Source organism: Dyadobacter sp. Leaf189, from assembly GCF_001424405.1.
Taxonomy (GTDB): Bacteria; Bacteroidota; Bacteroidia; order Cytophagales; family Spirosomataceae; genus Dyadobacter.
This window is the reverse complement of record NZ_LMPS01000004.1, coordinates 1-230686: the sequence shown is the minus strand read 5'-3', so window position 1 is coordinate 230686 and position 230686 is coordinate 1. Positions and strand designations below refer to the sequence as shown.

The window sequence follows — 230686 nt, the reverse complement described above, 5'->3', positions numbered from 1 at the left end:
TTACCTTTTCTTCTTATGAAGTGGAGAGTACAAAGGAAGAAATCCTGGACTTTGCCTGTGAATCAGGACTTCTGAATCCCAACTTCAACATTCAGGAGCTTAGCCACTCGTTTGAACTTAGCGGGCTAAGGATTATAATCAAACGTCTACCTAATTGCGAGAGGCTTGCACAAATTATTGTCCGTTTTTTGCGGGAAAAGCTTCTGGCTGCAAAAAGACGTTTTTCATTCGAAACCGTTTTCTCACACGAATCTAATTTGGATATCATGAGGCGCGCATCCGAGATGGGCTACAAAGTTTATTTATACTTTGTGTCTACGGAAGATGCCGAAATAAACAAATACCGTGTTGCACTCCGGGTTAAGAAGAAAGGACATAGTGTGCCTGCGGATCGCATTGAAAGCCGGTATTACCGATCATTAGGGTTCGTGCGACAAGCGAACGATATCGCTTATCAGGCATTTTTCTTTGATAACTCAATAGACAATGCACCATTTCGGCTCGTCGGCCACTTTCGGAAGGTAGGTGATGAGAAGGTTTGGGATGAAACGGATCTGTCGAATACCGCTGGCTGGTTTAACAAATATTGCATTTAGACAAGCCCCTTTCATTTGCACAGCTCCTCCTTCCTTTATTATCTTCGTAGTAGAAACCCGGAAGACATGATTAGCAAGATTTTTACTTTCCTCGTATTGGCAATGTCCAATATTCTCCTCTACTATTTAGTGATCGTTCTTGAACCGCAGGCTGACTATCGCGCCATGTTTATTGTGGTAAGAGCTATGCTGGTAACAAGCATCCTCATGCAGATTTTGACTGCCACCGGCTTCATGAAAGAAGAAAAGCTCTGGTAAATCACTCGCTGCGCAAGCTTTTTACAGGATTCAGCAAGGCTGCTTTAACGGCCTGGTAACTCACCGTGACCAGCGAAACCGCAATGGCCAATAAACCGGCGCCTGCAAATATCCACCAGGGCATGTTGGTATGGTAGGAGAAGTCACTTAACCACAGCTGCATCGCATACCAGGCTACCGGGATCGCAATTACGATCGAGATCAGCACCAGCAGCATGAATTCCCGGGAAAGCAATGCAGTAATGCTCATCACCGACGCGCCAAGTACCTTTCGTACACCTATCTCTTTCACCCTGTTCTCAGCCATGTAAGTGGCAAGGCCGAAAAGTCCCAGGCAGGATATGAAAATTGTCAGGCCTGCAAACAACCCCGTCAGTGTCGCAATGCGGCGGGTATCCTCATATTTCAATGCGTAATCTTCGTCGACAAAGTGGTATTCAAACGGATAGTCTGGGTTGTAGCGGCGGAAAACGGCTTCAATGGCCTTTACATGTTCCGCAGTTTCGGCACTATTGCTGAGCTTGATGTTTATCACATTGAAACTGCTTTGTGCGCCTTCGATTACCATTGGCCTGAGATGTTCGTAAGGAGAACCAATTAGAAAATCCTTTACAACACCCACCACGTGGTACGCCAGCTCGCCGTCTTTTACAATCTGCCCGATGGGATCTTCCAGGCGCATTACCTTGACGGCAGATTCGTTCAGCAGCATAGCCGAAGAATCTGACGGGAATTTGGTGAGGTCCATATCGCGGCCTGCAATGAGCTGCAATCCCGCCGTTTTCACCAGATCTTCATCCTCGCTAAACCGGTCGAAGTCAATTTTATCAGCGGGATTTTTACCTTTCCATTCAATTCCCCAGGTATCACTGTTAATGTAACTGAGCGGAGAAGCTGTTTTGGTCATCGAAGCAGCCACGCCGCTACTTACCAGTTCGCGTTTGATCTGGTCATAGTTCTTTTCAAGATCACCCGTTATCCAGTGAAATATAATTTGTCCGCGGTCGTAACCCGCATTCCGGTTTTGCGCGTGGCGGATTTGTCTTACAACCACCAGCGTAGAAATAATAAGTACAATTGCAAAGCTGAATTGAATGACAACCAAAACTTTCCGCGGATTGACCGTTGCATTGGTTCTCTTGAAAGTGCCTTTCAATATCTCGATCGGTTTAAAAGAAGATAGGAAGAATGCAGGATAACTGCCGGCAATAAGGCCGGTAAGCAGCACGAAGGAGAGCAGCGCCAGCCAGAAAGCAGCGCTCGTGTATGGGAGTTGCAGATTTTTACCAATCAATGTGCCGAATGCAGGCAGCGTAAGCACAACAGCTACAAATGCGAGTAACCCGGCGATGAAGGAGATCAATATCGATTCTCCGATAAACTGGCCGACCAGCCAGGATTTATTGGCGCCAGCCGCTTTCCTGATACCTACTTCCTTGGCGCGTTTTTCACTTCGGGCCGTGCTGAGGTTCATGAAATTGATGCAGGCGATAAGCAATATAAAGCCAGCTATAATGCTGAAAAGGCGCACAATAACAATGCGTCCACCCGCTATTTTACCATTTTCAAAATTGGAGTATAAATGCCATTTATGGATCGGATGAAGAAAAATTTCATTCTCCTCGGTGCGCGCAGAATGCCTGATTGTAACATCCCTGATCTTTTGATCCAGCAATGCAGGATCTGTATGGGGTTTGAGCTGTAAATAAGTCTTCACCGAATTATTGCCCCAGTGTTCGTCGTACTCGCCTGTCTTTTTCAGGTAATCCCAGGGGGCAGAAATTCAAAAGTGAAAGCGGTATTGGTGGGCAGGTCTTTCATAATGCCCGTCACCGTGAAATTATCCTTATCTATCGTAATGACCTTGTTCAATGCATCCTCGGTACCGAACATTTTAACAGCCATCCTCTGGGTTATTACGATCGAGCCTGCATTGCTGAGCGCTGTTCGTACGTCGCCTTGTAAAAGCGGGAAGTCGAACATGGTCAGAAAAGCAGCGTCCGTAACCATTGCTTCGCTCGATATCTTCTTTTCGCCTGCTTTCGTTACGTACCAGCGCGAATGGTTGCGTGACATCGCGGCAATTTCAGGAAATTCTTCTTTGAGCGTGGTGCCCAGGATCTTGGGCGTACCATCCCAGCACTGTAATTTACCGTCGAACGTTCCCCGGTTCCACGCCGTATAGAGATACGGCGCATTGCGGTGAAACCGATCATAGCTTACTTCATTGTAGATCCACAGAAGGATAAGAATGGCGCTGGCCATTCCCACAACAAGGCCCAGGATGTTGATAGCAGAGAATCCCTTGTTACGCAGCAGGTTTCTTACAGCAATCTTGAAATAGTTTTTGATCATGGCTAACAGATGATAAGTAAAACCGGGGTATGTTTTCCGCAGAAAAAAGACCTGTTGTTTACATTGTTGCTGATTTTACTAAAATATCCGGCCAAATGTTATTCCGCTGAAAAAAAGTAGGTTATTCGGTTCTGATTGTCTGAAATCGTTCGTTTATGAACAAGGAACGTCCAGTAGGGAACGCGTGAATATTTTGAATTCAGTCCGGGCGGCAAAAGGATCGTATGCAAAATTCGTATAACCGTATCTACTATAAAGCTTCTTTGCTCACAGGCGAACGAAAGTATAGGAAACGGAGGATTCCGGTTGGCACGGGATTTGAAATGTAACCGTTATCCAGGTTAATTAACTGGGTCGGTTGCGTTCCCGGCAGTACGATTTCCGGGTACAACCGAAATCATTTTTAATCACTTTACTATTATGAAAAAATTATTATTTGCTGCGGTACTGTTCCTGTCCGTACAATCAGCATTCGCACAATCATTCAGCATCGGCCCAAAAGCAGGGTTAAACATCAGCAACTATACCGGCGGTGACATTCAGTCTGACGCTTTGGTAGGTTACCATCTCGGCGGTATTATCAATTATGGATTTGGAAAGGTATTCTCTCTGCAACCAGAAGTTTTGTTTTCTACACAAGGTGCGAAAGTTGACAGAAATGGAAATAAGTCTGATTTCAAAATCAGCTACGTTACCGTTCCGGTGATGTTCAAGTTCAAAACAAATGGCGGCTTCTACGTAGAATTCGGACCGCAGGCTGGTTTTAGGACTTCATCCGATATTCCTGATCAAACGATCAACAACTTTGCTAAAAATCTGGATCTGGCAGCAGCAGGTGGTATTGGATACCAATCGCCGATCGGACTTGGAGTTGGCGTTCGCTATGTAGCAGGTCTTTCCAAAGTGGGAGATTTTACTGGTCAGAACATCAATCCTGATTTCAAAAACAGCGTGATCCAGGCCAGTTTATTCTGGGCGATCCCGTTGGTTAAGTAATCAAATTGGATCCTCAAAGAGAACGGACAGGCTAACCAGCCTGTCCGTTTTTTTATGTAGTTAGCTTTCAATCCGGTACACCTGCCTGTTCGTTCGGCTCACAATGCCGATTACCCTTAAAACTGACTTTGAAGTAATTGTATCCTTCGCTCGTTTTTTCTAAGTTTATAATCCACTTGCCATTCAGCTAATCTCTAACCCGGGTAGCGCAGTGATACTTCTTGAACTTATACTATTTATCGTCGCCGGGACAATCTGCTTTATCGTCAGCCAGATACTTAACTGGATTGACGAACGGTACCCCCCGGCCCCCCGAACCCCAAGAAAGCGGCGCGGGAAGATCAAGGCAGACCTGGATATGGTCCTGCATTCGTACCAGCAGGGGCTACTGAATGAAGAACAATACCTCGACCAAACCGACGAACTGATTGACGAACTGGCCGAATTAATGCATAAAAAATAAGCAGCTATCAAAAAAATGCCTTCCCGTTAAGAGAAGGCATTTTGCATTTATTTGCCTGCTTGCGGCGCCACATATTCGAGCCTCTGCTTGTCTTTCAATAGTTGTGCACGAAGCTGCGCATAATCTACATCCTGCACGGCCACTTTCTTATCAATAGCCAGTACCGCAGCCGAGGCAGCGCTCTGGCCAAGTATCATAAATACCGGCTCCATCCGGATTGACCCGAATGCAATGTGCGTGCTGGACAGGCAAACGGGTACCAGCAGGTTCTCGCATTCAGCCTTTTTAGGTACCAGCGATCCGTAGGAAATAGCGTAAGGTACCTTGGGATGTACGCCGATATCACCTTCATTTTGAACAAAGCCGTCCTCTTTCACATAACGCTGTGCATTGTGCGCGTCCAGTGAATAAGATCCCATTCCCACAGATTGGTTGACTGCCTTTTTGCCCAAAGTCTCATTTTCGGTCATTACTTCCTGGCCGATCATGCGACGTGCCTCGCGGACGTAGATCTGATGCGGCCAGCCGCCATTATCTTTGAATTCATCTTTTGGAAGGCCCCATTTTGCCATTTCCGCACGCACGCTGTCGGGAACATTCTTGTCATTTGTCAGATAATACATCAAGCCTTTCTGGTACAGCTCGTGTTCCTTGATGATCTGTTTTCTGCGCTCGTAAGTCGCATCAGGATAATCGTAGTTCTGACCAATGAAATCCGTGCTGAATGGACCGTGGTTGTTGGTGTCCGTCTTTTTATTGGGAATTGGATCGTACTTATCAAAAGTTTCTGACCAGCCTGCTTTGTAAACTCTTGCCAGCAGCTCGTATTTTGCAGGATCGTAACCTTCCGGTTTGGCAAACGGAATACGGTTGTCAGGATTAGCCGAAAGGCACATACGGAAGCAGTAAGCCTGGATCTTGTTGTCGCCATCGCCATTTTTCCCGATAGGCTCGGCAGATACATAGGGAAGCAGCCCGCTCTTCGGATCACCCTCGATCTTGTACGGACTCACATTCTTTTTGAAATAATGCCCGTGCTGGAAAACGCCCGCCTGAATCCCGTTCCATTCTTCATTGTAAACACTGTTGGCTTCACGTCCCACGTGGTATTTCACACCGGCTGAGGCCATTAAATCTCCTTCATAGGTGGCGTCAATGAACATTTTCCCTTTGAAGGTTTTGCCGCTCAGTGTCTTGAAAGATACAATCCTGCCGCCTTCCATTTTCACCCCTTTTTCGCGGTCTAGCCACTCATTGCGGTACACTTTCAGGTTATTTTCTTTGACAAAATCCTCAAAAACGCGCTCGGCTACTTTGGGTTCGAATATCCACATCGTGCGGTCGGCACCGTCCATGGCGGGCGTACCCTGGCCTTTGTTGCCATATTCTTCTTTCTTTTGCCACTGCCAGGCTGCGGGTTTGTCGTAATGCAGGTACACGCGGTGGTAAAACTCCCGCGCGAGCCCGCCGATCACCGATTTGTTACCCGTATCAGTAAAGCCCAGTCCGCCCGACGAAAGTCCGCCGAGGTGTGTGTCAGGTGATACCATGATCACCGATTTACCTTGCTTAACAACCTGTACCGCTGCCGTCACTGCGCCCGAAGTACCTCCGTAAACAATTACATCGGCTTCGAAATCATTTTTTTGGATATCCGCATACAACAAAGCGGGAAATAGGGCTGCAAATACAAATGCGACTAATTTTTTCATTATTAAAAAGGTTAGGTAAATTATTTAACTGCGGGTACCATCAGCACCGCATCTGCGAGCACAAGCCCGTCGGCTCCTTTATTGGACATTTCTACAAAAGCATTGGAACCCGCAGCAATATCGAAATCCCCTAAAAACACCCATTCACCCGAAGTTTGACCTACTACCTGCACGTCAGCAGTTTTAATCGAAACATTCTTCTGGTTTTTACCATCGGAAACTGTGAGCGGGATAATGGAAGACAATCCTGGCAGCTTGGGTAAATAAATGTAAGCTGCGTATTTGCCGGCTTTGGCTATTTCCGGCGTAAACCGGACAGTCTGCGTGCTTTTTGTAGTTGTGTCAGAAGCAAAAAACGAAGGTCCGTAGCCGCCTTTGTTGCCGGTATTCCATTTTCCTTCTACTTTAACATGCTGCTTATCTTCATTGTCAACAACCACGTGCTGGATTTTACCCGTTACCAGCGGATTCGCAGCCAGCTGCTTTTGCAGTTTTGCAACATCCACTTTCTGCACGGGCAGCTTGCCATCAATCGCCATTACAGCCGCCGCCGCTGCTGACTGGGCGAGCACCATGAATACCGGCTCCATCCGGATTGAGCCGTAGGCAATGTGCGTGGCAGACAGGCAAACTGGCACAAGCAGGTTGGTGCATTCGGCAGGTTTCGGAACAATCGCCTGGTAGGAAACAGGGTAGGGGCCAAAGCCGCCTACTTCCACATTACCTTCGTTTTTAACCATCCCATTCACCACAATGCGCTGAATATTGTGCGAATCCATCGTATAAGCGGCCATTCCTACACCGTCAGTTACTACCTTTTTTCCTTCACAATTGGCTTGTGTCATCACGTAGTTGCCCACCATTCTCCGCGCTTCACGTACATAAAGCTGCGGCGACCAGTTGCCGGTGTCGGTGTATTCATCTTTGGGATAACCCCATTTCAGCATTTCGCTTCTGAGTTCCTGAGGTACCCTCGGGTCGTGACCCACGAAATACAACAGACCTTTGGTATACACCTCGTGCTCTCCGATGATCTCCCCACGCTTTTTGTAGTCCGCATCGGGATACGCGTAGTTTGTTCCGATCATATCCGTAGAAAAGCCGTTGCGGTTGTTAATGTCCGTTTTGTTGTTCGGCATTTTGCTCCAGATGAAATAATCATTGAGCGTTTTCCGCTGCGGCTGCTTGTTCATCAGCCTTACCAGCAGTTCGTAGCGCGTAGAATCGTACCCGGCTGGTCTCGTGATCGGCAGCTGGTTAGCAGGATCGGAAGTGAGGCAAATGCGGTAATTGTATGCCTGTACCTTCTTGTCACCGGTTCCGTCAGGCAGCAACTTTTCGTCTGAAATGCCCCACAGCAGTCCGCTTTCAGGTTTGCCCAGGATTTTGTAGGGATCAATTCCGTCGGGGAACTGGTGGCCTGTCATCAGCTGCACCCCATTGATCGTCTCACCATATTCGGAATTCGCTTCCCTGCCTACTGCATAGGAAACGCCAGCACGCGCCATCAGATCGCCCTCGTAAGAACAGTCGATGAACATAGCCGCTTCGATCGTGGTATTGGTCGCGGGATCGGGTTTTGCGCTGTTTTCAAAAACAATGGAACTGATCGCCGTACCCTTCCTGGCTGCCGAAACAATCCTGTGCTGGTAAGTCACCTTAATGCCGGCTTCGTCCAGATATTGTTGCAGGTATTTCTTGGCTACGTGCGGCTCAAAGATCCATTGTTCAAACTTACCGTAATGCTTCCCAAGTCTGCGGTAAAAGTCCAGTGAAAGGCCTGAGATTGCATATTTATTGCCAATATCAGTTTGCCCCAAACCGCCCGAGGTCATACCGCCCAAATGCGAGGTAGGTTCGATAAGCGCGACTGTTTTTCCCATTTTCTTGGCTGTATAAGCCGCAATTACACCTGCTGCCGTGCCGCCGTAAATGCAGATATCCACTTTCCGGGCCGCCTGTCGCGGCGAGGAGCGGTACCCGGACGCAACAAAGGCAGTCAGGATCGTAAAGGCTACCAGTTTTATCCTCATTTCATGCTTGATTTAGTGAGTAGTTGTCAGTTTTCAATATCCCGGGTTTTGATCGGTAGGCTTGATCGCCTTGTTGTAAAGAAGCTCGGAGTTTGGGATCGGCCAGAGCATGTGCTTGTCTGCTACTACGATTTTCTTTGTTTCCAGAATCCGCTGCTTGGCGATACCCAATCTTTTAAGGTCATTCCATCTTTTACCTTCATACATGGTTTCGTAGCCTCTTTCCTGCACTACTTTATCTATAAAAGCAGTAAGTCCTGAAAAATCACTCAACTTGAAATCCACTGCCGAAGGTGCTTTGGAATTAAATCCGTAAGCCCGGCGGTGCACTTTGTTCAGACTTTCCAAACCCTCAGCTGTTGGTTTTCCATTTGCGCGGGCATCAGCCTCGGCATGAAAAAGAAGCAGATCAGCATAGCGGTACCAGGGATAATCGTTGCCTGCTCCTGCGGTTGCAGCCGGGTCACGGTATTTGCGGAATAGGCAGGAATTAGGCCCGAGCCCGATATCTACATTGTACAGAATGTGCGCTTTGCGGAGATCTTTGGCGTCCCAGTTCTTGATCACCGGGTTCGAAACCGAGTCGGTATACTGTGCGTACACCCCGCCAGGACCGTAGTAGTTAAACTTGTCAGTCTTGCGGTGGGCGTAGCTGACCAGGCCAAAACCCTGCTGACGGGAGTATTTGAAATAGAAGATTTCCTCGGTGGTATTGACAACCTCAGGGCCATATATTTTCTGGAAATCCTCAGAAGTAACCACTTCCACAAGCGAGTATTTGTTACTCTCTACAACTTCCTTCGACTTGGTCTGAGCGCCTGCCCAGTTTTCCTGATACAGGTATATCTCTGACAAAAGCGTTTTTGCTGCCCATTTGGTTGGTCTGCCGATTTCAGCCGGCACATCAGGTAACCCTGCTTCGGCTTCCAGCGCATCGGCAAGGATCAGTTTGTACACATCCTCTACGCTCGCACGGGGAATGTCGGCTACCGTCATATTTTCTTCCGTACGCAGCGGCACGCCGCCCCAGTTCCTTACCATTGCAAAATAGATCAGCGAACGCAGGTACTTCGCCTCGGCAACAAACATCGCCTTTTCTTCCGGGCTCGTACTGGTACCTTTCGGAACATTGCTGATCACCAGGTTCGCATTGCGGATAGACTGGTAAAAGTTGTCCCAGATCACAGCTACGCGGTTGATGTTGGTATTATCAAGTCCCTGGTAAAGACTCACGGCAGTTTGTGTACCGCGCGAATTTCCGTAATCGGCCAATCCTTCCAGCTGTGCAGGATAGTTGATGGAAAGTCCGTTATCGGAGCGCATCGGACCGTAAATGGCATTAACTGCCGCTTTGGCTTCCGAGGCAGTATTATAGAAGTTTTCAGAAGCCAGTGATTTTGGTTTTTCTTCCAGAAGGTCCGAGCAGGACATGAAAACCAGGGCTGAAAACAAGCAGGTGAATATCTTGTTCATTGTAAAATGTTTATGCTTTGTTAAAAATCAAAACCCAACTCTCAAACCTACTGTGGTCGTTTTTGCCGCAGGATACACATAGTGGTCGATCCCCTGTACAAACGAGTTGCCGCCTCCGTAGGAGTTTACTTCGGGATCATACCACGAGTATTTCGTGAAAGTGATCAGGTTCTGGCCGCTTACATAGATCTGCGCATTGCGGAGCCACTTCAATTCCAGTTTTGATACCGGCAGATTGTAGCTCAGCTGAATGTTTTTGAAACGCAGGTAAGAACCGTCTTCCACAAACCTGTCCGACATCTGTGCCTGGGAAGAAGTCCTGATGATCGGATACTTCGCGTCGGTGTTGGTGGGTGTCCAGTGATCCAGGTATACCTCACGCGGCATATTCAGAGCCTGTCCGTAATCGTAACCTTGTCCCTGCGCGCTGAGGTTGAAAATGTCATTGCCCTGAGATCCCTGAATGAAAATGTTCAGGTCAAAGTTTTTGTAGGACATCGACGAATTGAAGCCGTAGGTAAACTTCGGATTGGGGTTACCGATGATCTTTTTATCACCCGCGTCCCTCGCGCCGTTGTTGTTAAAATCTTCATAGGCGATAAAACCTTTGTCATCATACCCTTTCTCCACATACCCGTAAAAAGAGCCCAGTGGAAATCCTTCACGCAGAATGTTGACATTATCGTTCACAGCTGCACCAATCGTTTGTCCAAGGATATCATTGCCGCCGTACAGCTTCATGACCTTGTTTTTATTGATAGAAAGATTGGTTGAAATATTCCATTTAAATGCGCCTTCCAGTACGGCTGCATTCACGCCGAGTTCCAATCCTTTGTTCTGGATCTTCCCGATGTTCTGGATCGTGTAAGTATAGCCGAGCGACGAAGGAAGTGCCACGTTGTTCAGCAGGTCGCGGGTATTTTTGATGTAGTAATCGGCTGTCAATGTAAACCGGTTGTTCAGAATGCCCAGGTCTATTCCGATATCAGCCTGCGCGGTAGTTTCCCATTTCAAAGGTGCAGCCAGTCGTGTTCCGGGTGCGTAGTAAATGTTTAGCGCGTCGCCGAAAACAACCTGATTGGAAATAAGCTGGTTCAGGGTAAAATACGGGTTAATGGACGTGTTGCCCGTTTCGCCGTAACCCGCGCGGATTTTCAGGTCAGAAATAAAAGGAACGCTCTTGATAAAGTTTTCCTCAGAAACACGCCACGCCAGTGCCGCAGAAGGGAATGAACCCCATTTCTCGCCCTCGCTGTACCGCGACGATCCATCGGCACGGAAGCTGACAGTAGCCAGGATCTTGCTGTTGAATGTATAATTCACCCGCGCCAGATAGGAGAGTAGTGCCCATTTCTGGTAAGAAGAGAATGGTACCTCCTGCGTAGCAGCAGCACCTATGTCGTAGGTTTCCTGGTTATCACTGATAAAGCCGCTTCCCGCCGCTCTGAAAGCAGTAGCGGTGTAATCCTGGTACGTAAAGCCCGCGACCGCCGATATATTATGTTTACCGAAATCCTTGATGTAGTTGACCGTGTTTTCGCTCAGAAAGCTGGTAATCTGCGCAGTTTCGATGCGCGCCGAGCCTTTTGAGTTGACAAAACGGGTGGTAGTGTAGGTATCGGTTTTGTCATCGGTGTTCTCAATCCCGGCCAGTGTTTTGAAAGTCAAACCTTTTACCGGCTCAAAAGTCACTGCTGCATTGGTGAGCACTTTATTAGAGCGGATCTTGTCCGAAAAGTAGTTCAGATAGTTCAGCGGGTTGGTGATCACATTGGATCCCCAGGCGTAAGATTCCGCAAGTCTTGAATAGCTTCCATCCGGCAGAATAGGTGCGATTGTTGGATATCCCGACAGCATTGCCGACATCAATGTACCTCCCCGGTTGCCACGTTCCGAATTCTTGCGGTCGGAGTCAATGCGGCTGAGAATGGAGCTGATATCAAACTTGAACTTCTTGCTCAGATCCGAACTCAGATTAACCCGCAATGCATTACGCACGTAGTCACTGCCCTTAACAATCCCGTCCTGATTGAAATTACTCAATGCGACTGAAAAGCGCGTTTTCTCGGTACCCCCGCTCACAGTCACTGCGTGGTTCTGAACAGGTGCTTTGCGGAAAACAATGTCCTGCCAGTCGGTACCTTCGCCGAAGCTGTTGATCTGGTCCTGGGTAAAATGCGGCGCAACGCCGTCGTTAGCAGCCTGCTCGTTATAGAAATTGGCGTACTCGGTCGCATTCATCAGGTCGAGCTTCTTGCGGATCGTCTGAACGCCGTAATAACCTTCATAGTCTACATTGATGCGACCTGCTTTACCGCGTTTGGTAGAGATCAGTACCACGCCATTTGCCCCGCGTGAACCGTAAATAGCTGTTGCAGAAGCATCTTTCAGGACTTCAATGGATTCTATATCGGCATTGTTGAGGAGCGTCGGGTTACCTGAATACGGAAAACCATCCACCACATAAAGCGGCTCATTGCTGCCCTGAATGGAGTTGGTACCTCTCACGCGCACACTGATCGGACTGCCCGGAGCACCTGTGTTCTGCGACACGTACACGCCAGCCGCGCGGCCGGCGAGCGACTGCACCAGGTTTGTGGCCGGATATGCATTCAGTTCGGTTGATTTAATGGAAGCTACCGAGCCGGTCAGGTCGCTCTTTTTGACCTGGCCGTAACCGATTACTACAATCTCCTGCAAAGACTTGTCTTCCAGGACCATATTTACGATCAGTGCCGACTGGCTGCCGATCACAATTTCCTGCGACTGGTAACCTACAAAGCTGAAAATCAGCACTGCATTGGCAGTAGCGTCAGGTACATCTACCTGAAACTGCCCTTCTGCATCGGTGGTGGTACCGGTTTGCGTGCCTTTCAAAACCACGCTCACACCAGGTAACCCTGTGCCTTTTTCATCCAGGACTTTCCCGGAAATGTTTTTAGCAGGTTTTACAGCGCCCTCGCTTGCCTTTACATCCGGCAAGCTTCCCTGTCGTTTCAAAATGATGATCTTTCCTGAAATTTCGTATTGCAGTCCCAGCGGCGTAAGTACCTGATCCAGCACTTCATACAAAGGTTTGTCGTGGGCCGAAACAGTTACTTTTCTGGTTGAGTTGATCAGCTTGGAGCTGAATACAAACCGGACGTCGATCTGTTTTTCGAGCTGGGCGAGGACTTTCCTGACTTCACTTCCATTGGCGACAATGGATATTTTCTGACTGAGCAGCGTTTGTGCACGGCCCTCACGCGCATAACTGGTTCCTATCAACAAGAGGGCAAACAGGAGTTGGGTAGCTGTTATTCGCATCGTCCACTTTAATACCTGACGGCACTTTAAAGGTTTTTTCATAGATTTGATTGTTTTGTTAAGATTGAAAAGTTGGCAAAACAGCCCCCGCCTCCGAAATGGAGGTAAATGACGCCAATCATGTGGGGACAATAATCAGGAGTCGGTAATGCGGGAACATTGCCGGCTCTTTTTACTTGTTAGTCAGTGATTTCTGTTTTTTTGAGTAATGCGGGTTAAGGGTTTACAATTAAGACCAGGTACTTGCATTAATTCCGGCAGCCCCTGCTGTGAATGACGATCTGCCCGTCGATGATCTCGTAATTGGCCTCAATGGCTTTACAAATGATCGAAAGCTTCTCGTGCAGGGTCTGATTATCCAACATGGCGGTAACCGGACAACCGTTCAGCAGCTCTTCGTCGAAAATGATATCGATGCCATATGCCTTTCCAATCGACGCGATTGCCTGGCTGGCGGGCGTATCTTCAAACTCGAAGTGGGGTACCTGCGATTTGGAGACGATGATTTCGGGCTTTTCCACCAGCGTTTTGACCATTCTCACATCATCACGTTCGAATATGATTTTCTGATTGGGCGAAAGTACCACGCCTTCCTGCTCCCGCTTGCCAGCCTTTGCCTGCAAGCCCGCTCCGGCTTTGGTGAACACCGAAACGCGGCCTGTCTTTACCTCGACGGTGACCTGGTGCGACGATTCAAATGCATTGATCGTAAAACTGGTACCCAATACCTTGGTGATCAGCTCATTGGCATACACAAAAAACGGTCGGTCAGGGTCTTTGGAAATTTCAAAGAAGGCGTATCCATTCAGCACAACTTCGCGCTTCGAGTCGGTAAACCGGACGGGGTAAGTAATGCTGCTGCTGGGAGAAAGCGTGATCTGGCTGCCATCCGAAAGCTTTACTACCATCGGGTGGGCTGTTGCATTTGTCTTTTTAATTTGTTGCGGCTCTGACTGCTCCTGCGCCCGGCCGGTACTAAGTGTACCAATTGCCGGCAGTTGCTCATTGAGGTTTGAATGCGTCAGCCACCAACCTGCAACGATCAGCAATGCAACCGATGCTGCAAACCGGAACCAGACTGCCTTGTAAAACGGGCGCCGCGGCAATGTGCGCGTGCCGGGTTCCTGGCCAGTCTGCTGTATTCTTGCCACTGTATTTTTAACGATACTGTCGATCTCGGAGGCAGATAGCTCTGGTTCGTTTGTGCGCAGGGCCAATACCACCTGACGCGCCTGCCGGGTAACAGGCATTATCTGCGGGTTTTCTGCGAGCCATTGCGTCCACGCAGCGTCACTTTCGCGCGTAGGAGCGAGTACCCACTGTCTGAAAAACGGATCCCAGACAAAGTCCTCAGCTTCAAAATTTAGGTATTGGTCCATACAAGAATTTGCGTCTATGATACGATAGACAAAAACAGGTACGGGATACCAATAATTTTTTAAATTATTTCTGGATAAAAGATAAAAACCAGTTTTCGTGACAGAATAAAGCAGGTTTTTACACAAACAAATGGATGAGCGCAAATACGATAAATTCGGCTTTCCAGTGATTTTGAAGCTGCTTGATCGCTATCTGGAGCAGGTTAGAGACTGTTTGCGGGGATACTTCCATGATCTCGGAGATTTGGTGGCGCTCCAACTCCTGGAAGAATTTCAGGTAAATCACCTCTTTCTGGCGGCGCGGAAGTTCGTCTACCAGCTTTTTAAGTTTATGTGTCAGTACCAGGGTCGATTCGTTATCAATGTACTCCTGCTCCACAGAAAACTCGATTTCGAAGGTACCTTCCTGGTTATCAAAAGGTTCGTCTGAAAGCCGCGATTTGCCGGTAATGTTGCGGTGCATCAGTCTGCGTAGCGAGGCCATCATATAAGGTTTGACGGCGATATCGGTGCTCAGGTTCTGCCGTTTTTCCCAAAGTGCCAGAAAAAGGTCCTGAATGCAGTCTTTGACAAACTCCTTGTCTCTTGAAAACTTACTGCCATAATGAAAAAGCGCCCGGAAGTGAGAGGACATCAACTGATCAAATGCAGTTACATCACCCGCAACAAACCGCTGCCACAACGCTTGATCGTCGGGCGCTTCGGAACGGGGCAATGCTATTTTCATCAGGAGTTTCGGTTTATTATCCAAAATAATGATAAATAACCTGTAAATCACAATATTCCTGTGAAATTGATCATATTAAAAGCTCACCACCGCCCTTTTTAATGCGCTTACACACCGCTGAAAACAAATGAAAATTGCTTGGCGTAGGTTACGACAGGAAAGAGTGTGAAGATTTAAGGTGGACCTACCGGGATCTTCCACAAAGTGCATTTGATATGTACGCCAGATTTACGTACATTAGCTTGCAGGTGATGGATGATGCCTTACCTGAAAGCTAATATATATAACAGAATAGCAATGGCAACATTAGTAAATGACCGCATAGATGTACGGATCAGCAGAGAACAAAAGGAGCTGATCAAGTATGCTTCGGCGCTCCGCGGGTTTAAGAGCCTGTCAGAGTTTATTATTTATTGCGTCAATACAGAGGCGGGTAAAATTATCATGGATAATGAGAAGGTGTTAAAGACGATCGAAGACAAGAAGATTTTTGTAGATGCCATTCTGAATCCGCCAGCTCCGGGGGAAGGTCTTAAGAAAGCGCAATCAGCGGCCTTAAACCATGAAATAGATGGGATTTAGCATCAGTATTCTAAATAGTACCCATAAAAAAGAAAACTTCTGTTGTGACAGGGAGTCTTTAGACGATTACATTAAAAAACAGGCAAAGCAGGACGTAAAACGTTCACTATCGATCTGTTATGTGTTGGAGGATAGCGAAGGTGTAGTCAAGGGGTATTTTACTCTTTCGGCCGCATCAGTTTCGCGCGAAGATATGCCTGAGACAATGCTTGTAAAACTACCCAGGGGATATGCGGATTTCCCGGCAACATTGCTTGGCAGGCTGGCTCTCGACAAAACCGTGAAGGGACAAAAACTTGGATCTGCGTTGCTTTATGCAGCATTAAAGAAAGGCCTGATCAACGCTGAAGTAATTGCGTCACTAGCAGTAATCGTTGATCCGCTGGATAGCGACGCAAGAAAATTCTACGCCAGACACGAGTTTATAGACCTGCCTGGCAGCGGGCGGATGTTTCTCCCGATGGCGACAATCAGGAAGTTGGTTGAGCAGGAAAGAACTATTTAACAAACCAGCTTATACAATACTTACTGTTCCGCCTGAACACACCCAACGCTTTTACAGCTGAAACGGATTGACAATATACTCGGCCCGGTAAATAGGACTTGAAGTACTTAAAGTCCAGATTACTTGCCCGGTCTGGTCTGTTTTGATCAGCTTTCCGTTGGTTGCGCTGGCGGATAGAATATTTCCATCCGGCAGCATCATGGTGCTTCCCATAATGGCAGAATAAAGATCGGGTGAGAAAGTCGCGTGAATCTTGCTTGTTGCTTCCATTGTCGTTTCATTCAGTGTAAATGAAAGCACGCGGGAGATTGGCCTGGCAGCAGATCCATTGTCAAAAAGCATGATCTCGTCGTTTGCATTTCGGTGTGCAAAATGCTGAAAGAGGAAATCAGAGCCTGCCGGCATTTTGACAGTCCCGTTTTTACCCAACTTCCACATTACTTTTCCCGAAACTGCATTGATCTTCCAGACCTGCGAGAGTGCGCGCAGGGAAATGATGTAGTTGTTGTCCTTATCGATCACCAGCGAATTTCCCCAGGGCTGCGCATAGTTTGTAGGATCAATGTGCGTCAACTCGTTAAAGGTCGACCAGGACCATATCTTATTACCCTGGCTATCGAGCACCAGGATACCGTCACCGGGAAGATTGTCTTTGAACTCGTTGGTGATCGCCACAACATTTCCTTTGCTATCCATTTGAAAATCATGGTGAATCGATTTGTCAAACCCTTTTTCACCCATTTTGAAATAAGACAGCGTATCGCCGGCGAGTGAAGTTTCAAGGATAATGTTACCGTCTGCCATCGGGTTCGCATTTTCATCCAAAAGAATCAATAGCGAATGCTTGGGCGTAAAGCGCGCCGTTTTGATCACGTATTTGGCAGGAGGAGACCAGTACCAGGCGATTTTACCATTTTTGTCAAGAATGACCAGCCCATTGGGCTTGGTAGAAGGTACCAGAAAGTAGTATCCCGGCAAATTTTCCCGGATACTGTTTTTGCTTTCATCATAATACGCTTTCAGCCAGGCGGGCATTTCGGCTGTGGTAAAGCTTTTTACATCGCCCGTCTGCTCCGCTCCGTCTTCCGCTTTTGAGATAATGCGGTAGTTGTAGGCCATATTTTCTTTGAGCTCAAAAAGCGCAATCGAGTGGCTCTTTTTTGATGAAGAAACGGGCGACGAAACTGCATTGCTCTCGCTCCCCGCAGCAGGCCAGTACTTCACATTGGCTTCCGATTCTTTGGACAAGGTAAACTTGATCCTGGCCGTCAATGCAGCTACACCGCTGTTTAAAACCGTAGCGGATTGAACCTGCGGCGCCACAACGGCATTGTCGCTCTCGCAGGAAAAACCGATTCCTGCAAGAGCGACAAATAAGTATAGATTGATTTTTCTAAACATCGCTTATTCTTTGTCCCACCAAACTCTTTTCAGCCAGTCGTCAGCGCCGCCGATCCTGCCGATTGCCTCGGTATAATTCGTCGGGTTTTGTACAGCCTCTGATTCAGGATAGAAGAAACGACGCGGTATCACGCCATTGGTGCCGCTGGTGTACCAGTCCACCGAAGTAAAAGGCACTAATTTGGGGTAACCGGTTCTCCGGAAATTGGAGTAAGCCTCGCTTCCATTCAGGAAGAAGTTCACCCACATTTGCTCGTGGATCACCTTCATCCGGCCGTCCAGCGTAGTTGGGAAAACAGCGTAATTAGCTTTCAATGCATCAATAGCCGATTGCGCAATTGCTGGCGCGCCGGGGTAGCTGCTCATCATTTCGCAGCCCGCCTGAATGCCCTTCATGAAATGGTCCTGCGGATTGGTTTGTCCGCCCCAGCCGCGTGAGGCAGCTTCGGCAAGCAGCAGCTCCACCTCCGCATAAGTCAGGTGAAAAAACGGTGCATTGAATGCGGCTACGTATTTGCTGGGCTGCATTCTGCGGTAAGCTGTTGGAACCACCACGCTCTGCCCGGAAGCAAGCTTGATCGTTTGATCCGGCATCCACACATTCCACGACATACCTCCGTAAGTCAAGCCTTCCTGCAGATAGGGGGTAATATCCAGATTGTTGTTGTTGTCGATCGCTTCGCTGCCGTTAACAGGCAGGTAAGTGCCTCCGTAAATGAACAAACGGGGATCTTTGGTCGCTTTCAGGTGGTCTACCAAAGTATTCGCCAGCCTGAAACCCGAAGAGGAAACATCTGCCTGGAATACCTGTGAGCGGCCATTACCGCGGTTTTCACCGAAAGTATAGTTAATGGATTCGTGGCGCATCATGCAGGTATAGCTGTTGTCAGTCATCACACCGCCTGCAATGGCCGCTTCCACCTGCTGTTTGGCAAGGTCGGGCTTCACTTTGGTGAGCCGGAATCCAAGCCGCAGCCGCAGCGAGTTGCCGAACTTCATCCATTTATCCACATTTCCATCATAAAATGCGTCGCCCTGCACTGTGCCTTTGGTCGCATCCATTGCTTTGACAGCCGCATCGAGTTCACTGAAAAAGCTGTTGTAGATTTCTTCCTGCGTATCGTATTTAGGTAAAAAGATCTTGTCTGTGTACCCTTTGATCGCCTCCGAGTAGGGGATATCCCCGTAAAGGTCGGTAAGCCTTGAAAAGATGTACACCCGCAAAATCCGCGCTGCCGAATTGATATTCACCTGTGCAGGATCGTTTGTAGTCCGGTTGATCAGGTCCTGGATGTTTTTCAGGTCACGGGGATAGGTGGTTTCCCAGAGCGTGTACCACTGACCTTTATCCAGAATGCGGTACTGGCCCCCGTGCTGCGTCCACCAGGAGCCTGCCAGGTGCTGCACCAGCGGCGAGCTGATCGCCAGGTCATAGCGCCACACATCTTCGCGCTGGCCCGACAGGTCAGCCTGTACCTTGGTAAGCTGCACGCCCGGAGAGATCGTGGAAAAGCCCGCAGGGTTCTTGTTTAATTCTTCAAAATGCTCGGTACAGCCCTGCATGAGCATCGCAAGCGCCGCCAGTGAATATATGATCTTTTTCATGTTCAATGTCTTGTTTAAAATTTCACTACCAGATTGAAACCGTATCTTCTGCGGCCAGGCAGAGAGCCGTATTCAAAGCCTTGTCCATTGCCGTTATTGTAGTTCGACTCCGGGTCAATGTTGGGCGTGTTCTTGCTGATAATCCACAGGTTACGTCCGATCACACCGAGTGTAATGGTTTTGAAAGGCGTCTTTTTCAGCAACGAGCTTGAAAAGGTATAGTTAAGTCCCAGGTCGCGCAGCTTGATGTAGCTCGCATCGTAAATAAACGGCTCAGGGATGTTGTTCCCAATGCTCTGCCAGTAAGCCGCAGGACTGATCGGGATCGTGTTCGGCGCTCCTTCCTGGTTCACACCCACGCCGACAAAGCCTCTGTTGGCACGGTCGACATAGTACGGACTTGCAGGATCATCCAGGTTAGCTTCCTGGCCTGCCGCCTGTGCAGCGGCTTGTGCCAGCTGGCGCTCGCGCTGGTATGCATTCCAGCCTTCGCGGCCTTCTTCCGTATTGGCGTGTGAACCGTTCATGTGCATAGTCATGTTGGTCATTGAGAATAAATCGCCGCCTACGCGCACGTCAAACGCCGCTTTCAGTTGCAATCCTTTGTAACCGACAGACGTAATCACCCCGCCTGTCCAGTCGGGAAGCGTGTTGCCTAATGCGATTGGTCTTGCTGTCGGGAGCGGCTCTCCGTTGCTGCTGTTATACACACGGTTTCCATTATCGTCGCGCAAAAATCCATTTCCCATGATCGTTCCGAAAGGCTTGCCTTTTTCAGCGATGATCGTCGCGCCGGCCCAGCGTGCTTCCGCCACCGTGAAGGTTTCAAGCAGGTCGCTCAGCTCGACTACTTCGTTGACATTTTTTGCAAAATTCAATGACAAATCCCATTGAAAACCATTATCCAGCTTCACAGGCGTCGTATTAAGAAGGATCTCCACACCGCGGTTTCTCAGCTTGGCGGCATTCAGTGAAGCTGTATTGAAGCCCGTTGTCTCAGGAACCGTAATATCAAGCAAAACGTCGTTTGTTACTTCATCATAGTAGGTAAAGTCCAGCCCGATGCGGTCGTGGAACAGACGGATATCAGTTCCCAGCTCGAAAGAAGTCTTGATCTGCGGTTTAAGATTCGCATTCGGAATAGAGCCGCCCAGGATTTCTCCCATAGGTAACCCACGTATCGAGCGGCCTGTCAGACTGTATGCGAAAGTGGTTTTGTACGGATCAAAATCACTACCAACCTGTCCCAATGAAGCCCTGATCTTGGCAAAAGAAAGCACCGGCGATTCGATCTTGAATGCGTCCGTTACCACAAAGCTCGCATCGACGGAAGGGTAAAAGAAGGAATTGTTCTGAGGAGGAAGGGTGGAAGCCCAGTCGTTTCTGCCCTGCATGTTCAAAAACAGGAACTCGCGGAAGCTCAGCTGCGCGCTGGCAAAAACCGATTGGATCTCCTTGCGGTTGTCAAAAGGCTGGATCAGCTTCTCTGTAAAGTTGACCAGATTGGCCGTTCCTGGCTGGATGATCTGCGTCGCGCTGATGTTATTTCCCTTGCTGCGGTACTTCATCAGGTTAGCGCCCACCATGGCCGAAATCTTGAAATCTTTCCCCAGGTCTTTGTTGAAATTGAACAAACCCTGAAAATTGGTTTCGTTCGTATTCATCGAAAGCTGGTTTAATGCGCCTCCGTCGTAAGCCGGGGTGTATTTATCGTAAAAATTCTCGTGGTTGAATGTAAAAAAGTCGGTACCTGCCTGCAAGTTGAGGCTGAACATGCTATTGAATGTATAATTCATGTTCAGGTAACCGCCCGCTCTTTCCTTGGTACTTCTGTTGAAGGTTTTGTTGAGCGTCCAGTATGGATTCGAGCGGTAAATATTACCCGTGTAGTTTTTATAAGTCCCGTCCGGGTTGGTATAATCCTGTAACCATGCCTGGTCAAAGTTGGCAGCAAGGCCTAGCAAACCATTCCCGATGTTATTTACCTCGTCAGTCAACGCAGGCCGGTTTTTCACTTTCTCCGTCATGTAATTGATCTTGGCATCTACCGAAAGCTTGTTGGTAACCTTCGATGTAGCGCGGATCGCGAAAATGTTTTTGTCATAACCGCTTTTTGGTACAATATCCGTGTTGGTGATATTGGAATACGACATTCTGACCGTGTTATCATCTTTGCCGCCCGACACTGCGATCGTGTTCATCGCCGTTCTGCCCATTCTGAAAAAATCCTGGATATTATCGTCCATGTACCGGTAGGGGCGCACCGTGCCGTCTGCCTGGGTAATGGTTTCAAAATCGGTAAACTTGGGTCCCCAGTTGCTGGTGATATTTCTTGCCTGCAAAGGGTCAGTCGGGAAAACGCCGTCATTTCCCTGTCCATAGGTTTTCTGGCGCTCGTCCATGCGGGTGGAAATTTCATCCAGTGTAAATGAGCTGTTCAGCTCCACACCAACTCCCTTGTTTGCCTTGCCGCTTTTGGTAGTGATCAAAATCACCCCGTTCAATGCCCGGCTTCCGTACAATGCCGCCGCTGCCGATCCTTTCAGTACCGAAATGGACTCGATATCGTTGGGGTTAATGTCGGAAAGACCGTCGCCAAGGTCGAACCCGCCCCATTGACTTGCGCTTCCGATGTTACCATTCACCGCCGGCACCCCGTCAATCACATACAAAGGCTGGTTGCTGCCCTGCAATTCCCGGATCCCCCGGATCACCACACGGCTTGAACCCGTAGGACCAGCCGTGGTAGAGGAAATATTGACGCCCGCTACCTTTCCGGCAATGGACGCAATGGCATTGGTTTCACCATTGTTGGCAATATTCTCCGCGCCTACATCAGACACGGCGTAGCCCAGTGCACGCTTCTCGCGTTTGATCCCGAGTGCCGTTACAGTTACCTCGGAAAGCACCTGCGTGTCTGCATTCAAAGAAACATCAATGGTAGTCTGCGTACCCACAGTAACATCTTTCGGGGCATATCCGATAAACGAAAAAGTAAGCACGCCGCCGCCCGGTACATCAATGGAGTAGTTACCATTGGATCCCGAGGCAGTGCCCTGGTTGGTGCCTTTTACGAGCACGGAAACGCCCGGAAGCGGCTCGTTGGTTTCTGCATCTTTGATAAAACCTTTCACGGTCACGTTCTGTGCGCGAACCTGGAAGGCGAGAAGCAGAAAAAGAATGAGAGGAGAAATTCTTTTCATAGAGTTGTTAGTAGATAATTTTGCAAGGGTACAGAATTTAGAAAGAGTAGTTTGTTGCTGTCCAACAATGCAATACATTGTTTTGTTGCGCCTAAATGCAAAACTAGTTACATAATGCATGCAGATCAGGTATCCAAATGTTACATATTGCATTATCAGGCGTTACCTGCGGTATGTAACATTCATCGTCAGAGCGCAGGCGGCGCAGCACTGCTCTTTTTACGACCGGCGTAAGCAGAAGGCAGCTCGTTGAACTTCTCGCGGAAATGTTTGGCAAAATATTTCGGATTATTAAACCCGACCTGGTAAGCGATTTCGGAAACAGTAAGCTGGCTTTGTTCAAGAAGCTGGCGCGAGCGGTCGAGGCGGATCGTGCGGATAAAATCGACGGGCGACTGGCCAGTCAGGGTATTAAGTTTTCTGTATAAATGAATGCGGCTCATGCCCAACTCCTTGCTGAATGCCTCCACTGAAAAATCCGGGTTAGCCATATTCTTCTCAACTACCTCAATGGCTTTCTGAATCAGCTTCTCGTCCAGTGAGCTGATCGCCACATCCTTTCCTTTGATGGTCACCTGCTGGCGGTAAGCCTTACGGGCTGCATTTTGCTGGTTGAGCAGACTTTTGATCTTCGATTGTAGTATTTCAAAATTGAAGGGTTTTTCAATGTAATCCTGCGCGCCTGTCTGGTAACCTTCCAGTTTTTGTTCCTCCGAGTTGCGTGCGGTCAGCAACAGCACCGGAATGTGCGAAGTAGCGGCATTCTCTTTCAGCCTGCGGCAAAGCTCGATCCCGTTCATTTCGGGCATCATTACGTCACTTACGATCAGGTCGGGCAGCTCGCCCAATGCATTTTTCAGTCCCGCCTTTCCGTCTGCCGCTTCAAGGATCTGGTAGTTTTCGGAGAGGTTTTCTTTTAGGTAATGCCGGAAATCCGCGTGGTCTTCCACGAGCAGGATCTTGGCGCGTGCAGGAGGTAAGTCTGCCGGTTGTTCAGCGATGAGGGGCGCAGCTGCCGGGCTCAGGCCCGTTTTCTGATCGGGCTTAACTTCACCGGGATCGGGCGCGGGAAGTGTGACGGTAAAGCAGCTTCCCTGGTCTGGCACGCTGGAAACGGTGATGGTACCTCCGTGTATCCTGACAAACTCCCGGGTAATGGAAAGTCCGATGCCGCTTCCCTGGTTGACCATGCTGGCAGGCAGCTCATTCTGGAAAAAACGGTCGAAGATCTTCTCCTGTTTTTCCGCCGGAATGCCGATCCCCGTATCCATTACATTGATTTCCAAAAACCTGAGCTGGTCGGGATTACGGATGATATTGGTAGTTACCTTCACGGTTCCGTTCTCGGGTGTAAACTTGAATGCATTGGAAAGCAGGTTAAACAGGATCTTTTCGAGCTTATCCTCATCAAAAAGCGTCACAAGCTCTTTAACCTGCGACTCGAAGCTGAGCTTCACATGTTTTTTCTCCGACAGATCCGAAAACGAGAAGGTAGCCTCCCGGATAAACCGGAGAATATCACCTTCCCGCGGATGAAAGCGCAATTCCTGAAATTCAAGCTTACCCAGGTCGAGCAGCTGGTTAACCAGGTTCAGAAGCCTTTTTGCATTGCGGTAAATCAGGTTAAGCTGCCCTTGCCTGCGTGGCTCGTCCGTTTCCCTCACCATATTTTCGATCGGGGACAGGATAAGTGTGAGCGGCGTGCGGAACTCGTGGCTTACATTGGTGAAAAAGTTGATCTTCATCTGATCCAGCTCGTGCATTCGTTGCGCCTCTTTCCTTTCCTGCTGATGCTCAAACCGGATCCGTTCCCGCCGCAGGATCTCTCTTCTTGACAAATACAAAATCAGCCCGAGCAGAATGATGTAACACACTACCGCCGTCCAGGTCTGCCACCAGGGCGGCAGAATGATGATTTTCAGCTCGGCACCGCGCTCTGCCCAGATACCGTCATTGTTGGAGGCAGTTACTTTGAAAACGTAGGTGCCCGGGTCCAGGTTGGTGTAAGTTGCCCTGCCGGATTTATCAAGCGGCGTAATCCAGTCCTTATCAAAACCTTCCAGCTGATATCGGTACCTGTTTTTTTCGGGATGAAAAAAGTCCAGCGCCGAAAATTCAATGGAAATCACATTCTGGTCGTGCCTGAATGTGATCTGCTGACTGCGGCTCAGCGCTTTTTCCAGGATCACCGATCCGTCTGTTTCCTTACCGATACCCACTTTTTTGTTAAACAGATACAGATCGGACAGGACTACCTGAGGTGTTCTGCTGCCGGTCTTTATTTGCTCAGGATCAAAAAGGTTAAACCCCTTTGAGCCGCCGAAAAGCACCTGCCCCGAGCGGGTGGTCAATGCAGCATTCTCCGTAAATTCTTTCCCCTGCAACCCGTCGGATTCATCGTAATTGATAAAGCTGAATTTCCATTGCCCTGTCGTGGCAGATACCTGCATTTTACTGAGCCCGTTAGTCGTGCCAAGCCAGAGATTACCCTGCTGGTCCTCGGTTATAGACAAAATGGTATTGTCAGGCAGCCCGTCTTCTTTTCTGAGTGTGCGAAAGCTGTTGTGTTTTGGGTCATATAAATTCAATCCCTCGTGCGTACCAATCCATAGTAAGCCTCTTTTGTCTTCGAAAATCGTGTGCACCAGGTTGTTGCTCAATGCGCTGTCGCTTTCGGCATTGCTCAGGAAGTGTTCAAATCGATTGGTGGCATAATCGTATCTTTCAAGCCCGTAGGAGGTCCCGATCCATATTTTGCGAGCCTTATCTTCCCGGATCTCGCTTACATAGCTTGCGTGAATGGAATTGGGCGCGCCGCTGGCGAAGTGGGTGAATATCCCCGTAGACTTGTCGAGCCGGTCGAGGCCGCCGTTCAATGTACCTATCCAGAGCTGTCCTTTCGAATCCTCGAAAATCTCCCAGATACTATCGTCTGCAATGCTGTTTTTGTCAGCCGGGTTGTGGCGGAATGTTCTGAATGTTTTCCCGTCGAAGCAGCTGAGCCCGCCATAGTAAGTGCCAATCCAAAGCTTTTTCTGACTGTCGATCAAAAGGCTTACGATCACATTGCTGCCAATGGAACCGGGATCGCCGGCTTTGTGCAGGTACGTTTTGAATGTATTGTTCTGTCTGTCAAAGTATATCAGCCCGCCTCCGTTAGCCGCCAGCCACAGATTTCCTTTCTCATCTTCTGCAAATCGGTTGAGATCGTTGAAAGGTAAACTCGCCGACTTGGAGCGGTTTTGCTCGTAAATGGGGAACCGGAAGATATTTTCATGGTAATAATTGATCCCATCCTTATAAGTTCCCGTCCAGATAATGCCGCTGTCGTCTTTGTAGAGGCTATTGATTGTGTTCTGGCTCAGGCTTTTCTTGTTATCAATATCATGCACCAGGTAACTGATCTGCCATTTTTGTTTGTCAAGAATATTGATCCCGCCGTGATCGGTACCTATCCAGATCAGCCCGTTATTTCCCTCTACAATCCCCTGAATGATATTGGAGTTTAGCTTTGGGCCGGGTGTGTTTTTATCAATGTGGGTAAACGCTTTTGTTTTCGCATTGAAATAATGGACGCCGCTATTGGCCCGGAGCACGTAAATCCAAAGATCGCCGTCTTTGTCGATAGTAATGCTGTAAGGCAGCTGCTGGCCTGCATTCCGCTCCCGGAGCAATGCATTCCGGTAAAGGAGCCGGTGGCTTTGTCCGTCAATTTGATCCAGTATCCCGTTCCGGTGCAGTACCCATAATTTACCCTTCCCGTCCCTGCTGATCGCCGCAATCCGGTTGTCGGCGTGCCGGTAATGCAAATGCCGGGTAGCTTGTCCCTGGCGGTACAGGTAAATCCCCGAAGAATCATGGACAAACCAGAATTGTCCGCGCAAGTCTTTCACAATGTCAGAAACCGCCGCATCAGCAAGTCCGAAGCGGCGCACATACTGCATTGTATTCCGGATAAAAGATTCTTTTTCCGGGTCGAAAATGCTGATCCCTTCAATGGTAGTAACCCAAACCCTGCCTTGCGGGTCTTCAAAAAGCTTGATAATGTGGTTATTCTGAATGGAACTGGAATCGCGGATATCGTTTTTGAAAACACGCACATTCCTGCCGTCGTACCGGTTGAGGCCCGAGATGGTCCCAAACCACATGTAGCCCCGGCTGTCTTTCAGAAAGCAGGTAACCTGATTGTTTGAAAGCCCGCTGGCCGCATCGAGCTTCATAAACCGGTAGGGGGTAGACTGCGCGGAAGCTTCATAGGTCAGGGTAAGAAGAAATAAGAAAAAGAAGAGGATTTTTCCCCGCATCCGGCAGTGTCATTGAGTTTAGTAACCAATATAATACATATCTCACAACTTTGATGTGTGTGGATGTGACGCCTGCGGGAACCGGGCTTCGGGAACGCATTTTATGTAGATAACACAATCAAAAATTTGCCTTAACGTGCAGACAACATTGGTTAGCTATCTTTCATGCAGTTCAGGCGGCAATGCGCCTGCTGTTTATCCGGGCAATGGCCCAATTTGGAATCGCGTATGAATTGGTATGAAGAGGAAGTTTTAAGAGTCGAAAAAGAAGCAGAGAAGCTGGCATTCACGCCGGAGACGATATTCTACGGCAGTTCCAGCTTTACCTTATGGGAAACGTTGTATACTGATTTTGAGGATCTAAATCCCGTTAACCTCGGTTTCGGCGGCTCCACACTGGCGGCTTGCAGCTGGTTTTTCGACAGGATCATGGCCCAGCTCGATCAGCCTAAAACGATGCTGATTTATGCCGGTGACAATGATCTCGGCGACGGACGCAACCCTATGGAGGTATGCATTTTTTACAGGGAACTGCTCGCCCAGATCCGCACCCGCTTTGGCGCAATCCCCTGTTATTATATCAGCATTAAGCCCAGTATCCAGCGTTGGGAGCTGCTGGCAGAGATCAAAACAACCAATCAGCTAATTCGTCAGGAAACTGAAAAAGACCAGCTTCAACATTTTGTTGACATTTTTCCTGCTATGCTGGGCGCGGACGGGCGACCGGTTAAATCATTGTTTGAAGCCGACGGGCTGCATTTGAGCCCTGCTGGATATGCTGTTTGGGAAAAGGAAATTCGTGAAGCTTTAAGGTTGACAGACCACCCGTAATATGATCAGCTCGCCATCTCGCCCGGTAATTGAAAGACAGTACCATAAATGGTTCAGCACCGTGTTGGGCAGGGACATGGAAATGCTTGTTTTTGGGTCAGGTGGGACACCCGTTATTTTCTTTCCCACCAGATCAGCGCATTTCTACGACCTTGAAGACTGGAAGATCATCGACGCCATGAGCGAGCGCATTCACTCCCGTCAAATCCAGGTTTATTGCGTCGACAGTATTGACCGGGAAAGCTTTTACTCCAAAAAGCGACCTGCCGACCGGATCCTGCGCCATTTGCAATACGAGCGTTACATACTCACCGAGGTAATCCCTTTTGTCAGGCAAAGAAACCGGAGTAAGGAGCTGGCAGTCGCAGGGTGCAGCCTTGGCGCTTACCACGCGGTTAATATCGGATTGAGGCACCCCGAAATTTTCACCAAAATCGTGGGAATGAGTGGGCGATACGACCTGACCAAACCGCTGGAATTCTTCGCAGATCTGTTCGACGGATATGTTGACGAGAACATTTATTTCAACATGCCCAACCACTTTGTACCCGGCATCCGCGACCCGAAACTTTTAAAACAGCTCAGAAAGTTGGATCTGACGCTCGTGATCGGGAGGGAAGATGCTTTTTTGCCAAATAACGAACAGCTGAGCGCTTCGCTGAATGCAATCGGAGTACCGCACCAGCTGATTATCTGGGAAGAGGAGGCGCACCGGCCCAGGTATTGGCGGCAGATGGTGAAGCTGTACCTGTAATCTGATCCGCATTCTGATCTTGCGGGACTAGTGATCGGGCGTTTCCGAGAGCATTTCCCTGATCTCTATCAATGCACTTCTAACCCTCGACTTGACGGTACCCAATGCAATTCCCAGCTGAGCAGCGGCATGCTCGTGGGTGTAATCCTGGAAATAGATCAGATCGATCACCTGCCTTTGCTTATCCGAAAGCCGCTCCACATACGCATTCAGCTCAGTAGCGCTCAGGCGCGGATTAGAAATGATCAGCGAGATAATATCTGCCTCTCCAACCGTTTCCCATCCCACATGATTTTTGAATTTCAGATTAGTACGCAGCCTGTCAATGGCCGTGTTGCGGGCAATATTGAGCATCCAGGTGAAAAGCGTTCCCTTTTCTTTCTGGTAGCTTCCAATGTGTATCCAGATTTTCAACAGTGTATCCTGCACAACATCATCAACCTGGTGCTCGTCTCTGATGATCTTGTATACGATTTCCGTTAATGCAGGCGCATAGCGGTCGTGCAGCAACTTGAATGCGGGGTTGTTACCAGCTTTAAGAAGCGCCACCAATTCCGTTTCGGAAAAACTCACATCGTGTTTTTTCATCGAATAACAATCCGGCCGAAGCACGAAGCGAATTTCAGAAATGGGCAGGTGTGAGGTGACCTGCGGAGAGCTGGCTGCGGTAAAGCGCGCGGGTGAAAGGTGTCATGTGAACGTTGTTGATGATGGTAACATACGCCCGGCACTTGTTAAAAAGATCGAAAGGGAAGTTGTTTTTACCGGATTTCTGCCAGATAGAACTTCACTGGACAGTTTTGTTGTAAAAACATTGACGTTAATTCGGTACTATAATTCCGATTGCTATTTTTTTTGTATAAAAAAGTCAATTACTAACCTCAATTAAGCAAAATCGGAATTTTGATACTGATTTTGCTCTGAAATGACTTGATAATTCATTAATATTGTAAAATACGTAACATATTACCGATGAACAGGGTTGAATTAGGAAGATCTATTGCTGCACGAAGGCAGGACTTAGGTTTGAAGCAGGAAGACGCCGCCGAAATGGCGAATCTGACTGCCAAGACACTGTATACAATCGAGCGGGGTAAAGGGAATCCGTCACTGGCGTCGTTGGAAAAGCTGCTTGACGTGTTAGGAATGACTCTTCATATAGCAATCAGATCAACAGATGATGAGGGGGCTCGTTTATAACAATGGCATTTTGGCCGGGTTTCTGGAAAAGGACCAAAGTGGCCTGTATACATTCGAGTATGAGGCGGGTTACCATTCTGATCCGGGGAAGCCTGCAATCAGTCTGACTTTGCCTAAAAGCGTGCGGGTCCACCAATCTGCAGAGTTGTTCGCCTTCTTTTTTGGCCTCTTATCCGAAGGCGTCAACAAGGATATTCAATGCCGTGCGCTGCGGATTGATGAAAATGACCATTTTAAAAGATTGCTTTTAACAGCCGGTGATGATACGATCGGCGCTATAACCGTTAAACCTGAATAATATGCAGTGTGCAGCGTGCTATCGGGAATCGAAACATGATTTTTGTCCCAAATGCAGTAAAAGGCTTTTCGACGGGATCAAAATCGCCGCGCGCCTTTCGTATGCGGCGCCGAAATCTGAAAATCTCCCGGACTATCTGAAACACACATCGAGACTCTCCATTTCGGGTGTACAACTCAAATATTCCCTGCGCCGCGAGGAGAAAGCATTGATACTGACCGAAAATCAAGGCGAATACATTGTAAAACCGGTGCCGCCTTCCACTCAGCTGCTTGCAATTGAAGATGCACCTGAAAACGAGCATCTTACCATGCAGATCGCTGAGCAGGTATTCAAGATCCGTACCGCCGCAAATGCGCTCATCTTCTTCGATGACGGACAGCCTGCCTACATAACCAGGAGGTTTGATTTGAAAACTGACGGAAAGAAATACCAGCAGGAGGATTTTGCCCAGCTTTTGAACAGGACTACCGCGTCCAACGGACAAAATTACAAGTACGATGCTACCTACGAGGAGATCGGGATATTGATCCGAAAACACGTTGCCGCCGCGCCACCCGCGCTTGAAGCACTTTTCAGGCTGGTCGTATTCAATTATATAGTCGGGAATGGAGACGCGCATCTCAAAAACTTTTCACTGATACAACATGAATCAGGCGAGTACAGACTTACACCCGCCTATGATCTGATGAGTACCAAGCTGCACACACCTTATGAAACCGATATTGCCTTAGAGCTTTGTGAAGGATGTCTGGATACGGATTTTTACGCGGCAAATGGATATTACGGCCGGCAGGATTTTATCGGCTTTGCAAAGCGCCTAGGAATAGCCGAGAAAAGGGCAACCGGCATTCTCGATATCTTTATCAACCTTCAAAACCAGACTATGAAGCGTATTGAAAATTCGCGGCTGTCGGAGGAGAGCAAAAGCAACTATTCAAAAATTGTTCTCGACAGGCTTTTACGTCTGAGCAGAAGATAGGGAAACAAAAGCGGGACCGCACATTCGTGCAGTCCCGCTTTTGTTTGTTCAAAAATATTCACGCGGCCCGGTCTCGGGCGAGCTGTTATTGCCAGCCCGGATTTTGGCCCAGTTGCGGGTTTCTGACGCGGTCTGCTTCGGGAATGGGGTAGAGGTACTTCTTGTCTGCCCATTCGCGCGGACCAGGGTTCCAGATCACCTCACCGGAAGTGCCGCCGGAAAGCTGCAGTCTTCCCGCTGCTGTCGACGGACTGACATCAACAAATGCAATCCCCGGCGTTGTGGAAGTTGGCTTGGTACCCTGGTAAAAATGCACGTCATTTTTTCCGTCACCATTCAGGTCGTGTTCACCGAGCTTGCTTACGTAAATTCCATTCATCGCCGCTTTCTGGAACAGGTCACCCAGCCTCCACCGGATCAGATCGTCGCGGCGAAGTCCTTCGAACACCATTTCCGTACCCCGCTCGCGCAGTACTTCCAGCAGCACAGGATCAGTAAACTTACCATTGAAAAACTCTATCATGTACGGATCTGCGACGGTCGGTACCGTGGTCAATGTAGCGCCTGTAATACCAGCCCTTTTCCGGAGTGCGCCAATGGTATTGGTCCATTCAGTTGCTGTCATCAAATCAAGTTCTGCCAGTGCCTCGGCTTTGTTCAGCAGCACTTCACCCCAGCGCATAATAATGTGCGCATTGTCATTGCGGCTCTCGTCATCGTAAGGAAAACGCTCATCAAAAGACCATTTGATAGGTTGGTAGCCCGTCACCGTTTGCGAAAAGTTAGGCGGCGCAATCACGGGTACGCCATTCTCCGTCCGGGTATAATCACCCACGCGGATCGTCTGTTTCAAACGCAGGTCACGGCTTTTGACCTCCTCCACAAAAGGCGTGGTCTTGTATCCCGCCTTGCCCGTAAACGGTGTACCATCCAGGTTGAGGTAAGTATTGACAAACCGGCGGGTCAAACTGGGGCGGTTGCCGTAAGTAGGACTGATAAAGCGCCGGTTGGCCGAGCTGTAAATCTGCAAGCTTGCGCTTAATGCGACGGAAAGAATGGTTTCGTCGGTATATGGCGTGCGGGCGATGAACATTTCGCGGTAAGCTCTGTCAAGAGACGCGCCCTGGTGCAGTGAGAAGCCGGTGATCGCATTCGCTTCTTTGATCACTTCCTCGTACCAGGTTTTGGCAGTCGCCTGCTTGTTGTAGCTGGTGTGATACTTGCGGAAAGACGCTTCGTACAAGCAGATCCGCGTTTTGTAAGCACGTGCCACGTTTTTGGTAATGCGGGTAACAGATGGATCGGAGGTTAATGTAATGTTTTCAATGGCAAAATTAAGATCAGCCAAAACCTTGTCCATTACTTCGAAACGATCGTCACGCGGCGCATTCAGCTTTTCCATATCAGTCACTTCGATCGGTGTTTCGATCCAGGGCACATTGCCGAAGCGCTTTACTTTATCAAAATAAAAGTAAGCTCTGAAAAAGCGGGCAAGACCCAGGTAATGGTTCTTGGTGCCTACCGTGCTTTTCTCCGTATTGGCAATGAAATAGTTGATATTACGGAGCGGCCGCCAGTTATCCAGTGCCCAGCCTGAGCTGGTGATCGGGCTCAATGCGCCCACAGCCAGGTAATCGTCTACCCCGTTTCTTGCCACGATATCAGAAACATCATCGTCCTGAAAAACACCCACGTCGGTATTTGGCAACAGGTCATAAAAAGAGTTGCTATACAATTCCAGACCACTTTCGGAGCCAAAAACGGCTTCGTTGGTCGCAGTGTCCACAGGGACTTCATTCAGGTCGCACGAGCTGGTTACCAGCAGAAGTGAGAGGGCCAGTGTGCTGCTTATGTATTTGAATTTTTTCATAACTGATTAAAAGTTAAGTGTCAGACCTACTGATATTGCTTTGAGCATCGGGTAGTTGTATCCGTCACCCGAAGTACCGCCGCTGAGGTCAGGATCGGACCCGTAAATGTTCGTAACATCCGTATCGCGTGTCCATTTGTACATCGGAGACCAGGTCCAGAGATTCTCCGCAGACAGGTACACCCTGAGATCGCGCGCATGGATTTTATCCACAAAACGCTGCGGAATGTTGTAGCCTACCTGCAGGTTTCTCAGCCTGATATACCCTGCATTCTGCAGGAAGCGGTCATTAGGTACCTGCAATGCGCGGCCGGTACCCTGGGCTGTGTAGCCGACCAGCCGGGGCAGGTATGCATCGAAGTTGCCCAGCTCGGGACGGAACATATTGTCTTCGTGCCAGCGGGGATATGCATTGTACGGTCTGTTATACTGTCCCCAGAAACGCGCCTCTGCCGACGGGTACCAGTCCTGTTTCATCACGCCCTGGAAAAGCCCGCTCAGGAAGATGCCATTCCAGTCGCCCGACAGGTTGATACCGAAAGTGCGGCGCGGCTCGGAGTTCCCGATGATCCGCTTGTCGCCAGAATTGCCGACCCTGTTCAGTCCGTGATAGATCACATTGTCGCCGTCGAGGTTCTTGAATTTAATATCGCCGGGATAGTTTTTCCGCGTGTTTGTATTTGGGATATTGGCCTGGGAAGGTGATTCCTGGATCTCGGCTTCCGACCTGAACAATCCTTCGACCTGGTAACCCCAGATCTCGCCAATGCGCTGGCCTTCGTAAAATTCTCTCTGGCTTTCGTTCGGATTATTGACGTTCGTCAGGTTCTTGTCCGGGTTGTTGTATTTGGTGATGATCGCCCAGGAATCCGCCAGCATAAATTTCAGGTTGTATTTAAATGGCTTTGAACCCAGGTTGAACTGATCTGCCCAGTCTACTGTCAGCTCCCATCCTGTTGTTTTCAGGTCTGCATAGTTGCCTTTCGGAACCTCGATACCAAATACATTAGGCACAGTTGGACCTACTGTAAACATATCCGAAGTGCGGCGCTGGTACATATCCCCGGTAAATGAAAGCTTGTTCCTGAGTGTGAAGAATTCAAGACCTACGTTGCCGGTAGTGGAAGTTTCCCAGGTAAGTCCGTCGGGAACAACACCCGGCTGGCGGGTACTCTGCGGACGAATGCCATTGATTACCCGGCCCGACTGCGAAATGGAGAATTTCTCGTTGAAAGAATAAGGATCTACATTACCATTACCCAGTGAACCGTAGGAAGCGCGCAGTTTCAAATTGGAAAATACATTCGGGTTTACATTCCAGAAAGGCTCTTCCGAAATACGCCAGCCGGCTGATACCGACGGGAAAAATGCCCATTGCTGACTGGTCGGGAATTTTGAAGAACCATCATAGCGGCCATTCACTTCCAGGAGGTAACGCTCGCGGAAGTTGTAGTTCAGCCTGAAAAATCCACCTGCGATCGCCCATTTTTGCAAACCACCCGCAGTTACAATGCTTTGTCCCAGTGCCAGGTTGATATCGTCTGCATCTGCATACACAAGCCCGTTCCGGCGTGCCGTCAAATTGCTGTAATTGGATTGCTCATAGTTGAAACCGGCCAGCAATGTGAAGTTATGTGCATTATTAAAAGACTTCACATAATCAGCGTAAAAGTTGGTTGCGAGGTAGTTGGTAGTCCGCTTTCTTTCCTCGATATCATTGGTATTTGTCCCTGTGTAGCCGATAATGCCTTTTGCACGGCTGTAAGGAACCTGTACACGGTTTTGCTGACTGCCAATGTCGGTACTCTGGAAAGTAAGGTCAGCACGAACGGAAAGTGTTTTGTCAAAAAACTGGGCTTTGGCAGCAACCTTGTTTTTGAGGAACCGCTGTGTATTGTCAATGCCATTTTTCCCGATATAGTAATCTCCTACAGTATAGGCAGCAGAGAAAGAAAGCGTTCCGTCCGGATTGAGCATCGGTGCCAGCGGGTGGCCTTCATCGGCGATGTTACGGTAAATCCCGCTCCCCTCACCGACGTTGATCGGCTGGTGGTACTTCATGGTCGAGTACTCGGTATTGTTGTCGATCCGCAGCCAGGGTGTTACCTGAATGCTGCCTTTCGCACGGAGGTTGTACATATTGTAAGTATCCGTATTGTACCGAAACAAGCCGCCTTGCCCATTGTAGCGCCCGCTCAGCAGGAAAGTAGCTTTATCGTTACCGCCCGAAATGGACAAGTTGTGGTCGTGCGCGCTGAAACGTTCCTTGTAGAGTTCCCGGTACCAGTCGGTGCTGTAAAAATACTGGTACTCGCCTGTATTGGGGTCCACTTCGAAGCGCGGCAAAGAAGGATCTTCCCATCTTCTTTTGATCTCTGCGAGATAGGCCGGTGAAAAGCTGATCGTTTTGTTGATCGCGGTCGGAGTATTTCCATTGTCGTTCCAGCGCGACCATGCGTCGCTGAAACCTTGCGCCCACGGGTACGACTCCACAATGTTGTCGGGCACCTCGGTGGGGGATTTAACGGAATAATTGGCTGAGTACGAAACCGTCGTCTTACCTTCCGCGGCCGACTTGGTCGTGATCAGTACCACACCGAATGCAGCACGCGCCCCGTAAATCGAAGCCGAAGCTGCGTCTTTCAGTACCGAAATGCTTTCGATATCGTTGGGGTTCAGAAAGCGTGGGTCCGCTTCCACACCGTCGATAAGCACAAGCGCATTCCCGCGCTGGCCGATGGACGTGGTACCGCGGACATTGAATGCAGGCGACTGGGTTGGCTTACCGTCGAGCATGCGGAGGTTCAGGTTCGGAACCGCTCCAACAAGTCCCTGGGCCACATTCGTGATCGGGCGGTTGCGCAATACTTCCTGGCCAACCTGGTCTACGGCGCCGGTCAGGTTTACCTTCTTCTGAGTACCATATCCGACTACAACCACTTCGTTCAAAGATTTGGCGTCGGCTTTCATCTGCACATCAATGGCGCTTCTGGTACCAATCTCAATTTCCTGGGCAAGGTATCCCACATAGGAAAATACCAAGGTGGTGCCGCCTTCCGGAACGCTGATGCTGAAATTTCCATCGGCGTCGGTCACAGTCCCTACCTGGGTTCCCTTCACAACTACGTTTACCCCGGGGAGGCCCTGGGGCGTTGGTCCGTCGGTTACCTTGCCGGTCACCTGGTGATCGGCCACAATGGAGGGCGCGGTCGTGCGTGGATAGGGGGGCGGAAGAAGTAATTCTGCCTTTGCGGGTGTTTTTGCCCAGCTTGTTCCGCTAACCAGAGCGATCAACGCAAAGCGAGCGAGCGAGTTTTGTACGGTGCTCCCCGAGAGGAACAGCCTGTTCTTGCAGCAATGCATAAGGGTAGATTTTGATTAATAAATGAGTTGGTGAGTTGAATATTAGCTTGCAGTTCGAGGAGTGGAGTTCGTTCAATGCTTTTGGCATAGTGTGAAACAACCGCAGGGTTTGACGGTGTAAAATTGAATAATTCCGATAAGATGTACTTTCGAAGAGGAGGTATTTAACAATTTGATAATTTAATCGGGGTTACAACCGAAAGCGTATGGTAATGGTACTTTACTATTATTTATTTAAATTTTAATAACAACTTGCCTTTTGCGATAACCTGTCAAAGTCTGTGAGAAACAGCCGAAAACACGGGTGATTTATTGTTTCAGGATGCTGATCTGTTTGCCTTTCGTACAATGTGGTCGCGGGGGAAGCTATTATTCGGGTAACTTTGCAGGCGTTTTCAATGTAAGCTGGGATTTTCCGTTTTAACATGGATCCAGGGGATGAATACCGGGCGGTTTGAACCCATTGCATTGGACGGCAGTTATTAATTGACCAGCTATGAAAAATAACTCACAAACTTCTGCCTTCACCGGCATCAATAAATTCCTGTTCATTGCCGCATCAGCATTGTCATCCCTGATCTATCTGGTGACCTACCATTTGATGAAGTACCGCTACAAGGTTATCAAGAAAAATCTTTCAACTTCTTTCGGGCGTGAAGGCGAACAAAGGATCAGAACGATCATTTCCAAATACTACAAACACCTGGGCGACCTGGTGATCGAGCCGTTTTTATATTATATCGTAAGTCCGGGAAGCCGCAAAAAGCTGGCTAATTATACCAACCCGGAGCTGCTGGAAGAATTTTACCGCAACAAAAAGCACGTGGTGCTGCTGGCTTCGCATTATGGTAACTGGGAGTACCTGATTAATCTGCCCAAAGTGGTGGATTTTGAGGTGTATACTGCCTATACGCCCATTTCCAATCCGCGTATCAATAACTGGATCCTGAAAATGCGGTCTTCGCTGGGCGTGCGTTTGATTCCGAAGAAAAATTTTTACCGGGGCGCATTATCTACCTTGAAGCAGCGTGAAAACCCTTCGCTGGTGGTTGTGATCGCAGACCAGAGACCGGCCATGGACGCCAAGTATTTCGTCGATTTTTTAGGTCAGAAAACGCGGGTACAGATCGGTGCGGAAAAGCTGGCAATTGCTTCGGATTCGGCGGTTGTGTATCTGGAATGCACCAAAAGATCCCGTTTTCATTACGATTATACCTTTCACCTGATTTCGGAAAAACCATCTGAGGTGTCGCCGATGACGATCACGGATGCTTATTATAACAAACTGGAAACCAACATCTCCAAAGCCCCCGCGCACTGGCTATGGTCGCACGACCGCTGGAAAGCACTTCCGCTGGGCTGATCGCGGTATCTTCATTCAGGATTTTTTATGGATCAAGTAGGTGCGCATCGGTTCTGACGGTACACGCAAAACGATCCAGTAACCGATAAGTACACTGCTCACAACGGACAGGATCACTGTGCCTGTTGCGATAGCGGTAAATGCAGGTATATGCTGGGTGAATGGGATTTCTAAAAAGAGAGCCGCAGCAGCTACCAGGATCGCCGAAACCACACTTGCGATTGCGCCGGAAGCCAGTACCAGCACAAAAACGCGCCGGATCAGCTTGCTGTTTCGTTCCTTGTTTGTGATGGTTTGATAATCGTCACCCAGACTGATCTGTAACAATACCATTTTAACAAGGCTATTCAACGATTCCAAAAGCACGAGTAGCATGATGACCACAGCGGCACACAATGCGAAAACCTGGAAACGGCCGAGCAAAGGATTGAAAAAACCATTTCTGAGCGGTTCAATGCGAATTGCTTTGTTAGTCAGCAAATTTTTAAAGGCTCCTTGACCTGAAAACAGTTTGCTTACTGTTTCACTTGCAGTTTGCCTGCTTGTATTTTTCTTGAACAACAGGTAAGTAACAACACCAATTTCTTCCATTTTTCCGCTTATCTTCTGATCATGCAGCTGCACAAGCGTGGGCATTGAAACAAACAGGCCTGCCTGGATCTGGGAATTTCCCGGGAGCTCTTTCACAAGTCCCGTTACAGTCACAGGTTGGTTTAAATCTCCTGAATAAAACATCTTACCAACCGGATCCTGCTCCCCGAATAGCGCTGTTGCCGTTTGGCCGGTCAGTACAGCAGTGAAAGGGTGCTGCAAAGCAGTCTGCGCATTGCCACTTACCATAGGGAAATCAAAGATTTCAAATACCGAAGCATCCGCAAAAACGCCATCAACAGTTATGGAATGTGAATGGCTGCTTTTTAGCTGGAAGCTGCTGTGTATGATCCTGGCTGATTTTTCAATGAGGTTCAAACCTGAACCTATCCTGGTAGCGGCATTAAAAGAAGAAATACTGCTGGTTGTCTGCTCGCCGGGCGTGCTCCAATCCGTCATTAACTTATAAATGCGGTGAGATTTCGTATGAAAGCGGTCGTAGTCGAGCTGGTATTTGAAATAGCAGAAAAGGGGAATGCAAACGGACATAACGAGACAGAGGAGCACTAAGCGGATCCTGATTTCTTTCCGGACGTTGATCATTGACAGGCAGGGATGATATCTGAATACTTCTACTGTATTATACTCGAGTATTCGAGCCGAGGTTGGGTCTGGCGCATGATAATTCTCAATCAGAAATAGTGTTAATTTGTCAAAGCCCCTGCATTTATTATGATCAACAATATCTCCATTCAGGAATATCTCTCCATGCAAGCCGGCATTGTGCTGGCTGACGTGCGCACACCCGCTGAATTTGAACACGCCCATATTCCGGGCGCCGTTAACCTGCCCTTGTTCAGCAATCAGGAGCGGGTGCTGGTGGGGACTACCTACAAGCAGGTCAGCCGGGAAGCCGCTATTTTGCTGGGCTTTGATCTGACCGGTAATAAATGGTCGGGCTTCATCAGGCAGGCACTTGAACTGGCACCCGACAAGCGGATTGCACTGCATTGCTGGCGCGGCGGAATGCGGAGCGGCGCCATGGCGTGGGCACTGGATTTGTACGGGTTCGAAGTTTTCCTGATCCGGGGCGGCTATAAAAGTTACCGGCAATGGGCTAATCAGCAATTTGCCCGCGAGTACGAGCTGCTGGTACTGGGAGGTATGACCGGCTCGGGAAAAACGAGACAGTTGGGCTGGCTGCGCGAGATGGGAGAGCAGGTGATCGATCTCGAAGAGCTGGCGCGGCACCAGGGTTCAGCTTATGGGACGATGAACAAAATGATACAGCCCACACAGGAGCAGTTTGAAAACAACCTGGCCTGGGTGATGAAAGATATTGACGGGAACCGGCGCGTGTGGCTTGAAGATGAAAATCTGAATATCGGAAAGGTAACTATCCCGCGTGCATTGTGGGCTTCCATGATCCAGGCGCCTTTATTGAATGTGGAGGTGGATATAAACATTCGGGTAGCGGGGCTGGTAGGGGAGTATGGCGCGCTTGACAAGGATTTTCTGATCGCCTGTACACAGCGTATCCACAAGCGGCTGGGACCATTGCAGACCACCCAGGCTATTGAAGCAATACAGCAGGACAAGATGGACGATTTTATCAGGATTGTGCTGGTATATTATGATAAGGCTTACCTGAAAGCACTGGCCAGGTCTGATCCGGGCCGCATTCACACGCTTGCATTGGCAGGAGATTCCCTGGAAGAGCAGGTGAGACAGATTTTAGATTTTGCCAAAACAATCAAAACGCATCGCGTACAATCATCGGTTTTATGAACATCAATGACATTAAGTTAACCCAGTACTCGCACGGCGCGGGCTGCGGATGCAAAATCAGCCCTGCCGTTCTGGATACGATTTTACATAGTTCCGTGCCCGCAGCTATTGACCCGCGCCTGCTGGTAGGTAATGACAAAAGGGACGATGCAGCAGTGCTCGACCTGGGAAACGGTACCGCGCTGATCTCGACGACCGACTTTTTCATGCCCATTGTGGACGATGCATTTGAATTCGGGCGCATTGCTTCCACCAATGCGATCAGTGACGTGTATGCAATGGGCGGGAAACCTGTGCTGGCGATCGCGATACTGGGCTGGCCGGTGGACAAGCTTCCTGCCGAAGTAGCACAGCGCGTGCTGGAAGGTGCAAGAGCTGTGTGTGCGAAAGCCGGAATCACGCTCGCGGGCGGACATAGTATCGACTGCCCTGAACCTGTCTTCGGCCTGGCTGTGAACGGGATGGTGCAGATTGAACACCTGAAACAGAATTCAACAGCTACGGAAAGTTGCAGATTGTATCTGACGAAGCCACTGGGCGTGGGTATCCTGTCAACAGCGCAAAAACGCGGCATTTTGCGGGACGCAGACGCGGCCATTGCGCTGGAAAGTATGACGAAGCTGAATAACCTGGGAGAGGCACTGGGTAAAATGCCGGCTGTTAAAGCACTCACCGACGTGACCGGATTTGGCCTGCTGGGCCACCTTTCGGAAATGTGCGAAGGAAGCGGATTGACTGCCGAGATCGAGTTTGACAAAGTGCCGGTGATTGGCTCGCTTCCCTATTATCTGGAACAAAACTGCTTTCCCGGCGGAACGCAGCGTAACTGGAATAGTTATGGTCACAAAATAGGCGAGCTCACCGAAAAGCAACGCTACATTCTGGCTGATCCTCAAACGAGCGGCGGCTTGCTGATCGCAGTAGAAGGGCAGCAAGCTGAGCATTTTGAAACAGAACTCCGCACGATGGGCTACGACCTCACCTGCTTTGGCACGCTGACCAGCCAGAATGACGGGCCGCTTATTCAGGTAAAGTAAATACCTCTTGGTTGATGAAGGATAACCAATCTAAAACCGACAGAAATGATGGTTACTCCATTCAGGATTTTTATTACTGCATTCGTGCTGATATGTACACACTTCCATGTTTTGGCACAAAATGCGAACAGCGGCTGGACCTTTCTTTCACACACGCAGCAGCTGGGTAAGAAGTGGGACCTTCTTTTTGATGCGCAGGTCCGCACGGGAGATCAGTTCAGGTTAGTAAATACGCTGCTTTTACGGGCGGCGGCGGGCTATCGTGTAAATGATCAAAACGCGTTTGCATTGGGTTATGCGTCAAAAAATGATTGGGAACGCGAAAATAACGAAGTTCAATTCCAGCCGGAACACCGCATTTACCAGCAGTATCAGCTGTCTACCAAACTCGGGCTAACCGAATGGACGGTGCGCGGGCGATTTGAGCAGCGGTTTGTAAAGTCAGAGCAGGTACTGTTTTCGCAACGTGCGCGGGCATTTACCGCTTTTCAGATCCCCATTTTCGCTCAGGACGATTTTAAAAGAGGGTTATACCTCAATTTTCAGGATGAACTTTTCGTGAACGTTTCCCATAAAAGTCACGTGAACAATTCATTTTTCGATCAAAACAGAGTTTTAGGCTCGGTCGGTTACCGATGGAGCGAGAAGATCGACACGGAGCTGGGCTATATGTATTGGTATCAGCGGGAGCAGGATGGGGATGTCGCAACGAACGTGATCCAGCTGATGATCACGACGAGTTTTTAGTCACGCAGCTCCTGAATATTCCGGCCAAGATCACCTTCTTCCCCGGGCAATAAACCCGGCGATCAGCGCGAAGACAAGGTTAAATGCGATACTGGAACCCTCTGACCTGAGAAGGTGAAAAGCAACCGCAGCTGCCATCAATGCAACAACCCCGAAGGCGGCATATCGTGTGAGTTGCGGCCTGATGCCCAGGAGCATCGGAAGGATTAACCCCGCCGCCGCGAGCAGGTCTACTATTCCTGTGAACTTTACCAATCCGGGATGATCTGCGGCCCAGGGCCACATTTGCGCCAATTCGTCGGCAGGCTTAAAAAGTTTCATAAAAGAAGCCCAAACGAGCGTAGCCGCCAGCAGTACCTGCGCAGTCCATAATAATGTGTTCCTTGTTTTTGAAACAGGTTGTTTGCCAGTCATTTCTGAGTTGTTTAGATTGAAGGCAAAACTAGGTACCTTTACTATCGCTTCGATAGCGCTTCCTGTTTGGATAGCGCTATCCGAAAGGATAGTAACGCAAACAAGAAAACAGATGTTAGCAAAAGGTGGTTGCCCCAAAACAATGCTCACGATCAGTGATGCGCTCGAAGCTCTGAACGGCCGGTGGAAATTGTTGATCCTGTTTACACTGTCCGAGCGGCCGAAGCGGTTCAAGGAAATTGCCAGGGCAGTTAACGGGATCACTGATAAGACATTGTCAAAAGAATTAAAGAGCCTGGAAGCAAACCAGCTTATCAAACGGGATGTTTATGACACATTCCCGCCTACTGTCGAATATACCATAACCCCGCACGGGTTATCGCTTGAAAAAGTGCTCGACGAACTGCATTTCTGGGGTTTGGCCCACAGGAAGCAGGTAATCGGCAGTTAGCGTATTCGCCGGTCAATGAGAAATTGCTTCATTATTTTAAGAATTACGCTATGCCCCGACTATTACGATTTGGTTTTCTCTTAATCATTTCATCCATACTTGCATCCTGCGCAGGCTACCGCACCCGCTACTCCCGGGAGGCACAGGACTGGCAGTCAAATGCACCCGATCCTTCGTTGAAGCTCAAACACACGATGTACCTGATCGGGGACGCAGGAAATGACTCCCCCGAGCATCCGGCACCAGTTTTGGAATACCTCAAAGCAAAGCTGGCCACTGAGCCGAAAGAAAGTTCCGCATTGTTTATGGGGGACAATATTTACGAATACGGTATGCCGCCCGCAGAGGATTCGGCCAAACGAAAAGTGGCCGAGTACCGGATCGACTCCCAGCTGGAAACACTTGACGGGTTCAAAGGATATCCCATTTTTCTGCCCGGTAACCACGACTGGCGTGGTTGGGGGATCAAGGGGGTAAAGCGCCAGCAGAAATATGTGCAGGAATATCTCAATTCGCGCCGCGGGAAAACGGATAAGGAGGACTATGAAAACTATTTTCTCCCGCTCGACGCGTGCTCCGGCCCGGAAGTGGTGGAGCTTAACGACAATGTAGTGATCATTGTGGTGGATTCGCAGTGGTGGCTGGCCGACTGGGATAAAGATCCCAGGATCAATGACGGCTGCGAAATCAAGAACCGCGAACATTTCAGGTTTGTGTTTGAGAACGTAGTCCGTAAGTACAGAAACAAGAACGTGGTGATCGCCATGCATCACCCGCCTTATACCTACGGTCCGCACGGTGGCAAGTATACTTTCAGGCAGCATTTATTTCCGCTCACTGATATCAATCCAAAATTGTACATCCCGCTTCCGGTGATCGGTAGTCTGGCGGCTATTTTCCGGGGTACCATCGGTTCCAGGCAGGATGTGGCCAATCAGCATTATAAAGATCTGAGAACGGCCATTCTGGCGGGGGCTAAAAAGAATGGGAACTTCATCATTGCCAGTGGGCACGAACATACGTTGCAATATATAGAGAACGACGACCAGAAAATGATTGTAAGCGGCAGCGGCTCAAAAAACAGCCCCGTCGGAATGGGCAAAGGTTCGCAGTTTGCTTCCACGTCTGTCGGTTTCAGTACGCTCAGTTTTTATGAAGGCGGAGAGACCTGGGTCCGGTATTGGGAGGTCAGTAAAGACGGGAAAGATGCAAAAGTAATATTTCAGAAGAAAGTCAAAGACGCGCTTAAAGTGGCGGCAATCGATCCCGCAACGCATTTTGCAGAATATGCGCAGCAGGCGGATTCCAGCTTGCAATTTGTGAGCAAAACGGTAGTGAAGCCAGTGGGTAAATTTCACAAAGCCTTATTCGGTACGCACAACAGGGACCTTTACACACGCAAATACACATTTCCGGTCATGGATCTTGACCAGACTTTGGGAGGACTGACGCCGGTAAAACAGGGTGGCGGCAACCAGACCAACTCGCTCCGGCTGCGCGCCAAGGACGGAAAAGAATACGTACTGCGCGGACTGACGAAAGATGTAACGCGGTTTTTGCCGGCTCCATTCAACAAAATGACGGCTGCCAAATACGTGGTAGAAGATAATTTCCTGTCCACCAATCCATTTGCACCGCTGGCAATGCCGTCAATGGCGGAGGCTATTCAGGTGTATCACACCAACCCGAAGCTGGTGTATGTACCTGCCCAGCCCGCGCTTGCCAGCTATAATCCCGTTTTTGGCGGCACCATGAATTTGTTTGAGGAGCGGCCCGACGGCAAAAAGTGGAAAGACGCTGCCTATTTCGGGAATGCCGATAAGATCATCAGTACCCCCGATGTGGTTGAGAGCATTTTGGAAAATAACAAAAGCAGGATCGATGAGCCCTGGATGCTGCGTACCCGGCTTTTTGATTTCTTGATCGGCGACTGGGACCGGCACGACGATCAATGGGCTTGGGCCTCCATCAAACAAAAGGACGGGAGTAATCTGCTGCGCCCCATTCCCCGTGACCGCGACCAGGCTTTTTCATTGTATGATGGTTTTATTACCAATGTGGCAGGACAAACGCTACCCTTTTTGCGGCAGCTGCAAAGTTTTACACCAGAGATCAAAAGCATGAAATGGACTACCTGGAGTGCGAGAATGATGGACCGTACTTTTCTGAATGGTCTGAGCTGGGAGCAATGGGAGGAGCAGGTGGAGTTTATACAGGCACGCCTGACGGACGGTGTGATCAGTAATGCATTTTCGGCGTGGCCGCAGGAAGCCAGGGAAGCCGCTTCGCCGGCGACCATCAAAAGCATTACGACCCGAAGAGATAACCTGATGCGCATTGCGAGGGCGCATTATGAATTTCTGGCCAGATCCGTGAATGTAATCGGATCGGAGGAAAAGGAGCGTTTTGCGGTGGAAAGGCTGGATGATGCGCATACCCGGGTGACCGTGTCGGAGATCAGTAAAAAGGGGCAGCTTAAAAAGGAGACTTTTCGCCGCGTTTTTGAAACAGGGCAAACAGAGGTGGTAACCCTGTACGGCAATGGAGATGAGGACGAATTCCTGGTGAAAGGGGATGTGAAAAAAGGGATCAAAATCCGCATAGTGGGAGGTACCGGCAAAGATCTCGTGGTGGACAGTTCGAATGTACATTCAGGCAGCAGGAAAACGATCGTGTATGATGACCTGAAAGAAAATACAGTTTCGCCCGGGCCGGAGACAAACGATAAGCGGACCAACGATTACGGCTTCAATACCTACGAGCGCAGAAGTGCGGAAAGTAACTACGATATCCTCCTTCCCATTCCCATAGCAGGCTATAACCCTGACGACGGTGTTTTTTTGGGTGCCAATGTGAGTCTGACCAAATATGGTTTTAAAAAAGAACCTTACGCTTCCATTCAGACATTCGGCGCCAGCTTTGCTTTTCATACACTTGCCTTTCGCGTCAATTATACAGGTGATTTTATCAATGCATTTAAGAAGTTCGATTTCTACCTGGATACGCATTATCGCGGCCCGACGTACGCGTTCAACTACGCGGGTATAGGTAATGAATCCGTGCGGCCGGTGGATGATCCCAGTTTTTACCGTGTTCGTCAAAGTGCATTGTACGTTTTTCCAGCTATTAAAAAGCGTTTCGCCGGAACAAGCGGCTTTATTGCGCTGGGACCTTATGCGGAGTTCAACGACATTCAGGCAACGGCGGGCCGCTTTATCACTTCGCCGGAAAATGGACTGGATACAGACATTTTTAAAACGAAATATTATTCAGGAGCCAAGTTGCTGGTTGACTTCAATGGGGTAGACCAGATTTCCACGCCCCATCGCGGGATCAGGTTCAATGCGGCATTCAACTGGACGAGTAACCTGAATACAGGCTATAACTTTGCTGCGTTGCGCGCGCATTTGTCATACTACACCCCGCTGGACGCCAGGGAAAATATCATCCTGGCCACTCAGGCAGGAACAGGCCTGAACTTTGGAGACGGTTATGAATTTTTCCAAATGCCCGTCATAGGCGGCAGGCAGGGGCTGCGCGGCTACCGCACGGAGCGGTTTTACGGCACAAGCAGCTTCTGGCACGCAACCGACCTGCGCGTCAGACTGGGGAATAGCGCCAATCCTGCATTGCCACTTACCTATGGTATATTCGGCAGCTTTGATCACGGTCGTGTGTGGCTGGAAGACGATCCTTCTTCCAACTGGCATTTCGACTATGGCGGGGGCATCTGGCTGGCGCCTGTGGATCTGATCACGATCGCGGCCGGCGCATTTATACCCAAAGAAAAAAACGAGGAAAAGCCCAGGATTTCCGTTCAGCTCGGCTTTTGGTTCTAGCATCAGCGAGTGTAAGCTTTGCTGCTGGTGCGGCACCTAAAATTGATACCATTCCATATTCCCATTGCTACCGGGGTTTAGGATTCACCTTTTGAGGGGAATTTCAGGCAATTTATGCCGTAAACAGTCTTATCACGTACTGGCACATTTTTAGTTATTGTGGAGGCTCAACTAACTACCATACAAGATGAGCTCGAAATTTGATTTTGGACACGATGAAGATTCTAATGGCGGATTTGCATTAGGTTTTCTGATTGGTGCTACCGTAGGTGCATTAGCTGCAATTCTTTATGCGCCGAAATCAGGCGTGGAAACCCGTCAGCACCTGAAAGACCTCGCTGATCAGCAAAAAGACAATCTGAAAAATCAGTGGGAAGAAACCAAGGCAAAAGCGGCTGACGCAGCTGAACTGGCTAAGGAAAAGCTGAATTCAATTGCTGATCAGGCAAGAGGCACTGTTGATACTTACGCTGACAAGGCGAAGGGTGCAGTCGACAATGCTGCTGACGAAGCAAAAACAACAGCCGATAAATTTCAAAATCGCTATTGATGAATGCCCCGGAGCACAACTTTCAGGGCAACCATCAGGGACTACCAGCTGAGCAGTCACAGGTCATTCCTGTAATTGAGGAAAAGCTGGTAGTCACCACCGAATTGGTGGAAACCGGGAGTGTGACCGTTTCCAAGAAAGTTGTAGAAGAACAAGTACAGTTTGACGAACACATCACAAGCGAGCAGCTTTTGGTGGAAAGAAAAGAGATCAACCGCTACGTTGATACCGCTCCGCCTGCTATCCGGCAGGAGGGAGATGTAACGATTATCTCCGTTATGAAGGAGGTGCTCGTGGTTGAGAAACGGCTTATGCTGGTGGAAGAGGTTCATATCACGAAACAGCAGCAGCAAACACCGCAGCATTTTTCTGAAACGCTGCGAAAAGAACAAATCAGTGTGTCGAGAAACCATCCTGATCAAAGGGGTTAATGGGACATGCGCATCAACAAACTATTTAATTAAAGGAAATCATGGCTAAGACAGTTGTTGGAATATTCGAATACGAAAGTGATGCCCAGGAGGCACAGAACTATTTGCTGGCAAACGGGTTCGCTGACGGGGATGTTGATATTAAGACTGCATCATACACGTCGGACGGCAGTTCGTCCACGGTAAATGATAATGATGATGTAATGGACCGTGTCGGAAATTTTTTCAGAGACCTTTTTGATGGGGATGAAGAAGAAACAAGGCGCTACTCGGAAGCGGGAAGGCGCGGCACGATCGTGACTGTACACGCTCTTGACGCTGCCGAAGCAGAAGCCGCAGCAGCGATACTAGATCAATACGGCGCGGTAGATGTGAATGGGACCGCAGAGAACCGGATGATCCCAATGGACGAAGCAAATGTACCTGCGGAGGTTTACACGGATCCCGTAATACCCACAACCGCTTATGATGCTACGCCGGGCACGACTTATACGGATCGTGATGTTGACACTTACGACAACCGCACCATCGACATTACCCCAGACGATGACCGCAGAACACGTGAGTCTCTGGTTTCTGATGAACGCAGTGCCTCACTGCCGGTGATTGAGGAGCAGTTACAGGTTGGAAAGCGCGAAATTGAGACAGGTGGTGTGCGTTTGAGAAGCCGCATCGTGGAGCGTCCTGTTCAGGAAAGCATTCGTCTGCGCCAGGAGCAGGTAAGTATCAGCAGAACTCCTGTGGATCGCATTGCCTCGGAGTCGGAATTGGAAACTTTCCGTGAGGGTACTATTGAAATGAAAGAATATGCCGAAATTCCTGTTGTTAACAAGGAGGCGCGCGTTGTGGAGGAAGTCAGTCTGAATAAGACGGTCGACGAACGTGATGAGATCATCAATGAAACTTTGCGAAATACCGAAGTAGAGGCAGAAGATCTCACAGACGAGGAAAGAATGAGAAGGTCCGGTCTGGATTTATAATGCTCAGCATCATATAGGATTTGAAACAGGCGCCCATTCGGTGCCTGTTTTTTGTTGTACAAAATCATCAGCGGGAAATAACCCGGCTGTGCAGTTGGATAAATAGTTTTTGACGAATAGATATAACAATAGCGTATTTGCATTTAAGGCTTCTTACCATTGCTAACCCTTAGTCCAACTGCGTGATGCATTCAATCCAAACCAAACTTATTGCTTTACTGCTCCTGCTAAGCGGACACTTAACAGCCCAGGTATTGATAGTGGATCCGCGCATGCACCACCTGCGGGCAGGGACTGAACGTGAATGGGACACCTTCAAGGGCACACCACAGAAGGAATTTTCGATCAGTTTCAAGGCAAAACCAAATGCATCGCCGGCGACGCTCAGCCTCAGGCAGGAGGATGTAAAGGCTGCGTGGGCTGTGAGTTTGAATGGACAGGAGCTTGGGCTGCTGGATCAGGATGAGAATGCGCGGGTGCGGTACTTGTCCGTTCCGCCAAATACATTGAAAGAGGACGCGAATGTACTCACGATCCAGTACAGGGATGGACTTGGCAAAACGGACCTACTCCCGGATGATATGATGACTGGCGATATCCGCTTGATCGACAGTGAGCCGGGCAGCCTGATGAAAGAGGCGCAGGTGAACGTGCGCATTTTGGAAAAAGGCTCGCAGACGCTGGTACCGGCGAGAATAACTATAACCACACTTCAGAAGGCGCTTCAACCTGTGGCCGCAGCTCCCGGGCAGCAACCGCTTGCGGTAAGGACAGGCTGCGTTTATACAGGTGATGGAAAGGCCGCCTTCACTTTACCTGCGGGCAAATACAAGCTGTACGCAAGCCGCGGGTTTGAGTACGGTGTGGATTCTGTTTTGTTAGAAGTAAAAAAGGGCGAGGTAGCCAATCAGCAATTTACGATTGAAAGGGAAGTGCCCACGCAAGGCTGGATTTCTTCGGATACCCACATTCATACCCTCACCAACTCTGGCCACGGCGATGCTACTGTACAGGAAAGGCTGTTGACACTGGCGGGAGAAGGGATCGAGTTGCCTGTTTTTACCGATCATAATGTCGTATACAATGCCAAGCCTCTGGTACAGCAAATGGGATTGAACGCCGTATTCACCCCGGTGACCGGGAATGAATTTACCACGCAGGTGGGCCATTTTAATGTATTTCCCCTGGCCGACGGAGACAAGCCCGCTGATCATCACGTAAAAGACTGGAATTCGGTCTCGCAGGAACTGGCTCACCACAGGCAGGTAGTTATCCTCAACCACGGCCGGAATGTCTTTTACAACTTTCAGCCATTTGGCCCTTCGCGCCATATTTCTGAGGCCGGGCAGGATCTTGACGGCTGGGAGCTGCCCGTGAATGCCATGGAAGTGATGAATTCGAGTGCACAGCAAAAGGATATCATGCAGCTGTACAAGGATTGGTTTGGCCTTTTGAACAGGGGCTACTTTCTTACGCCGGTGGGTTCAAGCGATTCGCACGACGTAATGCGCTACCTGGTAGGGCAGGGCAGGACTTATATTCAATGCGAGGATGAAAAGCCCGGAGAGATCGATGTAGCCAAAGCAATGGACAACTTTCTGGCAGGACGTGTGATGGTGAGTTTTGGGTTGATGGCGGAGATACGTGTAAACGGCAGCGATGGAACGGGCGGGTTTATTCCGTTATCGGGTCAGGATGTGCAGGTTTCTGCGCGCGTGCTGGGCCCGTCCTGGATTAAAGCCGACCGTATTTCTTTATACGCAAATGGAAAGAAGATACGCGAAGCGCGCATTACCGGCAAAGGAAAGAATGGCGTAAAATGGGAGGGAAGCTGGACTATACCGGTAACATCACAGGATACTTACTTCGTCGCCATAGCCGAGGGTCCTGATCCGCAGCATCCTTTCTGGATCATACCAAAACCATATTCCCGTGTTTCAAGCGTGTGGAACCCTCAGGTAATCGGCTCTTCGGGGGCAGTTTGGATTGATGCCGACAAGGATGCAAAAAGAACAAGCGCATTCGCCTATGCGCAGCAGTTGATTGCGGATGCGGGAGAGCATGCAGACCAGCTGATCAGCCGCCTTAATGCATTTGACGAAGCTGTTGCGGTGCAGGCCGCTTCCATTTTACAAACTCAAAACAAGCTGACAGCAATAACAGCCTCGACCGCTTTCCGGCGCGCATCAAAACAGGTGAAAGCAGGCTTCGATGTTTACACCAGATCAATGCGCGAATCCGAAAAATTGAGAACAAATAAATAGATTATGGGACAACCGTCGTGAACAGGTAAACTGCAAAGATTACCAGCAGCACTACGCCCTGCATGATCGTGGTCCTGCCATTTGTAAATGCAAGCGCGACCGTAAAAAGCGACAGTACCAGCAGCACGGTTGATTTCATATCAATACCCAGCGTAATTGTAAATCCTGTCACAATGGAGACAACAGCTACCGCGGGAATGGTCAGTCCGATACTGGCTAGCGCAGAGCCAAGCGCAAGATTCAGGCTTATCTGCAGTTTGTTTTTGCGGGCAGCTTTATAGGCGGCCAAACCTTCGGGTAGCAGGATCATCAATGCCACAATCACACCCACCACAGACTCCGGTGCACCAGCAGCCGCTACTTTCTCTTCAATCATCGGCGCAAGTGTTTTGGCCAGCAATACTACGGCAGTGAGGCAAACTAGCAGCAGGAAAACGCTTAATGCAGTCTGACCTTTGGACGGCTGGTGCAGCTCGGGGCTTATTTCATCAGCTATATCTTCGGGTAGAAAGTAGGAGCGGTGCCGCACTGTTTGCACCATTACAAAGGTCCCGTACAGTACAAGGGAGATAATGGCGACAAAGATGAGCTGACTTACATTGTAAACCGGACCGGATATACTCGTGGTGTAATTGGGGAGTATCAGCGTAAGGACGGAAATGGCTGTTAAGGTAACGAGGGCTGCATTGGTACCATGCCGGCCGAAATGCTGCTCTTTGAACCGCACCCCGCCTACGAGCAGGCACAAACCGATGATACCGGTAAGGATGATCATAATGGCAGCAAAAACGGTATCCCGTGCCAGCATGTGCGAATCGGGGCCGCCTGCGAGCATGAGCGAGACGATCAGGGCTACTTCTATAACGGTGATGGCAATAGCGAGTACCAGCGTACCGGCGGGTTCTCCGACCCTGAGCGCGATGATCTCTGCATGGTGTACCGCCGCCAGGACGACGCCCATTAATCCTAATGTAACCAGTATATCAAACGCTCCATCCAGTCCAAATGATTTTCCAAGATATAACAGCCAGGCCAAAGCCGGCAAAATGATAGTCCAATATTCTTTTAATTTCCGCATTCGCAAAAGGGGTTCAGATGTGGGGTTTCTTATTTAATTATCGAAGATCGGGCGGTTCAGTGCAGCTTTATTCACAATAATCCCGCCGTTACAGATATCTAAAGGTAAGAACATATCCCCAAAAAAACTGAGCTAGCGCAATTCACTTGCTTAAAACGGAAGGATTATGTCTCAATCCGCCCTTTAATATGACGTGATTGCCCTCCGACAATCCTTGTGGAAGCACCTAGCTTTGCATGACAACAAATCAGCAATGGATCATGCTATCAGAACCAAAATCAGAACACCGGAATGCAATGTATTATGTGGCTATCGCGAAAACAGTGCACATGTACGATATACCTGATGTGCTGCCTCCGCTCATTCCCGAAGTGAAGCAATGGATGCAGGAGCGGGGCATTAAAGCAAGCGGGGTTGACTTTTTTCTTTATAAATCGATGAATGAAGAAGGTATGCTGGAATGCGAGGCAGGTTTTCCGGTGAGCCAGGCCGTGGAAGGTGAAGGAACTGTGATCGCAGGGGTTTTTCCGGAGGGTAATTACGCGAGCATCGTATATACCGGCGATTTCAAGGATATGATGCAGGGCCACGTTGCCCTGGAAAAGTGGATCGCAGAACAGGGACTGACAGAGGTAAAGCAGGTTGGAAACGAGAAAACACAATGGGGCGGGCGAACCGAATTTTACCTGGTAGATCCCGAACTGGAACCAGACCCGGAGAAATGGCAGACCGAGATCGTTTTTAAGCTGGCAGATTAACGCAATGCAAAACAAAGCTGCCCGGCTCCAATCTGATCTGAGCCGGGTAGCTTTGCATATTGAACATTCAATTCCAGTTGTCAATCTTGACATCAACGGGATTGGGGCTGCCTTCGCCGGTTTCAAGAAGTGATTTGAGGCTCATTAGAAATATGGCCCATTTGGTGCTGCAATGATGCATGAATTCCACCGGTTCCTGCCAGTTCATGTGTTTGAAGATGAGAATAATGTATTCGCCCTCTTCTCTCAGATCAAAACTGATCATAGTCGGGAGCCATTCAGCGGGGCCATCTGTTACCTCCCAAACGACGCGGGTTGGTGCGACGAGTTCCTTTACTTTCATGTCAAACCCGCCCGCTCCAAACCTGAATTCAAGGATACTTCCCACCTGATCGCCCTCGCCTTTTGTATCTGTGGTCCACCAGCCTGCCAGTCCGGCATTGGTAGTAAGTGCCTGATAAACATTTTGAATGGGAGCCTTGATCCCGATCCGGTGTAGGATATCTGCCATATTTGCTTTTGATTGATGTTAAAGGTTATACCGTCTTTGATTTCTCAAAAGTATGGACTTGTCCAAACATCGCAACTATGCAAAATGGACAATCCCGCGGGTTGATTTGGACAAGATGTATGTATATCTTTCTGCAAAAAACATGAAAAAAATAACCATCCTCGTTCCCGACGGCCAGGGTAACCTGAGCAGCATTATTGGTGCATACAAGATATTGACGAGGGCCAATAACTTCTGGAAAGAAAAGGAGAACAGGGAAGGCTACCAGATCCAGCTGGCAGGACTTTCCAGCGAGCAGGACTTTCATGACGGTCTGTTTTCAGTGCGGCCGCATACCCATTTGTCCGCGGTAAAAAAGACTGACCTGGTGATTATTCCTTCTGTAAACCATCAGTTCAGGGAAGCTATAGAAAAGAATGCATACCTGATTCAATGGCTGAAAGAACAGTACATGCTGGGCGCCGAGGTCGCGAGTATTTGTACAGGCGCATTCCTGCTGGCACAGACAGGCCTGCTAAGTGGAAAAAGCTGTTCGACACACTGGGCGTTTGCAGATTCGTTTCGCGCCATGTTCCCGCAGGTGGATGTAAAAAGGGACGGGCTGATCACCAATGAGCACGGGATCTATACCAATGGCGGGGCTTATTCATTTCTGAACCTGATTATTTACCTCGTTGAAAGATACTTTGACAGGCAAACGGCAATCTTCTGTTCCAAGGTTTTTCAAATCGATATTGACAGACAAACCCAGGCACCCTTTATCATTTTTGCGGGCCAGAAATCGCACGACGACGAGATCGTGAAAGAGGCACAAGCTTACATTGAAAACAATCTGCATAGCAGACTGTCCATTGCCGAGCTTATCTCGAATTATGCCGTGGGCAGGAGAAACTTTGACCGGAGATTTATCAAAGCTACCGGAAACACGCCGATCGAATATGCACAGCGTGTGCGGGTGGAGGCTGCAAAAAAGGCTTTCGAGACCAGCTGCAAGAATGTAAAGGAGGTAATGTATGAATCGGGTTATTCGGATATGAAAGCTTTCCGCGAGGTGTTCAGGAAGATTACAGGCCTGTCACCACTGGAGTACCGGTCAAGGTACAACAAGGAAACAGGCGCTGAATCTTTCCTATGAATCATTTTGCAATGAGATATTCGTTTTGTTGGACAGCCAGTTACACAACGCCGCCCATTAATGGGTCTGTTTTAGTGACTGAACCCGTTTCCACCCTGCCGGCAAAGCGTTCTTCAAAGGTCTGGCTGTCTTTTACCTTCACACTCAGGTCGTACCAGTTAAAGCTTTTTGCTAAATTGAATGTGAACTGCGTACTGCCGCCGGCCGCGATGGTCTTTTTCCTGCTGCCGGTTTTATAGCTGTTGTCAACCAGCTCGATCGCCTGTGCCTTGTTATCCTGATTTGTAATGGAGATAATCACATTGCCGGTTAGTTTGGAATTCCTGGCTTCATATTCACAATTCACTTGTAACAACGGGTTATTCTGGTCACCGGTAAATTCGCGGAAAAAGCCGTTTGGTCCGTAGACGCGCAGGTGGTAACTGCCATTTTCGAAGTCGCTGATCTTGTACTGATCGGCCAGTGAATCACCTGCGGAGACGCTATAATCCCAGGAGCGCAGCGTTTCATTCTGGTAGGGGTTCATCGCGTACACTCTGAATGGAGAGCCGGCTGCTTGCTTGCCGAAGACTCTATTCCCAGCCTTGTAAGCCACTTTGATCGCACCTGTGGCTTTGTCAAAATGATTATCTACGTAAAGCTCGTAAGGCAGCGCACATGCCGCACGCACTCCTTTTTCCTGCGTCGGGAACAATGCGGAAGCCGGATTCTCGCTGATTTCGCGGATTTCTGCCGGCGTAAGCTTTTTGAAATTGTCGGGCGCCTGCTTGAATTGTGCCTGGTGAATGCGCTCTATAAAAGGCTTTTTATCCAGAAATTCAGGTTTATCAATTTTCTCGCCATTGTACGGGCGGAACACCGAAGTAAGGTCACCGCAAATGGTACGTCTCCATTGCGTAATATTCTCGTCAACGATCTTCTTGTTGAATTTGCGCGCTACGAAATTTTCCAGAAACTGTAATGAAGAGGTATGGTCAAACACTTCCGAGTTGACAAACCCGCCCCGCGTCCAGGGGGAAGCCACGATCATCGGCACGCGGTAACCCAGCCCGATTGATCCTTCGCGCAGCTTGCTCTCGGACATGGAAGGATTGGTCTGCTGTGTCCTGGTGGCAAAATCCAGTTTCGGATCTATGTTCGCGGATACCTTGCCGGTGTTCTCTTTGTATGGATTGGGTACTGTATAAGGTGGCAGGTGATCGAAGTAGCCGTCGTTTTCGTCGTAGGTCAGCACGAAAATGGTCTTCTTCCATACCTCCGGATTTTTCAGCAATATTTCCATTACCTCGCTCACATACCACGGCCCAAACCACGGCTGACCCGGGTGATCAGAAAAATGGGCAGGCGGCATCAGCCAGGAAACAGCAGGCAAAGTACCGTTTTGTACATCCTGGCGGAACTGGTGAAATACATCGCCTTTGGGTACGCTCAACGTGCGCTCGGTTCCATTGTCGTCATACTGCATGGAGGCCAGCGCGTGAAAGTCGGCATCGTTGATATTGGTTGTAAATGCCCTGGTATTCAGGCTTTTTTCATTTCCTGATAATGCATTGAAAGTATCCGCATTGAATTTCGCCTGGGCGGTTTCGATGCTGGCCAGTACTTTCCGTGCAGCCGCCAGCTTCTGTGCATTAGCGTCGTCTGATTGTTTTTCAAGCTCTCCAATGGTTTCCAGAATAGCGTCCTTCTTGGTTTGGAGATTGGCAATGCCGCCCTCATGGAACCGCACATTGTACTGTTTGAAATATTCGAGCACATTGGTGCCGAAGTTGCTCAACCATGCGCTTTCTTCTCCTTTCAGCCCGTAACCCATTGTAATCTCATTCTGGTACACTTTCCAGGGAACGCCAATCTCTTCCAGTCTTTCGGGGAAAGTTTTCCATGTTAGTTCAGGATAAACGTAGTTGCTGATATTCCACAAATGCGCCATTCCTTCCGCCTCATTTTTCTCGCGAACGGTTCCGCTCATCCAATAGTACCGGTTAGGGTGCGTCCCCGTAATGCTTGAACAGAAGTTATGATCACATACTGTAAATGCATCCGCCAGCGAGTAGTAGAAGGGGAAATCGGACCTGTCGCAATAGCCCATGGTGAGCGGGATATGGGAAAATTCCTTGCGGCCAGGCTTTTTCACGTCCAGCCATTTATCGTACTTGCCACCATTCATGGCATCGGTCTGGTCACTCCAGCCGTGGGGAACCGATCCCATCCAGGCTACTTTGGTATCCTTCACATTCAGGTGAAAAGGCGCGTAGGTATCACCTTCTTTATTGGACTGGAACCACACCTTGTTCTTATTCGGCAGATCAATCGCCCGTGGGTCATTGTACCCCCGCACGCCCTGCAATGTACCGAGCTGGTGATCGAAGGACCTGTTTTCGAGCATTAAAAAAACGATATGTTCGGCGTCGTAGAATGTACTTCCGGGTTCGGGGTCAATAGCGAGCGCCTGCTGAATAACAGGCGGCAGCATATTCGCCATTGTGCCGGTACCAGCCAGCATAGCCGCTTTTTTTAGAAAATCTCTGCGTGAATCCATTTGTTACTTATTGGTAGTTGAGCTTAGTCGCTTTGAATGTGGGACGAGAAAAAGAAGTGCAAAATTATCGCAGCACGCATTTCCCAATGTTAAGTCGCTGTTACGATTTGATGATTTCTAACAGGTGTTAAAACTTTTAAAACAAAGCGGGAGGATAATGGATTTATAATGTTGGTAGGTGAAAAAAGGATAGGCTTTACCAGTTTCAATTTCTCCCTACACGCGTAGCCGGAACAGGAGCGGGGTTGTTCCCGTGTATTTTTTGAATTGTTTGCAGAGGTGGCTTTCGTCGGTGTAGCCGAATTCGTGGGCAATTTCACTGAGTGTCATCTGACTGTAAAGCAGGCGGGCTTCTATGAGCTTGACCCTGTGTTTGATGATGTATTGCTTTACAGATTCACCGGTATGTTTCTTGAAAAAGATACTGATGTACGCCGGAGCATAATGGAAAGTGCGGGCCAGATGTTCGATTGTGAGTTCCTCAGGCTGGTAAATGTGCTTTTTGATATACATCAGAATAGCCTCAATGGAATCCTGCTGCACAGGTTTGCTCTGTGCCTGGCTGAACAGGTTACGCGCCAGGATGATCAGCATACTCCGCATCAGGTTGTCGCGGATCACCTCAAAATACTGCGACTGATCATTGGCTGATTCCGCTTCCAGAACCGCGAGCAGCTGGTGGAGCTTCTCTTTTTCCTGCTTATCCTGCACAATGGAACCCCTGCTTTGCGAGGAAGTATGCAGCAGCCCGCGGATGATAGGCTGCCAGGGATGGTCCTTGTCGCCGGGCAGTTGCTTGTGAATGGATTCGTTGAAGCGGACAAAGCTGAATTCGGTCAGGTCCAGGATCTCGAAATGATGGAAATCTTCGGGGCCGAGCAGGAATACATCACCTGCGGCATACTCAAATGCATTCCCGTTGATATGATGCGTACCGCTTCCTTTCAGTATAAAAATGATCTCGAAATAGGTATGCTTATGCACCGAATGCACCCATTTCACAGCTTCGAAATGGTAAATGCTGAATGGCGTATGAAGTACGTACCTTTTCATGGGACAGAGATTATCGTAAACCTACCAATTTACAATGGATTTTTACAATGGGGCTGGATTGACGCAGGCTAAATTTGCCTTTGTAAACTGGACGAACAAGGCAATCTAAACAACCTATGAAACAAACTTTTATTCTACTTTCCTGCTTGTTGGGTGCATTAGCTTTGTTTTCAATGCAAAAACCGGCTGAATGGACACCGTTGCTCGACAAAGACCTTTCGCAATGGGAAAATTACCTGAGCTATAACCACAAGCCCGGATACAATGGAAAAATACCAACCGATCAGGCTGGCAACCCGATTGCTCCCATTGGTTATAACAAAGACAAAGGGGGCGTGTTTTCGGTGCTGGCACAGTCAGGCAGACCTGTGTTGCGGGTAAGCGGCGAGACTTACGGCTGTCTTTTTACACGCAAGTCATACAAGAACTACCACCTCAAACTGGCTGTCAAATGGGGTGAGAAGAAATATGAACCGAGACTGGACAAGCTGCGGGATTCGGGTATTTTGTACCATTCCACCGGCGAAGCTGGCGCAGAATACTGGCGTACCTGGATGCTTTCGCAGGAATTTCAGATCATGGAAGGACATATGGGCGATTTCTGGTGCCAGGCCAACTCTGCCATTGATATCCGTTCGTTTCCGGCGGAAGGTGTAATGAACCGCGTTGCGGATCACAAGCAGCCTTACGGGACTTTCAAGAGCGGCTCGGATTACTATTGCATGCGCTCGGTTAACCACGAAAGTCCCGCCGGGGAATGGACCAACCTCGAATTGATCTGCTATGAAGGAAAGAGCCTGCACATTGTCAATGGTCACGTCGTGATGGTACTCAATAATTCACGCTATATCACGCCTGAGGGTAAGGAGGTTCCGATGATTAGTGGTAAAATTCAGCTGCAAAGCGAGGCTGCGGAAGTTTTTTATCGCGATATTCTCATCAAAGAACTGACCGCCATGCCAAAGGAATATGCGGCGTTGTTCTGAAAATAAATAAGGTATCACCTATAATGTAGTTTGAAATGAAGCAGCAATCGAGAAGGAATTTTGTTAAAAGCAGCCTTTCAGCCGGACTGGTTATTGGCGGCAACGCGGATCTGGCACCTAAAAATGTGTTTGTTCATCACGTGTTGTTTTACCTGAAAAATCCGGGTAATGCAGGGGATAAGGATAAGCTGCTCGAAGGATTGAACAAGCTGGCCAAGTGCCCGACCATTAAAATGGTTCACATCGGAACACCGGCAGATACAAACCGCGAAGTGATCGAGCGGAGCTATGCATATTCCTGGCTGTGCTTTTTCGACAGTCCGGCAGATGAAGAAGCTTATCAGAAACACCCGATCCACGATGATTTCAGAAATAACTACGCGCACCTGTGGGAGAAAGTGGTGATTTATGATTCAGTCGGGCCAAAGCGTTAGTTGTTTGTTGCGGTTTTGATGAAAGCAATGCAGGCTGCTTAGGCGGTCAATGTGTGATTTGCGATGGTACGATAGAGATGCCGGCTGGCACGATATTCGTATAATCATCGAAAACAAACAAAAAACACATTATGGCAACTGTTGGAAACGCAACCGGCGTAATTAATGATCTGATTGAAATCAATAACGACCGCGTAGCAGGATTCGAAAAAGTAATAGCAGACATTCAAGACGAAAATATTGACTTGAAGGAAGTGTTTCAAAGCTACGCACAGCAAAGCCGTAAAAACGGCCAGGAGCTGGCAGCTATCGTAGGCGCTGCCGACGAAGTTGAAACAGGAAACAGCGTAAGCGGTACTTTGCACCGTGCATGGATTGACGTAAAATCCCTGTTTGGCGGTAGCGACCGTGCGAGCATTTTGTCAGAAGCCGAACGTGGCGAAGACGCGATTAAGAAAGCTTATCAGGATGCATTGGCAAGTTCAGATCTGCCTGCAAGCGCAATCGAGGTTGTAAGAAGCCAGGCGCAGGAAATCAATGCTGCTCATGACAAAATCAAAGCATTGAGAGATATTGCTAAGGCATAATCCAAGCAATAAAAAGTTGAAGAGCTGCCTGAAAAGGCAGCTCTTTTTGTTGTTACGGCACTACTGTCCACATGGAGCCATTTTTAGTGGCTAGCTCCGTCAGTTTTCCTTCTCCTGTGAGTGCGCGCAATTGTACTTCCGCCTCATTGCGGGGAATGTTTGAAAGTCCGGCGAATTCGCGTGCAGTCAGCGAGCTGTATTTACCGAAAAGGCTATCCCATTTCGTATCAATTTCCTTCTTCGCAGCTGCCGGCATTTGTTCCAGCAGAGCTGCTTCGTAGACTGAATATGGTTTAGTACCGTAAACTTTCTGCTGATCTCCCTGCGCATTTACAAAGAACAGGGTAGGGAACCCTCTCACTCCCAGCTGCGCAGCCAGTGCCAGGTCTTCCTTAAACAATTCGTTTGCTTTTCCGTTGAAATCACTTTCCAGTTGAACGGTATCCAGTCCGACTTTCGCGGCAGCTGCGGCCAGGTTTTCCCACTTAGTGATATTCTGTTTTTTGAGGAACAGCATTTCCCTTAACTCGCGAAGAAAATAAACTGCTTTGTCAGTATCCTGTAACTGAGCGGCTTTGAATGCAATGGAGGGAGGGTAGGAGGAATGCAGCGGATCTTCCAGCCACACATCCCCGTCGATGGGCATGTCGTAATGCAAACTTACTTCGTCCCAATGCGAGGCCACATCGGAAGGCTTGCTTATGCCGCCACTGTTGTAGCTCCAATCGGGCAGCAGTCCGCCCATGCGATATTCTACCTCTATATACTGCCCATATTCGAGTTTAAGCCTTCGCAACTGCGGCTCAATTCCCCAGCAGGAGGAACAGATCGGATCTGTGAAATAGATGATTTTAACCGGAGCAGAAGCGGGGATTTCGGTTCCCGTTTTTGTATCAGTGGATAAGCCGGGAATTTCGCAAACGCCCGTTTCGATATCACACAGGAGTGGGTTATTAGTTGTTAATTCCATTTCAAATTATTGATTTTAATACAAATCTCGGCAAGTATTGCGTGCGGGTCAATTAGTCAGAAAAAGTTGACTGCCTGTAATCTGTAACTTTTACCTGGCCTATCCTGTTGCTAGCTTACAAGAGGCGGGATAAACAGCAAAATTTCAGTCAAGAATATGGAAAATGGAAGTGAGGCCCAGAGCCAGTGCCCGGCGGAAAGTTTACTTAAACAACTGTCTGGTAAATGGAAGCCGCAGATATTTCGCAGTGCATTAAAGCAGCCGGTTCGTTTCAATGCGCTGTTGCGCGAGTTGGAAGGTGCCAGCAAACAGGCGATTGCCAGCGCATTGAAAGAAATGGAAGAACAGGATCTGATCCGGAAGACCATTATCAATGAGAAACCGCTTCACATTGAATACACACTTTCTGAGAAAGGCAGGTCGGTTATCCCCATTTTTAAACAGCTTGAAAATCTGGCCGGGTAAGTTGCTTTAAGTTTGTCAGGGGTTTTGAGCAGGCATTTTTACCTGTAATGCAATGGCTTCTTCCAGCGCTTTACCATGTAAGTTGATAGCCACGATTTTTCCGGATCTGTCAACAAGCACATTGAATGGAAGCGCTTCAATTTCATAAGTACCTGCCACAGGCGACATCCAGAATTTGAGGTCACTTACCTGCGGCCAGCTGATCGCCAGCCTTTCAATCGCCTTCTCCCAGGCTGGTCTTTTACTATCCAGCGAAACGCCCAGGATTTCGAATTTCCCTTGTTTTGCAAATTGGGTATGCAGCTTTTTCAACTCAGGCTGCTCCTGAACACAGGGTGCGCACCAGCTTGCCCAGAAATCGATCAAAACCACTTTTCCGCGCAGCGAAGATAATCTGACGGTATCATCTTTCAGCCCCGGCAATGCGATTTCGGGCGCTGCATTCCCTACTTTCACCACGGTACCCTGTGCATTTGTTTGATATGAAAATGCAAGCACCAGAAACGAGGCTAACAGGAATCTACTCAGTTGATTAACCATATCAATTTACAGGATATCCCTTGTCTATCCAGTTGGTTTTGATGTTTTTAGGAATGTCCAGCAGGCGGGGTTTGGTGAAGTTCTGGTCTTTCAATGCAGTAAAGGCAGGACGAATATTCGGGCATTTTTCAAATGGGCAGCATCCGCAGTAAAGTACTACTTCGCGGTTTTTATCCTGTTTGGCAAGAATGGATTTCAGCTGGTCGATGTTACCGTGCTCATGCGCAGCGCCCGCGTCCAACGAACCTTTGATAACCGCCTGGGGACCCACATTGATGATGACCGGCTGCGCTGCCGAAGGATCATTGATCTGCTTCGCGAGGTCTTCGGTGGATTTCAGTTCGGCTGCTGTCCAGGGTTCTTTGGTAACCTGCGCCTGCGCTATATTCAATGTAAATATGCCAAGTACCAGACTGGCGATTATGCTGATTTTTCTCATCATGAATTAAGGTTTTGGTAAAAATACGTCTTTGTAATCTATATCTAAGAACGTCGGTGCGAACAAAAGCTGCATCCCGCCGGCATTTAAATGTGACAACGAGCGCAGAATGGAAAATCAAATGCTATCCGGAAAGCGCCTTTTTGACGATGTCTTTTTTCAGCCGTGAAACAGGAATTCTGGCGCCGTCTTCCATCACCAGATAGCCGCTATCTTCTTTAATAAGGCTTTTGATGTAAGTTTGATTAACCAGGTGCGAGTTGTGCGGGCGCAGAAATCCGTAACCGGAAAGCATTTCGTCGTACTCAAACATCGGTCGGGACACCAGCATTTGCTCGCCTCCGTCCAGAAAGAAAATCGTGTAATTGTTTTCAGCCTGGCAGCGGACAATCTGGGAAACCTTTACAAACCTCGTTTCTTTGGCAGAAGAAAGCCCGATCCTATGTTCTGATCTCTGGCGCGATGTCACGAGCAGGTCCATTAAGTTTTTCACCTGCACATTTTGCATTTTCTGGTCAATCTTCTGCTGTGCGCGTTGTACAGCCGTTTGAAGTTCCTGCGGATCAATGGGTTTCATAATATAATCCAATGCAGAAAAGCGGATCGCCTGAATGCCGTACTGATCGAAACCTGTCACAAATACTAGCTCGAAATGGTGGCTGGGCAGCATTTTAAGCATCTCAAACCCATTCTTACCGGGCATTTGAATATCCAGGAAAACAATGTCCGGTTTGACAGACAGGATGAGTTCTGCTCCATCGTCTGCATTTCCTGCGTGGCCGGCAACCATCACCTGCGGGCAGTACCGCGCAAGCAATGCGATCAGATTGTCGACATTATGAACTTCATCATCAATGATTACTGCCTGCATCAAAGCCACTGTTTAAGAGTTATCGTAATCCGGGTCCCATTGCTATCCGACTCGATTTGCATGCTGATCAAACGCCGCTGCTTGTTCAGAAGCTTGATTCTTTCACGCGTCAGACCAAGTCCTTTTCCGCCGCTTTTGCGGGAAATGTCAAACCCGCTTCCATTGTCTTTCACTTCAATGATCAGTTCCGTTCCGCTTTTTTGAAATGATACCGTGAGCTGTCCATGAGCGCCCAATGCAGAAATGCCGTGTTTGATGGCGTTTTCTACGACAGGCTGGATTAACAGCGGCGGTACTTCGGTTTGCACGTTGCCCAATTCTGGCGCGACCAGGATCTGGTAAGTAAAGCCAAACCGGAGCTGTTCCAGTTTGATATAATTTTCAATATTGCTGATTTCAACCGAGAGTGGCACCATATCTTTTTCAGATTGCGTGAGTGTATTTCTCATCAGCTTACTAAAACCGGAGAGGTAGGTATTCGCGCGGTCGATCTCATTTTTGTTAATCAATCCCTGCAGTGAGCCTAATGCATTGAAAATGAAATGCGGATTGAGCTGCGATTGAATGGATTGCAATTCCAGGTTTGTTTTGGCCGCCTGCTGCCTGCTTTTCCTCAATCTGCTCCGGAACCAGAGATAAATGAGGCCGCTGATAATCACCAGTGCAAGCCAGGGCTTTGCAAGCAATGCGATGGGGATAAAGATCAATAACTGACTGTTATAGGCAATGCTATTCAGCCAGTGATGGTCTACTGCGAAAGGGTATGTGCCAAAGTTCTTTTGCTCCGCACTGTATGCATATTGCAGCTCATAATTGCCGTCGATCAGCCAGGTCCAGTTTTCGTTGGATTGTTTCAGTGCAATAAATGGCGTCAGTTCTTTGAAGGTACCTATCCATTTACCCTTCGGACCAATGCGGTAGCGGATGCGCGTTGGCTGGATCTTCCCGTCGTAGTAAGCTTTTTTGAAACCAAAGAAGAGCTCGTTCTCTGCGATCGACAGACTGTCAGGAACTGCGTTCGGCTTGGAGTATCTGTTGGGAGCTCTGTTGAAGAAGTGCATAAACCGGCGCAGCTCGGTGGTATCCGCGGGATTGGCATTCCCGCTTGCCTGGATATTTACATAAAACAGTTCAGGTTTGGGATAGTGTAAGGCTATTCTGAGCTCACTGAGTAGCTTACCGGAAGAATCCAGAAGCGAGAGTGTTATGCTATCCGGGCCGAATGGTAATGCCGGTGCGGCAGCACATTGTTCACCACCAAGCATATACGCTTTCACTGCATTGCTGCGCTGATCAAAGCTGGGGGCTTTTCCGTCCAACAAAACCTGGTATCCTGCTTCCAATTTGTCGGCATTCCGGATCACGGGAATCAGCCGCTCGGCCATTCTGCCAACCTTAACATGATAAACTCCTGGTTTGGAGAAAATGTAAGTAGGTTTGGTAACGGTGTCAATAACCGCATAGCCGGACACTTCGCGTTTCTCCTGTTCGGTAAAGCTTTGAATGATCAGATCGAGTCGCGGCTGCGCATTTTTTTCATTGATCAAAAAGCGGTTTGCGCCTTTTTCAAGCAGTAAGATCTGACTATTTGCATTCAGCGCTACGGTAAGCAGAAGCGAGACAAGCCAGCATGATCTCCATGATTTCATACTTCAAAAGTTTGGTTCATGGCAAAGATCAAGCAGCATAGAGGCTGTAAAAACTGAGATTGTGCGGATAACACCTGTCAATGTGTAAAATGCAGGATCAGTCTGAATCTAATCAGGGTCCCCGCTATTGGATACACAAATAACCGGCGGCTACATTACAATTCCATTCTTCGGAAGGATCTTTTCAGGTATTTTTTCAGCGCCGATCAGTTGCAGCAAATTGATCTCAATCGTGCGCGACAATGAAGTCATCGGAATATCATTTGGCCCGTTTTCAAACGGATTTTGCAGGATATAAGCGATCCATTCCACGTAGAAGAAGAGAAAGGAAATCACGAAAGTGATCGGTATCGCAATGCGGCCGATGCTTTCCACGAGGCCCATCGGCAGGATCAACGTAAAAATGAATATGACCAGCAATACGAAAAAGCTGTACTGGGTTGGGAAAATCGTGTTTTTAATGCGCTCGCACATTCCCATGGAGTTACACAACCGCTGAATGGTATCGTCGATGTTCTGATAAAGTAAAGTGGGGATCTTCCCCTGCTCGTGCAGCTCTGCCATTTTAAACTGGATCAGGTTCAGGATCGCATTCGGAACATTGTCCTGACTTGATACGTAATCCAGCTCTGTTGCACTCAAATGCAGGTCGGCGTACACAAGCACCTGGTTTCTGCGCAGCGAATTGGCCAGCGCGTAGCACCAGGCAATCTGCAGATGTGCCAGGTTGGATACAGCCTCGTCTTTCTCATTCCGCTCCGTATTGATGAATGCGCTCGCCTGGCGGACCAGCGTGCGGCTGTCGTTTACGATCGCGCCCCAAACTTTGCGGGCTTCCCACCAGCGGTCATAAGCGGAGTTGGTCCGGAAACCGAGCAGCAATGAAAGTGCTGTACCGAGAATGGTGATAATGGAGATCGGAAAGGAGAGGAAGTACCAGTTTTTGGTACTGTAAAGATAAAAAACGAGGGTTGCGTAGACTGTCACTGCGAGGACTCCGGCCCAGATGCCTCTCAGCAGCCGCCAGATCGAAAATACTTGTTTTACGTACATAAACTGCTTTCGAAATCTTTTTTGAAAAGGTAATAAAAAAACGGAGCTCTGAGTTGACCCTCAAAGCTCCGTTTTAAAATATTATGCCGGTTGATCAGACTGCTGCCGGCTCAGTGGCTGGTGTAGTACCATCGTCTTTCTTTTGGTGCCCTTTTTTGCCCATTGCCAGCTTTTCAATGGCAACAAACAAGACAGGTACCACGAAGATTGCCAGCGAAGTAGCGGCAAGCATCCCGCCGAACACGGTCCAGCCAATTGTCTTGCGTGACTCGGCTGCGGCGCCGCTCGCAAATGCAAGCGGAAGTACCCCGAGGATAAATGCGAGCGAGGTCATAATAATTGGTCTCAGACGCAGCTGTACCGCTTCCAGCGTAGCTGCTACCAGTTCCATTCCATGGTCGACGCGCTCTTTCGCAAATTCGACAATCAGGATCGCGTTTTTGGCGGCGAGACCGATCAGTGTAATCAAACCGATCTGTGCGTAAATATTATTAGACAGGTTCGGAAGGAAGGTCAGCGTCAGGATTGATCCGAATGCCCCGATAGGTACAGCGAAAAGAACCGAGAATGGGATAGACCAGCTTTCGTAGAGCGCAGCCAGGAACAGGAACACGAACACGATCGAAATAGCGAAGATCGTGGTGGTACTGTCGCCCGCTTTAATCTCCTCGCTACTCATACCCGAGAATTCGTAGCTGTAACCTGCCGGCAACTTTTGGGCAACTTCGCGCAAAGCCTGAATTGCCTGGCCCGAGCTGTAACCCGGCTTGGGCGTACCATTGATCTCGACTGAACGGTAAATGTTATAGTGAGAAATCAATGCAGGGTTTTCTACCACTTTGGATGTAACCAGCGCACTCAGCGGGATCATGTTCCCGGCCTGGTTACGCACGTAAAACTTCTGAATTTTATCAAGAGAAGACCGGTAACTGCTGTCGGCCTGCACCATCACGCGGAAGTTACGGCCGTAAAGGTTGAAATCGTTCACATAGCTGCTACCCAGTAATGTCGAGAGCGAACTGAATACGTCAGATACCCTTACACCCAACTTTTTGGTTTTCTCACGATCTACATCGATCTGATAACTTGGTGTCCTTGCATTGAAGAAAGTATAAGCCATCGCGATTTCAGGGCGTTTGTTGACCTCGCCCAGGAAGCTGCGCATGACGCCTTCAAACTGCTGGATGTTGTCGGTACTTGTAGACTGCTGCAACTGGAATGTGAAACCGGAGGTAGCACCGAGACCTGGGATCGCGGGCGGCGCAATAGCCAGTACCCTTGCTTCTTTAATGTCGGCAGTTTTCTGCTGGATCTGCTTGATCACAGCCTGCACGTGGTGTTCGGCTCCTTTACGGTCAGCCCACGGCTGCAAGCTCAAAAACAGGGTACCTACGTTGGATTTGTTTGAGAAGCTAACTACGTTAAGACCAGCCAGACCACCTGAAACGCGTACCTCAGGAATAGTACCAATGCGTTTCATGATTTCTTTAAGCATCGCAATGTTACGTGTTGTCGACGTCGCTTCCTGCATTTCATAAGTTACAAAAAGGCGGCCTTCATCTTCCACAGGGATAAATCCGGAAGGTTTGTTTTTGAACAAAAAGAAAAGACCTACGAACAAACAAACCATCATGACCAGCACGAGCGGCGTAGCTTTGATCCATTTGGAAACACCACGTGTATAGCCGAGGGATACCTTATCAAACCACCTGTTGAACCGATCGAAGAATTTCTCCAATGCATTTTTCTTGTCACTTGCTCCTTTGGAAGGTTTCAGCATGATCGAGCACAAGGCCGGTGTCAGCGACAAAGCAACAAATGCAGAAAGCAATACAGAAACCGCGATGGTAATCGCAAATTGTTGATAAAGCCTTCCTACAATCCCGGGGACAAAGCTTACAGGAACAAACACTGCTGCAAGGATCAATGCGATCGCGATAACGGGCCCGGAGATATCTTTCATCGCCTGGATCGTTGCCTCTCTCGGCGACATTTTCTTCTCATCAATATAATGCTGCACGGCCTCGACCACCACAATCGCGTCATCGACGACAATCCCGATAGCCAGTACGAATGCAAATAATGTCAGGGTATTGATCGTAAAACCGAACGGAATGAAAAATATCAGGGTACCGATCAGCGAAACGGGGATCGCGAGGATCGGGATCAAAGTTGCCCGCCAGTTCTGCAAGAACAGGAACACCACGATTACCACAAGGATCATCGCTTCACCGAAGGTTTTGAGTACCTCCTCAATAGATACCCGTACCACGGTGGCAGTTTCATTAGGGATAACGTAGTCGATGTCTTTCGGGAAAGTCTTTTTCATTTCCTGCAAAGCCTTCATCACACCGTCGTAAGTCGCCAATGCATTGGCACCGGGCGCCTGATAGATCAACACGAAAGCAGCCGGCTTACCTTGTACGAATGCATTGGATGCATAGTCAAACTTACCCAGCTCGACACGCGCCACGTCACGCAGGTACACCACGCTTCCTTCTTCAGGAGAGGCGCGAACGATGATGTTGTCAAATTGTTCTTTGGTATTTAAACGGCTGTTTGTCAGTACACTGTACTCGAATGTCTGCGTGCCGGGCTGCGGGTTTCCACCAATGGTACCGGCAGCAACCTGCAAGTTTTGCTCGGCCAATGCAGCCGAAACATCAGCGGGTGTCATGCGGAGATTGGCCAGCTTGTCGGGATCCAGCCAGATACGCATACCAAAATCATCTGCTCTGGATACGATATCACCAACTCCTTTTACACGCTGTAATGCATCTTTCAGGTAAATGTTGGCATAGTTACCGATGAACTGTGCGTCGTGGGTACCGTTCGGCGAGTACAAGGCCAGAACGATCATGATACTCGGCTGGCGTTTCCGCACGGTAAGTCCGAGGCGCTTAACCGCGTCTGGCAATGTAGGCTCAGCCACACTCACCCGGTTCTGCACGTCCAATGCGGCAATGTTTACGTCAGTACCCACGTCGAAAACAACGTTAATGCTGCTTTGCCCGCTGCTGGTCGAGTTACTTGACATGTAAGTCATACCCGGCGTACCATTGATCTGTGTTTCAATGGGCGTCGTGGTAGTTTGCTCGACCGTCTGGGCATCTGCTCCCGTAAAGTTACCACTCACGGTGACGGTGGGAGGGGTCACGTCGGGGTACTGCGCCACCGGCAGGATCGTCAGGGCGATCAGGCCCACCAGAACCAGTACCACGGAGGTAACGATGGCTGTGACGGGTCTTTTTATAAAAATATCTGCAATCATTTTTACTGGATTATATTAAATGCGATAAGAGGACCGGATCAATTACCTTCTTTGATAACTGCTCCTTCTCTCAGATTTTGCACGCCTTCAACAGCGATTTTTTCTCCTTCTTTAAGTCCTTCCTTCACGATCACATTGGAGCCGATTGCGGTTCCCAGGGTAACCCTGCGCTGGCTTACCTTGCTGCTGTCGCCTGCCACGTACACGAAGAACTCGCCGAGTTGTTCGGTAACGGCTTTGTGCGGGATCACCACGGATTTGGCAGCCGCATTGTTGAGCACGCGCACTGTTCCGCTCATGCCGGCGCGCAGGCTGTTATCCTGATTGGCAAACACCAGCCTGGCTTTGATAGTACCTGTCTGCGGATCCACTGCTCTGTCCAGTAAGGCGAGCTTTCCGGGTATCGGATAAATGTCAGCGCCGAATTTCAATGTAAAAGTGGAATCGCTGGACTTAGCATTTTTCAGCAGTGTCGAGAAACGGTAAATCTCTTTCTGGTCAACATTGAAGTCAACTGCAAGCTGGTTGTCGGTAGAAACGGTGTTCAGGATAGTCTGCCCGGCAGATACTGCAGCGCCAACTTTAACGGCCGAAATGCCGATCACACCATCAAACGGAGCTTGTACCTGAGTGTACCGCACGCTTGTCTGCACCGCCTTGATATTCGCTTTGGCAGCTTCTGCCTGTCTTTTTGCTACTTCAAGCGCCGCGTCTGCATTGTCCACCAATTGTTTGGCGACAGCGTCATTTTTTTCGAGCTCGTGGTAACGGTCTGCATCCTTTTGTGCGCGGGCCAGGTTGGCTTCCTGTACATTCAGGTTAGCAACCGCCTGATCATAGTTGGCGTTATAAAGCTGCGCGTCGATCGAGTAGAGCAGCTGGCCTTTCTTAACCCTCGCGCCATCTTTGAAATGAATGCCGGTGACAAAGCCTGTTACCTGCGGGCGCAGCTCTATTTCGTTCAATGGCACAACTGTGCCGGGATACTCGTCATAATAAGAAGCTTCCGTGGTAGTCACCTGCTCCATTTTAACTGCTACCGCCGGTGGCTGCATAGCCTGCTGTTGCTGCTGGTCTTTTTTTCCGCAAGCCGCTACGATGAGTAGGAGGGCTGCAACCGGATAATATTTCATGGTACTTTTGAGCATAACTGGGTAATTTCTATTGATATCTGTTATAGGGTCGGTTGCTTAGAGGTAGTTGATCTGTCCGAGCGCTTTCTGCACATCGATTTTGCTGGCAAGTACCTGATACAGCGCATTGTAATAGTTGATCCTCGCTAGTCTCAGATCCGTTTCTGAGGTAACTACTTCCAGGTAAGTCTTGATACCCGATTTATATTGAAGCTGGATCACATCATACACTTCCCGCGCCAGGTCCACATTTTCTTTCTGCGCCAAAAGGTCGGTCAGGTTGCCTTTGTAGTTGGCCAGTGCGGCTGCGTATTCGGCATTAACATTGTTCTGAAGTCCTTTTACATCCCAGTCCAGTCTTCTCAGCTGCCATTCGGCCTGCCTCAGATTCGCTTTTCTCTTGCCTCCCTGGAAGATCGGCAGTGACAATGTCAGGAGCCCGAAAGAGTTAGGGTAGTTTTTGCTATACAAATCGGTAAACTGGTTATTCTGAAAGTTCAGGTTATATGCCCCGTTCAAAGAAATGTTAGGCAGGTAGCTCCATTTGTTATACTGGATATTGGCCTCCTGCAGCTTGCGCTGGGTAGAAAGGATCTGGTACTCTATCCGCGTCGTGAAATCCACGCTCTGCAAGGTGTCCATCATGACGTCCCGCTCCATTTGCAGGGTATCGTAACTGATATTAAGCGCCTTGTCGAGCGGGTAGCCCATCAGGGATTTGAGATACTCAATTTTTGCCTTCAAAATCTCCTCATTGCCTTTCTTGTTGGCGCGGGTGTTGTTGAGGGAGATCGTAGCCCTTTTGTAGTCGATTTTATCTGCAATGCCTGACTTGTACTGGTTTTCGGCATCGCGCAAGCTTCTTTCCAGGCGGATAATGTCCTCTTCGGCCACGTCAACCTGCTGGGAAGTGGCTATTACGTCGTAAAACGCTTTGGAAACATTTACGGCAAGGTCTGTTTTATTGTTGGCCGTATTCTGACTAGCCGCCAGCTGCACGTCGCGCCTGGTCTGGTTGGCGAGCAATACATCGCGGTTGAATATCTGTTGCGACAAGGTAAACTGTGCGGCAGAAATGTTTTTCACACCAAGCTTAACAGGGTTTCCCGCGATAATGCTGGTTTGCACGATAAAGTTGTGCTGCAGATTGTAATTAAAATTGATCTGCGGGTACCAGTCGGCGAGGCGGCTTCTGATCTGGTTTTCGGTAATGCGCTCATCAATCAGCGACTGCTGGATAACAGGCTGGTTCTTGATTGCGTAGGCAACAACATCCTGCAATGTGGCTTGTTCAAGTACGGGCGCCTGATCGGCTGGCCTCGTAATCGCCTGGCCAATAAGTACGTGAAAAGAGTTCAATAACAGGACTGCCGAGCCAACTGCCAAACGCAATAGTTTTTGTGGCTTTGACCAATACTTCATTTAGTAAATGATTTTGAATAAAAAAGATAATGTGATCTGCAAACTGGATTGTACTAACACGAGCTGAATGTCGTCAGCTGTCTGCGGGTACAAACAGCAGATCAAACCTTAGAAGGAAGGAGAAATGCGGCAACATACTGGGAAACATTAAGGTAAAATCTTGTAACAAACGGTTACATAGAAGGGGTGGGGAAAAGCTTCCAAACAACCCAATTGCATTTATTAAGGATTAAAGCGTAAGAATAGTTTCAAGCCTAGAGTGGAAAAAGCCGCTATAAGCGGCATTTTCTTTAAAGAATTTTATAAAAAAAGGGAATTGTGCTGAATGCGTCAGGAATGAGTTATCAAGCGGACTGCCGGGCAGGCTCAGGCCAGATAGACTCGATGATCCACGCGAATGTGATCACCAGCACGCAGCCAATGAGGTTCAGCCACAAAAAGGCCGTCAGCTCTGTCATATAGCTTATCACCACGAATATCTCCCCAAGTACACTACCCCAGAACACCGCGCGGCTCCCGATTTTCCTGAAATAAAATGCAACGAGGAAAATGCCGAGGATCACCCCGTAGAACAGGGAACCCAGAATGTTAACCGCCTCAATCATACTGCCTAACCGGGAAGCGTACTGGGCAACGAAAATGCAGAAGACACCCCAGAAAAACGTAGCCCAGCGTGAAGCTTTCACATAGTCGCGGTCATCACTGTCTTTCCGGATCATCCTTTTATAAATATCAACAACAGTACAGGAAGCGAGCGAGTTGTAGGCTGATGCCACCGAGCCCATTGAAGCCAGTAATATCACCGCGATCAGCAGCCCGACCATTCCTACGGGCAGGTAGTCGATCACAAAACGAAGGAAAATGTAGTTTACATCGTTGATGTCGCTACCGTCTGCCTTGGAGAGCAGCGTTTTGGCATCTGCCCTCAGATCATTGACTTTCTTGTCCATTGCAGCCAGCATATCCCCGTTTTCACGGATCGCTTTATGATCGTCTTCCCGCAAAGCCTTGGTCAGCTGCATCACGTAAGGCCGCTTTTCGCCCTGGACCTGCTCATGTTTTCTTTCCAGCTCCTGGTACTGGGCAGCATACTGGCTTGTTTTCACCTTATCCACAACAGTCTGATTAAAGAACAGCGGCGGGGTATTGAACTGATAGAATGCAAAAACAAGTACGCCGACAAGCAGGATCAGAAATTGCATCGGTATTTTTAAAAGCCCGTTCATTGCCAGCCCAAGCTTGCTTTGTCCCTGGGAGCTGCCGGTCATGAATCTGCCCACCTGCGACTGGTCGGTACCGAAATAGGAGAGTTGCAGAAAAAAGCCACCGATCAATCCGGACCATACATTATATCGGTTATTAAGATCAAAGCTGAAATCGATCAGGTTAACCTTGCCCATTTTACCGGCTACGTGCACCGCGTCGGAAAAGGACACATTTTCGGGGAGGAACTTGACGACCATTACGCCGGCTACCACCATCCCGACAGTAATAATGCCCATTTGCTGCAAATGCGTGTGAGATACTGCCTGCGAGCCGCCGGCTACCGTGTATAGCATTACAATACCGCCGGATATAATGTTGGTCCAGGTAATATCCCAGCCCAGGATCGCAGACAGAATCAGTGAAGGTGCGTAAATGGAAAGGCCGGTGGAAAGGCCGCGTTGTAATAAAAACAAAAAGGCAGTAAGTCCTCGGGTACGAAGATCAAAACGGCTTTCCAGGAATTCGTAGGCGGTAAAAACTTTCAGCTTACTGAACTTCGGGACGAATGTAATGCAGAGCACTACCATCGCCAGCGGCAGTCCGAAATAGAACTGGACAAAGCGCATGCCGTCTGTGTAAGCTTGTCCGGGTGCCGAAAGGAATGTAATGGCACTGGCCTGCGTGGCCATGAGCGACAATGTCACGTGGTACCACGGCATTGACTGTCCTGCCAGCAGAAAAGAGTCAACCGTCTGTTTCTGGCGGCTGCGGTATATTCCGTAACAAACAACAAATATTAATGTAAGGGAAAGTACAATCCAGTCAAGGTAGTTCATTGAAAGTGTCTCATAAAAAGATAGAAGAGCAGGATCAACACAGCCAGTGTGCCGATCATCACGATATAGAGCTGTCGCCAGCTATTGACAAACGGGGGAAGTCCGTCGCGCGGGTTGTTTTCCTTCACATTCATGGCCTGGGTGGTTTAGGCGGTGCGTCAAAATTAGAGGTAAAAGCAGCACTGACAAAATTGTAACGGTTTTTAACTGCTTTTAGCGTATAGTGCCCGAATGCGGCGCGGGCAGCAGGACACAACAGGCTAGTTTGTAAAACTATAATCATTTATTTTCCTGCAATATTACAATCTATCCTAAGCCTTTATGTTCAAAAAGTACTTTCCATTGCTGGGGTCAGCGCTACTGTTTTTTGCGCAAACGGCAGATTCGCAGAACCTTCCACCGATTTTTGACCAGACTTATCAGAGTCAGAAAGATTCCCGTGTAAAGCATTACCTCACGCCGCAGCGGATCGTGTGGAGTTCTGACAAAACAGGAACCAGCGTCATAGATGCTCAAAAACTGCTGGTGAAAGGATCGGGGCAGGCGGACCTGGTGCATCAGAATTATTGCAGGATGATCAGTAATGGGGAACAAAAGCCGGGTATCCTGTTTGATTTTGGAAAAGAAATTCAAGGCGGCATTCAGCTCATTACCGACCAGCCGGCTAATAAGAAGCCGATCCGCATTCGAATCCGTTTTGGAGAGTCAGTAAGCGAGGCGATGTCGGATATAGACACGGTTTCGGGCGCGACGAACGATCATGCAATGCGCGATTTTGTGATAGAAGTGCCCTGGCTCGGCAGCATGCAGGTCGGTAACTCCGGTTTCCGTTTTGCACGCATTGATCTGGTGGATCCCAACAGGGAATTGCAGCTGAAAGAGGTCCGGGCGGTTTTCGAATTCAGGGATATTCCTTATCTGGGCTCATTCAGGTCAAGCGACGACAGGATCAACGAGATCTGGAATGTAGGCGCTTACACCGTGCACCTGAATATGCAGGAATACCTCTGGGACGGGATCAAACGCGACCGGCTGGTGTGGGTAGGGGATATGCACCCGGAAGTAATGACGATCAATACGGTTTTTGGTAAAAATGAAGTCGTAGCCAAGTCACTCGACCAGGCGCGCGACATTACGCCGCTGCCGGGCTGGATGAACGGGATCAGTGCCTATTCCATGTGGTGGGTTTTGATTCACAGGGATTTATATAAAAACCAGGGTGATTTTGAATATTTACGCAAGCAGCAAAAGTACCTGGTTGGTCTGCTGGATTTGTTGATCCAAAAAACAAAAGACAATAAAGAAAACCTGGATGGAACACGTTTCCTGGACTGGCCTTCCAGCGAGAATCCGCAGGGTATTCACGCCGGCTTGCACGCAATGATGGTGATGACGCTCGAAGCAGGTGCTGAGCTGTGCACCATACTGGACGAGCCTGTGCAGGCTTCCAAATGCAAATCCACAGCTGCTCAGCTTAAACTATATGTACCTGAAATAAACGGTTCCAAACAAGCGGCCGCTCTTCTTTCTATGGCCGGACTTGTTGATCCGCAGAAAGCCAATGCAGACGTGATCGCACAAGGCGGCTGCGAGCGTTTCTCAACCTTTTACGGGTACTATATGCTTCAAGCCAAAGCGAAGGCAGGAGACTATGCCGGCGCGCTGGACTGTATACGCAGCTATTGGGGCGGCATGCTGGATATGGGCGCTACTACTTTCTGGGAAGATTTTGATCTGGCCTGGACCAGGAACGCAGCGCCTATTGACGAGCTGGTACCTGAAGGGAAAGATGATATCCACGGCGATTTTGGCGCTTATTGTTACAAAAACCTGCGCCACAGTCTTTGTCACGGATGGGCGTCGGGACCAACTTCCTGGCTTTCAGAGCATGTTTTGGGTGTAAGTATCGTTGAACCCGGCTGCAAGACGATCCGCATTAAACCCAACCTGGGTGATCTTGCCTGGGCGGAAGGTACTTATCCCACGCCAATGGGCATTGTAAAGATCCGGCACGAAAAGCAGGCAAACGGCAGCATTAAATCTTCCATCGACGCGCCGAAAGGGGTGAAGGTACTTCGCTAATTCAGGTTAGTTCTTCTATTATCTTATGAAAAAATACTTTTTGGCATTAGCAATTATGGTTACTGCCACGGGAATGAAAGCTGCCGGGCTCACTGCCTCCTATTTACGGTGCGAATACAAGGAAAATCCGGTTACGGATGTACCCGCGCCCCGGCTGAGCTGGGAGCTTTCCTCCAACCAGTCAGACCAGCTGCAAACGGCTTACCAGATCATTGTCGCCAGTTCTCAAAATGCGCTTAACGAAAGCAAGGCAGATCTTTGGAATTCAGGAAAAACAGCTTCCCGCGCCACTTACCAGGTTGAATATGCCGGAAAGCCGCTGAAATCAGGGCAGAGATGCTACTGGAAAGTACGCAGCTGGGATAAGAACGGCGTCGCTGGTCCGTGGAGCCAGGTGGCGCGCTGGGAAATGGGGCTGCTTGATAAATCAGAATGGAAAGCTGAGTGGATCGGTCTGGACCTGGATCACCTGGGAAAAGGCAAAGTGTACCATCTACCGCCAGCGCCTTACCTGCGGAAAAAGGTGCAGGTTAAGCCGGCGATCAAACGGGCAACCCTGCACGTGACGGCGCTCGGTCTTTATGAATTTTCAATCAATGGGAAAAAGATAGGGGATGCTTTTCTGACGCCCGGCTGGACGGATTATGATAAGAGGGTTTACTACCAGACTTACGACGTGACAAGTAATCTGAAAAGCGGTGCCAATGCACTGGCTGCGCAGCTATCATACGGCTGGTACGCAGGGTATCTTGGTTATTCATTATTGGTTCAAAATCCCGTGGTGCGCGCATTTTACGGTAAAGTGCCGCTCCTGAAAGCCCAGCTTGAAATCAGCTATCAGGATGGAACCAGCGAGACGCTTGTGACCGATCAAAGCTGGAAAGCGAGTCAGGGTGCGCTCCTGGAATCTGATCTTTTGAATGGAGAAACTTACGATGCCCGCCTGGAAGAAAAAGGTTGGAATACAGCGGGTTTTGACGATCAGAAATGGAAACCAGCGCAGGTATTCCCGGATAAGCCAGAGCGGAAATTGCAGGTTTATCCAGGTCCGCCGGTGCGGATCACCCAAACAATTGCGGTGAAAACAACAAATCGGCGGCCTGACGGCTCTTACATTATGGATATGGGCCAGAATTTCGCGGGTATTGTCAGGCTGAAAGTCAAAGGCGCGGCAGGAGATACCATACAGTTGCGTTTTGGCGAAAAGCTGCATCCTGATGGAAGACTGATGACTGAGAATTTACGAATGGCGCGCGCCACTGATACTTACATACTCAAAGGTGACCCGAATGGAGAAATCTGGGAGCCGAAATTTACATTCCACGGATTTCAGTTTGTCCAGATCAATGGCCTTCGGCAGGCACCCGATAGTCAAACGCTGACCGGACTTGTGATCGGATCAGATACTCCCAAAGTAGGCACATTTGAAACAGATAATGCGATGGTCAATCAGCTTTACAGCAATATTGACTGGACGCAGCGCGCCAATTACATCGACATTCCCACAGACTGTCCGCAGCGTGACGAGCGGATTGGCTGGACTGGTGACGCGCAGGTTTACGTAAAATCAGCCACTTTTAACCGCGATGTTGCTTCATTTTTTACCAAATGGGTAGTAGACCTCAACGATGGTCAGCGTGAAAACGGCGCCTATCCACTCTACGCTCCTGCGCCGGACCTGCGCAAAACCGACACCTTTTCACCCGGTTGGATGGAAGCGGGAATCATCTGTCCATACCAGATTTATCGTGCTTACGGCGATACGCGCATGATCAGCCAGGGCTGGCCTTATATGACAGCCTTCATGGATTTTTTGGAAAAAAGAAGTAATGGAGCATACGTTTTCAAGGAAAATGCATTTGCTGATATTGATCCCAAAGGCGGTTTTGGCGACTGGCTTTCATTTGGCAAGAAAACGCCGCCTGATCTGCTGGCTTCTTTTTACTATGCGTATTGCGCCGACTTAATGTCCGAAATGGCGGAGGCAACCGGCAATATTAAAGGCAAACAGCATTTTACAGCAACTGCGGCGAAAGTCAGAAAGGCGGTTTTGGCGCATTATACCGACTCAGAAGGCCGTTTTAAATGTGATCAGAAAGCCTACGGAGATGGTGCAGGTTATGTGGATGGTGCACTTGGTTTTACCGGTCACACCCAGACTGCGTATGCAAATGCGATTTATATGAATATCATTGATCCAGCTGAAATGAAAAAATCAGGAGATAGGCTGGCTGAGCTGCTGAGGGAGAATGGCGGAAAGCTGGCGACAGGTTTTCTGGGGGCTAAGCCGCTGCTCCCGGCGCTTTCGGCTACCGGTTATTCTGATATGGCTTACAAGCTGTTTCTCAGCAAGGAATTCCCGTCGTGGGGTTTTGAAGTTGAAAACGGGTCTACGACCATCTGGGAACGCTGGGACAGCTTTACCAAAGAAGATGGGTTCAAATACAATGCGGCAATGAACTCGTTCAGTCACTATGCATTCGGCGCGGTTTGTGAGTGGATGTTCGGCAATGCGGCGGGTATCAAAGCTACCCGGCCGGGCTTTGCGGAGTTTGACATCCGGCCCGAGATCGCACCCGACGGAATGGGGCGGGAGGGTATCAGCCGGCTTGCAGCCAGTTTGCGGACAATGAACGGGATGATCGTTTCTGAATGGGCAAAAACACAGAACGGACTCACGATGAAGGTTGTAGTACCTGTGAATACAAAAGCCCGGATATACATTCCGCGATTCAGCGAAGGTCAGATTTTTGTGAATAGCCGCGAAATCAACCAATCGAAACAGGTGAAGATTTTGGGAAAAGAACAGGGGTACACACTTGTGGAGGTGGGCTCAGGAACCTACGAGTTTATCGCGCCGCATTGATGTACTTTCAATTTATTTGTTAACTTTTGCAGTTAGAATCTAAGAACTCAACGTCTAATTTGCTATTGTTAATGGATTTACAAAAATCAGGCTCTTTGAAATCAATCTTCTACACGCTGGCATTCACCGCCATTTTTAACAGCAGTTTTTCTGTTGCATCGTCTGCGCTGCCGATCGAACAGATTGCACCGGAGGATACGATCGCCACAAAGTCACAGGGGAAAGCGTGGGTTGAACTGGCTGCTTATGGATCTACCGCGTCGCGTACCCCTTTCTGGCTCCATGCCAATCAATGGGGCGTTGTACCGATCACAGGACAGGTTTTCAGTCCGAGGGTGGGAGTGGAAGGCAGAAGTGTGTTGACAAAAGATGAAAGCAAGAAGCTGAAATGGACGCTGCCGTATGGCGCAGAGGTGGTCGGCAATGTGAGCAAGTACAGTAAGCTGCTGATTCCGCAAGCTTATGCGGGGATCGCGCTGGGCAACTTTCAGCTGACTGTGGGCCGCCGTAAGCAGTATGTCGGCTTCAACGATCACGAGCTTGGGACGGGCGCGTATATGTGGTCAGGTAACGCATTACCCATTCCAAAGATCCAGATCGGCTTCGAAAATTACGTACCGCTGATCAAGAACTTCTTCTACTTCAAAGGCTTTTATTCCGACGGCTGGCTGGAAAACAGCAGACCAGTGACGAGCGAGCTAAAACTGCACAACAAAGCACTTTACGTACGGATCGGAAAGCCAAATGGGCTTTTGCAGCTACACGGTGGTTTTAATCACGCGGTACAATGGGGTGGAAAGAGCCCGTATTTTACGGTGGACGGGCAAATGCCGCATGGGTTTGACAAATACTGGTATGTTATTTCAGGAGCAAAACCCCTGGGGAAAGTCGATGGGATTTCTGACTTCGACCGGACCAACAGAATAGGAAATCATGTAGCCAGTATTGATGCCGGTCTTGAGTTAAATTTCAAAGCAGTGAACGTTTTCTTTTACCGGCAAAGCCTTGTAGAAGACGGCTCGCTGTTCTATTTAAATAACGTGAAGGATGGTCTGAATGGCGTCACTTTCACGATGAAGAACACCGAGCACAAGGTATTCTCTCTGCAGAAACTAACTTTGGAACTACTATATACGAAAAGTCAGGGAGGCAGTGAGGCAGTTGACGGAAACCAGATCCGCGGAAAAGACGATTACTTCAATAACGCCCAGGTAAGAGACGGCTGGTCTTACTTCGGCCGTGGAATAGGTACTCCCTTCATTACACCGCAAACAGACAATAACTGGCCGCGTTATGCGGATTTTTTTACCAATAATAATCGCGTGTGGGTCACGCATCTAGGAATGAAGGGCAGTTTCAATGATGCTACATGGACAACTAAATTGTCACTGTCAAGCAATCAGGGAACTTACGATGCCCCTCTTCCCAGCAAGACTTACCAATTTTCTGGTATCATTGGAATAGCTAAGCCTACAAGGCTGTTTGGCGGCTCAACTATCAATGCGGCATTGTCATTAGATCAGGGTAAACTATTTGACGATGCCTTTGGCGCAATGCTTTCTATCCGCAAAGACCTGTTTTTCTAAATTATGATTGCAGGGTGAGTCTGTCAACGCAAACTGCCAGACTATCTCTCCAATAAGGTATTTCAATTTCGAAGGTGGACTTGATTTTTGATTTGTCCATAACAGAATAAGCGGGACGCACTGCTCTAGTTACGTATTCAGAGGTCTTCACGGGGTTAAGCTTAACTTTTGTTCCGCTGATGTCAAAGACGGCCTTAGCAAAGTCGTACCATGAGGTTACACCTTCGTTGCTGTAGTGGAAAATTCCATAGCTTCTTTTATCCGACTCTATGATATCCAGGATTGTTCCGGCAAGGTCAATAGCATAAGTGGGAGAGCCTACCTGATCCACTATCACACCGAGCTGATCACGCTCTTTCCCCAGTCGTAACATTGTTTTTACAAAATTGTTGCCGTACTCAGAATACAGCCAGCTTGTCCTGATTGTAACATGCTCCGGCAGGATCTCGGCAATTGCTGCTTCTCCTTCAAGCTTGGTTAGCCCATATATATTTTCGGGTTCAGCCGGATCGGTTTCGCTTAACAGGCCTGTTACATTTCCTTTGAATACAAAGTCAGTACTAATGTGCACGAGCGTTGCACCGAATTTTCGGCAAGCGGCCGCGATATTGGCAGCTCCATCACGATTTACTTTCCTGCAGGTTTCCTGATCATCCTCAGCCTTATCAACTGCGGTATAGGCAGCACAGTTAACTACGTATTTCGGCTTTTCCTCAGAAAAGAGTTGATTTAGCAATTCTTCACTTAATATATTCCCTGCCTCTTCTGACGGGAATGAGATGTCTCCGATATTTCTTTCTGCGGATACTTTTTTAAGGCAGCTACCAAGCTGGCCAGACGCGCCGAGGACGAGGATTTTCATGTTGTGAAATTTTTATTGTTTGTGATACCGGCTTCAAATATAAGTGTACAAGCTCAAAACCTATAAAAAAGCCTGGTCAGATATCTGACCAGGCGAGTATTGGAATGTACTACAAAAGTTTATTGCCCGCGACCTAAGATCATCACCTGAACTGTTCTAAATATGAGCAATACATCATTGAAAACGCTATAAGACTTTAAGTATTGAAGATCATATTTGAGGCGTTCAACATTCTTCGCCATTGTATCGGCATAGCCAACATTGATTTGTCCAATTGATGTAATACCTGGTTTTACGGTAAGCAGACGTTGAAACTCATGCGGTTCGGCCTCCATAAGCATATCTACATCATACTTGAAAAGTGGTCGGGGACCAACAACCGACATTTCACCTTTCAATACATTGATGAACTGTGGAAGTTCGTCTAATCTCGACTTTCTTAAAAAACGACCAATTGGGGTAATTCTTGGATCATCATCGCCTTGTGAATGTTTAAGCCCCATTTTATCAGCATCGACATACATGCTTCTAAATTTATAAATATAGAACATTTCCCCCCAACGTCCCGAGCGTTTCTGTTTGAAAAATACCGGTCCTGGTGACGTGATTTTAATAGCTAAAAATACCATCAGAAATATTGGAGCACCTAAGACCATCACGATAATGGAAAACACAAGGTCAAACGCACGCTTAGCGGTTTGTTCATTGAAATTTGAAAACGGCTTCGTATTTACTTGTATAATAGGATACATGTCATGGTACTCGATAGTAGCCATGTTGGTCATAAAACCACGGAAATCTGGTACTAACCTGATCTGTGTCCTTTGACGCTCACCCATTTTGATAATCTCCCTAACCTGGTCATCGGTGATTTCATTCAGGCAGCAATACACATAGTCCAATTGTTTTTCCCGCACAAACATTTCAAGTGCCAGCACTGGATTTTGTTCAGATAACTCAAACATTCCATAATATCTATATCCCAACTCTCTTCTCTCCCCATAAAACTCGCGTATCAATGACGCCAGCGCTCCTTTACCCACAATTGCGAAGCGGTTGTAGTTGTAGCCAGCCTTTCGATACAACTTAAGAAACAGGACCGCAGCTGCCCTCGACAGGATAGACATGATTATGAATAGGCAGTAGGTCATCAAAAATTGATACCGACTATACTCTTCCCCCTGTTTACTTAGGTATAGAAACGCCATGATTATCGCAGCGTGGATAATGGACGCTTTAAAAAATTTACCAAGTTGAGTGTTGAAATGATAGGAGAGGCGAGAAAATTGATAAGTCTTTAATATGTGAATGGTAAGCACCCATACCAAATTTGCAAACAGGAGCAAGTTGATATACTGATTTCGGAATAACTCCGAGAAACCATCAAAGCGAAACAGGTAGGCAGAAAAAAATGAGAAATTGAGTAGAACAATGTCCACCCAGAGATGGACCTTCGGCAGAAGTCCTGGATAGTGATTTTTCATGATATAACGTTGAGTGATATTCGGAATACTCTAATCTAACCGGTTTTTTAATAATTGAATCATTACCATAAAACTAGGCTATTAAGACAAAAACGCTGGAACATTCCGGTGTTCCGCGTCACATTAGCTACAAGTCTAACACTTTAGTGCGTTAAAAGCAAATTATATTTTTCTTATAATTTGGGCCTAACGCAAGTGGAAATTTGACTGGTATATTACACATGATCATCAATCTCGAAATACGATCATAGATTTAGAAAATAGTTTTAACAACTGAGATTTTGACGCCTGAAGAATTCATGTACAGCTTACCTAGGTCAGCTGCAAGGCCTGCATGAACATTCAACTGACCTAGAAGTTTGCTCTGCAAAGGAATATTAGTATCAAGAAATAGTGATAATTGGTCGGCATTGTCAGGAAAGCGGGCTTCATAGGTTCCACGATTGTCTGAATAGGATGCTTTCACAATAAACTCGGTCTTTTTGATGCTGCCCATAAATGCGATATGAATCAGTTTTGTGCGAGTATTGTTCGAAAATCTGAATACATTATTTCTTGGAAGACTCGGATTAGTTTGTTCCTTCGGAACAATAAAGGGTGTCCCGATTGTACTGCCTGAATAAACCCATCCAGAATATTGCGTATGATTAAAATAATCGTCTCTCCCTCGCGGGGTTCCATCAAGCGCGAAAGTTGATCCTCCCTGGTCTAGTGTATAGAGTAACTCTGTAGTAAAAGCTTTTATACGAAAGCTCCCGATGTTTTCAGAATTAAATTTCATTGTTAACCCGTAGAGGCCATCCTTGTATCCTTTTTTGTAATACAATGATCCGTCGTCATATATAAACTGCCGATACAATATTAATTCAGATCTACCAAGGGTTGCCTCGACGGATAAGTCTAGCGAGCCAAGATGATTACCCACTCTGTTTCCTCTATCAATAACATCATATTTAGTCGGATCGACGAATCCAAAAGTAGGTATTCTTTTCCCGGAGAACACATACCAATAATCAATCCATTCTGACGGATAATGCTTTCCTACAGTATATCGATTTGGCGTTACTACGGTGCCTCCCCACTGTACATTGTGGTTGAAACCTCCGGCTACCCGTACTGGCCAAGTGACTTTTCCCAGTTTTATATAGATATTTTTTTGGTGCAGATAGTGGTTCTTTACAATTTTGTTCTTATCAAACCAGCCGTGGCTAATCATCCCTTTAAAAGACAGCAATCCTTTGAAGAGTGGGACATACTCCATGAATCCTATTTGGATCTGGGGAATTGGTGTGCTATTGCCCGATTGAATATAGGAGCCACTCGTGAGGGTAGAGTCCCCAACTATACCAATAATCCGTTTTCGTCGGCCTCCCCAGATTTCTAGCTTGCCAAAGCCGCCTTTTAAATATCCCTCGGGAATCACTACTCCTGTTTTTTTGCCCAAATATGCAACCCCCTGAAAGCCAAATCCCCAGTCCAGACGTTTACCCTTATACTCTCGAGTTATGGATGCATTTAATGAGGTAAATGGGTTGGATGTTGGAACGGAGCCATATTTATTTGCATGAAACCAAAACGGAGTTCTTGAAGAAGTCGCTACCAACGCACTTACTTCAACAGTGGCGCTGATAGGTTTTTGCACTATTGAGTCAGCCGAGAAATTGGAAGCTGATGTTCCTGTCGTGGTGCAGATAGCAAGGATTACATATAAATATTTACATGTTAAAACTTTTATTTTCATAAGAATAATTGTGAATGGTAAAAAGCACGCCTTAATATTCGTGTTTAAGATTGCATTATTTTGAGTGACCTTGATCAACGATCAAGTCTGTTGGTACTACAAAGATTGTACTTTAGGCCAAGTTTCTGAAAGTACTAGCACTTCCAAGTTAGCAAATCATTAAGTTGATCTTATACTTCAAATGTTCTACTATGTGTTACTACAGGTACTGGCATGAAATTTCTAAAGACCAAGCAGCTAAGACCTACTTTAGCGAGTTGCATTTTAAACAAGATTGCCCTCTCAAAAATAATGGAACTCATCTGTCTACCAAATCTGAAATAGTTCATCTAAGTGAATTGGATTTTTTAATTAAAACTATGAAAAGTCTTCGAACAAATTTAATCATATCAATATTGGTACTGGTTTTTTCTCCTGTTGCTGTATTCTGTCAGACTATTTACGTTTCGACAAATGGAAACGATACCAATTCGGGTAAGAAGGGAGATGAGGTGGCTAGCTTAACTAGGGCTTTTGAGCTAGCTAAGAAAAGTAAAGGTACTGTCAGCGGAAACTCAGCACAAATACTAGTCTCAGGTGGTATCTACACTATTACTGAGCCAATCAGATTGGACGAGAGCGACTTTGGAGCTAGCAACTCCCCATTAATAGTGAAAGGCATTGGAGCGGAGAAACCAGTGATTTCCGGAGGATATGAGATTAAGGGTTTTCAGAAAGGTACGGGAGCGCTTTGGAAGGTACATGTTCCACAAATCAAGGGCTACAAGAAACGTTTCGAACAGCTATATATTAATGGTCAGAGACGAACAAGGGCGCAACATCCCAATTCGGGGCTTTTGACACCGACTGATATTAAAGAAGTTGCGTCAGCAAAGGATGGAGCGCATGAAAAAACATTCAGTCAGGTAATCGAAGTGGGACAAAAAGTTACCGATATTCTGGAAAGAAGCTCAGCCGAGGAGGTCAAACAGGTCATCGCTAGGCTTTACCATAAGTGGGACAATACTGTTCGTCGGGTGGACGCAATAGACGCTAAAAACGGCGACTTAGTCGTTAAAGGCGCGAAGATGAAGCAATGGAATAAACTTAATGAGCAAACCGGACTTGTATTAGAAAATGCAAGAGAATTTATAGATAGTCCAGGTGAATGGTTTCTGGATTTAAATGATACTCTATACTACTACCCTTATGAAGGAGAGCAGATGAATCAGGTAGTCTGCATAGCCCCACTGGTTGATAGATTCATCACGATCAAAGGGAAGAGTGCCTCTTTAAAAAGCCATGACATATCATTCGAGAATCTATCATTTAGATATTCTGGTTTTAGAATACCATCGGGAGGAATTGAGCCGATCCAGGCCGCTGCCCCCATTGAAGCTGCTATACAAATTGACTTCGCCGACAAGATCAGCTTCATAAATTGTGAGATAAAAAACGTGGGTCTTAATGGTATTTGGTATAGAAAATCCTGTGTTGGAGGGAAAGTTGAGAATTGCAGTATCACAAATCTTGGGTGTGGTGCTGTTAAAATAGGAACAATGGCAATCTCTTCAAATCCAGATGACCTTACCAGCAATATCAAAGTTGTAAACAATATAATTACAAAGGGAGGATATATCCTTCCTTCATCAGTCGCTGTGATCATTTTCCAGGCGAGTGACAACTTGATTCAACATAACGATATCTCGCATTTTGCATATACAGGAATATCGGTAGGATGGGTATGGGGCTATGGGAAATCTGCTGCGTCACGAAATATTGTGGAGTACAATAATGTCCATGATCTGGGTAGAAATCTTTTAAGCGACTTGGGAGGGATTTATACATTAGGAACCAGCAGTGGTACTCGTATCCGTAATAATGTAATTACCAATGTTAAGGGTAGAAGGTACGGTGGCTGGGGTATATATCTCGACGAAGGCTCATCGGAGATAGTAGTAGAAAATAACATAACAAGAAATTGTAGTAGCACAGGATTTCACTTGAATTACGGCCGTAACAATGTTATTTCGAATAACATTTTTGCAGATAGCGATCAGGGTGAACTACAATTATCAAAACTGGGAGATGACTCGCCAATGGAATTTAGAAATAATATTGTCTCAGGAAAGGTTTCTAATGTCTTTGTTGGAAAGTGGACTCAGGCAAATATCAAGTCAAGCAATAATTGTATCTGGACCAAGAGTAGTTCAAAGAGTACAAACCAAGTGGTTGATAGAACTCCTGAATCACTGAGAGCTAGTGGATCGTATATTTTAAAGAATCCGCAACTAAGGCATGTAGGGAATTCTGTCTTTCATATAGATAACGATGAAGTTAAGAAGCAAATTGGTTTCAAAGACTTCAATGCTTCAGAGGCTGGTGTACAAAAAAGTAAAAAGGGAACTAACGAGTAATGCCGTATAAGAATGCTTGCCAGAGAAATTGAATCGCATGGACAATTACTGTATGTTATCAAGTAGGAGGAAGTTTTGCAAGTATGCGACTATAGCATCATTAGGCTTGTTTACTGATTGTAGTGCTGAGAATGCTTTGCTTACTTCTGAGGCTATTGCGCCGGACATCAAACCAGACCAGACACTTGCGTTTTTCGGAGATAGCCTGACCGCGGGAGCCGGAGGTACAGCGTATGGAAAGATTGTTGGAAAATTCTTTCCTGGCTACAGGGTGGTAATTAATGCTATTGGTGGTCAGAATTCGTTCTCGATAGTTGCTAGACAAGGTGGTTTACCAATCTCGATTTCCATTAAAGACAATGTTTTCAAAGGCTCTACACCAGTTGAGGTTACCGAAATTAATATTCCGTTTCTATCCACAAATGCTTCTGCGCAGAGAATTGCGAAAAGTGGGGTAGTGGCCGGAGTGAGGTGTAAAATTGTTCGTACTGTCCTCAATTCATCAAAACCATTTCAAGAAGTGTACACCTTGGAGCCTGAAAAAGCTACGACTCAAGTAGTGCCGGCGCAATCTGTTTTTACGTTGAACGACGCAATTTCTCTAAGGTCTGCGGTGCAGATTTTATGGGTAGGTAGAAATAATACCGGAAAAGCTTTCCAATCCGATATTACGTCTTGCCTCGAGAAAAGTGTAGATTTTCTTCCAAGTCCGAAAAGATTCTTAATCCTAGGAGTTTTAACTGGTATGAATGACATACGAGGCTCAATGCTAGAGAGAAGAATTACATCATTGAATGATACTCTTGCAGAGAAGTATGGTAATCATTATGTGTCGATGCTAGCGCCAACAAAGGCAGAGATGGATGAAATCAGCTTCAATCCAAATGAACAGGACTTAGCTGAAATTGACGGTGGCCTTTTTCCAAAAAGCATGCGATATGATGGGCTTCACTTGAATAATTTTGGATATGAGATTGTGGCAAATCGAGTAATAAAAAAGCTCAGCGAGTTACATTATTGATGCATGGTACGGTTTGGAGGAAATATAGCTTTTTCAAAATCACGAAGGATGGATGTTTTAGAAAGGGATCGATTTGCGTACTTACGCGCATTGCTCTTATAGATAGAAAGGTCAGATGACAATGCTAATTTAATACCTCTGGCCAACTCTGAGTCTGAGTCCGGTCCTACAACTATGCCTAGTGAATTTTCTTGAACCACTTGGTGTAATGAGGTTCCCGGAGCGGCTGTAACAATCACACAGCCACCGGCAGCCATAATTGCAGTAAATTTGCTAGGCATCACCAAGTCAGAGGCACTCCCTTTTTGCAAAACCAGGTGCACATCGGCAATGGCAAGAAGCTCTGACAATTTTTCATATGGCTGAAGTGGGAAAAATTTGATGTTAGTCAAGTTAGAAGAAGTAGCAAGATTTACTAGATTGTTCTTGGCGCCTCCGGAACCCACGATTACAAAGAGGACATTCGTATCACTTTGGAAGATTTCCGCCATTTTGATAATCACTTCGAGACCCTGTTTTTCTCCTAAGTTGCCAGAATATAAGATCACCTTTTTTTGTTGCTCGATACCAAACTCATCTCTTAGCGAGAGCTCCGGGCTTAACGGCCTAACGAAATCTTCATCAACCCAGTTGGGAAACATCAACAATTTTGCAGTTGGTATTCCTTTTTGCGAGATCTTGCTTATCATTCCTTGACTTACTGCTGAAACAGCGGAGCTTCTCTTATAAAGAAACTTTTCCAGTTTGAACATGATATTAAGAGCCGTCTTATTTTTAATCATGTTTAGCTGTTTTGCCGCATCAATTTGCAAATCCTGAACATGGATCAACAGTCTTGAATTACGAACTGCGCTATATAATAATGGTATCAGTGCGAGATAAAAAGGAGGTGATACACAAATTACCAAGTCGTACTTGCGTTCAAACATTACTTTAAGCCAATACGGAAGAGTTGATAGTGTAAAAGATAGCTCATGAATAATCCTGTTAATTGAATTGATCTTTTTAGGAACAAAAAGCGGACACCTTCTCACCCTTACGCCTTTCAACTTTTCAGTAAACCACAATTTACCTTTGTAAGCATCATGCACTTCCCATTCAGGATAATAGGGATGTGCAGTAATCACAGTGACATCGTGACCTTGGTCAGCAAGCCAGTTGGCCATCTCTCCTGTATACTTACCGATACCTGTTAGCTCTGGTTGATAATTTATGCCATGAATTAGTATTCGCATTTTACTTACAAATTGTTTATTGGGTACCGACTTAGAGCCGAAAGTTGCTTTTCAAGCTATTAACAATTCTAATATTGGCTTAATTATAAAATAATCTTAGGGATCTAACATCTATCCCGAATCGCTTTGGCGGGGGAGCCAACACAAATCTTCTTCGCGGGAAGAGATCGAAAGACGGATGACCTTGCACCGATGACCGTGCCTGCGCCAATTGTAACTCCAGGCCCTACATAAACGTCAGTAGCAAGCCAGCAGCCAGGTTCAATTTTAATTTCTTGCGCAAAAATCGGAAAGCTTTCGTCAGTGTAGTCATGAGATCCAGTACATAGATAGCTTTTCTGAGATATTACGACATTATCGCCAATGGTAATGTGACCCAGACTATATAGCCGAACATCATCACCAATCCAACTGTGGTCTCCAATGCTTACCTTCCATGGAAACTGTGTCTGAACAGATGGCCTAATGATAACGTTCTTTCCAACTTTGGCTCCAAAACACCGCATTAGAAATCGTCTCCAGCCGTACATAAATTGGGGCGAGGTGCGAAACAAAAGTGCCTGAACGATCCACCAAAGCTGCACATACCATCCGGGACGGCCACGAAAATCAGGAGGCAACCTAAAAGTTTCTAATAGTTGCATTGTTAGATTGTAAGATTTTCAGAATCAAAACCTATTCCGCCAAGAAATTGTCTTGTTGCCGCGCTGACTTCGAATCGATTTATAAAAGCTGTTTTTGCATTTTGTCGTAGTCTCATTTGTTCTTCATTTTCAAGATTCAGCCATGAGTTTAGTAAGTAAGATGTCCCTTCGGTTGTATCAGATGCAACAAGCCCTGCATATTCTTCTTTAATTTCGTTACAAATATTCACTTGATCACTAATTAACACGGGAGTACCACAAGCTAGGGCTTCAACAACTGCGATGCCAAAATTTTCCTGATGACTAGGAAGAATAAATGCCTGGCAATTATAGTAGGCTCCCCATTTTGAATCACCTTTTAACATGCCTGGGAAGAAAACCTTATTTTGTAAATTAGTATTTCCATCAACAATGGCGGTTAAGCTTCTGCCAAAATCGGTATCTAATTCCGGACCGGCAATAACCAAATTAGGCACGGAAACACCTTCTGAGGCTTTTTGAATTACAACTTGCTCGTAAGCTTCTATTAAAATGTCGACGCCTTTCTTGTAATTGATACGCCCTAGGAAAAGAAAATATTCTCCCTGCAGAGCAGATGGGCACTTGTCCTTTAAAGCTCTTCGCATTTGTTCGGAGTACTCAGGCGGCGTTTTAATCCCGTAGCCAACGTTGATTTCTCGTTTTGGATGATAAGGAGTAAAGGTTTGTCTTGCAAGCATCATTTCTGCCTCACAGGTAAAAAGAATTCCATCTGATTCGTTAACAATTCGTCTCTCAATCAGTTTCCAAAAAATCCAGTTCCGAACCGCTTTTAACCTTCGGCCTTTCGCCTTTTGAAACCATGGATCAAGCATACCATGGGGCATTACGTAGACGGCCGGAATTGATTTTGGATTGCGCTTTTTATATTGCCTAATAGCTGCTGAGACAGCGAAACTCGTATACTGCCAAAGACCATGAACAATGATCACGTCAAAGCGAGAGATATTAGCCAAGAGCCAAGGAATAAGAGCTTCATTGTAGCCCCATGGGCCTTTCCCTCTGCCTATGGTATGAATTACAAAGTTGTCGGATTCTAAGAAGGAGGATTTATCCTGATCAAGTGAGACGACTTCGTTTGAAACACCAAATTTACTCATTTCCGGAACCACATTTCTAATCCCTTGGGGAGGGCCGCCAGCGGCAGGGTTCATACTCCATATAACTCTAAGAATTTTCATGATGTTTATTGAAGCCGAACACCTTCATAGTTTTTTTTCTTATAAATTGCCTTAGCATTAATGACTTTAAGAAAGAACTCGAAGAAAAACTTCAACAAAGTGCTATTTCCTAGTTCAGGATAGCGCTGGCGCATAAGTTTGCTTTCTTTAATCATTTTTTCCGAAGATCCGATAGAGAATGAATCACTATGCATTCGGAATTCTCCAAGAACAAAAGGAATATGAGCTGTTTTTGTTTGTGGATCTAAATAAATGTCGAACAAAAATTTAGAGTCTGCTACATATTTTAGGTTTGCATCAAATCCACCCACTCGGTGAAAGATATCCTTGGTCCAAAAAGCGCTTTGCTGCGCAAATGGTAGCCGACGAATGTATTTAACACCTACTTTGGGTAGGTTCAACGATTTTAAAGAATAAATTAGGTTTCCACTCTCGTTAATATAATTTACGTCACCGAAAACTAAATCAAAGGAGTTCTGACTAAACTTGTCTACTGCCTTTTCAAGAGCGATTGGAGTTAATCGATCATCTGAGTTTATATAGCAAAAATAATCTCCGCTGGCAAGCCTGAACCCTTTATTAACGGCGTCATACATCCCAGCATCTTTCTCAGAGATTATGTGTGCAATTCTATCCGAGTATTCGTTAACGATACTTAGTGTTTGATCAGTGGACAATCCGTCAACAACAATGATTTCGTATTTTTGATATGTTTGATTGAAGATACTGCGCAACGTGTCGCGAATATATTTTTCGCCATTGTAGACAGGTATTACAACGGAGAACAGTTTCTTTTCTTCGTTTTTGCGGGTTTCAGGATGCATTGATTTGGTCAAGTTTTCTTTTCTTTTGGGATCTTTTCTCGTGAGCCAGCTTGGCATTAGATGTTATAATAAAGGCTATCATAATTGGGATGGTCGACTTTATCTTTGGGAGAGGAGAAAAACAGAAAGTCCAAAATACAGTAAATAGGAGATGTAAATAGATTGGTAGATACGGACTTGTTCTGTCATGCTTAAATCTTAATAAGTTGTAAAGTCGTTTACCAACTAACGTTATGATATATAATATTGCCAGAAAACCAAGTAACCCAGAAGTCATCCAGGCACCAACGATAACAGAATGGCTTGGGATGTAGCGTTCTTTTTCAGATATTATTCTATCCTCGTAAAACCGATCTTCCATCATGTGTAACTTATAAAGTAACAATGTGTACTTTCCATTTTCATCTAACGCCCATGACCCATGGCCGAAGATTGGCTTGTCCAGAGAAGCAGTAAGAGCCACAAATGTTTCCGATCGGCCGGTCATTAGGAGGCTTAATGGATTATAAGGATTTTCAAGTCGCTGCAGTTGTCCTGAGGCGTGCTTTCCTCCAAATCCACGGTTTAGTACTAAGTATACATAACTTGAAAAAGCTAATTGAAATGCAATAATTGCAATTGTAAGAGTAATCAGAATCTTTCGACCAGTTATTTTCGGCAGGTAACTTCTAAAGTATAAAACAAGCGCTATGAAAATGCGAATAGCACCATTAGTTCTAGCATCGTATGCCAAGCTGAACAGACCAAAAATCAAAAAGAGCACAATTACATATTTTGTGTAGTGCTGATTTCTATTAATCAGCAAGTAGGCAATAATCAGCAGAGAATCATTTAAGATAGGTGCTAGTCGAAACTTAAAAAATTCCATATCTTCAATAGATACGCCGTACGTATCCGGCCCGAAGAATATTAGACTTATTATTTCTCCTACAAAATAATATAGTATATATCTCTGATCCTTTAGAAGGATTTTACACAAGAAAGTTGTTACAATTATTGCCATCAGGATATTTGCCCAACCTCTGATTAAGTTTTGCGGCGATGTCTGATTAACATAATCACTGATTATTTGTGAGACAAGGAAAAGGATATATGCTTTTTGTATATTCTGCAAGTCTCGCAGTTTATTGTACAGATACGCCCAAGTCTTAAAGTATCTCAGTTCCCAAATCGCGAACAACTCGCTAAAAGCCAGTTCACCTCCTATGTTTATTTTCAAAGAGGTGAGACTTGCGAAAAGCAAAGTTTTGATCTTAATAATTTGGTCCTTATTCATATCAGTGACAGTTAACGAACTATTAGGAGCTCGCTTTAAAATAATTGTGATTTGCTGTTCTTAGCCGAATGAGATTTTGATATCAAATCTCTAAACTTCTCTATTTCGTCAAAAGATTCCGCATTTTCTTTGATCCATTCAAAGGGTTTATCCCACCAAGCGCTGTCGATTAGAAACTGTATGTCATTATCGTTAAACCTAGATCGAATTTTTTTTGCAGGTACTCCCGCGTAAATTGCATATGGTTCGATATTTTTTGTAACCAAAGATCCCGCCCCGATGATTGCACCATTACCGATAGTTAGTCCGTCCAGAATGGTCACGTCATCGCCAATCCAGACGTCATTGCCGATCTCTGCATAGTAACCATCAGTTGTAAGACCGTGTTCAGGAAAGATAGATTCCGATCGAAAAGTAAAACCGGCCTGTCTTTTTGAGCTAAAGAAACTAGGGTGTGTCGAGACAAACTTTGTGGTCGGGTGCCTACCGCTTGTATTGTATATCCGTGACCCGAGTGAGCAGAATCGCCCAATCTTAAGATGGGAGAATCGTACATTTTCGCCTATGTAACTTCCTGTGCCTATGTGGCAGTTCATAAGAACAGAATTATGCGCAACAGAGTTGTGGCCTTCAAAGTCACATTTATTGATCGATACGCCTGAAAGAAATCGCACATTTCTGTTCCTAAATCTAAACTTGTAGATCTCATTCAAAGTATATTTAGCAATTGCTCTGAGCATATTAGTTTAGTAATTTGTCTAGAAATTTTATTTTCTTTATAATCTTGAAAGCAGTAACACTGATGAGTTCCTTTATTGTAATTGATTTCAGATCATATATTAGTCCAAATGTTTCAAAGGAAGTTGAACGGGGCTGTGGTGCAGGAACAGATAAGTCGTACAGTAAAATGTCATCCCCTTGAACCTCATGTATTACATTCAATTCATGTGGTCGTAATTTAAGGCCATAATGCGCTTTTACGAGATATGGCATGGGTTTCGGAGATAATAAATATTGGACGCTTTCACTGATGTCCTTTGAAGCATAAAGATCCACTGCTAACATTTTCTCGTCCAAACCCAAATGCTCGCTAAGCCCGACTCTTTCAAAGAATGAGTCATATTTGACACAATTCTCAAATGAAGGTATCAAATATTTACGAGTTCCGGATGCTAGCGGGACTTGGTTTCCGGTATTAAGAGTCTTGGTGTGAGTTCCTGCGTCGTTAAAATTTGTTGTAAGGGAATGATAGGGGTATACAAAATATTTGTTTGTGGCTACTGTATATGCCATGAAGTGCTTCAACCATGAAGATTCTGACCAATTCTTAATTTTGGTGTGAATATTTGTTCTTCGATACTCATCCGAGGGAGAACTGTTATACCAGGATGTAAATGCCTGCCACATGGAATAGTTCCAGCATTGACCCCATGACTGAGCAAACTGCATTAAGAATACGTCGCAACTATTATACTCAGGCACGAAAGGCCTATTTTTGATAACATTCCACTTATGACTATATAACGAGATGCCACTGATACGCTCATCCTCTCCAAACGCTTTAAGAGTTTGCTGGGTATATGCATAGAAGTTTCGGGAAACATAAAGATCGTCTTCCAAAATTATGACGGAACCGTAAATTGTCGTCAGATTCCCACATTTTAGAATGTGATTTTTAAGACCTAACCGGACTTCGGAAATATCAACAACCTTCGGACCATATGGCCAGTTAAAATTTTGAGCAGTTTCATACACCTCCTCGTTTCCACTCCTATCTATGGAAATATGTAGAGTGATATCTTGGCTATTAAAGTCCGAAAGCGCTAGTGACTTGAGAAGTCTACGAAGTGCTTCGGGACGGTTATACCCGACGACAACAATAGCAGGAGTAGTTCCATCCATTTTATAAGTCCCAGTTAAGAAAGAAAGATACTAGTAAGTATTGAATCAGTGTTTTCCTTATTCAACTTAATGGTTGCCTGAATTCTTTTTAGCTCAACATCTCTCCTCTTTACTATCTCATTCATGGTTTCCAGGTTTAGCAGCGCACTATCGTCCATATTCAAGATGGTATGATCAAGTTTGTTGTCTTTCAGAATAGACACTATTTTTTTATTGTCCTTTGGAATGATGAGGGGGAAAACTAGAACATCCGATAACATCCCCAGTAAGAGCACGTGTAATCTATTGCTAACTATAAACTCTGCATTAGAGTACAACTCTACTGACTCCTTGAGGAGTAGTTTTTTATCTATGAATTCTATTTCGAATTCGTTGAGCTTCTCACATAGCTCAAGACATGCCTCTCTGTCGTAAGATACCTGGTAGCAAAGAACAATTTTGCAGTGCGTAAAATCCGAGGAAGATAAGATGGCTTTCAGCCTGTTTGCAATTTTCAAAAAGTATTGCGAATCATGTTTAATACCATAAGCATTTGACCTGAAGCTTAATACAATATAATTCTTAGAAGGTAAGTCTGATTTGATAGGTTTATGATTACTAACCCATGCTAGATCAGGAAAGTATTTTGTATTGTGAAAGCCAAATTCTCTAGCCTTTGCGAGAGATTCGGTATCCCGAATTCCTAAAAAACTGTAAAATCGCGATTCAACGGATGACCAAAACTGATTTTGAGTATCGAAGTTTCCAACAGATATACCAAACCGGACGATTTTGCAACCTAGGCATCGCAGAATGACAAGAAGGGCGATACCTTTGAGTGTTTGCATTGCCATTTTCCTTCCCGTTCGAGAAATATCACCTGGAACAAAGGCAAGATAATATTTGTCTTGATCTCCCTTCAGCCTATTTGAAATTAATCTCCCAATCAGGGTAGCAACTAGCGTCCGATCGGAAATTTTTGATAACATCTCAGAGTTATTTGATTTCAACTCCTTAGAAAACCATTCCGGCTTATCGCGATCATCCACAATAACTTTACAGTACCTTGAAAGCTGATCAATTAATGCTTTATTAATCAGCAGGTCTCCGGTATTTTCATATTGGGTTCTCGGATTAATGAATAAATATCTCATTATGATGTAGCTAAACAGATTTTTTGGCGACGATGTCTAAAATTAACTTCTTTTCTGTTCCTTTTAAGAGAACAAAGGATATCATTGCCCCAACAGTGAGCAAAATTGCACTATGGCTCATTAATCCTGGCCAGTCTTGAATTGTAAAGTAGGATAGATAGAATTTCCCAATTAAGAGAATTGCCAACATTGACAATATTGAGGGAATCGATGATGCGTAGAATGTGCCAATATTGATTTTCATCTGCTTGGCCACATATATTGGAATGAAAATAAAATTCTTAACCGTTAGCACAACTATGCTTGCAATGACTATACCATAAAGTCCCATATCAGTAAATCTGACTAGACAATAAGCAAGAATGAGATTTACTAACCCCATAAAACAAGTAAATAGTCCGGGAATCCTCAATTTGTTATAAGCTCGATTGATGGAGAATAATGGAAGAATCCCTAGGTTTATAGGTAAAGATATAAGCATCAGATTAAATAGTTCTCCATACTGCGAAAACGATGGGCCAATCCAAAGAGTCAAAAACTGAGTTGAAACCAAACATAAAACAGATACAATTACAGCTATTGAAAGTGACAATATTTTTGTAGATAATTTTGACAGTTTAATTAGCTCCTCAATCTTATTCATCGAGTACAACTTCAAAATTAAAGGACCCAATGCGCCAGAGAGTGTAATTGAAAGAGTCCTGATCATGTTACTCCATTGAAGTAATGCGCCATATTTGCCTGCTTCGGCACTACCGATCATCGTATTAATTAGGAGCAAATCAATTTGTAAAAACAAAATATTTCCTAACTGAATTACCACCAACCATCCACCCATGGACAAAAGATTTTGGAGAATGCTTTTGTCGAAGAGCTTTGTATTCAGAGACAAATAGGGCGTGTATTTTGCAAACAGGATGTAGCTATATATTCCTGCTAACAAACTGGCAATAACCATGGAAATTCCGTATAGCCCTAGCGAAACTTTGACAAATAAGAAGATGATGAGGATCAGGCCAACTCTAATAAATGTGTTTATAACAGTGACACGGTTTACTAGGTCAAGTCTGTTAGCCAGATATGCCGACGTGTTAAACAAAGAGGTAAATGTAGAAACTAGAAACGCTATACTTGTGCAAATGAACAAAACAATTCCTTCTTGTACGATATGAGTTGGAATTGATAAAAAGGAAGCAACGTTAAACGAAAAAATTCCGAGTAATGGTACTAAAATTGCAACAAGAGCGAGTAGGCTTACGAATGCGGTGTTGAAGGTGATATTCGCTTGTTTGTGATTGTCGTTTGCAAGGTCGAGAGACAAGAATCTTGAAAGAGAACCGTTAACTGCAATTGTTATCAGGCCAGCATAGCTAATTAATGCTGTAGATAAAGGAATCATTCCAAATGCGTCAATACCCAGCCGGCTTATAAGGAACGGAGGGAGCCAGAAGCTCATCACTCCGTTCAGTACAAATAACAAGATGTTAGAAGTTATATTTCGTTTAAAGGCAACTTTGTTATCCATTTATTCACCGGCTAGTCTTACATGATTGTATTCTGAGACGACTTATTCAAAATAGTTAAGCACTCCAAAACCTTTTTTCAAAAGTAGCTGGTCTTTTTGAAAGAGAGTCAGATCAGATGTAATCATATCTGCTATAAGCGTTTCAAGTGTGTATTTGGGCTCCCAACCAAGTTGAGTTTTCGATTTAGTCGGATCACCAATTAGAAGCTCAACCTCCGTTGGTCGATAATACCTTGGATCAATGCGCAATACTACCGCACCTGGGGTTAAATGTGCGCCTTGTTCTATCCCTAGTTCAGCAATCCTTGATTGATCAACCGCGGCGATTGTGCCTTCTTCATTTTCTGCTTCACCTCTGAAGTCAATGGTGATACCGAGGAATGCAAAAGTCTCACGGATGAAATCTCTAACTCTTGTTGTGATACCTGTTGCGATGACAAAGTCCTCGGGTTTTTCTTGTTGAAGAATTAGATACATGGCTTCTACATAATCTTTAGCATGCCCCCAATCCCTCTGTGCGTCGATATTTCCCATGTATAGGCAATCCTGAAGGCCTAACGCAATTTTCGCGGCAGCCCTAGTTATCTTCCTTGTAACAAAGGTTTCGCCGCGCAAAGGAGATTCGTGGTTGAAAAGAATACCATTGCATGCAAACATATCATAAGCTTCACGGTAATTAACTGTTATCCAGTAAGCATATAGTTTTGCTACGGCATATGGGGACCGCGGATAGAATGGAGTTGTTTCAGACTGCGGGACCGCCTGTACCAATCCGTACAATTCTGAAGTGGACGCTTGATATATTTTCGTTTTTTTTGTCAGACCCAGCAATCGTACGGCTTCCAAGATTCTTAATGTGCCAATGCCATCGGCGTTTGCCGTGTATTCAGGTTCATCAAAACTTACTTTCACATGACTCATTGCAGCGAGATTATAGATCTCATCTGGCTGAGTTTCCTGGATGATTCTCGTTAAATTCATTGAATCAGTCAAATCGCCATAGTGAAGTATGAACTTCGGATCATCACTGTGTGGATCTTGATACAGGTGGTCGATGCGGTCTGTATTGAAGAGAGAACTTCTTCTTTTAACACCATGTACTATATAGCCTTTACTTAAGAGAAGTTCACTGAGATAAGCACCATCTTGTCCGGTTACACCTGTAATTAATGCTGTCTTTTGCATGATTAATTCCGTTTTGGTTATGTGTTAAAAATTTTATAATAGATACCATCTTAAAAGGAAGGTATTCATTGTGAGCGCCGGCTATTGGATTGTCAGAACCGGAGAAGCTAACTTGCTGCTTATTGGTCAAAGATTCGCACTTTGTAAGCAATTATCACTTTAATGTTCTCACTAACTATTTTACAAGTTCAGGTCTATCTCGTTCAAGTCTTTCAAAGATTGTTTTTACATCCTGAGATCGGCTCTTGTCAAGAATTAAAATTGCATCGTTCGTTTCGACTAATACCAAGTTGCTAACACCCAGAAATTCGACGTGTTTTTCGGACCCTATAACGCAGTTGTTGTTCTTAAAACGATGCGTTTCGCCTTGCAGGTCCCAATGCTCCCAAATTGATTCAAAAGATCCCAGGTCAGACCAACCAAAGTCAGCTTTGACAACTTTCATTTTTTGTGAACGTTCCATGACCGCATAATCGATACTCTGTGACGGAATCTCCAAGGTCTCTAATTCAGGAATAAAGCCGTCAGTCCGACTGATATATGCCTTTTCTGATGCGCTAAAAATCTTCGGCTCAAACAATTTAAGGTCTGCTAAAAAGGCATCTGCTCTAAAACAGAACATTCCGCTATTCCACAAAAACGAGCCGCTGTTTATAAAAGACTCAGCCGTTTCAATATCAGGCTTTTCCCTGAATGAGAGTACGTCATTTCCGGAAAATTCGATATAACCAAACCCTGTCTCTGGTTTTGTAGGAGCGATCCCGAAAGTCACTAAATAGCCCTGTTCAGCCAAACTCCTTGCTTCCTTTACACAAGCAAGATATAGCTCCGGCTTTGTTATAATATGATCCGAAGGGGTAACTAAAAGTATGTCCTCGGGATCGGCATGGAACGCGGCAAAAGCAACTGCGGCAGCTGTATTGCGAGGTACTGACTCAATAATTTCATCATATTGAAATATTTCCGCACGAAGCAAGTCAGTTTTGGATAGAAAATAGTTTTCCCTATTTCCTATTACCAGTATCGTATCAGCGATATCCCTGTTTCTTTCAGCGGTTAGCTGAAAAAGCGATTTCCCGCCGAACATTGGGATGTATTGCTTCGGCATAGATCGTCGCGAAACGGGCCAGAGTCTGCTTCCGACTCCACCTGAAAGTATAACATGTAATAATTTGCCCATTGTAGAGAGTTCTTATAAAAGGTAGATATCCTTGATCAATTGCCACGATAAGAGACATAGCAATGAATTACAGATCCATTTTGACAATGAAGCCTGTGCCTTAGATCAATTTGAATTAGTTGAGCCAACAGTTGACGGTAATATCAGTGATAAACCGCTGGTATTTTTAGAAATGATGCACAAGCATCAACTGGAGACAAGGGTCGGAAGTTCTGTCCGCCGAGCTGGACCTTTTCCGTTTGGTGAGTGGATTTTTCAAGGTAACGTTGAGTTATGTTCAAATTCGATAATTCCTTTCAAAGTGTGCGTTCTGCTGCGCTAAAATAACATAAAAAGCAATTAGACACAATTGTTAGCTCATGAGCGAATCAGGTCACCCGTGCCATGTTAAGGCTTATTAACTGTGCTACTATCTTCCAGCGTAAGCAGATAGCAGCACAGTGGGGTAGAATTAGCTTTTGCTGACCATCTTCTTCAAACGGGCGCCAAGATTTTGGCTTGAGTTCGCGGATTCTTCTGAGTAATACCCGTACCCATAGCCTCCATAGCCGTACCCATAACCGTAACCTGCGCCATAGTTTACACCGTTGAAGATAATGGAAAGATTTGCAAATCGTTTTGCCCGCTGCAAATCACCGATGCGTTTCAGATGGTCCAGAATTGTATAATTGAATCTGACGATATATAAAGTCGCATCCACATGCTCCGCAATAAGCGACGAGTCGGTCACGAGGCCGAATGGCGGCGAATCAATAAGAATATAATCGTATTTTTCTCTTAACTCGTTCAATAAGATAGGTAGTTTGCCATTGCTTAAAAGCTCAGATGGGTTTGGGGGAATCGGGCCACTGGTAAGGACGTTAAACTTCGGATGTACACCAGTGGATTGTATAAAGTCTTCGCTGCCACCTTGTCCGATGAGAGAATTAGAGGCCCCGGTTTTATTCGAAATTCCAAGTCTTTCGTGCAATGTGGGTTTTCTTAAATCCAGCCCTATTAGCAGCACCCGTTTGTCGGAATAAGCTAAACTTGCGGCAAGATTTATACTGATAAAACTTTTTCCCTCTCCGCCAATAGACGATGTGAGCATTATAACTCGACAATTACCATCTCCTAAATATTGTAGGTTTGTCCTCAACGCACGAAACTGCTCGGCGACAGCACTCCTGCTAGTCATTTTGATAATGGAATCTTCCCCGGAAACGCCGTTTACTACACTCTTCATCAATCCGATTTCACCTAATATTGAAGTGTGAGCAATTCGCTCAATTTCCTCCCTACGTTGAACGGTGTTGTTCAACATGAATAGTATGTTAATAAGAAATATGGGAAGAATAATACCCGCTATACCAGCTCCGAGCCAAATCAAAGATTTTTTTGGACGGATTGGATTAAACGTTGAAATAGGAGCGTCTATAAGTCTACTATCGGTAACAGTAGAAGCATACGCTAACGCAGTTTCTTCCCTTTTCTGCAAAAGGTATAGGTATAACTCTTCTTTAATAGATTGTTGTCGTTTAATGCCAACAAACTCGCGCTCTTTTTTTGGTATGCTGCGAAGACCGGCTGAGAAACGCGAATTGATTCCTTCAAGGTTTCTCTTCGTAACGGCCATTCCGCGCTTCAAATTTTGAACATTTTCACGTATTGATTGTCTAGTCCCTTCTAATTGTGTATTTATTGTTTGAAGGAGCGGGTTATTTGGGGAAGTCGTTCTGGCATATCTTTCACGTTGTAATTCTAGTTCGTTAAAGCGAGTCAGTAATGATACAAGAACAGGGTCGTCAATCATGTACGTTGCGGGAGCTACGGCTCCTTCACCAGAATTTTGTATATAATTATCAACACTCTCAAGGATGCTTATCTTAGTATTAACCTCATTAAGTTTACTATCATTCTCTTTGATGTTTTCTAAAAACAGTTGAGATTCAGCGCTAATATCAGTAATACCTTTTTCGGTCTTATAGGATTCAACATCCTTTTCGACGTCGCCAAGTTCTCCGGTAATAAGACCAAGCCTGTTTTCAATAAATTTAAGTGTGTTGCTTGCCTCACTATTTTTGTCACTCAAAGAAGATTGTACATATACATCAAGTAATTTATTCAATACGTCCTTGGATCTTTGAACATTAGTATCTTCGAAATCCAGTTGAAGAACCGTACTTTTTATATTAGGCTGTGTTACGGATAGCCTATTTAGCATTCCCTCTGCTAACAATTTAGTGTCCATAAAATGAATATCAATCTCATCGTATTCCGACACTATCCCTTTGCTCACAACAAACGCGCCCCACGCATTATTGAATCGTTGATTGAATTCAAATAGTTTTTCCTCGTCATTGAATCGGAAATGAGTACTATCTACGATATGTATAACAAGTGGTTTTTTGAGTCCGAAAGGTGTGATAACTTCTGGTTTTACCACTACTGGACTGGCTTTGTACAGGTTTATAGTACGTAGTCCATTTTTACTTGTATATGACACATCTAAACTTAACTCCTTGATTACTTGTTCCATCAGGGTTTGAGACTTGATAATTTCAAGCTCGTTTTCAACAAGCTTGTTACCCCCAAACTGAGAGCTAAGCTCCGATAAGATATCGCCTTGATTTCCACTCAGACCTTTGTTCTCATCTTTTATGAGAATGGAAGTCCTAGTATTGTAAATTGGTTGTGTTATTTGAAGATAAAAGAAAGCCGCAGTAAGCGCGATTGCGAGAAATATTGGAAAGAGATACCAGTATCTAACATACCTTACAATATATTCTTTTAGATTGAATTCTGGTTCCTCATCCTGAAAATTATCATTTCCAAGACTTAAGTTTTGATTGTTCATAATGACACAATTACTTGTTAGTTAAAGACGCTTCTAAAAAGCTAGCGAGTGAAGTTTAATATCAAAATTCCAAGGGTACCTACTGCCGCTACAATGGATGTGATTATCGGAACAAGCTGCGCGTTTCTATCTGTCGCATTTATCTTTGTTTTTATTGGCTCAATGTAAATGATGTCGTTTTTATGCAGATAATAAAAAGGTGATCTAAATATGTCGCGAGACGTCAAGTCAATTCTGGCATAGTTCCTAACCCCATTTTCCTCGCGAATTATCATTATATTATCCCTCCGCCCATATATGGTCAGATCGCCAGCCAAACTCAACACCTCTAGAAGTGAGATCTTCTCATCAGGAATAACATATACAGCTGGACGGTTAACCTCCCCAAGGACGGAGACTTTGAAGTTTAAATTCCTTACGATCACAGATGGCTCTTTAAGGAAATTCATTAGTCTAGTTCGGATTGTGTCTGCAGCATCAGTAGTCCTGAGGCCGGCTATTTTGACCTTTCCAATTAAGGGGACCTCAATAGATCCGTCAGAGTCGACAAGATAGCCAAGCGGTTGAACCCGGGCACCTCCACCAGTCGGTGAATAGTTGGTACTGGCAGTTGTAAAGGTGTTTGGTGTATTAAATACTTCGTTTGCTTCTGTGTTCAAGCTCCCTACAACTATTGATAAGATATCATTTGATTGTATGACAGGGACATATATCTGATCCACCTGTTGCGAAGATAGGCGAAGTGTGTCTCCTTGGAAATATACAATTGACTTTGGCGACACGCAGGATATAAGGGTGCCAAATATTGTCATACAGCTCAAAATTAGGATTAGGGCTGCTTGCTTTAAACTTCTGTGATAATTGTTCATAATGGATACGATGAGTAAAGTTGCGTGCACATATTCTGGCGTCAATAGGTATTTACGTCAGTTTTATTAATTCGTTTATTCATCCAAAAAATCGTCAAAATAATCACGATGTGATTAGCAGTTGCTTCGGATGTCTGTAGCTGGTCTTGGGAATGTACAAGTCTTATAAGACGCTTTCATCACAAATATAGAATGAATTCGGTCCTCATTCCGGTATATTCAAAAGTTTTGTGTTCTGGAATGGATAATCTGAAATCCAGTTCTTTCGGTTGCTTCTTTGGATCATATCTATATGTTGCATTTTGTGTGCATCTGTTCCAAGGAAGGTAATAAGGTTATTTTTTAACAACCATTCTGCCATTCTGTTTATATTCTCTCCGTAATAAGTTGTCAAAGACAAAATATTAAGCTGCAATTCGCAGCCTTGATCTACCAGTTTCCGATATACTTCTGGGGTAGAGTAGAAGTATGTGTATCTTTCTGGGTGGGCAAGTATTGGTTGGTACCCTCTCTCAATGATTGAAAAGAGAGTTTCTGAGGTATTCATTAGTGGAGTAGAATAAGGTAGTTCAACCAACACCCTATTTCCTGGCAACGTTAGTATAGTTTCTCCCGATGCGAGCATTTCATTGAAATGTTCATCAATAAAATACTCGGCAGCAGCTGCAAGTTCGACAACTAAACCCGCATCCCGACAAGCTGACCGTACTTGTTCTACTTTTGAAAGAATAATTTCAGGAGTATTGCGATAACAATCCCACATCACGTGAGGGGTTGTTACTAATTTCTTGTAGCCCAGTGACTGCATTTTTCTCACCATTGCCACAGCTTCTTCAACGGTTTCAACACCGTCATCGATACCCGGAAGCAGATGGGAATGTATATCTATGCCTATGTGGTCAAGATTAAGTTCTTCAGTCTTCTTTCTATCAAATAACCAGTTGAGCATACATAATTGATCATCACTCTCAATACTAGATTTTAATGACTCGGAGGATCAGCATTTCAAAAATGCATCGAGTTGGACAAATTTAAGATAAAAATTGTAATAAAACATCTGTTACATAAGTGAAATTTTTCCAGGAATGTTAAAAAAAGTGCTCAGTATCCATTATTGAAGACATTCAAGGCCTTGATTTTCCTTGACGATGACTTATCGCGGAGAGATTTTGAAGAATTTACAATTGATTTTCTATGTCGGAAGATTGCATAAATCGAAGTTTTGTTGTCGATTTATATGTCAAAACTAGCCTTGATTATGTTAAAAAGGATCAGAATTGGCTGATATCTCATATCAAGAGCGTTTAGAAAAAGGTCTTAGTCCTGGAACGGGCAAAACATTCCCGTAATATCTTGATTGAACACTCTGTGGCTAGACTATTGGATGGCAACACCATAAACATAGCGAGTTCTGCGATAGGCGGATTTGTATGATTAGAAGTTAGTTGTGTTTCACATCTGAACGGCCCGGTCAGAAATCTTGCTTCTCTAATGCTTCCTGATTCTTGTACAAGGGTCAATAATAAAGCTTCATACCATTGTATGCACCATAGGTAGCCAACAATCCTTCTTATAACATCTTACTAAGCGAGCAACGCAGCCGCATTTGCCATTCCGGAGAATGACTACACAAGCAGTTGTTCTACAAAAAAAAATAGTTTGTAGAATAAATTATAAAATATTAGAAATACTTGTAACTTTGTTAGGAAAGTAAGTGTTATCTAGCTGCAACTTTATTCGTACGGCTCTACGAGCCAGCCGGTGGTTGGTTTACTTATTTTATCCTCATAGTTCTTATCCAATTCGCCGTATAAATGGCTTATTTAGACACCTACACAGAAGTCCTGGATAGTGCTGGCGCAGCACATTTATTAAGGCGAGCTACTTTCGGGCCAACTCAACAAGAAATAAAGGATTTCACAGGCAAGACAGCAGATGAAGCCGTTCAGATCCTTATCGCCAACGCTTCCAGAAGGAGAACACCGCCGCCACCAGTCGAAATGGATGAAACCAGGCCAGATGCTGGAAAGCCCTTTATTACAAAGCCCTTTGATTTATCCAGAACATATACTTACCTGAATTACGTACAGTATTGGTGGATAGGTCTTATGACTGAACAGACTGGATATCCTTCAGTATTGGAGAAGTTAACAGCCTTCTGGCAAAACCATTTTGTTGTGAATGGCTCAGAAGTACAGGACTACAGGTTTACTAATCAATATTTGAACTTGCTAAGAGGACATGCTCTTGGGAATTTTCGGGATATGGTTATTGGCGTGACGAAGGATCCGGCCATGCTAGTTTTTCAAAATGGAGATAAAAACTCGAAAGAGCGCCCGAATGAGAATTACGCTCGCGAGTTGCAGGAGCTGTTTACTGTTGGTCAAAGAGATGTTGAGGGAAATTACAACTATACAGAAGAGGATGTTAAAGAGGCTGCACGTGTTCTGACAGGTTGGCAGGTGTTCAATAGGAATAAAAAGGACTCAACTACATTCGGCGTTCAATACAATGCCGACAGGCACGACACGGGTGCTAAGAACTTTTCTCCAAAGTATAACAATACGAGTATTGCTGGCAGGTCTGGACCAACTTCTGGAGATGAAGAATTGTCGGACTTGGTTAACATGTTGCTCAGTCATCCTCAATCACCCCGGTTTATATGCAGAAAGCTATATCGATGGTATGTAAATCCAAACATCACTCAGGAAATTGAGGATCAGGTTGTTATTCCTTTGGCTGCGTTTTTTTCGAGTGCTGCAAATAATTTCGCAATAGAGCCGGTCATTAGAAAGCTTCTAGCAAGTAATATTTTTTTCGACCAAAGGAATATTGCTGCAATAGTAAAATCTCCTGCTGAATTGATGATAGGTGCGATGCGGTTTTTTGAGCAACCCGTCCCCGACATGACTTCCGATTACGTGGCTTTCCGGAAGATGATGAATTTCATCAACTATAGTATAAATCTTCAGCAGCTCGATTTTTTGAATCAGCCTACAGTCTTTGGCTCTCTTCCTTACTATCAGACGGGGTATTCTCGAAACTGGATCAATGAAACGACATTAGGACTTCGTGGCTCCCGTACGGATATGTTAGTTTATCCAAGTTATACTGTCAAAACAGGCTACAAAATCGGAATCGAAGTGCTAGAAAGGTTGAAATCCATCCAGCCGAATTTTTCTGATGTCCAAGGTACCCCTGCAATCACTTGCGAGCAGGTTCTAGCGGAGTATACCCGTAACCTCTTTCCTGTTGAGCTCTCACAGGCTCAGAAAGATTTTTTAATAGACGCGATCATGATGATGAAGAGTAGTCCGAGAATGACATGGACGAAAGAGTGGAACAATTACAGAAGTGCGCCTGCAGATGTTACAAGGCAAAATATCGTGCTGTGGAGAGTTCGTGCGCTTTTGAAGTATTTGCTAAGAATGGCTGAATATCAAATATTTTGATCAATTGAGATGAAGAGAAGAGATTTTATTGGAGCAGCTGCTTTGATGCCGTTTATGCTGAATGGGTTCAAGATCAAAAGCCTTGATAAGGGGTCGTCAATCGTGAAATCCTTGAGGCAAACAATGGCTCAGCACAACGACAGAATATTAGTGATTATCTATCTGGCAGGAGGTAATGACGGATTGAACACGGTGATCCCACTCGAATACTATTCAGAATACTATAATCTTAGAAGTAATCTGGCGATTCCCGAGTCTAAGGTACTTAGGTTAGACGGCAATCCCGAGACCGGTCTGCACCCCGCTATGACTGGGCTTCAACAGATGTACAATGAGGGTAAACTTGCTATTGTGCACTCAGTGTCGTATCCGAATCCAGACTTGTCTCACTATCGTTCAACAGACATTTGGATGACCGGCGTGGATGCTTCCAAATACGTTTCTTCCGGCTGGGCTGGACGATATCTAGATGACCGGTTTCCAGGTTATCCTGAGAAATATCCTAATTCTGAAATGGACGATCCACTTGCCGTTCAAATTGGTCAGATAAGCACAAAGACATTAGTGGGTAATCAGCAATCGATGTCCGTCACTTTGCAGGATCCCGATAGTTTCTATAAGCTAATCGGAGAGCCAGGAATGTCGGAAGACAATAACCGTCCGTGCTGTGATGCCGGTGACTTGATTGAATATATAAGATTGAAACAAGTATCTGCTGTCGGTTATTCGGCAGAGATAAAGACTGCAGCTGAAGCCGGAAAAAATCTTGCGACTTATCCAGACGCTTCAGCGAAAAATGAACTTGCGGAACAACTCAAGATCGTAGCTAGATTGATTCATGGAGGTCTGAAGTCCAAAGTGTATTACGTGGAACTAGGTGGCTTCGATACTCATGCGGACCAAGTTGGCTCAACAACGCTTGAAGGGAATCATGCAATCCTCCTCAAGAAGATGTCCGATGCAATCGCAGCATTTCAGAATGATTTGAAACTACAAGGTACAGAAGAGAAGGTTGTCGGGATGACATTTTCAGACTTCGGCAGACGAGCAACGTCAAATGCTTCGAAAGGTACCGACCACGGTATAGGCGCTCCCATGCTTGTTTTTGGGAAAGGGATAAAGAGGAATGTCATTGGTACCAATCCAAACTTAATTAACGGATTTGCACCTACAACTGGTTCTTCCCGAAGCTATGATAAAGATATCAAGATGCAAATAGACTTTAGAAGGGTCTATTCGGATATGCTTAATGAGTGGTTCGGTTCTGCAACTTCGGTAGCTGATAAGGTGATGTATCAGAACTTCAAGACAACCTCTTTGTTTTCCGAAACAGTTCAGACTTTGGCTTCCGGTGCTTGGTTGAATCCGGATGTATGGTCTTGTGGTCGGGTTCCCAGCTCAAAGGACATTATTAAAGTCAACGCTGGTCATGTAATTGAAGTGGGCCATCACATAGTTGCAAAAGACATCAACATTGTCTCAGGTGGTGAATTAAAGTTTTTGGGTGATTACAATGTCAACATCACAGGTTGATCACTACTGTATTAAACGATAGTTTAAAAGACATTTAAGTTGATGGCTAAATTATATAAGTTATTAGTTTTTGTACTTGCCCTTCAGAGTGTAAGCTATTCCTCGCTTGGACAGAGCAGCATTATCAAATCTGAGCGCAAGGCGCCTCCCGGGATAGTTAGTTTTTCCGAAACTGCAAAAATAGCAAGTATTGGAAATAGCAAGCATATTGATGGATATGTCCGGAAATATGGAGATGATATCTTCACATTCCCGGTTGGTCAGAATGGCGTCTTCAGACCTTTCGCAGCGCAGGCAGACAGGACGACGGGTGCGTACTTCGCTGGAACGCCGTCGTCAAACTCATTTTCTATCGAATCAACATTTAGTTATGATAGAAGGGACGGGCTGGTGAAAGCTGTTGGCAACAAGGAGTTCTGGGATATAAATGGGTCTAAGGCAACTCGACTAACGTTGTCTTGGAATGCAGCGAGTGATGTTGCAGGAATTACTGATAACGATCTAAAGTCACTTACGATAGTTGGATGGAATACCTCTACAAGCAATTGGGAAAAGATTGAATCCTTAGTGGATGAGGTGTCAATTTTTACTGCCATGAGTAGTGATGTGAGTCAAGGTTCCATTACGACAATTCAGTCAATTACCCCAGACACATATTCAATTTACTCGTTTGGCTCATTGCAGCAAGCAAACGCGTCTTCAAAATTCAATGGAGTTCTGGAATCGGTCTCATGCACGGAGATCACAGGATGGGTGTGGGATGAGAATCACCCAAATTCTGTCTTGAACGTAGAGTTGGTTGAAGGAACCAAAATCTATGCATCTACATCGGCGGGAATTTTTCGGCAGGATCTAAAAACAAAGGGTATAGGCACAGGATATCATGCATTCAAGTTTGTAGTTCCATCAGCCTTGCTGAGTGATGGTGTTAATCATAACTTAAGTGTCAGAGTTAAGGGTACGAGTTATCTTCTAAACGGCTCCCCCAAAGCATTTAGCTGTTCTTACGAAGGTACTTTTGAGGGCTCAGACTGCTATAAAATTAGTGGTTGGGTCAGAGATAAAAACAATACCAATACCGCCTTGAAAGTTGAGATAATGGATGGCAACACTATTCTCTCAACTGTTGTAGCAGAAAAGTATAGAGCCGACTTAAAGAGTAAGGGCTTAGGAACTGGAAATTATGGGTTCAGCATCGATGTTCCACCTTCGCTAAAGGATGGTGCTTCTCATTCACTGACTGTGAGAGTTAAAGGAACTACCTATGTTTTAACAAACTCTCCTCAGGTAGTAGTTTGCCCGGGACCGTCGTATGACGGCAAATTTGAAAGAGCAGAGTGCGGCGTAATAAGTGGCTGGGTATGGGATAAAAGTTATCCAAATTCAGCACTAGTTGTTGAGCTATTTGAAGGAAATACGGTTTATGCTACGGCGACCGCCAATATTTTCCAGGAGAGTCTTCAGCGATATGGTATTGGTACCGCCAAGTATGGTTTCAGTATAGCGACACCAACAAGTTTGAAAGATGGGAAAGAGCACGCCTTGAACATACGCGTAAAAGTCACCGCGCAGTCTGACCTGTGCTGCCAACGTGTACGACGGCAAGTTCGAGCGGGCCGACTGCGGTTTGATTAGCGGCTGGGTGTGGGACAAAATCAATCCCGATGCTGCTTTAACAGTTGAGTTGTATGAGGGCAGCACTGTTTATGCCRCTGTAGTTGCCGACATTTACCAGGAATCTCTCAAAAATTACGGGGTAGGCACTGGAAAGTACGGTTTYAGCATCGCGACTCCTGCTAGTCTTAAGGATGGAAAGGCTCATTCGCTGAACATGCGTGTGAAGGGAACAACGTTTGTAATTCCGAGCTCACCGCGCAGCCTGACCTGTGCTGCCAATGTGTATGACGGCAAGTTCGAGCGGGCTGACTGCGGGGTTGTAAGCGGCTGGGTRTGGGATAAAATCAACCCTGATTCCGCATTAATTGTTGAGCTTCTTCCAGGAGAGTCTTCAGAAATTTGGTATCGGCACTGCCAAGTACGGTTTCAGTATAGCGACACCAGCAAGCTTGAAAGATGGGAAAGCGCACGCCCTAAGCGTACGTGTGAAAGGAACAACATTTATAATTCCGAGTTCACCGCGCAGTCTGACCTGTGCTGCCAATGTCTATGACGGTAAATTTGAGCGGGCCGACTGTGGAGTTGTAAGCGGGTGGGTATGGGATAAACTTAATCCTGATGTTGCCTTAACTGTCGAGTTGTATGAGGGTAACACTGTTTACGCAACTGCTACTGCTAATATATTTAAGGAAAGTCTGCAAAAATATAATATCGGTACGGCCAATTACGGTTTTAGTTTAGCTACCCCGGCAAGCTTAAAAGATGGGAAAACTCACACATTAAGCGTTCGTGTAAAAGGCACTTCGTATGTGATTCCAAGTTCTCCAAGATCCATATTGTGCGGAGTGACTGCAAGAATAGGTAGTGAAATAACCGAAGAGATTGCAAGGTCTGGGGAAATAGGAGTTCTTTCAGAACCTGAGGTAGACTATATAACCTTATCAGCTGCACCTAATCCAACGAACGGACATTTTGTGGCTTCCTTTAATCTTAAAAAGAATGAGCAAGGCACTGTTTCAGTGACGAATATGCTGGGTCAGGCTGTTTGGAAGGGTTTTGTTGCTGGAAACGGAGGTTTGATTGAACAAGCAATAAACTTGACTGGACAGGCCAGCGGCATGTATATTCTTAGCCTCTCCGTGAATAACCAAGTTCGAACAACTCGAGTGTTCCTAAGTAGATAAATATTTAAAATTAGTTAGAAGATCACAGCCTTTATCAGACTTACGGGCAAGTTCTTCTAACTAATTTTAATATTCAAGCGAGGGTTAAGAGTCGAGAGATACCTAATGGCTGTTAGGGCAGTTGAAGAATTGCGGCATCTAAAAGGTGCTATAAGGCGAGCTGGATGGGTATTTAGGTTTTGATAAACATGAACAGCCAGGGAATTGCAATTCACGTAATGGCTAGGGCAAAAAAGAATCAAGACCAGCTATGGCGAATCAGAGATCAGTGTTCCAAGAGATAGCATGCCAACAGCAAATATTCTTATGTGATCAAAAGCTGCCGAGGAAACTGGGAAGAACTGACGGTGTTTTTTGATCTTCCATTGGAGGAGATCAGACAAATCATTTACACGACTAACCTGATTGAGACCTGAATGCGAAAATCAGAAAATACACAAAGAATAAGTTTTCGCTCCAAATTACTAAGCCGTATTGCAATCAGTCATCTGGCACTAGGAGGCATATCAAAAATGGATCATACCATTCAATCGGAACATGATCCTAATCAGTTTTCAACTATTATTGAAGATGGGTCAGGCTTTAAATCCGTCCAATCCTGCTCTTAAAGTCTATTCAGATAATGCGATAGTCTCATTGCAAGCTTTCTCTCAATTGTCAATTAGTCCTCGACCCTTCTTCCGATCGCCTCGAACGCTTGCTGCGCTTTTTTATTTTTTGCGCCAGTTTTTTGTCGGGATGAATAATTAGCGAATCGTCACGTTGCTTTTTTTCCAGCATATCCCGATCGTAAATCCATCCAACTACTTCGTAAGTCTGCCCGCTTGTACTCTGGGCTATTCCAACTTTGATCCGCTTGGAGAAATTGGACCATGAATGTGTCCACTTTACTTCGCCTTTTTTAAAGTCTGTTAATTTGGGTGATGCAAGTAAAGTTTTTGGAGAACCATTATCCGTTTCCAAAAACTCGATCAGATTTTTATGGTCATCCCAAAGCTTTATACCTGAATAGGATGCATCACGACTAATGCCGGCAAGCTCAATTTTGAAGAGTTCTGACTGGCTATTAAAAAGTGGTTTTACAAAATAGGTATTTGTGCCAAATCCTTGTAGTATATACCGGTTTGCTGCCTGATACTCCTTCAAAGAGATTCCGAAATTTACCCCAGGAAGTGCAATCCTGGATTTTGCCAGATCCTTGCTTGAATCTGGTTGACTATTGATTACCTCAGGAGTTTTAATCGTCTCCGTTGTGGACAGTTTCTCATCTGATCTTGAGTTGCAGCCCACGGTCACAAGTGTCAATACAAGGAAGCCATGAAATTTCATATAGAGGTTTCAATACCGTTGAATAGTCTGTAAATATATTAAAATACACCTAAGCAAGTGACGCTGGTGTTGTAAATCATGCTTTTCATCCAAAGTTTTTCGATATTTCTGCCGGTAGGATGCGCATTAATTAAATATTTAGGTTTTCAGGTTTGTAGCTAAAATTCGATAAATTGCAAGAAAGTTGTTAGGTTTAAATCAACAGTAGAGTAGCAATTCTACCGCTCCGTCCCTACCATTTACCATGCCCTATCTCGACCCCTTCTCGCAGCCGCTGTCGACCAAAAATGCGGCACATTTGCTTCGGCGCGCTACGTTTGGTCCTACGCCGGATGAGATAGCTGATTTTACCGGGCTGTCTGCCGCGGAGGCCGTGAGTGCCCTTATCAGCAATGCCGCTTTAACACTTTCTCCGCCGCCGCCGGTTGTCATGGATGAAGCTTCGCCGGTTGCTGGTCAGACGTTTACTGATAGACCGTTCGATTCCGGCAAGAGTAATGAATATAGCTTTTATGTGAAATATTGGTGGATCGGGTTAATGGCCGAGCAGAATGGGAAACCTTCCGTGTTGGAGAAGTTGACTGCCTTTTGGCAAAACCATTTTGTAACCACACAAACGGTTGTCACTGACTACCGGCTTTCTTACCAGTACATCAGCTTACTGCGCAAGAACAGTCTGGGCAATTTTAAGACACTTGTTTCCGAAATGACAAAGGATGCAGCTATGCTCATTTATCAGAACGGTAACCAAAACGAGAAGGATCACCCGAATGAAAATTACGCAAGGGAGTTGCAGGAGCTGTTTACAGTAGGTCAGCGGAATTTTGCCAATGTTCCCAACTACACGGACGCAGATGTGAAAGCGGCAGCCCGACTGCTCACCGGCTGGCAAGTGGAAAATCAGTCAGCCCACGGCTCTGCTTCTGCCAGGACCGTATTTAACCCTGATCGCCACGATACCGAAGACAAACAGTTTTCATCTCATTATAATAATACAGTTATAAAAGGCAGGGCAGGCGCGAATGCAGGAGACGAAGAACTTACCGGCTTGATCGATATGCTGACGCGACATCCCGAATGCGCCAGGTTCATTTGCCGGAAACTTTATCGCTGGTATGTCAACACGGATGTGCCCCAGGATATTGAAAACAATGTAATTGTCCCGCTCGCCGATTTCTTCGCCAGTGCAGAAAACAACTTTGCATTGGAGCCGGTACTGCGGAAACTACTTTCAAGCGATATTTTCTTCCATTCAGATAACATCGGCTCGATCATCAAGTCCCCCGCGGAGTTGCTGGTCGGTTGCATGCGGTTTTTCAAGCAGCCGGTCCCCGATATGAAGAAGGAATATGTGGCCTTTAAGAAGTACGTGGAATACATACATTGGCGCATGTACCCGATGCAGCTTAACCTGCTGGACCAGCCTTTGGTATTTGGGTCTTTACCTTATTACCAGACGGGCTACTCGGTTAACTGGATCAATTCGGCAAGTATCGGAATGCGCAGGATGTTTACCGATCAGATGGTTTATCCCACCGAAATTCACCCGAATTTTAAGGTCGGCATTGATCTGGTGAAGTGGGTCAGTTCATTGCAGCCCAACTTCTCGGACGTAGAGGGCACTCCGCCCATTACCTGCGAACAGGTATTCGACGCATTGAGTAAAAATCTCTTTGTTCATGATTTGTTTCCATCTCAAAGAGAATTCCTCATTGACAAAATCATGATGTATTCGGCTCCCAGGAAATCTTGGGAATTTGAATTCAATGCTTACCGGAAAAATCAGAATCAGGAAACCAGAGGCGGGATTTTGTGGCGGTTGGAAGCAGTAATGAAGTATATGATGAGCATGGCTGAATTTCAAATTTTTTGACAATGTCGACGATTAACAGAAGAGACTTTCTTGCGGCAACTTCCTCGATGGTCCTGCCGGTGATGTTAAATGGATTTGGTGTAAAAGCATTTGCCAGAAATTCAGCACTCGTAAATTCACTTCATGAGGCAGTCGCCGCGAATCCGGACAGGATTCTGGTGATTATCTATCTGAATGGGGGGAATGACGGTCTGAATATGGCTATTCCGGTGGAGCACTACTCGCGCTACCACGCACTTCGCAGCAACATCGCTATTCCTGAAAACAAGGTCCTACCGCTGGGTAACAGCAAGCAAATGGGGTTGCACCCTGCAATGCCGGGCATGCAGCAGCTATATAATGAAGGGAAACTCGCTATCGTCCATTCGGTTTCTTATCCCAATCCCAACCTCTCGCACATCAGGTCTACTGATATTTACATGACCGGTTCTGATGCGAACCAGTATGCTTCTACGGGCTGGGCAGGAAGATACCTCGATGATCGTTTTCCCGGTTACCCGGAGAACTACCCGAACGACAATATGAAAGACCCGCTGGCGATACAGATCGGGCATATTGCAAGTACAAGTTTGTTGGGACAGCGGCAGTCAATGGGCGTTGTCATGGCGACGCCCGACGAATTTTACCAGCTGGTAGGCACACAAACCAACATTCCCGTGGACGATCTGCCATGTTGCTACTCGGGCCAGCTGATCAAGTATGTCAGGGAACAGCAGGTACTTTCAATCGGATATGGATCCCAGATCAAACGCGCTTCGGAAGCTGGGAGAAATATGGCGGGCTATCCTGAAAATGGCAACGAACTTGCAGAGCAGCTTAAAATTGTGGCTCGCCTGATCCACGGGGGCTTGCAGAGCAAAATATATTATGTAGAGCTCGGCGGCTTCGATCTGCATTCCGGACAGGTTGATGGAAATGATCCGGTGAACGGAGCACATGCTACGCTGTTGAGCAAACTTTCCGGCGCTGTGTCCGCTTTTCAGCAGGATTTGAAGTTGCAGGGTACCGAAGACCGTGTCATAGGAATGACATTTTCAGACTTCGGCCGGCGCGCTTCCTCGAATGCTTCTAAAGGCACCGATCACGGCATAGCCGCTCCGATGCTGGTTTTTGGAACAGGCATAAAAAGGCAGAACATCGGCACAAACCCGGATCTCGCCAACGATCTGGTACCGCCGCCTTCAAGCTCCGGAGATAATAATTATGATATTGCAATGCAGATTGATTTCCGCCGTGTTTATTCTGATATTCTGAATAACTGGTTTGGCGCGGAAAGCTCGAAAACGGATTCTTTGCTTTTCAAAAGCTTTAAAAATGTGTCGCTGTTTTCTGATGTAGTAGAAACAATCAATTCCGGCCCGTGGGGTGAAAAGTCTGTCTGGTCTCACGGCAGGGTCCCCGATATAAACGATCTTGTTCGAATAAACCGGGGACATACCATATCAATCAATCAGAATATAGCTGCGAAAAAAATCAATGTAGACGCAGGCGGAGAGTTGTATTTCCAGGGAAATTATAAGGTGGATACAAGGGAATAGAGGAGGAGTACGATACTGACTGCGCTATGCTTTTTTACGTTTTATATGAGAAATATGGAGAAGCACGTCTTTGACAAAGGCCAGCTGATTCTTTGTGTTTCTCCTAAAAATTTCAGGTCTGAGAAAAATTCGCACCAGCCATTCCAAGCGCAGCTTGATCCAGATAGGCGCTGGTCTTTTGCTATTCCCTGCATACCAGTCAAATACATTGCCCACGGCGCACAAAATTCGTGCATTCACAAGATCGCGGTGCTGATATCCCCATTTCTCCTGCTTTGGGGCAGTCATAGCAATAAAAAGAATGTCAGGCTGAAAGGCGTTGACTGCTTCAACCATCCGTGCATTGTCTTCATCCGAAAACTCTGCTTTATAAGGCGGAGAGTAGCTGCCCGTGATGATCCGGGGATATTCCTTGCCCAGTCTGTCGGTAATCTTGTTCAGCGTTGATTCCGTTGATCCAAGTAAAAAAACTTTCCATCCATGTTTGTTGGCTTTGTCAACGAGATAATCGAAACAGTCTTGACCGGCTATCTTTTTGATATTCTTTCCATTCAGCAAAATGCTTCCAAGAGCGATTCCGATGCCGTCTAGTACGAGAAGATCGGAGCCTTTCAGTGCCTCTTCAAATTCCTGGTCTTGCAGGGCGATACCGTATGAATTGGGACTGAATGTATTGATCAGCAATTTCTTAACATCTGCCCTGATGATATCCAAAGAAGCCGAAAATACCTCGTAGCTCAAAACGTTTGTACTTTTGTATCCTTGAAGTTCCATAATTTATATAAGCTTGATTGTTATGTGTTAAGTATTTTATGACGGGTTTTTTGCAATAGCAGTTTTCAGAATATCCCTGATGTTGGTTTCAAAAGTTTCCAGTCTGAAATGCTGTTCAAATCTTGCCTTTGCTTCCCGGCCCATTGCTTTTCTGAGTTCGGGATTTAGTATCAGGACTTCCAGCTTGTCGGCTAGTGCAGTAACATCTTTTTGAGGAACCAGATATCCTGTTTTTCCATCAACAACAATATCAGGAATGCCGCCTTCCGGACATGAAACCACGGGAATTCCGTGTTGCATTGCTTCGAGATTTACAAGCCCGAAAGTTTCGTAATGGTAGAATGTCGGGAAAACAAAAATGTCGGAATTATTGAAGAAAGCTAATTTGTCCGCATTGTATTTGGGGCCATGACCAAAAACCCTATCTTCTATTCCAAGCTGCTTTACTTTATTCTTGAAAGATTCCTCTGATACATCCGACCAGGCACCCACAAAATTGCATTCGAATGACAGGCCGCGTTCTTTTAAAATCTTGCAAGCTTCCATCAATATATATACACCCTTTTCCTCCATCATATTAGAAAGGAATAACAGTTTGCATGGACTGTCAGGCACATTGGCAGCTGCAACTGGTTTCATTAATTCGGTACTTTCCGGAATACCATATGCACAAACAAATACATTGCTTTCTTTCGCGTAATTCTTAATATCAGAATACAGGAATTTGGATATCAGAATGCTGAATGTATTATTGAAGGCATATTTATATAGCGTATTGTTAAGTCTTGTTTTCTCTGACGTTTCTACACCTTTGTTGTGGAAATGATAAATGATCTTTTTTCCGAATAGTTTGCAAATAGCAACGATCAGCATATCCTTATAAAACCCCGGCCCGCTTGCATTTAGTGTAAGATAACAGAGATCATAATTTTTCCTGAGTAGGGCACTGATCACACGATATTGAATGCGCAGCAGTGCACCCAGTTTTTTAAAACTTCCTTTTCCCGATTCCTTTAAATGCGTGGACGTGGAAAGATTGATATACTTTGTGTCAAATTCGTTATTAATTAATGCGCTGTTATGAATGAATGTACCAGCCATTGCTGCGCCATGTACGGGAGGTGGTATATGTAAGACGAATAGAATACTAGATTTCATAAGTGGAGGTCATTGTATTTTTAGGTAATGTAAATGAAACGGCGTCCAGGATTCCTTGCGCTGCCTGGAAGTGATTGTAAGACTGAACTTTCCTGACAGCGCGATCAGAAAATTGCTGGATCAGATTTTCGTTGGATAATAATTTCTCAATGTGCTCAGCCCAGATTTTTACATCTAATGGAAGAATGTACCCGTTCTCGCCATTAATTACGAGATCGTCAGCTGCACCTGCATTGCTACATGTAATGACGGGTGTACCACTGGCGCAGGCTTCATTTGCAACAATTCCCCAGGGATCATGAAGTGTGGGAAAGAGAAATAGCTTTGCCTTCGGATAGCAGGAGTAAAGCGATTGCTGGTCCAGGAAACCGGTAAATACATAATCAAGTTTAAGCTCGTCCATTCTTGCGAGAACAGATTGTCTGAGAGGTCCGTCGCCTACCAGCAATACTTTGAGTGCCGGACGCGTTTTCTTTAATTCACTGGCAACTTCAATAAAGAAGTCGGGCATTTTCCTTGCTATCAGTTGACCTGAAAACATGATATCATATTCTCTGCTTTTAATTTCAGGTGATTTGAACCGGCTGTTGTCAATGCAAAGTGTACTTTTAAAAATTGCATTCTCATTTACGCCGTAACTTTTAAATAGCTCAGCCGAACCATTACTCGGTCCGACGAATGCTTTGGTAAATGGAAATATAAATCTCCTGACCAGCTTATGGAAAATGGAATAATCCTTTTCTGACTGGTAGGTGCCGTCCAGGGAAACGATTAGTTTACGTCCTCTTAATAATGCCCAGATTACACCGTAAAGCATCGTTGGATTAAAACCTGTAATCAGTACAATATCCGGGTCCAGGTTATTTAATAGTGGCCAGACATTCAGATTATTATGCTTGAATGTCTTCGACTTTTCTTTTAGAAAATACTTCTCGTAATTTCCATAATCAAGTTTCCAATCCCGGTTGGGTTCCAGTTTAGCGCAGTATATTACACTGTACGAAATCGAAGAATACTCTCCCAATATCTCGTGCATTCTCTCCCGGTATGGAGCAGGAACATTCGTCAGGTAAACAAGTTTGGTTTTCTTTTGCATAAGGTATTATTGATTTAGGAATGATCAGATTGCGGCCCCCTTCATTCTGATCATACTCGCAATATCTGCGGACAATAAATTCAAATTGTATTTTTGCTCCACAAGCTTGCGTCCGTTTGTGCCCATTTGTATAGCGACTTCCTGATTATTGACTAAATAATCAATTGCATTCTGCCAGCCTTGCACATCACCGTACCCCACTTTAATACCAATCTGCTCTTTTTCAACATCAATCGGGAAATACGGATTATCAGAGGTGATAATAGCCTTCCCCAATGCCATCGCTTCGAAGAGGGATGTTAGTCCAACTGTGTAGTCACGCTCCTGACAGCAAATGGCCATACCATAGCTGTTCAATACCTCTTTTGCCAGATATTTGCTATTAGACGAATCTCCATTCATAATTTGTATTCTGATGTTATCTGCGTCGCCATATCTGGAAAGAATATCCTGATTATTCATGTTTCCATGAACTTTTGAAGTATATATTTTCAATACTTGACCAGATGCGCGAAACGCTTCTATTAAAGTTGGGAAGTCCCTGTTTTCGCGCCCATTTGAACAGAAGTATAGTTCATTCGATTTGCTGTCAGCAACCGCATTTGCGGATTTGACGTGATCAAAGTAGTCGAGGTCAGGTCCCCAATGCTTCAGTAATAATTTGTGTGGTTTAATTACACCGGCTCGGATTGATTCATCTATGTGCATCTGACTGAACATGAACATTATATCAACACCGCTGTAATATTGTTTTAATAACAGCCTGACAAGCTTATTGCGCGATTGCATAACCGCTCTGTGCTGCCATATCAATATCGGATTTTTATAAAACCCGATACTGCGAAGGAGGATCAGTAATTCTAGGCCGTTGGCAGTTGAAGCATACAGGACGTTATTTGCGCTCTTGTCGGTTAGGATTGAGAATGCATTCCGAAACATCCTGATCAGCCGATTTCCGAGTGACGAATCAATATAGTATTCAACCTCAAAACCATGTGATTCAAGCTTTGATGCGCCATATAGATAATGATGAGGAATATGGTTTATGTCCTCAGGCGAAAAAAAACGATGATAAAACTTTACTTTCATGACTTGAAGAATCTAATACGTACCGTCCTTTCAACGTTTTTCCTTGACTTATGCTGATTATCTCTGTGACAAACTCTCATTTACAAGATCCTCGATCATCACTGCATTACTGATCTTGTCTTCTGTGGCAACCAGAAACGTACTGTTTTTCAGAAGCGTTATAACTGAATTATAGATTGCCAGGAACAATAGTGTCAAAAGGAAATAATTAGCATCTCTGATAAACTGAATTTTGAATTGATTGATTAACAAAAAAGTAAACAGGAGATTAAACCCTAGTAGAATGTCTATGGCAAAGAGATTGTAATGCTGCAATCTGAAATAAAGTTGGTATCCACGGAAAAGACTAATTACAAAAAGAGCAAGGAATATAAAGCCGCCGAGATACCCCCAGGTAACAATCACACTCATATACAGATTGTGATAATCAGGAATAATATCGTCGCCGGTTTTGTCAAAATGTACTTTGATATATTCGAGCCTTTTTGTGAAATATCCTTCACCAAAAAAGAAGTTACTTCTACCAGCTTTCTTGATGCCATAAGCGAAAATTCCGCCCCTGTTGATTTCTTCACCGCTCAGGATTTTCTCTAACGTCAGATTTTTCATGTCGACGTTCTCGCTCCTTTTAGAGAAGACGTCAAAATCAATCCACCCGGCATTTGCATTCACAACCGCAAACGCAGAAGCAAGCACGGTACCGTAAAGTATGACTCTCATTTTGAGTCGTTTGTTCAGGAATACGCCTGTAAGAAGTGCGACAACTGGCAGCAGCAATACGGAAGAGCGCGTGCCTGAAAAGATGATTGATAAAATCCCCGTGAAGATGATCGCGAAGCAGAAGAAATAGAATTTCTGCCCATATGCCTTGGACGATCCGCTTAGCACGGATGGTAGTACCAATGCGATCAACGAAATGGAATACTCCGCATAAAACTCAAAGTTATTGAGAACACCATTGCTTCTGAGAATGCCCATTTCAAATTCTGCTTCTGCATTAAGGCTTGGAAAGAACTCAAATGGGGATGCAAAAAATTCGTATTTCTGATTGATGGAAACAACAAGATTGTAGAAGAAGAAAATACCCGCTATTTGAATGAACTGCTTCAAATCCGAGTAGTTCAGCTGAATTTTTGATGCGTAAAGGAAAAGAAATAACAGGTTTGCAAATATCAATACTGCGGTTACTTTCGCTGCGAACCCCGTATTGTTATTTAGCAGGCTAAGGATCTGAATTACCGCGAGCGCCGCGAGCAAAAAGACCAACAATCTACCCAGTGAAGAGGGTGCAGACAAGGAATTTTTAAAAAAAGACAGATAGGTAATAAGGGAGATTGAAGCCACCAAATTATAAATGCCCCCGTTTTCATAACCGAACATGAAATGGTTACAAATGAAAAGCTGAAACAGGAAAAGGGGATACTTGTTCCTGTACAGGGAGTCGAAAAACAGTCCGCCAATAATCAGTAGCGATAATGCCATTACAGGAGCCGGATATCTGGCAAATGTAAATTGCCCCAATACCATCATAATCGCCAGTTTTCCCATAACGAAAATCAGCGAATCTGCCTTGGGCTGTACCGAGATATTGTTGGCTATATTTTGCATATCAATCTACCAGTACTTGTGACATTTTCCTGTAAAGTGTCAGGTAGGATTTGGCTTGTCTTTCAAGACTAAACTTTCTTCTGGCATCTAATGAAATAGCTTCGTGATCAAGTGAGTTAATTTCGTTGATGCATTTTATGAAGGCATTGTGCAGTCCGGCAGCAGACAGCTCACCAGATAAGTAGCCGTTGTAGCCATTAAAGATATGATCTTTCATGCCCCCCACTGAAAATGCCACAACCGGGGTACCGCATGCGAGGCTTTCCAGCATTACATTAGGCAGATTATCTTCGCGGCTTGGAAGGAGGAATATATCTGCCGCGCTGTAAATCTCACTAAGCAGCATTTCTGAATGAATACTACCTAAATATTTTACGCCAGGTAATTTCTGACCACTTTTGATATTTCCTACAGCTACGAATTCGCAGATTTCTGTTAACATCCAATCGGCAGTCAGGTTTGCTAGAAGGTCAAATCCCTTTCTTGGATTTCCAATACTTTCAGACACAAACAATACCGTTATTTTTTCAGAATCAAATCCAAATTTGCTTTTCAAGTTTGATTCTGAACCGTTCTTATTATTGAATAGTGATGTATCTATTCCATTTGGGATGTGCTTGTGCGAAAACCGGCCAAGTATTTGTGAGTCAGACGCCTCTGACATCATCCATTTGGAAGGAGAGACGACCGTCAGGGAGTCACTTGGCAGTTGTTCAAGGGCTTTTAATTTGCATTGATATTGTTCATCATTTACATCAAAAAGAATATCCCTGTTTCTGATATCATCATCTTTATAATGGAAGCCACCCTGAAACGCATTCATATCGTGCTGTGTCCATATGACCGGCTTGTTTATTCTCTTAAAGAATGAGTCATAGTCCAAGAAATTGGCTACCCAATGAAGATTAATGACATCGCATTCTTCTACAAGCGGGTGATTAACAAGCTCGGTAAATGAAGTTTTCGCAAATGAAAAGTAGTCGAACTCACCGTCGAATTTCCTTTGACGATTATCATTGTAGTGTTCAAGAGTAACAGGGAATCCTAGTTTTTTAAGAACCCGTTGGAATAAAACGAAGTATTTATTAGTCTTTCTCAACGGATACACCTCTGGTGTATCGGTTCGTTTTTCCAGGACCAACATTTTGCTTTCAACTCCTAAACTTAGCAGGCCTTTGTGTAGTCGGACTGCGGCAGTACCTGCACCGCCGTTATCAAAACATGAAATGTGAAGGATTTTCATAAGAGGGCTTTTTTTTGGTATTGTAATTAGGAATTCAGCTACCTGCTTTACAAAGCAATTATTTGGTGTTCCAAATAATTTTAAGAGTAGAAGATTTCGTGTCTATATATCTTTCGCAAAAGATAGTTTGATATCCTCTGCGTTTTTGCATGCTGAAATTTTGCCCACAACAGCCCGCTCACAATTGATTTCCTGAACGAATGAAATTGCTGAATTGCTGGGAGAGCATTTATATTTACTTCCGTATTGAGCTGTTTCTCTGACAGCATTTGCAATCCTTTTTTAGCTACTGCGATGTAGTCGTAGTCTCTAATGATTTTTTCTCTTCCCTGTGCGCCAAATCGCTGACGTAAAGCGCTGTCCAGGAATAAAGTTTTGGTGTATTGAAAAAGCTCTTCCCGCGAGTTGGCACAAAAACCGCCGATGCCGTGGCCGATTGTTTCCACTTGTGAATTATCAGACCAGGGTGTATTCAATGCGACAACCGGTGTTTCGCATAATAATGATTCGGCTAATGCGTATCCGAAGCTTTCTCCCTGGCTGCTGATGTGTACAAAAACATCAATTGTGGAATAGCATTTTGACAATTCAGAATCACCTGCGATTGCGTCGATATTAATGATCCTGTGACCAAGGTTGCGGGCATACGCATAAGTGAGCAGTTCTTCTTTCGCGTTGACAAGAACAAGGTACGTTTGATCATTCACTTCTTGCAAAAAACGCTCCAATAGTTGGATCAGGTAATGCGACCATTTTCCGTAGTGTCTTTGTCCGATTCTGCCAATGATAAATGCGTTTTCCGGAATGCCGTATTTATTTCGGAAATCATTCTTCTCCTTTTGAGACGCTTGTTTGAATTGCGCTGTTTTTACCGGATTAGGTACGATGACGCTCTTACTTTTTGAACCGCCGCGGAGCAGATATAAATAGCGGCACCATTCCGAAAGTTGAAAGCTAAATTTTAATATGTCTTCGGGATAGGAGGAGGGTTCACTGAATACGTTGGTTTCAACAAAGTCTGCCAATGGACAGTATTCCTTCAACGCAAGTACTTCGTCACATGCAAGCGAATGCGAATGCAGGTGTACAATATCGGGCTGCCAGGTTTTGATATGTTCAACAAACTCTTTTGTCAGGCCAATAAAATATGGAATGTCAAGAGCTTGCAGTTCACGTTCGCGAGGTCCGCCGGTTTGCATTGCCAGCAATTGACTCTCAAATCCGAGGATCTGATATGCTTCACAAAAGTTCTGCGCAGCCCTTTGCGTGCCACCTTTGTCTAAGTCGTAAACTACTGTCAGGATCTTCATTGCGAATACTTTAAATAAACTTTCTGATTTTTTCTGTTTTGATAAACAGCAGCGCTTCGAGCCGGAGGAAGAAAATCCCCCGTTCATTTGGAATCAGAAAGCCGAAAATGAAAAGCGACATGTCAGCGATCAACGTTCCCATTGAAGCGCCAACGATATCATATCTTGGAATCAGGAGAATGTTGACAAGAATGTTTATGCCGGCTATAATAAGTTGTCTGAAAAGAATTGTTGAGTTCTTATTCAGCTTTTGAAGGATCGTGCTGGTTACAATATTCAGGAATGTAAATGGAATCGACCATATCAGAATATTTACAACTGCGATACTGGCTTCGTACTCTGCACCATAAAGCAGTTTCACTGCGAATCCTGAAAATACATTCACGAATAATCCTAAGAGCGCAAGTGCAAGAAAGATGTAGCGAAGCATCGCCACCAGTTTACCGCGTTCTTTATCAAGGTCCATTTCGATAATTTTCGGATAAATGGACTGACTTATCAGCATAGGAATGAAATTGAATATCTCGGCAAATTTCACTCCCACTGCATAGTAGCCGACACTCGTTTCATTTATGTAGCTTTTAAGCATTACCTGGTCAATTCTCATTCCTATGGAAATTGAAATGCTGCTGAGTATCAGTGGCCAACTGTCTTTCAACAGCGACATTGCTACATTCGTATCAAATCTCCATTTGAGGATTTCAGTCTTATTTTTTCGATAAAAACAGATCAGTCCAATAGCCGATACGAATGTTTCAACCACTACGATAACGGCAAACACTTCCACGGAAGCTTCTAAAAAAAGGAAAAGGAGCTTCAATAATGTGGATACAAGTAGCACGGTAAAATTGACGTATACTACAAACCTGGATTGAACCTTTGACTGGAAATAAAAGTCGATTACGTTCACACTTTGAAAGATGGTGGACGCAGAAGTTATCATTACAATCAACTTGGTGTACGAATCTGTGGGGATTACATTTATGGTAATCGCCAGCAAAGCCATTACTGCAAATGCGCCCACCAGTTTCATGACAAAGGCAGTCCCAAGCAGCAAATTCTCATTCACTGTTTTGTTCACCAGCTCTCTGATGACAATATTGTTCAGCCCAAGCGTTGCCAATGCGCCAAATAACCCGACTAAGCTTTGTGCATAGTTGAGTATCCCGAAATTGGCAGGACCCAGATAGCGCGCGACCCAAACACCCACAAACAGCCCCACGGCCATTCGCAATATCTGTTCGCTAAATAGCCATGACGTATTGAAGGCATATTTTCGGACAGTGGGATTATTGATCAGAATGCTAATCTTACTGACAATACCTGAAACCGATTTATCGATTGTGTTACGCATTAAGCCTTGTAAATAGTCGACGTTGAGAATTATTCTTTCGAATTGAATTGTTGGCTCACACCTTACCGATAATATGCCGTATCATATTTATATCCATATCCATGTTTCCGTCTGTTGATTCCATTGAATATGATATTCATGTTTTTAAAGTTGCTGTCTTTGATCAGCTCTTCAATAAAGGCCAGCTCGTTTTTTGACGTGAAGCCCTGACGGATGATATACATCGTTGCTTCGCTCAGATAATCAATGATAAGTGCGTCAGATACAAGGTGTACAGGAGGCGTGTCAATAAGAATGTCGTCGAATTCCTGCTTCAGGTAATCGATCAGTTGTTCGATTCTTCCATTTTCCAGAAGTTCCGATGGATTTTCTGGTATTTCTCCGCATCCAATCACATACAAATTACCGGCTTGCTTAGTAACCTGAATGATTTCATCTTCCATTACTTCGCCTTTCAGATATTCAGAGATGCCGGGATGATTTGTTGGTAATTTAAAAAGAGAAGCAATTTTCGGTCTTCGCAGATCTAATTCCAGGATGACTGTTTTCCTGTCTGACGCAGCAAGCGAAATGCCCAGGTTACTTACGGCAAAGCTCTTCCCTTCACCGGCTACGCTCGACGTGAATAATGTAACTCTCCCTTGCTGTTCGTTACTGTGGATATTCTGAAGTCTTGTTCGTAATGCCCTGAATTGTTCAAGAATTAAGTGATTGTTTTTATTACGTGAGATCAGCGGTTCCTTGCCTTTTTGGTGGGATATTTCACTTATTACAGGAATGGAAACATTACGTTCGATTTCATTTCTGTTATTAATTCGCCCTCTCAAAATGCCAATTCCAAAAATGAAGCCTGCGGGAACAATAAAGCCGATTAGCAGAGCTGCTACGAGGGCCAGTGATTTTTTTGGGGATTTGGGAACATCTGAATAAGCGCTCTCTACAATTTTCGCATCATTTAAAGTAGAGGCATAGCTCAATGCGATTTCTTCCTTCTTTTGAAGCAGGTATACATACAAGTTTTCCTTTATCTCTTGCTGCCGCTTGATACTTGTGTATTGTCTCTCCTGACCAGGTATATTCTTAATTGATTTCTCGAATTTGTAATTATTCCCCTGCAGTTGCGCCTTGGTTGTCAGGAGTGATCCTTTAATTGCACGAACATTTGCACGAATCGCCGCCTCCGTTGCATTGATCTGTCGGTTAAGAGGTTCAAAAATAGGATTCTCTTCCGGGGTTGTAGCTAGTAGCCGGTTTTTCTGCAGGTGAAATGCGCTGAGTTGTTCAACCAGATTCACCAATCCTGGATCAGAAATGCCGAGTGTTGCAGGAGGATTTCCGGTATTGCTGTTGGAAGCAACATACCGTTCTATCCCCGATATTACATCAAGTTGCACATTAACATCATTCAATCTGGTGTCATTCGATTGAACGTTTTGCAGGAAGACTTTTGCTTCTGATGAAATATCCGTTACGCCTCGGCTGCTCTTAAATCCTTCAACACTTTTTTCCACACTTACCAATTCGCCGGTTAAAGATGATAAGCGATTGTCGATGAATTTAAGTGTGCTCATCGTAATTCTGTTCTTGTCTTCCAATGCAGATTCATTGTAAACCCGCATTAAACTATTAAGTATATCCTTTCCTCTTTCAGGAAGGTTATTGTCAATAGTAAGCTGAACAACAGGAGATAATTTATTGACCAGGGAAACAGAAATGCCTTTCTGATAATCTGCAACTGCCTTTTCAAAAGGTGTAAAACTGATTGTGATCTGCTTACCAATGTAATCCTGTACAGCCGGATTTTTAACAAGCTTCCATTTGAAGTATGGCGTAGCAACTATGTCTTTGAAGTTGGCAGTGAGTGGTTTAGGTCCTAATCCTGTGATAATGTAACTGTTTTTGTCTTGTATCGATATTCCAATTTTCTTTGTTAGCAGTGAATCTTTTTCTCCGGATATATACTGAAAAGAGAACGGGCCATTTTTATACAGCTCCTGGCTCCCCAATGTTTTCTTCTCAGTATACGTCACCCATAATTTCAGATCGTTAACGACTTTCCCTATCAGTTCCCGTGACTTAAGGACCTCCATTTCATTTTCAACTGTCTTTGGCTTTTCGTATACATTCAGCTTTTCCAGTGGAGTCTTTTCTATGCTTGCATTTTTCTCGTCTTTGATCAGAAGCTTCGCTGTTATCTCGTAAACAGGAGGAGTTGTTTTGATATACAGGAACGCAATGGCAAGCGCGATACATAAGCTCAGGACAAATACCGGCCAGTAGAAAAGGCATTTGGTCAGCAATTCTGAAAAGCTTTGTGGCTGCGTTTCACGAACAGTATTCGGAGCGGATACAATAACGATTGGTTCCTTATTCATGAGTTTGCTTTTAAAGCTGAGTAATAACGATAGCGATAATAGAAAGTGCTGATAACACCAGGCTCGCAGTTCGGTAGCTCCGGTCAACAGCAGCAAACTTTGTTCGCTCGGGTTTTACGTAAATGATATCGTTGTTTTTGAGGTAATAAAAGGGTTGGTCGAATACCTTTTTTGATGTAAGATCAATGGGATAATATTCTCTTTTTCCATCCCGCTCGCGAATGAGCACAATGTTTGTTCTGTTGGCAGTAATGTTCAAATCTCCTGCCATACTGATCGCTTCTATTACGGTAATCCGTTCCTTTTGGACATTGTAATTGTCGGGGCGAAGTACATCACCCAGCACAGATATCCTGAAATTCAGAAGGCGGATATTGACCACAGGTTCTCTTAAATAAGTGGTCAATCTCTTCGTCATATTTTCCCTTACCTGAGCCGTAGTCAAACCTGCTACTTTAAAGGATCCGATCAATGGAAGCTGGATATTTCCGTCCTTATCAACCAGATAACCCAAAACAGGATTGCCATTTGAATTATCAAAATTGTTACCGTTTACCCGTCCCAGATTGTAATTGAAAATAACGGAAGCTTCGGGATTAAGACTGGTCACATTGATCCCCAATATATCGTCAGTTTGAACCGTCAAAGAAGTGTAGTTTGCAACAGTATCCACCGACGGCAGCGCCTGGTTCAAATCTTTAAAGTAAGGCACATTTTTATAAGAGCTGCACGATGCGAAAAATAGCATGAGCAATACAGCAGCGAGCCAGGATTGTAAATTTTTCATCTGATCATTTTTAGGCATGTAGGAGGATTCGCAGTTTCGGCGCCTATTTTCGAAATGCTTTTGGCAGTGTGAAGTATATAGTAGTTGTGTCGAAGGAGAGGAGCATACGTTGAGTAGATTTAATTTTAGGTCGAAATTATACACTGAATCAAGGCAACTATTTTTTTTGTGGCGAGTGCCTGCAAATGTTGTGGTGAGTTTTGTGAAATCAGTGGTTACAAAAATGCTGGAAACTGATATTCAGGTCATACTAGCGAAATAGTCCTTTCGAGGTGTTGTATAGATTCCTGGAATTGCCTGACGCGCTTATCTTCCCTTGCCTGTTAACACAACCTGGATAGTAAGCCAGATCAGATAAAGATCTGTTGTGAGACTGTAGATATCCAGATAAATGATATCGTATTTTAACCGTTTCAGGTTTTCGGCTGCATTAGTCGCATATCCCACCTTGATCTGGCCAATGGAAGTAATGCCCGGCCTGAGCGTGAGCAGGCGTTGGAAATCGTGGCTTGCCTGCGCCATCAGCATGTCCACATCTACCTGATGCAGGGGTCTCGGGCCTACTACCGACATTTCACCGATCAGTACATTCAGGAATTGCGGTAGTTCGTCCAGACGAGTTTTTCTCAGAAATTTTCCTATCGGCGTGATTCTCGGGTCCATCTTTCCCAGTGAATGCGTCAGATTGTACTTGGCAGAATCGGTGTACATTGTCCGGAACTTGATAATGCGAAATGGTTTACCCCAGCGCCCGGTACGCGTTTGAAGAAAGAACACAGGGCCCCGGGAGGAACATTTGACCATGATCATCACGAGCAGGAAAAGTGGTACTCCGCACAGCATCACCGTGAGTGAAAATGCGATGTCAAAAACGCGTTTGACAAAGTCTTCCCAGTCTTCTGATTTGCGTCTTTCAGCATAATCGATGGTAGCATGACTTCCATGTTGATCAACCTTGAAATGATTGGAAAACATCATCAGAAAGGTCCGGTCAGGCAATTTCGGGAACGTGAGTATAAATCGACTTTTCATATTTAATTATTTAAGGGCTGGAGGGAAACTTCGTAACTCAGATGCTTTTAAACTGTAGTTTGAAAACCAACTCGATCGGTGCGGATAATTGGCTGGTGTTTCTGCTGTAAGTAAGGTTATAGGTGCTAAGTACAGACGATGCAATTCTTTGGAAAGCGGTGTTCAGTTCGCCGGTATTTTTCCCTATTAATGATATTCCACCATTCTGGGTAAGGTTTTTTAGCACGTTTTCGTCGGGGCTGTACGTCGGGTGGCCTTTTAAGCCTATGGTATAAGAGGATACTCTTTTCCCTTTCACGGGTGCACTGAGCCTGTTTTTAACATAGTCAATGCTTTGATAAAGCTGGGCATCGGTCCAGGAGTTGTTCAGTCCGTCTGTGAAAGTCACCAGCGCCATTGCTTCGGCGTCAGAATCTGTAAGCAGCGACAAGCCTTTATCAACAGCCTGGTAGAGCTTTGTCTCGTTTCCGCCGGTCTTGCTTTGGATGAAAGCTTTCGCAGCAGTAAAGTCTGAGCTTAGCTTGAATGTTTCGATCACATCAGAAAATACAACCAGCCCGACTCTGCTTTTGGTCTTTTGGTGAGCCGCAATCTGGTCAATAAAGTCGCTTGCCTGCTGCTTCACAATAGCCTCATTAGCTCCAAGAGATTTACCAATATCGAGCACCAGTACATAGTCCAAGGTGTTGACCGGATTGGAAGTAAGTTTATTGTCCAGATCCCTGAGCGGTGTCCCATTCACGATCTCGAATGTTTCGGTGTTCTCCGCCAAAATCTCATAAGAAATCCCTTTTTCTACGAGGCGCACATTCGACAGGCTCACACAAGCCATCGATTTTTCGCAATTGGTTGACGGAGTAAAGCCGAAGTTGGGATCGATTTGCAAGCGGGAGCCAAGATCTTCTGATTGGAACTTCAAAGAAGGTACTCCATTGGGGTTGTGATAAGTTGCCCGGAACTCGATGAAATTCGGATCGGCAACAACTTCTTTGTCTTTTTTACATCCGCTCAGCAATATGGATACGAATGCTAGTGTCAATATCAATCTCATAGGTGCTTGGTTAAATAAATGTCACCCGGGCCTGAGAATGCGGCCCGGGTAAGACTCTCGTCAGGCTATTACTTCCATTGACTCTCCGGTCAGGCTGTACTCGTTAATCAACTCTACTGTCTGCTCTATGTTAGCAGCTGACGAGGCTCCAAACAGGATGGATTCGATGTTGGGCAGGCTGCATACATATTCAATCGCTTCTTTGGGATGTATCGCACCTCCCGCCAAAACCTGCATAGCCATCGCTCTTACCTTTTTGGTCCTGAGCACTTCCTCATAAACTTCTCTCCCGCCTGACATACGGAAACCAACTTTATTGATAGAGCTGCAAATGATAGGATTGGTAATGCCATTTGCTTCTAACACAGACAAAAGCTTCGGCATATTCATTGTAATATAACCTGCTTCTGCCCCGTACTTCTTCTTCACGTAGCGGTGGAATGCGACGAGGATATCGTTCATTCCCAGACCAAGCAGCAGGTCCGTGATTACGTTCTGTAAAAAGATCACCGGCGTTTGGATACCCTTGAACATCTTCATTTCCGAGTCGATGAGGAGCTCCATGATCGAGATGTAATCCTTTGACAAAAAGGCCAGTCCGCCTTTGAACAATGAGCCCACAAAGTTACCCGGAACAAAGTGCTTTAACGTTCCCGCATAGCCCATTTCCGTCACCGCATTGGCATACTTATGTGCATAAGGCATGCAGGGGTAAATCTTAAAATCCTGGTACTTCGAAGGGTTTTTGCGGATATGGTCGCAAATGTTTTCTATGCGGTCGTGGGTCGTGCACATGAAAGTGTTGATGCCGCTTTCAATGGCAATGTCCAACGTTTTAATGATCGCACGATCTTCTTTGAACTTGATGGATTGCGCGCGTGATTTTTCGTCTGAAATATGGTTAACGGCGAAGAATTGATTATCTCCGAAGATGATTCTGTCCATGATTAATTAAGATTGCTGCTTTTGATCATTGAAATAACATTGTCGGTATACCAGGCACTTTTGAAGTTGTTGATCACATTCGGTACCTGACGCTCAATGGCGCTGATGAAATAGTCGATCTGTGAAGAGTACTCTTCTCCACGCAAATAGAAATCGACCGAGTCGGTCAGGTCTGTAACGTACTTCACATTCCAGCCTTTCGAATATCCTTCGGGGAAGTCGTTCGTTTTGAAATATACTTTCAACTCGTTGGCGTCGCAGATGATCTTGCCTTTTTTTCCCTGAATTGTAATAGAGGTCGACATTTTACGGTAAGTCTCATCACTCCAGTTTACCGAAAGCACGCCATTCACACCCGAGTTTACTTCGAGAATACAGTACACGGCGTCCTCTACATTCTTGGAGTAAATCGATTCCAGCATCGTCCCTTTTACACTCGTGATGTTGCCTAAAAGGTAATTGATCAGATCAATAACGTGTGAAGCGTAATCCATCAGACAGCCACCGCCTTCCGCCGGATCTGCGCGCCAGTTGTCCTGTTTTTCGCGGATAACAACAGGTCCGTAAGACTCACCTGTAAAGTGATATACTTCCCCGAGAACGCCCAGGTCCAGCAGTCTTTTTACTTCTCTGAATGTCCCGATGAACTTGTTGTGGTAACCTACCTGGTTAACAACCGCCTTTTCTGCTGCCAGTGCAACGAGCGATTTTCCTTCCTCTGCAGTGAGACAAAGGGGCTTTTCAGCGAAAACATGCTTGCCGCTTTCAAGTACTTTGCGCACCATGGTAGCGTGGAACTTGGTTGGCACCGATACAAAAACCGCGTCCGCGTTCGTCTTCGCAAGCATTTCTTCGTAGTTCGAAAAGCAAGGGAAGGAAGAATATTTTTCAAAAACGTCGAGTACCATTTTCGAGGTATCACTCACCCCTACAACTTCAACATTCGGATGTGCCCCTAAGATGGATAGATGAGATATTCCCATCTTGCCGGCACCAATCAATGCAACTTTTACCATAACTATTTTTTGATGAGTTTGAGATAGATGATCAGTAGAAAAGGTTTTTATTAAAAGTTTTAATTTTCGATAGAATGTAAGTGGAGGTCGAACGTAATCCTATATACGTAATCATAAAATTTGTATTCTGATTGATGTTTAGATCTGTTAAATATTGATCAGATTTCATGGTAAGTTCCGGCAAACGTGTTCGGAACAGTGTGCATAACCGCATCTATTACTCCCTGCGCGGCCTGGTTGTGATTGTAGATCCGTACACGTGACAATGCATTATTGGCGTATTGCTGGATCCGATCCGGATTATTCAATAGTGTCGCAATTTGTTCAACCCAAACATCCTCGTCCAACGGAAGAATAAGCCCCGTATGCTGATCGATAACCAGATCATCCGCCGCGCCTGCATTAGCGCAGGTGATTACGGGCGTGCCGCTCGCACAAGCTTCATTCGCCACAATTCCCCAGGGATCTTGCAGGGTAGGGAAGAGGAATAATTTGGACTTGCTGTAACACGAAGCAAGTGAATGCTGGTCGAGAAATCCTGTAAAAACATAATCCAGTCCCTCTGAATCGAGCTTATCCAACACCGGTTTACGAAGGGGCCCGTCGCCTACCACCAGTATCTTGATCCCAGGGTAGACCTTGTTAAGCCGGCAGGCTACCTCTGCAAAAAAGCCGGGCATTTTCCGTTCGATCAGCTGACCGGAAAACATAATGTCAAATTCCCGGTCCTTAATGGGGGAAGAGGAAAATCTGTTGTTATCAATGCAGAGCGTGCTCTTGAATATATCGCTGTCCTTAATCCCGTAACTCCTAAAAAGCTTGGCAGAACCGCGGCTAGGCCCTATAAATGCATTTGTAAAAGGGAAAATGAGCTTTCTGACCCATTTGTGAAATATAGAGAAATCTTTCTCCGAATCGTAAGTCCCGTCAAGGGACACGATGAACTTACATCCTTTAAGCATTGCCCAGATAAAGCCGTAGAGCATTGTAGGATTAAACCCTGTAATGATCATCACATCCGGCCTGATTACATTAAGCAGCGACCACACGGAAGGGTTATTATGCTTGAATGTTTTAGATGCTTCACTTAAAAAATACCTTGCATACTTTCCGTAATCCAGTTTCCATGAGCGGTTTGGTTCAAGCTGTGCGCAATATACCACGGTGTATGAAAATGCACTTTCCTGTTCAAGTAATTCATGCATTCTCTCCCGGTAAGGTGCGGGAACATTGGTAAGGTAAACAACATGTATTTTCTTCTCCATTTTGAGGGCTTCGTGAGCTTCGGGCAAAGTAATTGAGCTTTGATAATTGAGGAGTTCATTTCAACGAATGAAGCCTCAATAGTGTGAGCTGCTGGTTAATTATTTCGTGCAGATTCTTAACTGGTGTGCTTAAATCAGGTGTGACCCAAATGGGTTGTGAATTAGAATCGGTCTGTTGAGTGCTGATTTCGTAATCTAAGTTACCATTGGTAATTTATAAATCTATTCTTTTGTGGTCAAACCCGAATCTCGTGGGGTTATCTTTTGAATCAAAGGGGTTACTTTATCGGGATAATTAGAATAAAAATTAAATCAGTTCGGTCGGGCCTTTAAATTTTCCCAAATAAATGGAAACAATGTTTTTAGCCATAGCTTACTAAATGCAAAAGGATAATATACCGGGAAGTGATCACGTATAAAACCGAGATATTCGTGGTATGCCAAACCTTTCGGGCTCATTAAATACTTGATTCTTTCTGAAAGGGTTGTATTCTGTCCGCGCCAGTTATTACCGTGGTCATCAGTACATTCACCTAAAACGCCTGGTGCGACAACTACTGAAAAGCCGGCTTTTTTTGCCTTTAATGTATAATCGTAATCAGCAATTCCATGTGTAAAATGATCGGATAATATCCCGACTTTTTGTACAACTTGTGCAGGTACCAACATGATATTTGCGTTTCCGAGATCACATTCCACAGCTTCTTTTGAACTGAATACCTGTACGCTCTTTATAGAGAAATGAGATGTGAGTTTTTTTCCTCCATAAGATATCTTCTGAGAAACAGCGTCCATTGTGCTGCCGATGCAAATGCCTGCTGCGCCGAATTTCTTCCGGGTTGTTTCAGCACATTTCAAGAGTGTATCAAGCGCATCCGGAAATAAAATGGTATCGTCATTAACCAGGAGGTAATAGTCGAAATTTCCCTCGGACGCGCGTCGCCATGACTTTCTCATTCCACCTGCCCAGAACAAGGTACCTGTTCCTTTCAATAGCTGAACTTGCGGAAACGATTGTTTTACAGCCTCCGCAGTTCCGTCAGACGACAAGTCGTCGGTCAGGAAAGTAGATAGCTCAACATCATTGTTAATGTCCTGACTATAAAGGCTCTTTAAGCAGCCGAGTGTCTTGTCTTTTCTGTTGTAGGTGGTTAATAATACCGCAATTTTCATTAGTACACAGGAAGTTAGAGGGTAATTGTTTTTATTAATCCTTACTATACAGGCAGTACACTGTTATTACTCTCACGCATTCAAATGCAACATATTCTTGACCCTGTTCATGATGCGGATGCGCATCGGGGGTTTTCTCATGAATCTTTTCTTGGCGTGGTGGCGCTCATATTGGGTGTTAACCGCCAGCTGCACCTGCGAGCCGGTATTTTGCCAGGGCCACGTTTCGCAAAAATGATCTTCCGTTTTTTCACCGCTGGAATGAACACCTTCCAGTCCGATATTACTTACCAGATTGACATTAGGAACCACCGATAATCCATAGTTCAGGAAAAGAGTGTATTGCCATTGATAATCCCAGGTACTCTTCTTTTCCTGGATATACACTTCGTTAAATCTGTCGTACCAATAGCGCGCAATTTTACTGTCGCCGAATAATGCCTGCACTTTTCTCTGATTCTTCATTTCAGGAAGTTTCTCCATCCAGAAATCATATTTATTCCAGGCCCTTTTCCACGTTGCCCAGCCCCAGATATGTCCTATTAAACTGAAAAAGTGATCAGATTGGCCCATTGCAAATTCGCCGTTCCACCGGGTACCTGACACGTGCATGACACGATCATTGTTGTGGTACTTATCCAGCATTACTTTGCAGAAAGAGAAAAAAGAAGGATGCGGTAAACAGTCGTCTTCCAGTATGATTAACTTTTCATTTGTTTCAAACGCCCAGCTGATTGCTGATGATACTCCCATTGCGCACCCCATATTGGTATCAGCAAACCATTTTTCAACCTGACAATCCCAATTAATTTGTGAATCGTCGAACAAGCTTCTGCACGCTTCCACCAATTCGTTTTCTTCGGGCTTTTCTATTCTTGCCGCATCTGAGAATATGTAAAGTTTTGAAGGTTTTAGCTTCCTGATTTGTGCAAAAACATGACAAGTTGTTTCCGGCCTGTTAAATGTGATGAGCAGGACAGGGACATCAAATACTTTTTTACTCATTACGAATCAATCATGAATAGTTAATAATGGGAATTCATTTATAATGCCGAGCTGATTTTCGCTTGCATTGCATTTACTTACAATTTCTTTTGCATTTCATTAATCGAGCGTAATAAGTATCTCTGATTGATGGTGCATACGCAACCACTATTTGATATTATATATAATGGAAGTGTGCATTACAATTTATATTAATGTCATTTAAACTTCCGGTTTTCTGATAGGATTGAAACGGCATACCAGTAACATTGAATACCCTTTTGATCGGCTACTCTTATGATTAATGGAAGTTTATAGGTGTCAGCGTATCATACAGTCTGGAAATATTACCTGCCTCGCTGTATGATGATTGATATTTAAAGAGAGTGTGCTTGATAGAGTACCGATCAACTTGCAGAAGGTCGGTTGGTTTACGAAATCTAAATTAGTAGAAAGCGGAACCAGATTTTCAATTTTGGGGCGATACCCCGTGTATTATGTGGTCAGTTTGATGAAAAGTGGGGTTACATAAAATCTGCTTTTTTGAAGCTTTAAAGGCGTTTATTCTACATTTAAAACCACTTTTTGGAAAAATGAAAACGTTGACAAAATCAAATCTAATGCATCTGAAACTTGTCAGGATTACATATAATATTTGATACATTCAAAAAGCTTTCGCGTTTTAGATAGTTGTCTAACGTAATGCGAAATACTTCGGTGATTTAGTTTACTATATAGTTCTTTCAGGCAGACCTAACTATTTTTTGCGCTCGCTACAAGTCACCGGAAGTTGCAGCTGTTTATTGGAGTTTGGAACAAGCAGCCACTCCCCGTGATAAATGTGGTCTAATTTCTCACTTCTTATTTTGTCTCTCTGTATCTACTGGTTGTGCCACCCTGCAATTCATCCGCTTTCACTGCCCTACAAGAATGCGTTGATTTATCCATTCAGGACAAAATCCAGGACTTCACGGTATCAAAGCTTCCCAAAAACCGACCAAATCACGCCAAGGCGAAGAATTTAGTGTGAAATTGTCGCTTAAATAGTTGCAGGCGTATGTAGAAATACTTTCTTTGCGATAGAATAAAATTTATACGATCGGATATAAACTCTACTCTACTGCAAATTAATTATGACACAACTATACAAGTTCTTTTCGCCGCTAGTGCTGAGTACGCTCATGCTGTTTACGTTGGATGTTTCAGCACAAACCGGAAATGGTATATCTACGCACAGAGGCACTCAGATCGGACTGGTTACCTTCGGGCCTGACGTGGAGACCGGCGTACTGGGAGAGGATAACTTTGTAGATGGTTATGTTAAAAAGCTGGGTACAAGCGAGTTTGTATATCCGGTCGGCGGCAATGGCTCTTTCCGCCCGTTTGCGGCTGCCGCGCCAGGAACAGCCGGTGCCTATTTTCCGGAGGATCCGGGCTCAGATAAAACACGTGAACTGTTCAATGAGGGACCTTTCAACACCCTGATAACCGATCCTGCCACAAGCGCGGTCAGTAACCGCGAATACTGGGATATCGACGGCTCGGCAAGCACAAAGATTACTTTGACCTGGAATGCAGGCAGCGAAATCAATGCGTTGCTGGCAGGCAAAGAACTCAGCAAGCTGACAATCGTCGGCTGGTCTGCTGGCAAGTGGGTCAAAGTGCCTTCCAGCGTTGATAATGAGTCTGTTTTGGGTGGAACCAGCTCACTTACAGCAGGTTCTATAACGACTAGCGAAGAATTTACACCCGATAATTTCAGCGTTTACACCCTCGGGGTAGTGGCAGAGGGATCTTTGCCTGTTACGCTTGCAAGCTTTCATGTGAAGGCGGCCGAACAATCGGCAGTGCTGGACTGGGTTACTTCCGCTGAGATAAATAGCAGCCACTTTGAAATAGAGCGCAGTACGAATGGCAAACAATGGGCGCAAATCGGTACACTAGCTGCTGCAACGGGCACCAATCTGAATACAAATTACCAGTTTGTTGATCAGCATCCATTGCCCGGCATCAATTTGTACCGCCTGAAAATGGTTGATCTGGACGCATCATTTTCATACAGCCAGATCAGGGATCTTCAATTTGGCCTGAATACAACCGCATTCATTTACCCAAATCCTGCCTCCGGGAAAATTCACTTTAATGGAATAACACAGAATACCCTGAAAGAAGCCACATTGATGGATTTGAACGGCAAACCTCTGGTCAGGACCGGCAACATCGCAGGCGGACTCGGGATTGCGGATGTTCCGCAAGGCAGTTATGTTGTTAATCTGAGATTCAACAATGGAACAGCGAAGTCACTGTCCGTTGTTGTTGAGAAATAGTATTTGCCTGACGATGAGGATTTTATGCTATCAATTGCGCCCGTTAACCATAAAGCTGCGCCCGTTTTAATTTCAGTTTAAGCGTTTTCAGTTCCACTGCCTGCTGCAATAGCAACTCAGTACGTTTTTTCTGTAACCTAACCTTGTAACGCTGCATTTGTAAATGCTGCTTTCTGACCAGCAGCGCCTTATTGATATACCCCGCCTGGTCGGCTATTGCTTCCAGTCTCTTGAAGTGACGGTGCGAAAGCCGTTGTTTTTTTTCTTCTGCATCATGATCGTAGGCAGACACTTGCATTTGGTGCTTCCTTATTAATTCGATTATCTCTCGTTTGATGTCTCCCTCGCTTAGCATTAGTTCTACATTAATTTAGTAACTATTTTAATTACAACTAATTAATTATCAGTGGGGTAAGTTTTCAAAAGCGACCGACAAAAAATTGTGCCCGGATAGGCTCAAATGTTGATATATTGAAAAGAACAGGAAAAAGGAGATTGTAATTAGATTCAGTAGTTTCCTCTGGTAATGGTGCTTTTTTGCAAAATCATTTCATCTCACGCATTCAACTTTTTATACGAATAATTTTATGAAAAAAGGTACACAACTGCTTGCATTGGCGCTTCTCTTAAGTCTGTTTACAACTTTGGCCGCACACGCCCAGGATGGCTGGATTTCACTTTTCAACGGAAAAGACCTCACCGGCTGGAAGGTTGGCGCGAATGCCGGCTCTTTCACCATCGTCGACGGTACCATTCAGGTAGCAGGCCCGCGCGCGCATTTGTTTTATGAAGGCCCCGTAAAAAATCACATGTTCAAGAACTTCGAGTTCAAAGCAACTGTGAAAACAAAGCCGGGTTCCAACTCAGGTATTTTCATTCATACTGCTTATCAGGAAGACGGCTGGCCTTCTCAAGGGTATGAGGTGCAGGTAAATCAGTCGCATACTGACTATAAGCGCACCGGCAGCTTGTATAATGTGGTGGATGTGAAAGAGACTTACGTAAAAGACGACGAGTGGTACACAGAGTACATCAAAGTGGAGGGCAAGCATATTACCATTAAGATCAACGACAAGGTTGTGGTTGACTATGAGGAAACCGATGTTGACAAAAGACAGGGCGACATGAAAAACAAATTCCTTAAATCAGGCACTTTTGCTTTGCAGGCCCATGATCCGAAGAGCATTGTTTTCTACAAGGATATTATGGTAAAACCTTTGACAGAGTAACAATCCAACAGGTTATGCCTGACTATGTTCATTTTGAATCGGTACTTGATCGCCTTCCCAAAAAGGGAGGCGAATTTTATATGATCGTACCTGATGAAGTTGCGTTGCAGTTCGTTGAGGGAAGGAAGCCCGCCCGGGTAAGATGCCTGTTGAATAATCAGGTTGAATTTCAATGTGCGATCCGGCCCAAGGGTGGGGGAGGTTTTTACATTAACATTGGTACACCTATCCGCCAGGAAGGCAAGCTGCAACTCGGGCAGCAGCTGTCTGCAAAGGTTTGGAAAGATGAAAGTGAATTTGGGCGCGACATTCCGGAAGAACTCGCCGAGCTGCTTGAAATGGACCCGGAAGGTAAAAAAGCTTTTTACGAACAACTCCCAAGTCACCAGCGAGGCATTATTTACTACATATCTGGAGCCAAATCGGTACAGGTGCGTGTAGACCGCGCCATTAAGATGATTAACCGGCTCAAAAACGCAATTCCCCCGGCATAGAAGTGGCTGAACTCACCTGGTAGCCTGGCGGGTTATTCACTAACCCGCCAGGCACCGTTTGTCAGTAAGATAAGAAGCTGACTCAGGCAGGTCTTTCAGTAAAACCGTCCGGCTTCTTTGTTTCATTCTGCACAATGTCATTGATCATCGCGTCGCGTTCTTCAACTGTTCTGTTGAGGATCTCCTGGTTCTCCAGATCGTTGTCGCTATTCGTTCCCTGAAACTGCGTCGTCGTTGGTGTTTCAAACCCTCTTTCGTCGGGAGTAGCAGCGTAATTTGTTGTACCAATGTGGTTCACCGGCATTGTGCCATAATTGTCGCGCTCTTCGCGGAGGCGCAGACTTTGTTCCACCTTCCGCTCAACAATGCGGCTCCTTACCCGCGCACTTGCCTCGCGCCGCTCAATGTCGGCTCCCCAGCTGGTTGCAGCAGCAGTTTTATCCAGGTGCTCCGAAACACTGGGTGGGTTCACGATCGGATCTTCATACTGCTTCCCGGTATTGTCGCTTGCATGCAGGTCCTGCGCACCGGATTCATCCAGGATCGCCGCTGCGATCTCGGCCTGCTCGGTACCGGACGCATGAACGGTTACAATGGTCCCGCGCTTTCCGGCTTGAGTGTAACGCTCCGTTTCATGCTGGTCACCATTGAACAGGTCGCGGAAGAAGTGCCCGAGGCGGTCGAGCCAGTCTGTTTCCGGTTCGGCGGGCAGTGATTCATCCGGGGCAGTTTTGTAGGAAGCGGTCTTGATATCAACTTCTGCGTCTGTAAACCCGCTTGCCAGCAAATTGCGCTGTGCAGTCCGGGCTTCACTTTCCATTTCGAATATTCCAACTACTGTTTTTGACATCTCTTTTGTTGTTTGAAGTTAGCATTGCTGATGCTGCATGCTATCAATATCTGTGCCGGACCGGCGAAGTGATTTGTAAGTCGTGGCTGATACTTTCACGTACTTGTATTATCCCGGTAATTGGCATGAAACTTGTGAATTCGCCTTTGTGAAACCTACGGCACATTGTTTATCTTGCCGCCCTTATCATAGTATTCTTTTGGAAGATTTATCGAAAACAAACGCGAACATGCGATTGGCCGGCAATGGCCGCATGAGTGAATTTATTCAACATTATAATTGGTCGGATTCTGCTCTGGAAACGCCCGATCGCTGGCCGGTAAGTTTGCGCACACTCGTGCAGATGATGCTGAGTTCCCGCTTTCCAATCGCATTATTTTGGGGAAAAGACCTGGTCACATTCTACAACGATGCATTCGAAGCCAGCTTTACGGCTAGTGAAGGTTCGCCGGTGATCGGCCAGCCGGCTGCTTCCATTTTTAATGAATCGTGGAATCGCATTGCGCCAAACATAACATCGGTACTGGAAGGAGGGGAAGCACTTTGGTTTGAAGATGATGTCTTCCCGCTCAAGCTCCATGCGCAGCCTGATCTCAGCCACTGGACTTACAGCATGAGCGCGGTTCATGACGATAACAACGAGATCAACGGCGTGCTGGTCACCTGCCTCCAAACCACCAGATCGGAGGATACTGCAAACCGCCTGCGGCATTCAGAGCAGCGTTTTCAGAATCTGGTACGCGAAGCTCCCGTTGGTATCATCATGCTGAGCGGGCCTGACATGCGCATTGAGATTGTAAATGAAGCATACGCCTCGCTCATCGGCAGGAACGTGAGCGAATTGCAGGGTCGCAGGATTTTCGATATCGTCCCCGAAGGAAGAGACCCTTTTCACGACCTCATCAATCGGGTGCGGCTCTCCGGAGAACCATTGTACCTCTACGCACAGCCTTATTTCGTACTTGTTGAGGAAGGCAGGAAAGAAGGATTTCTGGACCTGGTGTACCAGCCTTACAGAGAAGTAGACGGAGAGATCACAGGTGTGATCGTGCTTTGTCAGAATGTAACGCAGCAGGTACTCGCGAGGCGCCAGCTGGAACAAAGTGAGTCACGGCTGCGGAGCGTAGTGGAAAGTGCACCTTTCCCGATCGGCCTCTATGTAGGTTCCGAAATGCGCATTCAGCTTGTCAACCAGTCAATAATTGAGGTTTGGGGAAAAGGCCCTGATGTAGTTGGCAAATGCTACGCAGAAGTGCTGCCTGAACTCGCAGGAAAAGGGATTTATGAGCAGCTCGATGGTGTGTACCGTACCGGCAAAACTTTTCATGCATCCAATCAGCGCGTAGATCTTGTGATAGAAGGCGAGCTGCGGCGGTTTTATTTCAAATATACATTTACACCCTTGTTTGACGCCGACAGGAATGTTTACGGGGTAATGAACACAGCTGCCGACGTGACTGACCTTGTGCTGGCCCAGGAGCAGCTGCAGGAAACAGAGGCGAGCCTCAGAGGCGCCATCGAACTGGCCCAGCTCGGTTCCTGGGAGCTGGATGTCGCCACCGGCAAGGTTAGCTACTCGGATGCGATCAAGTCCTGGTTTGGTTTCGAGGGAGACCAGATTGTACTGGAAGAGGTCTACAATCCAATTCACCCCGACGATCGCGCGACTGTTGCGACAGCAGTAAGTAAGGCACTGGCGCCGGGTTCCGGGGGGGTGTACGATGCCGAGTACCGCATTATCGCATTCGGGTCAGCGCAGGAGCGGGTCGTGCATGCGCTGGGCAAGGTGATTTATGATGAACACGGCCAGCCTTATAAATTGCTCGGTACTGCCCAGGATATCACATCCTCTCGCCAGCGGCAGGAAGCCCTCGAACAGCTTGTCCAGCTCAGGACCGCCGAACTCGCCGCGCAGAATGAAGAGTACTTTGCCATCAATGAAGAACTCGAAGAAGCGAACCAGCTGCTTTTACGCACCAATGAGAATTTGCAGCAGTTTGCCTACGTTGCCAGCCATGATTTGCAGGAGCCTTTACGCAAGATCCGGCAGTTTAGTGACTTGTTAAAAACGCAGAATGCAGCTGCCAGCGGCAACGACTGGCATTATCTCGACAGGATCCAGTCTGCGGCCGGCCGCATGTCGGTGCTCATCAGGGACCTGCTTGATTTTTCCAGCATCAGTACCGAACTGGAAGCAGCGGAATCCGTTTCCCTTGAAACAGTTGTTAATACGGTCCTTTCGGATCTGGAACTGATTGTTACCGAAACCGGCGCGGAGGTTGTGATAGGTCCGCTACCCAGTGTGCAGGGCAATGCTTTGCAGTTAGGCCAACTGTTCCAGAATCTGATCAGCAACGCATTGAAGTTTCGGAAGCCCGGCTCGATTCCGACCATCCGGGTGAACAGCGCGCAGGTTTTGCAAAGTGAGCTGCCCCGGTCTGTTAAGCCTGTCCGCAATGCAAAAATGTATTACCGCATTGATGTGACCGATAATGGAATAGGGTTTGACGAAAAATACCTGGATAGGATCTTCCAGGTTTTCCAACGCCTCCACTCCAAGCACGAGTTCAATGGGACGGGCATCGGGCTGGCTATCTGCGAGAAAGTAGTGGCTAACCACGGCGGAGCAATCACGGCAGCCAGCCAGCCTGGTGAAGGAGCCTCCTTTATGATCTTTTTCCCGGTTTAATGCATTACAAAACGCCTCAACCCGCATAGATAGCAGAAGATAAATCCTGACGAAGAGTAAGATTTGAGTGAAAACAAGTTTAAATTAATAGACAGTAATGATTGTTTTCCATTCATGCGAAGTTGGTTTGTAGCTTGTTTTCTGATTTTGGCCGGTTTGTTGAGCGGGAGGAAGATGGTAGTGGCCCAGTCGAGCGACTACCAGTTTTCGCGCTACAATGCAGAAAAAGGACTATCCCATAATCAGGTCAATTGCTTTTTAAAGGATAGCCGCGGCTTTGTCTGGGTTGGTACCGCCGACGGGCTAAACCGTTTCGATGGCTATTCTTTCCGGATCTTCAAACACGATCCTGCCGACTCGACAAGCATTTCAGACCATTTTATCAACTCGATTTTTGAAGATCCGGAAGGTTATATCTGGATCAACACCAGGAAAGGTTTCAATATCTACGATCCTTCCACAGAAAGCATTGACCGTAATGCAGACAAGGCAGCACGGCGCCTGGGATTAAGCGACGCCAACTTCGGCGCCATTGTCAAAACGCATGCTGGTGATTACTGGATTAATCACAACAAGCTGGGGCTGGTTAAATACCTGACCAAGAGTAAAAAGCTACTTAAAATCGCATTCCGGCCGCCCGCAGATCCGGCAACAGGATCTCCGCAGACTATTACCGATTTCAATGAAGATAGCCGGGGTAATCTCTGGGTTGTTTACAATGACGGCCTCGTAGCGCGCATTGATGCACAATCCTATCGTACCGGTTTTCAAACTAACCTGGTGAAAGATAAAAAGCTGGGTGTATCGCCCAATTACCGCATTTTTGCAGATGAGCAGGGGCAACCCTGGGTGTATGTGGTCAAAGCGGTGTACGGCGCATTTTATATTGATACTGCAAAAAACCGGCTGCTTGTCGCAAGTACAACCGGGCCTGATTTCCGGCTGAGCAACAATGCGGTCAGCGCGATCGTGCAGGGGCCTGAGGGTAAGATATGGATCGGGACCGACCACGGCGGTATCAATGTTCTTGATAAGACTACCGGCAGTGTCACTACTTTGCTGTCAAATGCAAACGATCCGCGCACGCTCAGCCAGAATAGCATTTTAAGTCTTTACAGAGACCCCACGGGAATGATCTGGGCGGGCACTTTCAAAAAGGGATTTTCAAGCTACCATGAGAACATCTTCAAATTTTCGCTCATTCGTCACCTGCCCGCAGTACCCGGGAGTTTGCCTTTTGAAGATGTAAATGTTTTTACCGAAGATCGCGCAAGAAACATCTGGCTTGGCACTAATGGCGGCGGACTGATTTACTACAACAGGAGCAAGAACACTTTTCGCCAGTACAAGAATATTCCCGGAGATCCCGGGAGTTTGAGCAACAATGTAATTGTGAGTATGTTCCTTGATAAAAGCGGCTTGCTGTGGATCGGAACATACTTTGGCGGGCTGAATAGTTTTGACGGCAAGACTTTCACCCGCTACCTGCATGATCCGGCAGATTCAACAAGTCTGGTTGACGACCGGGTCTGGGAGATTTTCGAAGATTCCCAAAGGCGGCTCTGGGTAGGTACCCTCGCCGACGGGCTGGATCTGTTTGACAGAAATAAAAAAACCTTCAAACATTACCGCAGGCTCGCACCGAATTCGGTGAGCTCGGATTACATTTCTGCCTTGCTGGAAGACAAGAACGGCGACCTGTGGATCGGGACTGCAAACGGGATTGATGTGTTGAAACGCAGCACAGGGAAGTTTGTACATTATATGTACGAGGCAGGTAACCCGCTCGGTCTGAGCAGCGACGGCGTCACTTCACTCGCACTCGATAGTCTGGACAACATTTGGGTAGGTACCTCGGAGGGGCTGAACCGCTATGACCGAAAGCGCAACGGATTCGTTTCATACAGCACCAGGCACGGTCTGCCAGATAATTCGATACTGACCATCGTAGTCGATAAAAAGCAGAATCTCTGGCTTGGAACGCCGAAAGGTTTGGTAAACCTGCGTGTTACCAAGCGGGCGGCTGGCATTCCGGCGCGATTTGAAGTAAGCACCTATAATGAGATAGATGGATTACAGGGCCGCGGCTTCAATGAAAATGCAGCCTTGCAACTGCGCTCGGGCGAGCTGATATTCGGCGGGGCAAACGGGTTTTCTATTTTCGACCCTGCAAGGATCCGCGATGAACCTTTGGCCACGCCCGTAACACTCACCGATTTTCAGATCTTCAATCAGAGTGTGTTGCCCGGCGAGCTGATTTCGGGCAAGCCGATCCTGGACAAATCCATTTCAGAAACCAGCCGGATCGTTCTCAAACACAGCCAGAATGTGTTCTCGATTGAATTCGCCGCATTAAATTTTTTACACCCCGAAAAAAACAGGTACCTCTACCAGCTCGCAGGCTTTAACAACCGGTGGTTTGAAGCGGACAATACAAGAAAGGTAACTTACACGAACCTGGACCCGGGGACTTATGTGTTCAAGGTGAGAATGAAGGGCGGCGGTGCATCGTCGGAGCGGCGACTTGAACTGGAAATCCTGCCGCCGCTGTGGCGTACCTGGTGGGCTTATATGATCTATATTTTGCTTGTGATCGGCGCATTGCTGATCGCCCGCTGGGTTTTGATCGAAAGGGAAAAGATGAACTTCGAGCTTGAACAGGAGCGGCGGCACGCTCAGCAAATGCACGAGCTGGATTTAATGAAGATCAGGTTTTTTACCAATGTAAGCCACGAGTTCAGGACCCCGCTGACGCTGATGCTCACGCCCCTGGAAAACCTGCTGCACAATATCCAGTCGGACCACGCTGTGCATAAACAGCTCTCGCTGATTCACCGCAATGCAAGGAGATTGCTGAATCTGGTAACCCAGATCCTCGATTTTAAAAAACTGGAAGTAGAGGAAACCCGCTTCAATCCGGAGCCGGGCGATATTGTGCAGTTCATCCGGGAGATAGCCCACACCTTTTCAGACCTGTCAGAGCACAAGCATATCAGCTACGTTTTTGAAAGTGAATTAACCTCACGTTACGCCGATTTTGATCAGGACAAGCTTTCCAAGATCATGTATAACCTGCTGTCCAATGCATTCAAATTCACGCCCGAGAACGGCCAGGTAGCGGTTAAGCTGCGGATTTCAACAGATACTGATTCGAAAGAACAGCTGGAAATCAGTGTGCAGGATTCGGGTATCGGCATTCCCCCGGAAGCGCAGCAACGCGTTTTTGAGCGGTTTTACCAGCATCCGATGCCAGACCACATGATCAACCAGGGGAGCGGTATCGGGCTTTCCATTGCCGCCGAGTTCGTGAAAATGCATGGCGGCAGTATCGACCTGCAAAGCAGCGAAGGGCAGGGGAGTATTTTTACAGTCACATTGCCATTAAGGGAAAGTGCACCAAGAACAATGCCCGTGGAAGAGCCTGAGGAGGTGGTTCAGGCGCAGCCGGAAATTGATGTGGCGCTTGCGTCAGGAACACCCGGACGAAAAAGGCCGGTGGTATTGCTGGTGGAAGACAATGACGAGTTCCGCAATTACCTGAAAGACGTACTTGGCCAGGAATACCAGATCCTGGAAGCAGCGAATGGAAAACTCGGGCTCAATGCAACACTTGAAAACGTACCCGACCTGATCGTAAGTGATGTGATGATGCCGGAAATGGACGGGATAGAACTTTGCAAAACCATTAAAACCGACCGCCGCATTTCCCACATCCCTGTTATCCTGCTTACTGCCAAAGCCGAGGAAGAGCAGCAGTTACAGGGTTACCAGACAGGCGCCGATGCGTATGTGACCAAACCTTTCAGGCTCGACATTCTTCAGGTGCGCATTCGAAACCTGATCCGCCAGCGCGACCAGTTACAAAAGCAGTTTCAGCAGCACATTCAGGTACGGCCAAGTGAAGTGCAGGTGCGCTCGCTCGATGAGGAATTTATCAAAAAGGCGATCAGGGTGGTGGAGGATAACCTCGCCAATCCCGAGTATACCGTCGAAGAACTGAGCGATGCCATGTCGATGAGCCGGGTGTACCTGTACAAGAAAATCAACTCGCTCACGGGCAAAACGCCTATTGAGTTTATCCGTATCATCCGCCTCAGAAGAGCCGCAGACCTGCTCGAAAAGAGCCAGCTTTCGGTATCGGAAATCGCTTATCAGATCGGCTTCAATAATCCCAAGTACTTTGCGAGATTATTCAAGGAAGAGTATCAGGTATTGCCTACCGAGTACCGCCGCCAGGGCAACCAGCTGGAACGGAATAGTTCAATTTAATGATCTGATGTTTTAAAACGGGTAAGGAATGTGAGCGCCACATTCTTTACCCGTTTTTTGTTGCTGATCGGAGTTTTAACTGTAAAAAACGACGAAAAAGTAGCTGAATGTGCCTCTCAGTTTACAAATGATGCCCTAACTGTAAACATTAAGATACCTTCAAACATGATTTTATAAGTCACATTTGTCCAACTATTCATTCGATTTATACCAATCCCTTTACTGCTTACAGCTGTCGCGGAAATGTCTAAGTCGGGGTGGATAGGCAGGCTTATAAAACCAAACAACATGCAACAAAATTTGTACGAAAAACGGCAGGTGAAGCAAAGCTTCCGGTTCCTGCCAGCATTATTTCAGACCCTCCTCATGCTAGTGGCCATCGTGTGTTCTGCGGGTGGCGTGTGGGCGCAGGCGGATGCGAAAAGAACAGTGACGGGTGTGGTGCTTTCAGATGATCGAGGCGATGGAATCCCGGGAGCGAGTGTGGTGATTAAGGGAACATCCAATGGTACAACCACCAATACGCAGGGTGAATTTTCAATTGAAGCAGCAGCGGCCAATACGCTCGTGATCTCATTCATCGGTTACGAAAGCCAGGAGCTGCCGGTAGGTAACAGGACCAAGATCGAGGTGCGTTTGAAGGAAAGTATTGCCAGCCTGGATGAGGTAGTGGTAGTAGGTTATGGTGAAATGAAGAAAACGGACGTTTCCAGCTCGCAGGTGACTGTTTCGGGAAAAGACCTGAGCAAAACCATCAATACTTCGCTGGAACAAGGCTTGCAGGGCCGCGCAGCTAACGTAATGGTGCAGCAAAATTCGGGACAGCCGGGTGCAGCGCCTTCCGTACTGATCCGCGGGCTAAGCTCGCTGACAGGTACCACGCAGCCGCTTTATGTCATTGACGGCGTGCAGATTAAGCCTGATAACATGCGCGACGATCCGAACAACCGGCCAACCGGATTTTCCAACATTCTTTCCAGCATAAACCCTGATGATATCGAGACCATTAACGTTTTGCAGGGACCTTCTGCCACTGCGATTTATGGTGCGGTAGGTGCAAACGGCGTGGTGATGATCACGACCAAGCGCGGAAAGGCAGGCGAGGCAAAAGTTACTTTCAATTCACTGGTGACAATCCAGGCTGAGCCGAAACACATTGATGTAATGAACCTGCGCGAGTACGCGCAGTTCAGAAATGAAGCGGAAGCAGTGGGAAGTACCGCATCCGATCCCCAGTTCGCAGATCCGTCTGTGCTGGGAGAAGGTACCAACTGGCAAAGCGCACTTTTCCGCCCGACTACTTTGCAGAAGTATTCAGTGGGATTAAGCGGCGGTACTGAAAAATCGACTTACTATCTCTCAGGTGAATATTTCAACCAGAAAGGGATCGTGGAAGGATCAGGTTTCAAGCGTTATAATGGTCGTTTGAACCTGGAAAACCAGACACGCAGCTGGTTGAAAATTGGTGCGAACATGAGCGTTGGTATTACCGAAGAAAAAGTAAATACCAATAATGGAGGTATCATCCAGCTTGCATTGGACCAAAACCCAAGTGTGCCGGTTACCAACCCTGACGGAAGCTGGGGCGGTCCTTCAAGCACGCAGTTCCAGTTTACCAACCCGGTAATGATCTCCAAGATCTACAATGATTACAACCGCCGGACCTCAATCCTGGGTAGCTTGTTTGCAGATGTGAAACTGGCTAAAAACCTCGTTTGGCACACGGAAGCGAATGGAAGCGCGGAATTTCTTAAATATTATTCATTCCACCCTTCTTATACAATCGGTGGCTTTGTAGTGTCGCAGGACGCAGCAACTTCAACCAGATCGGTGAACACCAATACCTGGTGGAGCTTGCACAGCCGCCTTACTTATGACCTGAAACTGGATAAGCACGCTTTCAATATCATGGCGGGTCACGAGGCGCAGGAGTTCACTTACGAGTCACTGACTGGTACCAGGAAGAAATTCATTACCAACACCATTGAAGAGCTTTCGGGTGGAGATGCATCGGTGATTTCCAATGTAAGCAATGGCAGCGGAAAAGGCGCGGGCTCGCGGGAATCGTATTTCGCACGTTTGAATTATACCTTCAATGACCGCTATATCCTGCAAGGTACTTACCGGATGGACGGATCGTCCGCATTCCGTCAGGGACGTCGCTGGGGCAACTTCCCTGCTGTATCAGTAGCGTGGCGGGTATCTGAGGAGCCTTTCCTGAAAAGTGTGAATGAGATCAATGACCTGAAACTGAGATTTGAGATCGGTCGCTCCGGAAACCAGGGTAGCGGCGGAAACGCGGTTTTCTCTACACTACAAACCGTACCTACCGGCTGGGGAACAGGGTTTCTGGCTTCCAACTTCGCCAACGAGTTCCTTACCTGGGAAAAAGATGACGTGATCAATGCGGGGATTGACCTGCACATGTTCAGCAACCGCATTGAGCTGATCGCGGATGCCTACATTAAAAACATCACCAGCCTGATCACCGTGAACTCTTATCCGTTCACTTATGGTGGAGATATCGCCTACTCGCCAGGCTACCTGAGCTGGCCGGCTGTGAATGCAGGTTCGATGAAAAACAGGGGTGTCGGTTTTACATTGAATACAGTTAACATCGACAAAGGTGGATTTTACTGGAAAACGGGACTGAACCTTTCGTTCGACCGGAACAAAGTAACCTCTCTGCTCAACCCGATCACACCGGTTTGGAATGCTACTTCGGTAGGTTTCAAGACAGAAGTGGGCCAACCTGCCAGTATGATCACCGGTTATGTGGCTGACGGTCTTTTCCAGAATGCCGGTGAGATTCAAAACCACGCCATTCAAACTTCCAACAACCAGCTGACGATCAATCCGGCAACTGGCAGCTGGGTAGGGGATACCAAATTCCGCGATTTGAACAATGATGGTGTCATTGATGCAGAAGACCGCACGGTGATCGGAAATCCATGGCCGAAATTCACACTGGGCTTCAACAACAACATGACGTACCGGAATTTCGAATTGAATGCATTCCTGACCGGAAGTTTCAAAAACGACATTCTGAACTATCCACGTTACCGCGCTGAAATCCCTGGCAACGGTGGTGTATTCGGTAACCAATGGTCGTCAGTGGCCAACTACGCAAGACCAAGCAGCTACCAGGCAGGCGATGCAGAAAGCGTAACACTTACCAACCCGGGCTACCATATTCCACGCATTGCACCGGGAGATCCAAATGGTAACAACCGGATGAACACCAATTTTATCGAAGATGGAAGCTACGTACGTCTGAAAAATATCACGCTGAGCTACAATTTCCCGAAAAGCATCTTGAAAGACACTTTCGTGAGAGGATTGAAAGCTTCGGTAGGTGCGCAGAACCTTTTCACCATTACCAAATACAAAGGATATGATCCTGAAATCGGGATGGTTAACTACGGAGGTACCGTAATGGCAGGTATTGATACAGGACGTTATCCTTCGGTGCGCATGTACTCTTTCGGTCTGCTTGCTGATTTTTAACAAACCCGGACTTTTGACTTAATACCCAGATTTTTAAAAATATTCTATATGCAATTCAAATTAAAACTCATAGCGGCAATCGGGGCTTTAACGCTCATGCAGGGATGTAGTGAAGACTTCCTGGACCGTCCGCCGCTGGACGCGCTTACCTCTGGTAATTTCTATAAAACAGACGAAGAGATCCTGGCGGGTACCGCGCCACTTTACAACATTGTTTGGTTTGACTTCAATGACAAAGCAGCAATGTCATTTCAGGAAGCACGTGCAGGAAACCTGAATTCCAATGACCGTACTGCTTATGTAAAGCATGCGATTCCTTCTACGGATGTAAATACGCTTTTGCCCGGTTACAAATCCTTTTACAAAATCATCGCGCAGAGCAATAATGCTTATAAGGCGATTAACGAAGCAAGCGGAAGCACTGCTTCGGCGGCTGTAAAAGCGCAGGGGCTGGGTGAATGCAAGTTTATGCGCGCAACGGCCTACTACTACCTGGTTACCAACTGGGGCGCCGTGCCGATCGTGTATGACAATGTAGCGCAGATCAACGAGCCGCCGGTTCGCAATAAAGTGGAGGATATCTGGAAACTGCTTATCCAGGATTATCGCTTTGCAGCAGCCAACCTGCCTGCTACTACAGTGCAAGGCCGTTTGACGAAATACTCGGCGGAGGGAATGCTGGCGCGGATGTACCTGATGCGTGCCGGATTGAACCAGAATGGAACACGTAACCAGTCTGACCTGGATAGCGCTAAGTATTTTGCTGAAAGTGTGATCACCAAAAGCGGACTTTCGCTCGCGCCGACTTACGGCGAGCTTTTTGAAAGCGCAAACCACAATGCAACCAAGAACAATCCTGAAAGTTTGTTCTCCCTGCAATGGATGCCGATCAGCAATCCATGGGGGATCAACAACTCTTTCCAGGCTTATTTCGCTTATGATGCCAACATTACCGGTACAGGCGATGGCTGGGGAGCGGCACAGGGTGTATCTGCGGATCTTGTAAAATACTTTACCGAAAACCCGGCTGACTCTTTGCGCAGAAAGGCGATCGGTATGTTTGACGGGGACGTGTATCCTACGATCAATAAGGCAAATGGCGGTCTGAAATATGTAAGACCAGCTGCATTGTCGGCGATCAAGAAGTACATCGTTGGTTCTCCTGCAGACAATGGCGGATTAGGCGGATTTATGTCAGCCAACATCAATTCCTACATGCTGCGCCTGGCCGAAGTGTACCTGATTTACGCAGACGCCGTACTCGGCAACAGCGCAACAACTGCCGATCCGAAAGCACTGGAATACTTCAATGCAGTCAGGAAAAGAGCAGGTATGCCGTTGAAAACCTCTCTTACTTTTGAAGATATATTCAAAGAAAGAAGAATTGAGACTGTCTTTGAAGGCAACTCCTGGAACGAGATTGTGCGGTGGTACTACTTCAATCCTGCCAAAGCGATTGCTTACACAGCTTCGCAACACAAGGAAAACTATACCATGAGCTATGTAGCGGGCTCTACTAATCCGAAGAAATACAGCGTAACCTATTCTCCGGCTGAGTATTACCCACTGTCGGATGCGACGTTGTACCTCCCATTCCCGGAAGCTGAGATCGTGAATGCGCCTTCTTTGAAGAACGAGCCGGTCGCTTTTGATTTCAGCAAATTGAAAGACTAACCTCAAATCGAATCAAAATATGAAATTCAAGCATTTATATAGAACAGGTCTGGCAATTGTGGCGGCAGCATGTATGCTGGTTTCCTTTCAGAGCTGTAACAATGAAGATATAGACGGAGCGCCTGTGATCAGTAACGTGCGCTTGCTGGATCCAACGAAAGCAGACAGCTCGCTGACAGCCGCCGAGCCGGGCAGCATGGTCGTAATCCAGGGCCAGAACCTGGGAAGTGTATTGAAGGTTTACTTCAATGATTTCGAAGCTACATTCAACTCTGCGCTGGGCAGCAACTCCAATATCGTCATTACGATTCCTGCCAATGCGCCTACCAAAGCGGTAGACGCAGGTGTTTCGAGCAAGATCAGGGTAGTAACCAATGGAGGGGAAGCTACTTACGATTTCGTACTCACTGCGCCAAGCCCTGTAATCAGCGGCCTTTATTCAGAATTTATCAAGCCCGGTGGTAATATCGTGATCAACGGCGATTACTTCTACAATGTGAAGTCGGTGAAAGTGGGAGAAACCAGTCTGCAGATTGTGAGCAGCTCGGTGAAATCGATTACAGCGAAAATGCCCGCTACTGCGACAGTGGGAGCGGTAACTGTGGAAGGAGAATTCGGTACTGCCAAGACAAACTTCAAGGTGAATGACAATGAAGGTAACATGGTCAATTTCGACATTCCGGCCACAAGTTGGGGATCGGAAGTTTGCTGGGGCGCTGCGCCTATCATGCCTGCTAATGATCCTGGTGCCATTTCGGGTAAATATTCCCGGATCAAAGGCACCAAGCTGCCAGCTACCGGATACAATGATGCCTGGGTATTTTCAACCTGTTCATTCGATTTCAAATTGCCCGCAGGACCTGCTGCTGACAGACAGTTCAAATTCGAGCACAACATCGCAGAGCCCTGGAAAGCAGGAAAGTATGACATAACCATTACCGCCGACAAAAGCGAGTATACGTTTTCATTCCAGCCCTGGAACTCGACAGAATACGCTGCCACAGGCTACCAGACCAATGGATGGAGAACAGCAGTAATAGAACTGTCCGAGTTTAAGAATGCTGCAGGCAACACCATTACCGACGTTTCCAAAATCACGGACCTGAAAGTACTGTTTAATACTCCTGATGTTGTGATTGCTTCTTTCAACGGAAGTGTTGATAATTTCAGGATTGTGAAGAAGTAGTGCTTTGGCTGGGCGCTGTCGACGGCACTCGCTCCGTCGACAGCACCTGCCCTCCCTTCGACCGCCCGGCTGCCCGGTCCCCTCAGTGTGACAAAGGCTTTGACCGCCCGCCGGCCCGGTGCGCTCAGTGTGACGGCTTGTACTTGTTCTACCTTCGACCGCAAAGTTATCGCCTTGCCCTTCGACTGCGCTCAGGGTGACAAAGGCTAGGTTTGTCACCCTGAGCGCAGTCGAAGGGACGAGCGAAACTGAGCAATCGAAGGGAACGGCGATAACTGCGCAGTTGAAGGGCAACAGCGATAACCGCGCACTCGAAGGGCAACAGCGGCATCCGCGCAGTTGAAGAATTGTCACCCTGAGCGGACCGGGCCGCCGGGCGGTCGAAGGGCACCAGCGATAACCGCAGTCGAAGGGCAGACAGCGACAACTAACCTATCAATGCAAAAAACACTCACATTGTTACTCCTTTGCCTGGTCCCGCAGTACTTAGCTGCGCAGATTGCAATTGACATTGACGCGCGGGCGGAGGTTAGGGAGGTTTCGCCTTACCTCTATGGCCGGAACAATTCTTTCTCTTCCACTGATCCGAATTGGACTTTGCCGGAAGAAGAATTGATCCGTTTGCGCGATGCCGGTGTCCGGTTTTTCCGGGAGAGCGGCGGTAATAATTCCAGCAAGTATAACTGGCGCAGAAAGCTCAGCAGCCACCCCGATTGGTACAACAATGTATATACCAACAACTGGGACCAGGTCGCTCAGTCACTGCAAGCGCATTTTCCTGCAGCCCAGGGAATGTGGGCATTCCCGCTACTGGGTTATGCAGCCAAAACCGGTGCAGCCAATTTCGCCGACTGGGACTACAATAAATCCCAGTGGTGGGAGGGTGTCAGCCAGAACCTTGCCGGAAATGGGCTGCCCAACACAACCGGTACAAAAGCCAAAAAAGAGGGCGATATCAACCTTTATCTTGAAAAATGGAATGCTGATTCGTCAGTCGCCATACTTGATCACTGGTTTGGAAGCGGAGGCGAGGGGCTGAACAAGGATTTTATCCGTTATTGGAATATGGACAATGAGCCGGAGATCTGGTCGGGAACGCACGATGACGTTATGCCCCAGCAAATTTCCCCGCAGGATTTTATGCAGCGGTACATTACACTTGCCAAAAAAGCTCGGGCCAAATTCCCGGATATCAGGCTGGTAGGTCCCGTCACTGCCAATGAATGGCAATGGTACAACTGGGATGGAAAGCCCGTTACGGACAACGGCAAAACTTACCCGTGGCTGGAATATTTCATCAAGACAATCGCCGAGGAACAGCAGAAAAGCGGGATCAGGTTACTGGACGTGCTTGACATCCATTTTTACCCGGGAACAAAAAACACAGAAGAAGTCACCCAACTGCATCGGGTGTTTTTTGATAAAAACTACATTTTCCCAGAAGCAAACGGTGTCAAAACCATCCTGGGAGGCTACGACAATAGCATTAACAGGGAATACATATTCGCCCGCTGCAACGATTGGCTAACCAAGTACCTGGGAGCAGGACACGGCGTCACACTCGGGCTGACCGAAACCGGGATAGACCAGAGTATATCTGCCCCCGTTACCGCTGTCTGGTACGCGTCCACATTGGGTGAATTCATGAAAAACGGCGTGGAGATCTTTACGCCCTGGACCTGGAAACCGGGTATGTGGGAAACGCTGCATTTGCTTAGCCGCTATAATCAGTCGCGGTCGGTAAAAGGTACGTCAGCCAATGAAGCGCTGGTATCTGCTTACCCGAGCATCAATACTGCCGGGGATTCGCTCACCATTGTTTTGGTCAACCGGTCGGCGGAGCAAAGCCAGGCTGTGCGGGTCAGTTTTGCCAATTTCATTCCTGAACAGGGAAATGCGCCGGTATACACCCTTTCACAGCTGCCAGCAGCGGAAACGTTCCGGTCACATACAGAAAATGCACTGAAAAAGTCGGAGGTAGTGATTACGGGAAATGTGCTCAATACGTCGCTTCCAGCCATGTCCGTTACGGCTGTGGTGCTGCGCAATGGGGGCCAGATCCTGGGAACTGGTCAGGCGGCTGCATTCGAAGTCAAGGTTTTTCCAAATCCAACCCGTGACCGCATTACCGTTCAATGGGCAGAACGGGAGTTTTCATTACTGGAAATATTTGATCTGACGGGTACGCAGCTATCCAAACAAAATCTGCAAAAAACGCAGCGGGAGGCTTATATCGATCCGCGGCTGGCTGCGGGAACATACCTGGTCAAGCTGACGGGCAGCAAAGGGCAATCTGCTGTAAAACAAATTATAGTCCCGTAATGAAGGACTCTTAACTATTTTTTATCTAATGCATTCAACTACACTTTCAGGGAAATGGCGCCTGCTGCTGTTTTCTTTGGTACTGTGCCCGATCGGATTCAAAGCATCGGCGCAGCATTCCAAACTGGTGAACGAACCTGTTGATATCAGCGGCGACTTCCGCGAATTTTCCAACACCATATTCTTTGCTGACAGTCTGGCCGCATTTGACCCGCAAACGGGAACCGGACAGATCAGATGGAAACGGCACGAGGCGTTTTCTGCACATAACTTTGACAACTCGATGCTCAGCTACAAACGTGCTTACAGCAACGAGTTCCCCGCCACAGAATATGCGCAGGATCCGGTACTGCCGTTTTCGATCGAATTTACATCGCCGCGTACCATCCGTATCCGTGCCAACACGAGCACGCAGAAGCAGGTTGCAGAACCATCTCTCATGCTCACCGCCGAACCCGTGCAGGATAAGTCCTGGAAGTACAGCAAAATCAATGGCGGGCACCAGTATACCGGAGCGCACGGTTCTGTGACCATTTATGAAAATCCCTGGAAAGTGCTTGTGCGTGATGCCAGTGGTAAAATCCTGACGCAAACCCGCAGTGCGGCTGACGGCAGGTCTTCATTTACGCCAACGCTGCCTTTTTCCTTCGTGCGCCGTGCTTCCGATTATTCACGCAGCGTAGCAGCCGTTTTCTCTATTTCACCCGATGAAAAAATATATGGCTGCGGCGAATCTTTTACCAAACTGGACAAAAACGGCCAAAAGCTGGTTCTGTGGACGCACGACCCGAATGGTGTAGAGACGCAGACCATGTACAAGCCCATTCCGTTTTACATGAGCTCGCGTGGTTACGGCATGTTTATGCACACCAGCTCGCCCATTACCTGCGATTTTGGCGCTACTTACGGGGAGTCCAATGCGATGCAGATCGGGGATGAAAACCTGGACCTGTTTGTATTTCTGGGCGAGCCGAAGGAGATACTCGATGCTTATACAGACCTTACTGGCAAAGCGCCGATGCCGCCATTATGGTCTTTCGGGTTGTGGATGAGCCGCATTACCTATTTTTCTGAAAAGGATGGAAGAAATGTGGCAGAGAAGCTCCGCCAGAACAGGATACCCTCGGACGTGATCCACTTTGATACTGGCTGGTTTGAAACAGACTGGCGTTGTGATTACCGGTTTGCACCAAAAAGATTTCAGGATCCCGCATTGATGATTTCAGATTTGAAAAAACAGGGTTTTCATACTTCTCTCTGGCAGTTGCCCTATTTTGTTCCTCAAAATGTACTTTATCCCGAGATTGTTGAAAAAGGGCTTGCAGTCAAAAATGGCAATGGTACTATTCCTTACGAAGATGCGGTTCTTGATTTTTCCAATCCCAATACAATCAAATGGTATGAAGATAAAATCTCGGGGCTATTGAAACTGGGCGTGTCGGCGATCAAGGTCGACTTTGGTGAAGCTGCGCCATTTTCGGGCGTATATGCTTCTGGCCGTACCGGTTTTTATGAGCACAATCTGTACCCATTGCGGTATAATAAGATCGTCTCCGAGCTAACCCGCAAGCTGAATGGCGAAAACATCATCTGGGCCAGAAGTACCTGGGCCGGAAGTCAGCGGTACCCCATTCACTGGGGTGGCGATGCAGAAACGACCAACAAAGGCATGGAAGCACAGCTGCGTGGCGGATTATCCCTCGGCTTGTCGGGATTTACCTTCTGGAGTCACGACATTGGTGGGTTTACAATGAAAACACCGGAGGATTTGTACCGGCGCTGGCTTCCGATGGGCTTGCTGAGCTCTCATACCCGCACGCACGGCCAGGCGCCCAAAGAGCCGTGGGAGTATGGTATGGCGTTTCAGGACTATTTCAGAAAAGCGGTGGAGCTTAAATACAAGCTGATGCCCTATATCTACACGCAGTCCAAACTGGCTTCCGAAAAAGGGTTGCCGATGGTGCGCGCATTGCTGGTTGAATTCCCCGCTGATCCGGGTGCCTGGCTTGTTGATAATCAGTATATGCTTGGCTCGGACCTGCTGGTTGCTCCGCTTTTTGAGAATGGAAAAACGCGGCAGGTATATCTGCCAAAAGGGAGCTGGGTAGATTATCAAACTAAAAAAGTATACGCAAGTGGCTGGCACGAGATTGCCGCAGGAGAGCTGGAAGTGGTATTGCTCGTACGTGAAGGCGCTGTGCTGCCGCAGGTAAAAGTGGCGCAATCAACGGGCGAGATCGACTGGAATAACATTGAGCTTCTCAGCTTTGCAAATACACCTCAAAAATCAGAAGTAAAGCTGTTTGTGCCCGGGCAGGATGCTGTAAAAAGCATCGAGGTCACTCGGAAAGGCAGCAAATCTGTGGTCAGCAAAGATCCTTTCGCGGGTAAAATCAAATGGGTGTTGCGTTGAGGCGATCAGGAGAAACGGGCAGCGATTTCTCCATTCGATAGTTGATTATTTCAATGCCCCTGATCAGGTTTCGATTTGTTTTCATTACCGTATAACCCTGCTTCTCAAAGAATGGGCGCGCAGTCAGGCTTACATCGGATGTGAGTCTGGCTGCACCATTTTGTATAGCCTCCTTTTCAAGCAAATGGTAGATTGTACCCGCTACGCCTTTCCTGAGGTGTACATTGCTTGTATACATAAAATCAATGTAGCAGCTGTTCAGCAGGGAGCCAAAACCTGCGATAGCATTCCCGATTTCTGCGATCAGGAAATACTGATTCTCAATTGCATCAAGCCACCGCTGCTCATTCTGGGTACCCTGTTTCCATACTGTTCGCTGGGCTTCATTATAATCCTGCTTACAGGTATGCTCGATAGTCTGGCAGTAAAGCTGCTGCAAACCGGCCATATCACTCTTTCGGGCCGGCCTGATTTCGATTGGGTAGTGGGCAGTATCGGGAGACATTCTTTCATGATTTTGTCGCGAAAATAGCAACCCCCGGCAACTACCCGAAGCAACTGCCACTATTCTGACTGAATGGTCATGCAGCCCGGTAAATAGATTTCGTTGCCGCCGGACTTATGTAGTGGTTTAAATCAGCAACAAAAAAATAGCCGCCATGTCATTTCAGGGGTATCTAAAAACAATCAAGACAAAGACCGGAAAAGGGCCGGAAGATTTCAGGCAGCTGGCCCGGGAAAAGGGTTTTACCAGCGAAGGCGTATTAAAAAGCGAGGTAAAAGCAGGTGAAATAACCAAGTGGCTGGCGGAAGATTTCTCCCTTGGCCAGGGCCACGCAATGGCCATCTACGCGCTGCTGAAAGGCACTAAGAATGAAAATAGTGATTAGGTGGGCGGTGCGCACACACACTGCTCTGCTTAAAGCTCCCCAAGTCGGCTGCTAAGATGGCTCGACTGATCCGTCCGAGCAATTTACCCACCTGAAACAATGGCACGGATATTTAACGGGTGAATGCTACAATACAATGACCATCAACAAACTTAATCATACAGCTATGTTCGACGAACTATTTAAGATCATACAGCAAAGCGGCCAGCAGGCTGTTGTCGATAACGACCAGGTTCCTAATGAACATAATGAAGATGTTTTGCGTGAGGCGCACACGGCTGTTGTAAACGGACTTGGTAATGTGCAGGCTTCCGGCAAGGTAGACGGTCTCGTGAACTCTGTGCAGAGTGGCTCTGCTCAAAGTAACCCGGCAGTACAGCAAATCTCAAACAACTTCATGGGCAGTATCATGCAAAAGTTCGGCATTAATGCGAGCACTGCTTCTTCCATTGCGGCGGCTGTTATACCTATGGTTATCAGTAAAGTAATCGCAGGTAGGGGAGCACAGGGCGGTGCAGGCGGGTTTGATCTCGGCGGATTGCTGGGTGGCCTGACCGGCGGCGCTTCAACAGGCGGTAATCAGAACAGCGGCCTCGGCGGACAGATCAGCAGCATTGGCAGCAAGTTCGGCCTCGATAAGGATAAGGACGGAGACGTCGACCTGAATGATCTTAAAAAAATGTTCTGAGGATTTCCTCTAAATTATACTTCAAACAGACCGCCTGGTGCAAGATAATTCATATGCTGATCCGGAGAACCCGTTCCAGACTTTCTGGATGGGAGGGTTTGAATGCAGTGATCAGTTGAATTCTTCGGGAAACCGGGTTGATCTGCTTGACATCACGGGCCACCTGGATCTGATGCGCGAGGATTATATCCGTATCAGTTCACTCGGCATTCAAACCGTGCGCGAAGGAATCCGGTGGAGCGTGGTAGAATATCTGCCCTATCAATACAATTTCGATGCAGTTGCGGAGATGATGCGCGCAGCTGATGAATTGGACATTCAACAGATCTGGGATATTTGCCATTTTGGCTATCCTGCCGATCTGAGCCCCATGCACCCGCACTTTACACCGCGCTTCGTTGCGCTTTGTGAGGCTTTCGTTGTCTTTTACACCAACAGATATCCAGGCAAACTCCTGTTCGTTACGCCGATTAATGAGGTAAGCTTCATTTCCTGGCTCGGCGGCGAGGTCGCCGGTACTTCGCCCTATTCGCTGAGAAACGGCTGGGAAGTGAAATATGCATTAATGCGGGCATACATTGCGGCAGCAAGAGCGATGAAGGAGCTGAGTCCGCTCGTCCGCATTGTCACTACCGAGCCGCTCGCCAATGTGGTTGCCGGCATTAATCCAACTCAAACCGAAATTGCCAGGGCAGCCATCGAAAATGAATACCAGTTTCAATCCGTGGATATGCTTTGCGGCAGGATGTGCCCTGAACTGGGTGGCAGCGAGGACCTGGTTGACATATTAGGATTTAATTACTACTATAATAATCAATGGGTTGCGGGCGATTATACCTATCTCGGCTGGAACGATGACGTACCAGATCCCAGGTGGAGCCGCCTGGCCGACTTGCTTGAACCCGTTTACCACCGCTACAACAAGCCGATATTGCTCTCAGAAACCAGTCACCCGAAGGAAGACCGGCCTATCTGGATTGACATGATAGCAAATGAATGTGCCGAGCTCATCAGCCGCGGTGTTCCTCTTTTAGGTGTTTGTTTGTACCCCATCATCGACCGGCCCGACTGGGATAACCTGGATATCTGGCACCATGCGGGTATCTGGGATACGGATTTTATAAGCAAACACAGCAGGATTCTGCACGAGCCCTCCAAAGTGGCACTGCTTGCCGCCCAGCAGATCGTCGCCGCAAGCAGGGAAATCCGGCAGGCACAATAATTGGATTGTACTGGCCGAAGGGATATCTCCCTGTTACTTTTTTCAAAATCAAACTAATAGATGGACAATTACACAATGCTGCAATTCTTTGAATGGTACTATCCCGCGGACGGAAGTTTGTGGAACCACTTTGCAGCAGAAGCAGGACGACTCAAATCAATGGGTTTCGACGCCGTGTGGCTTCCTCCTGCACACAAAGGAATGGAAGGCGGCAAATCATCAGGCTACGACTCTTACGATTTATATGATCTGGGCGAATTTGATCAGAAAGGATCAGTCAGGACTAAATACGGCACGAAAGAGGAGCTGATCGCTGCTGTTAAACAGGCCCAGGAAGCTGGCCTGAACGTATACTCGGATATCGTTCTCAACCACATGGGCGGGGCAGACGAGAAAGAAACCGTGACTGTGAGGGAGGTTACACCTGAAAACCGCAACGAGTTTGTCAGCGAACCGAAACAAATTGAAGCTTATACCAAGTTTACATTCCCGGGCAGGGGAGGAAAGTACTCAGAGTTCGTCTGGGATTACCAGTGTTTCTCAGGCGTCGACTATAATGCAGGTACCGAAGAAACCGCCATTTACAGCATTCAGAATGAATACGGGGACGGGTGGCAGGATGTACTGGACCTTGAAAACGGAAATTTCGACTACCTGATGCTCTCAGACATCGATTTCAGAAACCCGCACGTGCGCGAGGAATTGAAGCGGTGGGGAGAATGGTATTACGAAACGGTAGGCATGGACGGATTTCGTCTCGACGCGATCAAGCACATGGACCCGCAATTTTTTGTAGAGTGGCTGGATCATTTGCGGGGAAAATACAACCGCGAGTTTTACACGGTAGGAGAGTACTGGGCTCCCTACGACCTGCCTTCCATGCACCACTACATTGAATCGACGGGCGGCAGGATTTCACTTTTTGACGCGCCTTTGCAGGGTAACTTCTTCCGCGCTTCCAAAGAAAGGGAGAACTTCGATCTGCGCTCAATCTTCGAAAATACCCTCGTTCAAACCCACCCTGAACTTGCCGTAACGCTGGTTGAAAACCACGATACGCAGCCTTTACAATCGTTGGAGCAAACGGTAGAGCATTGGTTCAGGCCACTTGCCTATGCATTGATCCTGCTCAGGGAGGCGGGTTACCCTTGTGTTTTTTACACCGATTTGTATGGATCTACATACAGCGATGAAGGGAACGACGGCCAGCTGCATGATATCACCCTGGAAAAACTCGAAGGACTGGAAACGCTGCTGTATGTGCGTAAAAACATTTCATACGGACAGCAATCAGACTACTTCGAAGCACAAGACAGCATTGGCTGGGTGCGTGGTGGCGATGACGAACACGAAAACTCAGGCTGTGCAGTAGTGCTTTCCATTGGTGGTGACACTGCGCGTAACATGGAGATCGGCGGAAGGCATGCTGGTAAAACCTTTGTAGATTATATGGGTCATTTTGATCACGAGATCATCATTCCGGAAAACGGCTGGGCAGAATTTCCGGTTAAAGGCGGTTCGCTGTCAGTCTGGGCAGTGAAAATGCAGTAATCAAATCAGATCAGATACATGAAAATTCTATTATATGCATCGCTTCAAAAGCAATATCAGGATGCACTTGTCGAGCAGCTTTCAGATAGCGCGGAAGTTATTGTAAATGACGATCTCTCGGAGGATCAGCTCAGGGAGGCTATTGCGGATGCAGATATCCTGATCGGTAACCCGCCTGCGGAACTGCTGGAAAACGCGACTGGGAAGCTTCAATTCTGGCAGCTCGAAAATGTGGGTTTTGAGCAGTACAAAGACGTGGATTTCAAAGGTAAGGTAGCCAATGTAGGGGATATGTCAGCCGCTGCATGTGCCGAGACCATCGTTGCCGGGATCCTGGGCTTTTACCGTGGTGTACATATCATGGTCAAACATCAGCTTAAAAAGCATTGGGCAAGTGAAAAAGTGGAAAACAAGCTGGGGTTGCTCGGCGGGAAAGAGGTGATTATTCTCGGATCAGGCGCTATTGGCCAGCATGTGAAAAAGATACTGGAAGCCTTTGATTGCAAGATCAGGATGACCGCGAAAAGCGATCCCGATGCGCATATCCATTCGTTTGACGAACTGCTGGCCGCTCTCCCGGAAACGGATCTGATCGTGAACACTTTACCCGGTAACCTGGATAACTATGTGTCCGAAGCATTTTTCAATGCGCTGAAAGAAGGCGCGCTTTACGCCAATGTTGGCCGCGGAAACACTACGGATGAGCCGGAAATGATCAAAGCACTTGAAAGCGGGAAGCTGCTGGGTGCTGTGCTGGACGTGACAGAAGTGGAGCCTTTGCCAGAGGACTCGAAATTGTGGGAAATGGAAAATGTGATACTTACCCAGCATACAGGCGCAGCTCACAAGGATCGCGACAGGGATAAGGTGAACAAATTTGTGGAGAATGTAAAGCAGTTTCTGGACGGAGAAGAAGTGAAAGATGAGGTCAGTTTGTCTGACGGTTATTGAATGGAACTGGCTGAGGCTGGCGAAATGTAACCGTTTGTTTAAAGTTCTGAGCGAAAAGAGAATTGTGCATTAATGTCAAACTAATTTTATATAAATTTGAAGAGTTCGTACTCTCAATTCTTCTATTAATGAAATTAGTTACCTCTACAGAATCAGGTTCATCAATCAAAAAATCTTATCAGACGCCGCAGTTGAAGAAATTAGGCACCGTTGTACAAATCACCAAAGCTTTGGGTAAGCTGGGTTCCAGTTACGATGATTTGTCAGGCACCAACGACTATGCTGCCGATTAAGATTTCACTAGTGCTCTTTGGATAAGTTTTCCGGAAAATTCGTCAAACCGCGTCAGATATTGTTCTGATGCGGTTTTTCAATTGCATCCAGCCAGATAGCTAGATAAATGATGCGGGATAGCTGCCAGATATAGCGGGGTTTGTGTTTGCCGTGAATGCCCTCGTTGAATACCACTGACACAATTTTACTAAAAACCTCCCTGTCGACTATTTCCCAGATCTTGTGTGAAGGAGATGCTAGCTGCGGCCAGGCTGCATGGTATAACTGCTGCGCCGCATGTAGCCCGTATTCGATGAAGTTTGCTTTGGAATTCCTCGTCCCGACAGACGCGGGGATAATACCCCGCAAACCGTGGCGGATCAAGCCGCGCCCGCGCCCATTGTAGAAGCTTACATCAAGAGGCGTCGCGAGGCAAAGTTCAATTACATTTTTATCATAAAATGGAAACGCATACTGGTGCCCGTAATACGCACCAATGTGATTGGCCTGTTCATTGCAGATCACATTGGTGTGATTCAGTACGCCTTCCAGAGCTATCCCCTGATTTTCCATCACCGACTTTACGAGCGCATACGTGGTTCGCTGCTTTCGTGGTTGGGTCTGTTGCTTGAATTCCCGCGTCATTGCATCGGTCAGCACAGCGGGAGCAGCTGATTTATGGGCGATTTTATTAAAAATGTATTTGACGATCGCTTTGTCCGAAATATTCAATCCCTGCTTATATCCCCTCATTTTGGACAAAAAGGAAAATAAGGGCTCTTTGCGGTAGCTGCTCCTGATTTCGGGCGTAAGCAGTGAGAGCATGTATTTATCATAACCTGCTTTGCGACTTTTTCCCCGGGTAAATGGATGTTTGGTGTTGTGATCGTAGGATTGCTCGCATGCTGTTTTAAATGCATTCAAGTCGCCGGCCTGCATCAGCTCGTCCAGGTAATCAAAACCGTTTATTGCCACATTATCTCCGCCGTGACCGGTCAGGATCAAATCACACCCCATTCTTTCCAGTTCATTTGAAATGCTTAAATGGAAGCTGGAAGGCATAATGAACTGTTCGGGGCGGTCAAAAATGGTGTTGATCTTCACAATGGATCCCAGTACATCGTCCAGGGGAGTTACCCGATGATGGTTGGTGTGCCACTGACTCACCACGTCCTGAACAAAGCGCTCTTCTTCCGCCAGCGGCTTACCGGTGTCGATCTTGAAAGTGTTTAGGGCCGGCTTGCCTTGCTGTATCAATGCCGATTGTGCCACGCAAGCCACTGAGGAAGAATCCAGTCCCCCGCTCAAATGCGATCCCACGTGTTGTCTGTTACTGATCCTGCTGGTCACGGCGCCGGTAAAGATTTCGCGGAATGAAGATGCGTATTCCTCAATCCCGCCCAGCTGGTGAAATCTTTTGAAATCAGGCTGCCAGAACGGTATTTCTTCCGTTTGCTTCGAGCTGACTTTCAGGTAATGCCCGGGCAAAACGCTGTAAATCTGCTCGTAGAAAGTCTCTGCACTGTAAGTGAGATTGGTCACATGCCACGTAAGGTATTCCCGAACCTTATGCATGTTGGGGATTACCCGAACTTCATGCAGGGCATTCAAAGCCTTGATCTCCGATGCGAATGCAAAGAAACGGTCGGGCTGGTGTACATAATACAGCGGCTTTACGCCGAGTATATCGCGGGCACAGTAAAGGGTTTGTGCGGCTGTGTCCCATAATGCAAGCGCGAAGTCCGCATTAGGCTCGTCGAAGCCTGCGGGACCTTTGAGTGCGTAGTTGCTGGAAAAGGGAGATTCTGGGAAAACACTGGAAAAAACATCGGCATCGGCAACGGATAAAATCTGGCGATCCGGCGTGTTTTCGACAGAGCCGCCGAATGTCATCAATAACCCGTTCTCAATATTTGTGGCTGTCAAACCGCCACGGTGCGCAAGTAGCCCTGTTATTTTATTTACTTCGGCTGTCCTGATTTCCTTACCGTCAAATTGTATTATCCCGGCGATTCCGCCCATGTTGCTGCAAGTTTAATTCGGTCAGCACCTGCGCGGACAAATTACTGCTCCATTTCACTCCCGGGCGGATGGTCGCTTTTACCTGCGTCGCGCGGCAGTGACTACAAAAGGCAAAGGTGTCAAATTCATTTTTTCTAATGACGGCGAAGTCAAAAAATAACCCGTGACATAAATAGCAAGGCTGTCCTGACCAAGGTTTTCCGGCAAATTGCAACTGCCCAGGCAGCACCATTGCGAACTCAAATCATTGACCCGCCGCAATCAGATCTCGTTGGAACAACAGGTCAGTAGGTGATTATGCACCAGTGCTTTATGGACTAACAAACTATACCAGCCATGATCAGAAACTACTTCGTTATCGGGTACCGGAACTTCCGCAAAGGACATCTTTATTCTTTCATTAATCTTTTCGGGCTGGCGGTAGGTCTGTCCAGCGTGATGCTGATTATCGCCTACATCGGTTACGAGCTGTCTTTTGACAGGCATTTTTCCAAAAACAACCGGATATACCAGCTCGTCATGGAATCGCGGGCGACCGACCCGATCATCAGGAATGCTAACACGCCCGAAGCACTTGGAAAAACGTTGAAAGCCGAGTTTTTCGAGGTGGAAACAGCCACTGCTTTGCTTCCTTACAAGACAACTTATCTGGTCAACAACAAGCCCGTTGAACTGAACTTCGCACTCGTTAATCCCACTTTTTTTGAGGTCTTCGATCTGCCCTTTGTCAAAGGCAATAAAGCCACGGCGTTGAAGGACGAGTCGGGTATGGTACTTACCAGGACAACCGCTGCCAAACTCTTTCCGGGAACAAATGCAGTTGGCAAAACAATCAGCCGGAAATCATATGATGGCAGCATATCGTATTATACTGTTACAGCTGTGGTAGGAGATATCCCTGCAAACTCGCATTTTACAGCCGACGTATTTGGGTCACAGCCCTTTACCGGGAAAACGCTCGATTTTACCCAATACAGCTCATTACCACAGTATGTACTTCTGAAATCCAATGCGGATGCGGACAAGCTGGAAGCCAAAATGCAGCCTGTTCTGGCGAAATACAAATTGACCAAAACCGAGCATATTCAACTACTGCCTTTGACCGACATTCATTTACGTGCCGGAAAACTCAATGCGCCCGATATGAGGCTGAGTGACATTCGGTACATCTATATATTCGGTTGCGCCGCATTGCTGATCCTGCTCATCGGCTGCATGAACTATGTGAACCTGACAACCGTGCAGGCTTTGCAGCGCGTTAAGGAAGTGGGTATCCGCAAGACACTGGGAAGCGGCCGGGCCCAGCTCGCGTTTCAGTTTATCGGTGAATCGTTCCTGTTTTTTATTGTTGCAAATGCGCTGGCTATTGTCCTCTCGATTATTGCTTTGCCTGCTTTCAATCAAATGCTACAGGTTAACCTGCCGGTGAGTGATTTATTTGGTTTTCAAAACCTTTCACTCTTTCACATGATCGCATTGGGGTCCGGTTTGCTGGCGGGCGCTTACCCCGCTATGTTCCTGAGCCGCCTCCAACCTGCGGGCATTCTGAAAGATAAGAATGGCGGTCTTCGTATTAATTTCAGTCTGCGCAAAGTGCTGATCGTGTTCCAGTTCAGCATTTCAATTGCACTTGTTGTTGCTACAATGATCGTGTGGCAGCAGCTGAACTTATTCCATAACCGTCCTTTGGGTTTCAACAAAGATCATCTGATCCTGCTGCCGGCCATTCACCTCGACAATAAACCCGACGCATTCAAAGCAAAGCTGCTTGACAACCCCAACATTATTTCGGCCAGCTTTACCGACCTGGATCTGGGAAACCGCATAGGCAATGCATCCAGCATGTCGGACCCGGAAGACAGCACGCGCCGACTCGACTTCGGGTTTGTTTACGGCGATTCGGATTTCCTGAAAACAATGGGCATAAAAATGGAGAGTGGCAGAGATTATTCGGTCAGGTTCCCGGGCGATAACCTGAATTATGATTCCCTTTACTCTGCTTCAAATGGTAAAGACGCGGACAAATACCTGTATCAGAGACCGATTATTATCACCCAAAGTCTTGCGAAAGCACTGAAGTTGAAAAATACGAGCAACGAAGTGATCAGGCTGGGCGCGTTGCAAGGCACGGTGATCGGAGTTGTCAGGGATTTTCAGGTGACTACATTGAAAGAGGCAAGCCCGCTGCTTGTCTTCAAACCGATGCAAAACTGGATCAGTACCACAACTTATGTTCGTGTCAACAATCAGAATATCCCGGAAAGCATTGCTTATTTGGAAAAGGTGTGGAAACAGTTTTTTCCTGATTACACATTTGCGTATTCATTTGCTGATGATAATCTTCAAAAGTTGTACGAATCTGAAAACCGCCTGGCTTCCATTTTCAGCTCTTTCGCATTGCTCGCGATAGGAATTTCGACATTGGGCTTATTCAGTCTGGCCGCATTGATGGTCAAGCAACGCACCAAAGAGATCGGTATCAGAAAAGTTTTGGGCGCGTCGGTTTCAGGGATCGCCTTGCTGCTTTCCAGGGAATTCATTGTATTGATCATGGTGGCCGCGTTAATTGCTTCGCCGTTTGCCTGGTACGGAATGGAGCAGTGGTTGCAGGACTTTGCAAACCGGGTCAGTATCCATTGGTCTATTTTCATGCTGGCAGCTGTTCTCGCATTGCTCACCGGCGTACTGACTGTCGCATTTCAAACCATCAGAGCGGCCAGGTCCAATCCGGTGGAAGCATTGAAGACGGAATAATTTTGATCTGCATTCAGCTTTATGAGGGAGTTATACCAGTTACGTTTGCTTTGCAGGTACGCTTTTTGATGGATATGTGCAGGCTGTGCCAATTTGGTTGGCACGGTAAGTTTGATCACCACATAAAAAACCATTAAAATGAAAATCGCATCAGCAATCATGTCACTCGCAACCGTAGCAATGCTATGGGGCTGCGGGTCCAAATCAACCGAAACAACAGACACAACTGACTTCGCCGACAGCACAAACGAAGCAGTAGCAGACAGCGCTACAACTGATTCAGCATCAGCTGTGGCAGAGGACGATGCCGAGTTCGCGGTAGAAGCTGCAAACGGCGGAATGGCGGAAGTAGCATTAAGCAAAATCGCTGAGGAAAAAGCAACCGACCCAAAGGTGAAAGAATTTGCAAAACAAATGGTAACAGACCATACAAAAGCAAATGATGAGCTGAAAACGTTGGCTATGAGCAAAAACATCACGCTACCTGCTGCACCGAACGAAGAGAAGCAAAAAGCAGCTTCTGACCTTGGCGCTAAAAGCGGAAGTGATTTTGACAAAGCTTATATTGCTCAGATGAAAAAAGACCACGATAAAACTGTGAAGCTTTTTGAAGATGCACAGAAAGAAGTGAAAGATGCAGAGCTGAAAGCTTTTATCGACAAAACTTTGCCGGTAATTAAAGCACATGCTGAGCACGTAAAGAGTATGGATAAGACGAAATAATCTGTGCTGATATGAAAAGCTGGCAGTCACGGTAGTGGCTGCCAGCTTTTTTGTGGGCAGCCCATTCAATTTTACATTCCGCTTCGCGATATCTTGAAAATTATTCTTATTATTATCTAATAGTAAGACAATATCCTTGCGTTCCTGTCTTGCTGACCGGATTTTGCTTTAACTCTACTTTTTTCAAATGAAAACAATTTTTATTACCATGCTGCTGGCTGCGCAAATGATGCACGTTGCTGTGGGCCAGTCTAAAAGTGCAACAGCTGCTCCGCAGGCAAAAACCGCGAACGGGACGGTAGAAGGCGTGATGGAAACGTCGGGCGTGCGGGCATTTAAAGGAATTCCATTTGCGGCACCACCTGTGGGTGAGTTCCGCTGGCGCGAGCCGCAACCGGTAAAAAACTGGCAGGGTGTTCGCAAAAGGGTTAAGTTCGGGCCGCGCGCCATGCAGAATGCGGTGTTCGGAGATATGGGCTTTCGCTCGGACGGGATGAGCGAAGACTGTTTGTACCTGAATGTATGGACACCGGCGAAATCTGCCAATGAGAAACTTCCCGTTCTGGTGTACTTCTACGGCGGCGGCTTCGTCGCGGGTGACGGTTCCGAAGGGCGTTATGACGGTGAAAGTATGGCGAAAAAGGGCATTGTGAGTCTGACCGTAAACTATCGGCTCGGCATATTCGGCTTCTACGCTTCGCAAGATCTGACCAAAGAATCCCCGAACAAAGCTTCGGGTAACTACGGATACCTGGACCAGGCTGCCGCATTAGCCTGGGTAAAGAAGAATATCGCTGCTTTCGGAGGCGATCCTAATAAGGTGACAATTGCAGGAGAATCTGCCGGTTCGCTTTCGGTAAGTGCGTTAATGGCGTCGCCGCTTTCCAAAAATCTGTTCTCAGCTGCGATCGGCGAGAGCGGATCTGTGTTGGGTACATTGCCGCCGGTACCACTTGCGCAGGCTGAGCAGGCGGGTGCCAAATTCAACGAACAGGTAGGCAAACAATCGCTGGCAGAAATGCGCGCGATCCCGGCAGAAGAATTGCTGAAAGCAACAGCCGGACCAAATGTACCTCGCTTTTCATCTGCGGTAGACGGCTATTTCTTCCCTGAGCCGCCATTGAAAACGTTCCAGGAAGGAAAGCAGTCGCAGATACCGTTGCTGGCGGGTTGGAACTCAGAGGAAATGAACTATCGTATGATTTTGGGCAAAGAAGCGCCGACGCTGGAAAACTATAAGAAAGCCGTTCAAAAACTTTACGGAGAGCAGGCCGATCAGGTTCTGAAAGAATATGCGGCCTCTTCGGATGCAGAAGTGGAACAAGTGGCGACTGACCTCGCGGGTGATCGTTTTATTGGTTATGGTACCTGGAAATGGATTGATCTGCAAAGTAAAACCGGCGGCGGAAAGCCTGTTTACCGGTATTTGTACGGTCGCGCCCGGCCTGCGATGAGCGCCGAAGCGGGGAATGTAACTGCAAACCTGGCTGGCGGTGTTTCCAAGAGCACAGAACCTGCTGCAAAAGCTGCCCTGCCCAAAGGCGCGGTGCATTCAGCGGAAATCGAGTATGCAATGGGTAATTTGTCGTACAACAAAGTATACGCCTGGACGCCGGAAGACCACAAAGTATCTGCAACCATGCAGGAATACTTCGCCAATTTCATTAAAACTGCAAATCCAAACGGAAAAGGGCTGCCGGAGTGGCTGCCTGTAAAAGCTGGCGAAAACGCGAAGTACATGTACCTGGATGTAGACAGCCGTCTGGAAACAGAAAAGCACAGAGGCCGCTACGTGCTGCTGGAACAAATGGCCGCGAAGAATCAGTAGGCTATACTTAGCAGATATGCTGCATTTGCTCCATTTGTGAGCGAATGCAGCATATCTGCTGAAACGACCAGCGGGTTAGTAAGCATGACGGCCACAACTGATTGATCAGAACCCGAACTTCTTCTTTTTATATGGTTTAATGGTCTTGGAGACCATGATTAACCTGTGGACTTTTGCCAGATCCTCTTCATTCATTTTTCCGAGATAATTACTGGAATCTGATTGCAAGACTGTTCTGATATGGCTCATGCTTTCTTCATGCAAATCTGTGCAATCTATGTACGAGTTGTGGTGCAAGTATTCGCGGCCCGCGCTATCAACGGGTATATGAAGGCTTCTCAATTCGTCTGAGAAATTCACATGTTCATTGACCCTGGTATTGATCAACACCATTGCCAGGCTTACGTAATCTTCGCCAATAGCAACAATAACAAATCTTTTTTCCTTGGGAGGAATAGTCCAGTTCACGAACAGCCTGATCACACATCCAACCTCAATATTTCGTTCAACGAACTCTTCTCGAAAGCTTTCAGGAAAGTGATCCCCTAAGCTCATTTAAACATTCTTTTGGTTTCAAGATTTTCCTGCAGATAATGAAGCGTATCCTCACTGGCACCGCCAACTCTGCCTATCTCGAAAATGTCCATTTTATGATTAAGCTTGACAGCATTGTAAGCATCGTCATGCGACTTGTCAGTTCGTTCCGAGAATGTGAGACTGCCGAATGATTCGATTGAATTGTTAATGCAAGAGACCTCTGACTCTGATAAATAGTCGAGATTTGGCTCGGAAACAGCTTTAAAAGAGTGTTCGCCAGCCAGGCAGAAGTAGTTGTTCAAATCTCCATTCGAAACGCTTTTCAGGATATCGTACGCATTGGAGGGTACGGGGCCGTACTTCATAGCAACATAGTCGTCATTGAGCAACTTCTGTCCAAAACGCCTGATATGCTCCTGCTCAGCAAAGTACAAGATTTTGAAAATCTTGTGGTAGTCGGCAGTCCCAAGTTTTGAAATCACGTAAAGGAGAATATTGATTAACTCCATACGATTCTCGTCAATTTTCATAAAGTGCTAGCGGTGTATTGTTGCCTTTGAAATAATATTCTTAAAAAATCTAAATAGCCTTTATATTGTTCTGATTAGCAGAAACATAGTGCTGTTCCGTGAAACAAAGTTATCGTTATTATTGAATTGTTTCCAATCCTGTGAATATTTATTGCCACTGTCCTCCCTTCCCTCTTCATTTGTCCCAAATCCCTACTTAAATTCCTTTTTGCAATAAATAGTTTTGTGGAAAGGATGTCTTTTTGGAACAAACACAATACTGAAAATGAGAAAGCTGGTATTATTTGCGCATATGTCGCTCGATGGTTTTGCGGGGGATCAACAGGGGGGCCTGGGCTTCTTAACATACAATGAAGAACTGCGGCAATTCGCCGATGAGTTGGTGCAAACAGTGGGCGCGCCTGTGTATGGAAAAAACACTTACCACTTAATGGAAGGGTACTGGCCCACCGTTCTGAATGATCCGAATGCGGACGCACACTCGCTGGCACACGCAAAATGGGTGCAGGAAATCCCGAAGATTGTGTTCTCAACAACTTTGGAAAGCGCAGATTGGAACAATACCACGCTGATCAGGGACAATGTAGTGGAAGAAATAAACAAATTGAAACAGCAGCCCGGCAAAGACCTGGTGATTTTCGGCAGCCCCGGGCTGGCTAAAAGCCTGATGAATCTTGGCCTGATCGACGAGTACCAATTCACTGTTCACCCTATCATATTGGGACAAGGAAACAGCCTTTTCGATGGAAATACACAAATGAGCAAGCTGAAATTGCTGGATTCCAAAACGCTAAATTCAGGAGTGGTGGCGCTGCGTTACGCTAACCGGTAAATCGTTGAACTTGCTTTTTTAATCTTGTAATTACTTGCGGGATAGTGCCTGATCTGTGTTTTGCGTTTTGATCCGGTTTACGGCAATACCTTTTGAATGCACCGCAGTCACGAGGTATTGCTGATTTTTTGCGCCGCGCAGCAATGCGCTAGAACGTGCGTCGCCTTTGAGCATCAAGCCACTTTTTGCAGGATTTTGTGGTAAAAATCTGCCTTTGCCGTTTCCGAGCAGGAGCAGTCCGGTGGAAGCATCCTGCCGCCCCATATTTACTTCATTCGGGAAAAAGTTGCCGGTAAGGATCACGTCGGGGTTGCGGTCTGCATTCACGTCCGTTACCACAATTCCGAACACGGGCGCTACCTGAGCTTCGATGGGCAAAGCGCTCACTTCAAACTGTCCGTTTCCTTTATTTTCAATGTACGCGCTTTTCAAAAAAGTCGCCTGTGCCGTGTAGGCGTCTTTTTTCTCGTCGGCGGTGAGGAGATCTTCGTAAGTAGCTTTGGCGTAATCAATGTAATGAGGGTACTTCCTGCGGAACTGAATCACCTGCTGGTTCAATGCATCGCGCGGCACGCTGGGGTAGGCGATACCCTGCATATAATAGCCCATGAGCGGATCAAAAGTGCCGTCGCTATTAAAATCCTTGGCTACCATGGTCACAGGTTCTTTTGCTGATGCATGGTAAAATGTGTTGGTACCTTCATTACCAGCGATGAAATCAATGTCCCCGTCGTGGTCAAAGTCGGCAGCTGCCAGGCTGTTCCACCAGCCGGAATAGGGAGCCAGAGCTGTTTTTACCGACTCTGTTTCCTGAAATTTCGTCTTCTGATTTCTAAAAACGCGCACCGGCATCCATTCCCCCGCGATTACAAGATCGTCAAGCCCGTCGTGATCTGTATCTGCCCAGGTAGCTGCACAGACCATTCCGGCCGAAAGCAGTTCGGGGCAATGCGATTTGGTAACATCAGTAAATGCCATTTTCCCCGATCGGGAATCGTTCCGCAGCAGGTAACTGCGTGGCGGGAGCGGGTACTTGCCCGGGATCATGCGACCTCCGATGAAGAGATCGGTATCTCCATCTTTGTCAAAATCGTTGGCCAGCACGCACGAGCCACTTACAGAAATGGTCGGGAAAGTCGCAGCGGGTGCGGGCTTGAAGTTTCCGTTGCCCTCATTCAAGTACAATTGCACTTCATAAAAGGCACGATCACTTTCCGGCCGCTCGCTTCCGCCGTTCACCACGATCAGATCCTGGTCTTTGTCTCCGTCGGCATCAAAAAAGGTTGCTGAAATATTCTCGTGCAGCGAATCCTGCGCGATTTCACGTTTGGTAAATGTCCCCGAAGCTTGCTGAAAGTATATGCAGGGCCTGCCTTTCTGATAACTTGCCCCGGCGAAAATATCGTCTAGCCCATCCTGATTAGCGTCGCCCACCGCAATGGCGAACCCGCTTTTCGAGAGCATTTTGTGCAATGCAGCAGTTTGCTTGAAATCAATAAAAGTGGATTTGTCATGTTTAAAATCAATCTTCAATTCATCCGTCACATCCGTGAAAAGTGGCTCTGATAAGTTTTCAACCTGCTTTGGGAGATTGCCCGCATCTTTTTGCGCCAGCTGCAAATGCTGGTTTGCGGCTACTTTGTAAAGCTTCTGCGACTTCCCGCCCGGCCAGGTGACCAGCAGACTGTCGATCGTTTTGTTTTGCCCCAAACCAAAATGCAGCCCGGTACCAACGGAAGAGATAAAGCCGCGCGTGACGAACATTTCAGCGTATTGCACCTGCTCTCCCTGCCAGATCGTAACACTGCTGCCGATACCCGCAAGATTGCCCTTCTCGCCCTTTAATGTGATCGAAAGGTAGTTGCCACCTCCTTTTTCACGGCCTTGATTTTGGTAAATAAATGGTTCAGAATCAATGTTATTAACGACGAGGTCCAGGTCTCCGTCTCCATCCAGGTCCGCGTAAGCGGCTCCGTTTGAATAGGATAGCTCATCCAGTCCCCAGGCTTTGGAGGTATTTTCAAAAGTCAGGTTCCCCGCATTTTTATAGGCGTAGTTCGGGATTTTCACCTCCGGTACCTTTTGTATCAATTCCAATGCATTTTGCTGCTTGAAATTGTTGGTGCCAAAACTTGAAAAGTCTTCTTTGAACTGAATAAAATCACGATCGGTCACATCGCGGCGGTAACCGTTTGTGATGAAAATATCTTTCAAACCATCGTTGTCGTAATCGGCAATCAGCGGCGCCCAGCTCCAATCTGTCTTCGAAATCCCGGCCAGCAGGCCTACTTCTGAGAACTGTGGCGCGCCACTGACTTTATCTGCAGTTCCCAGGTTCAATTGCAGCATATTCCGCATGTATTGCAGCTGGTAACCATACTGCTCCGAAATGCTCATTTCCTTGCGGTCGTAATCCTGGCCAGCCAGCATCTTCTTCTGTCTCAGGTTATCTTCCGGCAACATATCGAGCTGGAAAATGTCGGGATAAGTGTCGTTGTTAATGTCCGCAATGTCCACGCCCATTCCGAAAAGACTGGTGTGTGCAGTAGCTTCTTTGATCACATTCTGAAATGCAGGTTTTGTACCTGAGCCTGCATTTAAATACAGCATATCGCTGCTGATGAAGTCGTTGGAGCAATAAATGTCGGGGTAACCGTCTTTGTTCAGGTCGCTTACAGCCAGGCCAAGTCCCAGGCCCTCGTATTTTACTCCGGCTTCCCGGGAAATGTTGGTGTACCTGGGCAGGCCATTTTCACCAATACCTTCATTCACGTAAAACTTGCCCGTGCTCGGATAGGAGCCGTCGTGGTAGGTTTGCCTGATAAAATTAGGGTTTTGCAGATCAGGCGCTGTGTTCATTAAATACGCATCCAAATCGCCGTCCAGATCGGCATCGAAGAATGCGGTCTGCGTGGTAAATGCATTGTCGTTCAGTCCGTAATCTTTGGCTGACTCTTTGAAAACAGGTATCCCGTTTGCCCCGTTTCCCTGGTTAACAAACAGCAGGTTTTCAGAATCGGGCATTTTCACGTGCCTGGCTACGCTGATGTAAATATCGAGCAGACCGTCCTGGTTGATGTCCACCATCGAAATGCCGCTGCACCAGCGGCTCGTAGTCAAGCCGGCTTTCACAGTAACATCCTCAAAAGCCCATGTCCCGGCAACGGTATCGATTTTACTCAAATACAATTTGCTGCTCACCTGATTGCCGCCAAAGAAAATATCCGGCTTCCCGTCCCCATTCACATCACCAATCCCAACTCCTCCGCCATTGTAAAAGTTGGTAAAAGTAAACGGGTTAATGGAATCGTTGGGAGTAAGTTTATTGATGAAATTGATGTTTGTTTCGGCAGGAGTGTGGGATAGAAAAAGCGTATCCTGCTTCTTGCTGCATCGGGCAAAAAGCAAGGACAATAATGTGAGTGTATAAAGAAGGAGGAGTTGTTTTTTCATGTAGTAGTATCCCCTTTTTTTGTCACACTGAGCGGAGTCGAAGTGCATATGCACTTCGACCGCCCGGCGGCCCGGTCCGCTCAGTGTGACAAAAAAAGGGGGGCTATTATGTTAGCATTGTCTTAAACTAATACCCCGGGTTCTGGTCTTTGGCTTCAATTTTTGCATTGTTATCTACTTCCTGTTGCGGGATGGGCAGCAATTCGTGTTTGTTGGCCTGGAAATAGGTGATCGGCTCGGATTTCAGCTTTTTGTTTTTACGCCAGCGAACGATGTCGCGGTTGCGGATCTGCTCGCCGCTGAGCTCCACGCGCCTTTCGTGCACTACGGCCTCAAACACCTGCTCTTTGGTACCTACCGGATATTTGGCAGTAGGGTAGGCGGGCATTGAAACGCTCTTGCGTGCGCGTACCATATTCAGGTATTTCACTGCATTTGGAATGTTGCCCAGCTCATTTTCCACTTCTGCCAGCGACAGTAAGGTTTCTGCAAAACGCATAATCCGCTGATTGATACCGCCCGTCAGGAAAGATTCGTTCATTTTGTACATCAGCGAATATTTCTGCCAGCTTACCTTCTTGGTCACGCCGTCAACCATCGATGAGCTTCCATTCTGCTGTCCGTCAGTAAGCGTCGAATTACCATTGTTATACTTCTCGCCTGTGAAATAAAACGAATCTTCGTACCGTGGGTCTGTCTTGGGATCTCCTTTGGTCGTTTTTTCAAAATCATTGAGCAACGAATTGGAAGGGATCACATTCCGCCAGCCTATTGCAGAATATTCCTGCGTGCGCACGGTTTCAGTACCGGCTGTTGCGCCATTGCCGTCGCCATCCCAGTTGTATACCCCGCCCGAAGGATAGAAGTTGACCTCGAAAATGGATTCTTTGTTGAACTCGGTTTCTTCCAGGAAGTTGTCGTTGTAGTTATCTACCAGCGCATACACATTGGAGTCGTATACTTTCATCAGCTCGGTTTTTGCATTGGCATAATCGCCCTGCTGCATGTAAACGCGGGCGAGCAGCATTTGTGCCGCGCCTTTGCTGGCTCTTCCCTGGTTTGCCGCATTATAGGTAGCGGGCAGCTGTCCCTGGATTTCCTGCAATTCCGCAATCAAATAAGCATATACCTCAGCTTCGGGAGATCTTGGCAAGCTACCGTCCACGGTTTGTACATAATTTTTATACAAAGGCACACCGCCCCACATACTTACGAGCTCGTAATAGGCATAAGCACGTAGAAAACGGGCTTCCGCCAGCAGTCGCGCCTTGTCTGCCTCAGCAATGTCGGCTACCGCAGTGGAGTTGTCGACCACGGAATTGGCGCGGTGGATCAAGCGGTAATAAGCCTGCCAAACTGTGCTCATGACCCAGTTACCACTGTCGTGCGTACCAATCAGGAGCTGGTTACGTGGCGTTTCAAGCTGGCCGCCGCCTGCTGCCGCATCATCTCCCCGCAAATCGTGCAGGAAAAACCATTCACGTGCAACCAGGTTATTGGATTTGAGCATGGAATACACGCTGGTAACCCCGCTCGTGAGTTCTGCGCCGTTTTTGTAATAGTTATCGACGGTCACGCCATTCGGGTTTGTTTTTTCGAGCACATCTTCGTTGCAGGAAAAAGTGATTCCGATTAAAAGCAGTGACGCAATGATGATCTGTTTTTTCATTTCAGTGCTTTTCAAAAGTGATTAAAAGCCAAAACTTAGTCCTACCTGCAAGGTTCTTGGCTGCGGGTACATGCCGTAGTCAATGCCGTTGATCAGCTGCGTGCCGGTTGCCGTGGATGATCCATTGGCGCCGATTTCAGGGTCAAGTCCGGAGTACTTGGTGAAAGTAAGCAGGTTGGTGGCCGACACATATACACGGGCTCTTGTGATGGTATTCCGCGTCAGCGCAGACAGTCCTTTTGAAGGAATGGTGTAGCCGATGCTGAAATTCTTGATCCGCATATAAGAACCGTTTTCGATAAAGCGGTCGCTCGTTTTGCTGTTGTTGTTTGGGTCGCCACTTACTGCGCGAGGTACATCGGTATCGGTATTCTGCGGTGTCCACGCATTCAGTACATCGGTTCCCGCATTGAACAACCGCAGCATTCCCTGCTCGATCACTTTGGTACCATTGTAAATTTTATTACCCTGAACACCCTGCAGGTACAATGTAAAGTCAAATCCCTTGTAGCTGCCGCCTAAATTACCGCCGTAGCTGAACTTCGGAATAAAGCTGCCGAGGTACTCGCGGTCACTGCCGTCGATCACTCCGTCGCCGTTAATATCCTTGAATCGGATATCACCCGGTGCAGCAGCTGACTGGTATTTGGTCTGGTCGTTTCCGTCCAGCGCATTGGCTGCGTCGATTTCGCCCTGGTTCTGGAAGATACCGTCCACTTTCCATCCGTAGAATGACTGGATAGGGTGGCCTGCTTCTGTCTTTGTAATATCAAAACCACCAAAATCGTCATTTTTTCCCGAGAAGATCGTGGCGCTTTCTGTGGCAAGACTGACTACTTTATTTCTGGTAATATCCAGGTTTACAGAAGCATTCCATTTAAAATCGCCGTCATTTTTGTTGTAACCTAATTGGAATTCATAACCCCAGTTCTTCATTTTACCAATGTTGGACAGTGGGGATGAAGAATACCCGAGAGAGTTGGGGATCGGCACTTCGAGCAAAAGTCCGTCGGTGTTGCGGTTGTAGCGCTCTGCGGTGAATGTAATGCTGTTGTTGAACAAAGCAAGGTCAATACCCAGGTTGGTCATCGCAGTGCTTTCCCATTTCAGCTCGGTGTTACCAAGTGCGCTGAAATATGATCCGAGCAGCTTGTTTCCGCCAAAGTAGTAGTTGGAATTATCCGCCTGCACCAGCGATTGCCAGGCATAGCTGCCGATTCCATTGAAACCGGTCTGTCCGTAGCTCGCGCGGATCTTCAATTCGGAAATGGCCGGAACCGATTTCAGGAACTCCTCCTCGCTGATCCGCCAGCCCAGTGACACAGAAGGGAAAGTACCCCACTTATTGCCTGGCGCAAACCGGGAAGAACCATCGCGACGCACCGATGCGCTCAGGAGGTATTTGCTGGCATACTCGTAGTTCAAGCGGCCCACGTAGGAGATAAGCGCACTTTCGTCCAGCGAGCTGCTCGCACTCGGATTGGAAACGCCCTGCATCTGGTCAATGTCGTTGTTCGGCCGGTAACCCGATCCGTTGACGGTATTGGTACGGAAAGTCTGCTTATCGACGATCGCGGTGATATTCAACTGATGTTTGCCAAAGGTTTTATCAAAAGTCAGCTGGTTGGTAATCACCGGCGAGAAGTAGGAGGTGCGCCCGTTCCGGATTTCAAACTGCGTCCGTGACTTGTAGCCGTCGTTGTAGATCGGGAACTGCTCGTTCGACAATGCACTCACCACATCAGCCCCGAAACTGAAACGATACCGCAAAAAGCTGGTGATATTCAACTCGGCGAACAACGATCCAAGTAATTTAATGCGCTGGTTACGTGTAATGTCCATTTCGGCAATGCGAAGCGGGTTATCCGGGTCACTTCCGTCGGCCGAAGTAGGAGAGCTGTACCCGCCAGCTTTGGTTGGATCGGTTACCGGCCAGTAGGGCAGGTTACGGATCGCCTGCATTACCAGTGTGCGTCCGCCGCCAAATCCCTGCTCGCCCCGACTCTTATCATAAGAAAAAGTAAGCGTCTGCCCGATTTTAAGGAATTTCGTTACCTGATGGTCGGAGTTGATGCGGAAGTTGGCGCGTTTGTAATTGGTACCCACCAAAATACCTTCCTGATCAAAATAGCCTGCAGATGTGAAGAACCTCGAAACGCTGTTACCGCCGCTCACCGAAAACTGGTGCTGCTGAATGGGCGCGCTCCTGAAAAGTACGTCCTGCCAGTCTGTGTGCGTTTGCGCGAAAGTTTGCGTTGCACCTTCGTAGATAGGTTTGTTGAGGTCCGAAAGACGGCCTGGCATCGCGATACCTGCATTTCCGAGCAAAGTCGTCGCATACTGGATGTATTGATCGGTATTGAGCAGGTCCAGCTTCTTCCACGCTGATTGTGTACCAAAATAGGTATCGACATTCACGTGCAGCTTTCCGTCCTGAGAACCTTTTTTGGTTGTAATAATAATGACCCCGTTGGAAGCGCGTGAACCGTAAATGGCCGCCGAGCTCGCATCTTTCAGCACTTCGAGCGACTCAATATCTTTCGGGTCAAGGTTGTTGAGGTCGCCGGAAGGGATTCCGTCGATCACATACAGCGGCCCGGAAGCATAGTTAATGGAACCGATACCCCGAATGCGCACGATCGGCGTCTGGCCCGGGCTACCGTTGTTGACCACACGCACCCCAGGCACGCGGCCCTGCAATGCCTGCTCCGCACTTACCACAGGCAGCGCCGTCAGTTCTTTGGGCGAAACTGACGATACTGCGCCGGTAAGCGACGATTTTTTCTGGCTACCATAGCCGATCACGACCATTTCTTCCAATGCCTGGTTTTCGGTGGCCAGCTTTACATCAATGCGGGTTTTGGAACCCACCTCGATTTCCTGCTTGCCATAACCGATGAAGCTGTAAACCAACACGCTGCTCTCGGAAGGCACTTGTATGGAATACTCCCCGTTTGCATTTGTGCTGGTACCCACATTCGAACCCTTCAACGTCACGTTAACACCCGGCAGGGCTTCACCGTCTTCGGAAGTAACACGACCTGTGACCTGCTTGTCGGCTGCCCGGGCAAATGCGAGGTTCACGGATGCAGTTACGCACAGCATGAAAACCATCCACAGCCCGACTTTCTTTAAACACGATTGTACATTGTCTCTCATAGGATAACAGATATGGACTAAAAGAACAAAAACTTGTATTAGTCAAAGGTTGTACGAATTCAATGAAATGTCAACCCCACACTTAACCTATGTCACTATAAGTTGATCAAATTGAACATTTGTTATAGTAATTCTCACAAAATTGCTGAATCCGGAGAAGTCGCAGGTAGGGGTTTTCGCTTTGCGTGGATGTATTCTGAGGGCAGCATACCGAATTTGAGCTTGAAAGACTTGGTAAAATAGTTGGGTGAGGCAAATCCGGCTGCATAGGATATTTGCGAAACGTTCAGGTCGCTCTTCTCGGCCAGCAATGCCGCCTTTTCAAGCTTGATGGTTTTGATAAATTCAATGGGCGTTTGTCCCGTCATTTCCAGGAGCTTGCTGTACAATGTACCGCGGCTCATGCCCAGCTGTTTGCTCATTTTTTCCACACTGAGCTCAGCGCTGTTGGTCAGGTTTTCGTCAATGTAAGCCAGGATGTTTTTCATCAGTTTTTCAGTGCCCGAAATGATCTCAGGCTCCGGCTTGGAGATGTCGATCTGTTTGGAATAAGTACTTTTCAAAAGCCTGTTGAGGAGTAGCAGGTTGTTGATCTTTGCATTCAATATATCAAAATTGAAAGGCTTGGTCAGGTAATCGCTGGCGCCCGAGTTCAACCCGCGCAGTTCGTGCTCTTCGCCGGTAGAAGCGGTGAGCAGGATCACGGGTATGTGCGCGGTACGTTTGTCAGATTTAATCTTCCGGCTTAGTTCAATCCCGTCCATTTCGGGCATGGCAATGTCGCTGATGATGATCTGCGGATGCTGTGCAAGCGTTTTTTGCCAGCCTTCCAATCCATTTGCAGCCTCAATGATTTTGTAATTCACTTCCAGGTTGCTTTTCAGATAATGCCTGAATTCATCATTGTCTTCAATAATCAGAATGTCGGCAGGTTGGTCCGGCAGGGTTTTTGGCGTCTCCGGAGCTATAATTGAAGTTGTACTATCCGGCAGATCTACATTCGTAATGGCAGGCGCAGTGATCTCACCTGTTGCAGGTATGACCGTGTTTTTGCAGGGCAGCTCCACCGTGAATGTGCTTCCCTGGCCGGGTGTACTCTCGACTTTGATAAACCCGCCATGCATTTGCACAAATTCCCTGACAATGGACAGGCCAATCCCGCTGCCCTGGTTCAGTACCGAGGATGAATCATTTTTATAAAATCGTTCAAATATCTTTTCAAGCTTGTCGCCCGGAATGCCTACGCCGGTATCTTTGATGCTGATGCAGAGCCACTTATCCCAGCCGCCTCTTTCGTGCTGCGAGAGGGAAAGTGTTACGGTACCTCCGCGGGGAGTGTGTTTAAATGCATTCGACAGCAGATTGAGAACAATGCGCTCGATCTTGTTGGCGTCAAAATCCATTTGCAGACTTTCAATCTCGCGCGCTACCACAAAGTCAATTCCCTTCACCTGCGACAGATACTGAAATGATTCCGCAGTTTCGCAAACAAAGGAAATGATCTCACCCGGCGCGGTTTCAAGTTGTGATTCGTGTTGTTGCAGATTTTTGAAATCAAGCAGCTGGTCGACCAGGTTGAGCAGCCGCTTTGCATTGCGTTTGATCCCCTGTAAATGTGGGATATTCCCGGTGTCCGAACCACGGTTTACCAATTGATCCAGCGGCGCAAGAATGAGTGAGATCGGTGTCCTGAATTCGTGGCTCAGGTTGGTCAGGAACTTGATCTTCATTTCATCCAGCTCCCTTTTTCGTCTCGCTTCCGTCTCCAATTCTTCCTGCCTGAATTTCTTTTCCAATTTCCGGATACCGCGGTGCCGCATGAACAACACCAGACCGAACAGCGCAAATGCATAGAAAAAGTAGGCGTAAATGGTCATGTAAAACGGCGGCTCCACCACGATTTGCACTGATGTACCCGGTGTGTTCCAAGCGCCATTCTGGTTCTTGGCCTGCACTTCAAACTGGTAGGTGCCCGGATTCAGATTGGTGTATCCCGCGGTTTTGGCATGACCTGCGTAGTGCCACTCGTCGTCGAACCCATTCAGCCGGTAGCGGTACATGGTTTGCGAAGCGTCGGAATAATTCAGCGCGGCGTAGGTGAGGGTAAAATTTTGTTTGTAGTCCAGATGAATGGATTTGGCTACTGAAATGTGTTCGGTAAGAATATTGGAATCAGCAGGTGTAATGGATTTATTGCCGACCCGCAGCACTTTCAAAACCACGGGAATGGGGTTGTTGTTTTGCCGGAGCAAACGGGTATCCAGGTAATTAAGGCCGCGTATCCCGCCGAAGTATAACAAATTGTCGCGCGTCCGGATCCCGGCGCCCAGGACGAATGTATTATCCTGCAAACCATTGTGTTGTGTATAGTTAACAAACCGTTTCGTCGCCATGTCCAGGTAGCTCAGCCCGTGGTTCGTACTCACCCAGATCCGCCCCTGCGCATCTTCCAGGATCTTGTTGATCACACCGCTGATCAGTCCTTCTTTTTGACCGAAAACCGAGAAGCTCCGGTTGCCTGGATTGTATTTTGCCAAACCTTCGCCGCCTGTACCAACCCAGATATTCCCTTTGCTGTCTTCAAAAATCGACAGCACATTATTCCCTGGCAATGCGCTGTTGAGTTTGTCAAAATGAATGGACTTGCGTTGTTCAGGATCGTAAATGACCAGTCCCGTGCCGTGAGAGCCAATCCACAGCTTGCCGTTTTTATCTTCCAAAATATCCCGGATGTATCCGTTTAGCGGAATAACTCGCCTGGTCACCGCTATATTCTCATCAAAATGCCTGACAAATTCTCCGGTCTGCGGGTCAAATTCATTTACTCCGCCGCCATTTGTCCCGATCCAGAGCTTTCCATTGCGGTCAGTAGCGAGGCAAAAGATATCATTGTTGCCCAGCGATAATTTGCTGGCTGTTTGTGTAAACTGTTGGTACTTTCCCGTGGCGACGTCCAGCTGGAAAAGCCCGTCCTGGAAAGTGCCGATCCATAAATTTTCTCCCGTCATTTTAAGCGAAAGTACCGCCAGGTCCGACGTAGCCAGCTTGCTTTTAGGCGACAGCGGGACTTTTGTGAACAGGTTCGTTTTCCGATGATAAAGATTCAATCCGCCGCCATCGGTACCGACAAACAAATCGCCATTGGTGTTCTCTGCAAAGGAAGTCACAAAAGGCGCGCTCAATCCGTAGGGATCATAGGTATCAGACTTTTTCAGTCCGAAAATTGTCAGGTTTTTATCAAATTTATTGACGCCACCTTTGTAAGTACCCAGCCAGAAAATGCCCCGGCCATCAATGAGAATACTTCGTACCGATTTGTTAGTGAGGCTGTAAGGATTGCGCGCATCAGGCGCGTACCGGGTGATTTTTCCGCTTTCAATGTTCATCACATTCAGTCCGCCATCGGTACAGATCAGCAGTGTCTGCGGACCTTCGGCCACCACGGCGTAAATCATATTGCTGCTGATTGTCTGCTCGTTATCCGCCTGGTATCTGAATGTTTGAAGCAGGTTACCCGCTGCGGTCAGTTTGTACAAACCATTGAATGTACCCACCCAGATATTCCCGAACTGGTCACCCCGGATCGTCTTAACCTGGCTGTGGCTGCCTGGCGCATAGGTGACTTTCCGGAACTGGTCTGTTTTGGGATAATAAATGAATAAACCATTCAGGGTACCAATCCACATTTGTCCCGCCTTATCTTCGTAAAAGCTCAAAATCAACTGATTTCTGATCTCGACAGGCGCGTTTGCGCGCTGGCTCATCCGCGTCAGTTTAAATGTAACCGGATCCACCCACACCAGCCCTTCAATGGTACCTACCCACAATTTGCCGGTTGGATCGCTCGTGATAGCAGAGACACTTTCGTTGACACAAACGCGTTTGAAAGCATCTTTTTTACGGTCATACAAGTTCAGTGCACCCTGGATCGTGCCGACCCAAATACGTCCGGCGCGGTCTTCGTGCAGCGAGGTAATATCATTGGAAGCAATGCTGGCCGGATTCGTGCTTTCGTTGCGGTAAACAGTGAATTCTGTTCCGTCGTACTTGTTCAGCCCGTCGTCGGTACCAAACCAGAGCAGCCCGTGGCGGTCTTTCAAAATGGCGTGTACGGTATTGGAGGACAAACCATCCGCAGAAGTGAGCGCAGTGAAATTGAGCTGCGGATCAATTGCATTTACCTGTACCAATGAAAGCAGGAAGGCAGTGACAGAAATGAGGATATAAGCGTAAAATTTTGACATGGCACTGTATATTTTATGGCCTAAATCAAGGCGTAATGACCTTTTTTGAACATTTGTGACATTACTTTCAACAAATGTATTCAACAATAAAGCAACGAAAACCTACATTTGCTCATTGATAAATTAAAAAATAATATCGGAAAAATGATGGGTTTTTAATCCTGATAATAGAAGTACTATGGCTGAAAAATATATTGTCATTTTGACAAATAAAGTATTTAAGAAATCTCTGACGCTCGGTTTGCTGCTTTCCGGCGCGTATCTGAACCCCGCAGACGCGCAAAAAGCTGCCGCGATCAAGCCGCTGGTAACAGACCTCTACACGGCCGATCCTTCCGCACATGTTTTCAATGGAAAGATCTACATCTATCCCTCTCACGACATTGAGGCGAATGTGCCGCAGGATGATGAAGGCGGGCATTTCAACATGCGCGATTACCACGTTTATTCTATGGACAGTCCGACAGGAAAAGTAACGGATCACGGCGTAGCACTCGATGTAAAGGATATTCCCTGGGCAGGCCGCCAGCTGTGGGCGCCGGATGCTGCATTTAAAAACGGGACTTACTACCTGTATTTTCCTGCCAAAGACAAACTGGATGTTTTCAAGATCGGCGTAGCAACGAGCAAGTCGCCTACCGGTCCGTTCAAAGCACAACCAGAGCCGATTCCCGGCAGTTACAGCATTGATCCCGCGCTTTTTACTGATACCGACGGCACTTCCTATATGTACCTCGGCGGGATCTGGGGTGGACAGCTGCAACGCTGGCACACTGGAAAATATGATAAGAGTTTGTCGACTGATCTGGGCAAAGGGCACGAGAATGAGCCTGCGTTAAGTGCCAAGGTGGCGAAAATGAGCAAGGATATGCTCACGTTTGAAGAGCCGCTGCGTGATGTGCAGATCCTGGATGAAGAGGGAAAGCCGCTGCTGGCGGGCGACAACAACCGGCGCTTTTTTGAGGGCGCGTGGATGCACAAGTTCAATGGTAAATACTATTTTTCATACTCCACGGGCGACACGCATTTGCTGTGCTATGCCGAAGGCAGCACGCCTTACGGACCATTTATTTACAAAGGTGTGATCATGAAACCAGTAGAAGGTTGGACTACGCACCATTCTATCATTGAATTCAAAGATAAATGGTATATTTTCTATCATGACGCTGCATTATCGGGCAAAACGCATTTGCGGAATATCAAAGTCCGGGAACTGCTTCGTGATAAAAATGGATCGATCCAAACCATAGAACCTTAATAACTCACCATCTGCTATGCAAATTGAAAGACGTGAATTTCTCTCCACATTGTCACTAGCCGGAGCGGCTACCCTTTTTTCCGGAAACCCGCTTTTTGCTTCTACCAATCCAAAAAAAGATAAACTCGGCATTGCACTCGTGGGGCTGGGCTATTACAGCACCGACCTGCTGGCGCCTGCGCTGCAAATGACGGAGAAATGCTACCTCGCCGGGATAGTCACAGGAACACCTGCGAAAGCGGAAACCTGGAAAACCAAGTACAACATTCCCGAAAAGAACATTTACAACTACCAGAACTTCGACAAGATTGCCGACAATCCGGATATCGATATTGTATACGTGGTACTGCCGCCTTCCATGCACCGCGAGTTTGTGGTGCGGGCCGCCAAAGCAGGGAAACACGTGTTTTGCGAAAAACCAATGGCACCTTCAGTGGCAGATTGCGAGGCGATGATCGCTGCCTGTAAAGCCAACAAAGTGAAGCTGGCGATCGGCTACCGCTGTCAGCACGACCCTAATATCCAGGCTTACATGAAAGTGGCCAAAGACCAGAAGTTCGGTAAAGTGAAAATGGTGAACAGCGCTGCGGGTTATTTTGACGCGCGTACCGATCACTGGAAGCAGAAAAAGGCACTGGGTGGCGGCGTAATGGGGGATATGGGCGTGTATGCATTGCAGGGCGCGAGACTAGCAACGGGCGAGGAGCCGATCAGCGTAATTGCACAGGCTTCCACCACGCGGCCGGAGATCTATAAGGAAGTGGAAGAGACGATGATGTTTATGCTCGATTTCCCGAGCGGTGCGCGGGCTTCCTGCCAGACGAGCTTTGGCATCAATATGAATTATCTGCAGGTCAATTACGAAAAAGGCTGGCTGAAACTGGAACCTCAGTCGGGTTATAACGGAAACAAAGGCAGTATGTCAGATGGTACCATCATCAATTTCCCGATCAAAAGTCAGCAGGCGAAGCAAATGGACGAGGATTGTATGGCGATAATGAACAATACCGACCTGATCGCGCCGGGTGAGGAAGGATTGCGCGATATCCGCGTGGTAGAGGCGATTTACAAGTCGGTTGCTTCGGGTAAGAGTGTTAAAATCTGATTTTCGTTTTATGAAGTTGAGTGCCTTTTTTATCTTTTTGCTGATCATTGCTTGTCCTGCTTTTTCTCAGGATAAGTCTTTAAAACTTTGGTACAACACACCTTCCGGCAAAACCTGGGAAAATGCATTGCCGGTGGGCAATGGTCGGCTGGGGGGAATGGTGTACGGCAATGTGGCGGAAGAAAGGATCCAGCTCAATGAAGGTACATTATGGTCGGGTGGGCCAAACCGGAACGATAACCCGGCGGCGCTGGCTGCATTGCCGGAGATTAGGAAGCTGATTTTTGATGGAAAACAAAAGGAGGCTGAAAAGCTGGCTAATCAGGCGATTATCACTAAAAAGTCGCACGGGCAAATGTTCCAGCCTGCGGGCGAGCTGCGCTTGCATTTCGCTGGTCAGGATGAATACCAGGACTATTACCGCGAGCTGGATATTGAGCGGGCTGTGGCCAAAACGACCTATAAAGTGGACGGCGTCTCATTCACCCGCGAAGTGCTGGCCTCATTTCCCGATCAGGTGCTCGTTGTGCGATTGACTGCCGATAAGCCTGGAAAACTGAATTTTTCAGCTTCCTATTCTACCCTGCACAAGCAGCCCGAAATTAAGGTTACGCCTGCAAAGGAATTGACACTGGCGGGTCGGGCGGCGGATCACGAGGGGGTCACGGGGGTAGTCAGGTTCAAAACGTTTACCCGCATTAAAAATGAAGGCGGTAGTGTAGCTGCGAATGATACTTCGCTTTTGGTCAGAGATGCGAATGCGGCGACCATTTATATTTCTCTTGCTACGAATTTTACGAATTACCACGAAGTGTCCGGGGATGAAAATGCGCGGGCTGATGGGTATTTGAAAAAGGCTTATTCCAAATCCTGGGACACACTTTTGAAGCCGCATGTAGCTGCTTATCAGAAGTATTTTAATCGGGTGAAGCTTGATTTGGGCAACAGTGAAGCTGCGAAGATGCCGATCGATGAGCGCCTGAAAAACTTTAAGACTGCGAATGATCCCGCGCTTGTCACTTTGTACTACCAATACGGGCGTTACCTGCTGATTTCCAGCTCGCAACCGGGCGGGCAGCCTGCCAATTTGCAGGGAATCTGGAACAATAAGATGATGCCGCCCTGGGATAGCAAGTACACGATCAATATCAATGCGCAGATGAATTACTGGCCGGCGGAGAAGACAAACTTGTCGGAGCTGCACGAGCCTTTTCTGAGAATGGTAAGCGAACTTTCGAAAACCGGGCGGGAAACTGCCAGGGTGATGTACGGCGCGCGGGGCTGGATGGCGCACCACAATACGGATATCTGGCGCGCAACCGGCGCAATCGACGGCGCTTTCTGGGGCATGTGGATCGCGGGCGGCGGCTGGACGAGCCAGCATTTATGGGAGCATTACCTGTACACAGGCGACAAAAATTTCCTCGCCAAAATTTACCCGATCCTGAAAGGTTCGGCCATGTTTTACACCGATTACCTGATTGAACATCCCAAATACCACTGGCTGGTGACCAATCCGGGCAGCTCGCCCGAAAATGCGCCTGCCGCGCATGAAGGTTCTTCTCTCGACGCGGGTACTACGATGGATAACCAGATCGCATTCGACGTGTTTACTTCGGCGATCCGGGCGGCGGAGATATTGAAAAAAGATGCGGCATTTGTTGATACCCTCCGCCAAAAACGCAGCCAGCTGCCACCGATGCATGTGGGCCAGTACGGGCAATTGCAGGAGTGGCTCGACGATGTGGATGATCCCAAAGATGATCACCGTCACGTGTCGCATTTGTACGGATTATTCCCGGCTTCGCAGATCTCGGCTTACCGCAACCCTGAACTTTTCTCGGCAGCACGGACCACTTTAAATCACCGCGGCGACGTGTCCACGGGTTGGAGTATGGGCTGGAAAGTGAACTGGTGGGCGCGGTTGCAGGATGGAAATCATGCTTACAAACTGATCCAGGATCAATTAAGTCCGCCGAGCAATCGCGGAGGCGGCACTTATAACAACCTATTCGATGCGCACCCGCCTTTTCAGATCGATGGAAATTTTGGCTGTACCTCAGGCATTACCGAAATGCTGATGCAAAGTGCAGACGGCGCGGTGCATTTGCTGCCAGCATTGCCCGATGTATGGAAAGATGGCAGCATCACAGGCTTGCTCGCACGCGGCGGTTTTGAGATTGTCAATATGCAATGGAGCGGCGCAAAGCTGACAAAGTTGGAAATCCGCTCGAAACTGGGCGGTAACCTGCGACTGCGCGTGCCGAATGCATTGAAACTGGCGGGCGGCACATTGAAAAATGCGAGCGGCGAAAATACCAATGCATTCTATCAGACTGACCAGATCGCGACTCCGGTTGTGTCACCGAAGGCAAGTAAAGAACCAATCACACTAAAAGAAACGCTGCTGTACGATCTGCCCACACAGGCAGGTAAAGTGTACGCATTCTCAGCCCAATAGATTTTTTCAAACTGTTATTACTATAATATGTACAGGCTTTTTCTCAGGACTGTTTTCGCCTTGTTGTGCCTTGTGGCAGGCTATCAGGCTTCGGCGCAGTCGATTACATTGGTCAATCCGATACTGACGGGCTTCTATCCTGATCCCAGCGTAGTGCAGGTGGGAAAGGATTATTACCTGGTCAATTCGACATTCTCCTACTTTCCCGGCATTCCGGTTTTTCATAGCCAAGACCTTAAAAACTGGAAGCAGATCGGGAATGTGATTGACCGGCCGTCGCAAATGGATTTTATGGGCGAACAGCTCACCCGCGGACTTTTTGCACCTGCTATCAGTTACCACAATGGTACCTTTTACGTGACCTGCACCGACATTGATCACGACGGTAATTTTGTCGTGACTGCCAAAAATCCAGCTGGTCCATGGAGCAATCCCGTACGCATTCCGCAGGTTCGCGGGATTGATCCTTCTCTGTTTTTTGACGAGGATAACAAAGCCTATATCATTTACAACAGCGACGCGCCGGACCATAAACCGTTGTATTCCGGTCACCGCACGATCCGGATTTATGAAATTGACCCGGTTACATTGAAGGTGATCGGAGAGGAGAAGCAGCTGGTGAATGGGGGAGTGGATCTGAGTCAGAAGCCTGTCTGGATCGAGGCGCCGCATATTATGAAGCGGTTTGGCTGGTATTATCTTTATGCAGCCGAGGGCGGTACTTCTGTGAACCATACGGAAGTGGTTTTTCGCAGTAAATCCGTCTGGGGACCTTATGTTCCTTACGAAAACAACCCGATTTTAACCCAAAGGGGATTGCCGGAGGATCGCAAAGACCCGGTGACTTCGGCAGGTCACGCGCAGTTTGTGGACGGGCCGGATGGGAAAACGTACGCGATCTTCCTGGCGGTAAGGCCTTATGAAGGAGACTATTACAATACCGGCCGAGAAACATTCATCGCGCCTGTGACCTGGAAAGACGAGTGGCCCATTATCAATCCCGATACCAAAGAGATCCAATACCAGTACAAAGCTGCATTCCCCGAGGTGAAGCAGCCCGGCGCACGTCCGCAAGCTGGGAATTTCAGTTACACGCTCACGTTTGAAAAATCACTTGATCCCGCATTGCTCTTTATGCGGACGATTGACAGCAGCTCGTTTTCATTATCTGCGAAAAGCGGCCTGACACTGAAATTGAAGCCGGAAACGATCATGGAAATGGGCAATCCCTCTTTCATCGGCAAGCGCCAGCAGCATTTGTACTGCACTACGGAAACGGAACTTAATTTCTCTGCCAAATCGGAAAAGGAAAAAGCGGGCCTGACGATTTTCCAGGATGAGCGCCATTTTTACCTGATCAGCAAATCGGTGGACCAAAACAAACCTGTGATCCAGCTGTATAAAAGCAACCCGAAAGACAAGGGAATGGAACTGCTCACACAAATGCCGCTAACGAATGGAGCTGCGCCTGTGAAGTTGCGCATTGTGGCAGAGGGCGGGACTTATAGTTTTTATTTCTCCAAAGGCAAATCCTGGCAGCTGCTCAAAGACAAGCTCGACGCGAAGTTCCTGAGTACCAAAGAAGCGGGCGGTTTTATCGGTTGTTTGTTCGGTATGTATGCGACTTCTTCGGGAGAGAAAACCACCAGCGCTGCGTCATTTAAATACCTGAAATACAGTGGGAATGATCCTATGTTTGAAAAGGCTTCCAAATAAATCCGCAGGCTTATTACCATTTTAAACAACTAGTTATCATTTGATTATATGCAAAAGACAGTATCGGCATTCTACCTGTTATTCTTATTCCTGCTTACCGGTAGCGTTTCCTTCGCGCAATCCAATTTTACCAGCAAAACCATCGGCGTAGGTGTTGTCGTGAGCGATATGAAACGCTCGCTGGACTTTTATGTAGATGGGATCGGAATGGTGAAAACCGGAAATTTTACGATCAATGCAGATTTTGGGAAGCGTTCCGGGCTGACCAACGGAGAGGCTGTGGAAGTGAATATCCTCAAACTTGAAAATGCGCCTGAATCCACAGACTGGAAGCTGATGAGCTTTGGCAAGAAGGCCGGGCACAAAAAGCCGGAATTCATCCAGGACGACACAGGTATGCAGTACATCACGATCAATGTAAAGGCATTGAACCCCGTGATCGACCGCTTGAAAAAGCAGAATGTGAAGTTCCTGGGCAGCACGCCCACAGCACTCAGCGAGAAAGCACATTTTGTGCTGGTACAAGATCCCGACGGCACATTTATCGAGTTGATCGGTCCGCTCGATTGATCCTATCAAACCGTATCTGACAAATCTAAAAAGCTAAAATTTAATACGATGAAGAGAATTTTGCTGCTAGTCGCGTGCATAACGATGTTTGTGAACATTGGAAATGCGCAGGAGAACAAGATGGAAATGCCGAAAGGCTACGATACGGTTCGGGAAGGAGTTCCGACCGGGAAACTGGATTCGGTCAGTTACCAGTCCAAAACCGTGGGGAATGCCCGGAAGGCGCTGGTGTATACGCCGCCTGGTTTTAACAAAAAGAAAAAATATCCGGTACTATACCTGCTGCACGGCATTGGCGGAGATGAAAAGGAGTGGCTCAAAGGCGGAAACCCGCAGCTGATCCTGGATAACCTGCTGGCCGAAAAGAAGATAGAGCCGATGATCGTGGTCATGCCGAATGGACGCGCGATGAAAGACGACCGTGCTACGGGCAACATTATGGCGCCGGATAAAGTGGAGGCTTTCGCGACATTTGAAAAGGATTTGCTGAATGATCTGATCCCGTTTATTGAAAAAAAATATCCGGTACTCACCGACCGTGAGCACCGCGCCATTGCGGGCTTGTCAATGGGAGGCGGCCAGTCGCTGAACTTCGGGCTGGGTAATTTGGACAAGTTTGCGTGGGTAGGAGGGTTTTCATCCGCGCCCAATACCAAAAAGCCCGAGGAGCTGATGCCGAATCCGGAAGAGGCGAAAAAGAAATTGAAGCTGCTCTTTATTTCCTGCGGTGATAATGACCGCCTGATCACATTCAGCAAGCGCACGCACGATTATCTGTTCGAGCACGATGTGCCGCACGTGTATTATGTGGAGCCGGGCGTGCATGATTTCAAGGTTTGGAAAAATGGGCTGTACATGTTTTCACAGTTCTTGTTCAAACCGGTCAACGTAGCTTCTTTGCCGAAATACACCATTCTGGGCACACCGGCGGCTACCAATATCCGCAATGCACAATACCCGCAGATTTTGCCCGATAACCGGGTCGTGTTCCGCACCAAAGCACCGCAGGCACAGAAAGTACAGGTGGATTTAGGTAAAAAGTATGATATGGCAAAAGATACCGCCGGTTTCTGGTCTGTTACCACGGATTCCATTGGCGAAGGTTTCCATTACTATTCCCTGCTGATAGACGGTGTGGCCCTGGCTGATCCGGCGAGCGAGACTTTTTACGGTATGGGCAGAATGGCCAGCGGCATTGAAATCCCATTCCGCGGCGGCGGCTACTATGCCATGCGCGACGTGCCGCACGGTGATATCCGCATCCAAAAATACCTTTCGAAAGCCAGCAATACCTGGCGCGAAATGTACGTGTACACCCCGCCGGGCTACGATAGGTCTACCGAAAAGTATCCTGTGCTGTACCTGCTGCACGGCGGCGGCGAAGACCAGCGCGGCTGGGCAACGCAGGGGAAAACGAACCTGATCCTTGATAACCTGATCGCTGAGGGAAAAGCAAAACCGATGATCATCGTGATGATGGACGGAAATCCGGGCAGTCCGATGGGGCCGGGAAGTATGGCCAGCGCAGGCGACGGTTTTCTCAAAGCATTTGAAAACGAGCTGAAAATGGGGGCGATACCTTTCGTCGAAAGTACTTTCCGCGTGCAAGCTGACGCAGCGCACCGCGCACTGGCAGGCTTGTCTATGGGAGGAATTCAGACTTTGTATGCGGGTGTCAAAAACACGGATATGTTCTCGTCGCTGGGTGTTTTCAGCTCGGGCTGGTTTGCCAATAATGATGGATTGTCAGGCCCGCATTATCAGTTTGCGAAAGACAATGCAAAGACGATCAATACCAATCTGAAAAACTTCTGGATTTCGATGGGTGGGGAGGAAGATATTGCTTATAAAAACTGCAAGATCATGCTTTCGAAGTACGATGAACTGGGGATTAAATATCAGTATAGTGAATACCGCGGAGGACATACCTGGCCGGTTTGGCGGCACGATTTGCATGGGTTTTCGCAGGTGTTGTTTAGGTAGCTCCGTATAACCTTTTGTCACCCTGAGCGGACAGGGCCGCCGGGCGGTCGAAGGGATGTGCGCAATGCATCTAACATGTTTGTAGCGCTGTGCCTGCCCTTCGACTGCGCTCAGGGTGACAAAGCACGGTACCCTCAAAAAGCCAACAGCTAAAAGCTAACAGCTAATAGCTTCAAACAAAACAAACTATGAAAAAATCAACAACCACCAACAAGCTACTTTGCGTCATCGCCTTAGCATTTACACTTTCAAACCCCACAAACGCGCAAGCACAAAAAACCTTAAAAGCAGCCTACAAAGACTACTTCCCAATTGGTGTAGCCGTAGCTCCTAGAAACCTGACGGGTCCAGAGGCTGAACTGATTACTTCGCAATTCAGTAGCATTACGCCGGAAAATGCGATGAAAATGGGGCCGATTCATCCTGAGCCGGATCGCTATGCCTGGGAGCAGGCGGATGCGATTGTGGCTTTTGCTGAAAAGAATAAACTGAAAGTACGCGGCCATAATTTGTGCTGGCATAGCCAGGCACCAGGCTGGTTTTTTACGGATAAGGAAGGAAAGCAGGTTACCCGCGAGGTATTGCTGGATCGCTTGAAGCAGCATATCGATGCGGTCGCGGGCCGGTACAAAGGCAGGGTGTATGTTTGGGATGTGGTGAATGAGGCGGTGCCGGATACCAGTGAAAGCATTTACCGGCAATCGAAATTTTATGAGATTATCGGCGAGGATTACATCGAGAAAGCATTTGAGTACGCCCACGCTGCTGATCCCAATGCAAAGCTATTTTACAATGATTATAACACTGAAAGCGCCGCTAAAAGAGAAAAGATATTTCAGCTTTTGAAGAAACTGAAAGCGAAAAATGTACCGGTTCACGGTGTCGGCTTGCAGGGACACTGGTCTATTTATGAACCGACCCGCGCCGATCTGGAAAAATCCATTTCCCAGTTCGCCAGTCTTGGGCTGGAAGTTCAGATCACCGAGCTGGACGTTTCTGTTTACCCAAAAGAACACGAAAGGCGCGCGAAGAAGGAAACGGACAAAGGAGAATTGACGCCAGAGATGATCGCGAAACAAACTGCGCATTACAAAATGCTCTTCGATGTTTTCCGCAAATACAAAGGCACTTTAACCAGCGTGACTTTCTGGAATGTATCCGACAAAGCGACCTGGCTGGACAATTTTCCGGTGCCGGGAAGAAAGGATTACCCGCTGCTTTTCGACCAGAATTACCAGCCTAAACCTGCATTCGAACAGGTTGTTAATTTTTGACATGCATTGTTGGTCAGTTTTCCTTTTAGTCTGAAAGGATCGAAAGGAGAACAATCAGCCAAATCTTAAAAGACAGCATTAAAAATCTGAGCGATTGCTTGTTGGTAATGTAAAGTTTTGTTTACATTTGGTAAATAGAACTTTACATATCTCTTCATTTAGCCAATCAGAAATATGACGCTCCTTTTCTCCGCCCGGTACCGGGCAACTGGCCTGTTTATCGCGCTTGCCGGACTGCTCGGCTGCTGCATTGCCTCCACCGAAGGCCTGATCAATGTTTACAGGATCTTTTTGCCTGATCAAACGTGGGCGGACGGTTCTTACCCTTATCCATCCAATTTCTGGGAAATCAATGCGCTTCTCAACAATGTTTCCCTGTGTTTGCTCGCAGTCGGAATCGTTTCGCTGCTTCTTACCAGAGAGCCCGATGAGTACTTCTATAACCTTCGGCTGGAATCTATTCAGTTTGCCGTTTATGCGCAATTTGTGGTCGGTTTAGTGGCATTTGCCTATTTCTACTTCACACCTGGGTACCACATTGAAAATGCATTTGCCGCGATAATCGCCTTTGTATCTGCTACTTTCCTGCTGGCTTATCTGATCCGCTATTATGTAATCGCCTACTTTAAACGAGGCAACGATTGAGCGCGAAACCCCAGACCTTAGTCAATACGCTCCGCGTTGAGCGCGCGGTAAGGCGAATGACGCAGGCCGAGCTTGCGGAGCGCGTGGGTGTTTCCCGCCAGGCTATCAATGCGATCGAGACCGGCAAGTTTATGCCGTCTGCACTTTTGGCGATCAAGCTGGCGCGGGTGCTGGAAAAATCTGTTGAGGACCTGTTTATTCTTCAGGATGAAGAAGCTGCGCCCGTTCCGCAGCAGGATGAGTAGCCACAGTTTTACCTTAATAACAGCCATGAGAACAAATATCTTTATCCAGCTTTTGATGTTTTTGATTGGCCACAATGCACTGGCGGGGATCGCGTACATCAGTGGGTTGGTTGCCCATGCGGATAGCGGCAGTTTGCAATGCATGGTCATTGCGCCACAGCTTCAAACCGGGAATGTAAGCATTTTGATCCCGGTGCAAGGCGGAAAGTTTGAACATGAATTTGACATCACTGCGCCTACGTTCCTGAATATCAGTGACGGAGTAAATTATTTTGGCGGATTTATTGCGCCTGGTGACAGCATTTATCTCCGATACGACAAGCTGAACTTTGCGACTTCCATTGTTTATGCTGGTGTCGGAAAGGAGAAATTCGGGATTTGCTATTCCATTAATGAGATTAAAGTTTTTGCAAGAAAGCTTGTTGTGGCAGCAAAGATGCAGCGTTACCCGGTCGATTTCGCTTTTGCGGCGCTGGACAGCCTGCATGATGTTGTAGGAAAGAAGATAAGTCAATCTGCTGGTTCAATGAGTGCTGAAAGTACCGCGCAACTCAGGGGTTACCTGGCTGCTGCGGGTCTGTCGGCCAGGTATAATCTGCTGGTAGCCATTTTTGGCGATTCTTTTGACAACATCCTGAAAACACAGGGAGACAGGCTAAGTAAAGAATCCGTTATGAGAATGCAGGCACTGTTGAAATTCGACAAAGCATTTTCGGGATCCAGGTTCTATGCCGACGCAGTTAAGACAGTTGCCTCGATTTATCTGGAAGAGAATGTCCAGCCGGTGACGGCCGATTTTGCCACAAAAAAGTATCGTTTGCTGGCAGATATGTTGCCCCGTGAGCTGCGTGATCCGGTGCTCTATCTGACATTGAAATCCGATTTTGCAAACCAACCTTCCGTAGCCGATCAGTTGGTAATGCGGGCTGCTATATCGACATTGGAAAATAGCGCGCACAGACAAAGCATTGAAAATTTGCTGACCGGATACAAGCCGCTGATAGCAGGGGATAAGGCGCCGGATTTTTCATTGGAAAACCTGAGTGGCGAAAAGATTAACCTTTCTTCATTTTCAGGTAAAACCATTTATCTCGATTTCTGGTTTGCGAGCTGCGGACCTTGTCACATGCTATTTAAAGCCATTGAACCCGTCAAAAAGCATTTTGAGAATGACGATCGCATTGTTTTTTTAACAGTATCGATTGATAACAGGGAGGTTTGGAAGAAGGCGGTAGCCAGGTTTGGCGTTAAAGGTTTGCATGCTTTTACCGAAAATCAGCTTCGTACACACCCGATCATTCAATCGTATCAGGTAACCGCCTACCCAAGTACCTATATCATAGATCCGAATGGGAAGATCTTTTCGACACAGCCCTCTCAAAATCATGACATTTTGAAGAAACAGCTGGAAGAATCGATCAGAATAACAGGCAAATGAAGGATTTGAAGGAAAGAAAATTGTTATCACCAATCTTGGAAGTTGCTGCAAGCCTCTAAATACTCGCTACTCTTTCTTCCTGCTGGGCCAGCTCCTGACAAGCCGCGCAACGTAAAGCAGGATGAAAGCGAGGAACAGGTAATTGAATACTTTCCCGACCGTGTCGAATGCACCCTGGTATTTGTTGCCAAAATAGTAAGCTGCAAAAAAGACAATGGAAGACCAGATGAGCGTGCCGGCGAAAGTGTAGCTCAGAAACTTGACCGGTTTCATGGCTACCAGCCCCGCGGGAATGGAAATGAATGTCCTGAACGTGGGTACCATTCTTCCCCAGAACACGGCGACGGCTGCATGTTTGTCAAAAAACCGGAGCGCTTTCTGGTAGGATTCCTCCGATAAACCGATCCAGACACCTTTCCGCTTGACCCAGCTTTCGAGACGGTCAGGGCCTACTTTCTTTCCTACCCAATACCAGAAACCCGCGCCTGCAAGCGAGCCTAATGTGGCCGAGAGCACAGCAAGAATGGGATTGATCTCGCCCTTTACAGCGGCGATCCCACTCAGGGACAGGATAATTTCTGACGGCAGTGGCGGAAAGATATTTTCCAGAAGCATCAATAGAAAAATCGCCAGGTAACTCGCTTGTTTAATAAATTCTTCAATCAGGGAGGTCATATGCTCAGCGGCGGGCTAAGTGTTGATGATTACGGGACAGGAATTGTGATGTTGTTCGGAGAGACTGAGTTAAGCAATCTCTGATCCGGGATTTGCGCCGCCTTGCAAAAAGGTCAAAAATGGTGCCAGCAGCTTCTCTGCTTAACAAAGGTGACCTTATTGAAATATATCAATGTGAACGAAAACTGATGAATGTCACTTTCAATCGCCGCCAAAGTCACCAGTATCATGGCGGGCTGTCCATACCTTCGTAGCATCTTTTACATAACATCTTGAATCATGGATTTACTGGATAAAGTTGCGATTGTTACAGGAGCAGGCTCCGGAATTGGCAGAAGTGTAGCATTGATTTATGCAGCTGCGGGAGCGAAAGTGGTCGTCTCCGATGTGCAGGAGAAGGAAGGATTGGAAACAGTGGAAATGATACGAACGGCAGGCGGGGAGTCATTCTTTTTCAGGGCTGACGTATCTTCTCCTGCTGATAATGCGGCACTTGTAGATGCAGCTGTGGCTACTTACGGCGCGCTGCATATTGCCTGCAACAATGCCGGGATCGGCGGTGCCTCGGCGCCGGTTGGAGAATATCCGATCGAAGCCTGGGACAAAGTGATCGCGATCAATCTTTCGGGTGTATTCTACGGAATGCGGTACCAGATCCCTGCCATGCTGAATGCGGGTGGCGGCACGATCGTAAATATGGCGTCGATTCTGGGAAATGTAGGATTTGCCAATAGTGCTGCATACGTCGCTGCAAAGCACGGAGTTGTGGGACTAACAAAGAATATAGCACTCGAATACGGTGCAAAGGGCATCAGGGCCAATGCAGTAGGGCCTGCCTTCATCAAAACGCCGCTGCTTAAAGATATGGATGCCAGTACCCTGGATTGGCTGGTGACCAAACACCCTGTCGGCAGGTTGGGAGAGCCGGACGAAGTGGCTGAGCTCGTGTTATGGCTAAGCAGTGCGAAATCATCCTTTGTTACCGGTGCGTATTATCCGGTGGATGGAGGTTACCTTGCCAGCTGATCCAAAGTCTATGGCAACGGCCTTTCGAGAAATCAGCGCAGCTGGCGGAAGTTCTCAATCAGATACTGCAACCGAACTTTTTTTGATCTGCTTCTAGCCCCATTGCCGGAGATATTCAATAAAGGGGATGAGTTCCTGCCCGACTTCGGTCAATGTATATTCCACTTTGGGCGGTACTTCGTGATACACCTTCCGGGCGATCAGGTTGTCGGCTTCCAGTTCACGCAGCGTTTGGGTCAGCATCTTGGTTGTCACGTCCGGCAAAGTCCTGCCCAGTTCTCCGTAGCGCAGGATGGAATGCTCATGCAGATACCATAAGATCCTGCCTTTATGTTTTCCACCTATCCAAAGCCGGTATCGACAATGTTACCAAAACATTAGCGAAAGAATTGGGCCCGAAAAATATCCGCATCAACACCATTGCCCCGGGTGTGACTGACACCGAAGGGAACCACGAAATGGGTATCATCGGCGGAGACATCGAAAAACAAATGCTCCCCCTCACACCACTGGGCCGGATCGGTCAGCCGGAAGATATCGCAAAAGTTGCCGTATTCCTGGCCTCGGGTGAAGCCGTCTGGGTAACTGGCGAGCGGATCACCGTTTCGGGAGGACTTTTGTAGGTTTGGTTTCGACGGGCAGCTTTTGATTAGTTTGGGATTCTAACGAAGTCTGCCCTCAATCCATTTCACAAATACAAATCCTTGTTGTACGTTAACCTGAAATATATCGCCGAGCGGTGGGTTGATGCAAGGAAGGGTTTTAGGCCCGCCGACCGCTTCAATAACATTTATTCCCAAGCCAGTAATGGCCGAATTTTATCGGTTTTGGATATCGAGAGGGGCTGATAATTAGCCGTGACTTAACTCTCTCGTCATTCCATAAACTGCGCAATGCGCTCATTACAAATCCGCTCTGTTAAGTCTTTAAGTATTCTTACACGGTCAGCCAGATATTCCAATTCCTCTTTTTCAATCTTGTAATTCCTATTATACCTCGCATCGATATACGCCTTTTTCAAAAGCAAAAACAGCCGTTTTTCCTCCTCGTTCGTCATTGGGAAAACAGTTCCAAATTCTGCATGTTGCTTTATTACCTGATTTCCCAAAATCTCAATGTCATGGATTCTCGGCTTATAATCCGTGAAAACAAGAAGAATTGCAGCGTAAAATCTTTCAGTGGCTTGATGAAGTTCAAATGCTGCATTATTGTAGTAGGTTATTTTACTCTCTCCTTTTTGAAAGAAAAATTCAAAGGCTTCAAAGAAGTGGTTTGCGCTTTCGAACCAATGCTCAAATTGTTCTGTCGCTTTTTCAACTCTTTGCGCCGAATTTAGGTTTTTAGGCTCTGCTAACGAGAATTTCCCGGAATCAAAAAGCATGACCCCTTCTTTCAGGATATCGACAAAGAAGAAGTAATTGCGCTCGATCTTGTCATTTACGAAACCAATACTGTGGTAAATGATGCTCGTCCTCGTCATTTCATCATCGGCCATCAGTTCCTCATCTAGCTCCCGCGATTTCTTGACTTGCTTTGCGGAATTTTTGTCTTTCGTGACGATCAGAATGTCAAAATCGCTCACGTATTCATAGTTCGGCTGATAGTCCTCGACCCAGTCACCCCGTGCGTAGCTGCCGAAGAGAATGATCATTTCAGCGGGCACTTTGTCGAGGATAATTTGGGTAAGCTCTTTTAACTCGTCTTGTTTGTTTTGTGGTAGATGCGTGAGGGCGGTTTTCATTCGTGTGTGGGGGTTTTTGAAATTTTGGTAAGATACAAAAATTCAAAAACCATTCACGACGTGCGATCGTAAACTCCGGCTACACATTCGGCGATTCTGGCTACACTTTTGGACCTTCGTTTCAAGAATTTTGTATCGTAACTTTTAACCTTACGATATGATAAATGGAATCAAAAATAAAGTGGTTGCCATCACCGGTGCAAGCAGTGGCATAGGTGAGGCCACAGCGGAATTATTGGCAGCAAAGGGGGCAAAAGTCGTTCTCGGAGCCCGTCGGACAGAAATGTTGGAGCGCTTGACAAAACGCATTCAAGAAGCAGGTGGCCAGGCAGTATACCTGCAAATGGATGTTACCAAACGCACTGATGCTGCTTCACTCGTACAATTAGCATTGAAAGAGTTCGGGCGTTTGGATGTGATCATTAATAATGCGGGCATTAGTCAGCTACAATTATTGGAAGATATTGATGTAGAGGGCTGGGAGCAGATGATTGACGTGAACCTGAAAGGCACGCTTTACGGCATTGCCGCCGCATTACCGGTTTTTAAATCGCAGGGTTCGGGGCATATGATCAATATCATTTCCACAGCAGGCATTAGCATTGTGCCCGCAATGGGCGTCTATGCGGCTACAAAAAATGCAGTCCGCACGATCAGCGAAGCTTTACGGCAAGAGTCAAAAGGCCGTTGGCGCGTTACAGGGATATCTCCCGGGTTTGTAGACACACCATTTGCGGGCAAAATTAAGAATGAATCCATCCGGGACGTTCTGACTCAGCGAGCGGGCGAGATTGCTATTCCAGCGGCGGCCATTGCCGAGGCAGTTGCTTACGCGATCGCCCAGCCGGATCAGGTAGATATTGGCGACATTGTAATCCGCCCGGCTATTCAGGATTGAATTTGCAGGCTTTATATTCGTATTTGCAAAAAAGGACATTAAACAGATATGCAGGCACAACCAGTGGTTTTCGATAACATTTCCGCTTTAATGGAGCGCGTCGGCTTGCCGTCGCCCCTGCATCCGCTGGTCACATTGGTCAATTATGATGAAAATAAGCCTTGCCTGGCCGATGCGGGGAGCCAATATTTACTGCATTTTTATAAAATAGCATTTAAGCTACGGTTCAATGGAAAGGCCAGATACGGACCTGGATCTTACGACTTTCACGATGGTGGGCTTGCTTTTGTAGGGCCAAATCAGATTGTCGAGCTTTCCTATGATTTGGAGGAGCACGAAGGTTATGCATTATACTTTCACCCGGATCTTTTTTTTAAACATTCGCTGGCCTCCCGCATTCACGGATATGGCTTTTTCTCCTATTCGGTTCAGGAAGCATTATTCCTTTCCGAGAAAGAGAAATATGTAATTCAATCCGTTTTTGAATCGATAGCAACGGAGCTGAAAACTCAAACTGACAATTTCAGCCTGAATGTGCTGGTTTCGCAGATCGAACTGCTGCTGCATCATTGCAACCGATTTTATAACCGTCAATTCCTGACACGCAATGTGATGCATCACGATCTGATCGATCAGATGAATGCGTTTTTAATGGAGCGGTTCGAGAGGAAAGATGCGCTGGTAAGTGGTTTGCCAACGCCCCAGGAGATAGCTGAGCGATTGAAAGTTTCCCAGCGCTACTTGTCCGATATGCTGAAATCCCTCACAGGAATGACAGCCCAGCAGCACATTCATTTGAAGATGATCGAGAAAGCCAAGGAAATGTTTGGGAGCGATTCACTAACCACAGCAGATGTGGCCTATGCACTCGGCTTCGAGCATCCGCAATCTTTCAACAAATTATTCAAGCAGAAAACCGGCTTGTCGCCCGCGGCCTTTCGCAAGTTGCTGAATCCGAATTAGGAAAAAGGTCCTGCTTACTACCAACCAAAGCTTCACTGCAAGCGGCAAGACAGTAACATACAAAACAGACACACAGCTTCCGCGCGTGCTCATTCATTTCTAAGTAAAAGGGTGGCGGATTGGTCTTTTGTGGTTGTAAATCAATCGCCCTTGTAAATAATGCACGCCATTAGCAATGAAAATACGGAGTTGGTGGAGCTCTTAGCCCAAGGTGACAAACATGCTTTTGAAAAGATTTACAACCGCTACCATGCCAGGCTTTACAGGGTAGCACTTAGCAAGGTAAGGACCGAGGAGAATGCAATGGAAATGGTTCAGGACGTTTTTCTGGACCTGTGGCTCCGGCGCGGGCAGGCCGAAATCGGTGACCTGGAAAGATATCTTCATTCGGCCATCAAATACAAAGTGCTGGATTTTTTCAAAAAAGAATTCCAGAGAAAGCGCTACATCCAGCTCATGCAACTGAGCAGCCAGGACGAATCTTTCGACACTGAAGAAACGCTTGCATTCAATGAACTGACCCGCTCGATAAGACATTGTATCAACAATTTGCCCGAAAAAACCAGGCGCATTTTTGAACTGAGCAGGATACACCACAGCAGCCCGGACGAAATCTCCTCCATGCTCGACATTCCATTACGTACCGTCGAATACCACATTACCCAAGGTCTGAAAGCCTTACGGTCGAGCCTCAAAGATTACATACCTGTGCTCATGCTTTCCTTCATGTCCTGGTTCTAAGCCTTCCGGGTATAGTTACAAAACCAATAATTTTTAATGCAAACTGCCACTTTTTTATAATTTTTTAAAGGAATTATAAAATCATTTGCGGTCGTAGGAGACTTGCTCGACTTACTACAAAAGCGGGCAATGCGCCTGTTTGTTTCTATGCAAATCCATTACACGCATGATAAAAAATTTAAGCGGTTTCCTGAAACTGCTGAACCGTTACCAGAACAAACAAGTCGATGCGGACGAGAAGCAGGCGATGGACCTATGGTACGATTCGATCAACTTTTCGGAGGAAAATAAGAGTGTACTGAGCGAGGATCAGGCAGGAAAAGCCATGTGGGCGGCCATAGAAGGCAAAATGGATAACAACAAGAAGCCTGCAACCCACAGCGATTTCCGTCCCCGTTTTCGAAATATGTATATCAAACTGGCGGCTGCCTGCATGCTGCTGGTGATCGGGCTGGTCGCTTACCGCACATTGTCGCGCGAGGAGCAGGTGATTGCGGGTGTCAGAAACGAAGTGCTGACGGGAATGCAGGAGGCGCACAATGCAGGCTCAAAACCAATGTCATTTACATTGTCGGACGGCAGCAAGGCGGTGCTGGAACCCGGTGCTTCGCTTTATTATCCGGTGCATTTCAATGCCCATGAGCGGACGGTTTTTTTAAAGGGTGATGTGTTTTTTGAAGTTGCGCACGATCCTTCACGGCCGTTTTTTGTACATGCCAATAACATCATCACCAAAGTGCTGGGTACCAGCTTTACGGTTCGGGAAAATTCGAAAACAAAGAGTATAGAGGTGGCTGTGATGACGGGTGTTGTAGAAGTGCGTAGGGCAGAAGCTGCCGAGGAAAACGAGCTGCCCGAAAGCAAAGTGGTTTTGACCCAGAACAAGAAAGTGACGTTTTTCAAAGAAGGCGAGAAGCTCGTTACGGGCCTGGTTGAAAAGCCCACTTTGCTTAAAAACAATGCATTGCAGATTGACCGGGCAGAGTTCAACTACGCAGGGGCTTCTCTGCCCGATATTGTAAAGATCCTTGAAAATGCCTACGGTGTCAAAATCCTGCTTCAAAACGAAAAGCTCCGGAACTGCAATATCAACGCTGATCTGTCGCAGGAAAATACACTGTTTTCACAACTGGAAATTCTTTGTGAAAGTATCAGTGCCGAGTACCAGCTGACCGGCGATACGATCACACTTGTCGGCCCAGGCTGTCCGCCATTGAAATAAACATTAACCCGTAAACCCTCGTCCTATGCAGTAAAAAATACCTCCTCAAAAAAGCAAAAGCCGAAGATGCTGGAAACATGCTTCGGCTTCTCCCGCTCCGATTACCTGAATAATGCGGACGTTCACTGGAAATGAACGCTGGGAGTTGTAAATCATCGTGTTAAGAGATCTATCACTTACAAAAAAATGAAAAAAAGTCAAAAGATCATAAATCCCCTGTGGACGATTATGAAGTTGTCAAGCATTCAACTAATGCTGCTCCTGATCGCAACTGCTTACGGACATGCCCATACCTCGGAGGCGCAGCAGCTTCTTTCGCAGCGGGTTTCCATTAAAGTAGAGCAAAAGCAGATCAGGGAAGCATTATCAATACTGGAATCAAGCGCGAACGTGAAGTTCGTATATAGCTTACAGTTACTCCCTGTTGACCGGAAAATAACCCTTCAAATGGAGGACAAGCAGCTGAGCGAAGTGCTGGAAAGCATGTTTAGACCGGATCAGATTTCCTTCAAACAGATCCGGAACAAGATTATTCTTAAGAGATCGGAGCGAACTGTATCCGAGATTCCCCAGCTCGAACCGCTCGCACCCGCCCCGATTGGCAGAGCGATCGACCGTACCATCACGGGATTGGTGAAGGACGATACCGGCGAGGCGCTGCCTGGCGTCAGCATTACAATCAAGGGAACTGCATCGGGTACGTCCACGGATGTTGAAGGGAAATTTTCCTTATCCATTCCGAATGACAATGTAACCCTGGTTTTTTCTTTCGTAGGCTACATTGCACAGGAAGTACAGCCCGGCATTCAGACATCCATTCAGGTTGCGTTGAAACCCGACACGAAGGCGCTGGAAGAAGTAGTCGTGATCGGATATGGTACTGCCAAGCGCCAGGATTTTACGGGGTCGGTGAGTTCATTGAAAATGGAAGGTTCTTCTATCGCGCTCATGCCCAACATGAATGCACTGGAAGCACTGAAAGGAAGCTTGCCCGGATTGAACATCGGGGCTTCGAACACGGCCGGGGGACAGCCAAGTGTTGATGTCCGGGGGCAAAATTCGATCAATGGATCGAATGAACCTCTGATCGTTTTGGACGGCGTTGTTTTCCTTGGAAACCTGGCAGATATCAATCCCAGCGATATCGCGTCTTTCGACGTGCTTAAAGATGCTACCTCTGCAGCAGCTTACGGTTCCCGCTCTGCCAACGGGGTGATTGCGATTACTACCAAAAGAGGAAAGGTGGGCAAGCCTGTGATTACATTGAATTCGTCCATCGGTTTTCAAACCTGGCAGAACAGGCCGGAAATGATGAAAGGTGAAGAGTGGATCAAAGTGGTGAATGCAAGAAATAAGTACGCAGAAGGCTCTACCAACTGGATGAAACCCGGCGAACTGGCGAATCTGGCGGCGGGAAAAGAAACCAACTGGCTGGATCAGGTGACGCGGACAGGTGTGATACAAACACATCAGGCAGCCGTGTCGGGCGCAAGCGAGCGTGTAAGCTACTATATGTCCACCGCGTATGATAAAAACAAAGGTATTGTGATCGGTGACGGTTTCGACAGGATCTCGCTTTCGGGTAAGGTGAAGGCGAACATTACCGATTGGCTGGAAGTAGGAGTGGATGCGGGTTATTCCAAAAGGACCTATACCGGAACTGATCCATTGATTGGAAGAAACAGCAACCCGAATGCAGCGCAGCCGGAAACCCGTTTTGCGGCCAACATCAACGAGGCGCAAACCATGTCGCCGTACGGTGTCATGTACCGCGATGAAATGGGGAATCTTGAAAAATATCCTTACACGCAATCCGCCATTAACCCGCTCTGGGGCGTGAATGATGGAACGCGCAGCAACCAGGATGTGCGGCTTAATTATCGCATCAATTCCAATGCGGTCATTAATGTTCCCTGGGTGGAAGGTTTGAGTTACCGGGTTAACCTGCTTTACAACATCACCAGCAATGAGTCCGGAAACTTCACAAACGAGCGTTTTTACGTGCAGGAAGGAGAAGGTCTTAATCGCTATTCGCCTTCCACGATCCAGGGTTTTTTGACCAATGCAAATGGCGTGATCAATACTTATGGAAATAAAAGCTATGTTTTTGATAACATTATCAACTACAAAAATGCTTTTGGCAAACACGGAATCGACCTGACACTGGTAGCTACGCGCGACCATCAGCAGTATCAGCTGGTATCATCTTCGGGAAACAACTTTGCGGCCAATGGAAATACGACCCTGGATATGTGGGGTTTGCACAAAGCAACCGTGCAGCGGGTGAACCTGGACGCCAATGAGCGTTCGAATATCGGTTACCTAGCCCGCGCGAGCTACTCTTACGACGACAAGTACTTTTTCACAGGATCTTATCGCCGCGACGGCGCGAGTGTTTTCGGAGCTAACAACAAATGGGCGAATTTCATGGCAGCCGGTGTCGCGTGGAAACTGACCAGCGAAGAGTTCCTCAAAAGTTTCGCCCCGCTTAATAACCTGAAAGTGAAGTTTTCGTTCGGACAGAATGGAAACCAGGGCATTGCACCGTTCGCGACGCTCTCCACCATTGCCAATGCAGCAAGCGGCGGATCAAGATACGAATGGTCAAATCAGCTTGGCGTGATCAATTATGGTCTGTATCAAAGCGCATTGGGCAACTCGGACCTGGGCTGGGAAACTACGACATCGTGGAACGCAGGATTTGAGTCAGCCTGGTTGAACAATCGTTTGTTCCTCGATCTGGATATGTACTACGGCAAAACAACCGACCAGATCTTTACGCGTAACATTCCCGTGATGACAGGTTTCAAAACCATCCGGACTTCTATGGGACAAGTGAATAACCGGGGTGTCGAGATTACGGTACGCTCGGTGAATTTGAAAAGCAGGGACCTGAGCTGGAATACCTCGTTTACATTCTGGCAAAACAGAAATAAGCTGGCCAGACTTTACGGAGAAGACAATGACGGTGACGGCAGAGAGGACGATGACATTGCCAACAACCTTTTTATCGGGCAGCCGCTTGGAACCATATTCGGTTATGAGCAGATCGGGATTGTGCAGCAAGGCGACGCAGAATACATTGCGCTCACAGGTGCAGCACCCGGCGCGCCGAAGTACCGCGATATCGACGGAAAGCCAGGGATTACGCCCGACGACAGAAAAATCCTCGGTTATGCGCAGGAAAATTTCAGGTTGAATATGAGCAACAATGTCAACTACAGGAATTTCGAATTGTACGTCATGCTCACAGGTACTTTCGGGGGCGGCAACCGCTTTTTGCGCGCTAACCAGGATGCTTACATGACGGCAGGCACAGGTCGTTTCAATGATAACATGGTTTCGAAACCGTACTGGACGCCAGAGAATGCGAGCAACGAATACCCTTCTGCCTATTTTACCGGCGACGGCCGTTTTCTGGGCTTGCAGTCACGAGCTTTTGTCCGTTTGCAGGACGTAACGCTTTCTTACCGTTTCAAACCTGAATGGATATCAAGGCTGAAAATGAACTCTGCCAAGATTTTTGTGAGTGCCAGAAACCTCGCCAGGTTTACAAAATGGGAGGGAGGAGATCCCGAAACAGGTACTACGGTGCGTCAGAACACTTTCCCTGTCCCGACTTCCTTCTCAATTGGTGCTAATATCAGTTTCTAAAAACATTATTAAAATGAGAAATATACTTTCAAGAAAATCCTTCTGGGGACTGATGATGCTGGCAAATCTGACCAGCTGCGACAATGATGGTTTTTTGAAGGAAAACCCTAGTACTTTTTACACGGTTGACAATGCATTCTCCACTTCTGCGCAGGTAGACCAGGTTTTGGTGGGCGCCTATGCCCAGGTCCGCGACCTCTGGGCAAACCCGGCGGAGGAAGGGTGGATTTTTGTACTGCGGGGCAATGGTACCGATATGTACGATGTGGCCAGTATCCGCAAAGGCTCCACATTCAACAACTACGGGTTGATTAATGCAGACAATGGTACGTTCTACAATATTTACAGCACGTATTATCAGCTGATATCGAAAGCAAACCTGGCCTTGGAGGCCGCGCAGCTTCCGCATATCACCTTTTCTTCGGAAGCAGAAAAGGCCAATATCATTGCGCAGGCGAAGTTTTTCCGCGCTTATGGTTATCGTAACCTGGCCGAGCTTTTCGGAGGGGTATCATTGGTGACTACCGTTTCAAAAGTACCGCAATATAATTTTGAGCGGGCTACACGCGTGGAAACGTATCAGTTTGCTATCAATGATCTTTTGGAAGCAGAAAAAGATTTACCTGAAACCACCGTGAGCGGCGGCCGTGTGGTGAAAGGCGCAGCACAGCACTATCTCGCAGAATTGTACCTGGCAATGGGCACGCAGCTCGTTGCAGAAGGCAAATCGGCGGAAGGTCAGGCGGCATTCGGACAGTCTATTGCCTATGCCAACAAGGTGATCGATGGCGGGACTTATTCTTTGATGACCTCACGTTTCGGATCAAGAAGTACTGAGGCGCAGGGCAATGTGTACTGGGATTTGTTCCAGGAAAGAAATGTGAACTATCAGGACGGAAACAGGGAATGTATCTGGGCGTTGCAGGTGGATTACGCGGCCTACCGTGCAGAAGACGGGAGATCCAAATTACCTTATTCCCGCACCTACGGACCGGTTTTTCGTGATGGTGCCAAAGATCACCTGACTGGTACACTGGAAGACGTAGGCGGTCGCGGTATCGCACAGATTATCCCTACAATGTATGTAAGAGATGGCGTTTATGCAGACAAATTCGGCGCGGACCTTCGCAATTCGGAAATCGTGTTCCGCCGGGTGTTTAATGGAAATGTGAGCACATCGCCTTACTACAAAAAGCCGGTTCCCTGGGAAGTATTGTACAATGGAAGCAGCGACGCGACAACCAATTTGAACAATACCAGCCTGGTATACCCGGTATCCTGCAAAATCGCGACGGACAAATACACAGGTCTGGCTGACGGTGAAAACATGAGCAACCTCTTCCGTGACGATTATTTTATCCGTCTTTCCGAAACCATTCTTTTGCGTGCCGAAGCGAAACAACGCACAGGTGACAAAGCAGGCGCAGCGGCCGATATCAATTTGCTGAGAACACGCGCCCAGGCTACTTACAAAGTGACTGCGGCGGATATGGACGATAAATTCAGCATGATCCTGGATGAGCGCGCGCGTGAACTGATTTATGAAGAAGCAAGGTGGAATACGCTGCTTCGCATGGGCGGCACGATTGCAGTGGACCGTATCAGACAATATGCGTATTGGCCGGAGGCAAAGGCTACGCTTACATTCAACTACAATCTGTGGCCGATCCCGCAAACCATTATTGATACGAACAAGGATGTGGCGCTTGAACAAAATCCGGGCTGGCAACGATAGCAAGGGGAATGTTTTAGTGTTAATTTAAAGCAGTAGCCCGGATTTCGGTTCGGGCTATTCTTTTAAACTCCTGATCTTTTTGACCATTTTTATTTAAAAAAATTACTGATCCAATGCTTCAAAAATTAAGATCATGTTGCCTGATCGCCATACTGGCGGTGCTATCATTTGGAACTGCATGTGCTCAGAAAAGTACCGCCATTATCGAGCCTTCCGTTTTTCAAAACCCGACTTCGGACTACGGTATCCGCTGCTGGTGGTGGTGGCTGAATGGGAATATCGATAAAGAAACCATCACGCGGGATTTGGAAGAAATGAAGGCCAAAGGTTTCAGCGGCGCCTGTATTTTCGATGCCGGTGGTGCTGAGCAGCGCGGGAATGATCAGGTTCCGGAAGGCCCGATGTTTGGCTCGCCGGCTTGGCAGGAGCTCTATGTGCATGCCATCAAGGAGGCCGACCGGCTTGGGCTGGTGATGTCGATGAGCATTCAAAGCGGCTGGAATCTGGGCGGGCCCGACGTTACCCCCGCGGAAACTGCCAAGCAGGTGGTTTTTTCAGAAACAAAGGTAAAAGGAGGTACAGCCGTCAATATGGAACTGACTATGCCCGAAGTGCGCTATGATTACTACCGCGACATTGTAGTACTGGCGGTCCCTTCCAAAACCTTTACAAACCGTGCTCCGATCAGCGATTTAGCTAATAAAGCGGCCACCCGCGAGGTAGGTGGTTCCGCTCCTGAAACGCGCCCGTTATTAACTGATATTCCCGGAACCCCGGGCGAGGAGGATGCCGCTTTGAAGCAGGTAATCAACATTACCAAACATTTCAAAAATGGAAAACTCAGCTGGAAAGCGCCCGCCGGAGAATGGACGATCCTGCGAATGGGATTCACGCCCACGGACGCCGAGGTTTCCACATCGAGCGGCAAATGGCAGGGGCACGTGATCGATTATCTGAGTGAAAAGAATTTTAACCGGTATTGGGACACGCACGTAGAGCCGCTGCTCAAAGCGATCGGGCCCATGGCTGGTAAAACGCTGAGGTACCTGCAGACGGACAGTTTTGAAGCAGGCGGTTTGAACTGGACCGAAGGTTTTGAAAAAGAATTTATCAGATACCGCGGCTATGATCCGATTCCGTATCTGCCCGTACTTGCTGGCAAAATCATAGAAAACCGCGAGGTAAGTAACCGGTTCCTGGCCGATCTCCGCAAAACGCTGGGCGACCTGATTTCCGAGAAACACTACGGTACATTTGCAAAACGCGCCGGCGCATACGGGATCGGGCTGCAGCCGGAATCTGCCGGGCCGCACGCGGGTCCATTCGACGGATTGAAAAACTATGGTCACAGCGAGATCATGATGAGTGAATTCTGGTCACCGTCGCCACACCGCGCCCGGCCGGTTGATCGTTTTTTTGTAAAACAGGCAGGAAGCGCAGCCAAGATATTTAATAAGAAGCTCGTAGGTGCAGAATCATTCACGACTATCGGCCCGCATTGGAATGACGTAATGTGGTCGGATATGAAACCCAGCGCTGACCATGAGTTTTGCGCGGGACTGAACCTTGTTTACCTGCATACATTCACCGCCTCGCCGAAAGCGATGGGCCTTCCCGGTCAGGAATATTTCGCAGGTACGCATTTTAATCCCAATGTAACGTGGTGGAACCATTCAACGGAGTTTATCAAATACCTGACCCGTTGCCAGTACCTGCTGCAGCAAGGCACTTCCGTGGCCGACGTGCTCTATTATTACGGCGATCACTCTCCCAATATCGGCAGGCTCAAAGAGGATGATCCGGCAGGCGCGTTGCCGGGATTTGACTACGACCTGATCAATGAGGACCGGCTGCTTGCATTGGAAGTAAAAGACGGGAAACTCGTTTTGCCACACGGCGTTTCCTACCGCGTGCTGGCTTTGCCGGATCACAAAACGCTGTCCCTCGCGGCTCTGACTAAGGTGGAAGCATTGGTGAAAGCAGGTGCGACTATTATTGGAAACAAAACGGTCACAACGGCAAGTCTGGTGAAATACCCTGCTTCTGAGCAAAGTCTGAAAAAGATCGCCGACGCACTTTGGGGCACTGAAAATCAGGCGACGGGCTCGCGCAAAGTAGGAAAAGGTCTGGTGGTTTGGGGGCAGAATGCGGCTGAATACCTGCGCTCGGCAGGAGTTGCGTTTGATATGGAAGTTGTAGAAAAGGAATCGGGCAGTCGCTATGATTACATTCACCGCGTGACGCCGGATACCGATCTTTATTTTATCAGCAGCCAGAATCGCGCTGCTTCGAAGATGACCGCAGCATTCCGCATTTCGGGCAAGCAGCCGGAACTTTGGAATGCGGTAACCGGCGAAACGAGGCCAGCCGCCGCATTTACCCAAAAAGATGGTATCACTTATGTGCCGCTTCAATTCGATCCTTACGGTTCCATTTTTGTTGTTTTCAAAAAGGATATCGAAAAGTCTGGTAACGGTACTGCAAAGACTAATTTCCTGGAATATCAAACGGTTACAACACTTCACGGTGCCTGGGATGTGGCATTTGATACGAAATGGGGCGGGCCAGAAAAGGCGGTATTCACCGAGCTGACCAGCTGGACCGACCGGAATGAACAGGGGATCAAGTTTTATTCAGGTAAGGCGATTTATTCCAAAAAGTTTGATGTAAACCCGACTTCGAGCACAGGGAAATCCGTATTTCTGGATTTAGGAGAAGTAAAAGATATCGGTATCGCGAAAGTGACTTTGAATGGAAAAGACCTGGGTATCCTTTGGGCGCCGCCGCTACGGGTGAATGTAAGCGGACTTTTACGCGAAAAAGACAATGATTTGCAGGTAGAAGTTGTGAACACCTGGCGGAACCGCCTCATCGGTGACCGGACAAAACCGGTAGAAAAGCGATTGACCAAAACGAATGTCAAAGTGCTGGAAAGCTGGCAACTCACACATTCCGGGTTACTGGGGCCAGTGCGGGTGCTGATTGCTGACTGAGGTTTGTGGCTTTACATATTTATCAGCTGATTCGCGGGCATTAAAAAAGGTCAATTTTCATATCGAAAATTGACCTTTTTGCAGAGGGGAAGAGATTCGAACTCTCGATACAGTTACCCATATACTACCTTTCCAGGGTAGCTCCTTCAACCACTCGGACACCCCTCTATTTTGTGGTTACGGGGTGCAAATATAACAAAGCTGAGCTGTAATACAAATCCGGGGTGAATCAAATGCTCATTTCTCCCCGTAATGGTGTTCCCAGCAGCTGTACGCACTTTTGATAATCGGTTTCTATTCCGAAAACGAACATCATCTTGGTTATGGCGGCTTCGGCTGTGATGTCGGAGCCGCTTACTACGCCGGCCTGCTGCAGGTATTTACTGGTTTGATATTGGCCCTGCGCAACGCGGCCGCCGTCGCATTGCGATACATTGAAAATCACGATCTCTTTCTCAATTGCTTTGCTGATCGCGCTGAGGAACCAGATGTCGGTCGTTGCATTGCCTGCGCCGAATGTTTCTAGCACGATGCCACGCAGATTTTCAATGCCCAGAATGGCCTGAACTACTTCCGGACTAATGCCAGGGAACATCTTCAAAAATGCCACACGCGTATTCAGGGAGCTATGAACGATCAATCCCGCATTTTGCTGGTAGGGTTTGATATACGGGAAATTGTAGTCGATATGCACGCCCGCTGTTGCGAGTGGGGGATAGTTCTCTGAGTGGAATGCATTGAAGTCAGAGCTTTCTTTCTTTTTAGAACGGTTGCCGCGCAACAGCGAAGAGTTGAAGTAAATGCATACTTCGGCAATGATTGGAGTGCCGTCCGGATTTCTTGCAGCCGCCAGTTCCAGTGCCGTAATCACATTTTCCCTGGCGTCCGACCGCGCTACACCGATCGGCAGCTGTGCGCCTGTCAGGATTACGGGTTTGTTCAGATTTTCCAGGAGGTAACTCAGAGCTGACGCCGTGTACGCCATTGTATCCGTTCCATGCAGGATCACAAAGCTGTCATACTGATCATAATGCGTGCCGATAATCTGTGCAAGTTCAACCCATATCTCAGGGTTTACATTCGAAGAATCGATGGGCTTTGGTAATGAAAGGAAAGTGATCTCGAAATCAAGCCGGCTTATTTCCGGCACTTTTTCAATGATCTGCTCGAAATTAAAGGGCACCAGTTGCCTGTCCTTCGTTTCATACACCATCCCCAGCGTACCGCCGGTATATATCACAAGTACGGAGCCGGAAGTTGGCGCCGGTGAAATGGGGTTAATGTGGATTTTGGAATAATTCATACTTAGCTTACCTGAGAAGACTTAACGCATTTTGAGTCGTAGCGGCGATGACTTCTGTTTTTGTTATTTGTTTCAAATCGGCAACGCGCTGCGCGACGATATCAATGTACGAAACTTCATTACGTTTCCCGCGGTAGGGTACAGGCGCCAGATAAGGCGCGTCGGTTTCGAGCACCAGATGTTCCAGCTCTATAAACGGGATCACTTTATCCAATCCGCCATTCTTGAATGTAGAAACGCCGCCGATTCCTAGTTTAAATCCAAGCTCAATGGCTTTTTTCGCCTCGTCCAGATTTCCTGTAAAACAATGGAATATTCCATTCAGCTGGCTGTCGCCAAATTGCTCGATCAGGGCTACTGTCTCCCGGAACGCATTTCTGCTGTGGATATCAATCCAAAGATCATGCTTTCGGGCGAGCTTGCATTGGTACAGAAATGCCTTTTCCTGCTGCTCCCGGTACGTCACATCCCAATACAGATCCATCCCGATCTCACCTACGGCAATAAACGGATATTTGTCCAGCCACTCTTCCATGATCTGTAATTCCTTTTCAAAATCATCCTTCACGTAAGTCGGGTGCAGACCGATCATAGGAAGACATTTTTCCGGAAAAGCCCGCGCAAGTTCCATCATCGGCGCAATAGTACCCGAATCACAGTTAGGCATCCAAATCTGCTCCACACCACCCATCCAGGCCCGTTCAAGCATAGCAGCCCGGTCATCATTATAGTCGTCGCTGTAAATATGTGCGTGGGTTTCGATCATGGGAGGGGAATGAGTGAATGAGTGAATGAGCGATTGAGTTTATGAGTGCTATAAAACCGCTTTTTCCAAAAAGCAAAAAAGTCCCTTTAGGGATTTAGGGTATGAAAGCCGACAGCCGAGAGCCGACATCCCCCTCAGTACTCCCTCCCTTTCCAAACCGTCTTCCCTGGTGAATAATAGTTCACCAGCATGATCGGACCAATGCTTACCATGTAGAACCAGAATAACAATGCGGCTTTCCATAGGTCGGGTTGTTTCAGCATAATTATCGCGATCAGGGAAATGACTGTAATCAATAGGTAATACTGAATAACGCTCGTTATGGGATCAATGGGGAGCCAGAGCGATACCAAAAAGAGCAGGGGTACGATCAGTGATGAAACGAAAAGGCTGAGCTTGGTGACCCAGAATGATTGCATAACTCCCTGCATCCACCTTCTCCGCTGTTTCAGAAGTTCAGAAAAAGTATTTACAGGCTCCGAAATGCTGAGAACCTCTTCTTTGTACGCCATTTGAAAGTCAAAACGGCTGTCTGCAATCGCGATAAAGAGTGCGTAATCCTCCACGATCGAGAATCCAATCTTCTCATAACCTCCGATAGCGAAATAAGCTTCTCGGCTTACCGCCATATTATTGCCCATTCCGGTAATGGGAATTTTGAGCAGAGAAAAAAATCGGGTGACGGTCAATGCGAAAAGCCACTCCATCGAAAGCAGATCAGCCAGGAAATGTGACTTTTTCATTCTTGTAAGACCTACGACAACACCCGTATTTGGTTTGAAGTGCGGGAGCATTTCTGCAACCCAGCCGGGCTTCACGGCGATGTCCGCGTCACAATAGAAAAAGTAGTCACCGGTTGCGAAATGTGCGAGCTGAGCCAGCACGTTGGCTTTTCCTTTTAGCCCCGCAAGCTGACTGGTGATTTTATGATATTTAAATTGGGGTTTGTCAATGCAAAATTGGTGTACGAGTAAAGCTGTATGATCGTCTGAATTATCGTCTCCGATCAGTATTTCAATTTCTCCTTCCGGAAACCGGAGTGCATTCAGCGATTGCAGGCACCTTTCTATATTTTGTTCCTCATTTCGGGCTGCTACAAGGATACTGATGCGCGCGTGCCTGTTTTCAATAGAATCAAATGCCATTCCACTTCATTGGTAAAGCTTCGAAAGTAAACCCTTTCTCTGCATAATGTTCAAGATACCTGGGTAAGGTAAACTGCATATTTCTGGCGGCTTTGATGCTGTCGTGAAACAGCACAATGGATCCGTTCCGGGAATATTGTATCGACTTTTGCAAAACTGTATCGGGAGTCAGCTCCTGTGAAAAATCAGCAGTCAGCACATCCCACATAATGATCTTCCTGTTTTGCAATACTACTTTCGACTGCGTTTTCCTTATTCTCCCATAAGGCGGGCGGAACAGAACCGTAGATAAAGCCAGTTGCTCGTCGCATTTCTGAATATTACTGAGGTATTCCTGGTCATCAGTTTTCCACCCGTTCAAATGGTTGAACGTGTGGTTACCAATAGTATGCCCGGCCGCCAGCACTTTGCTGAAAATATCGGGATGCTTTCGCACATTGTCCCCAATGCAGAAGAACGTCGCCTTCGCATTGAAATCCCGCAGGGTGTCCAGTACAAATTCTGTTATATCCGGAATCGGGCCATCGTCAAATGTGATGAAAAGCTTTTTCTCATCCGTCTTAATGCGCCAGGTAAACCCGGGGAAAAATGCCCGTAGCCAGAATGGGGAATTGTGTAAAAACATGAACTATGTGTCTGTTCAGACGAAATTTTCGACCAAATATAGGGGTATCAAAAGTAAGAAGCTGCCCGGATTGGACAGCTTCTTGTCAAAAGATATTGGAAGACAGACTTGGATTGTCTGTTATTGATCAGGCGTGAGCAAATACCGGATTGAACATGGACAATGCTTTTGCTTCCAAAAACGATTCTCCTGTCAGGAACTCATCCACAGCTCTGGCAGCCTCGCGGCCTTCGCTGATCGCCCAAACTACCAAAGATTGTCCGCGGCGACAGTCGCCTGCTGCAAACACTTTTTCGTTGGTAGTAGATTGGTAACCATTGGTTTTGATGTTTCCTCTTTCGTCAAATTCCAGTTCCAGGTCGGTAAGCAGACCTTCCTGTTGCGGGTGCAGGAAGCCAGCGGCCAGGAATGCAAGCTCGCAGGGAATATTCCGCTCGCTGCCAGGTACTTCTGCCATTTGCATTCTACCCGTCTCAGGATCTTTCTGCCAATCCAGGTCGACGATTTTCAGCTCTTTCAGGTTGCCGTTTTCGTCACCCACGAATTCCTTGGTATTGATTGACCAATGTCTGTCGCAGCCCTCTTCGTGTGAAGTCGACGTGCGTAGCATCATCGGCCAGTTTGGCCATGGCGTACTTGCGTCGCGCTCTTTTGGAGGGATTGGCATCAGTTCAATCTGGGTAACAGATTTCGCACCGTGACGGCCAGAAGTTCCAACACAGTCAGAGCCAGTATCACCACCACCAATTACGACAACATGTTTGTCTTTTGCGATTATCTGTCCATTCACATAAGCAGCACCGCGGTGATCGAATTCAGGATTGATACCGGCTACTCTTTTGTTTTGCTGGCTCAAAAACTCCATTGCAAAATGTACACCTTTCAAATGGCGGCCTGGAATTTTCACGTCCCTCGGCACAGTTGATCCCATTGTCAGAATAACTGCGTCGAACTCGTTGGTCAGTTCATCAGCTTTGATATCCACACCCACATTTACATTGGTCCGGAATTCAACGCCTTCTGCCTCCATTACTGCAAGGCGGCGATCGATCACGGATTTAGCCAGCTTGAAATCGGGGATACCGTAGCGTACCAATCCGCCGATCTTATCGGCTCTTTCCAGCAGCACTACTGTATGACCAGCCTGATTAAGCTGGTATGCAGCCGCCATACCCGCAGGTCCTGATCCCACAACGGCCACTTTTTTGCCGGTGCGAGTTTTAGGAATACGTGGTTTTACAAGGTCCAGCTCAAATGCTTTTTCTATAATGGCTTTCTCGATGTATTCGATAGCTACCGGCGGCTTGTTAATGCCAAGTACGCACGAAGCTTCGCAAGGAGCCGGGCAAATGCGGCCGGTGAATTCAGGGAAATTGTTGGTTGACGAGAGGATCTCGTAAGCCAGCGCCCAGTTTTCATCGTACACTGCGTCGTTGAATTCGGGGATGATATTTCCGAGCGGGCAACCATTGTGACAAAAAGGAATGCCGCAGTCCATACATCGGGCCGCCTGCTGTTTGGAATTAGAGTCCGTAGGTGCCGTTTCAATCTCACTGTAATCCCTTATGCGCTCATCAACACTTCTCTTTTTAGGCAATTCCCTTTCAAACTCTAAAAATCCGGTTGGTTTTCCCATTATTAACTTCTTATTAAATCGTTATTCAAATTGATTAACTAACTGACAGAGAAAATTTTATTGGTGAACAACATCTACGACGATGTCTTTGTAAACCACATTCTTGTCTGCTATCTGCTGTGCAAGCGTTATGCCGCGACCTTCCAGCGCCTTTCTGAAATCCGAAGGCATCACTTTTACAAACTGCTTCACAGACTGCTCCCAGTTCTGGATCAGCTGGAATGCGATATTGCTGGTAGTATATTGGAAATGTTTGTCAAGATACTCGCGCAAAATGCTCTGGTCTTCTGCATTAAGCGGTTCAAGCGAAACCATTTCCATATTTACTTTTTCACGGAAGTCGCCCACTTTGTCAAGCACGTAAGCTACGCCGCCCGACATACCTGCTGCGAAGTTCCGGCCGGTCGAGCCGAGGATAATCGCAAGACCACCTGTCATGTATTCCAATCCATGGTCGCCCACACCTTCCACTACCACCTTCGCACCCGAGTTACGCACGCAGAAACGCTCTCCGGCAGTTCCGCGGATGTAAGCATCACCAGAGGTAGCGCCGTAGAATGCAACGTTACCGATGATGATATTTTCTTCCGGTTTGAATTTCGAATCACGGTCCGGATAAACGATCAGCTCAGCGCCGCAAAGTCCTTTTCCGAAATAATCATTGGCATCACCTTCCAGTTCCAGACGCACGCCATTGGTATTGAATGCACCGAAGCTCTGGCCCGCTGTACCGCGGAATTTGAAATGGATATTCCCTTTTGGAAGTCCTGCGCCGCCGTGCTTTTTCGAAATCTCGTTCGAGAGCATGGTTCCAAGCGAGCGGTTCAGGTTATTTACCGGGAACTCACCATAAATTTCTTCTTTGTTTTCCAACGCAGGTTTCGCTGCTTTGATCAGCTCGATATCCAGGATACTGTCAATTCCGTGATCCTGCTCTTCCTGCTTGAATTGTGCGACAGACAAATCCCCTTCTTTGTAAAGGATTGCGTCGAAATTCAGGTTTTTATATTTCCAATGCTTGATATCGTTGCGTAATTCAAGATACTGCGCCTGTCCGACCATCTCATTTACAGTGCGGAAACCAAGCTGTGCCATGATCTCACGCAATTCCTGCGCCATGAAAGTGAACATATTCACCACATGCTCAGGCTTGCCCGAGAACAATGCACGCAGCTCTTTGTTCTGCGTAGCCACACCTACCGGACAGGTATTCATGTGACACTTACGCATCATAATACAGCCAGCGGCAACGAGCGCAGCAGTAGCCACACCCCATTCTTCGGCACCCAGCAATGCAGCGATCGCAAGGTCGCGACCGGTACGCAGCTGTCCGTCAGCCTGAACCGTAACTCTTCCGCGCAGCTTGTTTTTAACCAAAGTCTGGTGCGTTTCAGCCAACCCAAGCTCCCAGGGCAAACCTGCGTGACGAATGGAGCTCAATGGAGATGCACCTGTTCCGCCATCATAACCCGAGATCAGGATGTGATCCGCATGTGCCTTGGCAACACCGGAAGCAACGGTACCCACACCAGCTTCGGATACCAGCTTCACGCTGATCCTTGCCTGGCGGTTTGCATTTTTAAGGTCAAATATCAGCTGCGCCAAATCCTCGATAGAGTAAATATCGTGGTGGGGCGGGGGAGAGATCAAGCCTACTCCTGGTGTAGAGTGACGTGTACGTCCGATCCAGTCATCTACTTTAAATCCTGGAAGCTGTCCGCCTTCACCTGGTTTTGCACCTTGCGCTGTTTTAATCTGCAATTCCCCTGCATTGCTCAGGTAGTGGCTGGTTACCCCAAAACGGCCGGAAGCAACCTGCTTGATCTGAGAGTTCATGCTGTCGCCATTTGGCAAAAGCTTGTAACGCAGCTCATCTTCACCACCTTCACCAGAGTTGGACTTACCGCCAATGCGGTTCATCGCGATAGCAAGGGTAGTATGCGCTTCCCACGAAATCGAACCGAAAGACATTGCCCCGGTCGCGAAACGTTTGAAGATACTTTCTACGGGTTCAACCTGCTCGATCGGAATGGATGTTCCTTTCTTGAAACGCAGCAGTCCGCGTAATGTTAATGCCTTGTGACTTTGGTCGTCGATCAGCTTCGAGAATTTCTTGAACTGCTCGTAGCTGTTGTTCCGCGTTGCCTGTTGCAGCATGTGGATCGACTGCGGGTTGAAAATGTGCGCTTCACCACGCTGCTTCCACTGGTATACACCGCCCACTTCCAGTCTTGGCTTGTGCTCGGGTGTCTCGTGGTAAGCTACTTTGTGGCGTACCAGAATCTCACGTGCAATCTCGGAAATCCCCATTCCGCTGATGCGGGAAATGGTACCTGTGAAATATTTATCAACCACATCTTTGTTCAAACCAACACACTCGAAGATCTGAGCACCCTGGTAAGACTGCAATGTAGATATCCCCATTTTGGAGAAGATCTTCAAAAGCTCTTTGTTAACTGCTTTGATATAGTTGTAATGCAGTTTTTCATCTGTAAATTCTCCATCGATCATGCTTTTCTTATTCATGTAAGAAAGCGTTTCGAATGCCATATACGGACAGATACCCGCAGCACCGTAGCCGATTAGTGTCGCAACGTGGTGCGTTTCCCAAACATCACCTGCCTCTACAAGCAAGCCAACCTTTCCTCTCAATCCTTCGCGGATCAGGTGGTGGTGAATCGTGGCAGTAGCAAGCAGGGAAGGAATCGGAGCGTGGTCGGAGTCAATCGCACGGTCGGACAGGATCAGGATTTCAAATCCATCCTCAATCGCATCCACTGCATACCGGCAAATGCGTTCCAATGCACGTTCCAGCGCTTTTCCGCCTTCGTCAGCACGGAAATATGTATTGATAGTTTTAGCCTGAAATCCATCCTTATCCACAAAACGCAGCTTGTCAAATTCCTGAACGGAAAGCAGCGGGTGCGGCAATGCGATCTGGCGGCAGTGTTTTGGGGTTTCGGTTAAAATGTTTTCGTTACCTCCAACAAACGAAATCAGCGACATAATTGACCGCTCCCGGATCGAGTCGATCGGCGGGTTGGTTACCTGTGCGAAAAGTTGCTTGAAGTAAGTCGATAAATGCTGGCTTTGATCAGAAAGTACTGCCAAAGGAACATCTGTGCCCATTGAACCAATCGCTTCCAGGCCAGTCTGCGCCATAGGAGCCAGGATCATTCTCAAATCTTCCGAAGTATATCCGAATGCAACCTGGCGTTTCAGCAATGAAGCTTCGTCGTAAGCACGGTAAGTACGGATCGGGTGATCGAGCTGGTCAACGTGCAGCTTGTTTTCATCCAGCCACTTCTGGTAAGGCTGCGCCGAGCAGACAGATGCTTTAATTTCTTCGTCAGGAATAATGCGTCCCTGCTCCATATCTACCACGAACATACGTCCTGGCTGAAGGCGACCTTTCATCACAACGCGCGACTGGTCTACTTCCAAAACACCTGCTTCTGACGCCATGATAATGGTATCATCGTCCAGTACCCAATACCTCGAAGGACGAAGTCCGTTCCTGTCAAGGGTAGCGCCTACCATTTTTCCATCCGTGAATGAAATAGAGGCAGGTCCGTCCCAAGGCTCCATAATGGCGGCGTGGTACTCGTAGAATGCGCGTCTTTCCGGATCCATTTGCTCGTTTCCGTCCCAGGCTTCCGGGATCAGCATCATCATGACGTGAGGTAGCGAGCGGCCCGACAAGTGCAGCATTTCGATCGCATTGTCAAGATTGGCGGAGTCCGACTGGTTCCTGTCGCAAATTGGCAGGAGCATATCCATTTCTTCTTTTGTGAAGAAGTCAGAGTGGAAAGACTTTTCGCCTGCACGAATCCAGTTTACATTCCCTTTTACCGTATTGATCTCGCCATTGTGAGCGATATACCGGAAAGGCTGCGCCAGTTCCCAGGAAGGGAAAGTGTTGGTCGAGAAACGGGAGTGGACTACTGCGAGTGCAGATACCACGGATTCGTTTTCAAGATCAGGGAAATAATATTTGAGCTGAGCAGTTGTCAGCTGTCCTTTATATGAAATGGTGCGGCAGGAAAGCGACGAGTAATAGAAGCTTTTTGCACCACCTTTTACAGTGTCTTTGATGAGCCTGGTTGAAACCTGACGCAGTATGAACAGCTTCCTTTCGAAAGCCGCATCGTCGGTGATATCATCCGGGCGTTTGATGAAAACCTGCTCCACAGCGGGCTCCACAGACAGTGAGCCTTCGCCCAATGTATTGTTAAGCGTAGGTACCTTCCTGTATCCGAGCAAATGCAGGCCAAGCTTTTTCATTTTTCGGTTCAGGATATCACGGCATTCCTCACGGATGGTTTCATCGCCGGGAAAGAAGATCATTCCTACTCCATATTCTCCTGCAGGAGGAAGGTGGAAACCGAGCTTGGTAGATTCCTCTACAAAAAATTCATGTGGCAGCTGAATCAGGATTCCGGCACCATCGCCTGTGTTCGGGTCAAAACCGGTTGCGCCCCTATGTTCCATTCTTTCTAACATATGAATGGCGTCAGCCACGATCTGGTGTGACTTGCGGCCCTTAATGTTAGCCCGGAAACCTATTCCACATGCATCATGCTCAAATTCCGGGCGGTACAGTCCCTGATTTTCTACCATTGATTCAGACATTTGCGACATTTAACTGAGATTGTAGCGTAATTACCAAATTCGTAATTAGAATTTGTTTAAATAACAGAGTTAAAAAAATTGCTAAAACACCTTTGTGTTATGAATAGGGTAAAGCCACGCAAGATAATCATAAAAAATATTTGGCTTATTACGACAATGGCAAAATTTTCTATCAGCTTGTGTTTTTTGATTTTTTCGTCACAATTATTATAAAAATATTGATAAAAAGGCAAGAAGCAGCCACAATCCTTGGTAAAATGGAAATGAAAAACCTTGTTTTTGCCAACTTGGAAGATTGCAAAATACTCCTTGGGAAAGTGTCAAAAAGGGGGAGAAAGGAGGAGGGAGGGCAGGGAGGGAGGTGTCAGTAAAAAAGCCACTTCCGGTGTTACTCAGAAGTGGCTTTCCTTTTTGAGAATGCTGTTATCAGGGCTCTTTGGATTCGCTTACGCCTTCATAATCCTCGTCGTCGTAATCATCGTCGCCGGCACCAAACTGGTTTTCCAGGTTATGCATGAAAACCGCGTCGATCGCCTCTTCCTTCGTCGGAAGGATATTCAGGTCCGGGATCTTCAATCCTTCGAGCAAATCGATAAAATCATCGTCACGCGTTACGATCACCAGTAAGCCAAGATCATTGGCACACAACCAGTTTATTTTTTTCAATATCGCGGTACCCGGCGCATCCACCGATTTAACGGTTTGCATGTTGACAATCAGGCTGTGGTATCCCTCCCTGAAAAGCGACCGGGCAGTATCTTCGAATGCTGCCGGTACATCGCCCGCAAAAGCAGGCTCTTCCAGCTCGATATAGACGTATTGTTCTTTCTTTTCCAGTTTAAAGTTCATTGTTGGTGTTGTTTGGTCAAAACAATAGTTTGAATGAAATTTTCTAAATCAGCTTTTTATAGTGTTCTGAGAATTGCTTCCTCAATTCTTTTAAGCGGGTTGTCCAGGTTGTTCTTCTGGAAACTGTGACCGGTGACTTTTTCAAAAAGCTCGATATAGCGCGCAGAGATCAGTTCTATGCGTTCGTCGGTCATTTCTGGCACCGATTGTCCCTCTTTTCCCTGGAACCCGTTTTGAATCAGCCATTCTCTTACAAATTCCTTGCTAAGCTGCTTCTGGGGTAGTCCTGCCTGTTGATTTTCTGCGTAAACATCCTGGTAAAAATACCTGGAAGAATCCGGCGTATGGATTTCGTCGATCAGGTAAATAACTCCGTCAAGTTGCCCGAATTCATATTTCGTATCCACCAGTATCAATCCCTGATCTGCCGCCATTTCGGTTCCTCTTGCAAAAAGAGCGAGCGTGTATTTTTCAAGCTGTGCATACTCGTCTTCGCTTACAAGTCCCTGTGCAAGTATCTCTTCTCTTGAAATGTCCTCATCGTGGCCTTCGTGGGCTTTTGTAGTGGGCGTGATGATCGGCGTCGGCAGTTTGTCATTTTCTTTCAGCCCATCAGGCAGAGACACGCCGCAAACAGTGCGTTTGCCAAGCGAATACTCGCGCCAGGCATGACCAGCAAGGTAGCCTCTCACGACCATTTCCACCGGGTAAGCCCGACATTTCAGACCAATGCTCACATTTGGATCTGGCACTTCCAGCAGCCAGTTTGGTACGATATCGGAAGTTGCATTTAAAAAGTGCGCTGCTATTTGGTTCAAAACCTGTCCTTTGTACGGTATTGCGCGGGGCAGTATCACGTCAAATGCGGAGATCCGGTCGGTAGCAACCATCACAAGGCGTTTTTCGAAAGAATAAACGTCCCTCACTTTTCCTTTGTAAAATCCTGTCTGTCCTGGAAACTGGAAGTTGGTTCCTGAAATGCTATTCATGTTTTATATTAAAATTACCACTCTATTTCGTCGTTCTTCTTGGCCTGGCTGTTGTACTGCTTTCTGCGGAGCTGGTAAATATATTGGCTTTCGTTCGATTTCATCGCATCCAATATCGCCCTCGCCTGATCCTCAGACATATTCATTTGTTTCAGACTTTTCAGCAGTTCTTCTTTCTTGGCATCGTTGGTCAGCTCGCGGCCGTCCGTCTGCGGACTTGGTTCTGCCGGCCGGTTTTCCTCCATTTTGTTCTGCTGGGCCGACTTTTGTTTCTTGGTAAGCACATCCGAATCTGCCTCCTGACCTGAAAAATTCTTTTTCAGGATGATGTAATTCTGCCGTGCGAGGTCATTTCCAGGTTCAAGCCGCAATGCGGTTTTTAGACTCGCCAGAGCATTGGCTGTATCTTTCCGTTCCACTTTGATCAATGCGATCTGTGTGTTGGCAATGGAAGCAATCGACTGATCATCAATGTCGCTCAGCAGAAGATAGTGCTTCAATGCAACATTGTATTTCCGCATACTGTAATAAGAGTGGGCCAGATTAAGCCGCGCTGCCGGGTCCGAAAAAATGGACCCATAGGTGATCTGACTGTAAAGGTCTGCGGAACGTGCGAATTCTTTGCTTTGGTAGGCTTGCTCAGCGTCAATTTTGCGCTGATTCGCTTTGGTGATGGAATCGAACGTCCGGTTATCCCAAAGCCAGAGCAGGACATAAAGAACAAGAGCGGTCATATCGATCGTGATATTGAAGCGCAAAAATAGAAATTGATCGTTACAGTCGGAAGGTTCCGATGGTAATTAAAATATCCAGCAGGATCAGAATAAGGGCCGCGCCAAGGAAGTAGTAGTATTTGTTACTAACCACAGTGATAGTACGTGAATCTACCAGAGTACCTTCCTGCTGGTTCACATCATTGAGCAAACGGTTCATCTCGTTCCTGGAATTGTTCAGCTCGTAGTAATTTCCACGGGATGCATTCGCCATTCCCTGCAAGAAACTCTCGTCAACGCGGCTGATGATCAGCTTATCGTTTTGGTCCATTAACGGTTTCCCATCCTGCTGAATACTGATTCCTACTTTTGTCCCAACCCCGACTGCATAAAAGCCAATCCCGAAACGCCGGAGGTTATTATAAAGCGAGCTGCTGCACGCGCTGGCATTTTCCCCATCGGTAAAGAGCACAATCATTTTCGATCTTCCGGTCGGATCCGATGCATTCATCAGCTTGTCGTAAGCCAGTTCCACGGAGGGGCAGATGTTGGTGCCGCTTGTGGGCAGCAGATCGGTTTGCAGCGACTGGATAAATAATTCCAGTGCATTGCGATCATATGTCAGGGGTACGTGGATAAAAGCTTCGTTGGAGAAAACAATAATTCCGACCCGGTTGGCTACTTCATTCTGTACAAAACGGTTGATCTCAAACTTTACCTTTTCAAGCCTCGACGGAGTCACGTCAGCAGCGTCCATTGACTTGGACAGATCAACAACCAAAAAAACATCCTTACCCTTCGCTTTGATGTCTCTTTCGGCCTCCCCGAACGAAGGTCCGAGCAGACTAATGATCAAAAGTGAGAAGGTAATGGTCCGTAAAAAGAGTTTGATGATAAGCGTCCGTGCGGTGGTTTGCAGCTGTCGGGCAATGCGTACGGTGCGAATAATGTAGGCTACGTATACGAAGATGAAAAAAAATACAAAAAAATATTCAGTGCTTCCAAAGGGATAATTCCAGTTCATAATGAACGTCTTGGGTAATTTTAATCTTCGCCAAAAATAGGCATTTGCAGCTTCTATTAAAGTTTTTTTGCGCGAATGTTTGCTTTTCTGAAACGCAACCCTCTATATTTGCAACCCAGAACGGAAAGAAGGAGGGATGGGTGAGTGGCTGAAACCAGTAGTTTGCTAAACTGCCGTACTCGCAAGGGTACCGCGGGTTCGAATCCCGCTTCCTCTACACCGATCTAAAAATAGAGTAACAAGAGGAGCTGATCCTTGACGAAATCAGAATCAGCTTAACAAGTAAAATACCTCGGGGAGTGGCGCAGCCCGGTAGCGCATCTGGTTTGGGACCAGAGGGTCGCAGGTTCGAATCCTGTCTCCCCGACATAAGAAATAAGGAATGATAGGTAGCGCATCTGGTTTGAAACCAGAGAGTCGCAGGCGGCGCCCGCTGGTGTTCGAATCCTGTCTCCCCGACAACAAAAAAGGCAGTAAGCCGTATGCAGATACTGTTTACTGCCTTTTTCTTTGAAAGAGTAAATCAAGTTTTCCGGTCCCGTAGCTCAGTTGGATAGAGCAACTGCCTTCTAAGCAGTAGGTCTTTGGTTCGAATCCAAACGGGATCACGTAAAGGCACACGAAAGTGTGCTTTTTTCATTTATAAATAAATTCGAACAAGGCAGGTGGCAAAGCAACTGCCAGGACTACTTAAGGATCAGTCCTAAAATTTGGGGGGCGGCGAAAAATGTATTTGTTTTGCGATGAATCAATATTGAGCGCATTGCAAGAATCCTATTTAGCCCTAGTCCGCTTCCTGTTACCTGAGGACATCCTCGGCTAGGYGCCCCCGATTACTTCGAACTTTCTAAAATCGTKGAAGGCTTAACAGGCCTGCACATCTATCTGGAAGAAAAAAATCTCCCTCCTTCCGAATACAAAGACCAAAAGTTAGAATCAAAAGGCTTCCTGCCCGAGATTTACGTCCAAGATTTTCCCATTCGCAATCAGAAGGTTACGCTTTGCATTAAGCGTCGGCGCTGGGAAGTCAAGGATACGGGTGAGATTATCAGCAGGGATTGGAATATTGTGCAACGGGGGACTCGGATGACCAAAGAGTTCGCCGATTTTTTAAAAACAATGTATTGATAATAATCCTGTTAGTTGTTCTCAGTTAGGCAAATACTTTCATCTCGACGGCAAGCAGCTTCAACAGCAGTATAAAGACCATATAAGCGACTACAAAGACTGGGATCAACGCGAGCATGCGGCCGAATGGCTTTTGTACCCAGGAAACACCGGCACCTATCTAAGCATTGATGAGACATCACTCTCGAATGGTGAGCTTTACACAATTGTGACTAATAAGGCAGCCAAGGGCCGCAAAGGCTCATTAGTAGCGATGGTCAAAGGTACGCAAGCAGGCTCTGTCATCGAGATATTAAAGAAGATCCCCAGGCGCATTCGTGATAAAGTACGGGAAGTGACGTTGGATATGGCCGCTAATATGGGATTGATCGTAAGTCGATGCTTTCCAAAGGCATCCAAGGTTATAGACCGCTTTCATGTCCAGAAATTAGCATATGATGCTGTCCAAGAAATCCGGATTCAACATCGTTGGCAAGCATTGGATCAAGAAAATCAAGCTATTGAAGATGCTAGGCAGGCCAGTTTGGTCTACCAGCCCGAGATTCTTGCCAATGGTGATACGCTAAAACAATTGTTGGTCAGAAGCAGGTACTTGCTATTCAAGCATCATGATAAATGGACCGCCTCACAGGTTCACCGTTCCAGGCTGCTTTTTGAGCGTTACCCGCTTATTGGGCAGGCTTACAAGCTAGCAACAGGTTTGGGAACTGTTTTTAGGGTTTGCAAGTCCAAAGAACAAGCATTTAAAAGGCTTGCGCTTTGGTACAATGCAGTGGAAGATTGCGGCCTTGATTCGTTCAAAACTGTCGCCAGGTCTATTCAGACACATTATTTGGATATCCTCAACTTCTTTAATAACAGCAGTACCAATGCTTCCGCTGAGTCATTCAACGCCAAAATCAAGGCTTTCAGGGCCTCATCCAGAGGTGTGAGGGATATTCCGTTCTTCCTATTCAGGATCACGAAACTTTATGCTTAATCTCACCCCAAGAATTCTGCTTGATCCG

The 230686-nt window shown here is 46.9% G+C and carries 169 protein-coding genes and 4 tRNA genes (1 of these 173 cut by a window edge); 82 read left to right on the top strand and 91 right to left on the bottom strand.

Going from position 1 to position 230686, the window contains the following annotated elements:
* On the top strand, positions 1-596 hold the 3' portion of the coding sequence (locus ASG33_RS10275) for a zeta toxin (RefSeq protein WP_157474694.1). 184 nt of this gene lie to the left of the window's left edge; only the last 596 of its 780 coding nucleotides appear in the window; the start codon falls outside the window, past its left edge; the stop codon is at positions 594-596.
* Positions 597-662: 66 nt separating this feature from the next.
* Positions 663-854, top strand: a complete 192-nt coding sequence (locus ASG33_RS10270; protein WP_031529117.1) for a hypothetical protein — start codon at positions 663-665, stop codon at positions 852-854.
* A gap of 1 nt (position 855) precedes the next feature.
* Here ASG33_RS10270 and ASG33_RS10265 read toward each other — a convergent pair whose 3' ends face one another.
* Entirely contained in the window at positions 856-2571 is a 1716-nt protein-coding gene (locus ASG33_RS10265) for an FtsX-like permease family protein (RefSeq protein WP_229238618.1), read from the bottom strand.
* Positions 2572-2612: 41 nt separating this feature from the next.
* Entirely contained in the window at positions 2613-3209 is a 597-nt protein-coding gene (locus ASG33_RS26050; RefSeq protein WP_229238617.1) for an ABC transporter permease, read from the bottom strand.
* 420 nt (positions 3210-3629) lie between these two features.
* Between ASG33_RS26050 and ASG33_RS10260 the strand changes: the two genes are divergently transcribed.
* Together ASG33_RS10260 and ASG33_RS10255 are read left to right on the top strand one after the other, a co-directional pair.
* Entirely contained in the window at positions 3630-4205 is a 576-nt protein-coding gene (locus ASG33_RS10260) for a porin family protein (protein ID WP_056283998.1), read from the top strand.
* 211 nt (positions 4206-4416) lie between these two features.
* The gene (locus tag ASG33_RS10255) at positions 4417-4668 is read left to right on the top strand and encodes a hypothetical protein (RefSeq protein ID WP_056283995.1); all 252 of its coding nucleotides are present in this window, start codon (positions 4417-4419) and stop codon (positions 4666-4668) included.
* A gap of 47 nt (positions 4669-4715) precedes the next feature.
* Here the strand turns inward: ASG33_RS10255 and ASG33_RS10250 are convergent, their stop codons facing one another.
* From ASG33_RS10250 to ASG33_RS10225, 6 genes are all read right to left on the bottom strand, one after another.
* The gene (locus ASG33_RS10250) at positions 4716-6380 is read right to left on the bottom strand and encodes an FAD-dependent oxidoreductase (RefSeq protein ID WP_056283992.1); all 1665 of its coding nucleotides are present in this window, start codon (positions 6378-6380) and stop codon (positions 4716-4718) included.
* Between the two features lie 20 nt (positions 6381-6400).
* Complete coding sequence (locus tag ASG33_RS10245) at positions 6401-8413, bottom strand: FAD-dependent oxidoreductase (RefSeq protein WP_056283989.1); 2013 nt, start codon at positions 8411-8413, stop codon at positions 6401-6403.
* A gap of 33 nt (positions 8414-8446) precedes the next feature.
* On the bottom strand, positions 8447-9886 hold the full coding sequence (locus ASG33_RS10240) for a RagB/SusD family nutrient uptake outer membrane protein (protein ID WP_056283987.1): 1440 nt from the start codon (positions 9884-9886) through the stop codon (positions 8447-8449).
* Positions 9887-9913: 27 nt separating this feature from the next.
* On the bottom strand, positions 9914-13234 hold the full coding sequence (locus ASG33_RS10235; protein ID WP_229238616.1) for a TonB-dependent receptor: 3321 nt from the start codon (positions 13232-13234) through the stop codon (positions 9914-9916).
* Positions 13235-13440: 206 nt separating this feature from the next.
* Complete coding sequence (locus tag ASG33_RS10230; protein ID WP_056283984.1) at positions 13441-14571, bottom strand: FecR family protein; 1131 nt, start codon at positions 14569-14571, stop codon at positions 13441-13443.
* 118 nt (positions 14572-14689) lie between these two features.
* Positions 14690-15298, bottom strand: a complete 609-nt coding sequence (locus ASG33_RS10225; protein ID WP_056286336.1) for an RNA polymerase sigma factor — start codon at positions 15296-15298, stop codon at positions 14690-14692.
* Positions 15299-15595: 297 nt separating this feature from the next.
* Here ASG33_RS10225 and ASG33_RS10220 point away from each other — a divergent pair, with 297 nt between their 5' ends.
* Together ASG33_RS10220 and ASG33_RS10215 are read left to right on the top strand one after the other, a co-directional pair.
* Positions 15596-15880: a DUF1778 domain-containing protein gene (locus tag ASG33_RS10220; RefSeq protein ID WP_056286333.1), complete on the top strand. Its 285-nt coding sequence runs from the start codon at positions 15596-15598 to the stop codon at positions 15878-15880.
* Positions 15870-16385, top strand: a complete 516-nt coding sequence (locus tag ASG33_RS10215; RefSeq protein ID WP_056283981.1) for an N-acetyltransferase — start codon at positions 15870-15872, stop codon at positions 16383-16385. Before ASG33_RS10220 ends, ASG33_RS10215 begins: the two co-directional genes overlap by 11 nt.
* 51 nt (positions 16386-16436) lie before the next feature.
* On the opposite strand, the gene ASG33_RS10210 is transcribed toward ASG33_RS10215, so the two are convergent.
* The 4 genes from ASG33_RS10210 to ASG33_RS10195 form a co-directional block, all read right to left on the bottom strand.
* Positions 16437-17786 (bottom strand): aryl-sulfate sulfotransferase, encoded by a 1350-nt coding sequence (locus ASG33_RS10210; protein WP_056283978.1) that lies wholly within the window; start codon positions 17784-17786, stop codon positions 16437-16439.
* A 3-nt stretch (positions 17787-17789) separates the two neighbouring features.
* On the bottom strand, positions 17790-19391 hold the full coding sequence (locus ASG33_RS10205; RefSeq protein WP_056283975.1) for a SusD/RagB family nutrient-binding outer membrane lipoprotein: 1602 nt from the start codon (positions 19389-19391) through the stop codon (positions 17790-17792).
* A gap of 14 nt (positions 19392-19405) precedes the next feature.
* The gene (locus ASG33_RS10200) at positions 19406-22594 is read right to left on the bottom strand and encodes a SusC/RagA family TonB-linked outer membrane protein (RefSeq protein ID WP_056283972.1); all 3189 of its coding nucleotides are present in this window, start codon (positions 22592-22594) and stop codon (positions 19406-19408) included.
* Positions 22595-22782: 188 nt separating this feature from the next.
* Complete coding sequence (locus ASG33_RS10195) at positions 22783-26898, bottom strand: two-component regulator propeller domain-containing protein (RefSeq protein WP_082489179.1); 4116 nt, start codon at positions 26896-26898, stop codon at positions 22783-22785.
* A 228-nt stretch (positions 26899-27126) separates the two neighbouring features.
* On the opposite strand from ASG33_RS10195, the gene ASG33_RS10190 reads away from it, so the two are divergent.
* A complete protein-coding gene (locus ASG33_RS10190; RefSeq protein ID WP_056283970.1) occupies positions 27127-27729 on the top strand; it encodes a GDSL-type esterase/lipase family protein in 603 nt (200 codons plus the stop codon).
* Between the two features lies 1 nt (position 27730).
* On the top strand, positions 27731-28483 hold the full coding sequence (locus ASG33_RS10185) for an esterase family protein (RefSeq protein ID WP_229238615.1): 753 nt from the start codon (positions 27731-27733) through the stop codon (positions 28481-28483).
* 27 nt (positions 28484-28510) lie between these two features.
* Here the strand turns inward: ASG33_RS10185 and ASG33_RS10180 are convergent, their stop codons facing one another.
* Positions 28511-29071, bottom strand: coding sequence for an RNA polymerase sigma factor (locus ASG33_RS10180; protein WP_056283967.1), 561 nt, complete (start codon positions 29069-29071; stop codon positions 28511-28513).
* A 384-nt stretch (positions 29072-29455) separates the two neighbouring features.
* On the opposite strand from ASG33_RS10180, the gene ASG33_RS26260 reads away from it, so the two are divergent.
* The 3 genes from ASG33_RS26260 to ASG33_RS10160 are packed head-to-tail and all read left to right on the top strand — an operon-like array spanning position 29456 to position 30963.
* A complete protein-coding gene (locus tag ASG33_RS26260) occupies positions 29456-29683 on the top strand; it encodes a helix-turn-helix domain-containing protein (protein ID WP_056283962.1) in 228 nt (75 codons plus the stop codon).
* Complete coding sequence (locus ASG33_RS10165; protein ID WP_056283960.1) at positions 29661-29981, top strand: HipA N-terminal domain-containing protein; 321 nt, start codon at positions 29661-29663, stop codon at positions 29979-29981. Before ASG33_RS26260 ends, ASG33_RS10165 begins: the two co-directional genes overlap by 23 nt.
* Position 29982: 1 nt before the next feature.
* Positions 29983-30963, top strand: a complete 981-nt coding sequence (locus ASG33_RS10160) for a HipA domain-containing protein (protein ID WP_056283957.1) — start codon at positions 29983-29985, stop codon at positions 30961-30963.
* A gap of 85 nt (positions 30964-31048) precedes the next feature.
* Here ASG33_RS10160 and ASG33_RS10155 read toward each other — a convergent pair whose 3' ends face one another.
* Positions 31049-32833 (bottom strand): RagB/SusD family nutrient uptake outer membrane protein, encoded by a 1785-nt coding sequence (locus ASG33_RS10155; RefSeq protein ID WP_056283954.1) that lies wholly within the window; start codon positions 32831-32833, stop codon positions 31049-31051.
* 6 nt (positions 32834-32839) lie between these two features.
* Entirely contained in the window at positions 32840-36196 is a 3357-nt protein-coding gene (locus ASG33_RS10150; protein ID WP_056283950.1) for a TonB-dependent receptor, read from the bottom strand.
* A gap of 496 nt (positions 36197-36692) precedes the next feature.
* On the opposite strand from ASG33_RS10150, the gene ASG33_RS10145 reads away from it, so the two are divergent.
* Complete coding sequence (locus ASG33_RS10145; RefSeq protein ID WP_056283947.1) at positions 36693-37559, top strand: lysophospholipid acyltransferase family protein; 867 nt, start codon at positions 36693-36695, stop codon at positions 37557-37559.
* A 15-nt stretch (positions 37560-37574) separates the two neighbouring features.
* Here ASG33_RS10145 and ASG33_RS25560 read toward each other — a convergent pair whose 3' ends face one another.
* Positions 37575-38753 (bottom strand): ABC transporter permease, encoded by a 1179-nt coding sequence (locus tag ASG33_RS25560; RefSeq protein ID WP_162242738.1) that lies wholly within the window; start codon positions 38751-38753, stop codon positions 37575-37577.
* Positions 38754-38882: 129 nt separating this feature from the next.
* Here ASG33_RS25560 and mnmH point away from each other — a divergent pair, with 129 nt between their 5' ends.
* From mnmH to ASG33_RS10125, 3 genes are read left to right on the top strand one after another with little or no spacing between them, the layout of a single operon-like run.
* On the top strand, positions 38883-39938 hold the full coding sequence (gene mnmH / locus ASG33_RS10135; protein ID WP_056283941.1) for a tRNA 2-selenouridine(34) synthase MnmH: 1056 nt from the start codon (positions 38883-38885) through the stop codon (positions 39936-39938).
* Positions 39935-40975, top strand: coding sequence for a selenide, water dikinase SelD (selD, locus tag ASG33_RS10130; RefSeq protein ID WP_056283938.1), 1041 nt, complete (start codon positions 39935-39937; stop codon positions 40973-40975). The genes mnmH and selD overlap by 4 nt, the downstream gene beginning before the upstream one ends.
* Positions 40976-41020: 45 nt before the next feature.
* A complete protein-coding gene (locus ASG33_RS10125; RefSeq protein ID WP_056283935.1) occupies positions 41021-41722 on the top strand; it encodes a DUF2490 domain-containing protein in 702 nt (233 codons plus the stop codon).
* Positions 41723-41752: 30 nt separating this feature from the next.
* Here the strand turns inward: ASG33_RS10125 and ASG33_RS10120 are convergent, their stop codons facing one another.
* Positions 41753-42136, bottom strand: coding sequence for a DoxX family protein (locus ASG33_RS10120; protein ID WP_056283933.1), 384 nt, complete (start codon positions 42134-42136; stop codon positions 41753-41755).
* Positions 42137-42248: 112 nt separating this feature from the next.
* Here ASG33_RS10120 and ASG33_RS10115 point away from each other — a divergent pair, with 112 nt between their 5' ends.
* The 6 genes from ASG33_RS10115 to ASG33_RS10090 all read left to right on the top strand — a co-directional run bounded on the left by ASG33_RS10115 (position 42249) and on the right by ASG33_RS10090 (position 50651).
* Complete coding sequence (locus ASG33_RS10115) at positions 42249-42587, top strand: helix-turn-helix domain-containing protein (RefSeq protein ID WP_056286325.1); 339 nt, start codon at positions 42249-42251, stop codon at positions 42585-42587.
* Between the two features lie 50 nt (positions 42588-42637).
* Positions 42638-46426 carry a metallophosphoesterase gene (locus ASG33_RS10110; RefSeq protein WP_056283930.1) on the top strand — a complete coding sequence of 1263 codons (3789 nt, stop codon included), beginning with the start codon at positions 42638-42640 and terminating at the stop codon, positions 46424-46426.
* A gap of 187 nt (positions 46427-46613) precedes the next feature.
* On the top strand, positions 46614-46976 hold the full coding sequence (locus tag ASG33_RS10105) for a YtxH domain-containing protein (protein WP_056283926.1): 363 nt from the start codon (positions 46614-46616) through the stop codon (positions 46974-46976).
* A complete protein-coding gene (locus tag ASG33_RS10100) occupies positions 46976-47407 on the top strand; it encodes a YsnF/AvaK domain-containing protein (RefSeq protein ID WP_082489177.1) in 432 nt (143 codons plus the stop codon). The genes ASG33_RS10105 and ASG33_RS10100 overlap by 1 nt, the downstream gene beginning before the upstream one ends.
* Positions 47408-47448: 41 nt before the next feature.
* Positions 47449-48387: a YsnF/AvaK domain-containing protein gene (locus ASG33_RS10095; protein ID WP_056283921.1), complete on the top strand. Its 939-nt coding sequence runs from the start codon at positions 47449-47451 to the stop codon at positions 48385-48387.
* Between the two features lie 185 nt (positions 48388-48572).
* Positions 48573-50651 carry a CehA/McbA family metallohydrolase gene (locus ASG33_RS10090; protein ID WP_056283918.1) on the top strand — a complete coding sequence of 693 codons (2079 nt, stop codon included), beginning with the start codon at positions 48573-48575 and terminating at the stop codon, positions 50649-50651.
* Between the two features lies 1 nt (position 50652).
* Here ASG33_RS10090 and ASG33_RS10085 read toward each other — a convergent pair whose 3' ends face one another.
* Positions 50653-51729, bottom strand: a complete 1077-nt coding sequence (locus ASG33_RS10085; RefSeq protein WP_056283915.1) for a calcium:proton antiporter — start codon at positions 51727-51729, stop codon at positions 50653-50655.
* Between the two features lie 236 nt (positions 51730-51965).
* On the opposite strand from ASG33_RS10085, the gene ASG33_RS10080 reads away from it, so the two are divergent.
* Positions 51966-52487, top strand: a complete 522-nt coding sequence (locus ASG33_RS10080; protein ID WP_056283912.1) for a GyrI-like domain-containing protein — start codon at positions 51966-51968, stop codon at positions 52485-52487.
* A 67-nt stretch (positions 52488-52554) separates the two neighbouring features.
* On the opposite strand, the gene ASG33_RS10075 is transcribed toward ASG33_RS10080, so the two are convergent.
* Positions 52555-52998 carry an SRPBCC domain-containing protein gene (locus ASG33_RS10075; protein ID WP_056283909.1) on the bottom strand — a complete coding sequence of 148 codons (444 nt, stop codon included), beginning with the start codon at positions 52996-52998 and terminating at the stop codon, positions 52555-52557.
* 142 nt (positions 52999-53140) lie between these two features.
* Here ASG33_RS10075 and ASG33_RS10070 point away from each other — a divergent pair, with 142 nt between their 5' ends.
* Positions 53141-54133 carry a GlxA family transcriptional regulator gene (locus ASG33_RS10070; protein WP_056286320.1) on the top strand — a complete coding sequence of 331 codons (993 nt, stop codon included), beginning with the start codon at positions 53141-53143 and terminating at the stop codon, positions 54131-54133.
* Between the two features lie 40 nt (positions 54134-54173).
* On the opposite strand, the gene ASG33_RS10065 is transcribed toward ASG33_RS10070, so the two are convergent.
* Together ASG33_RS10065 and ASG33_RS10060 are read right to left on the bottom strand one after the other, a co-directional pair.
* Positions 54174-56672, bottom strand: a complete 2499-nt coding sequence (locus tag ASG33_RS10065; RefSeq protein WP_056283904.1) for a phosphocholine-specific phospholipase C — start codon at positions 56670-56672, stop codon at positions 54174-54176.
* A 216-nt stretch (positions 56673-56888) separates the two neighbouring features.
* Entirely contained in the window at positions 56889-57725 is an 837-nt protein-coding gene (locus ASG33_RS10060; RefSeq protein ID WP_056283901.1) for an AraC family transcriptional regulator, read from the bottom strand.
* Positions 57726-57841: 116 nt separating this feature from the next.
* On the opposite strand from ASG33_RS10060, the gene ASG33_RS10055 reads away from it, so the two are divergent.
* From ASG33_RS10055 to ASG33_RS10045, 3 genes are all read left to right on the top strand, one after another.
* On the top strand, positions 57842-58711 hold the full coding sequence (locus ASG33_RS10055; protein WP_056283898.1) for a DUF1080 domain-containing protein: 870 nt from the start codon (positions 57842-57844) through the stop codon (positions 58709-58711).
* A 35-nt stretch (positions 58712-58746) separates the two neighbouring features.
* Positions 58747-59145 carry a Dabb family protein gene (locus ASG33_RS10050; RefSeq protein WP_056283895.1) on the top strand — a complete coding sequence of 133 codons (399 nt, stop codon included), beginning with the start codon at positions 58747-58749 and terminating at the stop codon, positions 59143-59145.
* A gap of 131 nt (positions 59146-59276) precedes the next feature.
* Positions 59277-59732: a PA2169 family four-helix-bundle protein gene (locus tag ASG33_RS10045; RefSeq protein ID WP_056283892.1), complete on the top strand. Its 456-nt coding sequence runs from the start codon at positions 59277-59279 to the stop codon at positions 59730-59732.
* Positions 59733-59784: 52 nt separating this feature from the next.
* On the opposite strand, the gene ASG33_RS10040 is transcribed toward ASG33_RS10045, so the two are convergent.
* Positions 59785-60702: a ClpXP adapter SpxH family protein gene (locus ASG33_RS10040; protein ID WP_056283886.1), complete on the bottom strand. Its 918-nt coding sequence runs from the start codon at positions 60700-60702 to the stop codon at positions 59785-59787.
* Positions 60703-60858: 156 nt separating this feature from the next.
* Between ASG33_RS10040 and ASG33_RS10035 the strand changes: the two genes are divergently transcribed.
* Positions 60859-61167, top strand: a complete 309-nt coding sequence (locus tag ASG33_RS10035) for a helix-turn-helix domain-containing protein (RefSeq protein ID WP_056283883.1) — start codon at positions 60859-60861, stop codon at positions 61165-61167.
* 15 nt (positions 61168-61182) lie between these two features.
* Here the strand turns inward: ASG33_RS10035 and ASG33_RS10030 are convergent, their stop codons facing one another.
* From ASG33_RS10030 to ASG33_RS25940, 10 genes are all read right to left on the bottom strand, one after another.
* Positions 61183-61665 carry a TlpA disulfide reductase family protein gene (locus ASG33_RS10030; protein WP_200942753.1) on the bottom strand — a complete coding sequence of 161 codons (483 nt, stop codon included), beginning with the start codon at positions 61663-61665 and terminating at the stop codon, positions 61183-61185.
* A gap of 43 nt (positions 61666-61708) precedes the next feature.
* A complete protein-coding gene (locus tag ASG33_RS10025; protein ID WP_229238614.1) occupies positions 61709-62149 on the bottom strand; it encodes a rhodanese-like domain-containing protein in 441 nt (146 codons plus the stop codon).
* 121 nt (positions 62150-62270) lie between these two features.
* Positions 62271-63017 carry a LytTR family DNA-binding domain-containing protein gene (locus ASG33_RS10020; RefSeq protein ID WP_056283874.1) on the bottom strand — a complete coding sequence of 249 codons (747 nt, stop codon included), beginning with the start codon at positions 63015-63017 and terminating at the stop codon, positions 62271-62273.
* A complete protein-coding gene (locus ASG33_RS10015; RefSeq protein ID WP_056283871.1) occupies positions 63017-64666 on the bottom strand; it encodes a sensor histidine kinase in 1650 nt (549 codons plus the stop codon). Before ASG33_RS10015 ends, ASG33_RS10020 begins: the two co-directional genes overlap by 1 nt.
* Before the next feature lie 150 nt (positions 64667-64816).
* On the bottom strand, positions 64817-65719 hold the full coding sequence (locus tag ASG33_RS10010) for a bestrophin family protein (RefSeq protein WP_056283868.1): 903 nt from the start codon (positions 65717-65719) through the stop codon (positions 64817-64819).
* Positions 65720-65813: 94 nt separating this feature from the next.
* The gene (locus tag ASG33_RS10005; RefSeq protein WP_056283865.1) at positions 65814-68990 is read right to left on the bottom strand and encodes an efflux RND transporter permease subunit; all 3177 of its coding nucleotides are present in this window, start codon (positions 68988-68990) and stop codon (positions 65814-65816) included.
* A 38-nt stretch (positions 68991-69028) separates the two neighbouring features.
* Complete coding sequence (locus tag ASG33_RS10000; RefSeq protein WP_056283862.1) at positions 69029-70138, bottom strand: efflux RND transporter periplasmic adaptor subunit; 1110 nt, start codon at positions 70136-70138, stop codon at positions 69029-69031.
* Positions 70139-70180: 42 nt separating this feature from the next.
* On the bottom strand, positions 70181-71545 hold the full coding sequence (locus ASG33_RS09995) for a TolC family protein (RefSeq protein ID WP_056283859.1): 1365 nt from the start codon (positions 71543-71545) through the stop codon (positions 70181-70183).
* Positions 71546-71889: 344 nt separating this feature from the next.
* On the bottom strand, positions 71890-73587 hold the full coding sequence (locus ASG33_RS09990; protein WP_056283855.1) for a sodium:solute symporter: 1698 nt from the start codon (positions 73585-73587) through the stop codon (positions 71890-71892).
* The gene (locus ASG33_RS25940; protein ID WP_200942751.1) at positions 73584-73721 is read right to left on the bottom strand and encodes a hypothetical protein; all 138 of its coding nucleotides are present in this window, start codon (positions 73719-73721) and stop codon (positions 73584-73586) included. Before ASG33_RS25940 ends, ASG33_RS09990 begins: the two co-directional genes overlap by 4 nt.
* A 187-nt stretch (positions 73722-73908) precedes the next feature.
* Here ASG33_RS25940 and ASG33_RS09985 point away from each other — a divergent pair, with 187 nt between their 5' ends.
* The 3 genes from ASG33_RS09985 to ASG33_RS09975 all read left to right on the top strand — a co-directional run bounded on the left by ASG33_RS09985 (position 73909) and on the right by ASG33_RS09975 (position 80121).
* Entirely contained in the window at positions 73909-75669 is a 1761-nt protein-coding gene (locus tag ASG33_RS09985; RefSeq protein WP_082489176.1) for an alpha-L-rhamnosidase C-terminal domain-containing protein, read from the top strand.
* Between the two features lie 25 nt (positions 75670-75694).
* The gene (locus tag ASG33_RS09980; RefSeq protein ID WP_056283853.1) at positions 75695-78535 is read left to right on the top strand and encodes an alpha-L-rhamnosidase; all 2841 of its coding nucleotides are present in this window, start codon (positions 75695-75697) and stop codon (positions 78533-78535) included.
* Positions 78536-78606: 71 nt separating this feature from the next.
* Complete coding sequence (locus ASG33_RS09975; protein WP_056283849.1) at positions 78607-80121, top strand: capsule assembly Wzi family protein; 1515 nt, start codon at positions 78607-78609, stop codon at positions 80119-80121.
* 1 nt (position 80122) lies between these two features.
* On the opposite strand, the gene rfbD is transcribed toward ASG33_RS09975, so the two are convergent.
* From rfbD to ASG33_RS09960, 3 genes are all read right to left on the bottom strand, one after another.
* Positions 80123-80983, bottom strand: a complete 861-nt coding sequence (gene rfbD, locus ASG33_RS09970; RefSeq protein ID WP_056283846.1) for a dTDP-4-dehydrorhamnose reductase — start codon at positions 80981-80983, stop codon at positions 80123-80125.
* A 119-nt stretch (positions 80984-81102) separates the two neighbouring features.
* A complete protein-coding gene (locus ASG33_RS09965) occupies positions 81103-82467 on the bottom strand; it encodes a sugar transferase (protein WP_056283844.1) in 1365 nt (454 codons plus the stop codon).
* Positions 82468-82720: 253 nt separating this feature from the next.
* Positions 82721-84208, bottom strand: a complete 1488-nt coding sequence (locus tag ASG33_RS09960) for a capsule assembly Wzi family protein (protein ID WP_056283840.1) — start codon at positions 84206-84208, stop codon at positions 82721-82723.
* 191 nt (positions 84209-84399) lie between these two features.
* Between ASG33_RS09960 and ASG33_RS09955 the strand changes: the two genes are divergently transcribed.
* A complete protein-coding gene (locus ASG33_RS09955; protein WP_056283837.1) occupies positions 84400-86604 on the top strand; it encodes a right-handed parallel beta-helix repeat-containing protein in 2205 nt (734 codons plus the stop codon).
* Between the two features lie 37 nt (positions 86605-86641).
* Entirely contained in the window at positions 86642-87625 is a 984-nt protein-coding gene (locus tag ASG33_RS09950) for an SGNH/GDSL hydrolase family protein (RefSeq protein ID WP_157474686.1), read from the top strand.
* On the opposite strand, the gene ASG33_RS09945 is transcribed toward ASG33_RS09950, so the two are convergent.
* The 14 genes from ASG33_RS09945 to ASG33_RS09875 all read right to left on the bottom strand — a co-directional run bounded on the left by ASG33_RS09945 (position 87619) and on the right by ASG33_RS09875 (position 104403).
* Positions 87619-88860, bottom strand: coding sequence for a WcaI family glycosyltransferase (locus ASG33_RS09945; RefSeq protein WP_056283832.1), 1242 nt, complete (start codon positions 88858-88860; stop codon positions 87619-87621). The genes ASG33_RS09950 and ASG33_RS09945 overlap by 7 nt on opposite strands.
* Before the next feature lie 104 nt (positions 88861-88964).
* On the bottom strand, positions 88965-89504 hold the full coding sequence (locus ASG33_RS09940) for a putative colanic acid biosynthesis acetyltransferase (protein WP_056283830.1): 540 nt from the start codon (positions 89502-89504) through the stop codon (positions 88965-88967).
* A gap of 2 nt (positions 89505-89506) precedes the next feature.
* Complete coding sequence (locus ASG33_RS09935; RefSeq protein WP_056283828.1) at positions 89507-90724, bottom strand: glycosyltransferase; 1218 nt, start codon at positions 90722-90724, stop codon at positions 89507-89509.
* Positions 90725-90729: 5 nt separating this feature from the next.
* The gene (locus ASG33_RS09930) at positions 90730-91548 is read right to left on the bottom strand and encodes a glycosyltransferase family 2 protein (protein ID WP_056283825.1); all 819 of its coding nucleotides are present in this window, start codon (positions 91546-91548) and stop codon (positions 90730-90732) included.
* Positions 91538-92824 (bottom strand): hypothetical protein, encoded by a 1287-nt coding sequence (locus ASG33_RS09925; protein ID WP_056283822.1) that lies wholly within the window; start codon positions 92822-92824, stop codon positions 91538-91540. Before ASG33_RS09925 ends, ASG33_RS09930 begins: the two co-directional genes overlap by 11 nt.
* A gap of 35 nt (positions 92825-92859) precedes the next feature.
* Positions 92860-93564: a CatB-related O-acetyltransferase gene (locus tag ASG33_RS09920; RefSeq protein ID WP_056283817.1), complete on the bottom strand. Its 705-nt coding sequence runs from the start codon at positions 93562-93564 to the stop codon at positions 92860-92862.
* A 1-nt stretch (position 93565) separates the two neighbouring features.
* Positions 93566-94726, bottom strand: a complete 1161-nt coding sequence (locus tag ASG33_RS09915) for a hypothetical protein (protein WP_056283814.1) — start codon at positions 94724-94726, stop codon at positions 93566-93568.
* Between the two features lie 14 nt (positions 94727-94740).
* Positions 94741-95859 (bottom strand): polysaccharide pyruvyl transferase family protein, encoded by a 1119-nt coding sequence (locus tag ASG33_RS09910; protein ID WP_056283811.1) that lies wholly within the window; start codon positions 95857-95859, stop codon positions 94741-94743.
* 10 nt (positions 95860-95869) lie between these two features.
* Positions 95870-97384 (bottom strand): lipopolysaccharide biosynthesis protein, encoded by a 1515-nt coding sequence (locus ASG33_RS09905; protein WP_082489174.1) that lies wholly within the window; start codon positions 97382-97384, stop codon positions 95870-95872.
* A 42-nt stretch (positions 97385-97426) separates the two neighbouring features.
* Entirely contained in the window at positions 97427-98569 is a 1143-nt protein-coding gene (gene gmd / locus ASG33_RS09900; protein WP_056283806.1) for a GDP-mannose 4,6-dehydratase, read from the bottom strand.
* Positions 98570-98744: 175 nt separating this feature from the next.
* Complete coding sequence (locus ASG33_RS09895; RefSeq protein WP_056283803.1) at positions 98745-99749, bottom strand: mannose-1-phosphate guanylyltransferase; 1005 nt, start codon at positions 99747-99749, stop codon at positions 98745-98747.
* Between the two features lie 451 nt (positions 99750-100200).
* The gene (locus ASG33_RS09885; protein ID WP_056283796.1) at positions 100201-102585 is read right to left on the bottom strand and encodes a polysaccharide biosynthesis tyrosine autokinase; all 2385 of its coding nucleotides are present in this window, start codon (positions 102583-102585) and stop codon (positions 100201-100203) included.
* A gap of 41 nt (positions 102586-102626) precedes the next feature.
* Complete coding sequence (locus ASG33_RS09880) at positions 102627-103397, bottom strand: polysaccharide biosynthesis/export family protein (RefSeq protein WP_157474684.1); 771 nt, start codon at positions 103395-103397, stop codon at positions 102627-102629.
* A gap of 262 nt (positions 103398-103659) precedes the next feature.
* Entirely contained in the window at positions 103660-104403 is a 744-nt protein-coding gene (locus ASG33_RS09875; protein WP_056283790.1) for a tyrosine-protein phosphatase, read from the bottom strand.
* 865 nt (positions 104404-105268) lie between these two features.
* On the opposite strand from ASG33_RS09875, the gene ASG33_RS09870 reads away from it, so the two are divergent.
* The 5 genes from ASG33_RS09870 (at position 105269) to ASG33_RS26210 (ending at position 111656) form a co-directional block, all read left to right on the top strand.
* Positions 105269-106906, top strand: a complete 1638-nt coding sequence (locus tag ASG33_RS09870; RefSeq protein ID WP_056283788.1) for a DUF1800 family protein — start codon at positions 105269-105271, stop codon at positions 106904-106906.
* A gap of 9 nt (positions 106907-106915) precedes the next feature.
* Complete coding sequence (locus ASG33_RS09865; protein WP_056283785.1) at positions 106916-108439, top strand: DUF1501 domain-containing protein; 1524 nt, start codon at positions 106916-106918, stop codon at positions 108437-108439.
* Between the two features lie 42 nt (positions 108440-108481).
* Positions 108482-110074: a hypothetical protein gene (locus ASG33_RS09860; RefSeq protein WP_056283782.1), complete on the top strand. Its 1593-nt coding sequence runs from the start codon at positions 108482-108484 to the stop codon at positions 110072-110074.
* 350 nt (positions 110075-110424) lie between these two features.
* On the top strand, positions 110425-111240 hold the full coding sequence (locus ASG33_RS09850; RefSeq protein WP_162242737.1) for a T9SS type A sorting domain-containing protein: 816 nt from the start codon (positions 110425-110427) through the stop codon (positions 111238-111240).
* A 308-nt stretch (positions 111241-111548) separates the two neighbouring features.
* Positions 111549-111656, top strand: a complete 108-nt coding sequence (locus ASG33_RS26210) for a hypothetical protein (protein WP_310589188.1) — start codon at positions 111549-111551, stop codon at positions 111654-111656.
* Positions 111657-111897: 241 nt separating this feature from the next.
* Here ASG33_RS26210 and ASG33_RS09845 read toward each other — a convergent pair whose 3' ends face one another.
* Entirely contained in the window at positions 111898-112569 is a 672-nt protein-coding gene (locus ASG33_RS09845; RefSeq protein ID WP_056283773.1) for a hypothetical protein, read from the bottom strand.
* 244 nt (positions 112570-112813) lie between these two features.
* Here ASG33_RS09845 and ASG33_RS09840 point away from each other — a divergent pair, with 244 nt between their 5' ends.
* Together ASG33_RS09840 and ASG33_RS09835 are read left to right on the top strand one after the other, a co-directional pair.
* Positions 112814-114442 carry a DUF1800 family protein gene (locus tag ASG33_RS09840; protein ID WP_056283768.1) on the top strand — a complete coding sequence of 543 codons (1629 nt, stop codon included), beginning with the start codon at positions 112814-112816 and terminating at the stop codon, positions 114440-114442.
* A gap of 2 nt (positions 114443-114444) precedes the next feature.
* Positions 114445-115980: a DUF1501 domain-containing protein gene (locus tag ASG33_RS09835; RefSeq protein ID WP_229238612.1), complete on the top strand. Its 1536-nt coding sequence runs from the start codon at positions 114445-114447 to the stop codon at positions 115978-115980.
* A 24-nt stretch (positions 115981-116004) separates the two neighbouring features.
* On the opposite strand, the gene ASG33_RS09830 is transcribed toward ASG33_RS09835, so the two are convergent.
* The 17 genes from ASG33_RS09830 to ASG33_RS09750 all read right to left on the bottom strand — a co-directional run bounded on the left by ASG33_RS09830 (position 116005) and on the right by ASG33_RS09750 (position 136261).
* Positions 116005-116754, bottom strand: a complete 750-nt coding sequence (locus tag ASG33_RS09830) for a WecB/TagA/CpsF family glycosyltransferase (protein ID WP_056283765.1) — start codon at positions 116752-116754, stop codon at positions 116005-116007.
* Between the two features lie 36 nt (positions 116755-116790).
* Positions 116791-117912: a glycosyltransferase gene (locus tag ASG33_RS09825; protein ID WP_056283763.1), complete on the bottom strand. Its 1122-nt coding sequence runs from the start codon at positions 117910-117912 to the stop codon at positions 116791-116793.
* Positions 117902-119008, bottom strand: a complete 1107-nt coding sequence (locus ASG33_RS09820) for a glycosyltransferase family 4 protein (protein WP_056283760.1) — start codon at positions 119006-119008, stop codon at positions 117902-117904. The genes ASG33_RS09825 and ASG33_RS09820 overlap by 11 nt, the downstream gene beginning before the upstream one ends.
* Before the next feature lie 24 nt (positions 119009-119032).
* A complete protein-coding gene (locus ASG33_RS09815) occupies positions 119033-120097 on the bottom strand; it encodes a glycosyltransferase (RefSeq protein WP_082489172.1) in 1065 nt (354 codons plus the stop codon).
* 57 nt (positions 120098-120154) lie between these two features.
* A complete protein-coding gene (locus ASG33_RS09810; RefSeq protein WP_056283758.1) occupies positions 120155-121705 on the bottom strand; it encodes an O-antigen ligase family protein in 1551 nt (516 codons plus the stop codon).
* A 1-nt stretch (position 121706) separates the two neighbouring features.
* Complete coding sequence (locus ASG33_RS09805; RefSeq protein WP_056283755.1) at positions 121707-122948, bottom strand: glycosyltransferase; 1242 nt, start codon at positions 122946-122948, stop codon at positions 121707-121709.
* 80 nt (positions 122949-123028) lie between these two features.
* Positions 123029-124258, bottom strand: coding sequence for a glycosyltransferase family 4 protein (locus tag ASG33_RS09800; protein ID WP_056283752.1), 1230 nt, complete (start codon positions 124256-124258; stop codon positions 123029-123031).
* Between the two features lie 10 nt (positions 124259-124268).
* A complete protein-coding gene (locus ASG33_RS09795) occupies positions 124269-125612 on the bottom strand; it encodes a flippase (RefSeq protein ID WP_082489170.1) in 1344 nt (447 codons plus the stop codon).
* 62 nt (positions 125613-125674) lie between these two features.
* Positions 125675-127987 carry a tyrosine-protein kinase family protein gene (locus tag ASG33_RS09790; protein WP_056283747.1) on the bottom strand — a complete coding sequence of 771 codons (2313 nt, stop codon included), beginning with the start codon at positions 127985-127987 and terminating at the stop codon, positions 125675-125677.
* 10 nt (positions 127988-127997) lie between these two features.
* Positions 127998-128774 (bottom strand): polysaccharide biosynthesis/export family protein, encoded by a 777-nt coding sequence (locus tag ASG33_RS09785; protein WP_056286311.1) that lies wholly within the window; start codon positions 128772-128774, stop codon positions 127998-128000.
* Positions 128775-129080: 306 nt separating this feature from the next.
* On the bottom strand, positions 129081-129806 hold the full coding sequence (locus ASG33_RS09780; protein ID WP_082489169.1) for a sugar transferase: 726 nt from the start codon (positions 129804-129806) through the stop codon (positions 129081-129083).
* 37 nt (positions 129807-129843) lie between these two features.
* A complete protein-coding gene (locus tag ASG33_RS09775; protein ID WP_056283741.1) occupies positions 129844-130857 on the bottom strand; it encodes a VWA domain-containing protein in 1014 nt (337 codons plus the stop codon).
* A 60-nt stretch (positions 130858-130917) separates the two neighbouring features.
* Positions 130918-131802, bottom strand: a complete 885-nt coding sequence (locus ASG33_RS09770; protein WP_056283738.1) for a hypothetical protein — start codon at positions 131800-131802, stop codon at positions 130918-130920.
* A 2-nt stretch (positions 131803-131804) separates the two neighbouring features.
* Positions 131805-132818 carry a Gfo/Idh/MocA family protein gene (locus ASG33_RS09765; RefSeq protein ID WP_056283736.1) on the bottom strand — a complete coding sequence of 338 codons (1014 nt, stop codon included), beginning with the start codon at positions 132816-132818 and terminating at the stop codon, positions 131805-131807.
* A 158-nt stretch (positions 132819-132976) separates the two neighbouring features.
* Positions 132977-134083, bottom strand: a complete 1107-nt coding sequence (locus ASG33_RS09760; protein WP_056283734.1) for a glycosyltransferase family 4 protein — start codon at positions 134081-134083, stop codon at positions 132977-132979.
* A 312-nt stretch (positions 134084-134395) separates the two neighbouring features.
* A complete protein-coding gene (locus tag ASG33_RS09755) occupies positions 134396-135256 on the bottom strand; it encodes a glycosyltransferase family 2 protein (RefSeq protein WP_056283731.1) in 861 nt (286 codons plus the stop codon).
* A 72-nt stretch (positions 135257-135328) separates the two neighbouring features.
* Complete coding sequence (locus ASG33_RS09750; protein ID WP_056283729.1) at positions 135329-136261, bottom strand: hypothetical protein; 933 nt, start codon at positions 136259-136261, stop codon at positions 135329-135331.
* Positions 136262-137373: 1112 nt separating this feature from the next.
* Here ASG33_RS09750 and ASG33_RS09745 point away from each other — a divergent pair.
* Positions 137374-138567 carry a T9SS type A sorting domain-containing protein gene (locus tag ASG33_RS09745; protein ID WP_082489168.1) on the top strand — a complete coding sequence of 398 codons (1194 nt, stop codon included), beginning with the start codon at positions 137374-137376 and terminating at the stop codon, positions 138565-138567.
* 43 nt (positions 138568-138610) lie between these two features.
* On the opposite strand, the gene ASG33_RS09740 is transcribed toward ASG33_RS09745, so the two are convergent.
* Entirely contained in the window at positions 138611-138865 is a 255-nt protein-coding gene (locus tag ASG33_RS09740; RefSeq protein ID WP_157474682.1) for a hypothetical protein, read from the bottom strand.
* A gap of 289 nt (positions 138866-139154) precedes the next feature.
* Between ASG33_RS09740 and ASG33_RS09735 the strand changes: the two genes are divergently transcribed.
* Complete coding sequence (locus tag ASG33_RS09735; RefSeq protein WP_056283719.1) at positions 139155-139796, top strand: DUF1080 domain-containing protein; 642 nt, start codon at positions 139155-139157, stop codon at positions 139794-139796.
* 14 nt (positions 139797-139810) lie between these two features.
* The gene (locus ASG33_RS09730; RefSeq protein WP_056283715.1) at positions 139811-140290 is read left to right on the top strand and encodes a YdeI/OmpD-associated family protein; all 480 of its coding nucleotides are present in this window, start codon (positions 139811-139813) and stop codon (positions 140288-140290) included.
* Positions 140291-140372: 82 nt separating this feature from the next.
* Here ASG33_RS09730 and ASG33_RS09725 read toward each other — a convergent pair whose 3' ends face one another.
* Positions 140373-141140 carry a hypothetical protein gene (locus tag ASG33_RS09725; protein WP_056283712.1) on the bottom strand — a complete coding sequence of 256 codons (768 nt, stop codon included), beginning with the start codon at positions 141138-141140 and terminating at the stop codon, positions 140373-140375.
* Between the two features lie 253 nt (positions 141141-141393).
* Between ASG33_RS09725 and ASG33_RS09720 the strand changes: the two genes are divergently transcribed.
* The 7 genes from ASG33_RS09720 to ASG33_RS09690 all read left to right on the top strand — a co-directional run bounded on the left by ASG33_RS09720 (position 141394) and on the right by ASG33_RS09690 (position 159200).
* On the top strand, positions 141394-143829 hold the full coding sequence (locus ASG33_RS09720; RefSeq protein WP_162242736.1) for a PAS domain-containing protein: 2436 nt from the start codon (positions 141394-141396) through the stop codon (positions 143827-143829).
* A 114-nt stretch (positions 143830-143943) separates the two neighbouring features.
* Positions 143944-148098 (top strand): hybrid sensor histidine kinase/response regulator transcription factor, encoded by a 4155-nt coding sequence (locus ASG33_RS09715; protein WP_082489167.1) that lies wholly within the window; start codon positions 143944-143946, stop codon positions 148096-148098.
* A gap of 288 nt (positions 148099-148386) precedes the next feature.
* Entirely contained in the window at positions 148387-151605 is a 3219-nt protein-coding gene (locus tag ASG33_RS09710) for a TonB-dependent receptor (protein WP_056283703.1), read from the top strand.
* Between the two features lie 48 nt (positions 151606-151653).
* Complete coding sequence (locus ASG33_RS09705) at positions 151654-153279, top strand: RagB/SusD family nutrient uptake outer membrane protein (RefSeq protein WP_056283700.1); 1626 nt, start codon at positions 151654-151656, stop codon at positions 153277-153279.
* Positions 153280-153298: 19 nt separating this feature from the next.
* Positions 153299-154465 (top strand): glycan-binding surface protein, encoded by a 1167-nt coding sequence (locus ASG33_RS09700; protein ID WP_056283697.1) that lies wholly within the window; start codon positions 153299-153301, stop codon positions 154463-154465.
* Between the two features lie 438 nt (positions 154466-154903).
* The gene (locus tag ASG33_RS09695; RefSeq protein ID WP_056283695.1) at positions 154904-156787 is read left to right on the top strand and encodes a glycoside hydrolase family 44 protein; all 1884 of its coding nucleotides are present in this window, start codon (positions 154904-154906) and stop codon (positions 156785-156787) included.
* A gap of 28 nt (positions 156788-156815) precedes the next feature.
* Positions 156816-159200: a TIM-barrel domain-containing protein gene (locus ASG33_RS09690; RefSeq protein ID WP_056283693.1), complete on the top strand. Its 2385-nt coding sequence runs from the start codon at positions 156816-156818 to the stop codon at positions 159198-159200.
* On the opposite strand, the gene ASG33_RS09685 is transcribed toward ASG33_RS09690, so the two are convergent.
* Positions 159181-159705: a GNAT family N-acetyltransferase gene (locus ASG33_RS09685; protein WP_056283690.1), complete on the bottom strand. Its 525-nt coding sequence runs from the start codon at positions 159703-159705 to the stop codon at positions 159181-159183. The genes ASG33_RS09690 and ASG33_RS09685 overlap by 20 nt on opposite strands.
* 154 nt (positions 159706-159859) lie before the next feature.
* Between ASG33_RS09685 and ASG33_RS09680 the strand changes: the two genes are divergently transcribed.
* From ASG33_RS09680 to ASG33_RS25750, 6 genes are all read left to right on the top strand, one after another.
* A complete protein-coding gene (locus ASG33_RS09680) occupies positions 159860-160090 on the top strand; it encodes a DUF4287 domain-containing protein (RefSeq protein ID WP_056283686.1) in 231 nt (76 codons plus the stop codon).
* A gap of 166 nt (positions 160091-160256) precedes the next feature.
* Positions 160257-160778, top strand: a complete 522-nt coding sequence (locus ASG33_RS09675) for a hypothetical protein (RefSeq protein WP_157474680.1) — start codon at positions 160257-160259, stop codon at positions 160776-160778.
* 37 nt (positions 160779-160815) lie between these two features.
* Complete coding sequence (locus ASG33_RS09670) at positions 160816-162000, top strand: amine oxidase (RefSeq protein ID WP_310589186.1); 1185 nt, start codon at positions 160816-160818, stop codon at positions 161998-162000.
* Between the two features lie 60 nt (positions 162001-162060).
* The gene (locus tag ASG33_RS09665; RefSeq protein ID WP_056283680.1) at positions 162061-163551 is read left to right on the top strand and encodes an alpha-amylase; all 1491 of its coding nucleotides are present in this window, start codon (positions 162061-162063) and stop codon (positions 163549-163551) included.
* 18 nt (positions 163552-163569) lie between these two features.
* Positions 163570-164502: a D-2-hydroxyacid dehydrogenase gene (locus ASG33_RS09660; RefSeq protein WP_056283677.1), complete on the top strand. Its 933-nt coding sequence runs from the start codon at positions 163570-163572 to the stop codon at positions 164500-164502.
* A 128-nt stretch (positions 164503-164630) separates the two neighbouring features.
* The gene (locus ASG33_RS25750) at positions 164631-164795 is read left to right on the top strand and encodes a hypothetical protein (protein ID WP_157474678.1); all 165 of its coding nucleotides are present in this window, start codon (positions 164631-164633) and stop codon (positions 164793-164795) included.
* 52 nt (positions 164796-164847) lie between these two features.
* On the opposite strand, the gene ASG33_RS09655 is transcribed toward ASG33_RS25750, so the two are convergent.
* A complete protein-coding gene (locus ASG33_RS09655) occupies positions 164848-166797 on the bottom strand; it encodes an asparagine synthetase B (RefSeq protein ID WP_056283674.1) in 1950 nt (649 codons plus the stop codon).
* A gap of 336 nt (positions 166798-167133) precedes the next feature.
* Here ASG33_RS09655 and ASG33_RS09650 point away from each other — a divergent pair, with 336 nt between their 5' ends.
* The 3 genes from ASG33_RS09650 to ASG33_RS09640 all read left to right on the top strand — a co-directional run bounded on the left by ASG33_RS09650 (position 167134) and on the right by ASG33_RS09640 (position 172102).
* A complete protein-coding gene (locus tag ASG33_RS09650) occupies positions 167134-169551 on the top strand; it encodes an ABC transporter permease (protein WP_056283671.1) in 2418 nt (805 codons plus the stop codon).
* Between the two features lie 138 nt (positions 169552-169689).
* Positions 169690-170274 (top strand): DUF4142 domain-containing protein, encoded by a 585-nt coding sequence (locus ASG33_RS09645; protein WP_056283668.1) that lies wholly within the window; start codon positions 169690-169692, stop codon positions 170272-170274.
* A gap of 187 nt (positions 170275-170461) precedes the next feature.
* On the top strand, positions 170462-172102 hold the full coding sequence (locus tag ASG33_RS09640; RefSeq protein ID WP_056283666.1) for a carboxylesterase/lipase family protein: 1641 nt from the start codon (positions 170462-170464) through the stop codon (positions 172100-172102).
* Positions 172103-172207: 105 nt separating this feature from the next.
* Here ASG33_RS09640 and ASG33_RS09635 read toward each other — a convergent pair whose 3' ends face one another.
* On the bottom strand, positions 172208-172657 hold the full coding sequence (locus ASG33_RS09635; protein ID WP_056283662.1) for a hypothetical protein: 450 nt from the start codon (positions 172655-172657) through the stop codon (positions 172208-172210).
* On the bottom strand, positions 172654-173148 hold the full coding sequence (locus tag ASG33_RS09630) for a Panacea domain-containing protein (protein WP_162242735.1): 495 nt from the start codon (positions 173146-173148) through the stop codon (positions 172654-172656). Before ASG33_RS09630 ends, ASG33_RS09635 begins: the two co-directional genes overlap by 4 nt.
* Positions 173149-173434: 286 nt before the next feature.
* Here ASG33_RS09630 and ASG33_RS09625 point away from each other — a divergent pair, with 286 nt between their 5' ends.
* Positions 173435-174001: a dihydrofolate reductase family protein gene (locus ASG33_RS09625; protein WP_056283656.1), complete on the top strand. Its 567-nt coding sequence runs from the start codon at positions 173435-173437 to the stop codon at positions 173999-174001.
* A 30-nt stretch (positions 174002-174031) separates the two neighbouring features.
* Here the strand turns inward: ASG33_RS09625 and ASG33_RS09620 are convergent, their stop codons facing one another.
* The 4 genes from ASG33_RS09620 to ASG33_RS09605 all read right to left on the bottom strand — a co-directional run bounded on the left by ASG33_RS09620 (position 174032) and on the right by ASG33_RS09605 (position 186526).
* Positions 174032-177454, bottom strand: coding sequence for a VCBS repeat-containing protein (locus ASG33_RS09620; protein ID WP_056286307.1), 3423 nt, complete (start codon positions 177452-177454; stop codon positions 174032-174034).
* 127 nt (positions 177455-177581) lie between these two features.
* Complete coding sequence (locus tag ASG33_RS09615) at positions 177582-179123, bottom strand: RagB/SusD family nutrient uptake outer membrane protein (protein WP_056283654.1); 1542 nt, start codon at positions 179121-179123, stop codon at positions 177582-177584.
* A gap of 21 nt (positions 179124-179144) precedes the next feature.
* Positions 179145-182282 carry a TonB-dependent receptor gene (locus tag ASG33_RS09610; RefSeq protein WP_056283651.1) on the bottom strand — a complete coding sequence of 1046 codons (3138 nt, stop codon included), beginning with the start codon at positions 182280-182282 and terminating at the stop codon, positions 179145-179147.
* A gap of 134 nt (positions 182283-182416) precedes the next feature.
* The gene (locus ASG33_RS09605) at positions 182417-186526 is read right to left on the bottom strand and encodes a hybrid sensor histidine kinase/response regulator transcription factor (RefSeq protein ID WP_056283648.1); all 4110 of its coding nucleotides are present in this window, start codon (positions 186524-186526) and stop codon (positions 182417-182419) included.
* 178 nt (positions 186527-186704) lie between these two features.
* Here ASG33_RS09605 and ASG33_RS09600 point away from each other — a divergent pair, with 178 nt between their 5' ends.
* The 10 genes from ASG33_RS09600 (at position 186705) to ASG33_RS09555 (ending at position 199221) form a co-directional block, all read left to right on the top strand.
* Positions 186705-187784: a glycoside hydrolase family 43 protein gene (locus tag ASG33_RS09600; protein ID WP_082489164.1), complete on the top strand. Its 1080-nt coding sequence runs from the start codon at positions 186705-186707 to the stop codon at positions 187782-187784.
* A gap of 16 nt (positions 187785-187800) precedes the next feature.
* Positions 187801-188889 (top strand): Gfo/Idh/MocA family protein, encoded by a 1089-nt coding sequence (locus tag ASG33_RS09595; protein WP_056283646.1) that lies wholly within the window; start codon positions 187801-187803, stop codon positions 188887-188889.
* Positions 188890-188899: 10 nt separating this feature from the next.
* Entirely contained in the window at positions 188900-191350 is a 2451-nt protein-coding gene (locus ASG33_RS09590) for a glycosyl hydrolase family 95 catalytic domain-containing protein (protein ID WP_056283643.1), read from the top strand.
* Positions 191351-191377: 27 nt separating this feature from the next.
* Entirely contained in the window at positions 191378-193066 is a 1689-nt protein-coding gene (locus ASG33_RS09585; RefSeq protein WP_056283640.1) for a glycoside hydrolase family 43 protein, read from the top strand.
* Positions 193067-193114: 48 nt separating this feature from the next.
* A complete protein-coding gene (locus ASG33_RS09580) occupies positions 193115-193636 on the top strand; it encodes a VOC family protein (RefSeq protein WP_056283637.1) in 522 nt (173 codons plus the stop codon).
* A gap of 48 nt (positions 193637-193684) precedes the next feature.
* Positions 193685-195619: an alpha/beta hydrolase-fold protein gene (locus ASG33_RS09575; protein ID WP_056283634.1), complete on the top strand. Its 1935-nt coding sequence runs from the start codon at positions 193685-193687 to the stop codon at positions 195617-195619.
* Between the two features lie 188 nt (positions 195620-195807).
* On the top strand, positions 195808-196893 hold the full coding sequence (locus tag ASG33_RS09570) for an endo-1,4-beta-xylanase (protein WP_056283631.1): 1086 nt from the start codon (positions 195808-195810) through the stop codon (positions 196891-196893).
* Between the two features lie 174 nt (positions 196894-197067).
* Positions 197068-197538: a hypothetical protein gene (locus tag ASG33_RS09565; RefSeq protein ID WP_056283627.1), complete on the top strand. Its 471-nt coding sequence runs from the start codon at positions 197068-197070 to the stop codon at positions 197536-197538.
* Complete coding sequence (locus tag ASG33_RS09560) at positions 197535-197783, top strand: helix-turn-helix transcriptional regulator (protein ID WP_229238611.1); 249 nt, start codon at positions 197535-197537, stop codon at positions 197781-197783. The genes ASG33_RS09565 and ASG33_RS09560 overlap by 4 nt, the downstream gene beginning before the upstream one ends.
* 25 nt (positions 197784-197808) lie before the next feature.
* A complete protein-coding gene (locus ASG33_RS09555) occupies positions 197809-199221 on the top strand; it encodes a TlpA disulfide reductase family protein (protein WP_056283623.1) in 1413 nt (470 codons plus the stop codon).
* 66 nt (positions 199222-199287) lie between these two features.
* On the opposite strand, the gene ASG33_RS09550 is transcribed toward ASG33_RS09555, so the two are convergent.
* On the bottom strand, positions 199288-199896 hold the full coding sequence (locus ASG33_RS09550; protein WP_056283620.1) for a DedA family protein: 609 nt from the start codon (positions 199894-199896) through the stop codon (positions 199288-199290).
* A gap of 279 nt (positions 199897-200175) precedes the next feature.
* Between ASG33_RS09550 and ASG33_RS09545 the strand changes: the two genes are divergently transcribed.
* On the top strand, positions 200176-200922 hold the full coding sequence (locus tag ASG33_RS09545; RefSeq protein WP_056283617.1) for an SDR family NAD(P)-dependent oxidoreductase: 747 nt from the start codon (positions 200176-200178) through the stop codon (positions 200920-200922).
* Positions 200923-201015: 93 nt separating this feature from the next.
* Here ASG33_RS09545 and ASG33_RS25935 read toward each other — a convergent pair whose 3' ends face one another.
* Positions 201016-201267, bottom strand: a complete 252-nt coding sequence (locus ASG33_RS25935) for a helix-turn-helix domain-containing protein (RefSeq protein ID WP_056283615.1) — start codon at positions 201265-201267, stop codon at positions 201016-201018.
* A 44-nt stretch (positions 201268-201311) separates the two neighbouring features.
* On the opposite strand from ASG33_RS25935, the gene ASG33_RS26040 reads away from it, so the two are divergent.
* Positions 201312-201545, top strand: coding sequence for an SDR family NAD(P)-dependent oxidoreductase (locus tag ASG33_RS26040; protein ID WP_056283612.1), 234 nt, complete (start codon positions 201312-201314; stop codon positions 201543-201545).
* Between the two features lie 251 nt (positions 201546-201796).
* Here the strand turns inward: ASG33_RS26040 and ASG33_RS09530 are convergent, their stop codons facing one another.
* Positions 201797-202663, bottom strand: a complete 867-nt coding sequence (locus tag ASG33_RS09530) for a HEPN domain-containing protein (protein WP_056283609.1) — start codon at positions 202661-202663, stop codon at positions 201797-201799.
* 157 nt (positions 202664-202820) lie between these two features.
* On the opposite strand from ASG33_RS09530, the gene ASG33_RS09525 reads away from it, so the two are divergent.
* From ASG33_RS09525 to ASG33_RS09495, 7 genes are all read left to right on the top strand, one after another.
* Positions 202821-203561 carry an SDR family oxidoreductase gene (locus ASG33_RS09525; RefSeq protein WP_157474676.1) on the top strand — a complete coding sequence of 247 codons (741 nt, stop codon included), beginning with the start codon at positions 202821-202823 and terminating at the stop codon, positions 203559-203561.
* 48 nt (positions 203562-203609) lie between these two features.
* Entirely contained in the window at positions 203610-204524 is a 915-nt protein-coding gene (locus tag ASG33_RS09520; protein ID WP_056283607.1) for an AraC family transcriptional regulator, read from the top strand.
* 159 nt (positions 204525-204683) lie between these two features.
* Positions 204684-205265, top strand: a complete 582-nt coding sequence (locus ASG33_RS09515; protein ID WP_056283604.1) for an RNA polymerase sigma factor — start codon at positions 204684-204686, stop codon at positions 205263-205265.
* A 166-nt stretch (positions 205266-205431) separates the two neighbouring features.
* Positions 205432-206487, top strand: a complete 1056-nt coding sequence (locus tag ASG33_RS09510; RefSeq protein WP_056283601.1) for a FecR family protein — start codon at positions 205432-205434, stop codon at positions 206485-206487.
* Positions 206488-206673: 186 nt separating this feature from the next.
* Positions 206674-210141, top strand: coding sequence for a TonB-dependent receptor (locus ASG33_RS09505; protein WP_056283599.1), 3468 nt, complete (start codon positions 206674-206676; stop codon positions 210139-210141).
* Between the two features lie 13 nt (positions 210142-210154).
* On the top strand, positions 210155-211876 hold the full coding sequence (locus ASG33_RS09500; protein ID WP_056283596.1) for a RagB/SusD family nutrient uptake outer membrane protein: 1722 nt from the start codon (positions 210155-210157) through the stop codon (positions 211874-211876).
* A 113-nt stretch (positions 211877-211989) separates the two neighbouring features.
* Positions 211990-214869: a glycosyl hydrolase gene (locus ASG33_RS09495; RefSeq protein WP_056283593.1), complete on the top strand. Its 2880-nt coding sequence runs from the start codon at positions 211990-211992 to the stop codon at positions 214867-214869.
* 81 nt (positions 214870-214950) lie between these two features.
* Here ASG33_RS09495 and ASG33_RS09490 read toward each other — a convergent pair.
* From ASG33_RS09490 to ASG33_RS09435, 11 genes are all read right to left on the bottom strand, one after another.
* A tRNA-Ser gene (locus ASG33_RS09490) sits at positions 214951-215037 on the bottom strand.
* A gap of 61 nt (positions 215038-215098) precedes the next feature.
* On the bottom strand, positions 215099-216172 hold the full coding sequence (locus tag ASG33_RS09485; protein WP_056283588.1) for an asparaginase: 1074 nt from the start codon (positions 216170-216172) through the stop codon (positions 215099-215101).
* A 7-nt stretch (positions 216173-216179) separates the two neighbouring features.
* Positions 216180-216938, bottom strand: a complete 759-nt coding sequence (locus ASG33_RS09480; RefSeq protein ID WP_056283585.1) for a TatD family hydrolase — start codon at positions 216936-216938, stop codon at positions 216180-216182.
* A gap of 134 nt (positions 216939-217072) precedes the next feature.
* A complete protein-coding gene (locus ASG33_RS09475; RefSeq protein WP_056283584.1) occupies positions 217073-218083 on the bottom strand; it encodes a glycosyltransferase in 1011 nt (336 codons plus the stop codon).
* Positions 218073-218708 carry a polysaccharide deacetylase family protein gene (locus ASG33_RS09470; protein ID WP_056283581.1) on the bottom strand — a complete coding sequence of 212 codons (636 nt, stop codon included), beginning with the start codon at positions 218706-218708 and terminating at the stop codon, positions 218073-218075. Before ASG33_RS09470 ends, ASG33_RS09475 begins: the two co-directional genes overlap by 11 nt.
* Positions 218709-218835: 127 nt before the next feature.
* Positions 218836-220344: a glutamate synthase subunit beta gene (locus ASG33_RS09465; RefSeq protein WP_056283578.1), complete on the bottom strand. Its 1509-nt coding sequence runs from the start codon at positions 220342-220344 to the stop codon at positions 218836-218838.
* Between the two features lie 57 nt (positions 220345-220401).
* A complete protein-coding gene (gltB, locus tag ASG33_RS09460; protein WP_082489161.1) occupies positions 220402-224985 on the bottom strand; it encodes a glutamate synthase large subunit in 4584 nt (1527 codons plus the stop codon).
* A 417-nt stretch (positions 224986-225402) separates the two neighbouring features.
* Entirely contained in the window at positions 225403-225825 is a 423-nt protein-coding gene (locus tag ASG33_RS09450) for an STAS domain-containing protein (RefSeq protein ID WP_056283570.1), read from the bottom strand.
* Positions 225826-225881: 56 nt separating this feature from the next.
* Positions 225882-226814 carry a phosphoribosylaminoimidazolesuccinocarboxamide synthase gene (locus ASG33_RS09445; protein ID WP_056283568.1) on the bottom strand — a complete coding sequence of 311 codons (933 nt, stop codon included), beginning with the start codon at positions 226812-226814 and terminating at the stop codon, positions 225882-225884.
* Between the two features lie 14 nt (positions 226815-226828).
* Complete coding sequence (locus ASG33_RS09440; protein ID WP_056283565.1) at positions 226829-227548, bottom strand: hypothetical protein; 720 nt, start codon at positions 227546-227548, stop codon at positions 226829-226831.
* Between the two features lie 40 nt (positions 227549-227588).
* Positions 227589-228551, bottom strand: a complete 963-nt coding sequence (locus ASG33_RS09435) for a VWA domain-containing protein (protein WP_056283561.1) — start codon at positions 228549-228551, stop codon at positions 227589-227591.
* 130 nt (positions 228552-228681) lie between these two features.
* Between ASG33_RS09435 and ASG33_RS09430 the strand changes: the two genes are divergently transcribed.
* The 4 genes from ASG33_RS09430 (at position 228682) to ASG33_RS09415 (ending at position 230658) form a co-directional block, all read left to right on the top strand.
* Positions 228682-228768 (top strand) — tRNA-Ser (locus ASG33_RS09430).
* A 76-nt stretch (positions 228769-228844) separates the two neighbouring features.
* Positions 228845-228918, top strand: a tRNA-Pro gene (locus ASG33_RS09425).
* A gap of 167 nt (positions 228919-229085) precedes the next feature.
* A tRNA-Arg gene (locus ASG33_RS09420) sits at positions 229086-229159 on the top strand.
* A gap of 602 nt (positions 229160-229761) precedes the next feature.
* The gene (locus tag ASG33_RS09415) at positions 229762-230658 is read left to right on the top strand and encodes a transposase (RefSeq protein ID WP_255356506.1); all 897 of its coding nucleotides are present in this window, start codon (positions 229762-229764) and stop codon (positions 230656-230658) included.
* The last annotated feature ends 28 nt before the right edge of the window (positions 230659-230686 follow it).

Coding starts and splice junctions, on each gene's coding strand:
- ASG33_RS10270 (WP_031529117.1), top strand. CDS start 663: ATGATTAGCAAGATTTTTACTTTCCTCGTATTGGCAATGTCCAATATT.
- ASG33_RS26050 (WP_229238617.1), bottom strand. CDS start 3,209: ATGATCAAAAACTATTTCAAGATTGCTGTAAGAAACCTGCTGCGTAAC.
- ASG33_RS10260 (WP_056283998.1), top strand. CDS start 3,630: ATGAAAAAATTATTATTTGCTGCGGTACTGTTCCTGTCCGTACAATCA.
- ASG33_RS10250 (WP_056283992.1), bottom strand. CDS start 6,380: ATGAAAAAATTAGTCGCATTTGTATTTGCAGCCCTATTTCCCGCTTTG.
- ASG33_RS10245 (WP_056283989.1), bottom strand. CDS start 8,413: ATGAGGATAAAACTGGTAGCCTTTACGATCCTGACTGCCTTTGTTGCG.
- ASG33_RS10240 (WP_056283987.1), bottom strand. CDS start 9,886: ATGAACAAGATATTCACCTGCTTGTTTTCAGCCCTGGTTTTCATGTCC.
- ASG33_RS10235 (WP_229238616.1), bottom strand. CDS start 13,234: ATGAAAAAACCTTTAAAGTGCCGTCAGGTATTAAAGTGGACGATGCGA.
- ASG33_RS10230 (WP_056283984.1), bottom strand. CDS start 14,571: ATGGACCAATACCTAAATTTTGAAGCTGAGGACTTTGTCTGGGATCCG.
- ASG33_RS10225 (WP_056286336.1), bottom strand. CDS start 15,298: ATGAAAATAGCATTGCCCCGTTCCGAAGCGCCCGACGATCAAGCGTTG.
- ASG33_RS10220 (WP_056286333.1), top strand. CDS start 15,596: ATGGCAACATTAGTAAATGACCGCATAGATGTACGGATCAGCAGAGAA.
- ASG33_RS10215 (WP_056283981.1), top strand. CDS start 15,870: ATGGGATTTAGCATCAGTATTCTAAATAGTACCCATAAAAAAGAAAAC.
- ASG33_RS10210 (WP_056283978.1), bottom strand. CDS start 17,786: ATGTTTAGAAAAATCAATCTATACTTATTTGTCGCTCTTGCAGGAATC.
- ASG33_RS10205 (WP_056283975.1), bottom strand. CDS start 19,391: ATGAAAAAGATCATATATTCACTGGCGGCGCTTGCGATGCTCATGCAG.
- ASG33_RS10200 (WP_056283972.1), bottom strand. CDS start 22,594: ATGAAAAGAATTTCTCCTCTCATTCTTTTTCTGCTTCTCGCCTTCCAG.
- ASG33_RS10195 (WP_082489179.1), bottom strand. CDS start 26,898: ATGCGGGGAAAAATCCTCTTCTTTTTCTTATTTCTTCTTACCCTGACC.
- ASG33_RS10190 (WP_056283970.1), top strand. CDS start 27,127: ATGAATTGGTATGAAGAGGAAGTTTTAAGAGTCGAAAAAGAAGCAGAG.
- ASG33_RS10185 (WP_229238615.1), top strand. CDS start 27,731: ATGATCAGCTCGCCATCTCGCCCGGTAATTGAAAGACAGTACCATAAA.
- ASG33_RS10180 (WP_056283967.1), bottom strand. CDS start 29,071: ATGAAAAAACACGATGTGAGTTTTTCCGAAACGGAATTGGTGGCGCTT.
- ASG33_RS26260 (WP_056283962.1), top strand. CDS start 29,456: ATGAACAGGGTTGAATTAGGAAGATCTATTGCTGCACGAAGGCAGGAC.
- ASG33_RS10165 (WP_056283960.1), top strand. CDS start 29,661: ATGATGAGGGGGCTCGTTTATAACAATGGCATTTTGGCCGGGTTTCTG.
- ASG33_RS10160 (WP_056283957.1), top strand. CDS start 29,983: ATGCAGTGTGCAGCGTGCTATCGGGAATCGAAACATGATTTTTGTCCC.
- ASG33_RS10155 (WP_056283954.1), bottom strand. CDS start 32,833: ATGAAAAAATTCAAATACATAAGCAGCACACTGGCCCTCTCACTTCTG.
- ASG33_RS10150 (WP_056283950.1), bottom strand. CDS start 36,196: ATGCATTGCTGCAAGAACAGGCTGTTCCTCTCGGGGAGCACCGTACAA.
- ASG33_RS10145 (WP_056283947.1), top strand. CDS start 36,693: ATGAAAAATAACTCACAAACTTCTGCCTTCACCGGCATCAATAAATTC.
- ASG33_RS25560 (WP_162242738.1), bottom strand. CDS start 38,753: ATGATCAACGTCCGGAAAGAAATCAGGATCCGCTTAGTGCTCCTCTGT.
- mnmH (WP_056283941.1), top strand. CDS start 38,883: ATGATCAACAATATCTCCATTCAGGAATATCTCTCCATGCAAGCCGGC.
- selD (WP_056283938.1), top strand. CDS start 39,935: ATGAACATCAATGACATTAAGTTAACCCAGTACTCGCACGGCGCGGGC.
- ASG33_RS10125 (WP_056283935.1), top strand. CDS start 41,021: ATGATGGTTACTCCATTCAGGATTTTTATTACTGCATTCGTGCTGATA.
- ASG33_RS10120 (WP_056283933.1), bottom strand. CDS start 42,136: ATGACTGGCAAACAACCTGTTTCAAAAACAAGGAACACATTATTATGG.
- ASG33_RS10115 (WP_056286325.1), top strand. CDS start 42,249: ATGTTAGCAAAAGGTGGTTGCCCCAAAACAATGCTCACGATCAGTGAT.
- ASG33_RS10110 (WP_056283930.1), top strand. CDS start 42,638: ATGCCCCGACTATTACGATTTGGTTTTCTCTTAATCATTTCATCCATA.
- ASG33_RS10105 (WP_056283926.1), top strand. CDS start 46,614: ATGAGCTCGAAATTTGATTTTGGACACGATGAAGATTCTAATGGCGGA.
- ASG33_RS10100 (WP_082489177.1), top strand. CDS start 46,976: ATGAATGCCCCGGAGCACAACTTTCAGGGCAACCATCAGGGACTACCA.
- ASG33_RS10095 (WP_056283921.1), top strand. CDS start 47,449: ATGGCTAAGACAGTTGTTGGAATATTCGAATACGAAAGTGATGCCCAG.
- ASG33_RS10090 (WP_056283918.1), top strand. CDS start 48,573: ATGCATTCAATCCAAACCAAACTTATTGCTTTACTGCTCCTGCTAAGC.
- ASG33_RS10085 (WP_056283915.1), bottom strand. CDS start 51,729: ATGCGGAAATTAAAAGAATATTGGACTATCATTTTGCCGGCTTTGGCC.
- ASG33_RS10080 (WP_056283912.1), top strand. CDS start 51,966: ATGACAACAAATCAGCAATGGATCATGCTATCAGAACCAAAATCAGAA.
- ASG33_RS10075 (WP_056283909.1), bottom strand. CDS start 52,998: ATGGCAGATATCCTACACCGGATCGGGATCAAGGCTCCCATTCAAAAT.
- ASG33_RS10070 (WP_056286320.1), top strand. CDS start 53,141: ATGAAAAAAATAACCATCCTCGTTCCCGACGGCCAGGGTAACCTGAGC.
- ASG33_RS10065 (WP_056283904.1), bottom strand. CDS start 56,672: ATGGATTCACGCAGAGATTTTCTAAAAAAAGCGGCTATGCTGGCTGGT.
- ASG33_RS10060 (WP_056283901.1), bottom strand. CDS start 57,725: ATGAAAAGGTACGTACTTCATACGCCATTCAGCATTTACCATTTCGAA.
- ASG33_RS10055 (WP_056283898.1), top strand. CDS start 57,842: ATGAAACAAACTTTTATTCTACTTTCCTGCTTGTTGGGTGCATTAGCT.
- ASG33_RS10050 (WP_056283895.1), top strand. CDS start 58,747: ATGAAGCAGCAATCGAGAAGGAATTTTGTTAAAAGCAGCCTTTCAGCC.
- ASG33_RS10045 (WP_056283892.1), top strand. CDS start 59,277: ATGGCAACTGTTGGAAACGCAACCGGCGTAATTAATGATCTGATTGAA.
- ASG33_RS10040 (WP_056283886.1), bottom strand. CDS start 60,702: ATGGAATTAACAACTAATAACCCACTCCTGTGTGATATCGAAACGGGC.
- ASG33_RS10035 (WP_056283883.1), top strand. CDS start 60,859: ATGGAAAATGGAAGTGAGGCCCAGAGCCAGTGCCCGGCGGAAAGTTTA.
- ASG33_RS10025 (WP_229238614.1), bottom strand. CDS start 62,149: ATGATGAGAAAAATCAGCATAATCGCCAGTCTGGTACTTGGCATATTT.
- ASG33_RS10020 (WP_056283874.1), bottom strand. CDS start 63,017: ATGCAGGCAGTAATCATTGATGATGAAGTTCATAATGTCGACAATCTG.
- ASG33_RS10015 (WP_056283871.1), bottom strand. CDS start 64,666: ATGAAATCATGGAGATCATGCTGGCTTGTCTCGCTTCTGCTTACCGTA.
- ASG33_RS10010 (WP_056283868.1), bottom strand. CDS start 65,719: ATGTACGTAAAACAAGTATTTTCGATCTGGCGGCTGCTGAGAGGCATC.
- ASG33_RS10005 (WP_056283865.1), bottom strand. CDS start 68,990: ATGATTGCAGATATTTTTATAAAAAGACCCGTCACAGCCATCGTTACC.
- ASG33_RS10000 (WP_056283862.1), bottom strand. CDS start 70,138: ATGCTCAAAAGTACCATGAAATATTATCCGGTTGCAGCCCTCCTACTC.
- ASG33_RS09995 (WP_056283859.1), bottom strand. CDS start 71,545: ATGAAGTATTGGTCAAAGCCACAAAAACTATTGCGTTTGGCAGTTGGC.
- ASG33_RS09990 (WP_056283855.1), bottom strand. CDS start 73,587: ATGAACTACCTTGACTGGATTGTACTTTCCCTTACATTAATATTTGTT.
- ASG33_RS25940 (WP_200942751.1), bottom strand. CDS start 73,721: ATGAATGTGAAGGAAAACAACCCGCGCGACGGACTTCCCCCGTTTGTC.
- ASG33_RS09985 (WP_082489176.1), top strand. CDS start 73,909: ATGTTCAAAAAGTACTTTCCATTGCTGGGGTCAGCGCTACTGTTTTTT.
- ASG33_RS09980 (WP_056283853.1), top strand. CDS start 75,695: ATGAAAAAATACTTTTTGGCATTAGCAATTATGGTTACTGCCACGGGA.
- ASG33_RS09975 (WP_056283849.1), top strand. CDS start 78,607: ATGGATTTACAAAAATCAGGCTCTTTGAAATCAATCTTCTACACGCTG.
- rfbD (WP_056283846.1), bottom strand. CDS start 80,983: ATGAAAATCCTCGTCCTCGGCGCGTCTGGCCAGCTTGGTAGCTGCCTT.
- ASG33_RS09965 (WP_056283844.1), bottom strand. CDS start 82,467: ATGAAAAATCACTATCCAGGACTTCTGCCGAAGGTCCATCTCTGGGTG.
- ASG33_RS09960 (WP_056283840.1), bottom strand. CDS start 84,208: ATGAAAATAAAAGTTTTAACATGTAAATATTTATATGTAATCCTTGCT.
- ASG33_RS09955 (WP_056283837.1), top strand. CDS start 84,400: ATGTGTTACTACAGGTACTGGCATGAAATTTCTAAAGACCAAGCAGCT.
- ASG33_RS09950 (WP_157474686.1), top strand. CDS start 86,642: ATGGACAATTACTGTATGTTATCAAGTAGGAGGAAGTTTTGCAAGTAT.
- ASG33_RS09945 (WP_056283832.1), bottom strand. CDS start 88,860: ATGCGAATACTAATTCATGGCATAAATTATCAACCAGAGCTAACAGGT.
- ASG33_RS09940 (WP_056283830.1), bottom strand. CDS start 89,504: ATGCAACTATTAGAAACTTTTAGGTTGCCTCCTGATTTTCGTGGCCGT.
- ASG33_RS09935 (WP_056283828.1), bottom strand. CDS start 90,724: ATGAAAATTCTTAGAGTTATATGGAGTATGAACCCTGCCGCTGGCGGC.
- ASG33_RS09930 (WP_056283825.1), bottom strand. CDS start 91,548: ATGCATCCTGAAACCCGCAAAAACGAAGAAAAGAAACTGTTCTCCGTT.
- ASG33_RS09925 (WP_056283822.1), bottom strand. CDS start 92,824: ATGAATAAGGACCAAATTATTAAGATCAAAACTTTGCTTTTCGCAAGT.
- ASG33_RS09920 (WP_056283817.1), bottom strand. CDS start 93,564: ATGCTCAGAGCAATTGCTAAATATACTTTGAATGAGATCTACAAGTTT.
- ASG33_RS09915 (WP_056283814.1), bottom strand. CDS start 94,726: ATGGATGGAACTACTCCTGCTATTGTTGTCGTCGGGTATAACCGTCCC.
- ASG33_RS09910 (WP_056283811.1), bottom strand. CDS start 95,859: ATGAGATATTTATTCATTAATCCGAGAACCCAATATGAAAATACCGGA.
- ASG33_RS09905 (WP_082489174.1), bottom strand. CDS start 97,384: ATGGATAACAAAGTTGCCTTTAAACGAAATATAACTTCTAACATCTTG.
- gmd (WP_056283806.1), bottom strand. CDS start 98,569: ATGCAAAAGACAGCATTAATTACAGGTGTAACCGGACAAGATGGTGCT.
- ASG33_RS09895 (WP_056283803.1), bottom strand. CDS start 99,749: ATGGGCAAATTATTACATGTTATACTTTCAGGTGGAGTCGGAAGCAGA.
- ASG33_RS09885 (WP_056283796.1), bottom strand. CDS start 102,585: ATGAACAATCAAAACTTAAGTCTTGGAAATGATAATTTTCAGGATGAG.
- ASG33_RS09880 (WP_157474684.1), bottom strand. CDS start 103,397: ATGACAATATTTGGCACCCTTATATCCTGCGTGTCGCCAAAGTCAATT.
- ASG33_RS09875 (WP_056283790.1), bottom strand. CDS start 104,403: ATGCTCAACTGGTTATTTGATAGAAAGAAGACTGAAGAACTTAATCTT.
- ASG33_RS09870 (WP_056283788.1), top strand. CDS start 105,269: ATGGCTTATTTAGACACCTACACAGAAGTCCTGGATAGTGCTGGCGCA.
- ASG33_RS09865 (WP_056283785.1), top strand. CDS start 106,916: ATGAAGAGAAGAGATTTTATTGGAGCAGCTGCTTTGATGCCGTTTATG.
- ASG33_RS09860 (WP_056283782.1), top strand. CDS start 108,482: ATGGCTAAATTATATAAGTTATTAGTTTTTGTACTTGCCCTTCAGAGT.
- ASG33_RS09845 (WP_056283773.1), bottom strand. CDS start 112,569: ATGAAATTTCATGGCTTCCTTGTATTGACACTTGTGACCGTGGGCTGC.
- ASG33_RS09840 (WP_056283768.1), top strand. CDS start 112,814: ATGCCCTATCTCGACCCCTTCTCGCAGCCGCTGTCGACCAAAAATGCG.
- ASG33_RS09835 (WP_229238612.1), top strand. CDS start 114,445: ATGTCGACGATTAACAGAAGAGACTTTCTTGCGGCAACTTCCTCGATG.
- ASG33_RS09830 (WP_056283765.1), bottom strand. CDS start 116,754: ATGGAACTTCAAGGATACAAAAGTACAAACGTTTTGAGCTACGAGGTA.
- ASG33_RS09825 (WP_056283763.1), bottom strand. CDS start 117,912: ATGAAATCTAGTATTCTATTCGTCTTACATATACCACCTCCCGTACAT.
- ASG33_RS09820 (WP_056283760.1), bottom strand. CDS start 119,008: ATGCAAAAGAAAACCAAACTTGTTTACCTGACGAATGTTCCTGCTCCA.
- ASG33_RS09815 (WP_082489172.1), bottom strand. CDS start 120,097: ATGAAAGTAAAGTTTTATCATCGTTTTTTTTCGCCTGAGGACATAAAC.
- ASG33_RS09810 (WP_056283758.1), bottom strand. CDS start 121,705: ATGCAAAATATAGCCAACAATATCTCGGTACAGCCCAAGGCAGATTCG.
- ASG33_RS09805 (WP_056283755.1), bottom strand. CDS start 122,948: ATGAAAATCCTTCACATTTCATGTTTTGATAACGGCGGTGCAGGTACT.
- ASG33_RS09800 (WP_056283752.1), bottom strand. CDS start 124,258: ATGAAGATCCTGACAGTAGTTTACGACTTAGACAAAGGTGGCACGCAA.
- ASG33_RS09795 (WP_082489170.1), bottom strand. CDS start 125,612: ATGCGTAACACAATCGATAAATCGGTTTCAGGTATTGTCAGTAAGATT.
- ASG33_RS09790 (WP_056283747.1), bottom strand. CDS start 127,987: ATGAATAAGGAACCAATCGTTATTGTATCCGCTCCGAATACTGTTCGT.
- ASG33_RS09785 (WP_056286311.1), bottom strand. CDS start 128,774: ATGAAAAATTTACAATCCTGGCTCGCTGCTGTATTGCTCATGCTATTT.
- ASG33_RS09780 (WP_082489169.1), bottom strand. CDS start 129,806: ATGAAAAGTCGATTTATACTCACGTTCCCGAAATTGCCTGACCGGACC.
- ASG33_RS09775 (WP_056283741.1), bottom strand. CDS start 130,857: ATGAGATTGATATTGACACTAGCATTCGTATCCATATTGCTGAGCGGA.
- ASG33_RS09770 (WP_056283738.1), bottom strand. CDS start 131,802: ATGGACAGAATCATCTTCGGAGATAATCAATTCTTCGCCGTTAACCAT.
- ASG33_RS09765 (WP_056283736.1), bottom strand. CDS start 132,818: ATGGTAAAAGTTGCATTGATTGGTGCCGGCAAGATGGGAATATCTCAT.
- ASG33_RS09760 (WP_056283734.1), bottom strand. CDS start 134,083: ATGGAGAAGAAAATACATGTTGTTTACCTTACCAATGTTCCCGCACCT.
- ASG33_RS09755 (WP_056283731.1), bottom strand. CDS start 135,256: ATGAAAATTGCGGTATTATTAACCACCTACAACAGAAAAGACAAGACA.
- ASG33_RS09750 (WP_056283729.1), bottom strand. CDS start 136,261: ATGAGTAAAAAAGTATTTGATGTCCCTGTCCTGCTCATCACATTTAAC.
- ASG33_RS09745 (WP_082489168.1), top strand. CDS start 137,374: ATGACACAACTATACAAGTTCTTTTCGCCGCTAGTGCTGAGTACGCTC.
- ASG33_RS09740 (WP_157474682.1), bottom strand. CDS start 138,865: ATGCAAGTGTCTGCCTACGATCATGATGCAGAAGAAAAAAAACAACGG.
- ASG33_RS09735 (WP_056283719.1), top strand. CDS start 139,155: ATGAAAAAAGGTACACAACTGCTTGCATTGGCGCTTCTCTTAAGTCTG.
- ASG33_RS09730 (WP_056283715.1), top strand. CDS start 139,811: ATGCCTGACTATGTTCATTTTGAATCGGTACTTGATCGCCTTCCCAAA.
- ASG33_RS09725 (WP_056283712.1), bottom strand. CDS start 141,140: ATGTCAAAAACAGTAGTTGGAATATTCGAAATGGAAAGTGAAGCCCGG.
- ASG33_RS09720 (WP_162242736.1), top strand. CDS start 141,394: ATGAGTGAATTTATTCAACATTATAATTGGTCGGATTCTGCTCTGGAA.
- ASG33_RS09715 (WP_082489167.1), top strand. CDS start 143,944: ATGCGAAGTTGGTTTGTAGCTTGTTTTCTGATTTTGGCCGGTTTGTTG.
- ASG33_RS09710 (WP_056283703.1), top strand. CDS start 148,387: ATGCAACAAAATTTGTACGAAAAACGGCAGGTGAAGCAAAGCTTCCGG.
- ASG33_RS09705 (WP_056283700.1), top strand. CDS start 151,654: ATGCAATTCAAATTAAAACTCATAGCGGCAATCGGGGCTTTAACGCTC.
- ASG33_RS09700 (WP_056283697.1), top strand. CDS start 153,299: ATGAAATTCAAGCATTTATATAGAACAGGTCTGGCAATTGTGGCGGCA.
- ASG33_RS09695 (WP_056283695.1), top strand. CDS start 154,904: ATGCAAAAAACACTCACATTGTTACTCCTTTGCCTGGTCCCGCAGTAC.
- ASG33_RS09690 (WP_056283693.1), top strand. CDS start 156,816: ATGCATTCAACTACACTTTCAGGGAAATGGCGCCTGCTGCTGTTTTCT.
- ASG33_RS09685 (WP_056283690.1), bottom strand. CDS start 159,705: ATGTCTCCCGATACTGCCCACTACCCAATCGAAATCAGGCCGGCCCGA.
- ASG33_RS09680 (WP_056283686.1), top strand. CDS start 159,860: ATGTCATTTCAGGGGTATCTAAAAACAATCAAGACAAAGACCGGAAAA.
- ASG33_RS09675 (WP_157474680.1), top strand. CDS start 160,257: ATGTTCGACGAACTATTTAAGATCATACAGCAAAGCGGCCAGCAGGCT.
- ASG33_RS09665 (WP_056283680.1), top strand. CDS start 162,061: ATGGACAATTACACAATGCTGCAATTCTTTGAATGGTACTATCCCGCG.
- ASG33_RS09660 (WP_056283677.1), top strand. CDS start 163,570: ATGAAAATTCTATTATATGCATCGCTTCAAAAGCAATATCAGGATGCA.
- ASG33_RS25750 (WP_157474678.1), top strand. CDS start 164,631: ATGAAATTAGTTACCTCTACAGAATCAGGTTCATCAATCAAAAAATCT.
- ASG33_RS09655 (WP_056283674.1), bottom strand. CDS start 166,797: ATGGGCGGAATCGCCGGGATAATACAATTTGACGGTAAGGAAATCAGG.
- ASG33_RS09650 (WP_056283671.1), top strand. CDS start 167,134: ATGATCAGAAACTACTTCGTTATCGGGTACCGGAACTTCCGCAAAGGA.
- ASG33_RS09645 (WP_056283668.1), top strand. CDS start 169,690: ATGAAAATCGCATCAGCAATCATGTCACTCGCAACCGTAGCAATGCTA.
- ASG33_RS09640 (WP_056283666.1), top strand. CDS start 170,462: ATGAAAACAATTTTTATTACCATGCTGCTGGCTGCGCAAATGATGCAC.
- ASG33_RS09635 (WP_056283662.1), bottom strand. CDS start 172,657: ATGAGCTTAGGGGATCACTTTCCTGAAAGCTTTCGAGAAGAGTTCGTT.
- ASG33_RS09630 (WP_162242735.1), bottom strand. CDS start 173,148: ATGGAGTTAATCAATATTCTCCTTTACGTGATTTCAAAACTTGGGACT.
- ASG33_RS09625 (WP_056283656.1), top strand. CDS start 173,435: ATGAGAAAGCTGGTATTATTTGCGCATATGTCGCTCGATGGTTTTGCG.
- ASG33_RS09620 (WP_056286307.1), bottom strand. CDS start 177,454: ATGAAAAAACAACTCCTCCTTCTTTATACACTCACATTATTGTCCTTG.
- ASG33_RS09615 (WP_056283654.1), bottom strand. CDS start 179,123: ATGAAAAAACAGATCATCATTGCGTCACTGCTTTTAATCGGAATCACT.
- ASG33_RS09610 (WP_056283651.1), bottom strand. CDS start 182,282: ATGAGAGACAATGTACAATCGTGTTTAAAGAAAGTCGGGCTGTGGATG.
- ASG33_RS09605 (WP_056283648.1), bottom strand. CDS start 186,526: ATGTCAAAATTTTACGCTTATATCCTCATTTCTGTCACTGCCTTCCTG.
- ASG33_RS09600 (WP_082489164.1), top strand. CDS start 186,705: ATGGCTGAAAAATATATTGTCATTTTGACAAATAAAGTATTTAAGAAA.
- ASG33_RS09595 (WP_056283646.1), top strand. CDS start 187,801: ATGCAAATTGAAAGACGTGAATTTCTCTCCACATTGTCACTAGCCGGA.
- ASG33_RS09590 (WP_056283643.1), top strand. CDS start 188,900: ATGAAGTTGAGTGCCTTTTTTATCTTTTTGCTGATCATTGCTTGTCCT.
- ASG33_RS09585 (WP_056283640.1), top strand. CDS start 191,378: ATGTACAGGCTTTTTCTCAGGACTGTTTTCGCCTTGTTGTGCCTTGTG.
- ASG33_RS09580 (WP_056283637.1), top strand. CDS start 193,115: ATGCAAAAGACAGTATCGGCATTCTACCTGTTATTCTTATTCCTGCTT.
- ASG33_RS09575 (WP_056283634.1), top strand. CDS start 193,685: ATGAAGAGAATTTTGCTGCTAGTCGCGTGCATAACGATGTTTGTGAAC.
- ASG33_RS09570 (WP_056283631.1), top strand. CDS start 195,808: ATGAAAAAATCAACAACCACCAACAAGCTACTTTGCGTCATCGCCTTA.
- ASG33_RS09565 (WP_056283627.1), top strand. CDS start 197,068: ATGACGCTCCTTTTCTCCGCCCGGTACCGGGCAACTGGCCTGTTTATC.
- ASG33_RS09555 (WP_056283623.1), top strand. CDS start 197,809: ATGAGAACAAATATCTTTATCCAGCTTTTGATGTTTTTGATTGGCCAC.
- ASG33_RS09550 (WP_056283620.1), bottom strand. CDS start 199,896: ATGACCTCCCTGATTGAAGAATTTATTAAACAAGCGAGTTACCTGGCG.
- ASG33_RS09545 (WP_056283617.1), top strand. CDS start 200,176: ATGGATTTACTGGATAAAGTTGCGATTGTTACAGGAGCAGGCTCCGGA.
- ASG33_RS09530 (WP_056283609.1), bottom strand. CDS start 202,663: ATGAAAACCGCCCTCACGCATCTACCACAAAACAAACAAGACGAGTTA.
- ASG33_RS09525 (WP_157474676.1), top strand. CDS start 202,821: ATGATAAATGGAATCAAAAATAAAGTGGTTGCCATCACCGGTGCAAGC.
- ASG33_RS09520 (WP_056283607.1), top strand. CDS start 203,610: ATGCAGGCACAACCAGTGGTTTTCGATAACATTTCCGCTTTAATGGAG.
- ASG33_RS09515 (WP_056283604.1), top strand. CDS start 204,684: ATGCACGCCATTAGCAATGAAAATACGGAGTTGGTGGAGCTCTTAGCC.
- ASG33_RS09510 (WP_056283601.1), top strand. CDS start 205,432: ATGATAAAAAATTTAAGCGGTTTCCTGAAACTGCTGAACCGTTACCAG.
- ASG33_RS09505 (WP_056283599.1), top strand. CDS start 206,674: ATGAAAAAAAGTCAAAAGATCATAAATCCCCTGTGGACGATTATGAAG.
- ASG33_RS09500 (WP_056283596.1), top strand. CDS start 210,155: ATGAGAAATATACTTTCAAGAAAATCCTTCTGGGGACTGATGATGCTG.
- ASG33_RS09495 (WP_056283593.1), top strand. CDS start 211,990: ATGCTTCAAAAATTAAGATCATGTTGCCTGATCGCCATACTGGCGGTG.
- ASG33_RS09485 (WP_056283588.1), bottom strand. CDS start 216,172: ATGAATTATTCCAAAATCCACATTAACCCCATTTCACCGGCGCCAACT.
- ASG33_RS09480 (WP_056283585.1), bottom strand. CDS start 216,938: ATGATCGAAACCCACGCACATATTTACAGCGACGACTATAATGATGAC.
- ASG33_RS09475 (WP_056283584.1), bottom strand. CDS start 218,083: ATGGCATTTGATTCTATTGAAAACAGGCACGCGCGCATCAGTATCCTT.
- ASG33_RS09470 (WP_056283581.1), bottom strand. CDS start 218,708: ATGTTTTTACACAATTCCCCATTCTGGCTACGGGCATTTTTCCCCGGG.
- ASG33_RS09465 (WP_056283578.1), bottom strand. CDS start 220,344: ATGGGAAAACCAACCGGATTTTTAGAGTTTGAAAGGGAATTGCCTAAA.
- gltB (WP_082489161.1), bottom strand. CDS start 224,985: ATGTCGCAAATGTCTGAATCAATGGTAGAAAATCAGGGACTGTACCGC.
- ASG33_RS09450 (WP_056283570.1), bottom strand. CDS start 225,825: ATGAACTTTAAACTGGAAAAGAAAGAACAATACGTCTATATCGAGCTG.
- ASG33_RS09445 (WP_056283568.1), bottom strand. CDS start 226,814: ATGAATAGCATTTCAGGAACCAACTTCCAGTTTCCAGGACAGACAGGA.
- ASG33_RS09440 (WP_056283565.1), bottom strand. CDS start 227,548: ATGACCGCTCTTGTTCTTTATGTCCTGCTCTGGCTTTGGGATAACCGG.
- ASG33_RS09435 (WP_056283561.1), bottom strand. CDS start 228,551: ATGAACTGGAATTATCCCTTTGGAAGCACTGAATATTTTTTTGTATTT.